Annotated in this window: 204 protein-coding genes, 1 tRNA gene and 1 riboswitch (2 of these 206 cut by a window edge); of the genes, 105 read left to right on the plus strand and 100 right to left on the minus strand. The window is 70.8% G+C overall.

Annotated features, from left to right (window positions below; all coding sequences use genetic code 11):
• Positions 1 to 792 carry the start of an MFS transporter gene (locus JOD63_RS15350; protein WP_045275092.1) on the minus strand. 843 nt of this gene lie to the left of the window's left edge, so the window shows 792 of its 1,635 coding nt (coding positions 1-792); its start codon is at positions 790 to 792; the stop codon falls past the left edge of the window.
• Positions 793 to 863: 71 nt separating this feature from the next.
• Here JOD63_RS15350 and JOD63_RS15355 point away from each other — a divergent pair, with 71 nt between their 5' ends.
• Positions 864 to 1,565 (plus strand): DNA-3-methyladenine glycosylase, encoded by a 702-nt coding sequence (locus tag JOD63_RS15355; protein WP_045275093.1) that lies wholly within the window; start codon positions 864 to 866, stop codon positions 1,563 to 1,565.
• Here the strand turns inward: JOD63_RS15355 and JOD63_RS15360 are convergent.
• Complete coding sequence (locus JOD63_RS15360) at positions 1,549 to 6,378, minus strand: SCO7613 C-terminal domain-containing membrane protein (protein ID WP_211088136.1); 4,830 nt, start codon at positions 6,376 to 6,378, stop codon at positions 1,549 to 1,551. The genes JOD63_RS15355 and JOD63_RS15360 overlap by 17 nt on opposite strands.
• A 348-nt stretch (positions 6,379 to 6,726) precedes the next feature.
• Between JOD63_RS15360 and rpmB the strand changes: the two genes are divergently transcribed.
• The 4 genes from rpmB to JOD63_RS15380 all read left to right on the plus strand — a co-directional run bounded on the left by rpmB (position 6,727) and on the right by JOD63_RS15380 (position 8,630).
• Positions 6,727 to 6,963 (plus strand): 50S ribosomal protein L28, encoded by a 237-nt coding sequence (gene rpmB / locus JOD63_RS15365; protein ID WP_013584774.1) that lies wholly within the window; start codon positions 6,727 to 6,729, stop codon positions 6,961 to 6,963.
• Positions 6,963 to 7,133, plus strand: a complete 171-nt coding sequence (gene rpmG, locus JOD63_RS15370) for a 50S ribosomal protein L33 (protein ID WP_005051772.1) — start codon at positions 6,963 to 6,965, stop codon at positions 7,131 to 7,133. Before rpmB ends, rpmG begins: the two co-directional genes overlap by 1 nt.
• A 4-nt stretch (positions 7,134 to 7,137) precedes the next feature.
• Positions 7,138 to 7,443, plus strand: coding sequence for a 30S ribosomal protein S14 (gene rpsN / locus JOD63_RS15375; RefSeq protein WP_045275095.1), 306 nt, complete (start codon positions 7,138 to 7,140; stop codon positions 7,441 to 7,443).
• 101 nt (positions 7,444 to 7,544) lie between these two features.
• Positions 7,545 to 8,630, plus strand: coding sequence for an alpha/beta hydrolase (locus JOD63_RS15380; RefSeq protein WP_045275096.1), 1,086 nt, complete (start codon positions 7,545 to 7,547; stop codon positions 8,628 to 8,630).
• Positions 8,631 to 8,789: 159 nt separating this feature from the next.
• Here the strand turns inward: JOD63_RS15380 and JOD63_RS15385 are convergent, their stop codons facing one another.
• On the minus strand, positions 8,790 to 9,650 hold the full coding sequence (locus JOD63_RS15385) for an alpha/beta hydrolase (protein WP_045275097.1): 861 nt from the start codon (positions 9,648 to 9,650) through the stop codon (positions 8,790 to 8,792).
• Positions 9,651 to 9,817: 167 nt separating this feature from the next.
• Here JOD63_RS15385 and JOD63_RS15390 point away from each other — a divergent pair, with 167 nt between their 5' ends.
• From JOD63_RS15390 to JOD63_RS15400, 3 genes are all read left to right on the plus strand, one after another.
• Positions 9,818 to 10,381 carry a TetR/AcrR family transcriptional regulator gene (locus tag JOD63_RS15390; RefSeq protein WP_045275098.1) on the plus strand — a complete coding sequence of 188 codons (564 nt, stop codon included), beginning with the start codon at positions 9,818 to 9,820 and terminating at the stop codon, positions 10,379 to 10,381.
• Positions 10,382 to 10,525: 144 nt separating this feature from the next.
• Positions 10,526 to 10,897 carry an HU family DNA-binding protein gene (locus JOD63_RS15395; protein ID WP_271180726.1) on the plus strand — a complete coding sequence of 124 codons (372 nt, stop codon included), beginning with the start codon at positions 10,526 to 10,528 and terminating at the stop codon, positions 10,895 to 10,897.
• Between the two features lie 98 nt (positions 10,898 to 10,995).
• Positions 10,996 to 12,972: a cytochrome c oxidase assembly protein gene (locus tag JOD63_RS15400; RefSeq protein WP_045275100.1), complete on the plus strand. Its 1,977-nt coding sequence runs from the start codon at positions 10,996 to 10,998 to the stop codon at positions 12,970 to 12,972.
• A 35-nt stretch (positions 12,973 to 13,007) separates the two neighbouring features.
• Here the strand turns inward: JOD63_RS15400 and JOD63_RS15405 are convergent, their stop codons facing one another.
• Positions 13,008 to 14,147 carry a hypothetical protein gene (locus tag JOD63_RS15405; protein WP_245617952.1) on the minus strand — a complete coding sequence of 380 codons (1,140 nt, stop codon included), beginning with the start codon at positions 14,145 to 14,147 and terminating at the stop codon, positions 13,008 to 13,010.
• A gap of 104 nt (positions 14,148 to 14,251) precedes the next feature.
• Between JOD63_RS15405 and JOD63_RS15410 the strand changes: the two genes are divergently transcribed.
• Positions 14,252 to 15,613, plus strand: coding sequence for an ATP-dependent DNA helicase (locus JOD63_RS15410; RefSeq protein ID WP_045275101.1), 1,362 nt, complete (start codon positions 14,252 to 14,254; stop codon positions 15,611 to 15,613).
• 30 nt (positions 15,614 to 15,643) lie between these two features.
• Here the strand turns inward: JOD63_RS15410 and JOD63_RS15415 are convergent, their stop codons facing one another.
• Together JOD63_RS15415 and JOD63_RS15420 are read right to left on the minus strand one after the other, a co-directional pair.
• Positions 15,644 to 16,297: a biliverdin-producing heme oxygenase gene (locus tag JOD63_RS15415; protein WP_045275102.1), complete on the minus strand. Its 654-nt coding sequence runs from the start codon at positions 16,295 to 16,297 to the stop codon at positions 15,644 to 15,646.
• A gap of 66 nt (positions 16,298 to 16,363) precedes the next feature.
• On the minus strand, positions 16,364 to 16,675 hold the full coding sequence (locus tag JOD63_RS15420) for a DUF2470 domain-containing protein (protein WP_045275134.1): 312 nt from the start codon (positions 16,673 to 16,675) through the stop codon (positions 16,364 to 16,366).
• An 81-nt stretch (positions 16,676 to 16,756) separates the two neighbouring features.
• Here JOD63_RS15420 and JOD63_RS15425 point away from each other — a divergent pair, with 81 nt between their 5' ends.
• The 3 genes from JOD63_RS15425 to JOD63_RS15435 are packed head-to-tail and all read left to right on the plus strand — an operon-like array spanning position 16,757 to position 19,934.
• A complete protein-coding gene (locus JOD63_RS15425) occupies positions 16,757 to 18,028 on the plus strand; it encodes a serine hydrolase domain-containing protein (RefSeq protein ID WP_045275103.1) in 1,272 nt (423 codons plus the stop codon).
• A gap of 4 nt (positions 18,029 to 18,032) precedes the next feature.
• Positions 18,033 to 18,908, plus strand: a complete 876-nt coding sequence (locus tag JOD63_RS15430) for an EamA family transporter (protein WP_045275104.1) — start codon at positions 18,033 to 18,035, stop codon at positions 18,906 to 18,908.
• 9 nt (positions 18,909 to 18,917) lie between these two features.
• Positions 18,918 to 19,934: a Gfo/Idh/MocA family protein gene (locus JOD63_RS15435; protein WP_045275105.1), complete on the plus strand. Its 1,017-nt coding sequence runs from the start codon at positions 18,918 to 18,920 to the stop codon at positions 19,932 to 19,934.
• 9 nt (positions 19,935 to 19,943) lie between these two features.
• Here JOD63_RS15435 and JOD63_RS15440 read toward each other — a convergent pair whose 3' ends face one another.
• Together JOD63_RS15440 and JOD63_RS15445 are read right to left on the minus strand one after the other, a co-directional pair.
• Positions 19,944 to 21,050: a substrate-binding domain-containing protein gene (locus JOD63_RS15440; protein WP_045275106.1), complete on the minus strand. Its 1,107-nt coding sequence runs from the start codon at positions 21,048 to 21,050 to the stop codon at positions 19,944 to 19,946.
• Positions 21,047 to 22,996, minus strand: a complete 1,950-nt coding sequence (locus JOD63_RS15445) for a heparinase II/III domain-containing protein (protein ID WP_052682461.1) — start codon at positions 22,994 to 22,996, stop codon at positions 21,047 to 21,049. The genes JOD63_RS15440 and JOD63_RS15445 overlap by 4 nt, the downstream gene beginning before the upstream one ends.
• A 143-nt stretch (positions 22,997 to 23,139) precedes the next feature.
• On the opposite strand from JOD63_RS15445, the gene JOD63_RS15450 reads away from it, so the two are divergent.
• The 7 genes from JOD63_RS15450 to JOD63_RS15480 all read left to right on the plus strand — a co-directional run bounded on the left by JOD63_RS15450 (position 23,140) and on the right by JOD63_RS15480 (position 31,048).
• Positions 23,140 to 25,107: a DUF2264 domain-containing protein gene (locus tag JOD63_RS15450; protein WP_245243960.1), complete on the plus strand. Its 1,968-nt coding sequence runs from the start codon at positions 23,140 to 23,142 to the stop codon at positions 25,105 to 25,107.
• A gap of 64 nt (positions 25,108 to 25,171) precedes the next feature.
• Entirely contained in the window at positions 25,172 to 26,461 is a 1,290-nt protein-coding gene (locus JOD63_RS15455; RefSeq protein ID WP_045275107.1) for an ABC transporter substrate-binding protein, read from the plus strand.
• Between the two features lie 90 nt (positions 26,462 to 26,551).
• On the plus strand, positions 26,552 to 27,490 hold the full coding sequence (locus JOD63_RS15460) for a carbohydrate ABC transporter permease (protein ID WP_045275108.1): 939 nt from the start codon (positions 26,552 to 26,554) through the stop codon (positions 27,488 to 27,490).
• The gene (locus tag JOD63_RS15465; protein ID WP_045275109.1) at positions 27,490 to 28,422 is read left to right on the plus strand and encodes a carbohydrate ABC transporter permease; all 933 of its coding nucleotides are present in this window, start codon (positions 27,490 to 27,492) and stop codon (positions 28,420 to 28,422) included. The genes JOD63_RS15460 and JOD63_RS15465 overlap by 1 nt, the downstream gene beginning before the upstream one ends.
• A 1-nt stretch (position 28,423) precedes the next feature.
• The gene (locus tag JOD63_RS15470) at positions 28,424 to 29,095 is read left to right on the plus strand and encodes a hypothetical protein (RefSeq protein ID WP_045275110.1); all 672 of its coding nucleotides are present in this window, start codon (positions 28,424 to 28,426) and stop codon (positions 29,093 to 29,095) included.
• Complete coding sequence (locus JOD63_RS15475) at positions 29,092 to 30,093, plus strand: hydroxyacid dehydrogenase (RefSeq protein ID WP_245617953.1); 1,002 nt, start codon at positions 29,092 to 29,094, stop codon at positions 30,091 to 30,093. The genes JOD63_RS15470 and JOD63_RS15475 overlap by 4 nt, the downstream gene beginning before the upstream one ends.
• Before the next feature lie 91 nt (positions 30,094 to 30,184).
• Positions 30,185 to 31,048 (plus strand): carbohydrate kinase family protein, encoded by an 864-nt coding sequence (locus JOD63_RS15480; RefSeq protein ID WP_045275111.1) that lies wholly within the window; start codon positions 30,185 to 30,187, stop codon positions 31,046 to 31,048.
• A gap of 97 nt (positions 31,049 to 31,145) precedes the next feature.
• Here the strand turns inward: JOD63_RS15480 and JOD63_RS15485 are convergent, their stop codons facing one another.
• The 9 genes from JOD63_RS15485 to JOD63_RS15525 all read right to left on the minus strand — a co-directional run bounded on the left by JOD63_RS15485 (position 31,146) and on the right by JOD63_RS15525 (position 35,191).
• Positions 31,146 to 31,817 (minus strand): GAP family protein, encoded by a 672-nt coding sequence (locus JOD63_RS15485; RefSeq protein WP_045275112.1) that lies wholly within the window; start codon positions 31,815 to 31,817, stop codon positions 31,146 to 31,148.
• Positions 31,818 to 31,886: 69 nt separating this feature from the next.
• Complete coding sequence (locus tag JOD63_RS15490; RefSeq protein ID WP_157003963.1) at positions 31,887 to 32,195, minus strand: hypothetical protein; 309 nt, start codon at positions 32,193 to 32,195, stop codon at positions 31,887 to 31,889.
• Positions 32,196 to 32,314: 119 nt separating this feature from the next.
• On the minus strand, positions 32,315 to 32,485 hold the full coding sequence (locus JOD63_RS15495; RefSeq protein WP_084613437.1) for a CsbD family protein: 171 nt from the start codon (positions 32,483 to 32,485) through the stop codon (positions 32,315 to 32,317).
• A 129-nt stretch (positions 32,486 to 32,614) separates the two neighbouring features.
• Positions 32,615 to 32,842: a hypothetical protein gene (locus JOD63_RS15500; RefSeq protein WP_045275114.1), complete on the minus strand. Its 228-nt coding sequence runs from the start codon at positions 32,840 to 32,842 to the stop codon at positions 32,615 to 32,617.
• Positions 32,839 to 33,168 carry a DUF7882 family protein gene (locus JOD63_RS15505; RefSeq protein WP_045275115.1) on the minus strand — a complete coding sequence of 110 codons (330 nt, stop codon included), beginning with the start codon at positions 33,166 to 33,168 and terminating at the stop codon, positions 32,839 to 32,841. The genes JOD63_RS15500 and JOD63_RS15505 overlap by 4 nt, the downstream gene beginning before the upstream one ends.
• Positions 33,168 to 33,485 (minus strand): DUF7882 family protein, encoded by a 318-nt coding sequence (locus JOD63_RS15510; protein WP_045275116.1) that lies wholly within the window; start codon positions 33,483 to 33,485, stop codon positions 33,168 to 33,170. Before JOD63_RS15510 ends, JOD63_RS15505 begins: the two co-directional genes overlap by 1 nt.
• A gap of 79 nt (positions 33,486 to 33,564) precedes the next feature.
• Complete coding sequence (locus JOD63_RS15515) at positions 33,565 to 33,894, minus strand: hypothetical protein (RefSeq protein ID WP_045275117.1); 330 nt, start codon at positions 33,892 to 33,894, stop codon at positions 33,565 to 33,567.
• A 34-nt stretch (positions 33,895 to 33,928) separates the two neighbouring features.
• Positions 33,929 to 34,810 (minus strand): SDR family oxidoreductase, encoded by an 882-nt coding sequence (locus tag JOD63_RS15520; protein ID WP_045275118.1) that lies wholly within the window; start codon positions 34,808 to 34,810, stop codon positions 33,929 to 33,931.
• 310 nt (positions 34,811 to 35,120) lie between these two features.
• Positions 35,121 to 35,191, minus strand: a tRNA-Gly gene (locus tag JOD63_RS15525).
• A 142-nt stretch (positions 35,192 to 35,333) separates the two neighbouring features.
• Here JOD63_RS15525 and JOD63_RS15530 point away from each other — a divergent pair.
• Together JOD63_RS15530 and JOD63_RS15535 are read left to right on the plus strand one after the other, a co-directional pair.
• Positions 35,334 to 35,528, plus strand: a complete 195-nt coding sequence (locus tag JOD63_RS15530) for a hypothetical protein (RefSeq protein ID WP_157003964.1) — start codon at positions 35,334 to 35,336, stop codon at positions 35,526 to 35,528.
• Positions 35,529 to 35,954: 426 nt separating this feature from the next.
• On the plus strand, positions 35,955 to 41,018 hold the full coding sequence (locus tag JOD63_RS15535; RefSeq protein WP_052682462.1) for a fibronectin type III domain-containing protein: 5,064 nt from the start codon (positions 35,955 to 35,957) through the stop codon (positions 41,016 to 41,018).
• 87 nt (positions 41,019 to 41,105) lie between these two features.
• Here the strand turns inward: JOD63_RS15535 and JOD63_RS15540 are convergent, their stop codons facing one another.
• Complete coding sequence (locus JOD63_RS15540) at positions 41,106 to 42,491, minus strand: glycoside hydrolase family 28 protein (RefSeq protein ID WP_045275119.1); 1,386 nt, start codon at positions 42,489 to 42,491, stop codon at positions 41,106 to 41,108.
• A gap of 309 nt (positions 42,492 to 42,800) precedes the next feature.
• Here JOD63_RS15540 and JOD63_RS15545 point away from each other — a divergent pair, with 309 nt between their 5' ends.
• From JOD63_RS15545 to JOD63_RS15570, 6 genes are all read left to right on the plus strand, one after another.
• Entirely contained in the window at positions 42,801 to 44,144 is a 1,344-nt protein-coding gene (locus JOD63_RS15545; protein ID WP_052682463.1) for an ABC transporter substrate-binding protein, read from the plus strand.
• Between the two features lie 72 nt (positions 44,145 to 44,216).
• Positions 44,217 to 45,239 (plus strand): carbohydrate ABC transporter permease, encoded by a 1,023-nt coding sequence (locus JOD63_RS15550; RefSeq protein WP_045275121.1) that lies wholly within the window; start codon positions 44,217 to 44,219, stop codon positions 45,237 to 45,239.
• Entirely contained in the window at positions 45,236 to 46,132 is an 897-nt protein-coding gene (locus JOD63_RS15555) for a carbohydrate ABC transporter permease (RefSeq protein WP_084613438.1), read from the plus strand. The genes JOD63_RS15550 and JOD63_RS15555 overlap by 4 nt, the downstream gene beginning before the upstream one ends.
• Positions 46,129 to 46,848 carry a hypothetical protein gene (locus tag JOD63_RS17910; RefSeq protein ID WP_045275122.1) on the plus strand — a complete coding sequence of 240 codons (720 nt, stop codon included), beginning with the start codon at positions 46,129 to 46,131 and terminating at the stop codon, positions 46,846 to 46,848. The genes JOD63_RS15555 and JOD63_RS17910 overlap by 4 nt, the downstream gene beginning before the upstream one ends.
• Positions 46,849 to 46,850: 2 nt before the next feature.
• On the plus strand, positions 46,851 to 49,937 hold the full coding sequence (locus tag JOD63_RS17915) for an NAD(P)-dependent oxidoreductase (protein WP_245617954.1): 3,087 nt from the start codon (positions 46,851 to 46,853) through the stop codon (positions 49,935 to 49,937).
• Between the two features lie 15 nt (positions 49,938 to 49,952).
• A complete protein-coding gene (locus tag JOD63_RS15570; protein ID WP_045275123.1) occupies positions 49,953 to 51,527 on the plus strand; it encodes a family 43 glycosylhydrolase in 1,575 nt (524 codons plus the stop codon).
• 141 nt (positions 51,528 to 51,668) lie between these two features.
• Here the strand turns inward: JOD63_RS15570 and JOD63_RS15575 are convergent, their stop codons facing one another.
• From JOD63_RS15575 to JOD63_RS15610, 8 genes are all read right to left on the minus strand, one after another.
• Positions 51,669 to 52,751, minus strand: a complete 1,083-nt coding sequence (locus JOD63_RS15575; RefSeq protein ID WP_045275124.1) for a LacI family DNA-binding transcriptional regulator — start codon at positions 52,749 to 52,751, stop codon at positions 51,669 to 51,671.
• 211 nt (positions 52,752 to 52,962) lie between these two features.
• Positions 52,963 to 53,580, minus strand: a complete 618-nt coding sequence (locus JOD63_RS15580; protein ID WP_052682465.1) for a fumarylacetoacetate hydrolase family protein — start codon at positions 53,578 to 53,580, stop codon at positions 52,963 to 52,965.
• Positions 53,574 to 54,542, minus strand: a complete 969-nt coding sequence (locus JOD63_RS15585; RefSeq protein ID WP_045275125.1) for an aldo/keto reductase — start codon at positions 54,540 to 54,542, stop codon at positions 53,574 to 53,576. The genes JOD63_RS15580 and JOD63_RS15585 overlap by 7 nt, the downstream gene beginning before the upstream one ends.
• Positions 54,539 to 55,438, minus strand: a complete 900-nt coding sequence (locus JOD63_RS15590; protein ID WP_052682466.1) for a dihydrodipicolinate synthase family protein — start codon at positions 55,436 to 55,438, stop codon at positions 54,539 to 54,541. The genes JOD63_RS15585 and JOD63_RS15590 overlap by 4 nt, the downstream gene beginning before the upstream one ends.
• A gap of 175 nt (positions 55,439 to 55,613) precedes the next feature.
• Positions 55,614 to 56,474, minus strand: coding sequence for a carbohydrate ABC transporter permease (locus tag JOD63_RS15595; RefSeq protein ID WP_045275572.1), 861 nt, complete (start codon positions 56,472 to 56,474; stop codon positions 55,614 to 55,616).
• Positions 56,471 to 57,385, minus strand: a complete 915-nt coding sequence (locus tag JOD63_RS15600; protein ID WP_045275601.1) for a carbohydrate ABC transporter permease — start codon at positions 57,383 to 57,385, stop codon at positions 56,471 to 56,473. The genes JOD63_RS15595 and JOD63_RS15600 overlap by 4 nt, the downstream gene beginning before the upstream one ends.
• A gap of 65 nt (positions 57,386 to 57,450) precedes the next feature.
• Entirely contained in the window at positions 57,451 to 58,758 is a 1,308-nt protein-coding gene (locus tag JOD63_RS15605; RefSeq protein ID WP_045275571.1) for an ABC transporter substrate-binding protein, read from the minus strand.
• Positions 58,759 to 58,895: 137 nt separating this feature from the next.
• Positions 58,896 to 59,909, minus strand: a complete 1,014-nt coding sequence (locus JOD63_RS15610; RefSeq protein ID WP_045275570.1) for a LacI family DNA-binding transcriptional regulator — start codon at positions 59,907 to 59,909, stop codon at positions 58,896 to 58,898.
• A 50-nt stretch (positions 59,910 to 59,959) separates the two neighbouring features.
• Here JOD63_RS15610 and dcd point away from each other — a divergent pair, with 50 nt between their 5' ends.
• A complete protein-coding gene (dcd, locus tag JOD63_RS15615) occupies positions 59,960 to 60,565 on the plus strand; it encodes a dCTP deaminase (protein WP_045275569.1) in 606 nt (201 codons plus the stop codon).
• Between the two features lie 21 nt (positions 60,566 to 60,586).
• Here dcd and JOD63_RS15620 read toward each other — a convergent pair whose 3' ends face one another.
• The 3 genes from JOD63_RS15620 to JOD63_RS15630 form a co-directional block, all read right to left on the minus strand.
• Positions 60,587 to 61,420 (minus strand): hypothetical protein, encoded by an 834-nt coding sequence (locus tag JOD63_RS15620; RefSeq protein WP_045275568.1) that lies wholly within the window; start codon positions 61,418 to 61,420, stop codon positions 60,587 to 60,589.
• Between the two features lie 75 nt (positions 61,421 to 61,495).
• Entirely contained in the window at positions 61,496 to 62,248 is a 753-nt protein-coding gene (locus tag JOD63_RS15625) for a PDC sensor domain-containing protein (protein ID WP_045275567.1), read from the minus strand.
• Positions 62,245 to 63,030: a FadR/GntR family transcriptional regulator gene (locus tag JOD63_RS15630; RefSeq protein WP_045275566.1), complete on the minus strand. Its 786-nt coding sequence runs from the start codon at positions 63,028 to 63,030 to the stop codon at positions 62,245 to 62,247. Before JOD63_RS15630 ends, JOD63_RS15625 begins: the two co-directional genes overlap by 4 nt.
• Before the next feature lie 145 nt (positions 63,031 to 63,175).
• Between JOD63_RS15630 and JOD63_RS15635 the strand changes: the two genes are divergently transcribed.
• The 4 genes from JOD63_RS15635 (at position 63,176) to JOD63_RS15650 (ending at position 67,265) form a co-directional block, all read left to right on the plus strand.
• Positions 63,176 to 64,210, plus strand: a complete 1,035-nt coding sequence (locus JOD63_RS15635; protein WP_084613504.1) for an ABC transporter ATP-binding protein — start codon at positions 63,176 to 63,178, stop codon at positions 64,208 to 64,210.
• A 70-nt stretch (positions 64,211 to 64,280) separates the two neighbouring features.
• Positions 64,281 to 65,456 carry an ABC transporter substrate-binding protein gene (locus tag JOD63_RS15640; protein WP_045275600.1) on the plus strand — a complete coding sequence of 392 codons (1,176 nt, stop codon included), beginning with the start codon at positions 64,281 to 64,283 and terminating at the stop codon, positions 65,454 to 65,456.
• A gap of 78 nt (positions 65,457 to 65,534) precedes the next feature.
• Entirely contained in the window at positions 65,535 to 66,455 is a 921-nt protein-coding gene (locus JOD63_RS15645) for an ABC transporter permease (RefSeq protein ID WP_157003985.1), read from the plus strand.
• Positions 66,456 to 66,464: 9 nt separating this feature from the next.
• Positions 66,465 to 67,265, plus strand: a complete 801-nt coding sequence (locus JOD63_RS15650; RefSeq protein WP_045275564.1) for an ABC transporter permease — start codon at positions 66,465 to 66,467, stop codon at positions 67,263 to 67,265.
• Between the two features lie 71 nt (positions 67,266 to 67,336).
• Here JOD63_RS15650 and JOD63_RS15655 read toward each other — a convergent pair whose 3' ends face one another.
• The 10 genes from JOD63_RS15655 to JOD63_RS15700 form a co-directional block, all read right to left on the minus strand.
• Entirely contained in the window at positions 67,337 to 68,311 is a 975-nt protein-coding gene (locus JOD63_RS15655; RefSeq protein ID WP_045275563.1) for an NAD(P)/FAD-dependent oxidoreductase, read from the minus strand.
• Positions 68,304 to 68,633 (minus strand): ferredoxin, encoded by a 330-nt coding sequence (gene fdxA, locus JOD63_RS15660; protein WP_045275562.1) that lies wholly within the window; start codon positions 68,631 to 68,633, stop codon positions 68,304 to 68,306. The genes JOD63_RS15655 and fdxA overlap by 8 nt, the downstream gene beginning before the upstream one ends.
• Entirely contained in the window at positions 68,630 to 70,054 is a 1,425-nt protein-coding gene (locus JOD63_RS15665; RefSeq protein WP_245617977.1) for an FAD-dependent oxidoreductase, read from the minus strand. The genes fdxA and JOD63_RS15665 overlap by 4 nt, the downstream gene beginning before the upstream one ends.
• On the minus strand, positions 70,051 to 70,878 hold the full coding sequence (gene cobA, locus JOD63_RS15670) for a uroporphyrinogen-III C-methyltransferase (RefSeq protein WP_084613503.1): 828 nt from the start codon (positions 70,876 to 70,878) through the stop codon (positions 70,051 to 70,053). Before cobA ends, JOD63_RS15665 begins: the two co-directional genes overlap by 4 nt.
• A complete protein-coding gene (locus JOD63_RS15675; protein WP_211088137.1) occupies positions 70,875 to 72,245 on the minus strand; it encodes a sulfate adenylyltransferase subunit 1 in 1,371 nt (456 codons plus the stop codon). Before JOD63_RS15675 ends, cobA begins: the two co-directional genes overlap by 4 nt.
• Positions 72,245 to 73,240: a sulfate adenylyltransferase subunit CysD gene (cysD, locus tag JOD63_RS15680; RefSeq protein ID WP_084613502.1), complete on the minus strand. Its 996-nt coding sequence runs from the start codon at positions 73,238 to 73,240 to the stop codon at positions 72,245 to 72,247. Before cysD ends, JOD63_RS15675 begins: the two co-directional genes overlap by 1 nt.
• Positions 73,237 to 73,980 (minus strand): phosphoadenylyl-sulfate reductase, encoded by a 744-nt coding sequence (locus tag JOD63_RS15685; RefSeq protein ID WP_045275561.1) that lies wholly within the window; start codon positions 73,978 to 73,980, stop codon positions 73,237 to 73,239. The genes cysD and JOD63_RS15685 overlap by 4 nt, the downstream gene beginning before the upstream one ends.
• The gene (locus tag JOD63_RS15690) at positions 73,977 to 75,734 is read right to left on the minus strand and encodes a nitrite/sulfite reductase (RefSeq protein ID WP_045275594.1); all 1,758 of its coding nucleotides are present in this window, start codon (positions 75,732 to 75,734) and stop codon (positions 73,977 to 73,979) included. Before JOD63_RS15690 ends, JOD63_RS15685 begins: the two co-directional genes overlap by 4 nt.
• A gap of 203 nt (positions 75,735 to 75,937) precedes the next feature.
• On the minus strand, positions 75,938 to 76,657 hold the full coding sequence (locus tag JOD63_RS15695; RefSeq protein ID WP_045275560.1) for a sirohydrochlorin chelatase: 720 nt from the start codon (positions 76,655 to 76,657) through the stop codon (positions 75,938 to 75,940).
• An 80-nt stretch (positions 76,658 to 76,737) separates the two neighbouring features.
• Positions 76,738 to 77,565, minus strand: a complete 828-nt coding sequence (locus JOD63_RS15700; protein ID WP_052682506.1) for a hypothetical protein — start codon at positions 77,563 to 77,565, stop codon at positions 76,738 to 76,740.
• Between the two features lie 116 nt (positions 77,566 to 77,681).
• Here JOD63_RS15700 and JOD63_RS17920 point away from each other — a divergent pair, with 116 nt between their 5' ends.
• Positions 77,682 to 78,269, plus strand: a complete 588-nt coding sequence (locus tag JOD63_RS17920) for a MarR family winged helix-turn-helix transcriptional regulator (protein ID WP_245243962.1) — start codon at positions 77,682 to 77,684, stop codon at positions 78,267 to 78,269.
• Between the two features lie 108 nt (positions 78,270 to 78,377).
• Positions 78,378 to 80,099 (plus strand): BCCT family transporter, encoded by a 1,722-nt coding sequence (locus JOD63_RS15710; RefSeq protein ID WP_084613501.1) that lies wholly within the window; start codon positions 78,378 to 78,380, stop codon positions 80,097 to 80,099.
• Positions 80,100 to 80,136: 37 nt separating this feature from the next.
• Here the strand turns inward: JOD63_RS15710 and JOD63_RS15715 are convergent, their stop codons facing one another.
• The 3 genes from JOD63_RS15715 to JOD63_RS15725 all read right to left on the minus strand — a co-directional run bounded on the left by JOD63_RS15715 (position 80,137) and on the right by JOD63_RS15725 (position 84,318).
• On the minus strand, positions 80,137 to 82,050 hold the full coding sequence (locus JOD63_RS15715) for a vWA domain-containing protein (protein WP_045275559.1): 1,914 nt from the start codon (positions 82,048 to 82,050) through the stop codon (positions 80,137 to 80,139).
• Positions 82,051 to 82,263: 213 nt separating this feature from the next.
• Positions 82,264 to 82,821: a hypothetical protein gene (locus JOD63_RS15720; protein WP_052682505.1), complete on the minus strand. Its 558-nt coding sequence runs from the start codon at positions 82,819 to 82,821 to the stop codon at positions 82,264 to 82,266.
• Between the two features lie 99 nt (positions 82,822 to 82,920).
• On the minus strand, positions 82,921 to 84,318 hold the full coding sequence (locus JOD63_RS15725) for an MFS transporter (protein WP_245243964.1): 1,398 nt from the start codon (positions 84,316 to 84,318) through the stop codon (positions 82,921 to 82,923).
• Between the two features lie 164 nt (positions 84,319 to 84,482).
• Here JOD63_RS15725 and JOD63_RS15730 point away from each other — a divergent pair, with 164 nt between their 5' ends.
• The gene (locus tag JOD63_RS15730) at positions 84,483 to 86,075 is read left to right on the plus strand and encodes an MFS transporter (protein ID WP_045275557.1); all 1,593 of its coding nucleotides are present in this window, start codon (positions 84,483 to 84,485) and stop codon (positions 86,073 to 86,075) included.
• Between the two features lie 19 nt (positions 86,076 to 86,094).
• On the opposite strand, the gene JOD63_RS15735 is transcribed toward JOD63_RS15730, so the two are convergent.
• The gene (locus tag JOD63_RS15735) at positions 86,095 to 88,665 is read right to left on the minus strand and encodes a LuxR C-terminal-related transcriptional regulator (protein ID WP_045275556.1); all 2,571 of its coding nucleotides are present in this window, start codon (positions 88,663 to 88,665) and stop codon (positions 86,095 to 86,097) included.
• Positions 88,666 to 88,868: 203 nt separating this feature from the next.
• On the opposite strand from JOD63_RS15735, the gene JOD63_RS15740 reads away from it, so the two are divergent.
• The 7 genes from JOD63_RS15740 to JOD63_RS15770 all read left to right on the plus strand — a co-directional run bounded on the left by JOD63_RS15740 (position 88,869) and on the right by JOD63_RS15770 (position 94,294).
• A complete protein-coding gene (locus tag JOD63_RS15740; RefSeq protein ID WP_157003984.1) occupies positions 88,869 to 89,018 on the plus strand; it encodes a hypothetical protein in 150 nt (49 codons plus the stop codon).
• Between the two features lie 2 nt (positions 89,019 to 89,020).
• On the plus strand, positions 89,021 to 89,401 hold the full coding sequence (locus JOD63_RS15745; protein ID WP_211088138.1) for an SHOCT domain-containing protein: 381 nt from the start codon (positions 89,021 to 89,023) through the stop codon (positions 89,399 to 89,401).
• Positions 89,402 to 89,520: 119 nt separating this feature from the next.
• On the plus strand, positions 89,521 to 90,114 hold the full coding sequence (locus JOD63_RS15750; RefSeq protein ID WP_052682504.1) for a hypothetical protein: 594 nt from the start codon (positions 89,521 to 89,523) through the stop codon (positions 90,112 to 90,114).
• A gap of 138 nt (positions 90,115 to 90,252) precedes the next feature.
• A complete protein-coding gene (gene dnaK / locus JOD63_RS15755) occupies positions 90,253 to 92,118 on the plus strand; it encodes a molecular chaperone DnaK (RefSeq protein ID WP_045275553.1) in 1,866 nt (621 codons plus the stop codon).
• 2 nt (positions 92,119 to 92,120) lie between these two features.
• On the plus strand, positions 92,121 to 92,729 hold the full coding sequence (locus JOD63_RS15760; RefSeq protein WP_045275552.1) for a nucleotide exchange factor GrpE: 609 nt from the start codon (positions 92,121 to 92,123) through the stop codon (positions 92,727 to 92,729).
• Positions 92,730 to 92,744: 15 nt separating this feature from the next.
• The gene (locus tag JOD63_RS15765; protein ID WP_045275551.1) at positions 92,745 to 93,740 is read left to right on the plus strand and encodes a DnaJ C-terminal domain-containing protein; all 996 of its coding nucleotides are present in this window, start codon (positions 92,745 to 92,747) and stop codon (positions 93,738 to 93,740) included.
• A 95-nt stretch (positions 93,741 to 93,835) separates the two neighbouring features.
• Positions 93,836 to 94,294 carry a heat shock protein transcriptional repressor HspR gene (locus tag JOD63_RS15770; RefSeq protein WP_045275550.1) on the plus strand — a complete coding sequence of 153 codons (459 nt, stop codon included), beginning with the start codon at positions 93,836 to 93,838 and terminating at the stop codon, positions 94,292 to 94,294.
• Between the two features lie 166 nt (positions 94,295 to 94,460).
• On the opposite strand, the gene JOD63_RS15775 is transcribed toward JOD63_RS15770, so the two are convergent.
• The gene (locus tag JOD63_RS15775; RefSeq protein ID WP_084613500.1) at positions 94,461 to 97,748 is read right to left on the minus strand and encodes a DUF5979 domain-containing protein; all 3,288 of its coding nucleotides are present in this window, start codon (positions 97,746 to 97,748) and stop codon (positions 94,461 to 94,463) included.
• A 107-nt stretch (positions 97,749 to 97,855) separates the two neighbouring features.
• Complete coding sequence (locus JOD63_RS15780) at positions 97,856 to 99,256, minus strand: DUF2252 domain-containing protein (RefSeq protein WP_045275588.1); 1,401 nt, start codon at positions 99,254 to 99,256, stop codon at positions 97,856 to 97,858.
• Positions 99,257 to 99,323: 67 nt separating this feature from the next.
• Between JOD63_RS15780 and JOD63_RS15785 the strand changes: the two genes are divergently transcribed.
• Complete coding sequence (locus JOD63_RS15785; protein ID WP_245617974.1) at positions 99,324 to 100,415, plus strand: AI-2E family transporter; 1,092 nt, start codon at positions 99,324 to 99,326, stop codon at positions 100,413 to 100,415.
• A 19-nt stretch (positions 100,416 to 100,434) separates the two neighbouring features.
• Here JOD63_RS15785 and JOD63_RS15790 read toward each other — a convergent pair whose 3' ends face one another.
• Entirely contained in the window at positions 100,435 to 102,123 is a 1,689-nt protein-coding gene (locus JOD63_RS15790) for a SulP family inorganic anion transporter (RefSeq protein WP_045275547.1), read from the minus strand.
• An 85-nt stretch (positions 102,124 to 102,208) separates the two neighbouring features.
• Between JOD63_RS15790 and JOD63_RS15795 the strand changes: the two genes are divergently transcribed.
• Both JOD63_RS15795 and JOD63_RS18085 read left to right on the plus strand, forming a co-directional pair.
• On the plus strand, positions 102,209 to 103,285 hold the full coding sequence (locus JOD63_RS15795; RefSeq protein ID WP_045275546.1) for a DUF998 domain-containing protein: 1,077 nt from the start codon (positions 102,209 to 102,211) through the stop codon (positions 103,283 to 103,285).
• 57 nt (positions 103,286 to 103,342) lie between these two features.
• Complete coding sequence (locus JOD63_RS18085; RefSeq protein WP_052682503.1) at positions 103,343 to 104,083, plus strand: potassium channel family protein; 741 nt, start codon at positions 103,343 to 103,345, stop codon at positions 104,081 to 104,083.
• Here JOD63_RS18085 and JOD63_RS15805 read toward each other — a convergent pair.
• Complete coding sequence (locus JOD63_RS15805; protein WP_052682502.1) at positions 104,022 to 105,173, minus strand: AI-2E family transporter; 1,152 nt, start codon at positions 105,171 to 105,173, stop codon at positions 104,022 to 104,024. The two genes, JOD63_RS18085 and JOD63_RS15805, sit on opposite strands and share 62 nt — an antisense overlap.
• 128 nt (positions 105,174 to 105,301) lie before the next feature.
• Here JOD63_RS15805 and JOD63_RS15810 point away from each other — a divergent pair, with 128 nt between their 5' ends.
• Positions 105,302 to 106,474 (plus strand): AI-2E family transporter, encoded by a 1,173-nt coding sequence (locus JOD63_RS15810; protein WP_045275544.1) that lies wholly within the window; start codon positions 105,302 to 105,304, stop codon positions 106,472 to 106,474.
• A gap of 5 nt (positions 106,475 to 106,479) precedes the next feature.
• On the opposite strand, the gene JOD63_RS15815 is transcribed toward JOD63_RS15810, so the two are convergent.
• Positions 106,480 to 107,073 (minus strand): hypothetical protein, encoded by a 594-nt coding sequence (locus JOD63_RS15815; RefSeq protein ID WP_045275543.1) that lies wholly within the window; start codon positions 107,071 to 107,073, stop codon positions 106,480 to 106,482.
• A 105-nt stretch (positions 107,074 to 107,178) separates the two neighbouring features.
• Here JOD63_RS15815 and JOD63_RS15820 point away from each other — a divergent pair, with 105 nt between their 5' ends.
• The 3 genes from JOD63_RS15820 to JOD63_RS15830 all read left to right on the plus strand — a co-directional run bounded on the left by JOD63_RS15820 (position 107,179) and on the right by JOD63_RS15830 (position 110,850).
• Entirely contained in the window at positions 107,179 to 108,396 is a 1,218-nt protein-coding gene (locus JOD63_RS15820) for a glycosyltransferase (RefSeq protein WP_045275542.1), read from the plus strand.
• A 2-nt stretch (positions 108,397 to 108,398) separates the two neighbouring features.
• On the plus strand, positions 108,399 to 109,589 hold the full coding sequence (locus tag JOD63_RS15825; protein WP_045275541.1) for a glycosyltransferase: 1,191 nt from the start codon (positions 108,399 to 108,401) through the stop codon (positions 109,587 to 109,589).
• Between the two features lie 241 nt (positions 109,590 to 109,830).
• On the plus strand, positions 109,831 to 110,850 hold the full coding sequence (locus tag JOD63_RS15830) for a GlxA family transcriptional regulator (protein ID WP_045275586.1): 1,020 nt from the start codon (positions 109,831 to 109,833) through the stop codon (positions 110,848 to 110,850).
• Positions 110,851 to 110,899: 49 nt separating this feature from the next.
• On the opposite strand, the gene JOD63_RS15835 is transcribed toward JOD63_RS15830, so the two are convergent.
• The gene (locus JOD63_RS15835) at positions 110,900 to 111,295 is read right to left on the minus strand and encodes a DUF7144 family membrane protein (RefSeq protein ID WP_045275540.1); all 396 of its coding nucleotides are present in this window, start codon (positions 111,293 to 111,295) and stop codon (positions 110,900 to 110,902) included.
• A 183-nt stretch (positions 111,296 to 111,478) separates the two neighbouring features.
• Between JOD63_RS15835 and JOD63_RS15840 the strand changes: the two genes are divergently transcribed.
• Together JOD63_RS15840 and JOD63_RS15845 are read left to right on the plus strand one after the other, a co-directional pair.
• A complete protein-coding gene (locus JOD63_RS15840) occupies positions 111,479 to 113,620 on the plus strand; it encodes an ATP-dependent Clp protease ATP-binding subunit (RefSeq protein WP_084613497.1) in 2,142 nt (713 codons plus the stop codon).
• Positions 113,621 to 113,664: 44 nt separating this feature from the next.
• Entirely contained in the window at positions 113,665 to 114,525 is an 861-nt protein-coding gene (locus JOD63_RS15845; RefSeq protein WP_245617973.1) for a UbiA family prenyltransferase, read from the plus strand.
• A 57-nt stretch (positions 114,526 to 114,582) separates the two neighbouring features.
• Here the strand turns inward: JOD63_RS15845 and JOD63_RS15850 are convergent, their stop codons facing one another.
• From JOD63_RS15850 to JOD63_RS15860, 3 genes are read right to left on the minus strand one after another with little or no spacing between them, the layout of a single operon-like run.
• Positions 114,583 to 115,728, minus strand: coding sequence for an FAD-dependent oxidoreductase (locus JOD63_RS15850; RefSeq protein ID WP_045275538.1), 1,146 nt, complete (start codon positions 115,726 to 115,728; stop codon positions 114,583 to 114,585).
• The gene (locus JOD63_RS15855) at positions 115,721 to 116,437 is read right to left on the minus strand and encodes a methyltransferase domain-containing protein (protein WP_271180720.1); all 717 of its coding nucleotides are present in this window, start codon (positions 116,435 to 116,437) and stop codon (positions 115,721 to 115,723) included. The genes JOD63_RS15850 and JOD63_RS15855 overlap by 8 nt, the downstream gene beginning before the upstream one ends.
• Entirely contained in the window at positions 116,434 to 117,552 is a 1,119-nt protein-coding gene (locus tag JOD63_RS15860) for a type III polyketide synthase (RefSeq protein ID WP_045275537.1), read from the minus strand. The genes JOD63_RS15855 and JOD63_RS15860 overlap by 4 nt, the downstream gene beginning before the upstream one ends.
• Before the next feature lie 77 nt (positions 117,553 to 117,629).
• Between JOD63_RS15860 and JOD63_RS15865 the strand changes: the two genes are divergently transcribed.
• The gene (locus JOD63_RS15865; RefSeq protein ID WP_045275536.1) at positions 117,630 to 118,088 is read left to right on the plus strand and encodes a hypothetical protein; all 459 of its coding nucleotides are present in this window, start codon (positions 117,630 to 117,632) and stop codon (positions 118,086 to 118,088) included.
• Positions 118,089 to 118,147: 59 nt separating this feature from the next.
• Here the strand turns inward: JOD63_RS15865 and JOD63_RS15870 are convergent, their stop codons facing one another.
• Complete coding sequence (locus JOD63_RS15870; protein ID WP_084613496.1) at positions 118,148 to 119,509, minus strand: MFS transporter; 1,362 nt, start codon at positions 119,507 to 119,509, stop codon at positions 118,148 to 118,150.
• A gap of 58 nt (positions 119,510 to 119,567) precedes the next feature.
• Here JOD63_RS15870 and JOD63_RS15875 point away from each other — a divergent pair, with 58 nt between their 5' ends.
• The 3 genes from JOD63_RS15875 (at position 119,568) to JOD63_RS15885 (ending at position 121,316) form a co-directional block, all read left to right on the plus strand.
• Positions 119,568 to 120,119, plus strand: coding sequence for a winged helix-turn-helix domain-containing protein (locus JOD63_RS15875; RefSeq protein WP_045275535.1), 552 nt, complete (start codon positions 119,568 to 119,570; stop codon positions 120,117 to 120,119).
• Positions 120,120 to 120,324: 205 nt separating this feature from the next.
• On the plus strand, positions 120,325 to 120,792 hold the full coding sequence (gene rraA, locus JOD63_RS15880) for a ribonuclease E activity regulator RraA (RefSeq protein ID WP_045275534.1): 468 nt from the start codon (positions 120,325 to 120,327) through the stop codon (positions 120,790 to 120,792).
• A 122-nt stretch (positions 120,793 to 120,914) separates the two neighbouring features.
• Positions 120,915 to 121,316 (plus strand): VOC family protein, encoded by a 402-nt coding sequence (locus tag JOD63_RS15885; protein ID WP_045275533.1) that lies wholly within the window; start codon positions 120,915 to 120,917, stop codon positions 121,314 to 121,316.
• Between the two features lie 113 nt (positions 121,317 to 121,429).
• On the opposite strand, the gene JOD63_RS15890 is transcribed toward JOD63_RS15885, so the two are convergent.
• Together JOD63_RS15890 and JOD63_RS15895 are read right to left on the minus strand one after the other, a co-directional pair.
• Positions 121,430 to 122,554: an ABC transporter permease gene (locus JOD63_RS15890; RefSeq protein WP_045275532.1), complete on the minus strand. Its 1,125-nt coding sequence runs from the start codon at positions 122,552 to 122,554 to the stop codon at positions 121,430 to 121,432.
• Positions 122,551 to 123,435: an ABC transporter ATP-binding protein gene (locus tag JOD63_RS15895; protein ID WP_045275531.1), complete on the minus strand. Its 885-nt coding sequence runs from the start codon at positions 123,433 to 123,435 to the stop codon at positions 122,551 to 122,553. The genes JOD63_RS15890 and JOD63_RS15895 overlap by 4 nt, the downstream gene beginning before the upstream one ends.
• A gap of 225 nt (positions 123,436 to 123,660) precedes the next feature.
• On the opposite strand from JOD63_RS15895, the gene JOD63_RS15900 reads away from it, so the two are divergent.
• Positions 123,661 to 124,230 carry an NADPH-dependent FMN reductase gene (locus tag JOD63_RS15900; RefSeq protein ID WP_045275530.1) on the plus strand — a complete coding sequence of 190 codons (570 nt, stop codon included), beginning with the start codon at positions 123,661 to 123,663 and terminating at the stop codon, positions 124,228 to 124,230.
• 121 nt (positions 124,231 to 124,351) lie between these two features.
• On the opposite strand, the gene JOD63_RS15905 is transcribed toward JOD63_RS15900, so the two are convergent.
• The 3 genes from JOD63_RS15905 to JOD63_RS15915 form a co-directional block, all read right to left on the minus strand.
• Positions 124,352 to 125,098 carry a response regulator gene (locus JOD63_RS15905; RefSeq protein ID WP_045275529.1) on the minus strand — a complete coding sequence of 249 codons (747 nt, stop codon included), beginning with the start codon at positions 125,096 to 125,098 and terminating at the stop codon, positions 124,352 to 124,354.
• Positions 125,095 to 126,363: a sensor histidine kinase gene (locus tag JOD63_RS15910; protein WP_045275528.1), complete on the minus strand. Its 1,269-nt coding sequence runs from the start codon at positions 126,361 to 126,363 to the stop codon at positions 125,095 to 125,097. Before JOD63_RS15910 ends, JOD63_RS15905 begins: the two co-directional genes overlap by 4 nt.
• Positions 126,364 to 126,472: 109 nt before the next feature.
• Entirely contained in the window at positions 126,473 to 131,479 is a 5,007-nt protein-coding gene (locus JOD63_RS15915; protein ID WP_052682501.1) for a VWA domain-containing protein, read from the minus strand.
• 189 nt (positions 131,480 to 131,668) lie between these two features.
• On the opposite strand from JOD63_RS15915, the gene JOD63_RS15920 reads away from it, so the two are divergent.
• Together JOD63_RS15920 and JOD63_RS15925 are read left to right on the plus strand one after the other, a co-directional pair.
• Positions 131,669 to 132,109: a VOC family protein gene (locus tag JOD63_RS15920; RefSeq protein ID WP_045275527.1), complete on the plus strand. Its 441-nt coding sequence runs from the start codon at positions 131,669 to 131,671 to the stop codon at positions 132,107 to 132,109.
• Positions 132,109 to 132,810 (plus strand): winged helix-turn-helix transcriptional regulator, encoded by a 702-nt coding sequence (locus tag JOD63_RS15925; protein WP_045275526.1) that lies wholly within the window; start codon positions 132,109 to 132,111, stop codon positions 132,808 to 132,810. The genes JOD63_RS15920 and JOD63_RS15925 overlap by 1 nt, the downstream gene beginning before the upstream one ends.
• 33 nt (positions 132,811 to 132,843) lie before the next feature.
• Here JOD63_RS15925 and opgC read toward each other — a convergent pair whose 3' ends face one another.
• Positions 132,844 to 133,971, minus strand: coding sequence for an OpgC domain-containing protein (gene opgC / locus JOD63_RS15930; RefSeq protein WP_045275525.1), 1,128 nt, complete (start codon positions 133,969 to 133,971; stop codon positions 132,844 to 132,846).
• Positions 133,972 to 134,018: 47 nt separating this feature from the next.
• Positions 134,019 to 134,861 (minus strand): exodeoxyribonuclease III, encoded by an 843-nt coding sequence (locus tag JOD63_RS15935; RefSeq protein ID WP_045275524.1) that lies wholly within the window; start codon positions 134,859 to 134,861, stop codon positions 134,019 to 134,021.
• A 149-nt stretch (positions 134,862 to 135,010) separates the two neighbouring features.
• On the opposite strand from JOD63_RS15935, the gene JOD63_RS15940 reads away from it, so the two are divergent.
• The 7 genes from JOD63_RS15940 to JOD63_RS15970 all read left to right on the plus strand — a co-directional run bounded on the left by JOD63_RS15940 (position 135,011) and on the right by JOD63_RS15970 (position 140,156).
• Positions 135,011 to 135,640: a SipW-dependent-type signal peptide-containing protein gene (locus tag JOD63_RS15940; protein ID WP_045275523.1), complete on the plus strand. Its 630-nt coding sequence runs from the start codon at positions 135,011 to 135,013 to the stop codon at positions 135,638 to 135,640.
• Positions 135,641 to 135,646: 6 nt separating this feature from the next.
• Positions 135,647 to 136,282: a SipW-dependent-type signal peptide-containing protein gene (locus JOD63_RS15945; RefSeq protein WP_157003983.1), complete on the plus strand. Its 636-nt coding sequence runs from the start codon at positions 135,647 to 135,649 to the stop codon at positions 136,280 to 136,282.
• Between the two features lie 12 nt (positions 136,283 to 136,294).
• Positions 136,295 to 137,479 (plus strand): signal peptidase I, encoded by a 1,185-nt coding sequence (locus JOD63_RS15950; protein ID WP_157003982.1) that lies wholly within the window; start codon positions 136,295 to 136,297, stop codon positions 137,477 to 137,479.
• Positions 137,476 to 137,913 carry a hypothetical protein gene (locus tag JOD63_RS15955; protein WP_045275522.1) on the plus strand — a complete coding sequence of 146 codons (438 nt, stop codon included), beginning with the start codon at positions 137,476 to 137,478 and terminating at the stop codon, positions 137,911 to 137,913. Before JOD63_RS15950 ends, JOD63_RS15955 begins: the two co-directional genes overlap by 4 nt.
• Before the next feature lie 64 nt (positions 137,914 to 137,977).
• Positions 137,978 to 138,556: an orotate phosphoribosyltransferase gene (gene pyrE / locus JOD63_RS15960; protein ID WP_045275521.1), complete on the plus strand. Its 579-nt coding sequence runs from the start codon at positions 137,978 to 137,980 to the stop codon at positions 138,554 to 138,556.
• Positions 138,557 to 138,652: 96 nt separating this feature from the next.
• Complete coding sequence (locus JOD63_RS15965) at positions 138,653 to 139,258, plus strand: carboxymuconolactone decarboxylase family protein (protein ID WP_045275579.1); 606 nt, start codon at positions 138,653 to 138,655, stop codon at positions 139,256 to 139,258.
• A gap of 10 nt (positions 139,259 to 139,268) precedes the next feature.
• Positions 139,269 to 140,156 (plus strand): RNA polymerase sigma-70 factor, encoded by an 888-nt coding sequence (locus JOD63_RS15970; protein WP_045275520.1) that lies wholly within the window; start codon positions 139,269 to 139,271, stop codon positions 140,154 to 140,156.
• Positions 140,157 to 140,179: 23 nt separating this feature from the next.
• Here the strand turns inward: JOD63_RS15970 and JOD63_RS18090 are convergent, their stop codons facing one another.
• From JOD63_RS18090 to JOD63_RS15980, 3 genes are read right to left on the minus strand one after another with little or no spacing between them, the layout of a single operon-like run.
• Complete coding sequence (locus JOD63_RS18090) at positions 140,180 to 140,305, minus strand: hypothetical protein (RefSeq protein WP_271180721.1); 126 nt, start codon at positions 140,303 to 140,305, stop codon at positions 140,180 to 140,182.
• Positions 140,302 to 140,877 (minus strand): YdeI/OmpD-associated family protein, encoded by a 576-nt coding sequence (locus tag JOD63_RS15975; RefSeq protein WP_045275519.1) that lies wholly within the window; start codon positions 140,875 to 140,877, stop codon positions 140,302 to 140,304. The genes JOD63_RS18090 and JOD63_RS15975 overlap by 4 nt, the downstream gene beginning before the upstream one ends.
• Before the next feature lie 33 nt (positions 140,878 to 140,910).
• Positions 140,911 to 141,720, minus strand: coding sequence for an HAD-IIA family hydrolase (locus tag JOD63_RS15980; protein ID WP_045275518.1), 810 nt, complete (start codon positions 141,718 to 141,720; stop codon positions 140,911 to 140,913).
• 39 nt (positions 141,721 to 141,759) lie between these two features.
• Here JOD63_RS15980 and JOD63_RS15985 point away from each other — a divergent pair, with 39 nt between their 5' ends.
• Positions 141,760 to 142,713, plus strand: coding sequence for an SDR family NAD(P)-dependent oxidoreductase (locus tag JOD63_RS15985; protein ID WP_045275517.1), 954 nt, complete (start codon positions 141,760 to 141,762; stop codon positions 142,711 to 142,713).
• Between the two features lie 7 nt (positions 142,714 to 142,720).
• Here the strand turns inward: JOD63_RS15985 and JOD63_RS15990 are convergent, their stop codons facing one another.
• Positions 142,721 to 143,356, minus strand: coding sequence for a metal-dependent transcriptional regulator (locus JOD63_RS15990; protein WP_045275516.1), 636 nt, complete (start codon positions 143,354 to 143,356; stop codon positions 142,721 to 142,723).
• Positions 143,357 to 143,393: 37 nt separating this feature from the next.
• The gene (locus JOD63_RS15995) at positions 143,394 to 144,680 is read right to left on the minus strand and encodes an Nramp family divalent metal transporter (protein ID WP_045275578.1); all 1,287 of its coding nucleotides are present in this window, start codon (positions 144,678 to 144,680) and stop codon (positions 143,394 to 143,396) included.
• 236 nt (positions 144,681 to 144,916) lie between these two features.
• Here JOD63_RS15995 and JOD63_RS16000 point away from each other — a divergent pair, with 236 nt between their 5' ends.
• Positions 144,917 to 145,612 (plus strand): TrmH family RNA methyltransferase, encoded by a 696-nt coding sequence (locus JOD63_RS16000; protein ID WP_045275515.1) that lies wholly within the window; start codon positions 144,917 to 144,919, stop codon positions 145,610 to 145,612.
• Positions 145,613 to 145,625: 13 nt separating this feature from the next.
• On the opposite strand, the gene ppk2 is transcribed toward JOD63_RS16000, so the two are convergent.
• Both ppk2 and JOD63_RS16010 read right to left on the minus strand, forming a co-directional pair.
• Positions 145,626 to 146,423: a polyphosphate kinase 2 gene (gene ppk2, locus JOD63_RS16005; RefSeq protein WP_045275514.1), complete on the minus strand. Its 798-nt coding sequence runs from the start codon at positions 146,421 to 146,423 to the stop codon at positions 145,626 to 145,628.
• A gap of 130 nt (positions 146,424 to 146,553) precedes the next feature.
• Entirely contained in the window at positions 146,554 to 147,879 is a 1,326-nt protein-coding gene (locus tag JOD63_RS16010; protein WP_045275513.1) for an MATE family efflux transporter, read from the minus strand.
• A 154-nt stretch (positions 147,880 to 148,033) separates the two neighbouring features.
• On the opposite strand from JOD63_RS16010, the gene JOD63_RS16015 reads away from it, so the two are divergent.
• Together JOD63_RS16015 and JOD63_RS16020 are read left to right on the plus strand one after the other, a co-directional pair.
• Positions 148,034 to 149,998 carry a M13 family metallopeptidase gene (locus tag JOD63_RS16015; RefSeq protein ID WP_045275512.1) on the plus strand — a complete coding sequence of 655 codons (1,965 nt, stop codon included), beginning with the start codon at positions 148,034 to 148,036 and terminating at the stop codon, positions 149,996 to 149,998.
• Positions 149,999 to 150,077: 79 nt separating this feature from the next.
• Complete coding sequence (locus JOD63_RS16020; RefSeq protein WP_045275511.1) at positions 150,078 to 150,995, plus strand: serine hydrolase; 918 nt, start codon at positions 150,078 to 150,080, stop codon at positions 150,993 to 150,995.
• On the opposite strand, the gene purU is transcribed toward JOD63_RS16020, so the two are convergent.
• Genes purU through JOD63_RS16045 form a run of 5 tightly spaced genes read right to left on the minus strand, consistent with a single transcriptional unit; the run spans position 150,992 to position 154,954 of the window.
• Positions 150,992 to 151,873, minus strand: a complete 882-nt coding sequence (gene purU, locus JOD63_RS16025) for a formyltetrahydrofolate deformylase (protein WP_045275510.1) — start codon at positions 151,871 to 151,873, stop codon at positions 150,992 to 150,994. The genes JOD63_RS16020 and purU overlap by 4 nt on opposite strands.
• Positions 151,874 to 151,914: 41 nt before the next feature.
• On the minus strand, positions 151,915 to 153,000 hold the full coding sequence (locus tag JOD63_RS16030) for a sensor histidine kinase (protein WP_045275509.1): 1,086 nt from the start codon (positions 152,998 to 153,000) through the stop codon (positions 151,915 to 151,917).
• Positions 152,993 to 153,688, minus strand: a complete 696-nt coding sequence (locus tag JOD63_RS16035) for a response regulator transcription factor (protein WP_045275508.1) — start codon at positions 153,686 to 153,688, stop codon at positions 152,993 to 152,995. Before JOD63_RS16035 ends, JOD63_RS16030 begins: the two co-directional genes overlap by 8 nt.
• On the minus strand, positions 153,676 to 154,239 hold the full coding sequence (locus JOD63_RS16040; protein ID WP_052682499.1) for a VanZ family protein: 564 nt from the start codon (positions 154,237 to 154,239) through the stop codon (positions 153,676 to 153,678). Before JOD63_RS16040 ends, JOD63_RS16035 begins: the two co-directional genes overlap by 13 nt.
• A 34-nt stretch (positions 154,240 to 154,273) precedes the next feature.
• Positions 154,274 to 154,954 (minus strand): M15 family metallopeptidase, encoded by a 681-nt coding sequence (locus tag JOD63_RS16045; protein WP_084613492.1) that lies wholly within the window; start codon positions 154,952 to 154,954, stop codon positions 154,274 to 154,276.
• A 104-nt stretch (positions 154,955 to 155,058) separates the two neighbouring features.
• Here JOD63_RS16045 and JOD63_RS16050 point away from each other — a divergent pair, with 104 nt between their 5' ends.
• Entirely contained in the window at positions 155,059 to 156,234 is a 1,176-nt protein-coding gene (locus JOD63_RS16050) for a thiolase family protein (protein WP_045275575.1), read from the plus strand.
• Positions 156,235 to 156,444: 210 nt separating this feature from the next.
• Positions 156,445 to 157,362, plus strand: a complete 918-nt coding sequence (locus tag JOD63_RS16055; protein WP_045275507.1) for an oxidoreductase — start codon at positions 156,445 to 156,447, stop codon at positions 157,360 to 157,362.
• Positions 157,363 to 157,370: 8 nt separating this feature from the next.
• Here the strand turns inward: JOD63_RS16055 and JOD63_RS16060 are convergent, their stop codons facing one another.
• The 3 genes from JOD63_RS16060 to JOD63_RS16070 are packed head-to-tail and all read right to left on the minus strand — an operon-like array spanning position 157,371 to position 161,828.
• Positions 157,371 to 158,960: a peptide MFS transporter gene (locus tag JOD63_RS16060; protein WP_084613491.1), complete on the minus strand. Its 1,590-nt coding sequence runs from the start codon at positions 158,958 to 158,960 to the stop codon at positions 157,371 to 157,373.
• 57 nt (positions 158,961 to 159,017) lie between these two features.
• Positions 159,018 to 160,418 (minus strand): MFS transporter, encoded by a 1,401-nt coding sequence (locus tag JOD63_RS16065; protein ID WP_045275506.1) that lies wholly within the window; start codon positions 160,416 to 160,418, stop codon positions 159,018 to 159,020.
• Positions 160,419 to 160,469: 51 nt separating this feature from the next.
• A complete protein-coding gene (locus JOD63_RS16070) occupies positions 160,470 to 161,828 on the minus strand; it encodes a condensation domain-containing protein (RefSeq protein WP_211088140.1) in 1,359 nt (452 codons plus the stop codon).
• 51 nt (positions 161,829 to 161,879) lie between these two features.
• Here JOD63_RS16070 and JOD63_RS16075 point away from each other — a divergent pair, with 51 nt between their 5' ends.
• The 9 genes from JOD63_RS16075 (at position 161,880) to JOD63_RS16115 (ending at position 170,593) form a co-directional block, all read left to right on the plus strand.
• Positions 161,880 to 162,662 carry an alpha/beta fold hydrolase gene (locus JOD63_RS16075; RefSeq protein WP_045275603.1) on the plus strand — a complete coding sequence of 261 codons (783 nt, stop codon included), beginning with the start codon at positions 161,880 to 161,882 and terminating at the stop codon, positions 162,660 to 162,662.
• Between the two features lie 26 nt (positions 162,663 to 162,688).
• Entirely contained in the window at positions 162,689 to 163,399 is a 711-nt protein-coding gene (locus tag JOD63_RS16080; RefSeq protein WP_045275604.1) for a hypothetical protein, read from the plus strand.
• A 69-nt stretch (positions 163,400 to 163,468) separates the two neighbouring features.
• Positions 163,469 to 163,729 carry a hypothetical protein gene (locus tag JOD63_RS16085; protein WP_045275605.1) on the plus strand — a complete coding sequence of 87 codons (261 nt, stop codon included), beginning with the start codon at positions 163,469 to 163,471 and terminating at the stop codon, positions 163,727 to 163,729.
• Positions 163,730 to 163,785: 56 nt separating this feature from the next.
• Positions 163,786 to 164,922 carry an o-succinylbenzoate synthase gene (gene menC / locus JOD63_RS16090; RefSeq protein WP_045275606.1) on the plus strand — a complete coding sequence of 379 codons (1,137 nt, stop codon included), beginning with the start codon at positions 163,786 to 163,788 and terminating at the stop codon, positions 164,920 to 164,922.
• Positions 164,919 to 165,806, plus strand: a complete 888-nt coding sequence (locus tag JOD63_RS16095; RefSeq protein WP_045275607.1) for a hypothetical protein — start codon at positions 164,919 to 164,921, stop codon at positions 165,804 to 165,806. The genes menC and JOD63_RS16095 overlap by 4 nt, the downstream gene beginning before the upstream one ends.
• A gap of 72 nt (positions 165,807 to 165,878) precedes the next feature.
• Positions 165,879 to 167,213, plus strand: coding sequence for an alpha-hydroxy-acid oxidizing protein (locus tag JOD63_RS16100; RefSeq protein ID WP_045275608.1), 1,335 nt, complete (start codon positions 165,879 to 165,881; stop codon positions 167,211 to 167,213).
• A gap of 75 nt (positions 167,214 to 167,288) precedes the next feature.
• Positions 167,289 to 167,675 (plus strand): DUF4870 domain-containing protein, encoded by a 387-nt coding sequence (locus tag JOD63_RS16105; protein ID WP_045275609.1) that lies wholly within the window; start codon positions 167,289 to 167,291, stop codon positions 167,673 to 167,675.
• Between the two features lie 51 nt (positions 167,676 to 167,726).
• Positions 167,727 to 169,583 (plus strand): vWA domain-containing protein, encoded by a 1,857-nt coding sequence (locus JOD63_RS16110; protein WP_245243966.1) that lies wholly within the window; start codon positions 167,727 to 167,729, stop codon positions 169,581 to 169,583.
• A gap of 5 nt (positions 169,584 to 169,588) precedes the next feature.
• Positions 169,589 to 170,593 (plus strand): hypothetical protein, encoded by a 1,005-nt coding sequence (locus tag JOD63_RS16115; protein WP_157003989.1) that lies wholly within the window; start codon positions 169,589 to 169,591, stop codon positions 170,591 to 170,593.
• 56 nt (positions 170,594 to 170,649) lie between these two features.
• Here JOD63_RS16115 and JOD63_RS16120 read toward each other — a convergent pair whose 3' ends face one another.
• Positions 170,650 to 171,675 carry a LacI family DNA-binding transcriptional regulator gene (locus tag JOD63_RS16120; RefSeq protein ID WP_211088141.1) on the minus strand — a complete coding sequence of 342 codons (1,026 nt, stop codon included), beginning with the start codon at positions 171,673 to 171,675 and terminating at the stop codon, positions 170,650 to 170,652.
• 112 nt (positions 171,676 to 171,787) lie between these two features.
• Here JOD63_RS16120 and JOD63_RS16125 point away from each other — a divergent pair, with 112 nt between their 5' ends.
• Together JOD63_RS16125 and JOD63_RS16130 are read left to right on the plus strand one after the other, a co-directional pair.
• Positions 171,788 to 173,554 carry a glycoside hydrolase family 35 protein gene (locus tag JOD63_RS16125; RefSeq protein ID WP_045275611.1) on the plus strand — a complete coding sequence of 589 codons (1,767 nt, stop codon included), beginning with the start codon at positions 171,788 to 171,790 and terminating at the stop codon, positions 173,552 to 173,554.
• 86 nt (positions 173,555 to 173,640) lie between these two features.
• Positions 173,641 to 175,026: a glycine--tRNA ligase gene (locus tag JOD63_RS16130; protein WP_045275612.1), complete on the plus strand. Its 1,386-nt coding sequence runs from the start codon at positions 173,641 to 173,643 to the stop codon at positions 175,024 to 175,026.
• 128 nt (positions 175,027 to 175,154) lie between these two features.
• On the opposite strand, the gene JOD63_RS16135 is transcribed toward JOD63_RS16130, so the two are convergent.
• Complete coding sequence (locus tag JOD63_RS16135) at positions 175,155 to 175,745, minus strand: TetR/AcrR family transcriptional regulator (protein WP_157003990.1); 591 nt, start codon at positions 175,743 to 175,745, stop codon at positions 175,155 to 175,157.
• A gap of 61 nt (positions 175,746 to 175,806) precedes the next feature.
• Here JOD63_RS16135 and JOD63_RS16140 point away from each other — a divergent pair, with 61 nt between their 5' ends.
• On the plus strand, positions 175,807 to 176,592 hold the full coding sequence (locus tag JOD63_RS16140; protein WP_045275614.1) for an SDR family NAD(P)-dependent oxidoreductase: 786 nt from the start codon (positions 175,807 to 175,809) through the stop codon (positions 176,590 to 176,592).
• Positions 176,593 to 176,608: 16 nt separating this feature from the next.
• Here the strand turns inward: JOD63_RS16140 and JOD63_RS16145 are convergent, their stop codons facing one another.
• The 3 genes from JOD63_RS16145 to JOD63_RS16155 all read right to left on the minus strand — a co-directional run bounded on the left by JOD63_RS16145 (position 176,609) and on the right by JOD63_RS16155 (position 179,632).
• Entirely contained in the window at positions 176,609 to 178,096 is a 1,488-nt protein-coding gene (locus JOD63_RS16145; protein ID WP_045275615.1) for an SPFH domain-containing protein, read from the minus strand.
• A gap of 78 nt (positions 178,097 to 178,174) precedes the next feature.
• Positions 178,175 to 178,645, minus strand: a complete 471-nt coding sequence (locus JOD63_RS16150) for an NfeD family protein (RefSeq protein WP_245617980.1) — start codon at positions 178,643 to 178,645, stop codon at positions 178,175 to 178,177.
• 87 nt (positions 178,646 to 178,732) lie between these two features.
• Complete coding sequence (locus JOD63_RS16155) at positions 178,733 to 179,632, minus strand: LysR family transcriptional regulator (RefSeq protein ID WP_045275616.1); 900 nt, start codon at positions 179,630 to 179,632, stop codon at positions 178,733 to 178,735.
• An 88-nt stretch (positions 179,633 to 179,720) separates the two neighbouring features.
• Between JOD63_RS16155 and JOD63_RS16160 the strand changes: the two genes are divergently transcribed.
• Positions 179,721 to 180,647: an EamA family transporter gene (locus JOD63_RS16160; RefSeq protein WP_045275617.1), complete on the plus strand. Its 927-nt coding sequence runs from the start codon at positions 179,721 to 179,723 to the stop codon at positions 180,645 to 180,647.
• Here the strand turns inward: JOD63_RS16160 and JOD63_RS16165 are convergent.
• Positions 180,631 to 181,059, minus strand: a complete 429-nt coding sequence (locus JOD63_RS16165) for a DUF1801 domain-containing protein (protein ID WP_045275618.1) — start codon at positions 181,057 to 181,059, stop codon at positions 180,631 to 180,633. The genes JOD63_RS16160 and JOD63_RS16165 overlap by 17 nt on opposite strands.
• Complete coding sequence (locus JOD63_RS16170) at positions 181,059 to 181,658, minus strand: HhH-GPD-type base excision DNA repair protein (RefSeq protein ID WP_045275619.1); 600 nt, start codon at positions 181,656 to 181,658, stop codon at positions 181,059 to 181,061. Before JOD63_RS16170 ends, JOD63_RS16165 begins: the two co-directional genes overlap by 1 nt.
• A 61-nt stretch (positions 181,659 to 181,719) precedes the next feature.
• On the opposite strand from JOD63_RS16170, the gene JOD63_RS16175 reads away from it, so the two are divergent.
• The 8 genes from JOD63_RS16175 (at position 181,720) to JOD63_RS16210 (ending at position 188,313) form a co-directional block, all read left to right on the plus strand.
• Positions 181,720 to 183,210 (plus strand): protoporphyrinogen/coproporphyrinogen oxidase, encoded by a 1,491-nt coding sequence (locus tag JOD63_RS16175; RefSeq protein ID WP_045275680.1) that lies wholly within the window; start codon positions 181,720 to 181,722, stop codon positions 183,208 to 183,210.
• 99 nt (positions 183,211 to 183,309) lie between these two features.
• Complete coding sequence (locus JOD63_RS16180) at positions 183,310 to 183,699, plus strand: hypothetical protein (protein ID WP_045275620.1); 390 nt, start codon at positions 183,310 to 183,312, stop codon at positions 183,697 to 183,699.
• 1 nt (position 183,700) lies between these two features.
• On the plus strand, positions 183,701 to 184,108 hold the full coding sequence (locus JOD63_RS16185) for a phage holin family protein (protein WP_045275681.1): 408 nt from the start codon (positions 183,701 to 183,703) through the stop codon (positions 184,106 to 184,108).
• Entirely contained in the window at positions 184,098 to 184,376 is a 279-nt protein-coding gene (locus tag JOD63_RS16190) for a hypothetical protein (protein WP_045275621.1), read from the plus strand. Before JOD63_RS16185 ends, JOD63_RS16190 begins: the two co-directional genes overlap by 11 nt.
• A gap of 207 nt (positions 184,377 to 184,583) precedes the next feature.
• Positions 184,584 to 185,426, plus strand: a complete 843-nt coding sequence (locus JOD63_RS16195) for a uroporphyrinogen-III synthase (RefSeq protein ID WP_045275622.1) — start codon at positions 184,584 to 184,586, stop codon at positions 185,424 to 185,426.
• Positions 185,427 to 185,430: 4 nt separating this feature from the next.
• Positions 185,431 to 186,411 carry a 2-phospho-L-lactate transferase gene (gene cofD, locus JOD63_RS16200; RefSeq protein WP_045275623.1) on the plus strand — a complete coding sequence of 327 codons (981 nt, stop codon included), beginning with the start codon at positions 185,431 to 185,433 and terminating at the stop codon, positions 186,409 to 186,411.
• Positions 186,411 to 187,157: a sulfite exporter TauE/SafE family protein gene (locus JOD63_RS16205; protein ID WP_045275624.1), complete on the plus strand. Its 747-nt coding sequence runs from the start codon at positions 186,411 to 186,413 to the stop codon at positions 187,155 to 187,157. The genes cofD and JOD63_RS16205 overlap by 1 nt, the downstream gene beginning before the upstream one ends.
• 58 nt (positions 187,158 to 187,215) lie before the next feature.
• Complete coding sequence (locus tag JOD63_RS16210) at positions 187,216 to 188,313, plus strand: hypothetical protein (RefSeq protein ID WP_045275625.1); 1,098 nt, start codon at positions 187,216 to 187,218, stop codon at positions 188,311 to 188,313.
• 16 nt (positions 188,314 to 188,329) lie between these two features.
• On the opposite strand, the gene JOD63_RS16215 is transcribed toward JOD63_RS16210, so the two are convergent.
• Genes JOD63_RS16215 through cofG form a run of 4 tightly spaced genes read right to left on the minus strand, consistent with a single transcriptional unit; the run spans position 188,330 to position 193,954 of the window.
• Positions 188,330 to 189,010 carry a glycosyltransferase family protein gene (locus tag JOD63_RS16215; protein WP_045275626.1) on the minus strand — a complete coding sequence of 227 codons (681 nt, stop codon included), beginning with the start codon at positions 189,008 to 189,010 and terminating at the stop codon, positions 188,330 to 188,332.
• A complete protein-coding gene (gene fgd, locus JOD63_RS16220) occupies positions 189,007 to 190,020 on the minus strand; it encodes a glucose-6-phosphate dehydrogenase (coenzyme-F420) (protein ID WP_084613516.1) in 1,014 nt (337 codons plus the stop codon). The genes JOD63_RS16215 and fgd overlap by 4 nt, the downstream gene beginning before the upstream one ends.
• Positions 190,017 to 191,501, minus strand: a complete 1,485-nt coding sequence (locus JOD63_RS16225) for a flavin-containing monooxygenase (protein ID WP_045275628.1) — start codon at positions 191,499 to 191,501, stop codon at positions 190,017 to 190,019. Before JOD63_RS16225 ends, fgd begins: the two co-directional genes overlap by 4 nt.
• The gene (gene cofG, locus JOD63_RS16230) at positions 191,498 to 193,954 is read right to left on the minus strand and encodes a 7,8-didemethyl-8-hydroxy-5-deazariboflavin synthase CofG (protein WP_245617982.1); all 2,457 of its coding nucleotides are present in this window, start codon (positions 193,952 to 193,954) and stop codon (positions 191,498 to 191,500) included. The genes JOD63_RS16225 and cofG overlap by 4 nt, the downstream gene beginning before the upstream one ends.
• A gap of 104 nt (positions 193,955 to 194,058) precedes the next feature.
• Here cofG and JOD63_RS16235 point away from each other — a divergent pair, with 104 nt between their 5' ends.
• Positions 194,059 to 194,526, plus strand: a complete 468-nt coding sequence (locus JOD63_RS16235; protein ID WP_045275629.1) for a hypothetical protein — start codon at positions 194,059 to 194,061, stop codon at positions 194,524 to 194,526.
• 43 nt (positions 194,527 to 194,569) lie between these two features.
• On the opposite strand, the gene JOD63_RS16240 is transcribed toward JOD63_RS16235, so the two are convergent.
• Positions 194,570 to 195,385 carry an ABC-2 transporter permease gene (locus JOD63_RS16240; RefSeq protein WP_045275630.1) on the minus strand — a complete coding sequence of 272 codons (816 nt, stop codon included), beginning with the start codon at positions 195,383 to 195,385 and terminating at the stop codon, positions 194,570 to 194,572.
• Positions 195,382 to 196,878 carry an ATP-binding cassette domain-containing protein gene (locus JOD63_RS18300; RefSeq protein ID WP_084613509.1) on the minus strand — a complete coding sequence of 499 codons (1,497 nt, stop codon included), beginning with the start codon at positions 196,876 to 196,878 and terminating at the stop codon, positions 195,382 to 195,384. Before JOD63_RS18300 ends, JOD63_RS16240 begins: the two co-directional genes overlap by 4 nt.
• A gap of 132 nt (positions 196,879 to 197,010) precedes the next feature.
• Here JOD63_RS18300 and JOD63_RS16250 point away from each other — a divergent pair, with 132 nt between their 5' ends.
• A complete protein-coding gene (locus tag JOD63_RS16250; RefSeq protein ID WP_045275631.1) occupies positions 197,011 to 198,072 on the plus strand; it encodes an enoyl-CoA hydratase/isomerase family protein in 1,062 nt (353 codons plus the stop codon).
• A 49-nt stretch (positions 198,073 to 198,121) separates the two neighbouring features.
• Positions 198,122 to 199,072 (plus strand): J domain-containing protein, encoded by a 951-nt coding sequence (locus JOD63_RS16255; RefSeq protein ID WP_045275632.1) that lies wholly within the window; start codon positions 198,122 to 198,124, stop codon positions 199,070 to 199,072.
• A gap of 45 nt (positions 199,073 to 199,117) precedes the next feature.
• Here JOD63_RS16255 and JOD63_RS16260 read toward each other — a convergent pair whose 3' ends face one another.
• Complete coding sequence (locus JOD63_RS16260; RefSeq protein WP_045275633.1) at positions 199,118 to 200,719, minus strand: D-alanyl-D-alanine carboxypeptidase family protein; 1,602 nt, start codon at positions 200,717 to 200,719, stop codon at positions 199,118 to 199,120.
• A 37-nt stretch (positions 200,720 to 200,756) separates the two neighbouring features.
• Positions 200,757 to 200,866, plus strand: a riboswitch (TPP riboswitch).
• Between JOD63_RS16260 and JOD63_RS16265 the strand changes: the two genes are divergently transcribed.
• The 3 genes from JOD63_RS16265 to JOD63_RS16275 all read left to right on the plus strand — a co-directional run bounded on the left by JOD63_RS16265 (position 200,859) and on the right by JOD63_RS16275 (position 203,760).
• Complete coding sequence (locus JOD63_RS16265) at positions 200,859 to 201,491, plus strand: ECF transporter S component (protein WP_045275634.1); 633 nt, start codon at positions 200,859 to 200,861, stop codon at positions 201,489 to 201,491. Its footprint overlaps the riboswitch before it by 8 nt.
• 2 nt (positions 201,492 to 201,493) lie before the next feature.
• Entirely contained in the window at positions 201,494 to 202,972 is a 1,479-nt protein-coding gene (locus JOD63_RS16270) for an ABC transporter ATP-binding protein (protein ID WP_045275635.1), read from the plus strand.
• Positions 202,969 to 203,760, plus strand: coding sequence for an energy-coupling factor transporter transmembrane component T family protein (locus tag JOD63_RS16275; RefSeq protein WP_045275636.1), 792 nt, complete (start codon positions 202,969 to 202,971; stop codon positions 203,758 to 203,760). The genes JOD63_RS16270 and JOD63_RS16275 overlap by 4 nt, the downstream gene beginning before the upstream one ends.
• 42 nt (positions 203,761 to 203,802) lie before the next feature.
• Here JOD63_RS16275 and JOD63_RS16280 read toward each other — a convergent pair whose 3' ends face one another.
• Positions 203,803 to 204,201 (minus strand): MmcQ/YjbR family DNA-binding protein, encoded by a 399-nt coding sequence (locus JOD63_RS16280; RefSeq protein WP_045275637.1) that lies wholly within the window; start codon positions 204,199 to 204,201, stop codon positions 203,803 to 203,805.
• Positions 204,198 to 204,923 carry an aminoglycoside 3'-phosphotransferase gene (locus JOD63_RS16285; protein ID WP_045275684.1) on the minus strand — a complete coding sequence of 242 codons (726 nt, stop codon included), beginning with the start codon at positions 204,921 to 204,923 and terminating at the stop codon, positions 204,198 to 204,200. Before JOD63_RS16285 ends, JOD63_RS16280 begins: the two co-directional genes overlap by 4 nt.
• 163 nt (positions 204,924 to 205,086) lie before the next feature.
• Between JOD63_RS16285 and JOD63_RS16290 the strand changes: the two genes are divergently transcribed.
• The 3 genes from JOD63_RS16290 to JOD63_RS16300 all read left to right on the plus strand — a co-directional run bounded on the left by JOD63_RS16290 (position 205,087) and on the right by JOD63_RS16300 (position 207,539).
• Positions 205,087 to 205,848, plus strand: a complete 762-nt coding sequence (locus tag JOD63_RS16290) for an SDR family NAD(P)-dependent oxidoreductase (RefSeq protein ID WP_045275638.1) — start codon at positions 205,087 to 205,089, stop codon at positions 205,846 to 205,848.
• Positions 205,849 to 205,862: 14 nt separating this feature from the next.
• A complete protein-coding gene (locus tag JOD63_RS16295) occupies positions 205,863 to 206,633 on the plus strand; it encodes an enoyl-CoA hydratase/isomerase family protein (protein WP_045275639.1) in 771 nt (256 codons plus the stop codon).
• Between the two features lie 66 nt (positions 206,634 to 206,699).
• Positions 206,700 to 207,539, plus strand: coding sequence for an SDR family oxidoreductase (locus tag JOD63_RS16300; protein WP_084613510.1), 840 nt, complete (start codon positions 206,700 to 206,702; stop codon positions 207,537 to 207,539).
• Between the two features lie 46 nt (positions 207,540 to 207,585).
• On the opposite strand, the gene JOD63_RS16305 is transcribed toward JOD63_RS16300, so the two are convergent.
• From JOD63_RS16305 to JOD63_RS16315, 3 genes are all read right to left on the minus strand, one after another.
• Positions 207,586 to 208,353 carry a hypothetical protein gene (locus JOD63_RS16305; RefSeq protein WP_045275640.1) on the minus strand — a complete coding sequence of 256 codons (768 nt, stop codon included), beginning with the start codon at positions 208,351 to 208,353 and terminating at the stop codon, positions 207,586 to 207,588.
• A 90-nt stretch (positions 208,354 to 208,443) separates the two neighbouring features.
• The gene (locus JOD63_RS16310; RefSeq protein WP_045275641.1) at positions 208,444 to 209,079 is read right to left on the minus strand and encodes a LysE family translocator; all 636 of its coding nucleotides are present in this window, start codon (positions 209,077 to 209,079) and stop codon (positions 208,444 to 208,446) included.
• A gap of 42 nt (positions 209,080 to 209,121) precedes the next feature.
• On the minus strand, positions 209,122 to 209,703 hold the full coding sequence (locus tag JOD63_RS16315) for a Pycsar system effector family protein (RefSeq protein WP_052682509.1): 582 nt from the start codon (positions 209,701 to 209,703) through the stop codon (positions 209,122 to 209,124).
• A gap of 125 nt (positions 209,704 to 209,828) precedes the next feature.
• On the opposite strand from JOD63_RS16315, the gene rlmN reads away from it, so the two are divergent.
• The gene (gene rlmN, locus JOD63_RS16320; RefSeq protein ID WP_045275642.1) at positions 209,829 to 211,073 is read left to right on the plus strand and encodes a 23S rRNA (adenine(2503)-C(2))-methyltransferase RlmN; all 1,245 of its coding nucleotides are present in this window, start codon (positions 209,829 to 209,831) and stop codon (positions 211,071 to 211,073) included.
• 12 nt (positions 211,074 to 211,085) lie between these two features.
• On the opposite strand, the gene JOD63_RS16325 is transcribed toward rlmN, so the two are convergent.
• The 3 genes from JOD63_RS16325 to JOD63_RS16335 are packed head-to-tail and all read right to left on the minus strand — an operon-like array spanning position 211,086 to position 221,880.
• Positions 211,086 to 215,099, minus strand: a complete 4,014-nt coding sequence (locus JOD63_RS16325) for a C25 family cysteine peptidase (RefSeq protein ID WP_211088142.1) — start codon at positions 215,097 to 215,099, stop codon at positions 211,086 to 211,088.
• Positions 215,066 to 218,158, minus strand: coding sequence for a TolB family protein (locus JOD63_RS16330; RefSeq protein ID WP_211088143.1), 3,093 nt, complete (start codon positions 218,156 to 218,158; stop codon positions 215,066 to 215,068). The genes JOD63_RS16325 and JOD63_RS16330 overlap by 34 nt, the downstream gene beginning before the upstream one ends.
• Complete coding sequence (locus tag JOD63_RS16335) at positions 218,155 to 221,880, minus strand: adenylate/guanylate cyclase domain-containing protein (RefSeq protein WP_045275644.1); 3,726 nt, start codon at positions 221,878 to 221,880, stop codon at positions 218,155 to 218,157. The genes JOD63_RS16330 and JOD63_RS16335 overlap by 4 nt, the downstream gene beginning before the upstream one ends.
• Before the next feature lie 143 nt (positions 221,881 to 222,023).
• On the opposite strand from JOD63_RS16335, the gene JOD63_RS16340 reads away from it, so the two are divergent.
• The 3 genes from JOD63_RS16340 to JOD63_RS16350 are packed head-to-tail and all read left to right on the plus strand — an operon-like array spanning position 222,024 to position 225,160.
• Positions 222,024 to 223,037: an aldo/keto reductase family protein gene (locus tag JOD63_RS16340; protein ID WP_045275645.1), complete on the plus strand. Its 1,014-nt coding sequence runs from the start codon at positions 222,024 to 222,026 to the stop codon at positions 223,035 to 223,037.
• A 7-nt stretch (positions 223,038 to 223,044) separates the two neighbouring features.
• Positions 223,045 to 223,518, plus strand: coding sequence for an NUDIX domain-containing protein (locus JOD63_RS16345; RefSeq protein WP_045275646.1), 474 nt, complete (start codon positions 223,045 to 223,047; stop codon positions 223,516 to 223,518).
• Positions 223,519 to 223,576: 58 nt separating this feature from the next.
• Complete coding sequence (locus JOD63_RS16350; RefSeq protein WP_045275647.1) at positions 223,577 to 225,160, plus strand: DUF4407 domain-containing protein; 1,584 nt, start codon at positions 223,577 to 223,579, stop codon at positions 225,158 to 225,160.
• Positions 225,161 to 225,175: 15 nt separating this feature from the next.
• Here JOD63_RS16350 and JOD63_RS16355 read toward each other — a convergent pair whose 3' ends face one another.
• The 3 genes in view from JOD63_RS16355 to JOD63_RS16365 are tightly spaced (at most 10 nt apart) and all read right to left on the minus strand, a layout consistent with a single transcriptional unit that may run on beyond the window.
• The gene (locus tag JOD63_RS16355) at positions 225,176 to 225,709 is read right to left on the minus strand and encodes a ribonuclease H family protein (protein WP_045275648.1); all 534 of its coding nucleotides are present in this window, start codon (positions 225,707 to 225,709) and stop codon (positions 225,176 to 225,178) included.
• Entirely contained in the window at positions 225,706 to 226,191 is a 486-nt protein-coding gene (locus tag JOD63_RS16360) for a GbsR/MarR family transcriptional regulator (protein ID WP_045275649.1), read from the minus strand. The genes JOD63_RS16355 and JOD63_RS16360 overlap by 4 nt, the downstream gene beginning before the upstream one ends.
• Before the next feature lie 10 nt (positions 226,192 to 226,201).
• On the minus strand, positions 226,202 to 227,465 hold the 3' portion of the coding sequence (locus JOD63_RS16365; RefSeq protein WP_045275650.1) for an ABC transporter permease. Its footprint extends 356 nt past the window's final position; only the last 1,264 of its 1,620 coding nucleotides appear in the window; its start codon lies off the right edge, out of view; it ends in the stop codon at positions 226,202 to 226,204.

A 227,465-nucleotide genomic window follows, 5' to 3' on the forward strand; every position in this document is an offset into this window, starting at 1 on the left:
GGCAGCCTCGAGGTGACGCTGGCGACGGATGAACAGCCACAGCACGAGGATGCCGAGGAGCACCAGGTAGGCGACCGGTGAGATGCCGAACGGTGCGATCGTGACCCCGCCGACGACGGGCGGGTCGAGCGGCACGATCCAGCCCCAGGTCTTGGACTGCAGGATGCCGTAGACGAGCAGCCCCATGCCCGCCGCCGACAGCACCACGCTCAGCAGATCGATGCGCAGCGCGCGGTTGCCCGGCACGTCTTTGATGCGGCCCGAGACGATCAGCACGAGCACCATCACGACGGTCTCGGCGACGAACACGTACCGCCACGAGGCGTAGGTCGTGACGAGCCCGCCGATGAGCGGTCCGGCGGCCGCGGCGAGCCCGGTGATCGCGCCGAGCGCGGCGAAGGCGATCACCCGCTCGCGGCCGGTGTAGTTGATGGCGGCGAGGGCGGCGATGGCCGGGATGACGAGCACTGCGCCGAGGCCCTCGACGAGCGACCAGCCGAGCAGCAGCACGGTGAGGTCGGGGGCGAGCGCCGTGGTGAGCGAGCCGATGCCGTAGATCACCGAGCCGATGCGGAACGCCGTCGACCTGCCCCACTTGTCGCCCAGCTTGCCGCCGGTCAGCATGAACGCGGCCATGGTGAGCGCGTAGAACGTGATCGCCGCCTGCATGCCCGAGATGTCGGTGCCGAGATCCTCGGCGACGGTCGAGATCGACACGTTCATGACCGTGCTGTCGAGCACCATGACGAACTGCGAGACTCCCAGCAGGAGCAGAACGAACCAGCGGCCCATGCGGTCACAGTAGCGCCGCACCTGCGCCGCTGTCTCGCGCTCGGTGTCGCGGCGCGCCGTAGACTCCGGCCATGACCGCACGCGGGCTGCGACGCGCGACGCGCGGGGACCTCGCCCGCCTCCCCCTCGAGGTGGCGCCGCTGCTCCTCGGAGCTCACCTGACCACGATCGTGGGCGGCGACCGGGTGGTCGTCCGGCTCACCGAGGTCGAGGCGTACCACGGCCGCGGCACGGGCGACGTTCCCGACCCGGGATCGCACGCGCGGATGGGACGGACCGCCCGCAACGCCACCATGTGGGGTGAGCCCGGGCACCTCTACGTGTACCTCAGCCACGGCATCCACTCGTGTGTGAACGTCGTGTGCGGGCCGGCGGGCGTCGCGGGCGGTGTGCTGCTGCGCGGCGGTGAGGTGATCGAGGGGCAGGATGCCGCCACCCGGCGCCGCCCGGCCGCGCGCACGCCGCGCGACCTCGCCCGCGGACCGGGTCGGCTCGGAGACGCGGTAGGTCTGCGGCATCCGCGCCATGACGGCATCGACGCGATCACGGGCGACCCGCTCCACGGGGCGGTGGCGCTGCTCGAGCTGTCGGAGCCGGTCGTCGACGTCGCAACGGGGCCGCGCGTCGGGGTGGCCGGCGACGCGGGGACGGATGCCTTCCCCTGGCGCTTCTGGATCGCCGGCGACCCGACCGTGTCGGTGTTCCGCTGGGGGCGCGGAGCGGGCCCGGCCGCCGGACCCGCTCCACGCCCCGGAGTCAGCGCAGGCCCGTGACCGCCGTGACGGCGCCGCGCATCGCGCGCATGTTCTTCTCGTAGCGCGCCGCCAGCGCGATCAGCAGGGCACCGCCGGTGCCCAGCCACAGCCACCACGGCACGGCGGAGTAGTTCGCGCTGATCCACGGCCACAGCTGTGCGAGGGCGTGGAGCAGCACCACGGCCGAGCCGATGACGAGCGGCGCCTGCAGATGCCGGACGGCGCCGACGACGATCAGCGCGACCGCGACGACGCCCAGGCCGACGATGCGCCACAGGTCGCTGCCGGTGAAGTCGTGGAGGAGCGACGGCACAGTGAGCAGCGCCAGACCCGGGCCGAGCGTCGGCCAGGAGCGGGCAGTGCTGTGCAGCTGCAGATGGCGGGCGCCGACGGCGGTGAGCGCGAGTGCCGGTGCGACTGTGAGCACCTCGACCGGGCTCGTGCCGGCGAGGAACAGTGCCGCCGCGGCGAAGAGGACCGCCGACGCGACGGCGGTGCGCAGGAGCGCCTCGCCGACCCGCGCCCGCGCGATGTACCCGATGACCCCGGCGACGCTCAGCACCGCCATCACGATCGCCGCACGCACGGCGCTGTCTCCGCCGGGTGCGAGGAGGAGCGCGAGCTCGGCGGCTGCGAAGACCGCGACGCTCAGCGAGAACCCGATCCGTGCGATGCCGGCGACACGAGCCGACGAGCCGGCGCGGAGAGCCGACACGGTGACGGCCGCGACGATGCCCGCCGCGCACGTCGCCCACACGTCGGGCTCGAGACCGTGCCGCAGCGGGTCGGCGACCGCCACGAAGCGCACGGTGATCGTCGAGAGCGCGACCGCCGTCGCCCCGATCGCGGTGGCCGCAGCCCAGCGCTGCCAGTCGCGCATCCCCAGCACGGCCGCCGCGGCGACGGCGACCGCGGCAGCGACTGCAGCGGTGACCGCGGTGAACGGCGCACCCCCGTCGCCGCGGAGCACGACCGCCGCGACCACCAGGGTGGAGCCCGCCGCCGCGAGGAGCGGCGCCACCGTGGTGCGCTGGTCGAGGCGCATCCAGACGACCACGGCACCGAGCCCGACGGCCCCTGCACCGGCGACGGTCGCCGGGAGCACGGCATCCCAGCCCGGCGCGACGATCACGGCGTGCGCGCCCATCGCCAGGGCGCCGAACACCAGCACCGCCACCGACTGCGCGCGCAGGCGCGAGCATGCGGCGACCTCGATCACCGCGATGCCGAGCGCGGCGAGCAGTCCGCCGGCGATCACGAGCCAGACCCGAGGCCCCTCGAGTGGCGCGATCACGCTCGGTACGATCGCCATCGCGAGTCCGGCGAGCCACGGGGCGGCCTCGCGCGCGGGCCACGGCCGCTCCAGACGGGAGAGTCGCAGCATCGCGAGCGCGGCGCCCGCGAGAAGGGCACCGGCGATCGGGAGGCTGAGGAGCTCGACCGCTCCGTCGACCTGCGGCAGTGCGGCGACCCCGATGGCCGCGGCGCCGGCCACGGAGGTCCAGCGCGCGCCCGCCGCGAGCGGCAGCGCGTCGAGCGCGGCGGCGGCGACGTGCACGGCGAGGAGCAGCGCGAGGGCGGCGGTGATCGTCGCCGCGCCTGCCGTGGTTCCCCATACCCCGCTCGCAGCCAGGGCGACCATCGAGGCGCCGATCGCCAGCGTGATCGGAGGCGCCGTCTGGGCGAACACCTTCTGGGCCGCCGAGCCGTTGCGGGCGAACGGCACTGCAGCGAGCAGGGCGACGGCAGCCGGCACCGCGATCCAGGCGATGGTCGGCTCGCTGATGGGTGTCACGAGCGTGACCGAAGCCATCGCCACGGCGAACAGCGCGACGGTGGCGCCGGTGACGGATGCCGCGACGAGCCGCCGCAGCGGGCTCCAGGCGAGCGCCAGGCAGAGCACCCCGGCGACCGCGACGTAGATGCCGAGGCGCGGCCCCTCGTCACCGGCGCTGCTCGCCGCGGGCACGAACAGCCCGACGCCGAACGAGAGCCCGACCGCGATCGCCGCCTCGAGGTGGCGCCGCAGCCAGGTGAGGGCGCCCGCCCAAACGAGAAGCGCGATCGCCGGAGCGAGCGTGAACGCCTCCACCTGCAGCGCGACACCGTCGCCGAGCGCGATCGCGAGCCACTGCAGCAGCGCGAGCCAGGCGGCACCGATCGCCGCCCAGACGAGGAGGCGCCGCGGAGCCTGCGTCAGCGCGGCCCCTTCGCCCGGTGCGGTCGGGAACCCCGAGACCGCGGCCGCGCGCGGCGCGGCCCAGCCCCGCGTCGCCGAGGCGGCCAGGAGGGCGGCCGTGATCGCCGCCAGCTCCCACGCGACCTGCGGTGTGGACAGTTGCCAGCTCGTGGCGGCGAAGACGGCGACCGTCCCGAGGTCGAGGGCGAGCCGCGCGCGGAGCTCCTCGGTGGAGGGAGCGGTGACGCGCAGGGCGACGATGGCGGCGACTGCGGGGACCGCCGCCGCGGTCACACCGACAGTGAGCGCTGTCGCATCCGTCGCCCCGGCGACTGATGCGATTGCCGCAGCTGCCCCGCCTGCCGCGCCCGCGACGAAGAATGCCGCCGCGATGCGTGCGGACGCGTCGATCCGCGTGCGCCCGATCGCGACCGCGCTGAGCAGCGCCGTGATCAGGATGCCGCGCGCGATCGCCGCCCAGGGCTCGCCGAGGAGCGCCGCGACGGACCCGGTCGGTGCCGGGGGGAGCACGAGAGAGGTCAGCGACACAGCCAGCAGCGCCAACGCGGCAGCCGCGACCGCGGTGCGCACGAGGCGCGCGAGCGGGGCGAAGGCGGCGATGCCGAGCGAGACGAGTGCGATCCACTGCACGAGAGGCAGGGTCGCACCAGGGTCGGCCGTTACGCCCATCGCGGCGGCGATCGCCGCGGGCGCGAGCAGGGCCGACGCCGCGGCCGCTCCGATCGAGGTCACGGCGAGGATCGCTGACGCCGGTGCGGCCGCGCGGGTCACGACCGCGGCGGCGATCGGAACCACCAGGGCGGCGACGACGGCGATCGCCCACAGCCACGGCGTCGCGGTCGCCGCGACGTATGCAGTGATCGTGGCCGCACCCGCGGTGACACCCCAGCCGATGCGCGCGTGCAGGCGGGAGGGACGGCGCGACAGGCCCCAGACCGCCAGAGCGGCGATCACGAGGGCGGAGCCGACCAGCACGATCGGCACTCCCGTGCGCGCGGTCGCCGCGAGGACCAGGGACGCAGCCGCGACGAGACGTGCGTCGCGGACCCGCGGAGCGCCGAGGCCCGGTGCGAGCGCGAAGAGGATCGCGATCGCGGCGGCGACGATCACCGGCAGCGCCGGCGCGAGGACCACGGGCACGAGGGCCGCGGGCACGAGGAAGGGGTCGGTCGCCCACACGTGCCATCCGCCGGCGATCACGGCATACGCCTCCGCGAGCCAGACCGCGAAGACCACCACGGTGCTGAGCGCTGCGACGGATGCCGCCGCGATCGTCGCCGGCGTGAGGATCGGCAGGCGCCGGCGGAGCACGTCGAGGGCGACGGCGACGACGACGGGAAGAAGCGGCGCAAGCAGGAGGGCGTAGACGGGCTCGTCGCTGCGGAGGGCGGCCTGCCATCCCGCTCCGGCGAGCGTGACCGCGCCGACGCTCGAGACCGCACCGACCAGGATGCGCGCGCTCGGCAGCCGCGATGCGTCGCTCGCGCGCACCGACAGCACCGTGTACGCGGCGGCGATGAGGGCGATCGCGACCGCCGACCACAGCGGCACGCTCACCTCGTTCGGCGCGACGGCGACCGAAGCGATCGCCGCGGCTGCCAAGGCGGCGACGCCAGCCCAGGCGAGCACCTCGCGCTCGAGGACGGCATCGCGGCGAGCAGACGACCACGGCGCCGGCAGGGAGTGGGCGAGGCCGCCGACTGCCGCACCGAGGAGCCCGATCAGGAGCGCCTCCCCCGTGGGGAGGGCCACCATGCCGGCGACGATGAGGGCGATGCCGGCGAGCAGGGCGAGGACGGCGGTGAGGTCGGGAGCACGCAGCCCTGAGAGCCGTGCCCAGATCCGGCAGACCACCGCGACGACGATCGCCGAAGCCCCGGCGTAGACGAGCGGGTCGGTTCCGCCCGCGTTGAACAGGTCGTTGGCGCGCACGGCCCAGGCGTCGAGCGCCAGCAGCAGGACGCCAAGCACGGCGAGTGCCTCGGCTGTCGCGGTGAGCTGGCGCCGACGAAGCAGAGACGCGCCGACGATCGTGGCGAGCGTGATTCCGCCGATGATCAGCGCCCGTACCCCGATGCCGGCGACGAACCAGGCGAGCGTCAGGAAGAAGATCGCGGCGATGCCCACGAGCGACACCCCGACGATGAGGAGCACGACCGGGACCGTGAGGCGCCGCTTCTTCGGCGATGGGGTGGCCGACGGCGCCGGCAGCCGGGGCGGGGTCGGCATCACGGCCGGGGCCGGGGTCGATGCGGCGGACGCGTCGACGAGCACCGCGAGCGGGTCGGAGCCCGTCGTGGTGGTGGACACCGTCGGCGCCGCGGCGACGATCGTCTCAGAGCCGTCATCGGCGAACATGCTGTCGGTGGAATGCACCTCGACCGCCGCCGCGACGAGGGCGTCGGAGCGCTGCCGGATGCCGGCGAGCAGGCGGCGGCGCTCCTGCTCGCACGCGAGCATCGTGCGTCCGAGCTCGAGCACGCGCGGGGCCTCCTCGTCGACCACCAGCAGGCCGCACGCGGAGCACGTTGCGCCGGTGAGCCCGCTGAAGCACCACGGGCAGTGGTGCGGGTCGGCGAGCAGTTCCGCCGACGACGGCCAAGACGATGGTGTGTGGGGTGACGACGACATGACGACCTCGACTTCCTCGCGATGATCCGCGACCTGCCGGAATGCTGGCATCGCTGCTGCGCCCGCGGCGAAGTTCTGTGGACCGCCCACAACGGACCGGGGTTGCACCACGGTATCGACGGTGGCCGATCTCACGACGCATGAACGCCTCGGAATACGCTGCGGCGGCCGGTGGAGTCGGGGTGGGGTGATCGGCGTGCTAGACTGACTCTTTGTCTGCGCGCACTCCAGCACGCAGTTCGCTCCCCACATCACATCTCGGCCGGAATCGGCCGGATTTCGTGCGGGGTGCAGACAAGGGATCTTGGGTGGGGCCGTCCGGCCTCACGGTACTAAGGAGACATCACTATGGCAGCAGTGTGCCAGGTGACTGGAGCAGTTCCCGGCTTCGGTCACAACATCTCGCACTCGCACCGCCGGACGAAGCGCCGCTTCGACCCGAACGTGCAGAAGAAGACCTACTTCGTTCCGTCGCTGGGTCGCAACATCAAGCTGAACGTTTCGGCCAAGGGCATCAAGGTCATCGACGCTCGCGGCATCGAGGCGGTCGTGCGTGACCTCCAGGCGAAGGGTGTGAAGCTCTAATGGCCAAGAAGGCACAGGACGTCCGTCCGATCATCAAGCTGCGTTCGACCGCGGGCACCGGTTACACCTACGTGACCCGCAAGAACCGCCGCAACAACCCCGACCGCATCGTGCTCAAGAAGTACGACCCGGTCATCCGCAAGCACGTCGAATTCCGAGAGGAGCGCTGATCCCATGGCTAAGAAGAGCAAGATCGCGCGCAACGAGCAGCGCAAGGTTGTCGTCGACCGCTACGCCGCGAAGCGCGCCGAGCTGAAGAAGGCGCTCGTGTCGCCGACCTCGACCGACGAGGAGCGCGAGGCCGCTCGCGTGGGCCTGCAGAAGCTGCCCCGCAACGCGTCGCCCGTGCGCCTGCGCAACCGCGATGTCATCGACGGTCGCCCCCGTGGCCACCTGTCGAAGTTCGGCATCTCGCGCGTTCGCTTCCGCGACATGGCCCACCGTGGCGAGCTGCCCGGTGTGACCAAGTCGAGCTGGTAAGCCCGCACCGCAGCACAGCACAGAAGGCCCGGAGATCCTCGGATCTCCGGGCCTTCTGCATGCCCCTACACTCGGAATCCCGACCTGCAGAGGAGTGCCGGATGCCGCTGGACCCGTTCTTCGCGGAGCGACTGCGCGTGCACCGGCGCTACATGTTCGACCAGGTGATCACGGGGGCGCGGGTACGGGCGGCATCCCTCTGGCCCTTCCGCAGACCCGGCGCCGGCGAGAACGTGACACGGTCGCTCACCCCCTCTTCGGGCGCTGCAGGCGACGGCCTCGCACCTCACGCCCGCGCTCGGGCGAAGCACCGTCGCGCCGCGCTCGGCTGGGACCGCACGCAGCTGCGCGAACACGGCATCGCGGGGCCAGACGTGCGCACGAGCGAGCACCGCATCGAGGTCGACGGCGTCGTGCCCTTCCGGGTGCGGGTCTACCACCCGGCTGGGGCCGATCGCGGCCCGGTGCCGGCCGTGCTGTCGTTCTTCGGCGGAGCTTTCCGCATCGGCGGGATCGACTACCCGTCGACGGATGCCGCTCATCGGCGCCGCGCGGCCGACGCGGGAGTGGCTGTGGTCGCCGTGGACTACGCCCTCGCCCCCGAGCACCGCTACCCGGTCCAGATCGAGCAGGGGTACGCGGCGCTGCGGTGGCTCTTCGCGCAGGCGGAATCTCTCGGCGTCGACCCGGAGCGCATCGGCGTGGCCGGCACCTCCGCGGGCGCGAACATCGCCGCCGTGGTCACCCTGCTGCAGCGCGATCGGGGCGGACCCGCGCTCCGGCTGCAGGTCCTCGAGGTGCCCGTGGTCGACCTCACGGGGCGGCACCTCGACCTCGGCGCGACGCGTGCCCTCGGCATCCCGAGCGTCCTGGCGCTGCGCGAGCTCCGCTCCATCGCCCGCACCTACCTCGCCGAGGAGCGGCATGCCCGCGACGCGTACGCCTCGCCGCTGCGGGCTGAGACTCACGCGGGGCTGCCGCCGGCGGTGATCCTGACAGCCGAGTACGATCCGCTGCGCCGTGACGGCGATGCGTACGGCGGGGCGCTGCGCGACGCAGGCGTCGAGGCGAGCGTCGTGCGCTATCAGGGCGGCACGCACGACACGGCGCTGTTCGGCCGGTCGCTCGCCTCAGCCCGGCGCTGGCACGATGACGTCGTGAGCGCGCTGCGGCGTCTGCACGACTGACCGGCACGACGAAGGCCCGGAGCGCTCGCGCGCTCCGGGCCTGGCCGCCCACCGCGGACACCGGGCCGAGCTCACTCGGCCGTCGAGGCGCCCGGCAGCGGGCCGGGAGCCTCGACGACGGAGTGGGTCACGCCGGTGCCGCAGGGGCGGGGCATCCGTCTACTTGCTGGCCTCGGTCTCGGCAGCCGGCGCGGCGGCGGTCTCGGTGACCGCGTGGTCGGTCGCCCACGCGAGGGCGTAGTCGGCGATCTCCTCCCAGCCGTCCTGGCTCACCAGGCGGTGGGTGCGGCCCGCATACTCCTTGTACTCCACGATGGCGGGGCTGCCCGTCGCCCGGTACTTCTTCACGACGGCCTTGCCGATCGCCGGCGGCACGACGTGGTCCTTGTCGCCGGTGATGATGAGGAGCGGGGCGCGGTCGTTGCGGCCGTAGTCGACGTGCGTCACGCCGCCCTTCTCATTGAAGGCCGAGGCGACGCCTTCGAAGAAGACCCGGTTGTACGAGTTGACGGCGAACTCCTCCCAGAGTTCGTCCGACGCCGCACGCGGCAGGTCGTTGCCGAACGTGAAGTGGAAGTGGCGCTTGCTCAGCGGCTTCGCTCCGTTCTTGCCGAACGGGTTGGCGAGGATGGGCGTGCCCGTCCAGAGGGTCGACAGCGGAAGCGTCGTGACGCCCGCAGTCTGACCCGGGGCGACACCGACGTAGGCGACGCCGAGGCCGCGGTCGGCGAGCATCTGGGTGAGCACTCCCCCGAAGGAGTGGCCGATGATGATCGGCTTCTCGGGGAGTTCGCGGATGATGCGCTCGTAGTTGTCGGCGATCTGCTTGAGCCCGACGCCCTTGAGCGCCTCGGGGTTGGAGCGGATGTCTGCCACGGTGCGGTCGTCGATGCCGGGCCAGCCGGGGACGATCACCGGGTGGCCGGCGGCGCGGAAGCGCTCGGCCCAGGTGTCCCAGCTCGTGGGGGTCATCCAGAGGCCGTTGATGAGGACGATGGGGGTCTTTGTCGTGGTGTTCATGTCGATCTCCTTGTGGGTGTCGCGGGGGTTGCGGTGGTGGTGTCGCTGGTTCCGGAGACCTGCCGCCTCCGGTGATGTATCCTGATGGTAGATCGAACGTTCTATCTACACAAGAGTATTCCCAAAGAATCTCCAGAACGCCGGATACGCGTCAGGATGGAGGAACCATGAGCACCACCGCAACAGCTCGGCAGCGTCTTCTGCAGGCGGCGACCGATCTCTTCTACAGCGAGGGGATCCATTCGGTCGGAGTGGACCGGATCATCGAATCGGCGGGAGTGACCCGCGCCACGATGTACAAGCAGTTCGCCGGCAAGGAGGGGCTGGTACTCGCCTACCTGCAGGGCGAGGACGACGGGCTGCGGGCTCTCTTCGCACAGGCCGCACAGGCCTCGGACGACCCCGATGTGCTCCTCGACCTCGTGGTGGAGGGTGTCGCGGCAGATATCCGCGAGCGCCATACCCGCGGCTGCCCCTTCATCAACGCGGCGGCCGAGTACCCCGATGCGGGGCCGGTGCGCGACCTCATCGCCGACCATCGCGAGTGGTTCCGCAGCACCCTCGAGCACCTCGCCGCGGCCGCCGGGCTGGCGGAGCCGGCCGAGGTCGCGGCATCCCTCGTGCTGCTCCGCGACGCCGCGCTCGTGGGCGGCTATCTCGACGGTCAGGACCGCGTCGCGCCGGCCTTCGCACGCACCGCGCGCGGCGTGATCGCAGCGCATCGAGCCTGACGCGCGGCCGTCGCCTCGGCCGCCTCAGACGTCACTTCCGTCACAGATCTGGGCCCGGATCGGGCCGACACGCCGATGCGAATGCCCGAAAGGCCCGAAAATCCGCGGATTTCCGCCAGATCGTGGCTATAGTCGAGGCGGTCGATCCGACCAGCCGGGGGGCGAACGCCATCCGGTCCGAGCAATGAAGAAGGACGCGGATCCCGCGCCCTTTGGAGGACAAACCCCATGGCCGACAAGTCCATCACCAAGACCGAACTCGTCGCGAGCATCGCGAGCGCGACCGGGCAGAGCCAGGCCGCTGTGTCGGGTGTGCTCGACTCCCTCTTCGCCACCGTCTCGGAGGCGGTCGCCAAGGGCAGCAAGGTCTCGATCCCCGGTTGGATCTCGTTCGAGCAGGTCGCCACGTCGGCCCGCACCGGCCGCAACCCGCAGACGGGCGCCGAGATCAAGATCCCCGCGGGCAAGCGTGTCAAGGTGACCGCCGGTTCGAAGCTGAAGGCCGCCGTCAAGTAAGACCCTGGTCTTTCGAGGAGGGATGCCGCGCACTGCGGCATCCCTCCTCTGCTTTGCGCCGTGAGCCGCCCGCGCGAGGGCCACGTAGGCTGGAACCCGTGAACTCGCGCGCGCTGCGGGCCGCCGGGCCCACGATCCTCGCGGTGGCGGCGCTCGCGACCCTCGTCTGGGCTCTCGCTTCTGGCGGCGGCGCCGAGCCCCTCGCCATCGGTGACCCTGGCCCCCTCGTGCGGTGGGGCCTTCCCACGGCGAAGCTGTTCGTCAACCTGTCGGCGGCCGGAATGGTCGGCGTGCTGGTCACCGCGCTGTTCAGCCTGCAGGCGGGCGAGCGTGAGTTCGACATCGCGCTGGACGCGGCATCCGTCTCGGCAGCCGTCTTCACCGTCGCCGCCGCCGCGACCGGTTTCCTCACCTTCCTCGACGCGTTCAACCCGCAGGTGTCGCTCGGACCCGAGTTCGGCGCGCAGCTCGGGCGCTACCTCGTCGAGACCGAGTCCGGCCGCACCTGGCTGATCACCACGATCGCCGGTGCCGCCCTCACCGTGCTCACGTTCGCCGTGCGGTCGTGGACGGCGACGCTGTTCGTCGCGATCCTCGCGGTGGCAGCCCTCGTGCCCATGGGTACGCAGGGCCACTCCGGCGAGGAGGCGAATCACAACGAGGCGATCCTCGCTCTCGTGCTGCACATCATCGGTGCCGCCGTGTGGGTCGGCGGGCTCATCCTCCTCGTGCTGGTGCGCCCGGTGCTCAAGAGCGCACGCATGGCCGACGTGCTGGCCCGGTACTCGAGCATCGCGCTGGTCGCCTTCGTCGTGGTCGCCCTGTCGGGCACGGTGCGCGCCGTCATCGGTCTGCAGACCTGGGATGCCCTGTTCTCGGCGTACGGGCTGATCCTCACGGTGAAGGTGGTCGCGCTCCTCGCGGTGGGGCTCCTCGGCGCCGTCTACCGCCGGCGACTCATCGGCCGCTACCGCGACGAAGCGAAGCGGCGAACCTTCTGGACGCTCATCGCGCTGGAGTTCGCGCTGATGGGCGTTGCGAGCGGTGCGGCGGCCGCCCTGGCACGCACTCCCCCGCCCGTCGCGGCGACCCTCCCCGGCACGCTCACTCCGGCCGAAGTGCTGACCGGCGCGCTGCTGCCGCCCGAGATCACTCCGATCGCGTGGCTCACCGCCTGGAACATCGACCTGGTGTGGGCGTTCGCGGTCGGGTTCGGCGCGTTCTTCTACGCCGCCGGCGTCTGGCGCCTGCGCCGCAGAGGCGACGCGTGGCCGATCTATCGCACCGTGCTGTGGCTGTGCGGGCTCGCCGGGCTGCTCTGGGTCACCGGCGGCGTCGTCAACGTGTACCAGGACTACCTCTTCAGCATGCACATGGTCGGTCACATGCTGCTGACCATGGCCATCCCGGTGATGCTCGTCGCCGGTGCGCCGGTCACCCTCGCGGCGCGCGCCATCCGCAAGCGCGACGACGGCACGCGCGGTGGGCGCGAGTGGATCCTCTGGGCCGTGCACTCCCCGGTCGCCCGCGTGCTCACGAACCCGTTCGTCGCCGCCGGTATCTTCATCGGGTCGCTGTGGATCTTCTACTACACCGACCTCTTCCGCTGGTCGCTCTACGACCACCTCGGGCACGAGTGGATGACCGCCCACTTCCTCATCTCGGGCTACCTGTTCGTCCTCACCCTGATCGGCATCGACCCGGTGCCCTACCGCCTCCCCTACCCCGGGCGCCTGCTCCTGCTCATCGGCATCATGGCCATGCACGCCTTCTTCGGCATCGCCATCATGATGCAGGAGGGGCTGATGGTCGCCGAGTGGTTCGGGTCGATGGGGCGCACCTGGGGGGCGACACCCCTCGAAGACCAGTACACCGGCGGCGGCATCGCCTGGTCGGTGGGCGAGATCCCCACGCTCATCCTCGCGATCACCGTGGCGATCCAGTGGAGCCGCACGGATGCGCGCGCGCAGAAGCGCAGCGACCGGCACGCCGACCGCACCGGCGACGCCGAGCTCGAGGAGTACAACCGGCAGCTCGCCGCCCTCGCCGAGCGCGACGCCCGCAGCGGCGCCTGACGCCGCTCAGGCGGTGCGCCCGCCCGACCGCGGGCTCAGGTCGTGTCGGTGCCGCCGACGACGATCGAGACGCTGCCGTCGGGCAGGATCGTGATCTGGCCGGTGAGCACGAACGGCACATCCTCGCTCACCGACGTGATGGTGCCGTCGTACAGCGACTGCACGTCGACGTCGATGTGCGCCAGACCCTCGGTCGGCGGGATGCGCCACCCGTCGCCGTCGGCCTCGAGCGCGATGGTCGGCTGCTCGATGATCGACCACCGCGGCAGCGACACGATGCGGTCCTGCACGATGTACCCGAACGGGCAGGCGGTCGGCTGCAGCACCTGCTGCGTCGCGCACTCGGTGAGGAACTCGTCGACGCGCACCTGCACCGTGTCGGCGAACTCCGGGGTGGGGTTCGCGGTGAGGGAGACGGGGATGCCGCGCAGCGGGCTGTCGGAGAGCACGGCGACACCCGAGGTGACGGCGATCGGGGTGTTGACCGACACCGAGTACAGGCCGGGCGAGAACGCGAGCAGCGGCAGGGCGGCCAGCGGGTCGGCGTCCGCGCCGTCGGGCGAGACCTGCACCTTCTCGATGTCGAAGCCGTTCACCGTGAAGCTCGGAGACCCGTCGACCACCAGCTCGATCACCGCGAGCGGGCTCTTCGCGAACGCCCACGTGGGTGCGAAGCCGATCGTTCCGCTCTGTGCGACGTCGAAGCTCGTCTTCCCGGCGACTCCGCCCGCGGTGTACGACATCGTCACCCGCGCGGTGTCGCCGTCGCGCTCTTCGGAGATCACCTCGATGTCGGTGAGGCTCGACAGCGCCGTGCTCCGCAGAAGGGCGTCCGATGCGTAATCGTCGAGCCCCGCTGCGGCGAGGTCGACCGAGTCGACGGCGACGCCGGGCACCGCGAGCGCGTCGGCCGCGCGCCCGTCGGCCAGGAGCCCGAGGTACTGCTCCACGAACGCGCTCGGGCTGTAGAACACCCGCTGGACGGCGCCGAACGCCGCCCACACAGCGGCCACCAGCATCACGCCGACTGCAGCGAGGACGAGCAGGTCGGCCGCGAGTCGACGGCGACGCCGGTCGGGCGGGCGGATCATCGCGGGCGTCTCCCGGGGCGCGCTTTCGACGGTCGGGGGCGAGGCGGCGCCGCCGACCGTGGTGGCGCGTGCCCCCTGGTCCACACGCCCAGTCTAGGAAGACCGCGCGCGCGGGCGGAATCCGGTGTCATTCCACCGATCCCGGCCGGGCGCCGCAGGCGGGGCATCCCGGTGGCTACCATGAATCGGTGAACACCCCGCCCCTCTCCGCCGAGCAGGAGGCGCTGTTCCGGCTCATCGAAGACACGCGGGAGCACGTCTTCGTCACCGGCCGGGCCGGCACGGGCAAATCGACGCTGCTCCAGCACCTCGCCTGGAACACCAGCAAGCAGATCGCCGTCTGCGCTCCGACCGGTGTCGCGGCGCTCAACGTCGAGGGCCAGACGATCCACTCCCTGTTCCGGCTGCCGATCGGCCTCATCGCCGGCGGCGAGATCGATCAGTCCGATGCCGCGCGCAAAATCCTCAACGCGATCGACACGCTCGTCATCGACGAGATCTCGATGGTCAACGCCGACCTCATGGACGCCATCGACCGGTCGCTGCGCCAGGCGCGCGGGCGCCGCTCCGAGGCGTTCGGCGGGGTGCAGATCGTGATGTTCGGCGACCCGTACCAGCTCGCGCCCGTGCCTCCCCGCGGCGACGAGCTCAAGTACGTGCGTGATCACTACCGCTCGTTCTGGTTCTTCGACGCCAAGGTGTGGGTCGGTGAGCAGGCCGCCGACGGCATCCTCGATGTGGGCACGTACGGCACCGAGCTGAACATCCGCGAGCTCATCGACATCCACCGCCAGACAGACCCGGCGTTCAAGTCGATGCTCAACGCCGTGCGCTACGGCCGGGTCACCGCCGACATCGCGCAGATCCTCAACGACACCGGCGCGCGCACGCCTCCCGATCCCGCCGACGGCGAGCATCCGATCATCACCCTCGCCACGCGCAACGACATCGTCAACAACATCAACCGCCGGCACCTGACCGAGCTGATCGGGCGCGAGCAGACGGCGGTCGCCGAGGTGAACGGCGACTTCGGTCGCGGCGACGTGTACCCCGCCGACATGGAGCTGAAGCTCAAGGTCGGCGCGCAGGTGATGTTCCTGCGCAACGACACCCAGTCGTTCGGCGAGCCGCCTCGATGGGTGAACGGCACGATCGGGACGGTGACGCGCATCGCGGGCGGCACCGTGCGCGTCGACGTCGAGGGTGACGAGATGGAGGTGGAGCCGGCCGTCTGGGAGAGGTACCGCTACGCGTACGACGCCGGCTCGAAGTCGCTCACCCGTGACATCGTCGCCGAGTTCACACAGTTCCCCCTCCGGCTCGCCTGGGCGGTCACGATCCACAAGTCGCAGGGCAAGACGTACGAGCGCGCGATCGTCGACCTCGGCAGCGGAGCGTTCGCCCCGGGCCAGACGTACGTCGCGCTGTCGCGGCTGACCTCGCTCGACGGGCTGTACCTGTCGCGGCCGCTCCGGCCGAGCGACATCCGCGTCGACCCCGACGTGCAGCGGTTCATGGCCGGCGTGCGGCGCGACGCGCCCGCGCGCTGAGCGGCGGCCACGGCGCTCGGGCGCGGAGCCTCAGGCGACCTGTGCCGCCTTCGCGTGCGCGAGGTCGTCGAACAGCTCGGTGTTGAACCGGTACGCCAGCAGCACCTCGTCGATCACACGCTCCTGCTCGGCGGCATCCCACGGCGCGGCATCCAGCTGCTCCCGGTAGACGTCCTTGAAGGCCTTCGGGTCGGCGATGTCGTCGAAGAGGTAGAAGCCGATGCCGTTCGTGTCGAAGCCGAACCGGCGCGACATCAGCCGCCCGATGAACTGACCGCCCGACAGGTCGCCGAGGTAGCGCGTGTAGTGGTGGGCGACGAAGCCGCCCGCCCAGGTCGCTCCGACCTCGTTGATGCGGTCGACGTAGCGGCGCGTGGTCGGCAGCGGCACGATCTCGTCGCGCCAGCCGGGGCCGATCAGGAACTCGAGGTCGGCCTCGAGGGCCGGGAGCCGGGTGAGCTTGTCGCTGATGAACACCGAGGCGACGGGATCGCTGCGCATCTGCCCGGCGGTGCGCTCGAGCGCTTCGTAGATGAACCAGTGCTGCGCGACGAGGGCGACGTAGTCCTCACGGGTGCCCTCCCCCCGCATGAGGTCGCTCATGAAGCCGGCGTGCTCGCTGGACGCGTGCGAGGTGCTCGAGCGCTCGCGCAGGGCGGTCGAGAAGGGGATCGGGTGGTCCATGCCGCCAGTGTACGTGACTTAGGTCTGCCTTACCCAGCCCGATTTCCGAGACGGCGACGGCGGTCGTCAGGCGTGCGGGCGGGGCGTCACGCCCAGGCGCTCGCAGGCGAGGTCGTAGAGCGCCACGATCTCGCGCCGCACCTCGGGGCGCTCGGTGATGGCGCCGCCCGGCCAGGGCACGCGCACGTCGGCCGACGAGCCGTCGGCGAGGTCGGCGCGCCACAGTCCGCCGTCGCCGTCGAATCCGGTCATCGTGGCCGTCGCCACATCGATCCCGTCGCCGAATGCGCGCGTGATCAGCAGGTTGTCGTCGCCGTGGTCGCCGTTCATGTGACGCAGGACCGCGGTGACGACGGCGTCGTCGAAGTGATGGGGCATGTTCCACACACTACGGAACGGATGCCGGGTCCTGTGGCATCGTATGTTTGAATGCTTCTGCACGATCATCGGGGGGTGAGGATGCGACTTCGTCCCACTCGACGACGACGCGGCGTCGCCGCGATGCTCGGAGTGCTCGCCGTCTCGGCGCTCGTCGCTGTCGGCTGCGCTCCCACCGGACCCGTCTCGGTCGACACCCCCGAGCAGGTCGACGTGCAGCTTCCCGACGACACCGTCGCCCAGCTCGAAGATGCGGTGACATCGGCGATGGCCACCACCGGGGCATCCGGCGCCATCGTGGGCGTCTGGGCTCCCTGGAGCGGCGTGTGGGTCGAGGCCCTCGGCTCGCAGACGCCGGGAGGCGCGGCCGTCACCGCCGACATGACCTTCCCCGCCGGCAGGATGACCCGCGCGATGACGTGCGACGTGCTCTACCAGGTGGCGGCGGCCGGAATCGTCCGCCTCGACGACTCGGTGTCGACGTACGTCGCCGGCGTGCCGAATCTGTCGGACGTGACGCTCGAGCAGCTGTGTCAGAGCACCTCGGGGATCGGCGCCTACCGCGACAGGCTCTCGGCCGAGTGGCTGCAGAACCCGGAGCGCACCTGGAATCCGCGGGAACTCGCCGGCTACGGCCTCGGCGAAGGCCGCTCGGGTGAGCCGGGTACGGCCTACCGCGACTCCGACGCCGGTTATGTGCTGCTGGGGCTCGCCCTCGAGCGCGCGACGCAGAAGAGCGCCGCAGAGCTGGTCGACGAGTACGTGGTCGATCGGCTCGGACTCGCGAACACCCGGTTCGAGGCCTTCCCCGCGGGCACCACGCCGCTGACGGGGCTCTACTCCCCCGCGGTGAAGGGCGGCGGTCGCGACTGCACGACGCCCACCGACGTCACCGCGACGTCGTTCACGACCGGCTACACCGATTCCGGCGTCGCGACCGACATCGAGGATCTCGGCACGTACGTGCAGGCGCTCGCCGCAGGGTCGCTCGGCGCCGACGGCAACGGACGATTCGACACCGAGTGGCCGGTGAGCTCTTCGGCGCCGTCGTGGTTCACGATCTCGGGGGGAACGCTTCACGCGGGCGGACTCGTGGGTCAGGTGAGCAGTCGCCAGGGGTACCTCGTGGGGGGCTTCTCCGACCCTGACACCGGACTCACGGTGGCGTTCGTGCTCAACAACTCGACCGCGAAGGTCGCCGCCGCACAGAGCCTGGGCTTCGAGCTCGCGGCCATCGCGTCGAAGGCGCCGGCTGCCGCGGGGCAGAAGGCGCCCGAGGCCGGGCTGCCGTGGACGGCCGAGCAGCAGCACGCGGCGGTCGCCGAGAACCCGATCTGCGCACCGGCCGAGTGACGCCGTGACGACCCGGACGGGCTCGACGTCCGCCGTGCTCCTGGTGATCGCCGGGCTCGCCTGCCAGGAGGTCGGGGCAGCGATCGCGGTGCTGCTGTTCCCCCAGGTCGGGCCCCTCGGCATGGTGATGATGCGCCTGGCGTTCTCGGCCGTGCTGCTGCTCGCGATCGCCCGGCCGCGACTGCGCGGCCACACCTGGGCGGCCTGGAGATCGGTCGCCGCCTTCGGTCTCGTGCTGGCGGTCATGAACGGCCTGTTCTACCTCGCGCTCGAGCGGCTGCCGCTGGGGGTCACCGTGACGATCGAGGTGCTGGGCCCCCTGGTGCTCTCGATCGTCGCGAGCCGACGTGCCTCGGCGTGGCTGTGGGCGTTCGTGGCGCTCGCAGGCGTCGTCGCCCTCGCCGGCGGCGGGTGGGATCGCCTGGACCCGATCGGCGTGCTGTTCCCACTCGGTGCTGCCGCGAGCTGGGCGTTCTACATCCTCGCGTCCGCGCGCGTCGGGCGGGAGTTCCCCCGGCTCGACGGACTGGCGCTCGCGATGGCCGTGGGCGCTGTGATCTCGCTGCCGTTCGGCGTGTGGGACGCCGGTGCCGCGCTGCTGCGCCCCGAGGTGCTGGCGCTCGGTGCCGCCGTCGCCGTGCTGTCGTCGGCGATCCCGTATGCGCTCGAGCTGATCGCCCTGCGACGCCTCGCGGCCGCGGCGTTCGCGATCCTCATGAGCCTCGCGCCCGCCACCGCGACGCTCGCCGGCTTCGTGCTCCTCGGCCAGCACATGACCGTGATCGAGCTCGTGGGTATCGCGCTGGTGATCGTCGCGAGCATCGGGGCGGTCCGCTCCTCGTCGCGGGCCGCGCGGGAAGCCGCGGAGCCCATCGCGTAGGGTCGGCACATGTCGATGACGCGATGGGCGGTGCTCGGACCAGGAGCGATCAGCCGGGACTTCGCGGCGGGGCTCGCGGCCTCGTCGCTCGGAGTCCTCCACGCGGTGGGCAGCTCGGTGGCCGATCGCGCGGCCGGGTTCGCCGCAGATCACGGTGTCGGCATATGGGGCGACTACGATGCGATCCTCACTCGCGACGACGTCGATGCCGTCTACATCGGCACGGTCCACACCACTCACGCGGATCTCGCGATCCGGGCGCTCGAGGCGGGGAAGGCGGTGCTGTGCGAGAAGCCGGCGACGCCGACGCTCACCGAGACCGAGCGCATGCTGTCTGCCGCATATGACGCGGATCGCCCGCTCGTCGAGGCGTTCAAGAACCGGTTCGGCCCCTTCGCAGACACGCTCAGGCGCACGGTCGCCGATGCTGCGGAGGGCGCGCTCGGCGCTCCGGTGGCGCTGGAGGCATCGTTCGGCTTCGCCGCGGGCCGGCGCACCGGCCGACTCTTCGACCCCGCGCTCGCGGGCGGCGCGATCCTCGACGTCGGCTGCTACCCGCTGTCGCTCGCGGTGGAGGTCGCCCGGGTCGGACGAGCTGCAGATTCCGGGCCGACGCTGGTCGAGGCATCCGGCACGCTCGTCGAGGGCGTCGACGGCGACGCGACCGCGGTGTTCGACATCGGCGGGCTCGAAGCCCGCCTGTCGACGGCGATCGTGCGGCAGCTGCCGGGGTCTGCGGTCATCCGCTGCGAACGCGGTGAGATCGTGCTCCCCGACGCGTGGGGCGGACGGGCGCAGAGCGCCTCGACGATCATCGTTCGCACGCCGGCGGGGGAGCGTGTGATCGAGGTGCCCACGGTCCAGCCGATGGGGGCTGAGGCGGATGCCGTGACGCTCGCACTGGCCGAGCGGCGCCTCGAGGCGCCCGAGATGCCGTGGGCCGACACCCGCGCGATAGCGGCAGGTCTCACCGAATGGCGAGCCGCGGTGATCGGCGGCGGTACGGGAGTCGACAGCCGGGCGTGACCGCGACGCTCAGGCCCGGGGCGGAGCCGTCGAACCGCGCACGTTGAGCCGCGGGCTGAGGGTGACGCGATGCACCGGCCGCGAGGGGTCTTCGATGCGGCGGAGCACGAGGTCGATCGCGGCACTGCCGACGGCACCGCGCGGCGGGCTCACGGCGGTGAGCGCGGGGGAGAACAGCTCGGCCACCTCGTCGTCGTAGGCGATCACCGACAGGTCGTCGGGAACCGAGATGCCGCGCTGCAGCGCGAGGTCGACGAAGGCCATCGCCTCGGGGTCGGAGTGCACGACGAGCGCGGTCACGTTGTGGCGGAGGGCCGTGTCGAGGGTCGCATCGACGACCGACGAGAAGTCCGGGCTGGTGCGGGGCGGGAGGATCGACTCGAAGTGATCGGTGGGCGTGAGGTCGAGCTCGGCGCAGGCCGACCGCCATCCGGCGGTGATCTTGCGCGACGTGGGGGAGTCGCGCGAGATGATGAGGCCCACCCGGCGGTGACCGAGGTCTGAGAGGTGCCGGGCGGCGAGTACGGCGCCGAGCGCGTGGTCGGTGGTGACGGATTCGACAGGAGCGCGGTCGGGCAGCAGCACCGCGTCGCGCTCGACGAGCACGGCGGGTACCCCCGACTCGGCGATCCACTGGATCACCGCCTGCGCGTGCGGGGTGTCGGTGTTCGGGGCCACCACGAGCCCGCGCACCCCCTCGGCGTCGATGAGACGCTCGAGCACGGGCCGCTCGTCCTGCAGCTCGTACGAGGCGCCGCGCAGCACGATGCCGACTCCACGGCGGGCCGCCTCCGCCTCCGCACCGCGCACCACGCCCGGCCAGTAGTAGTCCAGCGACGGCACGAGCACGGCGATCGAACCGGTGGGCGCGGGGGATCCGCCCGTCGCACCGGCATCGGGACGGGTGACGGCGTCGGCGACGGGGATGGCGCCGCCGTGCACGCGCTGGAGCACCCCCTCGTTCTCCATCTGGGCGAGGTCGCGGCGGAGCGTGACCGACGAGGCGCCGAGCTCGTCGATGAGCTGCGAGATGCGCACGATGCCGTCTCGCTCGAGCGCCGCCAGCACATGCGCGCGTCGTGCGGCCGCGAGCGGCGCGTGATTCTGGTCGGTCATCGGTGGTCCTCGGGGGTCGGTAGGTCCAGTTCTATCGTCACGGCGACCTCGTCGCGGTGAGATACGTCCAGATCGAGGCGGGTGAGTCGCGCGCCCCACACCGCGGTGAGCATGGGGTCGTCGAGGTCGACGGGGGTGATGCGGGCGGTGACGTCGTCGGGCCACCGCACCAGCACCGGGGTCGCACCGTCGAGCGGCACGACGCGAGCGCTGCCCGGAGCGAGCTCGACGCTGCCGGCGAGCAGCATCCGCACCTCGGTTCCGTCGGCTGCGGCAGACCACGAGTCGGCCACCTCGACGGCGCGCGCCACACGGTCGAGGCGCACACGTCGGTGCCACGACCCGACGGTGCCGGGAGGATACGCGCCGGCGAGCTCGGCATCGAACGCCGTCTCCGCATCGTCGATCGAGACGGTGACGCCGGATGCCGCGCTGGCGGCGCCGGGCGGCTGCTCGACGCCGGCGACCACCGGCACGTTGTGCCAGATGCTGCGCATGGTCCAGATGTCGTAGCGGTCGGGCCCGAACGTCTGCAGCGTGTACGTCGGGCGACCGGCGTCGATGACGACCGGCACGCCGTCCGTCGCGACGATGAACTCGCCGACGTCGTTGTGGTTGTGGTGCTCGCCGTTGTGGCCGCCCTTGGCGGCGACCGTCAGCCCGGTGGCATCACCCTCGACCTCGCGTGCGATGACCACCTCGACCGACGGGAGCCAGGTGTCGCGGGGGAGGGGCGACGTCGCCGGCGACGCCTGGATCCACGCGGCGTCGGCGATGCCGCGGAGCAGACGGGGCAGTCCTTCTGTCTCGGTCGCGGCGGGTGTCCCCTCGGCGCCGCGGTGCGCGGCGGCGTGGGCTTGTGCCGCGGCGTCGCCGAACGCGCGGGCGGCGCGGTGCAGCGCGTGCCAGGGCTGGGCCGCCGGGGGCTTCGCCTGCCCGTCGGCGACGTTCAGGTACCACGGACCGCCCAGATGCACCCGGTGGGGGAAGGCGACGGTGGCGCGAAGCGCCGGCACCCCTGTCGCATCGAGCACGCCGCCCGTCGCGTAGGCGAGCACGTCGAGAGCCTCGAGCGCCCGGCATGCGCCGTTCCACCAGTAGGCGTAGCCCTCGTCGACGGCGCCGTCGAGGGGGAGCACGCTCACGTACCGGTCGATCCCCTCGATGACGAGCGCGACCACCTGGGCGCGCAGCGCGGCGTCGTCCGGCGCGTCGAGCAGACGCAGCGCGCCCAGCAGCACGTTGCCGTGGATCCACGGGTTCCAGTTGTGCACGTCGCCGTCGAGCCCGAGCCAGTGCCAGTCGCGCCGGGTGAGGAACGGGTCGATGACCCGGAGGCGAGACTCGCGACGGATGCGGGCACGGGTGCCGGGGTATCGGCGCTCGAGGCGCTCGCCGAGCACGTGGTCGATGACGGCGAGCTGGCCGATCACCTCGCCGGCGCCGAGGTCGAGGTACGGCTCGTCGGCTGTGGCGAGGATGCTGCCGCGCACCGTGAAGGCGTCGTCGTGCGCCGGCCAGCACCACGACGACTGCTCGCACAGCAGCCACACCCCGTCGAGCACGTCAGCGAGGAAGCGGTCGTCGTCGGTGGTGACGGCGGCGACGACGGCTCGGCTGAGGCGTCGCTGGCGGGCGAACGCCGGGCGCTCCCACACCTCACGGTCGCCGTCGATGTGCACGCGGGCCGCCGCGCTCGCCAGCGGGAGGGGCCAGGGCTCCGCGAGGTCGGTCGTGGCTCCGGCGACCAGGGCGTCCACGGCCGCGGCATCCGCGGAGCCGCCCGGGCCCCACACCGATCGGTCCGCGGCCGACACATGGGGCAGGGCGGCGTCCGCGGGCGACAGCAGTCCGGCGAGCCGCTCAGCGGTCAGCGCGTCGCCGCCGATGCGCGCGCGCAGAGCCTCGGCGAGGGCTCCCTGGAAGGGCTCCGTCTGCGGTGTCATGGCCGTCTCCTCTTCGATTCGGGCCAGCAAAGCGATCAGAAACGATCATAACAGTTCTAAAAACACCTTGCAATGACCGAAATCGGTTGATACGCTCCCTTTCGTTCGCATCGCTGCGGGCGTGAATCGAAGGAGATCCGGTGATGGGTGAGCAGTTCGTCCCGTCGATGCCCGCAGGTGCCGACTGGGATCGCGACCAGTGGGTGGCGTATGCCGACCGCCTGCTCGCCGCTGCGCGGCCCTTCGCCTCGGCGGGCAATGCACGCATCACCTTCCCGGGCGCCGAAGGCGGCTACGGTCGCGCCGTCGACGGGCTCGAAGGCTTCGCCCGCACCTTCCTGCTCGCGGGCTTCCGCATCGCAGGAGCCCGGGGTGAAGGCGTCGACGACCTCATCGACTTCTACGCCCGGGGGATCGCCGCCGGTGTCGATCCCGACGCGGAAGACCGCTGGGTGCGCCTCGACGAGCATGGTCAGGCGAAGGTCGAAGCCGCATCCCTCGCCGTCGTGCTCGACATGACCCGGCCGTGGATCTGGGAGCGCCTCGACGCCACCACCCGGGAGCGCGTCATCGCCTACCTGGCACCCGCCGTCGGCGACGACACCTACCCCAAGACGAACTGGCTGTGGTTCCGCCTCGTCGTCGAGACGTTCCTTCGCTCGGTCGGCGGCCCGTGGTCGCCGGAAGATGTCGCTGCCGACCTGGCGCTGCACGACAGCCTCGTGCGGGAGGACGGCTGGATCTCCGACGGCTTCGAGCGCGCGTACGACCACTACGTCGGCTGGGCGCTGCACGTGTATCCGGTGCTGTGGTCGCGGATGCAGGGCGCCGACGAGCTCGCCGGCGATCGCACCGCAGGCGACGTCGCGCTGCTCGACCGCTACCTGCAGGATGCCGTCGCCCTCGTCGGCGGCGACGGCTCGCCGCTCGTCCAGGGGCGCAGCCTCATCTACCGGTACGCCGCAGCCGCACCCTTCTGGGTCGGCGCGATCGCCGGGGTGCCGTCGGTGCCCCTCGGGCAGCTCCGCCGCGCCGCGGGCGCGATGGTCGGCCACTTCGCCGAGCGCGGAGCGCCCGACGCCGACGGCATCCTCTCCCTCGGCTGGCACGACGAGTGGCGGATGCTCGCGCAGTCGTACTCCGGGACGGGTTCGCCGTACTGGGCGGTCAAGGGACTCCTCGGCATCGCGCTGCCCGCCGACCACCCGGTGTGGACGGCCGAGCCGATCGCTCTCCCGATCGAGACCGGCGACGACCTGCGCTCGGTCCGCGCGGCGGGCTGGATCGTCTCGGCGACGGCGGCCGACGGCATCGTGCGCGTCATCAACCACGGCACCGACAAGGCGCTCGCGGGTGGCCTCGTCGGCGATTCGCCCCTTTACGCGCGCATCGGCTACTCCACCGCGACGGCTCCCCTGCTCGACGCGGACGCGTGGCTGGCCCCGCTGGAGCAGTCCGCTGTGCTCGTGAGCGGCGACGGACGCGTCACCCACCGATCGGCGATGGAGCTCCTCGACGTGCGCGTCCAGGATGACACGGACGGGCGCGTCGGCATCGCCACGTCGCGCAGCCGGGCCCACTGGATCACCCCGCGCCCCGCCGAGAACCGCCATGGCGCAGGAGTCGCCGGCGACGTCGAGATCGCGGGCACCGTCGAGATCCACTCGCTCGTGCGCGGCCCTTGGGAGGTGCGACTCGTGCGCGTCACCGATCTCACCGCGGCGGGCGTCGAGGCGGTCGCCTTGCGCATCGGCGGGTGGGCCGTGGCGGCCGACGCCGACGCCGGCATCACCCGCGTGGTCGCCGAAGACGGTGCGCTCGCAGCCGCGGGCGCGCTGCGCAGCAGCATCCGCTCGCTGGGCGTCGACGTCGCCGCCTCCGTCGTCGTCCGTGCCGACGCCGGCCCCCTCGGCGCATACTCCGCCGTACCGGTCGTCGAGACGGCGGTCGCCCCGGGGGAGTGGACGGCCGTCATCGTCGAACTGAGCGCGACGGATGCCGCGCCCCAGAGCCCCGCCGGCGTCGTGATCGACGCCGACGGCACCATCTCGGTCACCTGGCCGGATGCCCGGGCGACGACCAGTCGCCTCATCGATTCCGGACGCGCGTAGTCGCGCACCGGTCACCCGACAGGGTCCGAAGACGGGCCCTGCAATCACGAAGGAGTATCCACGAATGAAGCGCACATTCGCCGTCGCGGCCGGCATCGCCGTCGTCGCGTCGCTCTCGCTCGCCGGCTGCAGCGGCGGCGGGTCGGAAGCCGCACCCGAAGAGACCGGCCCCGTCACCCTCACGCTCTCGGGCTGGGCGCTCGACACCAGCCCCGAGTTCCAGCTCCTCGCCGACGCGTTCCACGAGAAGAACGACGACGTCACGATCGAGCTCAAGGAGTACGACCCGGCTGAGTACAACACGCTCGTCACCGCCGACCTCGCCGCCGGCAGCGGCCCCGACATCATCACGCAGAAGGAGGTCAAGTACGTCACCACCTTCCAGGAGGGCGGTCAGCTGCTCGACGTCTCGGATGTCGAGCTGCCCGACGGCATCGGCGGTGCGGACTCGTACGCGGTCGACGGCGTGCAGTACGCGGTGCCCTACCGCCAGGACTCGTGGGTGCTCTACTACAACCAGGCGCTGTTCGACCAGGCCGGTATCGACTACCCCGATGGCAGCTGGACGTGGGAGGACTACGACGCCGCGGCCGAAGACCTCACCGCCGCGCTCGGCGGCGCGAAGGGCTCGTACATGCACCGCTGGCAGTCGGTCGTGCAGGGCTTCGCGAACGCGCAGAACGACGCCGACATCCTCGCCGGCGACTACGGCTACATGGCCGACTTCTACGACCGTGTGCTCGCCCTGCAGGACGACGGCGCCCAGGTCGACTTCAACACCTCGAGCGCGAACTCGCTGACCTACCAGGGCGAGTTCGGCAAGCAGAACGCGGCGATGCTGCCGATGGGCACCTGGTTCACGGGAACCCTCATCGCCCAGCAGGCATCGGGTGAAGCCGATGACTTCGCCTGGGGCGTCGCACCGATCCCGCAGCTGGATGCGTCGACCACCGGCACCGACAACACCCCGGTGACCTTCGGCGACCCGACCGGCTTCGGCATCAACGCCGCCATCGACGAGTCGAAGGTCGCGGCAGCGAAGGAGTTCCTCGCCTTCGCCGCGAGCGAAGAGGCCGCAGAGCTGCTCGCCGGCGTCGGCATCACCCCCGCGCTGACGAACGACGCGGTCGCCGAGACGTACTTCGCCGCCGACGGTGCACCCACCGACGACCTGTCGAAGTTCGCCTGGTCGTCGCACGAGACGCTGCCCGAGAACCCGACGTCGAACAAGACGGCGGCCGTCCAGGGCATCCTCGGCGACATGCACACGGCGATCATGTCGGGGTCGACCGATGTCGAGACCGCCATCGCCGACGCGCAGGACCGCGTCGCCAACGAGGTCGGCACCGACTGACCCGCCTGCCCGCGACGGGCTCGGGGACCACGGCACGCCGGTCCCCGAGCCCCGTCGACGGGCACCCCGCCCACGTCACCTGGAGACACCATGACGACCATCGCGCACGAGCCGGCCACGGAGGCGCAGACGCCGCCGCCGGCGCGCAGGCGCCGTTCGGCGCTGCGGCGCCGCAACGCCCTCATCGGGTGGAGCTTCATCCTCCCGAACTTCCTCGGATTCGGGTTCCTGACGCTCGTCCCGGTGCTCATCCTCTTCTACATGGCGTTCACGAACTGGAACGTCTTCGGCAAGGCCGACTGGGTGGGCATCGCGAACTTCCAGCGTCTGCTCGGTGACGGCAGCTTCCACATCGCGTTCTGGAACACCCTCTACTACTCGGTGCTGCACATCCCGCTGACGATCGTCGTATCGCTCGGGCTCGCGCTGCTGCTCAACAACAAGCTCCGCGGCGTCGCGTTCTTCCGCACCGCGGCCTTCTTCCCGTACATCACCTCGATCGTCGCGATCGCGGTGGTGTGGAACCTGCTCTTCAGCCCCGACTACGGCCCGATCAACCAGGTGCTGCGCGCCATCGGCATCGAGAACCCTCCCGGATGGCTCACCTCGCAGGAGTGGGCGATGCCCGCGGTCGTGATCGTGAGCACCTGGCGCGACATGGGCTACTACATGATCCTCTTCCTCGCGGGCCTGCAGACGGTGCCCCGTGAGCTGCACGAGGCCGCCCGCGTCGACGGCGCGAACGTCTGGCAGCGGTTCGTGAACGTCACCCTTCCGTGCCTGCGGCCCACGATGTTCTTCGTGACCGTGATGCTCACGATCAACTCGTTCAAGATCTTCGACCTGATCCTCGTCATGACCGACGGCGGACCCGGCCAGGCGACGCTCGTGCTGTCGCAGTTCATCTACCGCAAGGGCTTCGAGGAGTCGCAGTTCGGCTACGCGTCGGCAGCTGCCGTGGTGCTGTTCGTGCTCTGCATCGGCGTGACGATCATCCAGTTCTTCTGGAACAAGCGCAGGAGCGTGTGATGACCGACCTCACCCAGACCCTCATCACGCCCGAGCAGGATCGCCGCGGACTCCGCAAGCTCGTGGCATCGCCGTCGCCGCGCCCGCGCCGCACCGCCGGAGCCTCGAAGTGGCGTCCGCTCGGCCGCGCCGCGATGTACGTCGCGCTCGTCGTGTTCGCCATCGGGCTGCTCACGCCGTTCTTCTGGATGATCATGAGCTCGCTCAAGTCGGCGAACGAGGTGTTCTCCGTGCCGATCGTCTGGATCCCCGAGACGTTCGTGTGGCAGAACTACATCGACATCTGGACCGAGTCCGACATGCTCACGTGGATCCGCAACACCCTCGTGCTGGCGGTGGCGGTCACGTTCCTGCAGGTGCTCACCGGCTCGTTCGCCGCGTACGGCTTCGCCCGCATGCGGTTCCCCGGGCGCGACATCCTGTTCCTCACCTACATCGGAACGATCGCGGTGCCGTGGCAGTCGTACATGATCCCGCAGTTCATCCTGCTGTCGAACCTCAAGGTGTCGAACACGCTCTGGGCGATCATCCTGCTGCAGGCGTTCGGCGCGTTCGGCGTCTTCCTCATGAAGCAGTACTACGAGACGATCCCCGAAGAGCTGAGCGAAGCGGCCCGCCTCGACGGCGTCAGCGAGTACGGAATCTGGCGGCGCATCATGCTCCCGCTGTCGGTCCCGGCGATCGCGAGCCTCACCCTCCTCACCTTCGTGAACACCTGGAACGACTACCTCGGTCCGCTCATCTACCTGCGCAACCCCGACCTGTGGACCATCCAGCTCGGTCTCAAGAGCTTCGTGTCGAACCTGTACGACACGAACTACGCGCTGCTGTTCGCGGGCCTGACGATCTCGGTGGTCCCGATCGCGATCATCTTCCTGCTCGGCCAGAAGTACTTCGTCGAGGGCATCGCGACGAGCGGGATGAAGGGCTGACATGAACCGCGTCACCCACACCACCTGGGCGAGCATCCTCTCGTTCGTGTCGCTGCTGCTGATCACGAACCTGCTGCTCGTCGTCTCGTGCCTGCCGCTCGTCGTGCTCCTGATGACGACCGATCCGGCGCTCTCGTGGCCGCTCATCGCGCTCGCGACGCCGCTCGCGGCGCCAGGCGTCTGCGCCGCGTTCCGCGCGTTCCGCGAGCACGGCGCCGGCGGCAGCGGACCCCTCGCCGCCTTCTGGGCGGGGCTCCGTGACACCTGGCGACGGTCGCTGCTGATCGGCTCGGCGACCACGGCTCTCGTCGTTGTGCTGCTCGTCGACGTGCGCGCGCTGTCGGCGACGGATGCCGCGGTGTTCGTGGTCCCCCTGCTCGCGGTGCTCGTCGTGCTCGCCGTCGCGGCCGCTCTGCTCGCCCTCGTCGCGCTCGCCGAGGTGCCGACGGCGGGCTGGCGCGATCTGCTCCGTGCATCCGTCTACCTGTCGCTGCGGCGCTGGTACCTCACGGCGGTGTCGCTCGGAGTGCTGGTCGCGCAGGCCGGCGTGTTCCAGGCGGCGCCCGCGCTGGGCCTCGGCATCACGGCATCCGTCGTGCTCTACCTCGCGTGGACGAACTCCCGCTTCACGCTGCGCCCCGTGCTCGATCTCGACGAGGCGGCTGCGCAGTGAGCGGAGTGCGTCCAGCCGGTCTCATCGTCATGGGGCCCGAGATGGCCTGGGCGTTCGAAGATGATCGACGCCGACAGTTGGAGCGGATGCTCGATCTCGGCGACCCGGCGACCTCGTTCGACGCCGTGCCGGCAGACGCGCTCGCGCGCTGCGAGGTGCTGATCACCTCGTGGGGTGCGCCGCGCCTCGACTCGGCCGTGCTCTCGCGTATGCCCGCGCTGCGGGCCGTCTTCCACGCGGCCGGAAGCGTCCGCGACCTGGTGTCACCCGAGCTGTGGGACCGCGGAATCGTCGTCTCGTCGGCCGCGGACGCGAACGCGGTACCGGTGGCGGAGTACACGCTCGCCGCGATCATCCTCGCCGGCAAGCGGGCATTCAGCCTCGCGCGCGAGCCGCGCACGCATGCGCCCTGGGGCGGCATGCTCGCCGAGCCGATGATCGGCAACGTCGATCGGTGCATCGGCATCGTGGGCTTCTCGCGGATCGGGCGCCGGGTGGTGGAACTCGTTCAGATGCTCGGCGGCGTCGAGGTGCTCGTCGCCGACCCGCACGCAGACCCGGCGGTCGTCGCTCGGGCAGGAGCCACCCTGGTGAGCCTCGACGAGATGGCCGCCCGCGTCGACGTGCTCTCCATCCACGCGCCGGAGCTGCCGTCGACGCGGCACCTGATCGGGCGCGCCGAGCTCGCTCTGCTCCGCGATGGCGCGACCGTCATCAACACGGCCCGCGGTGCCCTGCTCGACCACGACGCGCTGCTCGCGGAATGCCGCACCGGTCGGGTGAACGCGGTGCTCGACGTGACCGATCCCGAGCCGCTTCCGCACGATTCGGAGCTCCTCGACCTGCCGAACGTGACGATCACCCCGCACGTCGCCGGCACCCTCGGAACGGAGCGCGCGCGGCTCGCCGACAGTGTGCTCGAAGACGTGCAGGCGTGGGTGCGCGGCGAACCGGTGCCGCACGGGGTCGTGCGCGAGCAGATGGATGTGATCGCCTGATCCGGACGCGTCTTCGCTGACCGAGCCTGAAGCCCGGCGGCCCGTCCGCGGGCGTCTCACTGGGTGACGGTCTCACTGGTTGACTGGGGGGATGCCTCGCACTCCATCCCCGTCGGTCGTCGTCGTCGGTCCGGCTTCGTGGAACCAGCTCGTCGTGCTCGACCGGCTGCCCGAACCGGTGCCGCACATGCAGTTCGCGCTCGCCGACACGAGCACGCTGGGCGGCACGTCAGCAGGTAAGGCGCTGCACCTCGCAGGCCTCGACGTCGACACCGTGCTGCATGCGCTGGTCGCCGACGATGATCCCGGGGATCGGGTGCGGGCGGCCCTCCGTGCCGGCGCGGTGCCGGTGCGCGAGCACCCGTCCGAGCGGACCGAACGGCACCTGAACCTCATGACCGAGGCGGGGGAGCGGGTGAGTCTGTACCTCGCGACGCCGTCGTCGCCCGATTCGGGCATCGTCGACGCGATCGAGGATGCGGTGCGGGCGGCCGAACTCGCGGTGATCGACCTGAGCGAGGTCGGCGCCGCGCTTGTCGAGCGTCGACTGCGCCTCGGCGGTGAGACGCCGATCTGGACCGACCTGCACGACTACGACGGTGCGTCGGCTTTCCATGAGCCCTTCGTGCGCACGGCGGAAGTCGTGTTCATGAACGACGACGCGACCGACGACCCCTGGGCGCTCATGCAGTCCTGCCTCGACCGCGGCCCGCGGCTCGCAGTCTGCACGCTGGGCGTGCGCGGCGCGATCGCGCTGACCGCAGCCGGCGAGCGGGCGTCGACCCCGGCGCATCCGGCCGACGTCGTTGACACCAACGGTGCGGGAGATGCGTTCTTCGCAGGATTCCTCGCGGCGACGCTGCGCGGCGCATCGCTCGACGAGCGGCTCGATGCCGGAGCCCGGCAGGCCGTGGTCGCGCTCGAATCGGCGCATCTGCACCCATCGGTCGGCTGACCCCAGGGCTGCCACACCCCGGTCCCCGAGCCGGTCGCAGTCTTGGCGCCGAGCCTGTCGAGGGGCCGGGGCCGCGCCGCTCCTCGTCGGGCCGGGATCAGAAGCTGCCGATGCCCTTGCCGATCAGCGAGACGCCGATCACGAGCAGCAGGATCGCCATGATGAGCGCGTTCTGCTTGCCGAGCCAGTCGCGGAGCGCATCGAGCGGGCCGCGCAGCCGGTCGGCGGCGACGAGGTAGCCGATGACCGGAACCGCGACCGTGCTCGCCGCGATGACGGTGAAGATCGCGATGACGACGACGTCTTCGCCGCCGCTGAGTCCCGCGCTCCCGATCACCACGCCGGCTCCGGCGGCGAGGAGCAGGTTCTTCGGGTTCACCGCGGAGAGCAGCAGGCCGAGGCCCGCGGCGCCGGCGAACGTGATCTGGTCGATCGCCTGCATCCACTTCGGCAGCACCGGCTCGGCGCCGTCCTTCGGGCGCTTGCGCCACTGCGCCGCCGCCAGCACGAGGAGGCCGACGCCCAGGAGCAGCTGGATCGTGCCGCGAACGGGCTGCGAGGCATCCGTGCTCTCTTCGGGGAGGAGCGAGGAGAGCAGCGTGAATGCGGTGACGGCGACGACCACGCCCAGAACCCATCCGAGCAGGAAGCCGACGCTCGTCACCCGGGCTTTCGGCGACAGCAGCATCAGGATCACGGCGATGATCGGGATCGGGCTGATCGCGATTCCGAGGGCGAGGGTGAGGGTGTCTCCGATGGCAGCGCCCACGGCAGGGTCTCCGATCCGGGTCGAGGGATGCTCCCATCTTGGCGGACCCGGCGCCCCGGGCGCCGCGAATCAGTCGGATCGCCTCCCTTGACGGTGGGTCCGGCTGCGGGCCGACCCGCGACCGCGCACCGGCGGCAGGTGGGGGATGGCGAACGGGCGCGTCTGCGGGCGGCGCTCGTTGCGCACGGCATCCAGCGCCGCGCGAAGGGACGGGTGGCTGCTCGTGCGACCGGAGAGCAGCCAGATCACCTCCACGGCGCCTCCCTCGGTCTGCGTCATGCACGCGAGGGTATGGCGGGGATCGTTGCGGGCGACGGTGGGATCGTGGACGACCCAGGTCGTGTCATCCACCTGATGGACGTCGATGCTCTCGGGCATCGGATCCGTCTGCAGATCGCCGGTCACGTTCTCGATCGCCCGCTTCGCAGGTACGGGCAGGGGTGGGTCAGGAGGGGTGCGGGCCCCGTCGGATGAACCGGCGGGGCCCGCCGGCCGGGTCACTTGAAGGCGTCCTTGACCTTCTCGCCGGCCTGCTTGAGGTCTGCTTCGACCTGATCGGCCTTGCCTTCGGCCTCGAGCTTCTCGTTGTCGCTGACCTTGCCGACCGCTTCCTTGGCCTTGCCGCCCAGGTCCTGAGCTGCGTTCTTCGCCTTGTCGTCCATTCCCATCGGGGTCTCCTCTCGTGGGTCCGGCTGCAACGCCGGTCCAGCGGTCACGACGGTACGTCGACGGTTCCAGGGTGGCGACGGGGTTGACACCGGTCGGTGGCGGGTATACCGACGGCGGCGCCTGCTCGGTCATCCGTCAGAGGGGCCGCCCTCGCTGCCGGGCATGAGGATGAGCGCGATCGGAGTGCCCGGCGCGACGTGGATGAAGGCGGTGCGCTGCTGCCCCTCGCCGTCGTTGACCTCCAGCCAGGCGCCGCCGGAATCGACGGCCTGTGCGATCGCCTCCATGAGCTCGCCCGGCTCCCGTCCTCCGATGCTGTACGAGTCGCCGCCGTACCGGATCTCGATGCGCTTCACTGGCTCAGCTCGCTTTCCTCTGGCCTGCCCTCAGGTGGCTCGGGCACGACGTACAGCCCCGAGGGGGAGTTCGCGGTGTGGATCAGTGCATCGATCCAGGCCCGGTTGATCGTCGGCATCCTGCTGCCGTGGAACTTGTAGACCAGGGCGCAGCCGGGGTGGATCCAGATGGTCGTCCGGCCGTCGCCGATGCTCGGGTCGTCTTTCCAGGTGAACGGGAACGACTCGCCGCGGCGCACCTTCGCGCCGATGACGATCTGCAGATGGCTGAGGATGCGGTCATCGAAATCGACCTTGACCAAGCCGTCGTATGTCAGTCGTCCCATCAGTCCCTCCCGGCAGGGGTCGGATGCGGCGGCTCGGGCGTGATCGTCAGGCCCGACACGCTGTGCGCCGAGGTCATGAGCTCGTCGAGCCACAGGGGATTCACCTCGACCGGCGGACCGCTGAACTTGCACACGAACGACGTGCCCGGATGGATCCAGATCGTCGTCCGTCCGTCGCCCGCGCTGATGTCGTCCTTCCATGTGAAGTGGAGGGACTCGCCTCGGCGCAGCTTCGCGAGGATGACGTTGTACAGGTGCGTGAGTGTGCGGTCTTCGAAATCCACTCGGACGCCGCCGCGGAAGATCAGGCGACCCATCGCGCGCTCGACCGGTTGCAGACGGGCCGTATCGCAGTCGGTGGTCCAGCCATCGGTCCGGGGTCGAGAGATCGTGCCATCACAGCTCCTCCGTCCATCGCGCCGTGTCACCGGTATCGTCCGCCACCCCGATGACCGGGCGCAACCGCCTGGTCTTCTCACGGAGCCGGGCCACGGCATCCGCGTCGACCAGATCGGATTGGTCGCTCGACGTCGTCAGCACGACGATCTGGCTTGCCGGGCCGACCAGGAGCGAGGCGATGCCCGGCCGTCCGTCAGGACTGATCACGGGTATGGCGACGGTGTCGGCGGCGTGTGCCTCTGCCAGCGCCTGGCTCAGGCTCATCAGCTCGTCGGCGATCTCGTCGCCGGTGAGCAGTTCGCTTCCTGCATAGAGGATCGTCTTCATCGTGGCTCCGCTTCTGTGCGTTGCGGGCGTGTCGTCAGAGGCCCTTCCCGCCCGTGACGGGCAGGACTGCTCCTGAGACGAATGACGCGTCTTCGGATGCGAGGTAGACATACGCGCCCGCGAGTTCTGCCGGCTGCCCGGCCCGGCCGAGCGGGGTGTCCTGCCCGAAGGTCGCCAGCCGATCGGCATCCCATCCGGTCGCGGGGATCAGCGGGGTCCAAATCGGCCCCGGGGCGACGGCGTTCACCCGGATGCCGCGCGGGCCCAGGTCTTCGGCGAGGGCCTTGACGAACGCGACCTGCGCGGCTTTGGTCATCGCGTAATCGATCAGACCGGGCGAAGGGTTGAAGGCCTGGATCGACGAGGTGACGATGATCGACGCGCCCGGATGCAGGTGGGGGAGAGCTGCGCGGGCGGTGAACAGCATCGCCGACAGGTTGGTGCGGAAGACGCGCTCGAACTCCTCCGTCTCCAGATTCTCGAGGCCGTCGCGGTCCTTCTGGTACGCGGCGTTGAGCACGAGCACGTCGAGGCCGCCGAACTCCGCGATGGTGTCGTCGACGATCCCGGTCGCGAACCGCTCCTCGCGGATGTCGCCCGCCAGTGACAGCGCGTGTGCCTGCGCCTCGCGCACCAGGTCGAGCGTGGCGTCCGCGTCCGCCTGCTCTTCGGGCAGGTGTGCGATGGCGACATCCGCGCCCTCGCGTGCGAACGCGATGGCCACCGCGCGGCCGATCCCCGAGTCGCCGCCGGTGATGAGCGAGCGTCGTCTGCGCAGGCGGCCGGAGCCGGTGTACGTGCTCTCGCCGTGGTCGGGCGGGGGCCTCGTCTCGTCCGTGAGTCCGGGCTGCTCCTGCCCCTGGGGCGGGAACCCCTCGTCGCGGTAGGCCGTGCGGGGGTCGCTCTGCTCGCCCATGCCTGCTCCCTTCACGAGCGTGCCTCGACGGTACGCGCGCGGATCGGGAACAGGTACGGGGTTGACATCGGAGGGAGATCTGACAGACTCCGCGGGTCGCTCACCCGTAGCAACACGAAAGTCCCGCTGCACCGCCTGCGGCGGCACATCGGGACTTTTGAGGGGATGACGGGAATCGTCCCCACCGCCTTCTCCACCCGCCGCTGCGCGGCGCGCGGAGCCTCGGGCGGCGTGGGCCCACCCAGGGGTTCGATTCGCAGCAACACGAATGCCCTCCCGCGCGGCCGGTGGCCGCCCGTGAGGGCATTTGAGGGGATGACGGGAATCGAACCCGCGCTATCAGCTTGGGAAGCTGAAGTTCTGCCATTGAACTACATCCCCGGATGCCTTGAAAACACTGGGATCGCGGGTCCCAGTCAAGGCAGGGTATACACATTTGTCGCCACATCCGGTCGGTGGCGCGCTCGACCATACTATCTGCTGACTTGAGCAGAGGTTGCGCGCGCATCGCGATGGCGGGCGTATGCCCCGACTCGCGCAGCCCGCCGGCTCAGAAGACGCCCAAGAGCCTGTCGCCATCGTCGGCAATCTCGTGAAGATCGGCATCCTCCGCGTGCTGCGTGCGGAACGGCAACCAGACGGCAGGCGAGTTCGCAAGGTCATCCGGGATCCAGCGGTCACCGGCATACATGAACTGGTCATCGGCGCATCGTGCTGACAAAGCGCCCGTCGCTGGTGGTCCGGCACTCTCCTGTTGACCTGGCGCAGGACTCTCCGCTAGCGTCTGCAACTAGTTGCATGGATAGCGTTTACCGATCGGGTGCTGCCAGGTGACTGTGAATCGTCGATCGAAGGAGATCCTGTGTTCCCCACATTCCCGAGCGATCGAACGCGCCCAGAGCGCCGCGCGAGCCGCGCGACGACCGTGCTCCTCGCGGGCGCCACAACGTTGGCGCTTACGCTTTCGGTCGCGCCCGCTGCGTCCGCCGGGGTGCCGGCCGCCGTCGCGCTGAAGCCTGCTGCTCACGCCGCCGCACCGATATCCGGTGTAATCGATCGCGTGACATTCGGGGATGCTGCATCCGAGGAAGCTCATGGTTTCCGGTCAGATGGGAGCACGGTCGAATCGCGTGAGACGGGTTCGGTGCGTGTCGCGCAGCCGCTTGCGCCCGCTCAGAACCGGCTGGGTGATCTCGTGGTGACGCTGGCAGTGGATCCGGCCGCGCAGAACCACCTGAGCATGACGTTCTCAGGGGATGAGGCGTCCGCGCTCCGCACTCACCTTCTCGTGGATGGCCAATACATCAACTACTTGGCCGCGGGCGACTACGAGTCGATCAACCCCGCGTTCGGCAGTGGACTGCCTGGCCGCACCTACACCGCCACGACGCTGCTTCCCCTGGAGTCGACGCAGGGGAGGACACACGTCCAGGTGACAGTGCGCACGGCGGCCGCGGCGGCGACCGCGCTGGCGGCGTCGCCCTCGCGTTCGTACTTCGATGTCAGTACCCATATCGAGGCTTCCGCGACACTTCCGACCGAGTCTGCGCGGGCCGCACTCGACGGGGTGTCTGCGGCCGAGCCGTGGGCGGAAGTCGACCAGCAGGCGGCGATCGACGGGTACCGGACATTGCAACTTTCGCGTGTTGCGTCGATCGCGGCGAAGATCGACGCGGGCCCGACCGGCATCCCTGACATCTCCAAGTACGCGAACGAGCTGCGCTATTACGCCGAGGCGCTGACGAGCAGTTGGTCGCCCGACGACACGGCGGACGAGCGGCGGGCGGCGCTCGAGCGCATCTTCGCTGCGATCGACCGCTACACCGTGCGCTACTACGCCGACGTGCGATCCCTCGGCAGCGGAGGTCATCAGTCCGACTGGGGCGGGTACTACGCAGAGCTCGGTGAGGCACTGTACATCGTCGAGAACTTCATCGCGGATGACTCGATCCTCGGTCGTGACGCGTTCGAAGAGTTCCTTGCGCAGCCCTTCGAGACGGGCACCGTCGACGGCCCCAACTCGATCGCGAGCGCTGACTGGGGTGGAGATTCACTCTCCAGGGGCGAAGCGTGGGAGCGGGTCTTCAAGGCGAACTTCGACTTCGCGCGCTCGCGTCTGTCGTACATCTCGAATCAGGTGCACTACACGTACGAGGGCGCATGGCGGTCGCACGAGGGTCTGCGCATCATCGGCTCGGACTTCTACGAGGGCCGCGAGCGCAGCCATGAGATCCTTCGCGAGATCTGGGGCATCTCGCCGTTCCTCGGCGAAGAGGTGCTCGTCGGTGCGGACGGTGAGGAGCTCGACGTCTACCACTCGCTCTTCAACCACGACGACAATGCGGAGTACACCGACGACTACGTGCAGGTGATCATGCGCGGCCTCGCCCGGAGCAAGGTGGACGAGGAGGGTGATGTCATTCGCCGACTCCCGTACGGAACGTCGTACACGTCCATCAGCGCCGAGGCGCTGCTCCGTGAAAACCACTACGTGGGCAACTACGGGGAGACGGCGAACTGGATCCCCGCGTACTTCTGGCGAACGTGGGGTCACGCGGGTGACGAGGAGATCAACTCTGAGCTGCTCCGGCAGGCGCTGAAGAACCTGCACTCGCGCGCGCTAACCCGCTACCAGGGTGTGACAGCCGACGGCGACCGGGCGATGTTCATGGAGCAGATCGTCGACGACCGGAACACGGCATACCCCGGCAAGCTGGCGTATGCGACTGAGACGGCTGTCAACCTCGGACTGATGTACGTGTCGCTCGAGCAGCACATGGCCGATAACGCCGAGCTGTACGAAGGTGACGAGTGGGACGAGTACTGGCAGTACGCCCGCGAGGGTGTCGGGATCATGCAGCAGCAGCTCGTCGACAATCAGTACTTCCCCTACTTCTCCAGCGGCACCCGTGCCACTCCGCAGGTCAACAAGGACCACCGACTTCCCGAGTCGTGGGCCTATCTGAACGGGGGACGCGAGGCTGCTCTGGGCGAGGCTGCGGCGGGAGCCGTGCTTCCGAACACCGACCTCGCTCTGTACTCCGACGCTGAGCGATCGACACTCGGGGTCGACGCGGACGAGCTCGACACACCCAGCGTGTGGGTCGACATAGACAACCTGTTCGTCCGCATGCGGGACGGGTCGACGACCATTCTCGGTTCCCTCGCGATGCGCAACTACGGCTACCTCGCGAACGGTCGCCTGCACGTCCAGCGCGACGGCAACGAACATCTGGTGCAGATCGCCACGACCGGTGTCTTCCAGTACAAGGAGACCACGACCATCGGTGAGGGTGTCAGCAACCCGATCTTCGTCGACCCTGACGCGGACGGTCCTCGGCCGGGCAACGCCCGCGCAGGACAGATCGTACCGATCACGTTCCAGCCCGGCGTCGGTAAGGTGGTCCGCGACAACTTCACCGCGGACACCCCGTACTCCGGCTACCCGGATCTGATCCGCGCTGTCTACGGTGACTACCTGTTCGCGGTCAACACCACTCGCGAGGCATACGGCAACGCGAAGGAACACGTCGTCGCGCTTCCCGAGGGAATCAAGGCGCGTACGGTCCTCGACCTCGTCTCCGGGCGTGAGCTCCGAGTTCACAAGGGCGGCGTGACCGTCCCGTCGCACACTGCCGTAGTGCTGCGCATCGCCGATGCCGACAAGGCTCCGAAGACTCCAGAGCGAGTGGATGCCGTCGCCCTGACTCCCTCACCGACGGGTGTCGTCGTCTCGTGGCGACTTGCTCCTGGTGCGACGAGCTACCGCATCGAACGAGAGGGGAGGAACGGCCGCTTCGATGTCGTGGCCCGCAAGGTCGCCGGATCGACGTACCTGGACGATGACGTGAAGAGCGGAACCCATCGTTATCGGGTCATCGCGCTCAACGGCAAGACCGAGGCGGCTGCATCCGAGGTGCGGACGGCGACCGTCGGGGGGAGTGCTCTCAAGAAGGGCTGGGAGAACACGTCGGTCGGCGCGGTGGGGCAGCCCTCGGTCGATGTCCGCAACGACCGCATCCGCATCAGCAGCGCAACAGCCTCTGGATACGGCATCGGAGATGACTTCATCATCTACGACCGGTTCGCCGAGGATTCGCTCGCCCAGGTCACCACCGCGCACACCGGTAGCTACTCGCTGTCGGCGCGCCTTGCGGAGCACTCCGGCGAGGTCTCGGGGCTCACCGTCCGCGGTGGTGCGGACGAAGTCGCTCCGTACGTCTATCTGGGCGCGCGCGCAGACGGTCAACTCGAGATCCGGCAGCGCACCCTGGACACCCGTGTGAACCTCGTCGGATCCGCGGGCGGTGCGGGGACGACGCGCTCCGACCAGACGTCGCCACGGACGATCGCCCTGGACCTCAACCTCGCCCAGCACCCCTATCTGCGCTTGGACCGTGACGCCGCCGGGCAGCGCGTGATCGCCCTCGTGTCAGCGGACGGGAAGGTGTGGACACCGGTTGCGCAGCTTGCGCTGTGGACAGCCGGAGGTACGCACGCCGGGGTCGTCGCAACGAGCGCGGTGACTGCCGACAAGGTCTCGCTCGACGCCTTCGCGGCGGACGAAGTCGTGGCGTCGGCTCGGCAGGCGGACCAACGCGTGTCGCTGGTGTGGAACCGCCCGGACTCGGCATCGGCGTTCCGCATCTACCGCACCTTCGATGCCAAGGCGGCCGTGAAGAAGCCACGCGGTGACGCATGGTCGATCGTCGTCGATGGAATCACCGATGCGGGCTACACCGACAGCCTCGTGGGCAAGGACGCGTGGTACGTCATCGCCTCTCTCGACGAGAACGGATCCGTCATCGAGACCAGCCGCGCTGTCGGGGCCTCCGGGTACCCGCTGGCGTCACTCATCGAAGCGGCCCGAGCGATCGATCTGACCGGCTTCACGGCCGCCAGCGCCAGCCTCTACCTCGCCGAGATCGACGCGATCGAAGCCGAGGCGAATGCCGAGGATGCCGATCACAATGCACTGGCGGTTCGACTGGAGGCTGCCCCGGACCTGCTCGTGCAGCTCTACATCGACGGGTTCGAGACATCGACCGCAGACCGCTGGGCAGCCCTGCGGACGACCAGCACGCCCACTGCCTACACCCAGGAGGTGAGCCAGGACCCCTCACAGGCGCGCTCCGGATCAGGGGCACTCGTCATCAGCAACGCCGGCGCGGACCGAAACGCCGCCCACAACGCGTGGTTCACGAACATCTCGAGTCCGTTCCAGATCGACGCCGCGCCGCAGACCACGTATCGAGTGTCGTTCTCGTACCGTCTCGAGGACTACGCGTACGCGTCGGGGGTGGGCGCCTACCTGTTCCTTCGCGGATACAACGGATCGAGCGCGCCGGAACCGGAGACGCGGTTCTGGCTGCAGGAGCCGAGCACCCCGGACGGTGAATGGAAGAACTTCACGACCCTCCACACCACTGGTGCCGCCGCGATCGACCGCTTCGTTGCTCAGTTCGGCCTGCGTGGCTCGACCGGAACCGTGCGCATCGACGACCTCCGGATCGAACCCGTCGACCTTCTGACGGAGCTCGTCTCGGATGCGCGTCTCGTCGACCTCTCGGACTACACGCCCGCCAGCGCTGCGGCGTACACGGCTGAGATCGATGCGATCGCCGAGGCCGCCGGCGCGCCGGAACCCGACACGGAGGCGCTCATCGCACGCGTACGCGCCGCGGCGTCGCTTCTGGTGCAGGTGTTCACCGAGGGCTTCGAGGGCAACGCGGCGGGCAGGTGGGCAGCAGGACGTGCAGGTGGCGCCCCCGACACATACGTCGGTGTCATCGAGTCGAACGCTGACACAGCACATGCCGGTGACGGCTCGCTCGTGTTCACCAACTCCGATCCCGTACTGAACGCGGCGCACAATGTCTGGTTCACCAACGCGGCGTCGAGCGTACCGGTGCAGGTCGCCCCGTCGACGACGTACCGGATCCGGTTCAGCTACCAGCTCACCGACTTCTCACACGCGCCGACAGTCGGTGCGTACCTGTTCGCACGAGGATTCTCCGGGACAACGGGAGGTGCCGAGACCCGGTACTGGTTCCGCGAGCCGACATCGGCCGGGGAGTGGCGGCAGTTCGACACCACACTGACGACCTCGTCTGCGGCCGTCGACCGGCTCGTGCTCCAATTCGGGCTGCGGGGCTCGGTCGGCACGTTCCGTGTCGACGACGTACGCATCGATCCGGTGCAGCCGTAGGCTGACGCGCCCCGGTAGTGAGAATGGTCCCGCCCCCGAAGAGGGCGGGACCATTCTGTTCGCAAGAAGCCCGCGGGGCGGTTGGTGTCACCCCGTCGCGGACGCGGGGCTCAGGACCGTGATGTCCTGGTTCAACACGGTGCATCCTTCAATGGCGTAGGGCGGGCGTGCGTCCGGATTCTGTGCTTCCAGCACGATCGCCTCCAACCGCAGCTGCTCGACGTTGCGGATGTCGAGGAACGTCGTGCGGCTCCATGTCGGGTAGTAGTTCGACGATTTGCCCTCGGTGCTCTGCTCGAGTGCGTCGACCACCACGGGGTAGTCGTCGAACGGGCGCGACGGCTCCTGCACTCCACCCCACGGGACGTAGGTGATGTCGCGGAGGGTGAGGTGCCGGATGGGCCTGCTCCGTGCGGCATCCACGCGGATGCCGGCGAACTCGGGCGTGCCCTGGATGTCGTGGTCGAACCTCCACTGCTCACGGTCCATGTCTTCGGAGTCGACCGCGGTCAGCCCCGCGATCCGAACGTGGGACAGCTCGCCGATCGGGGGCATGTGATCGAGCTCCTTCGACGATCCCAGGTCGTCGGGTTCGAACCGGTTGTTGAGCAGCATCCACACCGGGCGACGGACGTCGTGCATGACAACGTCGCTGATCGCGATGCGGGTGATCGTGCCGCCCTCGGTGCATTCCATCTTCACGCCTTCGCGGAGCACGCGGTTCATCGTGATGCCGCTGATGGTCACGTCACTGATCGTGCCGATCGATTTCAGGCCGATGCGGATGCCTGCGCACACAGAGCTGAGTTCGCAGTCGCTGATGTGGATGTTCTGCGTCGGAAAATCCTTGCTGGAGGACTGCAGGCAGATGTTGTCGTCGGTGCCGACGATGTGACACCCGCGCACGAAGACGTGCTCGCAGCCGTCGAAGTTCAATCCGTCGCCGTTGAAGTTCGACTCGTTGTGGATGCGCACGCCCTCGACCCATATCCAGCGGGAGTCGAGGAACGCCGTCGTCCAGCCCGCAGCGTCGAGAAGCTGGATGTCGCGCACGCGCACGTGGCTGGCGCGGAGCGTGCGCAGCATCATCGCGCGCTGGCCGGTGTCCCGCTGCGGGAACGCCGGCCCGTTTCCATTGATCTCCCCCGGGCCGCTCAGCGTGACGTGCTCCACGTCACGTGCCAGCAGAAGACACCGGTCGAGCTCGGGCTCATTGCGGTATCGGTTGTGGTGGACGTCTTCCGGATAGTCCGCGATATCAGGGCTGGCGAGAAGTCGAGCCGAAGCGGAGATGTGCAGCTCTACACGCGACCGGAGGAAGAGCGTTCCGGTCAGGTACGTTCCATCCTCCACTTCGACACGGCCGCCGCCGGCCGCCGCGCAGGCGTCCAGCGCGGCCTGAAGTGCAGCGGTGGCGAGCGTCAGGCCATCGCCGATGGCGCCGAAGTCCCGCGGGTCGAAGGTGCGTGTCATCTCTGCTCTGTCCCATTCCCGCCATCCGATGGCTCGGTGATCAGCGCGCGCGTGCGGTCGAACGGATGCCACCGGTCGTCGTACCGCCCGGAGCCGCTGGCGATCAGTGCGCGCATCGAGGATTCCTCTCGTATCGTCCGGCCCATTCTCGGCGACATCGCTCATCACTTCAGCGATGAGGTTGCGGAATCGGACCGTCGAGATCAAACTGTAATGCAACTAGTTGCAAAAAACTCTGGAAAACGCCTTCCTCCTGAGTTACGCTTCGAGCGGCGGACCTGATCCGGCCGAAAAATCAAGGGAGATGAAATGACAATCGCAACGACGCGGACGCCTGCAGGCCGCATCGCAATGGTGGCTGCTGGGGCGGCTGTGTCGGCACTCGTTCTGGCCGGTTGCAGTGCATCCGGTGGTGACGAGGCTTCTGCCGACAAGACCACGATCCGCTTCCTCTATGCCACGGGCGACGAGACATGGAACAGCACGGTCGACGCGTTGGTGACCGCTTTCAACGAGCAGAGCGAGACCACGACCGTCGAACTCGACCCCCTCCCGGCCGGCACCGACTACGCCACCGCACTCAAGACCGTTGACGCCACGGGGAAGTGGCCCGCGGTAGTCGACATGCGCGACACACTCACGTACGTGAGCGCGGGCAAGCTCGCCCCGATCCCGGAGGAGGTCACCTCGCTCCTCGAAGCGGACGCCTTCGCCGCTGCCGCCGACGGCAACGTCTACACGACCCCCTACAGCGCCCTCAACGGTGAGCTCGGCATCAACATCGTCTACAACAAGGACTACTTCGAGGAGAACGACCTTCAGGTCCCTGAGACCTACGACGAGTTCATCGAACTGCTGGAGGACATCAAGGCCAACGGCGACGTGCCGCTCGCGACCGCCGCTGCGGAGATCTGGCCGTCGGACCAGCTGTGGAAGTCGCTCGCTGCGTCGACGTTCGCCGAGTACTCGGAGGACGGCGGCTATTGGAACGTCGCCGCTGCCGGCGATGCCTCAGTCGCGGACCTGCGTGAGCCGCTCGAGAAGCTCGAGTACATCACCGACAACTTCGTCCTCGACGGCTGGCAGTCCACCGCAGACGCGCAGACGACGACGCTGCTCGTGAACGAGCAGGCCGTCATGGCGACCTCGTCGGCCGGGCTGGGACGCCTCATGGACATCAGCAAGGTCGCACCGGACTTCAACGCCGGCATGTTCATCGTCCCCGCTGAGGACGGCAACATCTACGTGCTGAAGAACAGCCCCGTGGGCGACACCGCCGGCGGCCTCGCGATCTCGTCGCAGGCCGCGGAGAACGAGGACGAGTACGCCTCGGCGATCGAGTTCCTCGAGTACTTCTACTCGGTCGACGCAGCGAACCTGATGCAGGAGAACGGCTGGCTCTCGCCCAACATCGTCGCCTCCGACGAGGTCGTGCAGAACGACTCGATCCCCGGTGCCGCCGACTACTTCGGCCTGCTCGAGAACCCGAACCTCGTCTGGTACGAGAACGCGCCCGAGTTCTCGACGTTCGGGTCGGTGAACACGTTCTTCCGCCAGGCCCGCATCGAGATGCAGGACCACCAGACGACGATCGACGAGGCGATCGCGAAGACCCAGGCCGAACTCGAGACGCAGGTCGCGGCGGCCGAGTAAGGACTCGCGGCCGGGTGGGGCGTCCGTTCCCACCCGGCCGCGACATCTCATCCGTGTCCGAAGGAGGACGACATGAGCGATCAGAGCTCTCAAGAAGGCGGCGCCGGCATCGTTGCCGCGACCACGCTGCTGACCGGGAAGCGTCCTCTCGACGGCATCCCCGATGACGACCGAGCCCCCGAGACCGCGGCGCCGCCCAAGGTCCGCCGATTCTCGGCAGCCAACCGCGGTCGCCTCGTCCTGTTGGCCTTCGTTGCCCCGGCGCTCATCATCTACCTGCTCATGGTGATCGTCCCGTCGATCCAGTCCGTGCAGCTCAGCTTCACCGACTGGGACGGCATCAGCGACGGCTACGACTACATCGGATTCCAGAACTACCAGGACATCCTCACCAGCGGCCGCTTCTGGAACGCGGTCAGGAACACCCTGATCCTGGGCCTCGGCTCAGCGATCATCATCAACGTCATCGCGCTGATCGTCGCTCTCCTCCTCGACCGGCTCAATCACGGTCAGGGCTTCTTCCGCACCGCGGTGTACCTGCCCGCTCTCGTCAGCGCCTTCATCATGGCGACGATCTGGAAGTACCTCCTCAACTACAACTTCGGCATGGTCAACAACGTCCTCCGCGACCTGGGCCTGCCGGACTGGGCCCGTGACTGGCTGGGCGACAGCAGCATCGTCGTCTGGGTGATCCTCTTCATCACCTGCTTCACCCTCGGCGGCAACACCACCCTCATCTACCTCGCGAACCTCCAGTCGGTGCCGCAGGAACTGCTCGAGGCATCCAAGATCGACGGCGCCAACGGCTGGCAGTCCTTCTGGAACGTCACCTGGCCCATGATCGCCGGCGCCGTCACCGTCAACGTCACCCTCGCGATGATCGCCGGCTGGGTCATCTTCGACCAGGTCATGGTCCTCACCTCCGGCGGCCCCGGGTTCGTCTCAGAGACCATGGCGTTCTTCATCTACAAGGTCGGCTTCGGCGAGTACCGCGCCGGCTTCGGATCGGCCGCAGCCGTCGTGCTGTTCCTCGTCGTCATCGTCAGCACCGTGGGCGCCAACGCCTACATGCGCAAGAGGGAGATCCAGGCATGAGCACCTCAGACGCCACCCGCCTCAACGTCCTTCCCAAGGCGCGCCGCCAGAAGACGCCCAAAGAGAAGAAGAAGTGGACCGTCGGCGAAGTCGTCGTCATGGTCGTCCTCTCGGTTCTCGTCCTCGTCGTTGCGTTCCCGGTCATCTACGCGCTGCTGCAGTCCTTCCGCACCTACTCCGAGATCACCATCGACCCGATGGGGCTCCCCACGAGCTTCACCCTCGACAACTACATCGCGCTGTTCCAGCAGACCGACTACCCGGAAGCCCTGCTGAACACGGTGATCATCACGGTGGGCACAGTTGTGCTGCTGGTCGCCATCGTCCCGATGGCCGCGTGGGGCATCGAGCGCATCGGCGGAGGATGGGGACGCTTCCTCTACATCCTCTTCATCGCCGGCCTCATGATCCCGTTCCAGGTGCGCATGATCCCCTTGGTCAAGGCCTTCAACGAGGTGGGGCTCTACAGCACCCTGACGGCCGTCATCCTCGTCCACCTGGGCGGCGCAGCGAGCTTCGGCATCCTGCTGTACTGCAGCTTCATCAAGGGCATCCCGATCGATGTCGAAGAGGCTGCCCACGTCGACGGCGCCGGCCGCTTCCGGACGTTCTGGTCCATCGTGTTCCCGATGCTCCTGCCCGTGACGAGTGCTTTCGTCATCATCCAGGCGCTGGGACTGTGGAACGACTTCTTCATCCCGCTGGTGTTCCTCGACTCGTCGAACGCGGGCACGATCAACGTCGCGCTGAACCGGATGGTGGGCCTGCTCACGTCGCAGTGGCAGCTCATCTACACCGGCGCGATCCTTGCGATCGTCCCGTCGATCGCGATCTTCGCCGCGTTCCAGCGCTACTTCATCAAGGGCATGTCGGTCGGGGCGGTGAAGGGATGACCGCCGCACCGACCGCGGGCCGCCGCACGGGCTCACGTACGCAGCGGCTGCTCGGCTACGACGGACCAGTCGCCACGATGCTGCTCGCCACCTTCCAGTACTTCATCGTGTCGGTGTCGTTCGTCGCTGCGCTCGCCCCGGTGCTCGCCTTCCAGGCCCTCGTCGGCTGGCAGGCCACGCACCTGGCGATCTGGCTCGGCGCGCTCTCGCTGGTCACGCTCTTCCCCGGCCTCCACGGGCTGTTGCAGGCAGCCGAGGCCCTGCGCGAAGACGGTGCTGCTGCCCGCGCCGGCCGTGTGTTCTGGCATGGGTTCGCCCGCGCCGTACGGACGCTTCCGTGGGCCGCCGTGGGGATCGTGGTCATCGCACTGTTGATCGGCTACGACCTCGCACTCCTGGGATCGAGCGACCTCGTCTTCCTCATCGCCATGGCCGCAATCGGGGTGACGGTGATCATCGCGATCGCCGTCTCGATCGTCGCCGGCAAGGGTGAGCAGCAGCGCCCGCTTGCTCTCGCGACGGCGGCCGCCGCAGCAGTGGGGAAACGCCCTCACGCTGCCCTCGCATGGCTGATGCTCGCAGGACTTGCCGTCGCAGCGACCACGATCCCGGTCGTCGGCGCCGTCGCGTGGTTCTTCGCCCCAGCGGGAGCGGCAGTGGCGATCCAGATCTGCAACCGCGCCCTCGGATTCGACGCGAAGACGGCGGGCCGCTGATCGTGACACTGCAAGACATCGCCACCGGAACGCTCACCGAACGCGCCCAGCGCATCGGCGCCTTCGCCGTGCACTGGTCGCCCGACCGCCCCGCCTCACTATCCGTCCCGGGCTCCGACATCGTCGGGCGCCCCGAAGTCGCGCTGGTCGAGGTGTTCACCTCGGCCGAACAGCGTGCGCGCACCAGCCAGGCCTACATCCGATCCGGCGTCGGTTCGCGGATGCGGGTGCAGTCCGTCGACGGCGACCACAGCCAGATCGTCGTCACGCAGACCGACCCGGTCACCGGGCTCGAGGCATCCACCCTGCTGACCGCGGCGACCGCGGACACTCTGCGGGTCGAGACGCGGATCACGAACGGATCGGATTCGACCATTGTCCTCACCGCGGTGGGTTCTGTGACGATCGGGATCGGCCGTACCGAAGCCGACCTCGACACGCTCACGGTGTCGACCGCGCGCAGCGAGTGGCTCGCCGAGAATCGGTGGTCGGAAGTGTCGCTGCGCGAGAGCGTCCCCGATCTCTCGCTGCCGATTCACGGCCAGGACGGCCGGGGGCACGCATCGTGGACGAGCCATGGGGCCTGGTCGACCGGTGAACTCCTCCCAGTCGGCGTCCTCACCGACACCGCGACCGGACACGCCCTCGCGTGGCAGATCGAATCAAGCGCGGGTTGGCACGTCGACATCAGCCAGGGGGCGGCGGGAGCCGCTCTCACCCTCCTCGGCCCCACCGACCTCGAGAATCACTTCGCCCAGACCCTTCCGCCGGGCGCGGGGTTCGACGCCGTGCCGGTGGCGCTCACCGTGTCGGCTACGGGGCGCGACGCCGCTCTGGCCGCCCTGACCCCGTACCGGCGCACGCTTCGTCCGGATGCAGCGGGCGAGGGCTTGCCGGTCGTCTACAACGACTTCATGAACACGCTGATGGGGCAGCCCTCGACCGACAAGCTGATCCCACTCATCCGTGCCGCTTCTGAGGCCGGCGCCGAGGTGTTCTGTATTGACGCGGGGTGGTTCGCCGATCCCGCGATCGGCGACTGGTGGTCGACCGTCGGTGAGTGGCGCGAGGCATGCAGTCGGTTCGATGAGGCGGGGCTGCGCGGGGTGATCGACGAGATTCACCGATTGGGCATGCGCTCGGGGCTCTGGCTCGAACCGGAGGTCGTCGGTGTCCGCAGCCCGGCGGCATCGACCCTGCCGGACGAAGCCTTCTTCCACCGGTTCGGTGCGCGGGTGCAGGAGCACGAGCGTTACCATCTCGACTTCCGTCACCCCGCAGCCAGAGCGCACGTCGACGCGACCGTCGACCACCTGGTGGCCGAGTATGGAGTCACCTACCTGAAGCTGGACTACAACATCAATCCTGGAGCCGGGACCGAACAGGATGCCACGGCTCCCGGTGCGGGTCTTCTCGGGCACGTGCGCGCCTACCGCGACTGGCTCGTGGATGTGCAGCAGAGGCATCCTGGGCTCCTGCTCGAGAACTGCAGCTCGGGCGCGATGCGGGCCGACTACGGTCTTCTCGCCGTGACCCATCTTCAGTCGACGACGGACCAGCAGGACTTCCTGCGATATCCACCGGTCGCGGCATCCGCGCCCGCTTCCATCCTGCCCGAGCAATGCGGGAACTGGGCGTACCCCGCGGCCGACATGACGGATGCCGAGACGGCATTCACGCTCGTGACCGGCCTCAGCGGGCGCCTGTACCTGTCAGGCTTCCTCGGGCAGCTGCGCCCGTCGCAACGTGCTCTGGTCTCCGAGGCGACAGTGCTGCACAAGGTACTGCGCACCGAACTCTCGAGCTCGACGCCGTTCTGGCCGCTGGGGCTGCCGGGATGGGATGACGAGGTCATATGCCTGGGGTTGCATACACCCGAGAGCGACCTGCTGTTCGTGTGGGACCGCGGCCTCGACTCTCGCGAGGTGCTGATTCCCGGCGTCATCGGCGAGACTTCGGTGCTGTTCCCTGCGGGTGCCGACGAGTGGACGGCGATGAACACCCGCTACGGCTTGCTGCTGGGCACGAGCGCGGGAGCTGACGCCCGCGTGTTCCGGGTCGACACGAACCCGGACGGGCGCAGACGCGACTATCGCGATGAGAAAGGCGATCTGATGAAGGCCATGATGGTGATGGCTCCGGACGCCCGGGACCTCGTCTTCACCGAGGATGACCTCGCGAAACTGCGCGGCATGCTGGACGTCGACACCGATCGGATGATCACGTCGCTGGACGCGCTGTCCGACGCGGAGCGCGCTCGCACCGAGGTGCTCGTCACAGGATGGGGGACGCCCGACATCGGGCCGGCGGAACTGGACGCGCTTCCGTCGCTTCGGGCGGTCGTCCACTGGGGGGGCGGCGTGGGCTTCCTCGACGCATCCGTCGCCGATCGCGGGATCGCGGTGTCATCCGCCCGCGCCGCGAACGCAATTCCGGTCGCGCAGTTCACCGTCGCCATGATCGTCCTCGCCGCGAAGGAGGCGTTCTGGGCATCGCGCACCTACGGAGCCGAGCAGCGCTTCATCGACCGCGAGGCCGAGCTGGCGCACACCGGACTGTACCGATCCACGATCGGCGTCGTCGGTGCCTCCAGCATCGGTTCGATGACGATGGAGATCCTGAAGGACTACGACGTCGACGTTCTGGTGTACGACCCCCACCTCACACAGGAGCGCGCGGCTCTCCTCGGTGCCGAGATCGTCGATGACCTCGTCGAGCTCGCCCGACGCACCTCCATCCTGTCGATCCACACGCCCGACATCCCGGAGCTGCGCGGCATGATCTCGCGTGACGTGCTCGCCGCCCTTCCGGACGGGGCGACGGTCATCAACACTGCGCGGGGCCGGTTGGTCGATCAGGTCGCGCTTGTCGAAGAGCTCCAGTCAGGGCGGCTGCGAGCGATCCTCGACGTCACCCACCCTGAGGTGCTCCCTGCAGGACACCCGCTGTACACACTGCCGAACGTCTTCCTCACACCCCACCTGGCTGGTTCGGTGGGGAGCGAATTGCGCAGGCTCGGCGCCACCGCCACTGACGAGATCGAGCGCCTCGTCACCGGTCAGGCATTCCAGCATCCGATCACTCCCTGAGCGAGGCCACGCCGCATGGCAACGATCCATAACCCCGTGCTGCGGGGCTTCAACCCCGACCCGTCGATCGTGCGTGTCGGCGAGGACTACTACCTCGCCACCAGCACATTCGAGTACCACCCGGCCGTCCGCCTCCATCACTCGCGCGACCTGGCGAACTGGACCGTCGTCGGGCATGCGCTCGACGACGGGTTCGATCTGCAGGGCATTCCGGACTCGGGTGGGGTGTGGGCGCCGAGCCTCAGCCACACCGACGGAACGTTCTGGTTGGCGTACTCCATCGTGCGCACGATGGACGGCGACGACAAGGACATCGACAACTACCTCGTCACCGCGGACTCGATCGAGGGCCCTTGGTCCGAGCCGATACATCTCGGCTCGCGCGGCTTCGACTTCTCGTTCTTCCACGACACCGACGGCACCCACTGGATCGTCGGCGTGCAGTGGGACCAGCGACCCGAGCATGCGTCGTTCAGCGGTCTCGTCCTCGAGCAGTACTTGCCTGACGAGCGTCGCACCAGCGGCGAGGCGACGGTCATCTACCGCGAGGACGTGCTGGTCGAGGGGCCGAACCTGTACCGCATCGGGGACGAGTATGTGCTGACGATCGCGTCGGGCGGCACCGGCTGGAACCACAGCATCACCACAGCCCGATCCGCAAACCTCACCGGTCCCTACGAGCGCGACCCGTGGCCCGCGATGCTGACCAGCCGCGACGCCCCCGGCACGCCGTTGCAGAAGGCCGGGCACGGTGAGCTGGTGCAGACACCCGGAGGCGAGTGGATGCTGGCGCACCTTGCGAGCCGTCCGACACTGCATCTCGGCGAGCGCTATTGCACCCTGGGGCGTGAGACTTCGCTTCAGGCGGTCGTGTTCGAGGACGGATGGCTGCGGCTGCGCGACGGCGGCCACCACGGCGAGATCGACGTCGAGATTCCCGGCGTCGAGCGCGAGGTCGGCGACGCCCCCTCCGACCAGGGGGCTTCGTGGACCGACACCTTCGCCGACGGCATCGACAGCCGCCGCTGGTCGACCCTGCGGGTCGCTCCCGATCCGGCGGTGTTCGACACTTCCACAAGCTCGCTGCGGCTGCGCGGCGGTCACTCGACGGCGTCGGTGTTCGAGCAGTCCTTGCTCCTCACCCGTGTCCAGGAGCACCATGCCACGTTCGAGGCGGTGATCGACGCCGAGCCCCGCACCACACGTGAAGCTGCCGGGATCGTCGCCTGGTACGACCGTCAGGGCTGGATCTGGATGCAGCTGTCGTGGGATGAGACTGCGGGTCGCAGCATCCGGGTCATCGTGAGGGAGCCGGGGCGCACCACCCGATCTGACGCGGTCAGCGTTCCGGATGGCGCGCTGCGCCTGCGCGCAGAGCTGCACGGACCGGCTCTCACCTTCGCGTGGGCGACCGAGACGGGGGAGTGGATGCCCCTACCCGGCGAGTATCCGGCATGGATGCTGTCGGATGACTTCGGTCCGAGACTGCGCTTCACCGGCATGTTCTTCGGAGTGCGTGCCGAGGATCTCGATGGTCGCGGATGGGGTGCCGGCATCCGTTCTGCCTCGCTGAGCCAGACGCAGGTCTGACCTGCCGGATCTTCTTGCCCGGTCGCGGGTGATCATCGACGTCGATCTCTCGCGCTTGGTACGGGTCGACTCACGCACCATGTTCGAGACTTCATCCGCAAGATCGTGGCGTTCGTCGGCTGAGTTCCGCGCTCGGGTCGGCTACGCGCCCGCGGCGGGGCCGGAGGATCGGCGCGCGATGAACTCGCTCGGCAGTACGACGGGGCCTTCGTAGGGGAGGTCTCCGACCGCGATACGCCCTGCCATCACGCCGACCTCGTGGAACGGGGCGTGCACGGTGGACAGCGACGGCGTCAGATAGGCCGCGAGGGGCATGTCGTCGAATCCGACGACCGAAGCGTCGTCGGGAACGCGCACGCCGTCTGCCCGGAGGGCCTCCGAAATGCCGACCGCGATGATGTCGGTCTGACACACGTACGCGGTCACATCTCGGTGCGCGGCGCGGAATGTGTGGAGGATCTCCTCCGCCTGATCGGTGAAGTTATCGGTGTGCATCACCAGTGCATCGTCGACCGCGATGCCCGCACGCTGCATGGCCGTTCGGTAGCCGCGGTAACGCTGCTCGGAAGTGGTCATACGCTCGGTCTCGCCCACGTAGGCGATGCGGCGATGCCCGTGCGCGACAAGGTGATCCACCGCTGCCTCGATACCGCCGACGTGGTCGTAGTCGATGCTCGCGATGTTCGGCATGCCCTCGATCGCGGGGCGACCGCAGAGGATCAGCTGCGCACCGACCCGAGCGAGCTTCTCGGAATATGCGGCCGCGCGTTCGGCGAAGACCTCGTCGGTCGGCGTCGAACCGACCAGCAGCACGGCGGCGGCGCGCTGCTCGCTCAGCGAGTCGATGAGCTCGGCTTCGACCTCCGGGTCGCCATGCGTGGTGCACATCATGAACAGGTGATGATGCGAGGTGGCGATGCTCTCGGCGCCCGATGCCATCGCAGCGAACGTCGGCCCGACCATCTGGCTCGACACGAACGCGATGCTGCGTCGGCCCATGCCCATCATCGATCGGGCGAGGCCGTTGACGACGTACCCCAGTTCGTCCGCGGCGGCGAGCACCCGCGCATGGCTCGCTGCCTTGCCCGTACCCCGGCCGGCCAAGACGCGCGATGCCGTCGCGGTCGACACGCCGGCGAGCCGTGCGACGTCCGCGAGATTCGCGCGACCGACAGGCTCGGGGCCCCGAGACGGGGCGCCATTACGCGCTGATGAGGTGCTCACAGAGGCCAATCTACGGGACGGGAGAGCGCTTTCGAGCGTCAATCGCGGTGTTCAGTGGGCTGGATCGCAACTAGTTGCAATTCGTGGGCTCGTTCCGTATGCCCCGATTCGCGCAGCCCGCCGGCTCAGAAGACGCCTGAGAGCCCGTCGCCATCCTCGGCAATCTCGTGAAGGCCGGCATCCTCGTACGGAAGTCCCCCCGACGCGGACCTCAGGCGGTCGAAGCGTCGACCACGAGGTTCTCGAGCGACGGCAGCCCCTCGGCCCAGATCCGCACCCGGTCGCCGATCCGGACCGGCACCGCGGGGGCTGGCGCGCCGCACAGGATCACGTCGCCCGGCAGCAGGTGCTGGGTGCGCGAGACCCAGGCGACGAGCTCGGGGCCGCGCACACGCAGCAGCGACGAGGCGCCGCTCGAGCGCACCTCGCCATTGACCGACACGTGGATGACGGCATCCTCGGCGGCGAACTCGGGGCCGACCATCGTCGAGAGCGGCGTCGCCAGTCCCTTCCCCTCCTGGATGCCGACGTCGGGCGTCATCAGGTCGACCGCGGTGACGTCGTTGGCGAGCGCCCACCCTCCGATCGCGGCACGGGCGGCTTCGAGACCGGCGCAGTGGACGGCGGTGCCGATCACGATCGCGAGCTCGCCTTCGGCGACGACAGTGCCTGCGGACGGGTGGATCTCGAGGGGGTCGCCGTCGCCGACGATCATCCCCGGATGCCGCGTGAAGACGCGCGGCGTGGTGTCGAAGCCGGCCTGATTCGCCGACATGCCGTAGATCATGCCGGCACGATCGGGGCGGGGATGCGCCGCCGCCGTCACCACGCGTACGCCTCGGGCGCTGCGCCGCCGGGGCCCGGCCACGTCTCGTCGAGCTCGTCGAGGACGGCATCGTCGAGCTGCACCTCGGCCGCGATCAGCATCGAGTCGAGCTGGCCGATCGTGCGCGGGCCCACGATGGCGGCCGCGAGGCCGGGCTGCGCGAGCAGCCACGACAGCGCGAGCACGGCCACCGGCATCCCGGCCGCGTCCGCGATCGCAGCGGTCCGCTCGAGCTGAGCGCTGTGCCGCGCCGCCCGCTCGGCGAAGCCGGGGTCGGAGTGGCGACGGCCGGCGGGATCGGGCGGCCCGGCGAGCAGGCCGCCCGCGAGCGGACTCCACGCGACGACGCCGATGCCGAGCGCGCGCGCTGCCGGCAGCACCTCGAGCTCGATCGTGCGCTGGGCGAGGCTGTAGACGGACTGCTCCGACACGAGCCCGAGCGACCCGCGGGCGCGGGCTGAGGTCTGCGCCATCGCGAGGTGCCAGCCCGCGAAGTTCGACGAGCCCGCGTAGAGCACCTTGCCCTGCGCACGCAGCACGTCGTAGGCCTCCCACACCTCGTCCCACCCGGCGCCGCGGTCGATGTGGTGCATCTGGTAGATGTCGATGTAGTCGGTCTTCAGCCGGCGCAGCGATGCGTCGCACGCGCGCCGGATGTTCAGAGCCGAGAGCCCGCCGTTGTTCGGCCACGGATCGGTCTCCTCGAACACCTTCGTGGCGAGGACGGTGCGCTCCCGGCGTCCTCCGCCCTGCGCGATCCAGTCGCCGATGATCTCCTCTGACGCGTGCGGTCGGTCGGGGGTGCCGTAGCGGTTCGCCGTGTCGATGTAGTTGATGCCGCTCTCGTGCGCGTGATCGAGGATCGCGTGCGCGTCAGCGGTCGACACGTGGCGGCCGAAGTTCATCGTGCCCAAGCACAGCCGCGAGACCTCGAGGCGGCTGGCGCCGAGTGCGACGTGATTCACGCGGCCGCCTCGATCATCGCCACGATCGCGCGGATCTCGTCGGGATCCACTTCTGCGGGACGCCACCGCGACGCCGTCGTGAAGCCGATCCCGGCGCGCGCCTCGACGATGGCCTTGGCGGAAGCCGGGTATGTGGGGCCCATGCGATCCTCCACCGAGCTCAGCACCCGCTGAAGCTCGAGCGCGCGATCGTCCTCGCCCCGCTGCGACACCAGTTCCTCGAGCTCGACGACGAGGTCGGGTGCGACGTTCACGACCCACCCCGAGAGCCCGGCGACACCGACGGCCAGGCTCTGCACATGGTCTTCGATGCCCGCGTTGAAGATGCGCAGCCCCGCGTCTGCGCCGAGGCGCACGCGCGTGGCCATGACCTCGGTGTCGTGACTGGTCTCCTTCAGGAACAGGAAGCGTCCCGTACCGGCGATCCAGGCCACGAGGTCGTCGGAGAAGAGGCGGTGGTAGGGGAGCGGGCACTCGTACACGCCGAACTTGACGCCCGGGTTGGCGGCGAGCACCTCGCTGACGACGTCGGTGAACACCGATTCGTCATCATCGGGCTGGAGCACGACCGACGCGATCAGAACGACGAGGTCGACCCCGGTCGTGGCGAGCCGGGCGACGGATGCCGCGGTCTCGGCGGCCGTCCCGCGCTCGGAGACGGCTGCGGCGACCGGCACCCGCCCGGCGGCGCGGGCGACGACGCGTGCGGCTATCGCGAGGCGCTCGGCCTCGGTCAGCTCGAACATCTCGCCCGACAGGGCACCCGGGAACAGGCCCGTCGCACCCGAGTCGATCAGCCAGTCGACGTAGCGATCGAGGGTGTCGACGTCGACGCGGTCGTCGTCGGTGAAGGGTGTCAGCATCACGGGCCAGGCGCCGTGGAACGGGGTGGGCACGATTCCTCCAGGGTGTGGGGTGGGGGTGTGGTTCAGCGGGCGGGGTGGAGCTTGGCTCGGCCGAGGTCGAGCGACCCGGTGCGAGACGCGGTGTGTTGAGCAGATTCGATCGAGAGATCGTCGTGGAACGGCGTCAGGACGACCGGCCACGCCCCGCCCGGGAGAATCCGCTCGCTCATCCCTTCAGCGATCCGCTCACGAGGTCCAGGCGCCAGTAGCGCTGGAGGAAGAGGAACAGGAGGATGAGCGGGATGATCGCGAGGAGGCATCCCATGATCACGAGGTTGTAGACGTTCAGCTGGTCGGAGCCCTGGTTCATCATCGCGTAGAACCCCACGGTGAGCGGGAAGGTCTCCTCGCGGCTGAGCATGATGTACGGCAGCAGGAAGTTGTTCCAGATCGCGACGAACTGCAGCAGGAAGATCGTGATGAGCCCCGGGACCATGGCGGGCAGCCCGATCGATCGGAACAGCCGCCACTCGTTCGCGCCGTCGAGTCGCCCCGCCTCGAGCAGCTCCCCGGGCACGACGGCGCCGGCGTAGATGCGCGCCAGGTAGATCGAGAACGGGCTGATCGCGAAGGGCAGCAGCACCGACCAGTAGGTTCCGGCGATGCCGATCATGGCGAGCAGCAGGTACTGCGGGATCGCCAGCACGACACCGGGGATGAGCACGCCGATGAGCAGCAGGGTGAACGCCGCCTGCTTGCCGCGGAACTCGTACTTCGCCAGGGCATAGCCCGCGGCCGCCGCGACCGCGGTCGCGAGGACCGAGCCGCCGACCGAGAACAGGATGCTGTTGCCGCTCCAGACGAGGAACGCGCCGTCGTTGAAACTCAGCAGCGCCATGAGGTTCTCGAAGAAGCCGCCGGTGAAGCTCGGAACCATCGTCGACGTCGTGAACAGCTCGCCGGCGCTCTTGGTCGACGCGGCGACCAGCCAGTAGACGGGGAAGAGCGAGTATGCGGCGCCGATCAGCAGGGCCGATGTCGACCAGAACCCCGCGCGGGGTCTGGTGGAGGTGACGGCGGCGGTCATGCTTCACCTCCGAACGCGCGGTTACGGAGCAGCCGGAGCAGTCCGAGGCTCGCGATCATCGTCACGGCGGTGATGATGATCGCCGTCGCCGAGGCGCCGTAGATGTCGTTGGTGACGAAGGCGTCGCGGTAGACGAGCATCATGGGCACCCAGTCCGAGGTGATCGAGTTCGTGAGCGTCATCATCAGGTTCGGCTCGCTGAACACCTGCAACGCGCCGATGATCGTGAACAGACCGGTCAGGATGACGCCCGGGAGGATGAGCGGCAGCTTGATGCGCAGCGCCAGCTGGGTCTCGGTGCAGCCGTCGAGTCGCGCCGAGTCGTACAGCTCCTGCGGAAGTCCCCGCAGTGACGTGTAGAGGATCACCATGTTGAATCCGATCGATCCCCAGATGGTCACGTTCGCGACGGCGAAGAACACCGAGGCGCCGTCCAGCGGATCGGGGACGGGCCAGCCGAACGCGGTGAACAGCTCGCCGACCGGACTCACCCCCGGCAGGTACATGAAGCCCCACATGAGCGCGGCGATGACACCCGGCACCGCGTACGGGATGAAGATCGAGATGCGCGAGAAGCGGGTGAACCTGCTCGACAGGTTGTCGAGCAGGAGGGCGAATACGAGGGCCAGCCCCATCGTCACCGGCACCGCGATGAGCGCGTAGACGAGCATGCGCCCGAACGACTCGAGCAGGGCGGGGTTGGTGAGGGAGCGGACGTAGTTGTCGAGACCGACGAACACGTCGGTGGCGACGCCGATCCCGGATGCCGCGACCTTCCGCCCCTGCAGGCTCAGCACGACCGTGTAGACGAGCGGGGCGAACAGCAGGCCGATGGCGAGGATGATGGCCGGCGCCAGGAACAGCCACGGGGCGAGGCGCGGACGCATGCTGTGGCGGCGGACGGAGGACATGGGTGCCTTTCGGGTGGGTCCGGCCGGAGAGGCCGGACCCACCGCGGTCGGGGTCGCGGAGAGGATCATTCGACCTCGAAGCCGAGCTTCTCCATGTCGGCGACCACGGCATCCTGCACCGTCGTGAGCGCGTCGGTGAAGGAGCCGCCCGACGTGATCGCGGTGCCGAAGGCATCGCCGAACGCGCTGTACGCGGTCGCGACGTTCGGCCCCCAGGTGACCGGGACCGCTTCGTCGTCGATCTCTGCGGCGAGGTCCCAGAAGTCGGTCTGGTCGGGCGAGAGCACGGCCGGGACCGTGTCTTTGAGGCCCGGCAGCTCGCGGCCGGCCAGGTTCGCCGGCCAGATGCTCGCGTTCTCGATGTAGGCGGTGAGGGCCTCGGTGGAGTTGTTGAGCCAGATCGCGAACTCGCGCGCCTCCTCGGGGTGGGCGCTGCCGGTGGTGACGACCGTCGCCGAACCGCCGAGAGCCGCCGAGACCGAGTCGCCCGCGTTCCACTGCGGGATGCGCACCGCCGCCCACTTGCCGGCGGTGTCGGGCGCGTTCTGCAGGATGAGCGGGGGAGCCCAGACCGCACTCAGCCAGCTCGCGAGCGTGCCGTCGGCGAGGGCCGCCTGCCACTCGGGGGTCCAGGTCTTGAGGGTGGTCACCACGCCTTCGTCGACGAGGCCCTGCCAGTAGTCGGCCACCGTGTCGCTGCCGTCGCCGTCGATGTCGACCGACCACTGTCCAGCGTCGTTGGCCCACCACTCCGCACCCGCCTGGGCACTCAGGGCGGCGAACAGCTGGGCGTCGTTCGCGGGGAACGTGGCGAGGTACTTGGTCGGGTCGGCCTCGTGGATGGTGCGGGCAGCGTCGGCGTACTCGTCCCACGTGGTCGGCGCCTCAAGGCCGAGCGACTCGAAGATGTCGGCGCGGTAGTAGAGGAACTGGGGGCCGGTGCCCTGCGGCACGGCGTAGTTCTTGTCGTCGAACGTGGTGAGGTTCCACGCGGCCGGGGTGATCTGGTCTTCGTACTCGCCGAACGCGTCGGTGATGTCGTCGGCGATGCCGCCGACGATCAGGTTGGGCAGGTTCTCGTACGTCGTGTTCGACAGGTCGGGGAGACTTCCCGCCTCCTTCGCAGCCGAGAGCTTCGCGACGATGTCGTTCGCGCCGACGGAGGTGTTGACCTCCACCTGCACGTCGGGGTGCGACTCGTTCCAGACGTCGACGATCGCGCCGATGTTCGGGGCCCACGACCAGTAGCGGAGCACGACGGGGCCGTCGTCCTCGGGCGCGGTCGACGCAGAACTGGTGCATCCAGCCAGCAGCGATGCGGTGAGACCCACTGCCAGTGCACCCACGACGGTGCGCGACAACTTCCGGTTCATTTCAACTTCCTTGTCGGTGTGATCGGTTCTCTTGTGGGGCTGCGCGGCGATTTGTTTACCGGTAACCCATCTTGGTTACCGGTAAACTACTCGCGACGACACGATCGCGCAAGGGGGTGTCTCGGAGACCCGGTCGCTCAGGCCGTCGGCCCGGTGGTGGACCGGGCGATCAGACGGCTCTGCGGATAGCGGGGGAGTTCGCCGTCGGGCTGCTCGATGAGGCTCAGCAGGCTGCGCGCCGCGACTTGGCCGGCGTCGGTGAAGTCGATGTGCACCGAGGTGAGCGGAGGCGAGAAGTAGGCGGCTTCGGGGATGTCGTCGATGCCCGCGACGCTCATGTCGTTGGGGATGCGGATGCCGTGCTCTGCGAGGGCGCGGAGCACTCCGAGAGCCATCCTGTCGTTCGCGACGAAGATCGCGGTCGCGTCGTCGAGGCCCTGCGCCTCGCGGACTGCTTCGTACCCCGAGCGGGCCGACCAGTCGCCGCGGCCGAGGATGCGCGGCAGCTCGCCGAGCGCCTCGACCCTCTCGCGGTAGACCGTCTCGCGGTTGGTGGCCGAGTCCCAGCCCTCGGGTCCCGCGACGAAGGCGATGCGCGAATGGCCGAGAGCGGTGAGGTGGTCCATCACGAGGCCGGCGGAGATGCTCCGATGCGTGCCGTCGTCGCTCACAGCCTGATCGCCGTTCACGTCGAGGAAGACCGGCATCCGGAACTCGATCCGGTCGAGCGCCTCGCGGACGTTGCGCGTCGGCGACGTCGCGAGCACACCGGCGACGTCACTCGCGTTCAGACGCTCGAGCGACTCGGTGATCGAGTCGACCTCGCCGGTCGGGTCGACGTTGACGATCTCGAGCAGGTAGCCCGCGGCCGCGGCGACCTCGCTCACGCCGCGGAGCACCTTGCTCGTGCTCGACTCGAACGTCTCGTAGCCGACCACGCCGAGTCGGCGGTTGCGTGAGCGGGCGAGTTCGCGGGCGCCGACGTTGGGGCGGTAGTTCAGGCGGCGCAGCGCCTCCTCGACCCGCTCCCGTGTCTCAGGGCGCATCCCGCCGAGGCCGCGCAGCACCTTCGACACCGTCTGGTGCGACACCCCCGACGCTTTCGCGACGTCGTAGATCGTCGCGGGGCGGTCGGGGCGCGGGCGGGTCATACAGCCAAGTTACCGGTCACGCTGCGGGCTCACGCCGATAGGCTGGCCCCGTGCTGCTCAGTGACCGCGACATCCGGCTCGAGATCCAGTCCGGCCGCCTCGGCCTCGACCCGTGGGACCCCGCGATGGTGCAGCCCTCGAGCGTCGATGTGCGGCTCGACCGGTACTTCCGGCTCTTCGACAACCACAAGTACCCGTTCATCGATCCGGCAGAGGACCAGCCCGAGCTGACCCGGCTGATCGAGGTCGACCCCGACGAGCCGTTCATCCTCCACCCCGGGGAGTTCGCCCTCGGCTCGACGTTCGAGCAGATCACACTGCCCGACGACATTGCGGCGCGCCTCGAGGGCAAGTCGTCGCTCGGTCGCCTCGGCCTGCTCACGCACTCGACCGCCGGGTTCATCGATCCCGGGTTCTCGGGGCACGTCACCCTCGAGCTCTCCAACGTCGCGACGCTGCCGATCAAGCTCTGGCCGGGCATGAAGATCGGGCAGGTGTGCTACTTCCGGCTCACGTCGCCGGCCGAGAACCCGTACGGCTCGGGTCCCTACGGCAACCGGTACCAGGGCCAGCGGGGGCCGACGGCATCCCGTTCGTTCCAGAACTTCCACCGCACCGACGTCGGCCAGACGGATGCCGGCAGCCGCGGCGCCTGACACGTCGCTGCCCGACCCGGGTCAGGGCGTGTCGGCCGGTTCCGGCGCGGGCGGGGCCGCGTAGACGCGCACCTGCGATCCGTCGAGCTCGAACCGCAGCGCCGTCCCGTCCTCGAATCGCTCGCGCAGCGGCTGGGGGGACTCGCGGGTGACGAACATCGTCCCGGTGGGCGGGAATGGACCGGCACCGCAGCTTCCGCCGATGTACCCCATGCGCTCGACGAAGATGTACAGGCACGTCATGGGATTCTCGGTCGTGGCGAGGTAGGTCTCGGGCGTGGTCAGCAGGGTGAGACCGCCGAAGCTGTCGAAGATCACCGCACCCTCCTGCCGGGCGCCGAGCATGTCCTCCGGCCAGGCGCCGTCGGGATCCTCGTTCAGCACCGCGACCTGACCGGTCACGACCGCCTGGAACGACGTGGCCATCGCCGCGCCGACGACGAGTGCGGCGATGAGCGACACCGCCCACACCACCGTCAGCCGTCGTCGCGACCACGGCTTCCGCGGGGTGGCTGACCGCTCGTCGTCGGCTGCCGACCGAGCCTGATCGCCTTCCTCCGTGGGCGGAGCTGTCGTCGTGGCAGCTGCGGCGCTGGAGACAGGGACGCTGTCGACGACGTCGGCGGGCGTCGCGGCATCCGTGTCCGCCTCGCCGGAGCCCGGTGCGAGATCGACGTCTTCCGCCGCCGTGTCGGCGATCCGCTCCGCATCGAGAGCGCGCCGCTCGGCGACGTCGCGCTGCCGTGCTTCGAGCTCGCGCAGTCGGATCACGGCCTCGGCATCGTCGTAGATGTCGGCGCCGGGGCCGTAGGCTCGCGCCCTCAGCGTGCTCAGCTCATCGTCGTGCTCGGACATCGATCTCATCCTGCCTCACCGACGCATGCGCGTCCCCACGGATCGCAGTGCCGCGCCGCAGACGCGGCACGTCGGTCAGTGGCCGAAGACGAGCGCGAGCGACGTGTCGCCGCATGCGAGCACCGATGCGCCGCCGGCGAGCCGGACCGGAGTCGGGGAGGCCGACCGCAGCGCGTCGGCGAGGCCGTCGGCGCGGAGGATCGAGCCCGGCTCACGCCGGGCGTCGGTCGAGGTGACGACGCGTCCCGACGCATTGACGAGCGTCGCCGGGGTCTCGCCCGTGCGAAGCGCGGGAAGCAGGGTGCGCTCGAGCCGGTCGACGAGTGCATCCGCCCCCACGACGCCGATCATCACGCCGTCGACGACGACCGGCGTCGTGATGGTGACGGTGTAGTCGTCGGTGCAGAGGTAGTCGACGTACGGCCCGGTGAGGTGACGCGTTCCGGTGGCGGCGGGGACGCGCCACCACTCCAGCGCGGTGTAGTCGCGGAACTGCTCGTGCGTCGGGTCGTCGATCGTCGTGAGCCGGCGCACGCTGCGCTGGACACCGCCGGCGCCGAGCCACCAGGCGAGGTGCCACTCGGCATCGGTCAGCGCGCCCGGTGCGGCCACGAAGCCGGCGCCGGTGAGAAGCGTCTCTCCCGAGACGGCGGCGACGGCGAACCGTTCGACCAGGGGGTCCAGCGACGCCGCCGTGGGTGCGGCACCCGTCTTCAGTCGGGTCTCCAGGTGAGCACCCCAGCCGTCGATGGTGGCGAAGATGCCGTCGATCGTCGCGGCGACGTGCGCCGCCACGTCGCTCTGGGATCGTGTCGCGATGCCGGTCATGGGCTGTCCTTCTGGTCGGATGCCGAATCCGCTGTCGTCTCGTCGATTCGCGCTCGTTCGTCGACGAGCCAGTCGAACGCGTCGTCGATGAGGGCGAGGGTCGTTGCCCGGGCCGCGTCCGGCTGCACGTCGCGGATCGCGGCGATGATCCGCGATCGTGCGAGTGCGCTGCGGTCACGGTACTCCTGTTCGCGCAGGCACATCCACAGCAGCGGACCCGCCTCGCTCTGCAGCTTCATCTCCTCGTGCACCAGGCGCGGGGACTGACTGATCGCGGCGACCTCGAGCTGGAACCTGCTGAGTGCGCGGCGCGCGCCGCCTGCGGTGCCGGGGTCGGCCGCGGCGTCGATGCGCACCAGGTTCTCGATGTCGTCGTCGCTCGCGCGCTCGGCGGCGGTCTCGGCGGCGGTGCCCGCAATGGCGGCCGTGTGCAAGGCGAAGTCGCGCAGCTCGATGCGGCTGTGCTCGCGCAGCCGCCGCTCGAGCAGCCGATTCGCGGATTCGCGGTCGAACGTGACGAAGCTGCCGCCGTCGCGCCCGCGGCGGGTCTTCACGAGGCCCTTGTCGCGGAGCACCTCGAGGGCTTCGCGGGCGGTGACCAGCGCCACGCCGAAGCTGCGCGAGAGGTCGGACTCGCTCGGCAGGCGCTCGCCGTCGTGGAGGATGCCGCTCACGATGGCGTCCGACAGGCGCTGCTCGACGAGCGCGGCGCGGCCGTTGCCGTCGAGCGGCGCGAAGACGACGGCACGCGCCGGGTCGACCCTCCCCGTCGCGTGCGGCATGAGGCTCCTCGGGGCCAGGGGTCAGGCGGAAGTTCCGGTCGGGAAGGTCGTCCTCCCCAAGCGTGACATGACCGTAACACGAACGGTGGTCTTGTGACATATGGATCCATATGATTTAGTCCATCCGACATCGAAGGAGACGCCCATGACCGAGCAACAGCCCGCCATCCGGCTGACCGGGCTCACCAAGGCGTTCGGTTCCGTCACCGCCGTCGACCACGTCGACCTCGAGATCGCGGCCGGCGAGTTCTTCTCCATGCTCGGCCCGTCGGGATCGGGCAAGACGACCGTGCTGCGCCTGATCGCCGGCTTCGAGCAGCCCACCGGCGGCACCATCGAGCTCTTCGGGCACGACGTCACGAAGACGGCGCCCTTCGACCGCGACGTCAACACGGTGTTCCAGGACTACGCGCTGTTCCCGCACATGAGCGTGCTCGACAACGTCGCCTACGGGCTGCGGGTGCGCGGCGTGAAGCGGTCCGAGCGGCGCGAGCGGGCGATGGCGGCACTCGCCGCGGTGAGGCTCGACCAGATGGCCGCGCGCAAGCCCTCGCAGCTGTCAGGCGGTCAGCGGCAGCGGGTGGCGCTGGCCCGCGCGACAGTGGTGCAGCCGAAGGCGCTTCTCCTGGACGAGCCGCTCGGCGCCCTCGACCTCAAGCTGCGCGAGCAGATGCAGGTCGAGCTGAAGCAGATCCAGCGCGACCTCGGCATCACGTTCATCTTCGTGACGCACGACCAGGAGGAGGCGCTGACGCTGTCGGATCGCATCGCCGTCTTCCACGACGGGCGCATCGAGCAGCTCGGCACCCCGGAGGACCTGTACGAGCGCCCCGCCTCGCGCTTCGTGGCCGACTTCGTCGGCACGTCGAACCTGTTCGACCTCGAGCGCTCGTCGGCGCTGATCGGTCGCGCGGGCGAGCACTCCATCCGCCCCGAGAAGCTCACGCTCGCATCGTCGCCCGCGACGGCGCCCGGCGAACGGTCGGCCGAAGGGACGGTCGTCGAGTCGATCTACGTCGGCAGCGGCATCCGTCGCGTGATCGACCTCGATGCCGGGATGCGCGTCACGGTGCTCGAGCGCAACGACCGCGCTCGCGCCTCCGACGACGACCGCGGCGACCGCGTGCACGTCACGTGGCACGACGAGGACGTCGTCTCCCTGATTCCGCCGGGCGCCTGACCCGGTCACCAGCCTGGGCGCACGCCCCGGAGAACACAGCACCACACAGCACCCGAGAGGAAACATCATGATGAGCACCTCACGCGGCCGGCGCCTCGCCGCGACCGCAGTGGCGATCGGGTCGATCGCCATCCTGGCCGGCTGCGGCACGTCGGGCGGCGGCAGCGCCGCACCGTCGGAGCAGGCAGACGAACTCGGTGAGTTAGAGGGATCGGTCTCGATCCTCGCCTGGCCGGGCTACGTCGAAGACGGCAGCAACGACCCCGCGGTCGACTGGGTCACCGGGTTCGAGGAGGAGACCGGCTGCGAGGTCGTCTCGAAGACCTATGGCACCTCCGACGAGGCCGTCAGTCTCATGAAGACCGGCGACTACGACGTCATCGCGGCGTCGGGCGACGCGACGCTGCGCCTCATCGCCGCCGGCGACGTCGCCCCGGTCAACACCGACCTGATCCCGAGCTACGCCGGCGTCTACGACTTCCTCAAGGAGAAGGAGTGGAACTCGGTGGACGGGCAGTCCTACGGCGTGCCCCACGGCTACGGCGCCAACCTCCTGCTGTACAACACGGATGTCGTCACGCCGGCGCCGACCTCGTGGGACGTCGTGTTCGACGGCGCGAGCGACTACTCGGGCAGCATCACGGCGTACGACTCGCCGATCTACATCGCCGACGCGGCGGTCTACCTCATGGCCCACCAGCCCGACCTCGGGATCGAGAACCCGTACGCGCTCGACGAGGACCAGTTCGCCGCAGCGGTCGACCTGCTGAAGGCGCAGCGACCGCACGTCGGTGAGTACTGGTCGGACTACCTCAAGGAGATCCAGGCGTTCGAGACGGGCGACTCGGTCGCGGGAACGACGTGGCAGGTCATCCAGAACGTGCTCGCCGGCGGCGGCGCGACCACCGAGGTCGTGCTCCCCGAGGAGGGTGCCACCGGATGGTCCGACACCTGGATGATCGCATCCGAGGCGAAGAGCCCGAACTGCGCCTACGCGTGGCTCGACTGGATCGCCAGCCCCGAGGTGAACGCTCAGGCCACCGCCTACTTCGGCGAGGCTCCGTCGAGCCAGGCGGCCTGCGACTACCGCGACGACTGCGAGGCGTACCACGCGGGCGACGAGGAGTACGCGTCGAAGATCTGGTACTGGACCACGCCGATCGCGGACTGCGTCGACGGCCGCACCGATGTGGAGTGCGTCGACTACGCGGCCTGGACCCAGGCCTGGGCCGAGATCAAGGGCTGACGCCCTGACGGATCGTGCCGGGGGCGGCGCACCCGAAGCGCCGTCCCCGGCACCTTCCCCCTGACATCCGGAGAGAGCATGACCGACACCACGACGGCGCCCCACCCGACGCGGGTGCCGACCCCGCGCGCGACACCCGCCCGCCGCGCATCGGGATGGCTGAGCGCGCACCCGCGCTTCCGCCTCGCCTTCCTGCTGAGCGCCCCGCTGTTCTGGCTCGGCGTGGTCTACATCGTCGCCCTCGTGCTGCTGCTGGTCACCGCGTTCTGGAAGGTCGACACCTTCACCGGCGAGATCATCACGGAGTGGACGTTCGACAACATCGTCACGGTCCTCACCGGGGCGCTCTACCAGACCGTGACGCTGCGGACGGTCGGGGTGGCGCTCCTCGTCACGGTCATCGACGTCGCGATCGCGCTGCCGATCGCCTTCTACATGGCCAAGGTCGCCACCCCCCGGGCGCAGCGGTTCCTCGTCATCGCCATCCTGATGCCCCTGTGGGCGAGCTACCTCGTCAAGGCGTACGCCTGGCGCTCGGTGCTGTCGCAGGAGGGGATCCTCGAGTGGCTGCTGACTCCGTTCGGCCTGCACACCCCCGGGTACGGGCTGACGGCGACGGTCATCACGCTGTCGTATCTGTGGCTCCCCTACGTGATCCTGCCGATCTACGCGGGGCTGGAGCGCGTGCCGGACTCGCTGCTCGAAGCATCCGCCGATCTCGGGGGGAAGACCTGGCGAACACTCGCCAGCGTCGTGCTTCCCCTCGCGTTCCCCGCGATCATCGCGGGCACGATCTTCAGCTTCTCGCTGTCGCTCGGCGACTACATCACGGTCAACATCGTCGGCGGCGCGAACCAGATGCTCGGCAACCTCGTCTACACGAACGTCGGCGCGGCGAACAACCTGCCCCTCGCCGCTGCGATCGCGCTCATCCCGATCGTCATCATCTTCGGCTACCTCGCCCTGGTGCGTCGCACCGGGGCACTCAACAACCTCTAGGACTCGGCCATGCGACTCTCGCGACTCTCCCGCACCGTGCTCGGTGTCGTCACGGGCCTCATCCTGCTCGCGGTGTACCTGCCGCTGTTCGTCGTGCTCGTGAACTCGTTCTCGACCTCGACGTCGCTCACCTGGCCGCCGCCCGGGTTCACCCTCGAGTGGTGGGGCAAGGCGTTCCAGAGCGCCGGCGCGCTCGAGGCGGTCGGCACGAGCGTCGGGATCGCGATCGTCGCGACGCTGATCTCGCTCGTGCTGGGCACCCTCATCTCGCTCGCCCTGCAGCGGTTCGAGTTCTTCGGGCGGGAGGCGATCTCGCTGCTGATCATCCTGCCGATCGCGCTTCCCGGCATCATCACCGGCATCGCACTGAACAACTTCTTCCGCACGATCCTCGGCGTGCCGCTGTCGATCTGGACCGTCGTCATCGCCCACGCGACGTTCTGCATCGTGACCGTGTTCAACAACGTGATCGCTCGGCTCCGGCGCACCGGCACGAACCTCGAAGAGGCCTCCGCAGACCTCGGCGCGGGGGTGTGGACGACCTTCCGCCTGGTGACCTTCCCGCAGCTGCGCTCGGCCCTGCTCGCCGGCGCGCTGCTCGCGTTCGCCCTCAGCTTCGACGAGATCATCGTGACGACGTTCACCGCCGGGTCGGGTGTCACCACCCTGCCGATCTACATCCTCAACAACATGTTCCGGCCGAATCAGGCGCCCGTCGTCTCGGTGATCGCCGTGGTCCTCGTGATCGTGTCGATCGTGCCGATCTATCTCGCCCAGCGGCTGTCGGGCTCGGAGCAGACGCGACGCTGACGGCGACCGCGATCGCGCGGGGCGCATCCCGCACGGTTCTCGGGCACGGATGCTTCGGGCCGGAGGTCTGGTCAGTGCGAGGTGCGCACCCCGACGGAGTCGTGGATCAGCACCGCGGCGGCCCGGGCACCCTGACCCGCGGCGACGATGAGCTGCTGGGGACCGGGGGCCGCGGCATCGCCGGCGGCGTAGAGGCCCGACACCGAGGTGCGCCCCGACCTGTCGACCACGAGGTGCCCGTCGTCGTCGCGCTCGGGATCGAGCGTCGCGACGAAGTCGGCTGCGGCGTGCCACTGCGGTCGCACGAAGCCGCCCTCGATCCCGACGCGTGCGCCGTCGACCAGGCGCACGGCCGAGACGTCGCCGCGGTCGCCCTCGAGGTCGTCGATCGCACGGCGCTCCACCGTGATGCCGGATGCCGCGAGCTCGGCCTCTTCGACCGTGGTGACGACGTCGGCGGCGTTGGTGAACACCGTGAGGCTGTCGGTCCAGCGGGCGATCAGGCGCGCACGGGCGGCGAGGTCCGGCGTCTCGCCGATGAGGGCGAGGGGGCGATCCTGCAACTCCCAGGCGTCGCACGCGGCGCAGCTGAACAGCGTCATGCCGTAGTACGCCCGCAGGCTCGGGATCGCGGGGAGCGTCTCGCGCAGCCCGGTCGCCACGATCACCGAGCGCGCCGCGATCGCCGGAGGCGTGCCGGGTGCCCGCCCCTGGATCGCGGCGATGAAGCGCGTGCCGTCGTCACCGGCGTGGGGGAGCAGCGCCGAGACCGTCGTGCGATCGAGGATGCGCACGTTCGGGTATGCGGCGAGCTCGGCGCGCGCGAGCTTGCGGAGCTCGAGCGGCGGGATGCCGTCGCGCGTGAGGAAGCCGTGCGACTTGAGCGTCGCGGCGTTGCGCGGCCGGCCGGCGTCGATCACGACGACCGAGGCACGGGCGCGGCCGAGATTGAGTGCGGCCGAGAGCCCGGCAGGGCCCCCGCCGATCACCAGGGCATCGACCACGCAGGGCGCCGCCGCCTCCGCAGCTCCGCCGACCTCAGTCATGGCCGTCTCCTTGCGGGGGCAGCGCCGAGATGATCGGGTGGTCCTTCGCGATGACGCCGGTCTTGGCGGCGCCGCCCGGGGAGCCGATGTCGTCGAAGAACTCGACGTTGGCCTTGTAGTAGTCCTGCCACTCGTCGGGGAGGTCGTCTTCGTAGTAGATCGCCTCGACGGGGCACACCGGTTCGCAGGCGCCGCAGTCGACGCACTCGTCGGGGTGGATGTACAGCGACCGCTCGCCCTCGTAGATGCAGTCCACGGGGCACTCGTCGATGCACGCGCGGTCCTTGACGTCCACGCAGGGCAGAGCGATCACGTAGGTCATGAGCGCTGCAGCTCCCCGGCGCGCGAGATCTCGACCTGCTCGTCGCGCGGCACGACCTTGACGCGCTCGCGGGCGTGACGGTGGTTCTCGCCGAGGGCGCGCTCGTGCGCGTCGAGGGCCACCCAACCGTCCCAGGTGGTGTACTCCGTGCCGCGCTCGGTCAGCAGGTCGAGCACGTCCGCCTCCTCGGCCGGCGCCGCGAGCAGTCCTGCCTGCGCGTCGGCAACCAGGTGGGCGACGGTCTCCATCGCATCCGACTTGGTGTGGCCGATGAGGCCCACGGGTCCTCGCTTGATCCAGCCGGTGGCGTACAGACCCTGGAGCGCGGTCGCGCCCTCGCCGGCGACGGCATCCGCGGCATCCGCCACGACGCGTCCCTCGACGTTGGGGATCACGCCGCGCACCTCGTCGAACGGCACGTCGAGGATCGGGCTGCCGTAGTAGCCGACCGCGCGGTACACGGCCTGCACCGGGATCTCGCGGAACTCGCCCGTGCCGACCACGCTGCCGCGGTCATCGCCCGTTGGGGTGGTGCGCTCGAAGCGCAGCGCCTCGACGCCGTCGTCGCCGAGCACCTCGACGGGCGAGTGGTAGAAGTGCAGGTGCAGGCGGCGGGAGGCGCCGGTCGAGCCCTCCTTGCGCCAGCCGTCCATGACCCGCAGCATGACCTTCAGCTGGTTGGTGGCGGGCACGAGGCCGTCGAGGTGGGCGAAGTCCTCGTCGTGGAGCACGATGTCGACGTCGGGCACCTCGCCGAGCTCGCGCAGCTCGATCGGCGTGAACTTGATGTCGGCGGGGCCGCGGCGTCCGAACACGTGCACGTCGGTGACGGGCGATGCCTCGAGGCCGGCGAGCACGTTGTCGGCGATCTCGGTCGAGCGGAGGTCGGCGGCGTGCTTGGCGAGGATGCGGGCGACGTCGAGCGCGACGTTGCCGTTGCCGATCACGGCGACCTCGCGCTCGTTCAGCGGCCACTCGCGCGGCACGTCGGGGTGGCCGTCGAACCACGAGACGAAGTCGGCGGCGCCGTACGAGCGCGCCTTGTCGATGCCGGGGATGTCGAGCGCAGCGTCGCGGATCGCGCCGGTCGCGAAGATCACGGCGTCGTAGCGCTCCTGAAGCTCGTCGACCGAGATGTCGCGACCGACCTCGACGTTGCCGATGAAGCGGATCGTGCGGCGTGACTCGCCCTCGGACTGGGCGCTCAGCATCTCGTGCAGCGAGTTGACGATGCCCTTGATGCGGGGATGGTCGGGCGCGACGCCGTAGCGGATCAGTCCGTAGGGCGCGGGGAGCGATTCGAACAGGTCGATCGCGACGGATCCGCCGGCGTCTTTCACCGCGTTGGCGAGCAGGTTGCCCGCGTAGATGCCGGCGGGGCCGGCTCCGACGATGGCGACGCGCAGGTTCAGGTCAGTCACGGGCGGGGGCCTTTCTCAGGGGATGTCTCCGCCGCGAGGCGCGCGGAGTGGGCGTCGGAGACGCCGAGGGAGTCGAGGGCCATCTCGGCCGGGGCGTAGGGGCTCAGTCGCACGACGTCGCCGACGACGACGACGGCGGGGGAGCGGATGCCGCGCTCGGCGGCCTGGGCGGCGATCGTGGCGAGCGTGCCGACGGTCACCCGCTGGCGCTCGCCGAACCCGTCTTCGACGACCGCGACGGGGCAGTCGGCTCCGCGCGCGCCCCGAGCCAGCGTGAGCGCGGAGTTCGCGAGGGTGCCCACGCCCATGAGCAGCACGACGGTATGGTCTCGTCCACCGCTGAGCGCTTCGATCTGGTCGTGCCCGGTCGCGACGGTGAACACGGTCGCGAGGCCGCGGTGGGTGAGCGGGATGCCGGCGATCGCCGGCACCGAGATGGCGCTGGTCACGCCGGGGACGACCTCGACCGGCACCCCGGCGGCGAGGCAGGTGGCGAGCTCTTCGCTGCCACGGCCGAAGACGTACGGATCGCCGCCCTTGAGTCGCACGACGGTCTTGCCCGCCTGTGCGAGCTGCACCAGCAGGGCGTTGATCGCATCCTGCGGCACGGCGTGGTGGCCGGGGCTCTTCCCCACATCCACGACCTCGGCCGAGAGCACGACGCCGTCCGCCGCGAGGGCGTCGAGCACCGCGCGGGCGCCGAGTCGGTCGGCCACGATGACGTCGGCGGCTTCGAGCGCGCGCAGTCCCTTCACCGTGAGCAGGCCGGCATCGCCGGGTCCGGCCCCGACGAGCCAGACCGTGCCGACGGTCGAGGTCGTCATATCGCCCACTCCGAGCCGGGCGTGCCCTCGGCGGCCTCCTCTGCGGCGCGGTCGCGCACGATGCCGGCGGCGAGCGTCGCGCCGTCGGCGGGGTGGATCACGAGGAACGAACCGCCGTGGCGGCTGGCGGCGTACGTCTCGAGCGGCAGCTCCGACGCCAGGCGCAGTCGCACACGGCCGATGTCGTTCGTCTCGAGCGTCGAGGCGGGCTCGTGGGTGAGGGAATCGAGGTCGTAGCGCGACGAGATGTCGGCGACGAGCGCCTGCACCGTGCTCGTGCCGTGCTTGACGAGGATGCGGGCGCCGACCGACAGTGCGCGACGGTCGAGCTGGAACAGCTCGGCATCGATGTACTGACGCGCCTCGGGAAGGGTGCCCGCCGCGGCGATGACCGCACCGCGTGCGGCATCGACGTCGTCGGCCAGTTCGATCGCGACCGACTGCGGTGCGACCGCACGGTCGGTCTCGACGCCGGCGACGCGGATGCCGGTGACTGTGGTGCGTGCGCCCGAGGGGAACACCTCCACCGAGTCGCCGATGCGGAGCGTGCCCGACGAGATGCGGCCGGCGACGGCGCGGTAGTCGCGCAGCCGCTCCGCCTCGAGCGGATCGGCCGCGAGGTCGGGGGCGAGTCCGCCCTGGGGGCGCAGCGACAGCTGCACCGGGAGGCGGAGCGCCTCGCTCTCCTGGTCGACCTCGTCGGCCGCGGGAAGCGTCTCGAGCAGTTCGAGCAGGGCCGGTCCGTCGTACCACGGGGTGCGCTCGGAGCGGTCGACGATGTTGTCGCCCTCGAGCGCCGACACCGGCAGCACGTGCAGGTCGGCAATGCCGAGCTCGTCGGCGACGCGCTGCGCGTGGGCCGACACCGCCGCGAACGTCTCGGCGGAGAAGCCGGTGAGGTCGATCTTGTTCACCGCGACGATCACGTGGGGCACGCGCAGAAGCGCGACGACGGCGAGGTGGCGGATGGTCTGCTCCACGACGCCGTTGCGGGCGTCGACGAGCACGATCACCGCGTCGGCGGTGGTCGCGCCGGTCACCATGTTGCGCGTGTACTGCACGTGCCCGGGGCAGTCGGCCAGGATGAAGCTGCGCGCGCCGGTCGAGAAGTAGCGGTAGGCGACATCGATGGTGATGCCCTGCTCGCGTTCGGCGCGCAGGCCGTCGGTGAGCAGCGCGAAGTCGAACCCGGTGCCGTGCGCGAAGCCGCGCTCGACCGACGTTCGCTGCACCTGCTCGAGGGTGTCGGCGAGGATCGCCTTCGAGTCGTGGAGGAGGCGCCCGACGAGGGTCGACTTGCCGTCGTCGACGGAGCCGGCGGTGGCGAAGCGGAACAGCGTCGCGGTCTCGGCGAGTGTCGTGGTCATCAGAAGTATCCGTCCTTCTTGCGATCCTCCATGGCGGCCTCGCTGACGCGGTCGTCGGCACGCGTCGCGCCCCGCTCGGTGAGGGTGGAGACGGCGACCTCGGCGACGATCGCCGCGAGATCCGCGGCATCCGACTCGACGGCGCCGGTGCAGCTCATGTCGCCGACCGTGCGGTAGCGCACCGTCCGCACCTCGACGGCCTCGTCTTCGCGGGGCGGCGAGAACGGCCCCACGGGGCGCCACATGCCGTCGCGCGAGTACACCTCGCGGTCGTGGGCGAAGTACAGCGGCGGCAGGGCGATGCCCTCGCGCTCGATGTAGCGCCACACGTCGAGCTCGGTCCAGTTCGAGATCGGGAAGGCGCGCACGTGCTGGCCGGGGGTGTGGCGGCCGTTGTACAGGCTCCACAGCTCGGGGCGCTGGTTGCGCGGGTCCCACTGCCCGAACTCGTCGCGCAGCGAGATGATGCGCTCCTTGGCGCGGGCCTTGTCCTCGTCTCGGCGCGCGCCGCCGAACACGGCGTCGTGGCGACCGGCGGTGATGGCGTCGAGGAGCGGCACCGTCTGCAGCGGGTTGCGGGTGCCGTCGGGGCGCTCCTGCAGGCGGCCGTCGTCGATGTAGTCCTGCACGCTCGCGACTTCGAGACGGATGCCGAGGCGGTTCACGGTCTCGTCGCGGAAGGCGATGACCTCGGGGAAGTTGTGGCCGGTGTCGACGTGGAGCACCGGGAAGGGCACCTTGCCGGGTGCGAACGCCTTCGTGGCGAGGTGCAGCACGACGACGGAGTCCTTGCCGCCCGAGAAGAGGAGCACGGGGCGCTCGAACTCGGCGACGACCTCGCGGATGATGTGGATGGCCTCGGCCTCCAGCAGGTCGAGGGTCGACAGGTGAGCGCGTTTCGTCTCGCTCGTTCCTCGCTCGCTCAGCGACCGGGGATCCTCGGTCGTTGAGCGAGCGAAGCGAGACGAAGCGTCCTGAAGCTTCGGGAGGTTCATACGTGGAGCCCGCATTCGGTCTTGGAGAGTCCGGCCCAGCGGCCGGATCGGGGGTCTTCGCCGGGGGCGACCGGCTTGGTGCACGGCTCGCAGCCGATCGAGGGGTAGCCGTTCGAGACCAGCAGGTTCACCGGCACCTGGTGGGCGCCGGCGTAGTCGAGCAGGTCGTCGAAGGTCCACGCGGCGACGGGGTTGACCTTGACCAGCCCGTTGCGCTCGTCCCAGGTGACCAGCGGTGTGTTCGTGCGGGTCGGCGCCTCGTCGCGGCGCACGCCGGTGAACCACAGCTCGTATCCGCCGAGGGCGTCTTTGAGCGGACCCACCTTGCGCCGCTCGCAGCACAGGGCGGGGTCCCGGTCGTGAAGCTTTGCGCCGAACTCGGCATCCTGCTCGGCGACGGTTTGCTCGGGGAGCACGTCGACGATGCGCACGTCGAGAACGCGGCCCACCTCGTCGCGGGTGAAGCGCGTCTCGGCGAAGTGGTAGCCGGTGTCGAGGAAGAGCACGTCGACACCCGGCAGCTGCTCGGCGACGAGGTGCGGGAGTGCGGCATCCGCCATCGAGCAGGCGACCGCCGCGGCATCGGCTCCGAAGTTGCGTGCGACCCACGCGATGACCTCGGCGGGGGATGCCTCGTGGTCGGTGAGGCTGCCGAGCTCGATGTTTCCCTGCTCGGCGAGTGCCCGCAGCTCGTCGTGCGACCGCTTGACGGCGACCCGCGGTGCGAGTGAGACGCTCATACCAGGGCCTCCTCGTCGGCGCGGTGCGCCCACTGGGCGAACGTCTCATCGATGGCGGCGTCGCGCTCGTCGAGGAACCGCTTGACGACGCGCTCGGTGTAGTCGGCGATGCCGTCGGCGGGCACCTTGAGCCCGCGGACGGTGCGGCCGAGGCCGGCCTCGTCGCGGTCGGCGTTCACGAGTCCGCCGCCGAGGTGCACCTGGTAGCCGGGAACCTGCTCGCCGTCGATCGTGACGAGCTGACCCTTGAGGCCGATGTCGGCGGTCTGGATGCGGGCGCACGAGTTCGGGCAGCCGTTGACGTGGAGCGAGATCGGGTGCGGCAGGTCGAACTGGTCGAGGCGCTTCTCGAGGTCGAGCACCGCCGCTGTCGCGTACGCCTTGGTCTCGACGATCGCGAGCTTGCAGAACTCGATGCCGGTGCACGCGATGGTGCCGCGGCGGATGAGGCTCGGGCGGGCCTGGAGGCCGAGCTCGTCGAGGCCGGCCACCAGCGACTCCACCCTGTCTTCGGGGATGTCGAGGATGACGACCTTCTGGTGCGGCGTGGTGCGCAGCCGGGTCGAGCCGTGCGCCTCGACGAGGTCGGCGAGCTTCGCAAGGGTCGGACCCGAGACGCGTCCGACGATCGGGGTCGCGCCGATGTAGAAGCGGCCGTCCTTCTGCCGGTGCACACCCACGTGGTCGCCGTGGGCGAGGGGCTTGGGTGCGGCGGGGCCGTCGGGGAGGGCGTAGCCGAGGTATTCGTCCTGCAGCACCTGGCGGAACTTCTCGGTGCCCCACTCGGCGAGCAGGAACTTCAGCCGTGCCTTGTTGCGCAGGCGCCGGTAGCCGTAGTCGCGGAAGATCTGCGCGACGCCGTGCCAGGCATCCGCCACCCGCTCGGGCGACACGAAGACGCCCAGGCGCTCGGCGAGACGCGGGGTGGTCGACAGACCGCCGCCGACCCACAGGTCGTAGCCGACGCCGAGCTCAGGGTGCTCGACGGCGACGAAGGCGACGTCGTTGATCTCGTGCACGACGTCCTGCGCAGGGTGTCCGGTGACGGCGGACTTGAACTTGCGCGGCAGGTTTGCGAGCGTCTCGTCGCCGATGAAGCGCGACGTGATCTCGTCGATCTGCGCGGTCGGGTCGATGAGCTCATCGGCGGCGATGCCGGCGACCGGCGAGCCGAGCACCACGCGCGGCACGTCGCCGCAGGCTTCGGTGGTGCCGAGGCCGACGGCCTCGAGGCGACGCCAGATCTCGGGTACGTCCTCGACCCGGATCCAGTGCAGCTGCACGTTCTGACGGTCGGTGAGGTCGGCGGTACCGCGCCCGAAGTCGGTCGAGATGCCGGCGATGACCCGCAGCTGCTCGGTGGTGAGCTGGCCGCCGTCGATGCGCACGCGCAGCATGAAGTACTCGTCTTCGAGCTCCTCGGGCGTGAGGGTCGCGGTGCGGCCGCCGTCGATGCCGGGCTTGCGCTGGGTGTAGAGGCCCCACACGCGGAAGCGGCCGTGCAGGTCGGTCGGGTCGATCGAGGCGAACCCGCCCTTCGAGTACACGTTCTCGATGCGCTCGCGCACGCTCAGACCGTTGTCGACCTGCTTCCACTCCTCGTTGCCGTTGAGGGGTGCGGTGCCGTCGATCTTCCACTGGCCGTTGGGGCGGGTGGACGGGCGCGGCGGGCGCGCACGGGATGCCTCGGGGCGCGTTGCCCCGTCGGTCCTGGGCGGCCGTTCGGGCCGCTGGTCGGTGTCGCTGATGGTCACGATGGCCTCCGGATGACCCGGGCGTCCCCGGGAGAACCCGATCGGGTCCATTCAGCGAGCGTAGGAGCGGCCCCTGGGAACACCCAGTCAGATGTCAACCGGCGTCAAATGCCGTAATGCGACGTCACACAACGTTCGGTTCGCGCCGCTCCCGATTCGGCGGCTGTTCAGAGGCTCGCGGCGGACGGCGTCGGCGCCCCGGCCTAAAGAGTCGCGGGCGCGCCGGTGCTCGCGGCGGCGGTGCGGTAGCGGTCGACGACGAGATCGACGAGGGCCGCGGCGGGGTCGTCGTGGTCGAGGAGCGGGCGGGCGACGGGCGCCCCCGCGGCCATTCGCACGGCGAGGTTGTGGAAGTAGCCGGGCGCGAGCAGGTAGTCGGCGACGACGACGGATGCGCCGCCCGCGGCGGCAGCGGCGACGGCTGCGTCGAGGCGCGGCTCGGCGGCGGCGAGGAAGCCGACCGCGACGGAGCGCCCGAGTCGCTCGGAGAGCATGTCGGCGACGGTCCGGCAGTCGTCGTTGGCGCGCCGGTCGCTGGAGCCGGCGACCGCCAGCACGACTGCAGCCTCGGTCGGGGCGTCGTCGAGGGCCGCGAGGCGGGCGGCCAGCGCATCTGCGAGCCGCTCGTCGGGGCCGAGTGCGGGGGCGATCACGACGTTCGGATGCGCGGCTGTAGCCTCGGCGAGATCGACGTGCACGTGGTAACCGGCTGACAGCAGCAGAGGCACGAGGACGATCGGTGCTCCTGGCGGGAGTGCTGCGAGGGATGCCGCGACGTCGGGCTGCTGCACGTCGACGTGACCCAGTCGCACGGTGACCTCGGGGAGGCGTGCGGCGACGGCATCGACCAGGGCGGCGACGGCAGCCTGACCGGCGGGGTCGGCGGTGCCGTGCGAGATCGCGAGAAGGGCGGGATGCGTCATCCCGCCCATTGTGGCCCCACGTCGTGTCGGGCGTGTAACGGGGTGCGGCCGGCTCTCGCGGGCCGCACCCCGTCGCGCGATCAGGCGGGGTCGCCGGCGCGCTGCGCCGCCGCCTCGAACCCGGCGACGAACCCGCGCTCGTAGGCGCTGTCGTCGCCGCGGCGACCGTGGGCCCCACGCGGGTGTCCGCTGCCGTCGTGGTCGGCGAAGCGACCCCGGCGGTGCCGGTCGAAGCCGCCGCGGTCACAGGGATCGCCGGCGAAGCCGCCGGGTCCGTATCCGCCGTGAGCGTGGGGTCCGTGCGGGTGGTGACGGTGCGGCGCGTCGGGGTACCCGCCCTCGAAGCGGTCCCCGTGCTCATCGGGGCGACCCGGGCGACCCGGACCGCCGGGCGCGAAGCCGCGGAACCGGCCGGGTCCGAAGCCGAACCGGAACTCCGGCCGGAACGGACCGGGTCGGCGGGGCGGACGCATGCCCTCGGTCCAGCCGAGTTCGCGGGCGATCGCCTCGAGCGCCGTGGTGGCCGCGGCGTAGCCGTCGTCGCCGGCTGCGCCGACGACGCGGGTACGGATCGCGTCGACCGTCGCGGCCAGACGCGCATGCTCTGCGCGCCCCGCGTCGGTCAGCGTCCAGGTGCCGTCGCCGCGCTGGTCGACCCATCCGCGGTCTTCGAGGCGGCGCATCCGCTTGCCGTCGCGAACGGGCGGAGCCGCGTCGGGTGCGACGTCGCCGCCGAGCCTGCTCAGCAGCATCCAGTCGCGGCGGTCGACGCCTTCGGCGGCCAGGGCCTCGGCGAACGCCCGCGTGAGCAGGTGGTCGACGGTGCGCAGCCAGAAGCCGAGGGGACGGTGGTCGGTGGGGATACGAGGGTCGGTGCCCTCGCTGTCAGTGATGTTCTCGTCGCTCATGGCGACTCCTCTCGTATGCGGGTTCCGTTGCAGGAATCGCATGTATGTAATGTGACAAGTGCATGCAGTGTGACATGGAAGTGCTATGCATGTCAAGCTACATGTAAATTGGAAGCATGCCGACCCCCGAAGATGCCGATGTGATCGCCGCCGCACTGGCCCGCCTGCGCGGTCGACGGATGCCGCGCCCGTGGGACGGCGAGCCCGGGCACCACGCGCACGGACCCGATGACGCGGGCCCCGGTGACCACGCTCGCCGAAGTCCCTGGTCGCACGGCGGACCGTACGGCGGTCCGCATCCGGGGCAGCGCGGCGGCATGCCGGGGTTCGGCCCGGGAGCACCGTGGGCCGGGGGCCCCCGGCTGGGTGGGCCGGCACGCATGCGGCTTCTCGAAGCGCTCGCCGCGGCATCCCATCCCCTCACGGTCGGTGAGATCGCCGACGCCGTCGGGGTCGACCAGCCGCGCGCATCGCGGCTGGTGCAGCAGGCCGTGCACCTGGAACTGGTGCGGCGCGAAGCCGATCCCGACGATGCGCGGCGCACGCGGGTCGCACTCACCGACGCCGGCGCCGCCCTCGCACGCGGCTTCCGCGGCGAGCGGCGCGACGCGGTCCGCACCGCGTTGACCGAGTTCACCGACGCCGAGCGCGCAGAACTCGCCCGTCTTCTCACCAAGCTCGCCGACGCCTGGCCCGGGCGCTGAGAGCATCCCGATACCGGGGCGAATACCGGCGGGCCGCACGACCTGCCCCACCGTATGGCGCGCGGTCGCTAGCCTGGCCGCGTGAGCGACGACGCAGCATCCACGGGAATGTCCGAGTCTTCGACCCCGGGGCCGGCAGACGCAGAGGCCGTCGCGACGCACGACCAGGCGAGCATCGACACCGCACCCGCAGCGCCGCAGCAGCCGGTGCGCACGTCGATCGAACGATGGGTGTTCTGGCCTGCTGCGGCCGTGATCCTGGCGTTCAGCGCGTTCGCGATCATCGCGCCGGCAGCGGCCGAGACGATGTTCGACGCCATCCAGAGCACGATCGTCAACGCGTTCAACTGGTACTACGTGCTCATCGCCGCGCTGTTCGTCGCGTTCGCGTTCACGATGGGATTCAGTCGCTTCGGCGACATCCGGCTCGGCCGCGACGACGAGAAGCCCGAGTTCTCGGTCGGCGCATGGTTCTCACTGCTGTTCGCCGCGGGCATGGGCATCGGCCTGGTGTTCTACGGCGTCAGCGAGCCGCTCAGCCATTACGTCGATCCGCGGCCCGGGGTCAGCGGCACCCCGGAACAGCTCGCCCAGCAGGCGCTCACGCAGACCTACCTCCACTGGGGAGTGCAGGCGTGGTCGATCTACGTCGTCGTCGGGCTGGGTCTCGCCTACGCGATCCACCGGCGCAACCGGCCCATCTCGATCCGCTGGGCGCTCGAGCCCATCCTCGGCGAGAAGCGGGTGCGGGGGCCCTGGGGACACGCGATCGACGTCGTCGCGCTCGTGGGCACCGTGTTCGGCGTCGCGACCTCGCTCGGGCTCGGCGTCCTGCAGATCAGCGCCGGCCTCGAGTCGGCAGGACTCGGGCGACCGAACGAGTGGATGCAGGTCGCCATCATCGGGGTCATCACCTTCTTCGTGCTCCTCTCGGTGCTCTCCGGCGTGACCAAGGGCATGAAGTGGCTGTCGTCGGCCAACCTCATCCTCGCCGGCCTGCTGCTGCTCTTCGTGCTGGTCTTCGGGCAGACCGAGTTCCTGCTGCGCGAGTGGGTGCAGTCGATCGGCGGGTACATCCAGAACTTCATCGGACTGTCGTTCAACGTCAGCGCGTTCCAGGGTGCCGAGGGCGAGGCGTGGCAGGCGTCGTGGACGTCGTTCTACTGGGGCTGGTGGATCTCGTGGGCGCCGTTCGTCGGCATCTTCATCGCCCGCGTCTCCCGCGGCCGCACGGTGCGCGAGTTCGTGCTCGGCGTGATCATCGTGCCCACCGTGCTGGGGATCCTGTGGTTCGCCATCCTCGGCGGCTCGGCGCTGTTCCTCGAGCTCACCGACCCCGGTTCGATGACCCTGCCCGACGGCACCGTCGACATCGAGGGGTCGATCTTCCAGCTGCTCTCGTACTTCCCGGCGTCCACGGTGCTCACCATCGGCGTGATCCTGCTCGTGTCGGTGTTCTTCGTCACGTCGTCGGACTCGGGCGCGCTGGTGATGGGCATGATCGCCACGGGCGGCGAGCAGGAGCCGGCGAAGTGGATCCGCACGTTCTTCACGTTCGCAACGGCGCTCCTCGCGATCGCCCTGCTGCTGACCGGAGGACTCACCGCGATCCAGACGGCGGCGATCACGATCGCGCTGCCGTTCAGCATCGTGATGCTGCTGATCTGCTGGGCGACGGTGGTGGCGTTCCGGCGCGAGCGCCGCGCGTACGACCGTGCCCGGCGGAGCGCGTTCGTCGAGCGGATCGGCGAGTACTACGGCCTCGAGGTCGAAGAGCCCGACCGGCGCGGCATCCGCTGGCCGCGTCTGGGATCGCGCCGCAGCAGGTGAGGCCGGCAGCGGCCCGCGGAGCCGCTGCCGCCGTCGGTCAGAAGCTGGTCACCAGGTCGCCGAGCACGGCCTCGACCTCGGTCGGGTCGGTGGCGTCGTAGTAGTGCGCACCGGTCGCGCTCGAGATCGACTTCAAGGTGTCGACATCGGCATCGGCTCCGTACGCCAGCGTGAAGATCAGCACGGGCGTCGTGTGGTGCAGCTCGCCCAGGTTCTCGAGCATCTCGTCGGCCCCGATCGTCGGGGCGTTCGGGGCGTCGTTCTCGCCGTCGCTGAGCAGCACGATCGCGTTGATGCGATCGGACGACCATGACTCGGCCTGCTGCGCGGCGAACGTGTCGACCGCCTGATAGAGCGGGGTGTCGCCCATCGAGGTGATGCCGTCGAGCGCCGTGAGGAATCCGTCGCGCGACGACTCGATGTCGGAGACCTCCGACAGCGTGCCCGGCACCATCGCGCCGTCGGGCGCCTGCGCGAAGGCGGCGAGGCCGACCTGGTCGCCGGTGGTGAAGTGGTCGAGCGCCAGCGCTATGGCGTCCTGCGCCGCGGTCAGCTTCGTGTCGGAGGCCGAGATCTTCTCGTCCATCGAGCCGGAGACATCAACGAGGAACAGCACGTTCGCGCGCTTGCGCACGTCGGGGAACGAGGCGTGCACGGCCGTGACCACGTCGGCGGCCGGGAGCGCGAGGGTCGCCGTCGGCGACTGCGCCAGGTTGCCGACCTCGGCGACGTCGCCCGAGAGCATGCCGTTGAGGTCGCGGTACCCCGCCGCGCGCACGGCCTCCTGGCCCTGTGCGGTTCGCAGGAACCGCACGAAGTCGGCAGCGGCCTCGGACTCGACCGGGTCGATCCAGTCGCCGGTCAGGCGCATCGCGGGGTTGTCGGCGGCGAAGTATCCGTCGACGGGGTAGATGGGCACGAGCTGCTCCGCGGGCGGTTCGCCTTCGACGCGCGTGATCCCGTCGCGGCTGGTGATGCCGCGGTTGTAGTCCCAGACGGACTTCTCGTCGACGATCACCGCAGAGAGGAAGTCGGCCGATGAGCCGCCGGTGTCCTCAGCCTGTCGGGCGTGCCAGAGGAAGTGCTCGGGTGTCGCCATGTAGTGGCTGGTCGCGAGCTCGTGCTCGCGGACCTCGTCTTCGATCGCGGGGTCCTCGACCTGTGCGGCGGTGAGGGTCGCGACATCGCCCGCCGATGCTCCGAACGAGACGAACATCGCCGCCTCACCTGAGGTCGCCATGAGCGGGCTGGTCTTGCCGAGCTTGAATGCGCCCCACTCGGGGTGGCCGAGGTTGTTCCACAGATCGGCATCCGCCGCCGCGTCGAACACCTCCGCCCAGGTCGGGGGCTCGGCATCCCAGCCGATGGCGGCGGCGAGCGGCTCGGGCATGGCCAGCACGACGTTCGACACGCCGGTGCTCACGCCGTCGGCGCGCAGCGACGTCGCGCCCTCGTCGGCGGCGACGTCGAGCCAGGTGGTGGCGTCGGGGAGCCAGATCTCAGGCTTCGCATCATCGGCGAGGCTCGGGAAGCCCGCGGCGACGAGCGAGGCGGCGAGTCCCGACTTCTCCTTCGACGCGCTCACCGTGACGCACGATCCGGCAACGTTGCGCGGCGAAGCGTTGTAGGCCGCGGCGAGGGACTCGACCATGCCGGCGTTCTCGAACGACGACAGCACCGACACGTCGGTGCAGGGTTCGCTTCCGGCGGTCGCGGCAGGCTCGTCGTCGGCGAACTCGATGAGCTCCACCGCATCGGGGGTCTCGGCGTCGGCGGGCGATTCCGAGACGAGCGCGTCGTCGGCGAGGGCCGAGACCACGAGCGTGCCGACGGTGCCGATCGCGCCCACGAGAACGATGATCGCGAGGGTGCTGGTCCACATCACGACGATGCGCCGACGGCGACGTCGTCGCCGGCGTCGCTCCTCGATCGCGCTCGACTGCTGGATCATGCGGGCGGGCCTTCCGGGTATCCGCGTACGCGTGAGAATCCGGCGCGGCGGAGCCGCCGGACTCCCGGTACGAAGCGGGTGTCAGGTGGGGGGAACCTGATGCCGGACGGGCCCGGCGATCCTGAGCCTAATGCGCGCGGGCGCGCGGCCGCGACCCCTATCGGCTCCGACCAGGGATTCCCGGTGTTCTCGAAGCTCGGAGCGGGTTCGGCGTCACGGGCCGGCGGTGTTCAGCATCCCGATGATCACGGCTGTCCACCAGGCGAGCTGCGACAAGCCGGCGCTCCACACGCACCAGACCTGCACGTGGCGCGGCAGCCGCGAGAACCGCGCGTCGCCCGGCAGGCGCCGCAGTTCGAAGGTCAGCTTGGTGAGCGCGATGCCGTTCATCGCGGCCACGAGCACCGCGCCCATCTTGAGGGCGGTGAGCGGCACGCCCAGATCGGGCTCCAGGAACGCGCCGGTGCCGAAGAGGCCCACGATCCCGAGCCAGGCGAGCGGGGTGACCGAGTGCTCCGTGCGGAGGAAGTCGCCGAGGCTGCGCGATCCGCGCGCCCACAGCATCCCCTTCGCCTCGAGAAGCACGGCGGCGCCGAGACCCACGATCACCGCGGCGAGATGCCCGAACAGGGCGACGTAGTGGAGCCACCCGGGCGGCACGATCTGCGAACCCATCCACATCGACAGGAGCCACGCGATGCTCACTGCCCAGTAGGCGACGGCGCGCCGATGCCGGGTGACGCGGCGGCGCTCGATGAGGGGGGATGTCACGGGTGCGGGCCTTCTGCGGGGGTTTCGGGCGTCGAGTGGTGCACCCCCCGCCAGAAGGCTATCCGATGACCGGTGCGCCCCCGCGCCCGGCCCGAGGGCTCACTCCCGGCGGTGGGCGGGAAGCTTCACCATGAGCAGCAGAACCAGGCCGACGGCGAGCACGATGACGATGCCGAGGATGCCGAAGTGCGTGGCGCCGAACCAGCCGATGAACAGCGACCACAGCAGCGGCGAGAGGAAGCTCATCACGCGTCCGGTGGTCGCGTACAGACCGAAGATCTCGCCCTGCATCTCGGCGGGGGCGAGGCGTGCGAGGAGCGAACGGCTCGACGCCTGGGCGGGCCCGACCGCGGCCGACAGCACGATGCCCCCGATCCAGAAGATCGTCTTGCCCTCCTCGCGGAAGGCGAACACGAACAGGGCGCTCACGATGAGGATGCCGAGGGCCCAGACGATCACGTTGCGGGCGCCGAACCGGTCGTCGAGGCGTCCGGCGATGATGGTCGAGACGCCCGCGACGAGGTTCAGCGCGATTCCGAAGACGATCACCTCGGTCGGCGAGAATCCGAACGAGACGGCGGCGAGCACGCCTCCGAACGCGAAGACGCCGGCGAGACCGTCGCGGTAGACGGCGCTCGCGATGAGGAACCAGGCGGTCGGCCGATCGTTCCGGAAGAGCGCGGCGACGTCCTTGACGAGCACGACGTAGCCCTCGAAGAAGCCGACCTTCGGCCGGTCGAGGTGCGGCGGCGCCTCGGGCACGTTCAGCACGAAGGGGATGGCAAACACGACAGTCCACACCGCGGCGCCGAGGGCGATCAGCCGGTACGCCAGGCCGCCCGATACGTCGAGGCCGAACCACTCGACGGCGTTGAGCGCCACGACCACGACGAGTGCGAGGATGCCGCCGATGTAGCCGAGGCCCCAGCCGAGGCCGCTCACCCGGCCGACGGTCTTCGGGGTCGACACCTGCCAGAGCATCGCGTTGTAGTTGACGCCTGCGATCTCGGAGGCGACCGAGCCGAGGGCGACGACGATGGCACCGAACCAGAAGTACATCGGCTCGGCGTAGACGAAGAACAGGGCGAACTGCAGGAGGGCGAGCGCCGCGGTGCCGCCGATCACCCAGCGCTTCTTCGTGCCCGCGGCGTCGGCGCGCTGGCCGAGCACGGGGGCGAGGAGGAGCACCAGGATGCCTGCGGCGAACGTCACCCACCCGTACCACTCGGTGAGGTCGGACAGCCCGCCGCAGTACTCCGTCGCGGCGTCCGCTGCGCGGGAGCAGACCATCTCGCCGTCGGCGTTCTGCGCGGCGATCGCCGGCGGGAGGAAGCTGTCGGAGACGAGGTACAGCGACACGAAGACGAACGTGAGGATGACCGAGTTGAACGGCTGGGTCGCCCAGTCCCAGAGCGCCCACGAGACGACCTGTCTGCGCGTGGGCGCGGGAGCGTGATCGGCATCGGTCGCGGGGACGGGCTGATCGGGTGACGCCATGCTCGCCATGCTGGATCCCTTCGGTGAACGGCCGGTGTCGGCATCCGTTCGGCGACGCTTCGTCGCGACGCCTCGTCAGGCTACTGCCTGATCGTCGCGCGCAGACGCAGAACTCATTCGGGGCGGGTGATTGGCGTCGTCCCGGCTTCTGCGACTCTGCACGCATGACCGAGCCGTCCGCGCCCGATGCGAGCGACGCGCCCTTCAACGGGCGCCTCGCGATCCTCCTCGCCATGGCGATGTTCGTCCTCGTCGTCGACACGTCGATCATGAACGTGTCGATCTCGGCGGTGGTGCACGACCTCGGCACGACGGCGAGCGGAGTACAGGGCGCGATCGCGCTGGAGGCGCTGGTGTCGGCGGCGTTCATCCTCATCGGCGGCAAGGCGGGCGACCTCATCGGCCGCAAGCTCGCCTACATCCTGGGCCTGTGCGGCTACGCGGTCGGCGCGATCGCGATGACGCTCTCGCAGGGGCTGACGTCGGTGATCGTCTTCTGGGCTGTCATCGGCGGCATCGGCGCATCCCTCCTCCTCCCGTCGATGCAGTCGCTCATCCACGGCAACTTCGCCGGCGCCCACCAGAAGCGCGTCTATGCCCTCGTCGGCGCCTCGGCCGCGATCGCCGCCGCGGTCGGGCCGCTCCTCGGCGGATTCATCACGACATTCCTGTCCTGGCGCATCGGGTTCCTCCTCGAGGCGGTGATCATCGGGGTGGTGCTGCTGGGCATCGGCCTGGTGAAGGATGTGCCGTACACGGGCGACCGGTCGATCGACCTCGTCGGCGCGCTGTTCTCGGTCGTGGGCATGGGCGGCGTCGTGCTCGGCATCCTCATCTGGCAGGAGGGCGGCGGCTACGTCGGCCTGGTGATCGGAATCGGCGCGGCGGCGCTCGCCGCGCTGGCCGTCTGGCTGCGCTCGCGGAAGCGTCGCGGGAAGCCGGTGCTGCTGGATCCTGCACTGTTCGCGTCGCGGCGGTTCCGCGCCGGGGTGAGCGGTCAGCTCCTGCAGCAGATCGCCCTCGGCGGCACCATGATCGTGCTGCCTCTGTACCTGCAGATGGTGCTCGAGTACAACGCGCTGTGGGCGGGCATCTCGATCGCGCCGCTGTCGCTGTCGATGTTCGCGGTCGCCGTGCTCGCCGGTCGCCGGGCGAAGGGCCGGCCGGCGAACCTCATCCTGGCGGGGTTCATCGCGACGACCCTCGGACTGGTCGTGCTCGTGCCGATCGTGCCGCTCGCCGATTCGGGCTGGTGGCTGACGATCCCGCTCATCGTCTCGGGGTCGGGACTGGGGCTGCTCGTCTCGCAGCTCAACAACTACACGCTGTCTCCGATCTCCGACGAGCGGGTGAGCGAAGCCGCGGGCGTCAACTCGGCGGCGGGATCGTTCGGGCTCTCGTTCGGGCTCGCCTTCGCCGGGGCGATCATGCTCGCGACGCTGGCGCTGTCGTTCACCTCTCTCGCGGCATCCAGCACCGTGCTCGACGCCGAGCAGCAGGTTCAGGTGTCGACGGCACTGGAGGAGGACGCGCAGCTGATGTCGAACACGCTCCTCGACGAGATGCTCGCCGACGAGCCGGAGGACGTCGCCGACGAGGTCGTGCGCATCAACACCGAGGCCCGGCCGATCGCCCTGCAGGTCGCGCTGCTGATCCCGATCCTCGCCGGTGTGCTCGGCATCCTGAACGGGTTGCGGATGCGGCGCCTGCCCGACACGAAGCCGAACGCCGCGGCCGAGGGCATGCTGCTCGGCTGACGCCGGCCCTCAGCGATGGTCAGCGCGGGGTGTAGGTCGACCGCGCGTCGATCAGCCCGAGCTCCTGGGCGCGGGCGATCGCCTCGTCGCGCGAGGTGGCGCCCAGCTTGCGATACACGTGGGCCAGATGGGTCTTCACGGTGTTGAGCGAGACGAAGCAGCGGGCTGCGAGCTCGCTGTTGGACAGGCGGCTCGGCAGATAGGCCAGGAGCTCCAGCTCCCGACGCGTCAGGCTCACCTCGATGGCCGCGGTCTCGCGCGAGCCCGCCGCGGGCGAGGTCGACAGCACCGTGCGCGCGAACTCGCCCTGCGCGCCCGACAGGCGGGCGACGAGATCCATGACTACGGCGCCGGCGAAGTGGAACGGCTGCACGAGTCCCTCCGGTTCGGCCATCGCCAGTGCCGAGCGCAGTCGTGCCGCGCCGGCGGCCCGGTCGTCCGCAGCGTGGGCGATCCACGCGCGGGCGATCTGCCGGAGGACGGCTGCCGTGGGAGTCTCGTCAGCATCGCCGGGGACGGCGGTGAGGCGCCTCTCGGCGGATGCGGTCTCGCCGCGCTGGAGCAGCGAGGCGACCTCCTCGAAGACGAGGGCGTCCCAGGGCGCATCCCGGGCGGTCGAGATCAGGGCCGGGTGCCCGCTCTCGCGCTGCCGGCGATAGCCGATGGCGCGCATGCCCGCGCGGGCGATCGGCGGGGGCGCTCCGTCGGGGGGGCGCGCGGCGAGGGTCATCCCCTCCGGCTCGATCATCCGTGCCAGCACGTGCGCGACCCACACGAGCTGGTGGCGGGCGTTGGCCTGTGCGCGCACGTGGCCTTCGTGCAGCGCCAGTGCGCCCAGATCCGGCGTGCCGCGCTGCAGCGCGGTGGCCGCGCGGGCGAGATAGGCGTCCGACACCGCCGCATGTCCGAGCAGGCCCAGGTCGCTTGCGACCATCAGCGCCTCGTCCGAGGCCTCGACCGCCTCCGTCAGGTTGCCGGCCCAGGCGGCGGTGAGCGCCAAGGATCCGAGCGCATGGATGCGGTAGAAGCCGTACGCCGCGGCGTCGAGGTCGAGTGCGGCGCTCAGCACCGAACGCGATCGCGTCAGGTCGCCGGCGAAGAAGTGCGCCCTGCCTTCCGCCAGCCGGGCGAGCAGGATGAGGAGCGAGCGGGAGCCGAAATGCGCCGCCGTCTCGGCGTGCCACTCGGCGGTCGCCTCGAGGAGTGAGCCGGCGAGGCGGCTCTGCGCGAGGTAGACCTCGGGGTGGGGCAGGAACTGCACGCAGGAGGCGAGCTGCACCTGGGCGACGGCGCGGAGTTCGGGCGGGAGCTGTGGCGAGTCGAGGAGCGACCGCAGCAGATCCTCGGCCAGTGCCGCACGACCGGACATGCGCTCGGCGATCGCATACAGCAGGTCGACCTCGATCCGCGCTCGCCGTGTCGCCGCGGGTACACGCGACAGCCACCGGGCGACGGTGTGCGACTCGCCGCGCTCGTAGAGCTCCCTGCTGCGCGGGAGGATCTCGTCGATGGCCGCGTTCCACTGGCTCGCCGAGATGAGGCAGTCGATCGCGGCGTCCGACTCGTCATGCGCCTTGTGCCACGCCGCTGCGGCGCGTGCCAAGCGCCCCTCGTCGAGCTCGTGCGAGGCGCGCAGCCGCAGCAGCAGGACGCTTCGGAAGAGGTGATGGAAGCGGAAGCGGCCGAGACCCCCCGGCACGGCGATCACGAACATCGAATCGCGGACCAGATCGCTCAGGAAGCGGTCTCCGGCGTCGATGCCGGTCACGTCCTCGATCAGCCCGGGGCTGAGCTCCTCGGCGACGGCGAGCCGGATGAGCACCGAACGCCGTCGCGGCTCCAGACCGTCGAGCATCTCCTCGGCGAGGTAGTCGACGGCGAGGTGCTCCTCGTCGACCGGCGCGCTCGCCGGGTCGCGCAAGGCGAGCGCGCACAATTGCACCCCCGCCGCCCACCCCTCGGTCTGCTCCTGGATCCGAGCGATGTGCGCGGGATCGGGCGCCTCGCGCGTGATGCGCGCGAGCACCTTCGCCGTCGTCTCCGCGTCGAACGCCAGGTCGCCCTGCCGGATCTCGAGGATGCCGTGGTGCAGGCGGTGGCGGTTCGCGTTCATCCGCAGATCGACGCGGGAGGAGAAGACGAAATGCGTGTTGCCCGGAAGCAGGTCGGCGAGGTTCCACAGGTCGGACACCAGCACCGCATCGGTCACGCGATGCAGGTCGTCGAAGATGATCACAGTACGGCCATCGGCCTGCGCGAAGTGTGTCGCCAGCGCCTCCATCGCCGATTCGCCGAGCCCGCGCTGGCTGGGGGTGAGGACCAGCGAGGGCGTGCCTGCGTGCTCCGTCGCGCCGATCGCACGCAGGAACCTCCGCAGGAACCGCGCCGGGTCCTCGTCGGCGCTGCTCATGTCGAGCCAGATCACACGCGTCGCGCGGAGCCCTGCCGCCCACTGCGAGAGGAGCACGCTCTTGCCCGAGCCCGCGGGGGCCACGACGAGGGTCAGCGGAGCTGTGAGGGCATGATCGAGGCGCGCGCACAGATCGCGCCGCTCGACGGCGTGCGGAGGGTGTGTCGGTGCGAACTCCATCGTGACCGCCTCCCGCCCGATGCCGGATCTGGCGGAATCATCCCACAGGTGTGACGTGGAGGCGACCGCCACACCCGAGCATTCGTGCACGGAGTCTTCACGCACCGAGGGGGGTGATCCGCATCGGCGCACCACACGTCGTGGAAGTGCTCGTCCGCGGGCGCGCGGGCCCCTCTCTCGTGGCGGCGCTCGAGGGGTTCGCCGTGACGACGGAACCCGGAGGCGACACCAGGGTCACCGGCTCGGTCACCGACCAGTCGATGCTCCTCGGACTGCTCCAGCTGTTCAGCGATCTCGGACACGAGGTCATATCGGTGAACCCCGTCGACGACGGGCCGACGAAGGAGAAATGACGATGACCCTGTGGGATTGGCTTCTGTGGTTCTTCTGGATCTACATCTTCATCGCATACCTGATGATCCTGTTCCAGATCTTCGGCGACATCTTCCGCGATCACGACCTCAACGGATGGCTGAAGGCGCTGTGGATCATCTTCCTGATCGTCGCCCCCTTCTTGGGAGCGCTGATCTACCTCGTCGTCCGTGGACGGAGCATGGGCGAACGCTCGATGGCCAAGATGCGCTCGATGCAGGCGGACCAGGATGCCTACATCAGGGCGACGGCCGGCAGCGGCGCGTCCGCGGCGGATGAGATCGCCAAGGCCCGCGACCTCCTCCAGTCGGGCGCGATCAGCCAGGCGGACTACGACCGCCTCAAGGCGAAGGCGCTCGGGTAGCACGAGCCGCCGGCGCACCGCGGCATCCTGCTTCGACAGCTCCGACCACGTACTGGTCGGAGCTGTCGGCGTGCGCGGCCCAGCGGATACGCTCGCGGGCACAGGACGATCGGGAGCATATGGATCACGACCAGCAACCGGAGCACGACGAGGATCGCGCCGAGCGGCTGGCGCCCGGTGACCCGCGGGGGCGTCACGAACGTCGCCGAGCGCGCATCGCCGAGGCGGGCGGCGAAGACGGCCTGGTCGCGTACTTCAAGGAGCGCGTCTACGCCACCTTCACCGGACTCGCGATCGTGCTCGTCGTCGCCGGCAAGCATCCTGAGCCGCAGCACGCCTTCCTCGCGCTCGTCTTCGGCGTGTTGGGCATCGTGGTGGCGGGCTTCGTCTCGGAGATCGTCGGGCACCTCGTGGTGCACGGAGGCTTCTCATCGCGGGCAGAGCTGATCGTGCCGCTGCGGGTGGCCTCGGCCGCTCTCGGCACCGTCGTCCTGCCGGCGGCGCTCGTCGGAGCCGCGTGGCTCGGCTGGATCGAGATCGATGCGGCTTTGCGGATCGCCTCGTGGATCTACATCGGCACGCTCGTCGTCATCGGCCTGCTGGTCGTGCGGGGTGCACGGCTGCGGTGGTGGCAGACGCTCCTGGCGCTGGGCCTGCTCGTGGCCCTCGCCCTGCTCGTGCTGCTGCTGCAGACCCTCGCGAAATCGGTGTGAACGGTCTCGAATTCGAAAGTTGAGCCTGCTCGTATCAAGTTCATTTGACTTGCTCGGCCGACGGGTCTAACCTTGAGCCATCGCGACTCAATCTCGCGAGCCAACGTCAATTGCACATTCCACACGGAGGAGAAACACATGGCACGTGCAGTCGGAATCGACCTCGGTACGACCAACTCGGTCGTCAGCGTCCTCGAGGGCGGCGAGCCCAAGGTCATCGCCAACGCCGAGGGCTTCCGCACGACCCCCTCGGTCGTCGCTTTCACGAAGGACGGCGAGGTGCTCGTCGGTGAGACCGCCAAGCGCCAGGCCGTCACGAACGTCGACCGCACCGTCGCGTCGGTCAAGCGCCACGTCGGCACGACGTGGGGCTTCGACGTCGACGGCAAGAAGTGGACGCCGCAGGAGATCTCGGCCCGCATTCTCCAGAAGCTCAAGCGCGACGCGGAACAGTACCTCGGCGACACGGTGACGGATGCCGTCATCACCGTCCCGGCGTACTTCAACGACGCCGAGCGTCAGGCCACCAAGGAGGCCGGCGAGATCGCGGGCCTCAACGTGCTCCGCATCATCAACGAGCCCACCGCCGCGGCACTCGCGTACGGCCTCGACAAGGGCAAGGAAGATGAGCTCATCCTCGTCTTCGACCTCGGTGGCGGTACGTTCGACGTCTCGCTCCTCGAGGTGGGCAAGGACGACGACTTCTCGACCATCCAGGTGCGCTCGACCGCCGGTGACAACCGCCTCGGCGGCGACGACTGGGACCAGCGCCTCGTCGACCACCTGATCAAGCAGTTCAAGGACACCACCGGCGTCGACGTCTCGGGCGACAAGATCGCGCTGCAGCGACTCAAGGAGGCCGCGGAGCAGGCGAAGAAGGAGCTGTCGAGCTCGACGAGCACCAGCATCAACCTGCCGTACCTCTCGCTCACCGATTCGGGCCCCGTGTCGCTGTCCGAGACCATCACGCGCGCCAAGTTCGAGGACCTCACCAAGGACCTGCTCGACCGCACCAAGAAGCCGTTCGAGGACGTCATCCGCGAAGCCGGCATCAAGGTCGGCGACATCGACCACGTCGTGCTCGTCGGCGGCTCGACCCGCATGCCCGCCGTCTCCGACCTCGTGCAGCGCGAAGCCGGCAAGGAGCCCAACAAGGGCGTCAACCCCGATGAGGTCGTCGCCGTCGGCGCGGCCCTCCAGGCCGGCGTCCTCAAGGGCGAGCGCAAGGATGTCCTGCTCATCGACGTGACCCCCCTGAGCCTCGGCATCGAGACCAAGGGCGGCATCATGACGAAGCTCATCGAGCGCAACACGGCCATCCCCACCAAGCGCAGCGAGACCTTCACCACCGCTGACGACAACCAGCCGTCGGTGGCCATCCAGGTGTTCCAGGGCGAGCGCGACTTCACCCGCGACAACAAGCCGCTGGGCACGTTCGAGCTCACCGGCATCGCGCCGGCGCCTCGCGGCATCCCGCAGGTCGAGGTCACCTTCGACATCGACGCGAACGGCATCGTCCACGTCTCGGCGAAGGACAAGGGCACCGGCAAGGAGCAGTCGATGACGATCACCGGCGGCTCGTCGCTGCCGAAGGAAGACATCGAGCGCATGGTGCGCGAGGCCGAGGAGCACGCCGCCGAAGACAAGAAGCGCCGCGAGTCGGCCGAGGTGCGCAACCAGGCCGAGACGCTCTCGTACTCGATCGAGAAGCTCATCAAGGAGAACGACGACAAGCTGCCCGAAGACGTGAAGACCGAGGTTCAGGCCGACGTCGACGCTCTGAAGACGGCGCTCGCGGGCGAGGACGACGACGCCGTGAAGGCGGCGTTCGACAAGCTCAACGCGTCGCAGGGCAAGCTCGGCGAGGCGATCTACTCGGCCGGTCAGGCGGAGCAGTCGACGGATGCCGCGGGCGAGCAGCCCGCCGGCGACGCCGGTGAGAGCGCCTCGGACGAAGACGTCGTCGACGCCGAGGTCATCGACGACGAGGACGAGAAGAAGTAACCATGGCCGACAAGGACTTCGAAGAGCCGCAGGGCGACGAGGTCCGGCCTGAGGGTGAGGGGTCGGAGGAGCAGTCCTCCGGCCCCGCCCCGCAGGGCGGAGAGCCGGCCGAGGGCGACGAGCTCACGGTCGACGACATCCTCGGCGCCGAGCAGAACGCCGATGCCGCGGCCGAAGACGCCGTGCTCGCCGACCTCGAGTCGGCCCTGCTGACCGACCTCAAGCGCCTGCAGGCGGAGTACGCCAACTACCGGCGTCGCACCGAGGAGCAGCGCGAGGTCGAAATCGAGCGCGCCAAGGGCGCCGTCGCCAAGGGCCTGCTGCCCGTGCTCGACGACCTCGATCGTGCCGAGAAGCACGGCGACCTCGAAGAGGGGACGCCCTTCGCCGCGATCGCCGAGAAGCTGCGCGGTGTGGCCGAGCGCATGGGTCTGGTCACCTACGGCGCGCCCGGCGAGGTCTTCGACCCGCAGCAGCACGAGGCGATCTTCCAGGCGCCGACCCCCGGTGCGACCGAGAGCACGATCCTCGAGGTCGTCGAGATCGGCTACCGCCTCGGGTCGGTGGAACTGCGCCCGGCGAAGGTGGTCGTCGCCGTTCCGGCCGAGTAGGCCGAGGAGGCACAGATGGCCAGTCAGGACTGGTTCGACAAGGACTTCTACGCCGTCCTCGGGGTGTCGAAAGACGTCAGCGAGGCCGATCTCAAAAAGACCTACCGCAAGCTCGCACGCACGTACCACCCCGACTCCAAGCCGGGCGACGCCGCTGCCGAGGCGAAGTTCAAAGAGGTCAGCGAGGCGTACTCGGTGCTCTCCGACGCCGAGCAGCGCAAGGAGTACGACCAGATCCGTGCGATGGGCTCAGGCGCCCGCTTCACCGCGGGCGGCCAGGGCGAGGGCGGCTTCGAGGACGTGTTCTCGATGTTCAACCAGGGCCGTGGCGGCGGTGGCAGCCGCTACCAGACGCAGGACTTCGAGGACATCTTCTCGATGTTCAACCAGCAGGGCGCGGGCTTCGGCTCGGGCCGGTTCGGTCAGTCCACCGGCGGTTACCGCGGGTCGGGCGCACCCACCCGCGGGGCCGACGTCACCGCCCGCACCACGCTCGACTTCGTGACCGCCGCCCGCGGCGAGACCATCTCGCTCCAGGGCGAGGACGGCAAGCAGTTCAAGGTCAAGATCCCCGCCGGCGTGGCCGACGGGCAGAAGATCCGCCTGCGCGGCCGGGGTCGCCCGTCGCCCGACGGCGGCACGGCGGGAGACATCGTGGTGCAGGTGACCGTGAGGCAGCATCCGGTGTTCACTCGTGACGGGCTCAGTTTGCGCGTCACCGTGCCGGTCTCGTTCACCGAGGCGGCGCTCGGCGCCACGATCGAGGTGCCGACCCTCGGCGGCGACCCGGTGAAGCTCCGCGTCGCGCCGGGCACGCCCTCCGGGCGCGTCCTGCGCGTCAAGGGTCGCGGAATCGAGACGGCGAAGGGAACCGGCGACCTCCTCGCCGAGGTGCAGGTGGCCGTGCCGTCTCACCTCGACGACGATGCCCGCGCCGCACTCGAGCGCTTCGCCGAGCTCGGACCGCGCGAGAATCCGCGCGCCGACCTGATGGCCCGCGCGCGGGGCTGACATGCCCCCGTGTTCGTCTCCGTCGAATCGACCACCGCGCACGCGGTGAGCGTCGATTCGACGGAGACGAAGGGAGAATGGGACCGGAGGTGAGAATGGCCGAACACCACGAGATCGACGAGGATGCTCCCATCTTCGCCATCGCCGCCGCCGCCGAGCTCTCGCGGATGCACCCCCAGACGCTGCGCCAATACGACCGGCTGGGCCTCGTCGTGCCTGCCCGCACGCAAGGCGGTTCGCGACGCTACTCGCTACGCCACGTCGCGCAGCTGCGCGAGGTCGCCCGCATGTCGGCCGAGGGCATGAGCCTGCCGGCGATCATGCGCATCCTCGAACTCGAGAACCGGGTGCGCGAGCTGCATGATCGGGTGGCCGACCTCGAGGAGCGGATGCGCACCGAGATCGAGCGTCGTCCGGGCGCCCGCGTATTCGCCGCAGGCTCCACCGGCTCGGTGGTGACGCTGCGCAGCGGAACGCGCGTGCGGCGAGCCACCGAGGTCGTCGTGTGGCGGCCGCGGCAACAGCTTCCCCCGACGACGACTGACGACGACTGACCGCGGCGGCAGAGTCCGGATCCGCGCTCTTAGCCTGGCTCGCGGCGGGCGCGCGCTTTCGCCGCGGCGATGGCGGCGTCAGTCGAGGTTTCGCTCGCGGTCACTCGGACCGGTGCCGCAGCGGTGATGCCCCGGCGCAAAGAGGCCTCCTCGCGGGCTCCTTCGGTCACGCCCGCGCGGTGCGTCGGACGACCAGCAGCGCGGCACCGGTGAGGATGGCCGCCAGCGCCCCGAGAGGGAGGATCGGCGACATGCCGCCGCCGCCGGTCGCCGGCAGCTCCTGCGCATCGGCGTAGTTGGTGAGGGTCAGCGTCGCGACCCCCTGATTGCGCACGGCATCGGCGGGGAGGACGACCCGCCCGTCAGACTCGGTCGGGAGCACCTCGCCGTCGACCGTCCACACCGGGGTTCCCCAGTCGACGCCGACGATGTCGGGCAGCCCGGCTTCGCGCAGCTCGATGATCGAGCCGACGGGGAACCATGGCGAGTACAGCGTGACGTTCGGTTCGACGGCGATTTGCGGCTGCGGCTCGTAGTCCCACCACCAGTCGACGGGGAACGCGGTGCCCGCCGGCAGCGCAGACGCCCCGTCGCCGTCCACGACCTTGGTTCCGGCCCACTGGGTGTACTCCTCGACGGAGTTGGTCACCTCGACCTGGGCCACCTCGCCCGAGCGGATCACGAGAGAGTCCGACGGCGACCATGTGGCGGCGCCCCAGGCGTAGCCCGGCGGCAGCGCATCGTCCGCGGGGGCGACCTCGGCGAGCGTGATCACGGTGCCGACGGGGAACTGGGTCGGCGCCCCGTCGTCGGTGGGACCGGCCGGTGTTCCGTCGGCCGGAAGCGCGAAGCTGCCGGTGCTCGTGCCGCCGAGAGGGTCGTGAGCGGTGTAATCGATGGTGAAGGTGTCGGTGAGCAGCTCATCGGGATCTATGCCGACGACGTCCTTCGTCACGAGAAAGGTGCCCGACTGTCGGCTCGCACCGTTGGTCAGGGTGGCGGTGACCACCGCCTGGTCGCCGTCGCCGATGACGAGGCTGTCGGGCGCGAAAGTCTGCGTGTCCCAGACGACGCCGCGGACGCCCGGCGCGGTCAGTTCCTCGTACGTGATTACGGTGCCGTAAGGGAATGTCAGGGGTTCCCCGTCGGCGTCGACCGGACCGGTGGGCGTGCCATCGGCGGGGACGCGGATCACGCCGGTCCATTCGTCGCCGCCAGGGGTCGTCGCCGTCCACTGGACCGCGAAGCCGACCCCGGGAGGGATCTGCTCGCCCGTGATCTGCTCGAACTCCTTCGCGATCGTGAACGAGCCGTGCTTCAGGCTGTTGCGCACGACGATGCTCACCCGCCCTTCGCCCGCGATGGGCAGTTCGACGGATTCGCCGAACGGTGCCGAGTAGTCCTGGACCACGGTGCCCACGCGAACGCGGAAGATCGGGTCGTCCCACCCCGACACATCCACGGGCTGGCCGTCGAGCGTCGGCGGATTCTCGGTGATGACCATCGTCTCGGCGGCGGGGTCGAGTTCGATCTCGACAGGGTCTCCGATCGGGAGGGGGATGGTCGTCGGCGGTGCGTCTCCCGGCAGCAGCGAGTAGGTCACCGAGAATCCGTAGCCGGCCATGTCCGGGTCGTCGCCGACCTTCACGATCGAGGCGGTCGAGCGCGGAGCGACAGGCTGCAGGGTGTTCGTCACGGTGGCGGCCACGGTCGTTCCCGCCTCGGTGATCTCGAAAACGCTGCCCGGCGACCATGTCACATCGCCCCACTCATACCCCGGCACCGCGGGCAGCGACGACAGCACCTCGTCGACGAAGACGATCGAGCCGACAGGCAGGTCCACGCCGACGGGGACGGGGGCCCCATCAAGCGGCACCTGAAGCACGCCCTGGCCGACAGTGGCGCCCTCGAAGCGCGCGAGCCAGTCGACGTCGACGGTGCCGACGATCTCGCCGTCGAAGCCTTCGACGACCTTCGCGACCGAGAAAGTGCCCGTCGGTTGGGCCTCGGCCGTGTTCGTGACCGTGATCACGGGGTTCGTGCCGGCGCCGATCTCGACGCTCCCCGGACTGATGGTGAGGTCGGTCCAGGTGTACCCCGGCACGGAGGCGGGCTCGACCTCTTCGAAGACCACGATGGTGCCGATGGGGAAGTCTTCGCCGGCGGGTACCGGCGTGCCGTCGGCGAGGAGCTCGAGAGAACCTGTGACCTCCGCGCCGTCGGGCAGCGTCGCGGTGTAGTTCACGGTGAATGTTGTGCCCTCGGGGATGTCGGCAGGGTCGATCCCTTCGATCTCCTTCCGCACCTCGAACGTCCCGCTGTCGGCATCACAGGTGATCTCGCCCGCGAAGAGGAAGGAGTGGACCTCGCCGCCGAGGAGGGTGACGTCGCGCCCGAGCACCTGACCGTCGAGCGGTGCGGCATTGATGGTGACGGCCGCCTCGGGCGCGTAGACGGATCCGTCCATCCGACCCTCCGCGGCGGTGACGGTGACGTCGCCGGTGAGGGCGGAGAGATCCCAGAAGATGTACGGCGAATATGCGCCCTGCGGGTCGGAGCGGGCGCCGATGACCTCTGTCGTGCCGGCGGGCACGCGGATGATGAGCGGATTCGCGACGCCCGGAGTGGGTCCGGGCGAGTACTGGATGAGCGCGGTGCCGGCGATGTCGGCGTAGTCGACGATGTTGGGCCGGTCAGCGCTGAGCGGCTCCAGGACGACCCGGCTGCCGGCATCCTGGGCGACCCCGACCGGGTAGCCGACGTCGGAGAGTCCGTCGAGGCAGTCGCTCGCGTCGTCGTACGACGCCTCGGCGTTGGCTTCCACGTAGTCGGCGACGGCTGTCGCACCCGTGTTCGCGGTGTACACGCTGTTCTGCCCGTCGCTGCCCGAGGGCGGTGTCGCACTCGCGGGGTAGGTCTGGTGCGTCGCGTCGATGAGCGGCGTCTGATCGACGTTCGACGGGTTCTCGTTGAGGCGAATCCAGTCGGCGCGGGCGAACGCCTGCCAGGGGCCGTCGCGCTCGACCATCTTCACGTCGCCCCACAGCGCGGTGTTGCTGGTGCCCGCGCTCGTGACGGCGAGGATGCCGGTGCTGTCGGCGCTGTGGCTGCCGACGAGGTAGCGCGTGGGGTCGCCGTCGACGGTGGGCAGGTCGTAGTCCCCGGTCCCGGCGGAGACATGGATGATCGTGTACTGCCCGCTCGAGCCCTGCACCGTCGAGGTGCCGCCCACCGCGATGCTGCCCTCGGTCTCCTGGTTCTGGAGCAGGGCGTCCTCGCGGGCGTACACCGTGAACCCGCCGTTCATCGAGAACGGATTGAAGCTGTCGGGGTATGCGGCCCGCGCCGGCGGAGCGGACGCGACATCGACCACGACGGCACCGCTCACAGCGAGCGCAGCGGCTGTGAGTGCGGCGAGCCAGGTGCGCATCGGGGTGCGGCGACGAGCGTGCATTCAGGGACCCTCCTGAGACCGGCCCCGGGTGCCGATCCGTCCGGTTCCGAATCTATCCGGAGAGGACCGGTTGCGAAACGTTTTGGTGCGTCGCCGCTCGCTCGGCCTCAGCCCGCTTCGATGCCGCGGTGCAGGCGGAACAGCTCCCAGTCGGCGTGCGCCAGCTCGGCGTAGGCGTACGCCCACTCCGCGATCGCCTCTCCGACCACGCGACCCTGCCCCACGTACCCCGACACCGTCGCCGCGTTCGGGGACTGGCTGTGGGCGCGGGCGAGGGTCGCCGCACAGGCGTGCGCGTACCAGGTGAACGACGAGTCCTCGAGGGCGTCGACGTCGAACCCGCCCTTCTTGTCGTGGAACTGGCGGATGTAGAACGCGCGCGGTGCGCCGCCCTCGGCCGGTGTGCCGAACACGTGCCCGAGGAAGGGGTCGGAGACGGCCTGCAGGATGCGCTGCAGCGCCACGACGCGACCGCCGTCGCCGTAGCGCGCGACGTAGCCGTCGAACACCGCGGGTTGCCTGGCCTTGCCGAAGGCGACGAGCACGCTCGCACCCGCCTCCTTCGCCTGGAGGATGAGGCCGTTCTCGTTGCCGTCCTGCATGGCGAGGAGGTAGCAGCGGGTGCCCACGCTCCCGACGCCGACGACGCGACGCGCGAGGTCGGACAGCGTGTAGTTCTGCATGACGGCGCGGATGTCGACGTTTGCCGACAGCACGTAGTCCGAGACCAGAGCGAGGGCGCGCTCCTGGATCGCCGGGTCGACGTGGGTCATCGTGGGCGGTGCTTCGACGAACACCAGCCGTCCGCCGTCGGTGGTCGTGGTGAGCTTCTTCTGCGCACGGGCGCCGGTGCGGCGCTCGGCATCGCGCACCGCCGCCTTGAGCGCCTTCCGCGTCTCCTCGTCCGCCTGCTCCACCGCACCGCCGGCGTCGAAGTGGTCGTAGTAGCGCTGCAGCGGGGTGCGCTCGACGCCGCGGCGCAGGGCCCGCGCATAGGTGCGCACGGTCGCGAGGGCGGCTTCCCGCACGACGGCGTCGTCACGCGACGCGGACTGACCGGCGATGACCACGCTCGTCACGAGGCGCTTGAGATCCCACTCCCACGGCGCCCACGCAGCCTCGTCGAAGTCGTTCAGGTCGAAGGCGAGTGTGCGCTGCGGAGACGCGAAGAGGCCGAAGTTCGACACGTGCGCGTCGCCGCAGGACGCCACCGACAGGTCGGAGTCGGGCGATCGCCCGAGGTCGGAGGCCATGATCGCCGCGGTGCCCCGGTAGAACGCGAAGGCGCTCGCCCCCATGCGCTCGGCGCGGATGGGCACGAGTTCGGGCACGCGCGACAGGTCCTGACCGTCGAGGATCGCCATGGGATCGCGGCCGGTCGTGACGAGCTCGGCCAGCGCCGCACGGGGACGCCGTTCGCGGGATCGCTTGCCGTCTTCGAGGCTGTGGCGCAGCGACGGGGGCGGCGACCACTGCGCGGCGAGCGGGTGCGGTTCGAGGTCTGGCATGAACGAAGTGTGGCACCGCTCGGCCGCGACGGGAAGCATGCGAGCGCCCGCGCGCTAGCCTGGCGCCGTGAAGCGCCGCGACGACTCCGCCCCGACACCTGTTCCGACGATCCCGCCGATGCTGCGGGTGCTCCTCGGGCTGGCTGCCGCGGTGGTGGCGCTGGCGGGACTGTACTTCGGCCGCGAGCTCGTCGGACCGCTCGCGCTCGCCGCGGTGATCGTCATCATCTGCGAGCCGATCCGCGGGCCGCTGGTGCGTCGCGGGTGGCCGCGGTGGGCGGGGACGACCGCCGTCATCGTGCTCGGCTACCTGATCCTGCTGGTGATGGCGGCGCTGCTCTGGTTCGCCGGCACGCAGTTCGCGCGGCTGGTTGGCGACTATGCCGATGAGCTGCGCTCGACCGCGGCTGGACTGGTCGAGTGGCTGCAGTCCCTGGGGCTCGCGGATCAGGCCGCCGACGCGACGGCATCCGTCTTCGACCCTTCGACGCTGGTCTCCATCGCAGCCGATCTCGGCGGCACGGTGCTCAGCGTCTTCACGGCACTCTTCTTCGTCTTCGCGTACGTCATCTTCATGGCTGCCGACGCGGCTCGCTACGGGCGGGCCGAGCAAGCCTTCGGGCGGGGCATCCGCCCCACCGTCGCGCGCTTCCGGTCGTTCAACTCGGGCGTGCGGCGCTACTACGTGGTCAACGCGAGCTTCGGCGCGATCGTCGCGGTGATCGACGGGCTCGCGCTGCTGTGGCTCGGGGTGCCGGCGCCGGCGGTCTGGGCGATCCTCGCGTTCGTGACGAACTTCGTGCCGAACATCGGCTTCGTGCTCGGCCTCATCCCGCCGGCGCTGCTCGCACTGGTCGTGGGTGGCTGGCCGATGCTCCTCGCCGTCGTGGCGATCTACTGCGTGGTGAACGTGACGCTGCAGGTGCTCGTGCAGCCCAAGTTCGTCAGCGACGCGGTGAACCTCAGCCTCACGCTGAGCTTCTTCTCGGTGATCTTCTGGACGTTCATCATCGGACCCCTCGGCGCGATCCTCTCGATCCCGCTGACCCTCCTCGTGCGCGCGCTGATCCTCGACGGCGACGAGGGCACGCGCTGGCTGCGCTGGCTCTCGGGAGATCCGGATGCCGCGAAGCCGAGAGCGGGCTCACCCGGGCCCTGAGGCAGCGACGGGCGCGGACTCAGATGCCCGAGCGACGCTCGGCGCGCAGCGCCTCGGCCCGTGCGTACGCCTCGTCGACGGCGCCCATCAGCACCGGGCCGGCGGGGATCACGTTCTCCCGCCCGACCGCCGTGATCGCATCCGTGCGCTCCAGCAGCCGCAGGGTGCGCGCGGGCACACCGCACAGCACGAACGGGATGCCGCGGGCCCGCAGCTGCCCGACGCGCCTGTCGAGCGACTTGAGGAAGGTGGCCGACGGGACGCCGGTCGACTCCCGCACCGACAGCACGATCGCGGCGTCGGTGACGCCGTCGATGTCGGGCCACTCCTGCTCGATACGGCTCACCTCGGCGAAGAACCCGGCGCCCGAGTAGTGGAGCACCGTGGTGGTCCCCGAGGGAAGCGTCGCGGGCGGATCCCCGAGGTTCCAGGCCCCGTCCTCGTCGCGGGTGAGCGCGATAAGGCGGGCGGACTGGGCGACGCCGACCGCCGTGAGCACGATCGACAGGCCCGCGCCGAGGAAGATCGCCTGCTGCAGGGGGAGGCCGGTCGTCGCCACGAACGTGACGAGCATCGCCACCGCCGACATCCACGAAGTGCGCAGCACGAGCGCGATGTCCTGTCGTCGGCCGGCGATCAGCTCGCCGCCGATCGCGAGCATGAGCCCGCCGATCACGGCCATCGGGATGTACCCGGCGAGCGGGCCGACAAGCAGCACGATCACCGCGAGCCAGATCCCTGCGAAGATGCCCGACCAGCGCGTCTGCGCACCTGCGCTCGTACCCACGCCGGTGCGCGAGAGCGACCCGCCGGTGGGGAGGGCGCCGAACAGGCCGCCGCCGATGTTGGCGAGCCCCTGCGCGGTGAAGTCCTTCGACGCGTCGGCGCGCGAGCCGTCGGGGTTCGCGACCGCCGCGCTGATGCCGGCCGCCTGCGCCAGCGCGACGAGCGCGATGGCGACCGCGCCGGTGGCGAGGGCGGGGACGGCGGCGATGTCGGGGAGCGTGAACGGGGGCAGCGAGCGGGGGATCGCCGCGATGTCGGCGACCGTCTCGACCGGAACCCGCGCGAGCGTGCACGCGACCGAGACGACCACGAGCGCGACGAGGGTCGCGTAGGCGCGGAGCCGACGGAACAGTCGCACCAGCAGCCAGACGGCGAGCGTCGCCGCGGTGGTCAGCAGCGGGGCCGCCTCCCATTCGCCGATGTGGGCGAACTCCTCGATGAACTTGCCGATCGTGTTGGAGGAGTCGGGAGCGTAGCCGGTGACGTCCTTGAGCGCGCCGGCGACGATCTGCAGGGCGATGCCGGTGGTGAACCCGGTCATCACGGCCGTCGACACGTACGACATCACCGAGCCGAGCTTCAGCAGGCCGAGGATGAGCATGACGATGCCCACGAGGACCGTCATGGTGGCGATCGCGCCGATGTCTCCGGGGTCCAGGCCGGCCGAGGCGAGCACGCTCTGCGACGACAGGGCGATCGCGCTCGTGAGCGTCGTCACCATCAGGACGGTGCGGGCGAAGACCGACCCGATGATCGTCGGCACGATTCCCGACCAGAGCCCGAGCGGCGCGCTGAAGCCGCCGATGCTGGCGTAGGCCATGCCCTCGGGGATCGAGAACAGCCCGGTGACGAGGCCGGAGACGGCGTCCTTCACCGTGGGTCGGGGGAGCCGTCGGGGGGTCTTCCCGCGCGCGTCCGTCATGTCGGCCCTCTGCTCGGCGCAGCCGTTCGGCGCGTCCGATCGCGACTCTATAGCGTCGGCTCGAACGGGCGCTAACGTAAGCGCCATGTCCGACTCGTCGTCATCGACCGCCGTGCGGTCCAGTGGTCTCGCCCGTGTTCTCGACACCTCCGACGAGCGGGCGCGCGAGTCGCTCTCGCTCACCGTCGGTGCCGTCGCGTTCGTGCTCGTCGTCCTCGCCGCGCTCGTCACCTTCGGCTTCGCCGACCTGCCGATCGCCGGCCCCGGATCGATCGGCCAGTTCACCGCCGTCGCGTCGGGCATCGTCGCGTTCGTCGCGTTCGTCGCCGGGCTGCTGCTCACGTGGCGCAGTCATGGGCGCAGCCGCATCGGCCTGCTCGACGTGGTCGACATCGTCGCGCTGGCGTTCGCGCACGCGGTGATCGCCGTGCTCGGCTGGACCCTGCTCGCGATCATCCTGGAGCAGGCGTTCATCGGCGCGACCGTGTTCGCCCTGCCATCGCTCATGCTCGCCGGCGCCGGGGCGGCGACGACCGCCTACGTCGTCTTCTACTCCGCCACCCACATGGATCTGCCCCTGCTCGCCGTGGTGCTGGCGGTGTTCCTCACGATGGGCGTGCTCTCGAGCATGCTCACGGCGACCGATCCCAACTGGTGGCACGACAACCTCAGCGCCCTCGGCATGAGCAGCAACGTCTCGGCCTGGGCCTTCAACATCACGATCGTCGTCGCCGGGTTCCTCGTGACCACCCTCGCGCGGTACACGACGCGCGACATCCCGACCGACAATCCGAAGGGCACGGCACGGGTGCGGCTGACCCTCATCATCGTCGGAATCTTCCTCGCGTGCGTCGGCATCTTCCACGTCGACGACTTCTTCGCGCTCCACACCGGTGTCGCCTCGGGCATGGCCGTCGCCTTCGCGGTGCTCGTCTTCCGCCTGCCCCACTGGATCACCGGTGTCACGCGCACCTTCGTGATGGTGGGCTGGGTGTTCGTGGCGGTCATCGTCGTGCTCGCGGTGCTGTTCGCGATCCAGTACTACACGCTCACCGCGGTGGAGCTGGTCGCGGGGGTGCTCGTGTTCACCTGGATCATCCTGTTCATCCGCAACGCCGCCGCCCTCAAGCAGGACTCCGACGCCGCGATGACGCAGAGCTGACGCCGTTGCGGGCGCGCCCTCACCGCACGGGGTGGGGCGTGGGCCATGATTCGAACCGTGGACGACAACACCTGGCGGCGGTACTCCGGGGTGCCCCTCATGGTCGCGAGCCTGGCGTACCTCGTGGCCTACTCGTGGCGGGTGATCGGCGACGTCACCGGACCGATCCGCCCCGTGCTCACGATCGTGATCGCGGTGACCTGGGCGATGTTCATCGTCGACTACGTCGTGCGCCTGCTGCTCGCCCGCGAGCGGTCGGTGTGGTTCCGTCACCACCTGCCGGCGCTGGCCTTCGCGCTGGTGCCGGTGCTGCGGCTCGTGCGGCTGCTGCGGTTCCTCACCGACCTGCCGGGCATCAAGCCCACGGCGGGCGGCGCGCTGAGGTCTCGCATCCTGGTCTACGGCGTCGGCGCGTCCGCGATCCTCATCTACATCGCCTCCCTGGCGGTGCTGGAAGCCGAGCGGCACGCACCCGGCGCCGACATCACCACGTTCGGCATCGCGCTGTGGTGGGCGTGCGTCACGGTGACGACCACCGGGTACGGCGACTACGTGCCTGTCACGGATGCCGGCCAGTGGGTGGGTGTCGGGCTCATGTTCGGCGGGGTCGCGCTCGCCGGAGTGATCACGGCCACGCTCGCCTCGTGGGTCGCCGAGCGTGCGATCCACGGTCAGCCCGATGCGCATCCCGCCACGCACGGTGACGTGCGGGCGCTGCAGGAAGAGGTCGCCCGCCTCACTGCTCTGCTGGATCGGCCGCAGACGGACCCGCCGGCGTCGCCGCCAGCGGCGCCGTGACCGAGTCCTGCTTCGGGAAGACCACCGCGCGCACCACGATGAGCACCGATGCGGTCGTGGGGATCGCGACGAGGGCTCCGAGGAAGCCGAACAGCGCCGCGCCGATCATGGCGCTCAGCAGCACCAGCACGCCCGGCAGCGCGACGGCCTTGCCGAGGACCCGCGGGGTCACGACGTACGCCTCGATCTGGATGTAGGCGAAGTAGCCGATCGCGAACACCAGGGCGCTGACCGGACTGACGAACAGGGCCGCGATGATGCCGATCACGAGGAACACGAGCGATCCGATCATCGGCACCAGCGTGATGAACCAGGCCGCGATGGCGAGCATCAGCGGCACGGGTGAACCGACGAGCACCATGAGCACGAACACCACCGCCGCGTTGATCGACGAGAGCGTGAGGGCGCCGGCGACGGCGTTGCCGACGGAGCCGGTGATCTGCTCCGTGAGCTCGCGCGCGAGCGGACGGCGGTAGGCCGGCATGAAGCGGTAGAGCGACTCCTTGGCGTCGGCCAGCGAGGCCACGAAGTAGAGGGTGAGCACGACCACGATCACCGCGGACGAGATCGCTCCGACCACGCCGACTCCGGCACGCAGGAGGCCGCCCGAGATGGTGACCAGCGACGACGTGCTCGTGAGGGCTGCGATGGCATCGGTGACAGTGGACGCCAGGTCGACCTCGACCGCCGCGTCGGCCGCCTGGAACCAGTCGCTCGCGAGCATCGCGTCGATCGTGGCGGGCAGGCCCTGGAGGAATCCGACGAACTGCTCGATGGCCGCCGGAAGGACGAGCACGACGAGGAGCACGACGACCCCGAGGAACACGACGGCGACGGTGGCGATCGCCCAGGGGCGGGGCATCCCGCGTCGCTGGAGCATGCGCACGGTGGGGTCGAGCCCCAGCGCGAGGAACATCGCGATGACGACCGAGATGAGGATCGTGGCGATCGATGCCACGGCGACGGCGAGCGAGACGGCGAGCACCACGCCGATGGCGACGAGGAACCCCGAGATCAGGGGCGTCGCCGGCTTGGTGAGCACCGACGCCCAGCGGCGTCCGGGCTCCGGCGGGGCGAGTTCTTCGGTCACGGTGCGATCGTCGCAGGTCGAGGCGGGACGCAAGGGTCGGCGCGCCGTCGTGCCGACGCCGGGCGCCGCCGGCGAGATCGCCCGGACGGGGTGACGCCCGGGCGTCGTGTCGTGCGCATCATCAGCGGATGAGCCCTGCATCCGACCCGGGCGAGTCCGAGGCGCAGATCGCCGCCGAGTCCGACGGCGCCGACCAGACGGCGCCCGCAGCGTCGTTCGACGTGGAAGCCGAAGAGCCGCCGCGCAGCCGCATCCTCGCCGCCCTCGATCGTCCGCTCGTCTCCGCGTTCGCCGCCACCCTCGGCGTCCTCGGGGCCGTCGTCATCGGCAGCGCGATCGGATCGATCTCGTCGATCCTCGTGTGGATCATCCTGGGGCTGTTCCTGGCGATCGCCCTCGATCCCATCGTGCGGCTGCTCGAGCGGAAGGGGCTGCGCCGCGGCGCGGGGATCGCGGTCGTGTTCGGCGCGTTCGTGCTGCTCGTCGTGGTGTTCCTGGTGTTCATGCTCCCTCCGGTGGTGAACCAGGTCGGCGAGTTCGTCGCCGCCATCCCCGACGCCCTCGCCGACGTCGGCGAGACCGAGTGGTTCGCCGGGCTCAGCCCCGACCTCCAGGCTGCCGTGGCCGCGGCAGTCGACCAGATCGAGTCGGCGGTCCGCGACCCCGCCACGCTGGCCGCGGTCGGCGGCGGCATCCTCGTCTTCGGTGCGGGCGTCGCGGCCGCGATCTCGGCGAGCCTCGTCGTCGTCGCCCTCACCCTCTACTTCCTGGCGTCGTTCGAGGCGATGAAGGAGGCGTTCTACCGCCTCGCCCCCGCGCGCACCCGCCCACGCCTGGCCGACATGACCGAGCGGATCACCACGGCCGTCGGCAGCTCGCTGATCGGCTCGATCACTCTCTCCGCGCTCAACGCCGGCACGGTGCTCGTGCTCCACCTCCTCATCGGCCTGCCCTTCGCCGCGCTGATGGCGGTGATCGCGTTCGTCGTCACCCTCATCCCCTTGTTCGGGTCGGTGATCTTCCTCGTGTTCGGCACGGCGGTGGCGCTGTTCAGCGGTCCCGACAAGGCACTGCTGTTCCTCATCGCGTATCTGGTCTACATCCAGGTGGAGTCGTACATCATCAGCCCGCGCGTGATGAACCGGGCGATCGCCATCCCGGCCGCGCTCGTGCTGATCGGAGCGATGATCGGCGGCGCGCTGATGGGCGTGCTGGGGGTGCTGGTCGCGCTGCCGGTCACCGCGTCGATCCTGCTGATCCTGCGCGAGATCGTGGTGCCGAAACAGGACCGGAAGATCTGAGCGGATCAGGCGGGATCGATCCGCAGCACCTCGGCGGACTCCTGCGTGGTGAGATCCTCAACGACGCGGACCGTGCGAGCGAGATCGTCGACCGAGCCGATCACCGTCCCGAAGCGCTCGCGATCGGAGCAGACGGCGGTCACCGTGACGAAGTGGGACCCGGTGTCCCACGTGTATGTCGCGAACGGGGGCGTGCGGCCGTCGGACGGGAGCGGCATCTCGAGCTTCTCGCCCACGCCGAGGTGCGGGTTGCGGAAAGACTCGGTGTCGTCGTACTCCATCGGCATCATCGCGCGTGCGGCGCGCAGGTCGTTCGTCGCCTGCTGCAGCTGAGCCATCACGACCACCAGCTCCGCGTCCGCCTTCCACACCCACACCAGCACGCGGCCGGCGGCCCGCTTCATGAGGAACGGTGCAGCCTGGCTCATCGCCCAGGCGGCCACTCCGCTGCCCGGACGCTCGGCCGCCCCGAGCGCAGAGTTCGCCTGCGTGAGCAGCATCCGGATCGCCGCCTTCCGATGGCGGCGGCCGCGGAAGCCGAGCGATTGCGTGACGGGCACCCAGAGAGTGGGGTCGGCATCAGCCTGGAGGCGTGACATTCCTCCAGCGTACGGGGCTGTCGGCACCCCCTCGGGTACAGTGGAGGCCGCGCGCACAACACCCCCTGACGCGCCGCTCGCCGCACAGACAGGTCCCCTCCACTCGTGACAGACCCTGCGACGCCCGACGGCACATCCGCCGACGCCGTGAGTCCGCGACCGCTGACCGTCCTCATCGGAGCGGACACGTTCCTGCCCCACGTGAACGGTGCGGCCCGCTTCGCCGAGCGCCTCGCGGCGGGCCTCGTATCGCGCGGCCACGACGTGCACGTGATGGCCCCGAGCGCCGGCCACCGCAACCACGGCGTCTTCGTCGAGACGATCGAGGGCGAGCCGATGACGATGCACCGGCTGCCGTCGTGGCGCTGGTACCCGCACGACTGGCTCACGTTCGTGATGCCGTTCATGTCGAAGCACTACGCACGTCGCGCCCTCGACGCGGTGCAGCCCGACGTCGTGCACATCCAGTCGCACATCGTGATCGGACGCGGTCTCGCGCGCGAGGCGCGCAAGCGCGGCATCCCGGTGATCGCGACGAACCACGTGATGGCCGAGAACATCCTCGACTTCACGGCACTGCCGAAGTTCCTCAACGACTTCGCCATCAAGCTCGCGTGGGATGACGCTGAGCGCACCTTCCACATGACCCGGGCGGTCACGACGCCGACGCGCCGTGCCGCGGACTTCCTCGAGAAGACCATCGACATCTCGGGCGTCATCCCGATCAGCTGCGGCATCGAGGCGAGCAACTACACGCCCGATCTGTCGCCCCGTGACCGCAACCGCATCGTGTTCGTCGGACGGCTCACCACCGAGAAGCAGATCGACGTCGTCCTCCGGGCGATCACGAAGCTCGACCCCGCGCTCGATGTGACCTTCGACATCGTCGGCGGCGGCGATCAGCGCCGCAATCTGGAGTCTCTCGCCACGGAGCTCGGTCTCGCCGACCGCGTGACCTTCCACGGGCGCACCACAGACGAGGAGCTGCGCGCGCTCCTCTCGCGGGCGAGCCTGTTCGCGATCGCGTCGATCGCCGAGCTGCAGTCGATCGCGACGATGGAGGCCATGGCTTCGGGCCTGCCGATCGTCGCGGCCGACGCGGTCGCGCTGCCGCACCTGGTGCACGACGGCGAGAACGGGTTCCTGTTCCGGCCGGGTGACGTCGACGACCTCGCCGCCAAGCTCGCCCGGGTGCTGACGCAGACCCCCGAAGAGCGTCTCGCGATGCAGCAGGCGTCGCTCGACGGGGTCAAGGTGCACGACATGACCCGCACCCTCGAGACCTTCGAGGCGCTGTACCGCGACGAGCCGCTGCCCGAGTAGCCGTGCACGTCGTCATCTTCGCGGACCAGCACCTGGCGACACTGGGCGGGGCGCAGGTGTCGACGCTGCTGCAGCGGCGCTTCCTCGAGACCGCCGGTCACACGGTCACCGTCGTCGCACCGGCGATGCACGGGCGCGCGCGGGCGCGGATCGTCGGCGGCGATGCGTCGTTCGTCGACATGCCGTCGGTGCCGATCACCCTCGATCGCGAATACTCGATGACCTGGCCGGGTCGCCGGACCGACCGGTGGGTGGATGCCGCGCTGGCGGCGCGGCAGCCCGTCGACGTCGTGCATGTGCAGGCGGACTTCTGGGGAGCGTTCATCGGCTACCGGTTCGCGCGGCGGCACGGGCTGCCGGTCGTGCACACCATGCACAACCGCGTCGACGTCGGCATCGAGGCGACGGCGCCGTTCCCCGGTCTCGTGCTGCGGGCGCTGAACGGGTGGCAGCGCCGGGCGCTCGGTACCGGTGCCCGTGGTGCCGACGGCTGGGCCTACCTCCACGGGCTCGCCTCGGGGGCGACCGCGGTGACCGCTCCGTCGTCTCACTTCGCCCGCCGGCTCGAGCGCCATGGCGTGTTCTCGCGGGTCGACGTGATCTGGAACGGGATCGACGACGAGATCCTCGATGCCGCGCTCGACGCCGGCCCGCGCGGGCGTGCGCCGGGGCGCCCGCGCTTCGTGTGGCTCGGGCGCATGAGCCCCGAGAAGCGTCTGCTGCCCTTCCTCGAAGCCGTCGTCGCGTCGGGGATCGACGCCGAGGTCGAGGTGATCGGCGGGGGTGCGCAGCTGCGCGCGGCGCGGCGCATCGTCGAGGACGCGCGGTCCGCGGCATCCGTCGTGTTCGCCGGGAAGCTGCCCTACGCCGAGACGCTGCGCCGGATCGGCGCCGCCGACGCGGTGGTGCAGACGTCGATCGGCTTCGAGACGCAGGGCATGACGATCTTCGAGGCTGCCTCGCTGGGGACCCCCTCGATCGTGAGCGATCCCGACCTGGCCGCCGAGCTCGGCTCGGGTCACTGGCCGGTGGCAGACGCGTCGGTCGACGCGCTCGCCGCGGCACTGCGCACCGCGGCATCCGACATCGCCGCCGGAACTGCGCCGACGCCCGACCCGACCATCCGCGAGCGGTTCCGGCAGTCCAGCCGCACCGCTGCGATGGTCGAGGTGTACCGCCGCGCCATCGGCTGACGGCGCGGCGGGCCTCGACTCAGGGCAGGCGGGTGCGGTCGGTGGGGATCTGACGGTATCCGTCGTTGCGGAGGGCCGCGATCGTCGAGGCGACGGCGACCACGGAGAGGGCTGCGAGAACAATCACCATGAACATGGCAGAAACGCTACGCTTGCGTCATGACTGCCACGAGTGGCAGAATGGACACCTAACGTACGAAAACTGCCACGCCTGATCGTGCAGTCGTCGGAGGAGGACTCGATGAGAACTGTCGCCTGCATCGTCCAGGACGGATTCGCCCCGTTCGAGTTCGGAGTCGCGTGCGAGGCCTTCGGGCTCGACCGATCCGACGACGGCATCCCGAACTTCGACTTCCGCGTGGTCACCCCCGAACCCGGGGCGGTGCAGTCCAAGATGGGCTTCTCGATCAACGTCGACGCCGATCTCGCGTTCGCATACGAGGCCGACCTCGTCGTGGTTTCGCCCATTCCGCACGAGTACTGGGGGCGCATCGACGAGCGTGTGCTCGACGTGATCCGGCACGCGGTCGCGCGCGACGCCTGGGTGCTGAGTGTCTGCAGCGGCTCGTTCGTGCTCGCGGCATCGGGCGTGCTCGACGGCCGCCGAGCGACCACGCACTGGATGTACGCGCAGAAGATGATGACGATGTACCCGCAGATCGACGTCGACCCCGACGTGCTCTACGTGCAGGACGGCCGCATCATCACCAGCGCCGGCACCGCCGCCGGTCTCGACGCCTGCCTGCACCTGCTCCGACAGGAGCTCGGCGCGGAGCTCACCAACAAGATCGCCCGCCGCATGGTCGTGCCCCCGCAGCGCGACGGCGGCCAGGCGCAGTTCATCGACAAGCCGCTGCCCGTGACGACGTCGCTGTCGCTCGCGCCCGTCACCGACTGGATGCTCGACAACCTGCGTCTCGACCTCACCGTCGACCAGCTCGCCACGAAGGCGCACATGTCGCCGCGCACGTTCGCCCGGCGGTTCAAGGCCGACTACGGCGCGACGCCGGCGGCCTGGCTCGCGCGGCAGCGCATCATCCACGCCCAGCGACTGCTCGAATCGACCGATCTGGGACTCGACCGCGTCGCGTACGAGAGCGGATTCGGCTCGGCTGCCGTGCTGCGGCAGAACTTCGCCCGGGTGCTCGGCACGACTCCGACGGCCTATCGCGCGCGGTTCAGCTGCGGTCCCGACGAGCTGTGCGACATCACGGATGCCGACGTGTCCGGGCAGGAGCAGGTGCTCGAGACCGTCGCATGACGGAGACGATCGGGCCGGCTCGCGCCGACCCGATCGGGCGTTGCCCCCGCTACCTCTTGAGCTCGCGGCCGTGGACCGTGAGCGCGTAGATGATCACGACGTCGACCGCGAGGATCGCCAGCGACAGCCAGGGCTGGGCCGACATCAGCGAGAGCTGCCCGAGCGCGTTCAGCGCGACGAGGATGATCGCGACGACTCGGGCCCACGTGGCTCCCGCCAGCAGTGCGAAGGCGACCAGGATGAGCAGGGCGCCCGAGATCAGGTGCCACCATCCCCAGCCCTGCACGTCGACGCCGAAGAGGCCTGCGTCGGTGATGAAGTATGCCGAATCCGGTCCGATGAGGGCGGCGATGCCGTAGATCAGGTCGATGAAACCCGCGATCATCAGCATCACGCCGGCGAAGACGCCCCAGCCGGCCCAGCCCGACGCGTGCGTGTCTGACATGTCGAATCCTTCCGCTCGGTGGCCGATCGCCACGCTCCTGATCGCACTGTGCACCCCCGGAATCGCGGTGGCATCACCCGCGTTGTGTGATGTTGCCGCCCGGTTGTCGGTCGCCGCGCCCGCTGGTAAACTTGAGTCAACCCGGCTCAAGTTTGGCCGGAGTCCACACACCACAGGAGACCGATGAACGCCACTCAGCAGCCCGGGCAGGAGGACGCGCGGAGCGCCCTCGAGCAGTTCGGGATCAACCTCACAGACCGCGCCCGCCAGGGCAAGCTCGACCCCGTCATCGGGCGGGATGCCGAGATCCGGCGGGTCAGCCAGGTGCTCACGCGCCGCACCAAGAACAACCCCGTCCTCATCGGCGAGCCCGGCGTCGGCAAGACCGCCGTCGTCGAGGGGCTCGCCCAGCGCATCGTCGCGGGCGACGTCGCCGAGTCGCTGAAGGACAAGGAGCTCGTCACGCTCGACATCTCGGCCCTGGTCGCCGGCGCGATGTACCGCGGGCAGTTCGAGGAGCGGCTGAAGAGCGTGCTCAAGGAGATCACCGAGTCGGACGGCCGGGTGATCACCTTCATCGACGAGCTGCACGTGCTCATGGGCGCAGGCGGCGGCGAGGGCTCGGTTGCAGCATCCAACATGCTGAAGCCCATGCTCGCGCGCGGTGAGCTGCGCCTCATCGGTGCGACGACCCTCAACGAGTACCGCGAGTTCATCGAGAAGGATGCCGCGCTCGAGCGCCGCTTCCAGCAGGTCTACGTCGGCGAGCCGACGGTCGAAGACACCGTCGCGATCCTGCGCGGACTCAAGGAGCGCTACGAGGCCCACCACAAGGTCGCCATCGCCGACGCCGCGCTCGTCGCCGCCGCATCCCTCTCGCACCGCTACATCCCGAGCCGTCAGCTGCCCGACAAGGCGATCGACCTCATCGACGAGGCGGCGTCGCGGCTGCGCATGGAGATCGACTCGGCACCGCTCGAGATCGACGAGCTGCGTCGCCACGTCGACCGGCTGAAGCTCGAGGAGCTGGCGCTGAAGAAGGAGAAGGACGACGCGTCGAAGGAGCGCCTCGCCGCGCTTCGCGCTCAGCTCGCCTCGGAGCAGAGCAGGCTCGACGAGCTGCAGGCTCAGTGGGAGCGCGAGCGCGCGTCGCTCAACCGCGTCGGCGATCTCAAGACGAAGCTCGACGCCGCCCGCATGGAGGCCGAGCGCGCGCAGCGCGAGGGCAACCTCGAGAAGGCGTCGCGGCTGCTCTACGGCGAGATCCCCGCGCTCCAGCGGCAGCTCGTCGACGCCGAGCGCGACGAGCCCGACGAGGACCGCATGGTCGGCGACCAGGTGACCGACGAAGACATCGCGGCCGTGATCGCGGCCTGGACCGGCATCCCGGTCGGACGCCTCCTGCAGGGCGAGACCGAGAAGCTCGTGCACCTCGAGGCCGAGCTCGGCAAGCGCCTCATCGGCCAGAAGAATGCGGTGAAGGCGGTGGCGGATGCCGTCCGGCGCTCCCGCGCCGGCATCAGCGACCCCGGTCGCCCGACGGGCTCGTTCCTCTTCCTCGGCCCCACCGGCGTCGGCAAGACCGAGCTCGCCAAGGCTCTGGCGGAGTTCCTCTTCGACGACCCGCACGCCATGGTGCGCATCGACATGTCGGAGTACGGCGAGAAGCACTCCGTGTCGCGCCTCGTCGGTGCCCCTCCGGGCTATATCGGGTACGAGCAGGGCGGTCAGCTCACCGAGGCCGTGCGCCGGCGCCCGTACTCGGTGGTGCTCCTCGACGAGGTCGAGAAGGCCCATCCCGAGGTGTTCGACGTTCTGCTCCAGGTCATGGACGACGGCCGACTCACCGACGGCCAGGGGCGCACGGTCGACTTCACGAACGTGATCCTCATCCTCACCTCGAACCTCGGCTCTCCCGTCCTGATCGATCCGACGCTGTCGCTCGAGCAGAAGCGAGACACCGTGCAGGCGATGGTGCGGCAGGCGTTCAAGCCCGAGTTCGTCAACCGGCTCGACGACATCGTCATCTTCCAGACGTTGAGCGAAGACGACCTGGCCCAGATCGTCGAGCTCGCCGTCGACGCACTGCACCAGCGTCTGCGCGACCGTCGTCTCACCCTCGCGGTGACGCCCGACGCGCGCACCTGGCTCGCCGAGCGCGGCTACGACCCGGTCTTCGGTGCGCGGCCGCTGCGCCGTCTGATGCAGTCCGAGATCCAGGACCGGCTCGCCATGGCGATCCTCGCGGGCGGCGTGCGCGACGGCGACACCGTGCGCGTGGATGTCGCGGCCGACGGTACGCAACTCGTCCTCGTGACGGACTGAGCTGCGGCCTGCTCGGATCCCGTGCGGGCGTGAGAGCATCGACCGTGGCAACTGCTCGAGGGTGGGGAGTGGTGCGGGCCCTGTGGGGCTCCACCCACCCCGGCCCGACGGTCGTCGTCACCGTCCTCACGCTCGCCCTCGGCGCGGCGGTCGGCCTCGAGCCCTGGCGGATCGTCGTGCTGACGGCATCCGTCTTCGCCGGCCAGGTGTCGGTGGGCATCTCGAACGATGTGATCGACGCCGCCCGCGACCGTGCGGTCGGCCGCACCGACAAGCCCATCGCACGCGGCGATGTGTCCGCGCGCACGGCGTGGATCGCGGCCTGGGTGACCGTCGCGGCAGCCCTCGCGCTGTCGGCGATCCTGAGCGCCGCGATGCTCGCCGCTCACGCGATCGGCCTCGCGGCCGCCTGGGCTTACAACGCCGGTCTCAAGAGCAGCGTCTTCTCGCCCGTGCCCTTCGTGGTGTTCTTCGGGCTGCTGCCGTCGTTCGCGACGCTCTCGGCGCCCGACCCGGCATTCGCTGAACCGTGGGCGGGCGTCGCCGGAGCCGTGCTCGGCGTCGCAGTGCACCTCACCAACGTGCTCCCCGACCTTGACGACGACGCGCGCACGAGCGTGCGGGGCCTGCCGCACCGACTCGGTGCGCGCCTGTCGGCGGTGCTCGCCGTCCTCTCGCTGCTCGTCGGGGCCGTCGTGGTGCTGCTCGGAATCGCGGACGGCGATCTCGCGCACATCGCGCCGGTGACGTGGGTGTTCTTCGGCGCGACCGCGATCGTCGCCGTGCTGACGCTCGTCCAGGCGCTGCGCCGCCCGCCGTCGCGCACGCTGTTCCGGCTCGTGATGCTCGCAGGCGTGCTGCTCGCGGCGCAGCTCGTGGTCTCGGGCGGAGGCCTCGCCGCGTGAGCCGGCCGATGGCGTCGCCCAGGCGTGCTCAGGTGTCGCGGGGCGGACCGGCCGGCCTCAGGCGTCGCGGTCGAAGCCCATTGCGTAGGCGCGGGCGAACATCGCGCCGAGAGGGGGAGCGAGCATCCCGCGCACCCCGACGCGGCGGAGGGCGTCGGTCGCACTCCCGAGGGGGCGGCCGAGCGCCGTGTTCGCGGTCGCCAGCGCGGCGGCGGTGCGCGCCGAGGCGACCCGACTTCGCTCCCACCTCTCCAGCTCCCGTTCGGGGGCCGTTCCGGTTCGGGTCCAGGCCGCGAGCAGCGGGGCCAGCGTGACCGCGTCGAGGAGTCCGAGGTTCATGCCCTGGCCGCCGATCGGGCTCACCTCGTGCGCGGCGTCCCCGATGACGAACAGGCGCCCCCGCCGCAGGCGCGGCGCGACGAACCTCCGCACGCCGAAAGCCGTCGCCTCGTCGATGGCGTCGGCCGCCTCGGCCTCGCCGACGCGGGTGACCGCCGCGCGAAGCCGTTCACGTCGATCGTCGGCGGCGGGTTCTCCACTGTCGCGGCCGTCCCAGGCGACGTAGCGACGCATGCCGCCGGGCAGGGGGAAGGACTCGAGCACGCCGGCGGAGTCGAGGTTCACCACTGCGACCCCGGGGTCGGCGCCGCCGCCCGCGACAGCATCCGCCATCAGATACCGGTCGGGGTAGGTGCGCACGCGCGTGCCGCCGGGCCGGTAGGCGAGGCCCCGCCCGGCGGCTCCCGAGGCGACGACGACGAGCGGAGCGGTCAGCTCGACGGGGCGTCCGCCGATGCCCGCGCGCACGCGCACGGCGTCGGAGCGCGGGAGGATGCCGGTCACGCGCGCGCCGCGGAGCGGTCGGGGTGCGCGCCCGGCGAGGACGCGTTCGGTCGCGGCCTGGGGCAGCGTCGCGACGAAGGGGAAGCGGCGCGCCAGCCGGTCGAAGCGCACGACGCCGAGTGTGCGCCCAGCCGCTCGCGCCTCGCCGCGCGGCACCCGCGCAGCATCGGCGAGGAGCTCGTCGGTGATGCCCGACGCGGCGAGCGCGCCCAGGACGGGGGAGTGGATGCCGATGGCTCGGCTCCCAGCGCCGGCATCCGGTCGCCGCTCGAGGATGTCGACGTCGACCCCGAGCCGGCTGAGCTCGGCCGCGAGGAGCAGTCCGACGGGGCCGGCTCCCACCACGACCACCTCAGCCATCGGCCCGCCGAGACGCCAGAAGCCGGAACGGGACGGGACGCTCGACCTGCCAGCGATCGCCGAGGACCTCACCGAGCTCGTGCCGCCGGAAGCTGCGCCGGATCGAGCGCAGCCCGTCGGTGCGGAGGAACGTGCCCGGGGCGAACGGGGTGATTCCCACCGTGTACAGGGCGTACGCGGTGCGACTGCGTTCGATGTCGCTGTGCAGCACGATTCCGCTCGAGAGCTGGGCGGACAGCGAGGTGAACGACGCGAGCGCCGCCGCGTCGAGGTGGTGCAGCACGTGGTTCGAGATCACCGCGTCGAATCTCTCGCCGCGGGCGACGAGGGCCTCGGCATCGGACTGCTCGAACGTGATCGACGGTGTGGGGGCGCGTGCAGTCGCCACCGCGTGGGCGCGCGGGTCGGGGTCGACGCCGAGCCACTCGACGGCGAGGCCGTCGCGCGCGGCGAGGCCGGCGAGCCGCACCACGAGATCGCCGCCGCCCGAGCCGAGATCGAGCACTCGCGCGGGGCGGCCGTGCTCTGCGAGGAACGGTCGCAGGCGGTCGCGGTACACGGCGCCCCAGCCCGAGACGAGGCGGTTGACCGTGCCGAAGCGTCGCAGCGTCGCATCCAGCCGCCGCCGGTCGCACCCGGGGTCGTCCATGAGCTCCCGCAGCTGCTCGTCGCGGACGGCGAGACCGGTGCGGTGGGCGGTGACCGTCACGCTGCCGAGTGCTTCGTGAGCAGGGTCGACTCGACGGTGAGCCCCGGGCCGAAGGCGAGACCGGCGATGCGACTGCCGTCGGCGAGGGTGTCGTCGTGCAGCAGCGAGCGCAGGATGAAGAGGATCGTCGCACTCGACATGTTGCCGTGGTCGCGCAGCACCGCCCGGGAGGTCTCGATCGCCGTCGGGTCGAGATCGAGGCCCGACTCCACCCGGTCGAGCACGCTGCGCCCGCCGGGGTGGACGGCCCACGCGTCGGGCGGATCGTCGCCGGCCAGGAACGCGTCGACGGCGCCGCGGATCTCGCGCCCGATGATGCGGGGAACCTCCGCCGAGAGGGTCATCTCGAACCCCTCGTCGCCGATGGTCCAGACCATGTCGGTCTCGCCCTCGCCGGTGAGGGCGGTGGCGAAGCGCTCGAGGTCGAGGCTCGCGCCACTGCGCCACCGCGCATCGGCGCTCACGACCGCCGCCGCCGAACCGTCCGCGAAGACCGACGACGCGACGATCTGCTGGGGGTCGTCGGAGGCGCGCACGTGCAGCGTGCACAATTCGGTGCACACGACGAGCACCACGGCATCGGGCTGCGCGACCGTGATGCGGGCCGCGAGGCGCAGACCGGGGAAGGCCGCGGCGCAGCCGATGAAGCCGAGGTGGTAGCGCTCGACGGTGGGGGAGAGCCCCAGGTCGCGCACGAGCCGGTAATCGGGGCCGGGTGCATAGAAGCCCGTACACGACACGGTCACGACGTGGGTGATCGCCGAAGCCGGCATCCCGATGTCGTCGAGGGCGGCGCGTGCGGCGCTCGCCGACAGCGCCGGTGCTGTCGCCGCGTACACGTCGTTGCGTGCGCCGGTCGAGGGCACGAGCAGCACGCCGTTCTCGACGAAGTCGGTGCCGTCTGGCGCGCCGGGCGTGGTTTCGGCACCGGGGTCTGCGAGCTGGGCGAGCACGGTGTGGCGACGGTCGATCGCCGACGCGTCGAAGGCGGCGTGGATGAGTCGCTGCGACAGGCGGTCCCGGCCGGGCTGCGCGGCGAAGAAGTCGCGCACGCGCTCTTGCGAGATCACCGTCTCGGGGACGGCAGTTCCGATCGAGAGGATCCGTGCGGGCATGCTCTCACCTAAGCACGTGCCGGGGCCCGGAGGGTCATGATCGCCGCGACCCGTCGGGCGGGGTTAGCCTCGAACCCGTGCACATCGAGGGAACCGGGCGATACGTCTTCTGGTCGCAGTGGGTGCTGGCGGTGTTCCTGCCGTTCTGGATCTTCGTCGGACGCGGCTTCCTGGGCGCGGGGCTGGGCTGGGTCGGGTTCCTCGGCATCGCCTCCGGCTGGATCCTGATCGTGCTCCTCCTGGTGCCGCCCGTGCTCACGCTGCTCGACGCTCCCGTCCGCCGGGCCCGGGCGACCCGCACCTGGTACGACATCGCGACCGCGCTGCTGTGGCTCGGGCTGCTCGTCGCCGGGCTCTCGATCCCCGACAGCGGCGACTCCGGCGACCTCGACACGGTCTTCATGCTGTGGTTCGGTGCGAGCGAGGCGGTGTCTGCGGTGGTGTTCGCGATCGCGGCGTCGGCGTCGCTCATCGCGTGGATCGCCGCGGTCGCGTTCGCCGCCGGCGGCATCCGCGAGTCCCGTCGTTCTCCCTGAACCGCCTGCCTCGGCGAGCAGCGGCCGGGTGAGCCGCGGTCGGGTCAGCGGGGGTCGGGTCAGCGCGGGTCGGATGCTGCGGCTGCGGCATCCGCTTCGCCGGCGGTGACTGCGGTCGCGGCATCCGTCGCCGCCTCGGGGTCTGCGGGCGCATCGGGAAGGTCGCGCATCTTCCAGAACGGACCGATCACCACGAACGCGCCGGCGAGCAGCTGGCCGGTGGCCGCGATCCACATCGTGGGGGTCGTGCCGATCCACTCGCCGACGACGCCCGCGAGCAGTGCGCCGATCGGCATCACGCCCCAGACGCAGAAGCGGATCGAGGCGTTCATGCGGCCGAGCAGCCGGGGCGGCGTGATGCGCTGCCGGAAGGTCACCTGGGTGATGTTGTAGACCAGGATGAGGAAGCTCATCAGGAACCCCTGCACCACGAGCAGCGGGAACGCGAACTGCGGCACGAGCGCGGCGACCGGGAGGAACATCGGGACGACGCTGAAGCCGATCCCGCCGATCGGGATGGCGCGGGCCTCGCCGACCCGCGCGACGATGTGCGGCGTCGCGATGGCGCCGAGGAGTCCGCCGGCAGCGCCGAGCGAGAAGATCACGCCCATCGACTGCGGGGTGAGGCCGAGCTCGCGCAGCAGGAAGATCGGCAGCAGGGTGAACGACATCGTGTTGAAGAAGTTCGAGACGGCGGTGGTCGCCACGATTCGCTTGAGCAGCGGGTTGCCGAACACCCACCGGAGTCCCTCCGCGATCTCCAGGCGCAGCGGGCGGCGGGTGGCGGGGTCGTGGGGCTGCTCGTGGTCGCGGGTGACCACCAGGGCGAAGAACGACGCCACGTAGGTGAAGACCGTGACGAGGATCGCGATCGGCGCGGTGAGCACGCCGATGAGCCAGCCGCCGACGGCGGGGCCGGTGAGTCCGGCGAGCTGCTGCGTCGTCTCGAGCTTGCCGTTCGCCTCGGCGATCTGACGTGCGCCCACGAGTGAGGGGATGATGCTCTGATACGACACGTCGAAGAACACCGTGGCCACGCCCATCACGAGGGCGACGACGAACAGGTGCCAGACCTGCAGCGTGTCGAGCCACCAGAGCACCGGCACCACCGCGAGAGCGACGGCGCGCACCGCGTCGGCCCAGATCATCACGTGGCGCTTGCGCAGGCGGTCGATCCAGGCGCCCGCCGGCAGGCCCACGATGAGGAAGGCGGCGAAGGTGGAGGCGTTGAGCACGCCGACCTCCCACTCCGTCGCATGCAGCACGAGGACGGCGAGCACCGGGAGAGCGAGCTCGGTGATCTGCGCGCCGAACTGACTGAACGCCTGGCCGGTCCACATGCGCAGGAAGTTTCCGTCGTGCCAGAGCGAGCGCTGGTGGGTCGGGGCGCCGGGTGCTGCACCCTCGACTGATTGAGACATGTCGATCAGTCTGTGCCAGCGATTGAGGTTTGTCAATCGGTCGCACTAGCATGGGGCCATGACCGGCCAGGAGCGCAGCAGCATCGAGCGGTCCGTCGTGAGCGTGAACGCCGACGACGCCGAGGTCCAGGCCCGCGCCCGAGCGCTGAGCTCACCGGTGCGCATGCGCATCCTGCGTCTGTGCGCGTTCGAGTCGCGCACCAACAAAGAGCTCGCCGAACTGCTCGGCGTGAATCCGGGGACGATGCTGCACCACGTGCGCACACTCGTCCAGACCGGCTACCTCGCCGCCCAACCCGAGCGCGCCGGTGCTCAGGGTGCGCGCGAGGTGCCGTACCGGGCCACCGGTCTCTCATGGCGAACCTCGATCCCCGAGGGGTCTCACACACTCGTCGCGACGTTCCTGCAGCAGATCGAGGGGTTGCGCTCGGAAGATCTCGACATCGCATGGATGGGGCTGAAGCTCAACGCCGAGCACCGCGTCGAGCTCGAGCGGCGGCTCTACGCGCTGCTCGACGAGTTCCGCGAACGCGGGCCCGACGCCGACGGCGACACGTACTCGCTGTTCACCGCACTGCACCCCGACCACAATCCTCCGAGCGGGCGCTGACGCCACCCGCGCCTGCTCCGGGTGCCGGTTCGAGACCTCCGAGCGGGCGTGCACCCTGCCGCCGGGCCGCCGTGCAGAACTCCACGGATCCGGTGCCGCTTCGCGCGGGACCGCGCCCGATCTCGCTTCACGCTCGCAGAAATCCGGCCGAATTTGCGGAGTTCTGCACGAGTCACGACGACTGGCAACGGCCTACGGTGGCGACATGACCATCGCGACGGCCGATCTGTACGACGAACGGGGAGACGAGCTCGACTCGCTCTCGCTCCAGCTGCACGACTTCGGCGGGCACGTCGGCTTCGAAGGGCCCGTGCGCACGGTGCGGTGCCACCGCGACAACGCCCTCGTCAAGCAGCTGCTCGCGACGCCGGGTGACGGGGCAGTGCTCGTGATCGACGGCGGGGGCTCGCTCGAGTCGGCGCTGGTGGGCGACCTCATCGCCGCGTCCGCCGTCGACAACGGCTGGGCGGGACTCATCGTGCACGGGGCCATCCGCGACCGCGACGCCATCGCCGCGCTGCCGATCGGCGTGAAGGCGCTCGGGTCGAACCCCCGCAAGAGCGCGAAAGACGGTGTCGGCGAGATCGACGTCGAAGTGGTCGTGGCCGGGGTGCGTTTCGCGCCGGGGCTGCGGGTGTGGGCGGATGCCGACGGGGTGCTCGTCGAGCGCTGAGCTCTCGTCGTGCCCGCCCCGCCGCGACGCCCCGATGGGCCAGACCGACCCCTCGACAGCGGTCGGGAGGAAGAGGATGCTTGGGCGCAGGGGGCACCAATCATCCACATCAGGGGGTTCCCATGTTCACTGCTGACAAGCCGTTCTCGAGCTTCTCGGTCGACGATCTCGAGGCCGCGAAGGAGTTCTACGGTGGCACGCTCGGGCTGTCTGTCCGCCCGTCCGACGAGATGGGCGCGATGGCCATCGACCTCGCCGGCGGGGGCCATCTCTTCATCTACAGCAAGTCGAACCATGAGCCCGCGTCGTTCACCGTGCTGAACTTCTCGGTCGACGACGTCGAGGCTGCGGTCGACGACCTCAATTCTCGCGGCGTCGTCACCAAGATCTACACCGACCCCGACTACGGCACCGATGCGAAGGGCATCAGCCGTGACTTCGAGGGCGGGCCGTCGATCGCGTGGTTCCGCGACCCCGCCGGCAACGTCATCGCGGTCGGCGAGATGGTCGACGGGATGCTGTAGCCCGCGGCATCCGGAGCCATCAGGACAACCGCCGACCGGGTGAGCCGACCAAGGCGTCCACCCCGGGCCTCGCACGGTCACGCGACCCCCGACCGCGTGACCGTGCGCACCCCTCAGCCGGCGAGCGCCTCGCGCAGCTTGACCCGCGCGCCCATGCGCAGCAGGGAGTTCTCGTAGATTCGCGCACCCACCCAGATCGCCGCGATGCAGGTGGCGATGAGGATGGCGAGCGACAGCAGCGGCTCCCACCACTGCGCCTCGCCCAGGAAGATGCGCATCGGCATGCCGATCGGAGCGGAGAACGGGACGTACGACATGATGCCGAGCACCACGGGGTTGTCGAAGAAGAAGATCACCAGGAAGTACGGCGCCATGATCAGCATCGTGAGCGGCGTCGTGGTCGACCCGATGTCCTCCTGGCGCGAGACCATCGACGCAGCGGCGGCGAACAGCGACGCGAGCAGCACGAACCCGAACAGGAAGAACACCGCGAACCACGCGATCGGGGTGCCGAGCCCCTGCAGCAGCTCGGTCTGCCCGGTCACCGTGAGCCCGATGATCGCGATCGCCGACAGCAGCAGGATCTGAGCCATGGCGAGGATGGTGTTGCCGATCACCTTGCCCGCCAGGAGCGTGCGCACCGGGATCGCCGAGAGCAGCAGCTCGACCACGCGGGTCTGCTTCTCTTCCACGACGCTCTGCGCGATCGTGCCACCGAACAGCGACGCGGCCATGAGGAAGACCACCCCGAACCCGATCGCGGCGATGTATGCGAGCGCCCACGCGGTCGCCTCGGGGTCGAGGAGTTCGACGGTGGGCGTCTGCCCGAGCATCAGCAGCAGGCTCGACGACACGTCGGACTCGCCGATGAGAGTGAAGCCGGTGGGGGAGGCCGGGTCGGCGATGATCGCCGCGTCGACGGTGCCCTCGGTGACCAGCGCCTCGGCCTCGGCGCGATCGGCGACCTCGGTGACGTCGAGCCCCGGCACGTCTTCGACGTACGCCGATGCGTCGGAGGTGACCGCCACCGGGGCTCCGCTCTCATCGGATGCGGCGAACCCGGCCCAGATCACGAGGGCGAGCGCCCCGAGGAGCAGGATCGCCGTCGAGATGACGAACGCCTTGCTGCGCAGCTTCGAGCCGATCTCGCGCTCGGCGACGAGCCAGACGCCCTGGGCGGTGCTGAGGCTGGGGCCGGAGCCGGCGCGGGGGCCGGCGCTGGGGGTGGTGGTGCTCACTGGATGACCTCCTTGAAGATCTGGGCGAGAGTCGGATGCTGCGGGGCGAAGCTGGCGACGTCGCCTTCGGCGACCGCGCGCCGCAGCACCCGCTGGGCGGTCTCGTCGGAGTCTGCGTCGAACACGGCGTATCCGCCCGCGAAGTCGACGACGTCGACGCCGGGCTCGGAGCGCAGCCACCCCGCGTCGCCGGCCGACACCAGCTCGAAGCGGCGACCGGCGTACTTCGCCCGCAGATCGTCTCGTGCGCCGTCGGCCCGGATCGTGCCGCCCGCGATGATCACGAGGTCGTCGCACAGCCGCTCGACCACGTCGAGCTGGTGCGACGAGAACACCACGGCGGCGCCGGCGGCGGCACGCTCCTGGAGCACGGCGGCGACGACGTCGACCGCGAGCGGGTCGAGGCCGGAGAACGGCTCGTCGAGGATCAGCACCTGCGGGTCGTGCACGAGGGCCGCGGCGATCTGCGCGCGCTGCTGGTTGCCGAGCGACAGGGTCTCGACGTTGTCTCCGAGGCGCTCGCCGAGCCCGAGCTGCTCGAGCAGAGCGGTCGCGCGGGCGGCGGCATCCGTCTTCGAGAACCCGTGCAGCCGCGCGAGGTACACGATGTGCTCGAGCACCTTCATCTTCGGGTAGAGGCCGCGCTCCTCGGGCATGTACCCGAATCGACGGCGGTCGGATGCGGTGACCGGGGTGCCGTCGAGGGTGACCGTGCCGGCATCCTTCGCCAGCACCCCGAGCACGATGCGCATGGTGGTCGTCTTGCCCGCACCGTTGCCCCCGACGAAGCCGGTGAGCCGGCCCGGCCGGACGTCGAACGACACGTCGTCGAGCACGCGGCGATCGCCGTAGCTCTTGGTGATTCCTCGCAGTTGCAGCATGTGGTTTCGTCCTCCTGGTTCGACGGTACGGAGAACGGATGCCGGCGGCATCCCCCTCAGGGAGGGTTTCGAGCCCCGTCGGGTGGGGGAGTCCGTCGGCCGAGCGTCATCGGAGGTCATGCTCCATGCGTCGGAATAGAACGCCCAGGTGCATGTGTTCGAATGGATGTCACGTCCAACGGTGGTCCTCACCGGAGGGCGCCTGTTTTTGATAGGAGCAGTTTCATGACCGACCGGACCATCGGCTACATCGTCGGCAGCATCTCGTCGACCTCGATCAACCGTCGTCTCGCCCTGGCGCTGCAGCGCCTCGCCCCCGAGGGCACCACCCTCGTCGAGATCCCGATCAAGGACCTCCCCTTCTACTCGCCCGACTTCGACGCCGACTACCCGCAGGTCGCGCGCGACTTCAAGCAGGCCATCGAAGACGTCGACGGCGTCATCATCGTCACCCCCGAGTACAGCCGCTCCGTCCCCGGCGTGCTCAAGAACGCCCTCGACTGGGCCGCCCGCCCGTGGGGCCAGGGCTCGTTCAACGGCAAGCCCACCGCGGTCATCGGCACCTCCGGCGGCGGCATCGCCACCGCCGCGGCCCAGCAGCACCTCAAGGCCGTGCTCAGCCACTACAACGCCCCGACGCTCGGCCAGCCCGAGGGCTACGTGCAGTCGACGCCGGGTCTGTTCACCGAGACCGGCGAGGTCACCAACGACCAGACCGCCGAGTTCCTCGTAGGCTACCTCGAGGCGTTCGGCGCACTCATCGAGCGCTACGCGCCGGTTCCCGTCGCCGCCTGAGCCCCTCCTTCATTCCGGACGGGGCTCCCAGCCCCGCCGGGTGAGAACACACGAACGCACCCTCCCTGTTCGCAGGAGGGTGCGTTCGTGTGTTCTCGCGGGAGATTGGGGTCGGCGGAGGTCAGACCAGGGCGTGGCGGTGCGCGTAGACCACCAGCGCCACCCGGTCGCGCGCGCCGAGCTTCTGCAGCACGTTCGACACGTGCGTCTTGACCGTGGCTTCGCCGATGAACAGCCGCTCCGCGATCTCGGCGTTGCTCAGCGCCTGCGCGACGAGGCGCAGCACGTCGTGCTCGCGGTCGGTGAGCTCGGGCGCCGCCGCGCGGACGAGCCCGGTATCCCGTTCAGGCCCGCTGGAGGTGATCGGTTCCGCCCCCAGGATTCGGGGGCTGGATGCCCCGGTTCCGGGGGCGGAGTCACTCCCGGCACCTTCGGCGGCGGCGAAGCGGGCGATCACGCGCTTGGTCACCTCGGGCGACAGCAGGGCATCGCCTGCTGCGGCGACCCGCACGGCGTTCAGGAGCTCCTCGGGTCCGGCGTTCTTCAGCAGGAACCCGGTCGCGCCGGCCGACAGCGCGTCGAACAGGTAGTCGTCTCGGTCGAACGTCGTGACGATCACGACGGCGGCGTCCGTCGCGGGGTCGGCGACGATCCGCCGCGTGGCCTCGAGACCGTCCATGATCGGCATCTGCACGTCCATGCAGATCACGTCGGGGCGGAGGTCGGATGCCGCGGCCACGGCGTCGGATCCGTTCGCGGCCTCGCCGATCACGACCACGTCGTCGGCGGCTTCGAGGATCATCCGGAACCCCGCGCGCATCACCGCATGGTCGTCGACGAGGAGCACGCGGATCGCGGTGCCCGTCATGACGCCACCGCCGCGGCGAGCGGCATCCGTGCTCGCACGAGGAATCCGCCGCGCGGATGCGGACCCGCTTCGAGGGTGCCACCCGACGCCGCCGCGCGCTCGCGCATGCCGACGATCCCGAGTCCCGGGCGCATGGCCGCGCCGACCCGACCGGTGCTCGCGACTTCGAGCTCGAGCGCTCCCGCCTCGTAGCGCAGTCGCACCTCGGCCCGGGCATCCGCCCCGCCGTGGCGGCGCGCGTTCGTGAGCGCCTCCTGCGCGATGCGGTACGTGTTCACCTGCACGATCTCGGGCGGCTCGCTCGGCTCTCCCACGACGGTGAGCTGCGTCGGCAGGCCGTTCGCGTTCGCATGCGCGACGAGGTCGGCGAGCCCCGACAGGTGCACGGTCGATGCGCTGTCGCCGTCGCCGCCTCCCGGCGTGCGAAGCGTCTCGAGCAGGTGCCGCAGCTCGTCGAGAGCGGAGCGGGCGGATGCCTCGACCCCGAGCATCGCCGTGCGAGCGGCATCCGGATCCCGCTCGAGCACGGCGCGGGCGGCGCCCGCCTGCACTCCCATCGCCGAGACATGGTGGGCGACGACGTCGTGGAGCTCGCGGGCGATGCGCACGCGATCGAGGGCGACGGCCTGCGCGGCGGTCAGCTCGCGCTCGAGCTCGAGCTCGCGAGTGCGCTCCTCGAGCACGGTGCGGGCGATCGCCGCCGCGTAGGCGTGATCGCCCATGTAGTAGGCGCCGCCGAAGAAGGCGACGTTCACCAGGAACTGGATGAGCATGAACGCGACGAACGGCGAGAACAGACCGTCACGCGAGAGCCCCTCGTCGTCGGGGGCGATGGCCGACTGGAACGTCGTCACCATCAACCACACGAACATGCCGACGATGATCGCGGCGCGGACGTACAGCGCCCGGCGGCGATCGTCGACCCACGCGCCGACGGTGTAGAACGCGATGAAGAGCGCGATGTTGCCGACGTAGAGCTCGGGGATGCGGGCCGAGACGCCGATGAAGAACACGACGGCGACCGTGCACGCGACGATCTCGGGATGCCGGCGGCGCAGCGCGAGCGGCACGGTGAGCCCGGCGGAGTAGAGCAGCGCCCACCCGAGTGCGGGCGAGCCGCCGCCGTAGACGCCCGCGGTCGAGCCGAGCGCCGCGCTGAGGATGGCGCCGAGCAGCAGGGCGCCCGCGAGCCAGATGTCGTTGCGGAAGTCGCGCGCGGTGGCCGGGGCGCGGAGCAGCGCCGGCGTCGACGTCGAGAAGGACATCCCTCCACGCTACGGGGGAGGCACGGCCGTGGCATCCCCCGGCCGACGGAGAACGCGCATCGGACGGGCGCCCTGTCCGCCGACGACCGGGCGCCGTCTCCGCCGACCGTCAGGCGCGGCGCCGGTCGAGGACGACGAGCAGGCTGCCCGTCAGCACCAGGGCCAGGGCGGGCAGGCCCCACGGTGCGATCGTCCCGCCGGTGGGCGGCAGTGGGGGTGGGGGCGCCTGGTCCGTGTTGACGATGGTGCACACTGCCTGCGTGCCGAGTGCGATCGCGACGGTCGACCCCGTCACGGGCGCGCCGGTGCATGTCCAGCCCGAGGCGTCGTAGCCCGCCGGCCCGGTCTCCGCCAGTTCGTACGGTCCTGCTGTGACGACCGCACCGGTCACCGTGATATCGCCGGTGACGCCCGAGATCGGAGTCGGCCCCGTCGCGCTCAGCGTCCACGCGGTCGCCGGCTGGGTGCCGGCGTAGAGGTTGCGCACGATCTTGACGAGTGTGAGCGTCGCTGCGCGGTCGGAGTTGGTGATGGTGCAGATCGCCGCCTCGCCCGGAGACAGTGTCACGGTCGTGTCGGTGGTTCCCGTCGCGCCTTCGCAGACCCAGCTCGACGCGTCGTATCCGTCGGGCCCGCCCGACTCGGACAGATCGTAGAGACCGACCTGCACGCTCGCGTCAGTGACCGCGTCGGCGCCGGTCGTGCCTGCGATCGTGACCGCCCCGACGGCCTCGAGCGTCCAGTCGGTGGGCTCGGCAGTGCCGCCGAACTCATTCGAGACGAGCTTGACGAGCGTGAGTTCGGGGGCGACCGCCGTGTTGGTGATGGTGCAGGTCGCTGCGTCGCCGGACACGACGGTTACGGTGTCTGCGGTCGATTCAGCCGTCCCGGTGCACGACCAGTCGGATGCCGTGTATCCGGTCGGTCCGGATTCGGAGAGCTCATACGTTCCCGCGGCGACCACCGCGAGCGTCACCGCTGCGCTTCCCGTCGCCCCGCTGATCGTCGTCGTGCCCTCGGCCGTCAGCGTCCACGCCGTGGGACTCGTCGTCGCCCCGGTGTCGCCGTTGTCGACGAGCTTGACGAGGGTGAGCGTCGGATCGATCGCGGTATTGGTGATGGTGCACGTCACGTTCTCTCCGGGAGCGACGGTGACCGACTCCGCCGTGCTCGAAGACCCGCCCACGCATTCCCAGTCGGACGCGGTGTATCCCTCGGGCCCCGACTCGGAGAGCGCGTAGGTGCCGGCTGTCGCGGCGGCGCTCGTGACGTCGCTGCTGCCCGAGGTGCCGCTGATCGTGGAGTCGCCGTTCACGGCCGTCAGCGTCCACTCGGTCGGCAGGGCGGACGCGCCGCTCAGACCGTTGTCGACGAGCTTCACGAGTGTCAGCGTCGGCGCGATCGCCACGTTCGTGATCGTGCAGGTCGCCGCGCTCCCCTCGATGAGGGTCACCGTGGTCGCAGTCGTGCTCTCGGCGCCCGTGCAGACCCACGCCGAACCCTCGTAGCCGGCGGGGCCGGTCTCGCTGAGGGCGTAGGTGCCGACGATCGCGGCCGCGCTCGTGACATCGCTGCTCCCGGTGACGCCGGTGATGGTGGAATCGCCGTTCACGGCCGTCAGGGTCCACGCCGTCGGCGGGGTCGAACCACCGGTGTCGCCGTTGTCGACCGACTTGACGAGTGTCAGGGTCGGTGCGACGGCGGTGTTGGTGATCGTGCACGTGACGTCGCCGCCGGTGGGGATGACGACCGACGAACCGGTCAGCGTCGCGCCGGTGCATCCCCATCCTCCGGCGGTGAACCCCGCGGGGCCGGTCTCGCTGAGCGCGTAGGTGCCGGCGTTCACGACGGCATCCGCGACGCCTCCGGGTGAGGCGGGGTCTCCGTTGCCGCTCGTGGTCGTCGGCCCTGTCGCGGTGAGCGTCCAATCGGCGGCGACACGGCCGGATCCGGATGCGGCTGGCTCGACGATCTTGACGAGGGTGAGCTGAGCGGGCTGGTCGTCGTTGTCGATGGTGCAGGTCGCGGCGCCGCCCGGGGCGAGGACCAGGCTCGATCCGGTGAGTGTGCCGCCGGTGCACGACCAGTCGCCGGCGCTGTAGCCGGCCGGTCCGCCGGACTCCGACAGCGTGTACGTGCCGGCGCTCACCGACGCGGCGGTCACGGCGTCGGTGCCGGTGACGCCGGAGATCGCGGTGGGGCCCGAGGCTGCCAGCGTCCAGTCGGTGGGCACGGCGGTGCCGCCGTTGTCGTTGGTGACGGTCTTGACGAGCGTGAGCGAAGCGGGCTGATCGTCGTTGTCGATCGTGCACGTCGCAGCCTCCCCGACGGCGAGCACCAGGCTCGATCCGGTGAGTGTGCCGCCGGTGCACGACCAGTCGCCGGCTGCGTAGCCGGCCGGTCCGCCGGACTCCGACAGCGCGTAGGTGCCGGCGGCCACGGGCGCATCGGTCACGGCGGCGGTTCCGCTGGCCCCGGAGATCGCGGTGGGGCCGGAGGCTGCCAGCGTCCAGTCGGTGGGCACGGCGGTGCCGCCGTCGTCGGTGGAGACGGTCTTGACGAGGGTGAGTCGTGCAGGCTGGTCGATGTTCGTGTAGGTGCAGACCCCGGTCTCACCGACGAGGAGCGTGATGCTGGTGAGCTCGCGTGGGCCGGTCGGGACTGTCGAGGTGACGCACTGGATGCTCTCGAGCGCGTAGCCGGCAGGACCGTCGGATTCGGTGAGCGAATAGGCCTGGCCGGGACGCACGAAGATCTCGACGCCGACGGCTGAGCCCTGCACGGTCTGCGGCGTCAAGCCGACCGTGTTCGTGCCGGGGTCGGCTGTGAGATTCCAGTCGCCCGGCAACGCGGTGCCGCCGTTCGTGTTGACGACCTGCTTGACGAGGGTGAGGGATGCTGTCTGGTTGCGGGCCTCGCAACGCACTGCCATGCCCCGCGGCACGGTGACCCCGCCGTTCAGGCCGTCGGAGAAGCCGGGGATCACGACGCCGGTGGACGGGTCGACCTGGCTGCAGAACCAGCTGATCGTCGAACCGGGGATCGCAACGGCACCGCCGCCGACCTGCTGCGCGTAGCGGGCATCGCCGGCAGTCTCGTTGAGGAGGTACGTCACGAGCGGGGTCACCGGTGCAGTGACCCCCGTGGTCCCCGTCGGCCCGGCGAGCGCACCGGCGGGGGCGACGCTCGTGAGCGTCCACGCGGTGGCAACCGCCGGACCGTTCAGGACGGTTTTCACCAGCGTCAGCCGCGCGGGGCAGGTCACGGAGTTGGTGATCTGGTACGTGTTCGCGCCGGCGGCGAGTGTCGCGCTGTACGGCAGCGCGAGATCGACGGTGGTGCCGTTGGACTGGGTCAGCCGCTGGCTCGTGACGACGCACAGCGATGCCGGCGAGATCTGCGTCGTCTCGTCGATCGCGACGACGTCGCCCGCGCTGCGCCCCGTCTGGACCGTCGCCCATTCCCAGGGCTCGCCGTCGAGCCCGAGCGCTGCGGTGAGTTCGTCCGGCTGGCTGCCGTTGGCATACGCGACGCCGTCGACGATCCAGTTCTTGGTCACCTGGATCGTGGCGGGCGGCTGCGGGGCGCGGTTGTACACCGTGCAGCTCACCGGATACCCGCTGTTCGATCCGACCGTGAAGCCGTTCGCGGTGTTCGTGACGGCGAGCGCCGCCCCGGTGTCTATGCGCGTGCAGACGGCGTTGAACCCGCCGATCGGGTTGAGGGCGTACCCCGCCTGCGGCGTCTCGGTCACCGTGACGGGGGCGTCCGTGGTTCCGCCGGGGAACGTGAGGTCGTAGTTCAGCGCGCCGGTATCGGCGGACGTCACGCCGCTCGCGGGGGCGACCGTGACGCCGGGGGTGGTGGTGGCGGCGCCGAATGTCCAGCCGCCGGCCGGCTGCGCTCCTGCCGTGGAGCCGATGGGAGTACCGGGGGGGACCACCTGCTTGACGACGGTGAGGCTTCCGTTGCAGCTTCCGAGGGCGAGGGCCCGCAGCGCGCTGCCCGCAGCCGTGTAGTCGGTCACCTGGTAGTAGTCGCTGTTCGCCGTGGTCCCCGAGATCGCGCGGAGGTTCGCCGGTGAGCCTCCGACCCCGGCGCCGACCCCCATCGCGAGAATCCGGCTGCCCTGCGCCTTCACGGCGTTGGCCGAGAAGATCCCGTTCTCGACCTCGCGGAATCGAGTGCGGTTGCCCGGGCCTTGGGTCGGGTTGCCGTAGTAGGTCGGGTTGCCGTCGGTGATGACGACCACGACGTCATAGATCTGGGGTGCGCCGGCGACTGCGGCAAAAGCCTGATCCCAGTTGGTTCCACCGGCCGCGCCACCGGGGAGGGTCCACGAGTTGACCCAGCCGTTGACGGTCGCGGCTCCGGTGGATGTGGAGACCGCCGTGAAGGCGGGGCGGTTGATGTTGGCCGCGCCGGCAGCTGGAGAAGCGGTTGCGAAGGTGAAGAGCGACATCGTCGATGGGGTGCCGGTGAGGGCGTTGACGAAGGTGGTCGCGGCGGATTTGAGGTTCACGAGGTCGGCGGCGGTGACGGAGTTCGAGAGGTCGGCGACGATCGCGGCGTTCAGCCCGCACTGCGCCGGCAGTACCGGGTTGACTCGACTGTTCTGCCAGATGCCGCCCGAGGCGATGTCACTCGTGTTGCCCGTCGAGATCATGAAGTCGATGGTCGACCGGTAGGTCTGGCCGTTGCGCAGCTGAACGCCCGTCTGGAACGAATACGACTGCGCCGCCGGGGTGGTCCCGACGGCGAGCGTCGGATTCGTGAAGTAGCCGGTCGGAGCGCTGATCTGCTTGACCCAGAACTGACTGTCGCGGTTGGCGCCACCGGTCTGCGTGGCCGGAACGATGAAGCTGCAGTCGCCGTCCGCGTCGGAGGTGCAGGTTCCGAAGCCCCCCACCGGCGTCGTGCCGCCTTGTGTCGTGTAGAGCCCCAGCTGAACCCCTGCGAGATTCGAGACCGCGCTCGCGCCCGTGCGATCCGAGCCCACCTTCACGGTGATGACCGCATTGTTTCCCGTCGCGGGCGGAACCGCCGCCGTGGCGGCCGGCGCAGGCGCGACGAGGGCGGTGGTCGCGAAGATCGCGAGCACGATGAACACAGCCACGGCCGAGCGACGCACGGCACCCCCAGTCGGGCGGCGGGCACGCCACCCTGCGACCCCTGAGCCTAGGCCGAACCCATCCGCGGAGAAAGAGGGGTCTCCGCACTTGCTATTGACAAGCCCACTTGCTTTTTGCAAGCATTCATTCATCGAGGAGACACCTCGATCCCACGACCGGCAAGGAGCACGGCAATGACGCACATCTTCGTCAACATCGCGACGACCGATCTCGAGCGCGCGAAGGCGTTCTACACATCGCTCGGCGCCGGCATCAACCCGCTCTTCACCGACGAGAACGCCGCGTGCATCGTGTGGGACGACAACGTGTACTTCATGGTGCTGACCCAGGAGTACTTCGGCACGTTCACCGACAAGCAGCTCGCCGATCCGCGCACCCACGCGCAGGTGCTCATCGCCCTCAGCCGCGACTCGCGCGAGGCCGTCGACGCGATCGTCGAAGCGGGCGTGGCCAACGGCGGCACCGAGCCCACCGAGGCCAAGGACTACGGCTTCATGTACTCGCGCGACCTGGAAGACCCCGACGGCAACGGCATCGAGTTCGTGTTCATGGAGCCGCAGGCGGCCGAGCAGGGTCCCGACTCGTACCTGGCGGAGCAGGGCGCCGGAGCGTAGTGGTCGCCCGCAGCTACGGGCAGTACTGCGGGGTCACGACCGCCGTCGAGCTGATCGGGGAGCGATGGGCGCTGCTCATCGTCCGCGATCTGCTCGTCGGCCCCCGGCGCTACACCGATCTCAAGCAGGGGCTGCCCAAGATCCCCACGAACATCCTCTCCACGCGGCTGAAAGAGCTGCAGGAGGGCGGTGTCGTCCGTCGCGTGCCGCTCCTGAACTGCGGGCTCGTGTACGAGCTGACGCCCTACGGCCGGCGCCTCGAGCCGATCGTGCTGGCGCTCGGCCGCTGGGGGTTCGCGCAGATGGGCGACCCCGGCCCCGATGATGTCATCACCGCCGACTCGCTCACGATGGCGCTGCGGACGGCATTCCGACCGGATGCCGCCGCCGACCTCCCGCCGGCGGACTACGAGATGCACGTGGGTGATGTCGTGCTCCGGGTGCAGGTGTCGGACGAGCTCGCCGTCACCCAGCTCGCGCCGCCCGCGCCGCCGGTGGGCGGACGCCTCCCGTCGGAGCAGCCCGATGTCGTGTTCGCGGCGGGCCCCGGCATCCGTCTGCTCATCTCGGGGGACGTCACCCCGGCCGACGCGATCGATCGTGAGATTGTCGCGGTGGTCTCGGGGGACGGGATGCTGCTCGAGCGGTTCGCCGCGACGTTCCACATCGACCCGGCGGGCGCCGCGGTGCTCCCGGCCTGACGGGCTCCGCGGCACCGGACCCGCCGCTTCGGGCTAGGTCCGCAGCGGCACCGGCTCGTGGCCGGGCTCATCCTCGGACGCCGCGGTCGCGGCGCGCGCGCGGGAGGTCCAGCGATCGCGCAGGACGCACCATCCGTACATGAGGGCGAGGGTGGCTGCCGCGTAGAGCATCGCTCGACGGCCCGTCGTGTCGTATATCCAGAACAGCGGGGTCGTGATGACGAGGATGCAGAGGATGATGTAGCAGTCCAGGCTCCGGCGGCCGATCCGTCCGATCTCGGCGGCCACGCGGGGAAGCCTGTCTGCGAGGGGGGTGAGTGCTCCGTAGAGGCCGCCGACGACGACGAAGGCGAGCACGATCGTGCCGATGCCGATCGTGCCGTCGTCGAAGAGCCGGTCGACCACGGCGATGGCGCCCTCGCCCGGCGACGGCGCCAGGGCGGTGCGAGCCTGGGCGGCCGCGCCGACGAGTGCGGCGACCGACAGGAGGGTGACCCAGAGGGCGGGTCGGGTGAGCGCTCCGCGGATGCGGGACCAGTTCCAGCCCACGATGAGGGCCGCGACGAAGAGTAGCTGCCAGGTTGCCCAGTTGATGTGACCGGGGACGCCCGGAACCCGCGGAAGGATGAAAGGCGCAGGCCACACGGAACCGACGGTGAACAGCGCGACCGACGCTGCACAGAGCAGGATCCCTCGCCCGCGGGCGAGTGCCCACGACGCGAGCGGCGTGAGGGCGAGCAGGATCACGTACAGCGACAGGATCGACGCGAACTTCGGATTGATCCGGAGGGTCATCGCCGCGACGATCGGCTCCCACCACGAGGAGAAGTCGTTGACTCCCGCGTACCGGACGTCGAGGCTCTCGCTGACCGATGCGACGATGAAGGCGAGCGCGCAGATCCCGAGGTGGGCGACGTAGACGAGGCCGCCGCGCCGGAGCGCCTTGGTGCGGGCGGCCGTGAGGCCGGAGCGCTGCACGGTCTTGTGCTGGACGATGCCGAGCACGAGCCCCGACAGCAGGACGAACCCCATCGCGCCGTCGTACCAGACCAGCACGTGGGTGACCTCCCACGCGAGGCTTCTGGCGGCCAGGTGTGCGGAAGTCATGCTCACGATGCACAGCGTGCGGATCACATCGATCGCGCTGTCGCGTCCGGTCATTGCGGCTCGCTTCCCGCCGCTGCGGCGGATTCGGGTCGGGTTCGGGCTCAGAAAATCATCGGGCGATCGTCGTCGTCTTCGTCAGAGGCGAAGTCGAGGTCGACGACCACCGGCACGTGGTCGCTGGGGGCCTCGCCCTTGCGCTCGTTGCGGTGGATCTCGGCGCCGGTGACGGCGTCGGCGAGGGCGCTCGAGCCGAGCACGAAGTCGATGCGCATGCCCTCGTTGCGCGGGAAGCGCAGCTGCTTGTAGTCCCAGTAGGTGAAGCCGGTCGGCACGAGAGGCCGCACGACGTCGTGCACACCGGCGGCCTCGATCGCCGCGAACGCCTCGCGCTCGGGCGGCGACACGTGGGTGGCGAAGCCCTGCACGACCGTGGGGTCGCCGTTGTCGGCGTCGGTCGGGGCGATGTTGAAGTCGCCCACGAGGGCCAGCGGCAGATCGGGCGACGCGGCGAGCGTCTGGCGCGTGTACTGCTCGAGCGCCTTCAGCCAGTGGAGCTTGTAGTCGTAGTGCGGGTCGCCGAGGGCTCGCCCGTTGGGCACGTACAGGCTCCACACCTCGACCCCGTCGATGGTCGCGCCGAGGGCGCGCGCCTCCTGCGGCGCATCCGGACCCTCATGGCCCTTGGCGAACCCGGGCATGTCGGGGAAGGCGGTGCGCACGTTCTCGATCGGCTTGCGGCTCGCGATCGCGACGCCGTTCCACTGCGAGAACCCGTACGCCTCGACTTCGAAGCCGGCCGCCTCGAACTTCTCGAAGGGGAACTGCTCGGTCTTGCACTTGATCTCCTGCATGGCGAGCACGTCGATGTGCTCCCGCACGGCGAAGTCGACGATGCGGTCGACGCGCGCGCGGATCGAGTTCACGTTCCAGGTGGCAAGGCGCATGGGCTCAAGCCTAGGCGTGGGCGCCGACGGCGTATTCTCCCACTCGCCTGCCGCGAGGTGAAGAAGGGTTGACGGTGCGGCCGGACAGTGGTTTTACTGGTGTCGCGACTGGGGCGCTCCGTGAACCGATGATGAGTCAAGGAGTAACGATGAACGCCCAGCCTCGCACCGCCGACCAGTCACGCCGCACATCCGATCGCCGCAGGATCATCCTCGCCCTCGTCGCGGGGGGCGCCGTGCTCGGCGTCGGCGCGGCAATCACCCTCGCCGTCTGGAACGACTCGGAGTTCGCCACCGGGACGTTCTCGTCGGGCGAGTTCGACCTCGAGGGGAGCACGGACGGACTGGCGTTCTCGAGTTCGCCGGAGGCTCCGGGCAAGGAGCTGACGTTCGCGCTCGACGCCGATGCACTGTCGCCCGACGCCGTGGTGTACGCGCCGTTCGCCGTGCAGCTGTCGGCCGACTCGGACTACTCGGCCGTGATCGATCTCAGCAACACGAGCGCCGGCGACATCGGCGCGGATCTGACCTTCTCGCTGTACCAGACCGACGAATTCGGAGTCGGATGCTCGGCGGAGACACCGCCGACGGAGCCGGCTCTCGTCGCCGATCGCGCCGCGACGGCGGCCGACACGCTCACCGACGTGTTCTCGCTCACCGCGGCGGCCACCCCGACCAACCTGTGCTTCGTCGTGACGGCCGGCCCCGACCTCGACGAGGGGGCGACCGGAACCGTCACGTGGGAGTTCGCCGGTACGTCCGACACCGTCCTGCCGTAACCGCCGATGGATACGCGTCGTTCGGCCCGGCGCCGTACGCGCCTGCGGAGAGCCGCCGCGCTGCTCGCCGCGGGAGCGGTGCTGGGCATCGGCTCGATCGCCACGATCGCAGCATGGACCGACGGTGAGAACGCGACCGGAACCTTCGGTTCGAGCGTCTTCGACACCGAGTCCCAGTCGGCCGGGAGCCCCGCGTACGCGAGCCGGCCGACGGCGCCCGGGGCTTCCCTCACCTTCTCCGCGACGGCGATGTCGCCCGGAACCTCCTACTACGCGTGGGTCAACGTGCGGACGACGCCCGCATCCACCGTGGGCGGCTCGGTGACGCTGACCTCTGCGACGGCCACGGGCGCGCTCGCTCCGGCGCTGCAGTATCGGATGGTGCGTCTCGCGTCTACGGCGTCCTCATCGAACTGCGTCGCAGGCGCGTTCGCCGGCACCCCGGTGTTCGTCGCGGGCGGCAGCAGCGCGTACTCCGCGGTGACGACGGTGCCTGCCTCTCCCGTCGCCAACCCGATCGGCGCTGCGGGCGCGGAGCTCGGGTTCTGCGTTGAGGTGCGCGTCGCACCGGGTTCGGCGAGCTCCTACCAGGGCCAGACGGCGACGGTGACGTGGGCGTTCACCTCGACGTCGTCGGGCTGAGCGGAGTGGCGGATGCGTCGCACCTGGACCATCCTCGGCGACACCGCGCTGGCCGTCGCGGCGGCGGTCGGCGCGCTGTGCATCGTCGTCTTCGTCTGCGGGTCGCTGTTCGGCATCCGCGTCGTGCTGTTCAGCACGGGTTCGATGGATCCGACGATCCCCGCGGGGTCGGCGGCGGTGACGCGTGAGATCCCGGCCGCCGAGATCGACGTGGGCGACGTCGTGACCGTCGAGCGATCGGGGAAGCTTCCGATCACCCATCGCGTAGTCACGGTCGCCGAGGTGCCCGACACCGCCGAGACCCGCTCCATCGTCATGCGCGGAGACGCCAACGCGGTCGACGATCCGTTCCCGTACGAGGTGGACGAGGTCGGACTCGTGCTGTTCTCCGTGCCGGGCATCGCCGCGGCGATCTCGTCGCTGCGGAGTCCGTGGGTGCTCGCGGGCACGACGATCGCCGCGACGGCGCTGGTCGTCTTCGTCTGCTGGCCGCGCCGGCGCAGCAGCGTTCGCGACGAGCACGAGGGCGAGGATGCCGCCGGCAGCGCGAAGCACGCGAAGCCCGCGAAGGCGGTGTCGTGCGTCGCTCTGGTCGTGGCGCTCGTCGCCGTGCCGGTGGGCGGAGACGACGCCCATGCCGCCGCGGACGACGCGGCAGCCGAGGTGATCCAAGGCGAGATCGTCCGGCTGGTGTCGATCCGCGACGACTCGATGGACGGACTCGTGCCCGGAGCCGAGGCGGTGTGGATGGTGGGTGTCTCGGCCGAGGCCCCCACGCCCGGCGTCGTGCAGATCTTCCTGGCGGGCAGTGGCGAGCCCGCACTGGGACTGCGATTCGATGTGACAGCCTGCGCCGTCCGCTGGGACGCAGACGACTGCGCGGCGCAGCCGACGACGCTGATCGCCGACGAGGTGGTGCCGGTCGACGGCCGGGAGCGCTCGGTGTTCGAGATCGCCTCCGACGAGCAGACCTGGCTGCGCATCGCCGTGCGGATGCCCGAGGCCACCGACGCCGACATCGCAGGACAGGTGGACCTGCGCGTTCGGGCGAGCGGCCTGGGCGACGACGTGTCCGTCGGCCCCGACGGCGGATCGCTCGCAGCCACCGGCGACCGGGTGAGCTGGCTGCTCTTGCCGGCAGCGGCTACCGCGCTCACTGCGGGGCTCGTGCTCTTCGCCCGGCGGCGGTCGACGTGACCCGGGGGCTTGCACGGGTCGCCGCGGTGGTCGGCCTGGTCTGCGCCGTCGCCGTCGTGGGGGCCGTCGGCGACACGGATGCGGCGTGGACGGACTCCGAACGCGCCTCGGACTCGTTCGCCGCCGGCGTGGTCAACCCGGTCACGCAGATGGCCTGCACGGCGGGGCTGCTCGCGCCGGTGCGTTTCACCTTCGCGGCTCCCACCGGCGGTCTCGCGCGCACCGGCTACCGGTGGACCGTCACCGGAGGGTTCACGGCGTCGGGAACGGCCCCCGCGAACGCCACCTACGTCGAGCTCACGAGCGGACTGCTCGGCGTGGGTACCGGGACGTTCTCCCTCTACGTCGTCGGTCCGGGCGGATGGGAGTCCCGCGCCAAGACGGGGCAGCTGGGTTTCACGACCGGCCTCATCTCCTCGTGCTCGGTCAATTGACGGCGCTCCGCGGGCAGCGGACGGGGCAGGTCTCTGCACGGTCGAGCCTCGTAGACTCGATCGCATGACCGTCGCCCGCACGCCCGAGCTCGAAGCCGACCGCCAGCGCCTCATCGGCCTCATCCAGGACGAGGCGGTGTTCCACGGCGACTTCACCCTCTCGAGCGGCAAGAAGGCGACCTACTACGTCGACATGCGCAAGCTCACCCTCGACCACCGCGCCGCGCCCGCCATCGGACGCATCATGCTCGACCTCGTCCAGGGCGTCGACGGCATCGTCGCGGTCGGCGGGCTCACCCTGGGCGCCGACCCGATCGCGAACGCGGTCATGCACGAGTCCGCTCGCACCGATGCCCCGCTCGACGCGTTCGTCGTGCGCAAGGAGCCGAAGGACCACGGCCGCGGTCGTCAGGTGGAGGGGGCGGATGTCGCGGGCAAGCGCGTCGTCGTCGTCGAAGACACCTCGACCACCGGCCAGTCCGCGCTGAAGGCCGTCGAGGCGCTGCGCCGCGAGGGCGCCGAGCCCGTCGCCGTCGCGGTGATCGTCGACCGCAAGACGGGAGCGCAGGCCGCCGTCGAGGCTGAGGGGCTCGAGTGGCTGGCCGCGATCGACCTCGACGACCTGGGTCTCGCACCTCAGTAGCGCGCGCCGCGGCGATCGCGGGGAGGATGTCACACCCGGCGTCCGGCCGGTGTCTTCATGTTCGAACGGATGAGATCCGAGACATGGAGGAACGACATGACCACCCAGACCCGTATTCCCGCCGCCGAGGTGTCGGGCGTCTCCGGTGCAGTCGTCAAAGCCGCCGCCCGCCGGATGGTGGGCAAGGTGCCCGACTCGCTCGGCGTGCTCTGGCACCACAAGGGCGTGATGAAGGACTCGATGGGCATCGGCCGGAAGGTCGAGGGCTGGCACGAGCTCGATCGGCCGCTGTCGACGTTCGCGGCGATGGCCGCGGCGGCGACGATCGGGTGCAGCTTCTGCCTGGACTTCAACTACTTCCGCTCGCGCGGTCACGACATCGACGAGGCGAAGCTGCGCGAGGTGCCTCGCTGGCACGAGTCCGCGGCCTTCACACCGCTCGAGCGCCGGGTGATGGAGTATGCGGAAGCGGCGAGCCAGACGCCGCCTGCCGTGACCGACGAGCTGTCCGACGCCCTGCTGGACGACCTGGGCCCGGCAGCGCTGGTCGAGCTCGCCGCGCGGGTCGCGTTCATGAACATGTCGGCGCGGATGAACATCGCGCTCGGCATCCGCTCGGAGCACTTCGCCGACGCGTGCGGGATGCCGCCGCTCGCCGTCCGCGCGTCTGGCGCCTCGCCGTCCGTCGGCGCCGCCGCGTAGGCTCGCGCGCATGAGCACCGAGCTCGCGGACGATCCCTTCGTGACGCATCGCAGCCTTCTGTTCACCGTCGCCTACGAGATGCTCGGCTCCGCAGCCGACGCGGAGGACGTGCTGCAGGAGTCGTGGCTGCGGTGGGCCGCGACCGACCAGCCCGAGGTGCGCGATCCGAAGGCGTACCTCGTTCGGATCGTCACTCGTCAGTCCCTCAACCAGCTGCGCACCCTCGCACGCCGGCGGGAGGACTACGTGGGCGAGTGGCTGCCCGAGCCGATGCTCACGAGTCCCGACGTGGCCGACGACGTCGAGCTTTCCGAGAGCCTGTCGCTCGCCATGCTCACGGTGCTCGAGACGCTGGTGCCGGCGGAGCGGGCGGTGTTCGTGCTGCGCGAGGTGTTCGATGTGCCGTACGACGAGATAGCGGATGCCGTGGGCAAGAGCCCTGCCGCGGTTCGGCAGATCGCCCACCGGGCGAAGGGGCACGTGGCCGCGCGCCGGCCGCGTGTGAAGGTGGAGCGGTCGGAGCACGAGCAGGCGGTCGAGCGGCTGGTCGACGCGATGAACACGGGCGAACTGCAGGCCTTCCTCGACGTGCTCGCTCCCGATGTGGTCTCGGTCGCGGACAGCGGCGGCAAGGTCCGGGGCGCAGCGCCCCGGCCGATCGTCGGCGCGGTGCGTCTGGCGCGGTACCTCGCCGCCGGCCTCGCCCGGACACCGGGAGAGATCGTCGCGTCGACGACGTGGATCAACGGGCAGCTGGGCATCCGCGTCGACCTCGACGGCGTTCTCACCGGGGTGGTGGGCGTCGCCGTCGAAGACGGGCGAGTCACGCGCATCTACTCCGTCGCGAACCCCGACAAGCTCGGACGGCTGGGAGCCGAGTCCGCCGTCAGCCGCTGACGCGCGATGCCGGGTGCGTGCGGTCAGCGGTCGTCGCGGTCGCCGCGCCGACCACGCTGACGCCAGAGCTGCCAGATCACCACGGTCAGCGATCCGAGCAGGCTGACGATCGCGAGGGCGTAGACGAGTCCCTGCTCGACCTCGGTCATGAGGGTCGCTTGCCCTCTGCGGCATCCGTCACGATCTTCGCGATCCGCGCCGCCCGCGTCTCGGGCCGGCGAGCCGAGTCGACGCTCGCGATGCCGACCTTGCGGCTCGACGGGGGGAACGCGTCCCACGCGGCACGCGCCTCCGGAACCGCCATGAGCGCGGCCGCCAGATCGTCGGGCTCGCGCATCGCCTCGGCGTTGTCGAGCACCGTCCACGAGCCGTTCGCCTTCGCGACCTCGACCGCCCGGCGGCCTGCCTCGGCCATGAGTCCCGCTGCTTCGAGCTCGATCAGTCGTGCCTTGTTCGTGGCGGCCCAGCCGCTCGACGGGCGGCGCGGCGAGAACCACAGCCCCCCGGTCTCCGCGTCGAACGTACGCACCGGTCCGTCGATCCAGCCGAAGCACAGCGCCTGGCGGATCGCGTCTTCATAGCTGACGTGTCGATCGGTGAAGCCTGGGCGACCGCGCACGAGCCAGGCGCCCGAGGCACGGCCGTGGTTCGCCTCCAGCCACGCGCGCCAGGTCGCGGCATCCGGCGCCGTCACCCGTTCGCCGTCGTCGAGTGCACCCATGTGACGAACCTAGCCGTGACCTGCGACGTCGGGTCAGAGAAGCTCGGGGTCTTCGGACTCGACCGGTTCGCGGTGCAGCAGGTCGGCGACCGAGTCGAGCACCTCGTCGGGGCGGAACGGGTACCGCTGGATCTCGCCCGGATCGCTGATGCCCGTGAGCACGAGCACGGTGTGCAGGCCCGCCTCGATGCCGGCGACGATGTCGGTGTCCATCCGGTCGCCGATCATGCCGGTGTTCTCGGAGTGCGCGCCGATGCGGTTGAGCGCCGAGCGGAACATCATCGGGTTCGGCTTTCCGACGACGTAGGGCTCCATGCCGGTGGCCTTGGTGATGAGGGCCGTGATCGCGCCGGTGGCCGGCAGCAGGCCCTCGGTCGAGGGACCCGTCGCGTCGGGGTTCGTCGCGATGAACCGGGCGCCGGCGCCGATGAAGCGGATCGCCTTGGTGATCGCCTCGAACGAGTAGTTGCGGGTCTCGCCCACGACGACGTAGTCGGGGTCCGTCTCGGTCATGATGAACCCCGCCTCATGGAGGGCGGTCGTCAGGCCCGCTTCGCCGATCACGAAGGCCGAGCCGCCGGGCATCTGCGACTGGAGGAAGTCGGCGGTCGCCAGAGCCGACGTCCAGATGCGCTCCTCGGGCACGATCAGCCCCGACGCCCGCAGTCGCGCGCTCAGGTCGCGGGGCGTGAAGATCGAGTTGTTCGTCAGCACGAGGAACGGGGTGCCCGTGTCGCGCCACTGCTCGAGGAGCGCGGAGGCCCCCGGGATCGGCGTGTTCTCGTGCACCAGCACGCCATCCATGTCGGTCAGCCAGCAGTCGATCTCGGCACGGGTGCGCATGGGTCAAGACTAGGGTCCGCGCGGGTCTAGGGTCGAAGCGTGACGTGGGACCCGAGAGAGCTTCCCGATCTCTCCGGACGCGTTTACCTGGTGACCGGATCGAACGCGGGCCTCGGGTATTTCGCCTCGGAGCAGCTCGTGCGCGCCGGCGCGCACGTGATCATGTCTGCGCGGCACCCCAACCGGCTTTCGGCGGCGCGGGCGGCGATCCGCAGACGGGTGACGGATGCTGCGCCCGACGCCACGGAACCGCTCATCCTCGACACCTCGAACCTCGGCTCGGTGCGCTCCGCAGCGGCGAGCGTGCGCGGCCGCGGCCCCCTCGACGGCGTGCTCCTCAATGCCGGTATCGTGCACCCGCCGAAGCGTCGCCAGACCACCGTCGACGGCAACGAGGTCGTGTTCGCCACGAACGCGCTCGGCCACTTCACCCTCGCGGGCGAGCTGCTCGTGCCGCTCGCGGCGGCGGGCGGGCGCATGGTGTGGCTCGGCAGCATGTCGACCTGGCTCACCCCATACGACCCGGTCGACCCGCAGCTCGTCGACGGCTACACCGGCTGGCGGGCCTACGTGCAGTCGAAGGTCGCGACCGCCGCGCTCGGCTTCGAGGCCGCTCGCAGGCTGAACGAGGCGGGCGTGCCTGTGACGAGCGTCGTCGCGCATCCCGGCTACTCGATCGGCGGGCGCACCCCCGGGATCGTCGGGGTGAACGAGCCGTCCCGGGCGAAGCGGTTCGTCGACAACCTGCAGGCGCCGATCACCCAGTCGAAGGAGCACGGCGCCTGGTCGCTTGTGCGAGCCCTCACCGACCCCGACATCGTGGGCGGCGAGTTCTGGGGTCCGAAGACCGTCGCCCGGGGCGAGCCGCGCAAGCAGGCGGCATCCCGCATCACCCGCGACACGGACGTGGCAGCCAGGGTGTGGGCGGCCTGCGAGGCGGCCACCGGCGTGCGCTGGCCGTTCGACGGCGCGGCGCACGTCGCGACGCGCTGAGCAGCCGTCAGGCGGTGAGCCAGATCGCCGTGTCGGCGCCCGGCGGGAGCACGGCCTCGACGCCCGCGACCGTGACCGCGGCGGCATCCGTCACCGCCATCTCGACGCCCACGGCGACACCCGCCGCATCGACGGCGCGCAACAGTTCGGGGTCGCGGTCGCTCACCCGCAGCACCCGCCCGACATGGCCCGCCGCGGCGTGGGCGAGCAGCACGAACGGCACACGCTCGACCGCGCCCTCGGCGTCGGGGATCGCATCGCCGTGCGGGTCGAAGCGGGGGCGTCCGAGGCGCGCGTCGATGCCCTCGAGCAGGCGGTCGCTGATCGAGTGCTCGAGCACCTCGGCCTCGTCGTGCACCTCGTCCCACGCGTAGCCGAACTCGCGCACGAGCCAGGTCTCGATGAGTCGATGGCGGCGGATTATCGCCGCGGCGCGCTGGGCGCCGGCCGCGGTGAGCGAGATCGGTCCGTACTTGCGGTGGCTCACCAGGCCCTGCGCTGCGAGCTTGCGCACCATCTCGGTGACGCTCGACGGGGCGAGACCGAGCTCGGTGGCCAGCTGCGACGGCGTGATGTGCGCGCTCTGCCACTCGGTGTGGTGGTAGATCGTCTTCAGATAGTCGTCGATCGCAGCGGAGGGCACCGACTCAGGGTACCGGCGCCGCCCGAGCGGTCCGTGCTCACGCCCCGGTGAACACCAGCCACAGCAGCGTCGCGTTCAGGGCGATGAGGAAGACGGATGCCGCCACCCCGGCCGCCGTCGTCGCGATCCGGTTGCGGTGCACGCCGAGCACGTCGGCCTTCGCGGTGAGCGCGACCAGGGGGATGAGCGCGAACGGGATGCCGAACGACAGCACGACCTGGCTGAGCACGAGGGCGACGGTCGGGTCGAAGCCGACCGCGAGGATGAGCAGGGCCGGGATCAGCGTCACGAGCCGCCGCGCGAGCAGCGGCACGCGCACGTGGAGAAGGCCGTGCATGATCTCGGCTCCGGCGTAGGCGCCCACCGACGTGCTCGCGAGGCCGCTGGCGAGGAGCCCGACCGCGAACAGTGTCGCGACGACCGGGCCGATGCCGGAGTAGAGCGCCGCGTAGGCGCCCTCGAGCGAGTCGGTGCCGGGCACGCCCGCGAGGTTGGCCGCGGCGAGGAGCAGGATGCAGAGGTTCACGGTGCCCGCGATGATCATGGCGATCGTGACGTCCCACTTGGTGGCGCGCAGCAGGCGTGCGGTCGGGATGCCGCGGAGCTCGGCGAGCGACCGGTCGGCGGTGCCGGCATCCGTCGCCTGCGCGCCCCGCACCGCTCGCGGCGCGAACCGGTCGCGGGCGAGAGCGCTGTGGGCGTAGATCGCGTGGGGCATGATCGTCGCCCCGAGGATGGATGCCGCCAGCAGCACCGATCCCGCGTCCTCGAAGCGGGGGACGAGGCCAGAGACCACCCCGGCAGCCTCGGGTGGCGCGACCAGCACCCCGAACGTGAATCCGATCGCGATGATCACGAGCAGCCCGATGACGACGAACTCGAACGTGCGCGGGCCGCGGCGCGACTGCAGCAGGAGCAGCCCGATCGACACCACGCCGGTGATCACGCCGCCCCAGATCAGCGGCACGCCGAAGAGCAGGTTCAGGGCCACGGCGCCGCCGATCACCTCGGCGATGTCGGTGGCCATGGCGACGAGCTCGGCCTGCAGCCAGTACGCGCGACGGGCCCACGGATTGCGGATGCGGGTGCCCAGGGTCTCGGGGAGACTCCGGCCCGTGACGATGCCGAGCTTTGCCGACAGGTACTGGATGAGCCAGGCCATCACGTTGCCGAGCACGACCACCCACACGAGCAGGTAGCCGTAGACGGCGCCGGCGGTCATGTTGCTGGCGACGTTGCCCGGGTCGAGGTACGCGACGCCGGCGACGAGCGCGGGTCCGATCAGCCAGGCGAGACGCGGCAGCGAGAGTCGCCCGCGGCGCACGGGCTCGGCGGTGGAGACGCGGACGTCTTCGTCAGTTTTCGGCACACCGAAATGCTACTCGAATTTCGGCACACCGAAAACCCTGGCTTTCGGTGTGCCACCCCGGTGTCGCACCGGCCCCTTCCGGGCCGTACGCAGGATGGATGCCGCGGCACGCCGAGCCGCGGCGTGCCGCGGGCGCATCCATCCTGAGTACGGCACGCGGGGACGCCCGGAGGGCGGGTTAGTCTGAGCCGGTGAACGAGCCTGTACCCGCCGAGCCCGCCGCGCTCGCGGCACCCGCCGCGCTCGCGGCACCCGCCGCGCTCGAGGCGCCCGTCGAGTCCGCGGCATCGGTCGGGGTCGGCCCGTGGCCCGGCGGTGCCGACGAATGGCCCGACGACCCGCGCTTCGACCGCGAGCTGCTCGCCCACGGCGATACCCGCAACGTCGTCGACGCCTACCGGTACTGGACGATGGAGGCGATCGTCGCCGACCTCGACACGCGTCGGCATCCGTTCCACGTGGCCATCGAGAACTGGCAGCACGACATGAACATCGGGTCGATCGTGCGCAGCGCGAACGCGTTCCTCGCCGCCGAGGTGCACATCATCGGCAAGCGCCGGTGGAACCGCCGCGGGGCGATGGTCACCGACCGCTATCAGCACGTGCGTCACCACGAGAGCGTCGCCGCCTTCGCGGAGTGGGCGGATGCCGCGTCACTGCCGATCCTCGCGATCGACAACGTCGACGGCTCGGTGCCGGTCGACCGGGCCGATCTGCCCGAAGCCTGCGTGCTGCTCTTCGGTCAGGAGGGCCCGGGGCTCTCGCCCGAGGCGCTGGCCGCGGCATCCGGAGTGATCGAGATCACGCAGTACGGCTCGACCCGATCGATCAACGCGAGCGCGGCGGGCGCGATCGTGATGTACGAGTGGTGCCGCCGCTGGGCGTGACCGCGGCGGGCGCTCAGTACTCGGCGGGGATGTAGCGCAGCGGCAGCGCGGGCTCGACGTAGTCGCCCGCGTCCTGACGCGCCGGCAGCGCGATCTCGGGCCGCGCGATGTGCTCGTAGGGGATCTGGCTGAGCAGGTGCGAGATGATGTTCAGCCGCCCGCGGCGCTTGTCGTCGGTGCGGGCGAGGAACCACGGCGCCCAGCTCGTGTCGGTCGCGCGGAACATCGCGTCCCGCGCCCGTGAGTAGTCGAACCAGCGGCTGTACGACTCGAGGTCCATGCCCGAGAGCTTCCAGATCTTGCGCGGGTCGTCGATGCGGCTCTCGAGGCGCCGCGTCTGCTCCTCGGGGCTGACTTCGAGCCAGTACTTGAGCAGGATGATGCCGTTGTCGACGATCGCCCGCTCCACCAGCGGCACCTGCTCGAGGAAGCGGTCGGTCTCCTCGGGCGTGCAGAAGCCCATCACACGCTCGACGCCGGCGCGGTTGTACCAGCTGCGGTCGAAGACGACGACCTCGCCCGCCGACGGGAAGTGCGCGAAGTACCGCTGGAAGTACATCTGCGTCTTCTCGTGCTCGTTGGGCGCCGGAAGCGCGGCGACCCGGAACACCCGAGGGCTCACCCGCTCGGTGAGGGCTTTGATCGTGCCGCCCTTGCCGGCGGTGTCTCGCCCTTCGAACACGACGATCACCTTCGCGCCGGTGGCCTTGACCCACTCCTGCATCGCGACGAGCTCGGCCTGCAGGTGCTCGATCTTCTTGTCGTACTTCTTCTGCGACAGCTTCTTCGGGGTGTCGTCTGACGTGCTCATGGCTCTCCTCGCCGGCGGGGTGGCGTGTGCACATTCTGGGGGAGCGGATGCGGCGCCGCCAACTGCACGCGCTGTCCGGCACCGCGCCGCGCGACCGGGCGTGCACCGAGCGACCGGGCGTGCGCGGGTCTCACGCGCCCGCCGTCATCCACTCCGTGCCGCGCACGCGCCAGCCGAGCGTGGCGAGCCGGGCGAGCATGTACACGCCGAAGAACGACACCGACAGCCACGCGAGCCCGGCCGCACCGGTGGGCTGGAGCGCGGCGACGACAGCCAGCGCGGGGACGAACGGCAGCAGGTTGAGCGCGCCGACGATCGCGAGGTACCTCGCGTCGCCGGCGCCGATGAGCACGCCGTCGAGCACGAAGACGACACCGCACACCGGCTGCGCGATCGCCAGCACGATGAGGGCCGGCTGCACGAGCGCCGCCAGCTCCGGGTCGCCGGTGAACAGCAGCCCGATCACACCCGAGCCCGCGGCGATCAGGCCGCCGACGATCACCCCGAACCAGATGCCCCACGCCACCGTGCGCCCGAGGACGCGCCGCACGTACGGCCTGTCCTCGGCGCCGAGCCCCTTCCCCACCAGGGCCTGCGCGGCGATCGCGAGGGCGTCGAGCGCGAACGCGGCGGTGGAGAAGATGGTGAACGCGACCTGCCACCCGGCGAGCTCGTCGGTGCCGAGCGCCGTCGCGACCCACACCGTCGACAGCAGTGCGACGCGGAGCGACACGGTGCGCAGGAACAGCCAGCCGCCGGATCGGGCCGAGCCGCGCACGCCGTCGCGGTGGGGTCTGACGGATGCCGCGTACCGCCGCGCGAGGCGGCCGACGACGACCACGTATGCGGCGACCATGCCCCACTGGGCGACGATGGTGCCGGCCGCCGACCCGGCGATGCCCCACCCCAGCCCGTAGATGAACAGCCAGTTGAGGAGGGCGTTCGCGGCGAAGCCGAGACCGGCGATCCACAGCGGCGTCACCGTGTCCTGCATGCCGCGGAGCAGCCCGGTCGCCGCGAAGACGATGAGCATCGCGGGGAGGCCCCACATCGAGATGCCGAGGTAGATCTCCGCCTGCTCGGCGACCTCGGCGGGCGCGCCGAAGAGTCCGACCAGGGCGGGGGTGAGCAGCGAGCCGGCGACCGCGAGGATCGAGCCGAGCGCGAGGGCGAGCCAGAGCCCGTCGATGCCGACCGAGACCGCCGCGGAGCGGTCGCCCGCGCCGTACCGGCGCGCGACGGCGGGCGTCGTCGAGTAGGCGAGGAAGACCATCAGCCCGACGATCGTCTGCAGCACCGCCGAGGCGATGCCGAGCCCAGCGAGCGGGGTGACGCCGAGGTGCCCGACGAGCGCGGAGTCGACGATGAGGAACAGCGGCTCGGCCACCAGCGCGCCGAGGGCGGGCACCGCGAGCCGCAGGATGTCGCGGTTCAGCGTCGCCGGCGCAGTGCTCACCCTCCGACCCTACGCACCCCGGCCGACAGAGGATGCCGACACCGGATGCCGCGCCCGACGCGGCATCCTCTCAGGAACATCACAATGAGGTCACAGCCCACAATCGTCTCCCCGGGGGAGTTCTCGGCCACGTGCGGGGGATACCCTGGAACGCATGACCGACGCCCCCCGATCCGGTCTCGCGCTGGAGGAGTTCAGCGCTGAGATCCGCCCGCAGGACGACCTGTTCCGTCACGTCAACGGTGCGTGGCTCGACCGAACCGAGATCCCCGACGACAAGGCCCGCTGGGGGTCGTTCCACCTCATCGCCGAGCAGGCCGAGAAGGACGTCAAGGCGATCATCGAGGAGTCGCAGGACGCCGAGCCCGGCACCGAGGCCCGCAAGATCGGCGACCTCTACACGAGCTTCATGGACACCGAGCGCATCGAGGGCCTCGGCGCCTCACCGCTCGCCCCGCAGCTCGCGCGCGTCGACGAGATCGACAGCATCCCGGCATTCCTCCGCGTGGTGGGCGACCTCGAGCGCGACGGCGTGGGCGGACTCATCCACCTCTACATCGAGCCCGACCCGGGCAACCCCGCGCGGTATGTGCCGTTCGTGATCCAGGGCGGCCTCTCGCTCCCCGACGAGAGCTACTACCGTCTCGAGAACTTCCAGGCCACCCGCATCGCGTTCCGCACCCACATCGAGAAGATGCTCGAGCTCGCCGGCGTGGCCGACGCCGCGGCATCCGCCGACCGCATCGTGGGGATCGAGACCGAGCTCGCCACGCACCACTGGGACAACGTGCGCAGCCGCGACGCCGTCGCCACGTACAACCTGAAGTCGTGGGACGACTTCCAGGCGCTCGTCGGCGTCGACCTCGCTCCGTGGCGCGACGCGCTCGCGCCCGGTCACGCCGACGCGTTCGCCGAGGTCAACGTGTACCAGCCGAGCTTCCTCGAGGGCCTCGGCTCGCTCCTGACCGAGGAGCGCGTCGAGGACTGGAAGGCGTGGCTGCGCTTCGCGATCGTGCACGCCGGCGCCGCCTTCCTGTCGGAGGAGCTCGTCGACGAGAACTTCGCGTTCTACGGCACGCAGCTCACCGGCGTGCCGGTCAACCGCGAGCGGTGGAAGCGCGGCGTCAGCCTCTCGGAGGCCGCGCTGGGCGAGGCCATCGGCCGCGTGTACGTCGAGCGCCACTTCCCGCCCGCGGCGAAGGTCGCGATGGACGAGCTGGTCGCCAACCTCATCGAGGCGTACCGGCAGTCGATCACCGGGCTCGAGTGGATGAGCCCGGCAACGCGCGAGCGGGCGCTGGCCAAGCTCGACGCCTTCACGCCGAAGATCGGGTTCCCGGTCGCATGGAAGGACTACTCGACCCTCGAGATCAGCGCCGACGACCTGGTCGGCAACGTGCGCCGTGCCCACATCTGGGAGCACGACCGCCAGCTCGACAAGGTGGGCAAGCCCATCGACCGCGACGAGTGGTTCATGACCCCGCAGACGGTCAACGCGTACTACAACCCGCTGATGAACGAGATCGTGTTCCCGGCGGCGATCCTGCAGTACCCCTTCTTCGACCCCGAGCGCGACGCGGCGGCCAACTACGGCGGCATCGGGGCCGTGATCGGCCACGAGATCGGCCACGGCTTCGACGACCAGGGCAGCCGCTTCGACGGCGACGGGTCGCTGCGCGACTGGTGGACCGACGACGACCGCGCCGCCTTCGAGCAGCGCACCAAGAGCCTCATCGACCAGTACTCGGCGCTCACCCCGGTGGGTCTCGACGCGCAGCACACGGTCAACGGCGAGCTCACGATCGGCGAGAACATCGGCGACCTGGGCGGGCTCGGCATCGCGATCCGCGCGTACGAGCTCTCGCTCGGCGGCGAGCCGGCGCCCGAGATCGACGGGTACACCGGCATCCAGCGGCTGCTGCTGAGCTGGGGTCAGGTGTGGCAGCAGAAGGGTCGGGATGCCGAGACCATCCGCCTGCTCACGATCGACCCGCACTCGCCGAACGAGTTCCGCTGCAACCAGATCGTCCGCAACGTCGACGCCTTCTACGAGGCGTTCGACGTGACCGAGGGCGACGCCCTCTGGCTCGACGAGGACGAGCGGGTCACCATCTGGTGACCACGGCGGGCGCGTCCCGCCGCATCCTCCTACCCCGAAACACCGAGCACGTCTGAGAACACCGGAAGGATACCCGCCCGTGGGCACTGAGCCCCGAAGGGAAGCAGAGTCGCTGCGGGGGTCGCGACGAAGCACTGCCCGCCGACTGCCGAGGAGGGCGGCAGCCGGACGCCGTTCATTCACGTCGACGCTCAAAGCGCTCGACGACCTCGCCACATCCGGCGCCAAGATCTCGGTGCGCATCACCGACCTCGACCGGGGCACCGCCGTGCTCTCGGGCGACGACTTCGTGACCCTGCCGGTCGCCGGGCTCGGCGTCGTGCCGCTGCTCATCGAGGTCGCCTCCGGGTTCGAGGCCGGGCGACTCGATCCGCTCGAGATCATCGATCGGCACTTCGTCGAGCCGGTCGGCGTCGCCGGGGTGTGGCAGCACCTGAAGGCGCCCGCGCTGCCGCTGTCGGACCTCGCGGTGCTCACCGCCTCGACCGGAGACGCGCTCGCCGCCAACGCGCTGCTCGCCCGGGTGGGGCTGCCGGCGGTGCGGTCGCGCATCGAGCAGCTGGGCCTCGCGCGCTCCGCGCTCCTCGATCGCTTCCGCGACGAGCGCGGCCCCGACGACGCCCCGCACTTCGCGCTCGGTTCGTCGCGCGAGCTCGCCGACGTGTTCGCCGCGCTGGTGAACTCGCAGGCGGTCTCGCCCGGGGTGAGCGCTCAGGTCGCGGAGTGGCTGGCGCTCAACCACGACCTCTCGCTCGTCGCCTCGGCGACCGGTCTCGACCCGTTCTCGCACGAGAACGACGCCCACGGTCTGCTCTTCATCAACAAGACGGGCCGGGATGCCGGAATCCGTGTCGAGGCGGGTGTGCTGGCCGGCCCGCGCGCCGGGGTCTCGTACGCGCTCATCGTGTGCTTCGACGACCTGTCGATCGCCCACCGGCTGCGGGCGCACGACGCGTTCCGCACCCTCGGCGTCGACCTCATGGAGTACGTGTTCTAGAAGACGATCGTGTGGTTGCCGTGGCGGATCACGCGGTCCTGCGCGTGCCACAGCACGGCCCGCGAGAGCACCTGGCGCTCGACGTCGGCACCGCGGCGGGCGAGCTCGGTGACGGTGTCGGCGTGCGTCACGCGGATGGTGTCCTGGTCGATGATCGGCCCCTCGTCGAGGTCGCCGGTGACGTAGTGCGAGGTCGCGCCGATCAGCTTGACGCCGCGCTCCTTCGCCTTCTTGTACGGCTCGGCGCCGATGAAGGCGGGGAGGAAGGAATGGTGGATGTTGATCACCGGCACCCCGAGCTGCTCGAGGAAGTCGGGCGAGAGGATCTGCATGTAGCGGGCCAGCACCACGAAGTCGACGTTGCCCTTGAGCAGTTCGACGATCTTCGCCTCCGACGCCGACTTGTCGGGGCCGGGCACCGACGGCACGTGGAAGAACGGCACGCCGAACGAGCGCACGTCTTCGGCCGAGGTGGTGTGGTTCGAGATGACCATCGGCACCGTGACGGGCAGGTCGCCCCGACGGTGCCGCCACAGCAGGTCGAGGAGGCAGTGGTCCTGCTTCGAGGCCAGGATCGCCATGCGCTTGGGCACGGACTGGTCGGTGAGCGACCACTCCAGGTCGAACCCCGCGAGGGCCTCGGCGATGTCGGCCTCGATCTGGGGCCGCGCCGCCGCGAACGAGGGACGGTGGAACACCACGCGCTGGAAGTACGCGCCCCCGGTCGGGTCGTCGGAGTACTGGTCGAACGCCACGATGTTCCCGCCGATGCGCGTGATCATCGCCGACACTGCCGCGACGATGCCCGGCTTGTCGCTGCCGTGGACGATCAGGCAGGCGTGGTCGGAGAGAAGATGCGGGGATGCGGGCACGGCCATGTGTCGATTCTGCCGTGTCGGCGGGGGAGGTGCGCGCCGCGCTACGCGCCGCTCCCTCGCGGCAGGCGCACCTCCGCGCGCAGACCGCCCTCGGCACGCGCCTCGAGGAGGAGCATCCCGCCGTGCGCGCGGACGATGCTCTGCACGATGGCGAGGCCCAGCCCGACGCCCGCGTCGTCGCCGCGGATGCGCTCGGTCCCGCGCTGGAACGGCTCCGTGAGCGACGAGACGAGCGCGGGGCTCATCTTCTCGCCGCTGTTCTCGATCAGGATGATCGCTGCTCCTGCGACAGCGGAGGTCGTGACCCGCACGAACCCGCCGTCACCGGCGTTGTGCACGATCGCGTTGTGTATGAGGTTCGTCGCCATCTGCAGCAGGAGTGCCGGTGAGCCGATCGCGGATGCGGGTTCGCCTGCGACCTCGATCGTGATGCCGAGGCGCTCGGCGAGCGGGAGCAGCGTCTCGGCGGACTGTTCGGCGACGAGGGAGAGGTCGACCTCCTCACGCGCGAAGGCTCCCTGGTCGGCGCGGCTCAGCACGAGGAGCGCCTCGGTGAGGTCGATCGCGCGCGTGTTGACCGAGCGCAGCCGTTCGATGAGGTCGTCGACGTCGCGGTCGGGGTCGGAGCGGGCGACGTCGAGCAGCGCCTGCGTGATCGCGAGCGGTGTGCGCAGCTCGTGCGACGCGTTCGCCGCGAATCGCCGCTGCTCGGCGACCTGTGCCTCGAGCCGCCCGAGCATGATGTCGAAGCTGTCGGCCAGCTCGCGGAACTCGTCGTCGGGCCCCTCGAGTCGGATGCGATGCGACAGCGACCCGCTCGCGGTCTGGCGCACCGCGTGGGTGATCCGGGTGAGCGGTGCGAGCATGCGTCCGGCGAGGAACCAGCCCCCGGCCACGCCGACGACGAGGAGGAAGGCGAGCGCCCACGCGACCGCGGGGGCGAACGCCCGCACCAGATCGCCCCGGTTGGGCACGAACGGTCCGTCGACGTTGATCGGGCCTGCGGGCACGTATCGCAGCAGGAAGACCCACACCACCGCGAGGAGAAGCCCGCCCGCGGCCATGAGGAACACGGCATAGCTGATCGTGAGGCGGAGGCGGACGCTGATGCCCGGTTCCCTAGTCATCGTCGGCACCGCCGCTCGCGGCATCCTGTCCGGTCGCCATCCGGTAGCCGGACCCCGGGACCGTCGCGATCAGCCAAGGCTCGCCGAGCCGCTTGCGCAGGGTCGACACGGTGATGCGCACCGCGTTGGTGAACGGATCGGCGTTCTCGTCCCACGCCCGCTCGAGCAGCGACTCCGCGCTGACCACACCGCCGTCCGCGGCGACGAGCACCTCGAGCACGGCGAACTGCTTGCGCGTGAGCGCGACGTATCGACCATCGCGATAGACCTCGCGGCGGAACGGATCGAGCCGCAGTCCCGCGAACTCGAGGACCGGCGGGCGATGGTGCGCGCGCCGGCGGTCGAGCGCGCGCAGCCGGAGCACCAGCTCCTGCATGACGAAGGGCTTGGTGAGGTAGTCGTCGGCGCCGAGCTCGAACCCCGATGCCTTGTCGTCGATGCGGTCAGCCGCGGTGAGCATCAGGATCGGGATGCCGCTGCCCGAGGCCACGATGTGGGCGGCGACCTCGTCGCCCGACGGGCCCGGGATGTCGCGGTCCAGCACGGCGATGTCGTAGCTGTTGACGCCCAGCAGCTCGAGCGCGGTGTCACCGTCGCCCGCGACATCGGAGGCGATCGCCTCGAGACGGAGGCCGTCGCGGATCGCCTCCGCCAGGAGCGGCTCGTCCTCGACGATCAGCACGCGCATGAGTCGATGCTAGGCGTGGTCGCGGCTTCTGCCGAGGCGGCGGCGCCCGGAGCGAGGCGGGGAGAGAACGGGATGCCGCGCCCGGTCGCGTCGGCGATGAGCACGAGGAGCACGAGTGCCGCGACGATCGCGACGACCACCGCGGTCACCGCGCGGACGCGACCCGGGTGCGAACGCGCGGTCAGCCGGGCGAGGCCCGCGCCGACGATCGCTCCGGCGATGTTGGTGATGACGTCGGTGACATCGCTCACGCCGACCGCCAGCACGAACTGCGCGAGTTCGAATCCGATGCTCGTCGCCGCCGCGGCGGCTCCCACCCGCCACATCGGCAGCGCCGGCGCGAGCATCCGCAGCACGAGACCGAAGGGGACGAAGACCAGCACGTTGCCGATGACCTCCCACGCGGCACTCGCTCCTGCGGTGTCGGTCGCAGCGAACGGCAGCAGCTTGATGCGACGCAGGTCGCTGTCGCCGACGTAGGGATCGTGCAGCTTCCACAGCACCAGCCAGGCGAGGAGTGCGAGGTACAAGGCGAAGAGGGCGACCAGCACGATCCGCCGGGCGCCGGTGCGATCGGCCGGCGGCTCAACGCTGCAGCCTCGGGTCGCGGGTCGGATCCGCGTACAGCCCGGGGCAGCCGTCGTCGGGCGCGCTCGCGACCAGTTCGAAGTGCCATGGCTCGTTGTCGTAGACGCGGCACAGGCCGTAGGCGGCTCCGTGCTCGGCCAACCAGTCCATCGCGTCGTACGAGCCGATGTCGACCGCATCTCCGGCGACGTGCAGCGAGGTCTCGGCGCTCGCGACCCACCGTGCGGCCTCCGCCTCGGACCCGTACTGCGCGACCGCGTCGCGCAGCAGCTGCTTCTGCAGCGCGGGGGAGCGCCAGCCGCTCGTGACGAGGATGCGGATGCCGTCTCCTGCGGCAGCGGAACCGGCCGCCTCGAGGGCGCTGAGGAGCGCCGGGTCGAGGTTGGCGATGCCGGCGAGACTCCGGTCGCCGACGTCGGCCCCGTCGGGGAGCACGCCGTCGGCGTGGGTGAGCCCGTCACCGGCGCCGCTCGGTGGCGCTGCCGGGGCGTTCGCCGGCGCAGCGGCGGCCGAGTCGCCGGGCGCGGCGCCGGCGTCGATCGTGGCGGAGGATGCGGGGCGGGATGCCGCGGCCTGCGCGACGAGGAGACCGGCGGTCACACAGGCGAGGATCACGAAGCCGAGGACGGTCGACACGACGGCGCGCCGGCGGCTGAGGGGTGGTGCGGAACTGCTCATGCGTCCAGTCAACGCGCGGGCGTGTTGCACCCCCGTATGCGCAGACGCGTATGCCGACGATATGCCGGGCGGTCACAATGGAGATCGATCAGAGAGGATCGGCCATGCCCGCCACCTTCGTGTACGACGCCGTGCGCACGCCCTTCGGGCGAGCAGGAGGCGCGCTCGCCGGCATCCGCCCCGACGACCTCGCCGCGCGCGTGATGGCGGCGACCGTCGAGCGCACCGGCCTCGACCCCGTGCGCATCGATGACGTGATCTTCGGCGATGCCAACCAGGCGGGTGAAGACAACCGCAACGTCGCGCGGCTGGGGGCGCTGCTGGCGGGCTTCCCGACATCCCTGACCGGGGTCACGGTCAACCGGCTGTGCGCGTCGAGCCTCGAGGCGGTCATCCAGGGGGCGCGTGCGATCGAGTGCGGCGACGCGTCGATCGTGCTCGCGGGCGGCGTCGAGTCGATGAGCCGCGCGCCCTATGTCGTCGAGAAGGCGCCGCGCCCGTACCCGGCCGTGGGGAACACGACGATGTGGAACACCGCCATCGGCTGGCGGATGACCAACCCCGTGCTGCCGACGCCGTGGACGATCTCCAACGGGCAGGCCGCCGAGAAGATCGCACGCGAGTGGGGAATCGCACGCGAGGAGCAGGATGCCTTCGCCGTGCGCTCGCACCGGCTGGCGGCGGCCGCGTGGGCGGCGGGCGTCTACGACGCCGAGACCGTCGGAGTGCCGGGTGTGGAACTCGCGCGCGACGAGGGGATCCGCGACGACACGTCGCTTGAGGCGCTCGGGGGGCTCCGGGCGCTGTTCGCCGACGACGGCACCGGCAGTGTGACCGCCGGAAACTCCTCGCCGATCAACGACGGGGCCTCCGCGGTGCTCCTGGGCGCCGAAGGTGCGCTCGACCTCGAGCCGCTCGCCCGGATCACGGGACGCGGCGCTCACGGCGTCGACCCCGACCTGTTCCCGATCGCCCCGATCGAGGCGGCGAACACGGCGCTCGCCCGCGCGGGGCGCACGTGGGCCGACGTCGATGTGGTCGAGCTGAACGAGGCGTTCGCCTCGCAGTCGCTCGCGTGCATCGCCGGCTGGCCCGACCTCGACCCCGAGAAGGTCAACATCCACGGTGGCGCGCTGGCGATCGGGCATCCGCTCGGCGCGTCGGGCGGTCGGATCATCGGCCATGCGGCGCACGAACTCGCGCGGCGCGGCGGGGGCGTCGCGGTCGCGGCGATCTGCATCGGCGTGGGGCAGGGGCTTGCGGTCGTGCTCGAGCGCTGATCCGGCTTCGGGGCGTTTCGTCTCGCTCCGCTCGCTCAACGGCCGGGTCGCCTTTCGGTCGTTGAGCGAGGAGCGGAGCGACGAGACGAAACGGCTCGGAGCGGCTCGCGCGACGACCGGGTTGCCCGCTCACCGGCAGGATCGCTCGCGCGACGACCGGGTTGCCCGCTCACCGGCCGGGTCGCCGTGTGCGGGCCGTAGCCTGGGCGCATGGCCTTCACGCGCGACTCGATCCCCGACCTCGGCGGACGCGTCGCCGTCATCACCGGTGCGAACGGAGGGCTCGGCCTCGCGACCGCCCAGGCCTTCGCGGCGAAGGGCGCGCACGTGGTGATGGCCGTGCGCGACCTCGACAAGGCGGCGATCGCGGCGGACGAGATCCGTGCCGAGACCCCGCACGCGTCGTTCGAGATCGTCGAGCTCGACCTCGGCTCCCAGGCATCCGTCGTCGGCGCATCCCGGCGCATCGCCGACGCGCATCCTTCGGTCGACATCCTCGTGAACAACGCCGGAGTGATGGCGATGCCCGAGCGGGTCACCGAAGACGGCTTCGAGATGCAGATGGGCGTCGACCACCTCGGGCACTGGACCCTCACGGCATCGCTGTTGCCGGCGCTGCTGGCGGCACCCGCGGCGCGCGTGGTGACGGTCAGCTCGACCGCCCATCACTTCGGCCGGTCCATCGATCTCGAGAACCCCTACCGACGCGGCCATTACAGCGCGTGGCCGGTCTACGGCAACGCGAAGCTCGCGAACTACCACTTCGGGCTGGGGCTGCAGGAGCGCTTCGCGCGCGCCGGGGTTCACGCGCAGAGCCTCATCGCCCACCCCGGACTCACGCACAGCGATCTGCAGGTGCGCACTGTGCGCGAGGGCGGCGGCGGGCGCATGGCTGCATTCTTCGCCGACCTGACGGCGCGCGTCGGAATGACCACCGCCGACGGCGCGATGCCTCAGGTGCGCGCCGCGACCGACCCGGCGGCGAAGGGCGGCGAGTTCTACGGACCCCGCTGGATGAACACCGGACGGCCGGTGCGCCTGCCCGTTCTCCGCCCGGGGCGACGTCGCGCGATCGAGAAGCTGTGGGAGTTCTCCGAGCGTGAGACGGGCGTGCCCATCGAGGTGTGAGCCCGGTGCTAGCGGACGCCCTTCATGAGGGCGAGCACGGGCTTCACCGAGAGGATCAGCGCGATGCCGAGCGCGATCGCGATGAGGCCGAGGATGGTGAAGTACGGCACCTCGTCGTCGGGGTTGTAGAACTGGGCGAGCCAGCCGGCGATCGCGGTGCCGAGGGCGACCGACAGGAAGTACAGCGACACCATCTGGGTGTGGAACCGCTCGGGGGCGAGCTTGGTGGTCACCGACAGCCCGGGCGGCGAGATGAAGAGCTCGGCGATCGTGAACACGAGCAGGATGCCGACGATCGCGATGAGCGGCGTCGAGTTCTCTCCCCCGCCCGAGAAGGGGAGGAACAGCAGGAACGCGATGCCCATGATGATCGCGCCGAGTCCGAACTTCGTCGGGGCGGACGGCGCCCGGTCGCCGAGCTTCGTCCAGATCGCGGCGAAGACGCCGGACAGGATGATGACGAACACCGGATTGATCGAGTTGACCCACGAGATCGGCATCGTCCAGCCGAAGATCGTGCGGTCGAGCCGCTCGTCGGAGTAGACCGTGAGCACCGTGAACTGCTGCTGGTACAGCGACCAGAAGCCGACGTTGACGATGAAGAGCGGGATGAACCCGAACACCCGTGACCGGTCGACCGCGGTGATGTGCTGCGAGCCGATGATGACGATGAAGTACGCGATCGCCGCGGCCAGCGTGACGACGATCACGATGCCGGCGAGGTTGGCGGGCTGGATGACCCCCGTCACCACTCCGAGCACGACGACGGCGATGCCGGCGAGCCCGATGCCCGCGGCGGCGGCGTAGCGGTTGCGCGGCAGGGGATTGGCGACGACGCGCGACGCGGGAGGCAGGTTCTTGCGCCCGAACGAGTACTGCGTGAGACCGATCGCCATGCCGAGCGCGGCCGCGCCGAAGCCCCAGTGGAAGCCGACGTTGTCCTGCAGCCATCCCGTGATGAGGGGGCCGAGGAAGGCGCCGAGGTTGATGCCGAGGTAGAAGAGCGAGAACCCGGCGTCGCGCCGCGGATCCTTCGCGGCATACAGCGTGCCGACGACGGCCGTCGCGTTGGCCTTCAGCCCGCCCGAGCCGAGGGCCACGAGCACGAGCCCGACTCCGAGGCCCCACACGTTCGGCAACACGGCGAGGGCGATGTGCCCCGCCATGATGACGATCGCGCTGTAGAAGAGCACCCGCTCCGACCCGAGGATGCGGTCGGCGAGCCACGCACCGAGGATCGTGGCGAGGTAAACCGAGCCACCGTAGGCGCCCACGATGCCCGTCGCGATCTCGCGATCGATGCCGAGGCCGCCGTCGGAGACCGAGAAGTACATGTACAGGAGGAGGATGCCCTGCATGCCGTAGAAGCTGAACCGCTCCCACATCTCGACGCCGAAGACCGTGGCGAGCGCCCGCGGCTGGCCGAAGAACCGGGTGTCGGTGACGCCCTGGCCGCCGGTCGCCGTCACCGCGGCGGCATCCGTCCCGCTGCTGTCGGCCGCGATCGCACCGTCGCCCGCGGTCGCCGCCGCGGCTGCCGCGCCGTCGGGCGGCCCGACCGGGATCTGCTCGGGCTCACGGCCGTCCTGCGCGTCCATGGCGTCAGGCTAGCGGGCGGGCGCCGCCGGGCGACAGGGGGTGCCCGCCACGGCTGATCACTCGGGAAGCGAGGGATGCCGCTCGTGGGGATCGCTGTGGCGGGGGATGAACACGGCCACCGCGAACGCCACGAGTGCGGCTGCGCCGCCCAGCACGAACGACAGCTGGAAGGAGAAGCCGCTCGGCACGGGGACCCCGTCGACGTCGATCGCGTAGGAGGCGAGCACGGCGCCGATGACCGCCGCCGCGGTGCTCGTGCCGAGCGAGCGGAACAGCGCGTTGAGGCCGTTGGAGGCGCCGGTCTCGGACTGGGGGACCGAGCGCATGATGAGCATCGGCATGGCCGCATAGCCGAAGCCGATGCCCACGCCGATGCCGATGTTCGCGACCACCAGGTGCCACACCTCGGACTGGAAGACGAGGGTGAACGAGTAGGTCGCGAGGAGGGCGAGCGCGCCGACGACGAGCAGCAGCTTCGGGCCGACGGTGCGGGCCAGCTGCCCGGAGAACGGCGAGATGACCATCATCACGAGGCCGGCCGGCATGACCACGAGACTCGCGGCCAGCAGTGACAGCCCGAAGCCGCCGACGGCGATCGGCAGCTCGAGGATCTGCGGGTAGACGACGTTCGACGCGAACAGCGAGAAGCCCATCGCGATCGAGGCGATGTTGGTGAGGAGCACCGCGGGCCGCGCGGCGACGCGCAGATCGAGCAGCGGCTCGTCGATGCGCAGCTCGTACCAGCCCCACAGCAGCAGCACCGCGATGCCGCCGATGCCGCTCACGAGCACCGCCGGCGATCCCCAGCCCCATTCGTTGCCGCGCGACACCGCCAGCAGGACGCCGATGAGGCCGACCGCGAGGCCGGCGGCGCCGACGTAGTCGAATCGCCCGGCGGTGCGCAGCACGCTCACCGGCACGATCCACCACACCAGCGCGAAGACCACGGCGCCGAGGCCCGCGGCGACCCAGAAGAGCAGATGCCAGTCGCTGCGCTCGGTGATGAGGGCGCTGATCGGAAGCCCGATCGCGCCGCCGACGCCGAGTGTCGCGCTGATGAGGGCGATGGCCGAGTCGACGCGGTTCTCGTGCAGCACGTCGCGGAGGATCGAGATGCCCAGCGGGATGACGCCGGTGACGGCGCCCTGCAGGGCGCGACCGATGATGATGCCGACGATCCCGGTGGAGAGGGCGGCGATCACCGAGCCGAGCACGAGGAGCGCGAGCAGCCACATCACGATGCGGCGCTTGCCGTACATGTCGCCGAGGCGGCCCGCGATCGGGGTGATGACCGCGGCCGCGAGGAGCGTGGAGGTCACCACCCAGGCGGTGTCTTCGCGGCTCGCATCGAGGAGTTCGGGCAGCTTCGACTGGATCGGCACGACGAGCGTGAACATGAACGATGAAGCGAGCCCGGCGATCGCGAGCACCGCGACGATCGCCCCCTGCGGGGGCATCCGGGTGAGGTTCCTGCGCGCGTCCTCATCCCGTGGTGCCATCGGTCCAGGCTATCCGGCGGCGAGGGCACCGGCTCCGTGCTCGGCGACCTCGTGCGCGGACTGCTGCAGACGACGCGTCACCGCCTCGATCCACGCCGGAAGGCTGCGGTGGGCCTCGGGGGTGTCGGGGTGGCGCCACCGCACGTGCAGGCCGTCGTCGTTGATGACGAACCACACCATCACGCCGTCGGTCTCGACGGTGGCCGAGACGTACTGCACGTCGAACCCGCCGTCCACGCCGAGCGGCATGCGCCGCGTGTCGAGCCATGACAGCGCGAACATCCCCGGCGGCTCCACCATGCCGCCGTGGGGCGCGAGCAGCGGGCCGAGCGGATGCGACCCGAGGCTGATCGCGTCGCGGACCGCGTCGGAGCACGCGCGCGGGTCGGGATCGGGCAGTTCGATCACCGAGTTGGTGATGAACCACCCCACCGCGTCGTTCCAGCGCGGGTCGTACCGGCTGTGCACGGGGAAGACCGCGCGCAGCGGCACGCCGGCGAGATCGAGCGTCGCGGCTGACAGCGCTGAGAGTGCGAGCGCGGTCGGCCGCACGCCGAGGCGCTCCGCGTTCGACGACAGCCGATGCCAGCCGTCGGCGTCGAGCACGTCGTCCACGGCGACCACCGCAGGTCGCGCCCGGTCGACGTCGCCGAGCGGCAGCGGGAAGACGGGCATCGCCCCCTGCCCCGCGTCGAGCACCCGACCCCACCGCGCCGCGACGTCGGCGGGCGCGGGCGGGCGGGCGTCGAGCATCGCGGTGTGCTCCGAGAAAGCCGGCACGGAGCGGGGCAGGCGCGAACCCGCCGGGCGCCCGTCGTGCAGATCGTCGATGCACTCGGCGAGGTCGCGCACGAGCACGAGCAGCGACCACATGTCGACGTTCGCGTGGTCGGACGCGATCACGAGCATCGGCCGGGGGTCGGCATCGGTCGACACGGGCCCCGGCTTCACGAGGCAGACGCGGTGCGACGGCTGCGCGAACGGCGTGCACGCGGCGTCGAGGATGCCGGCGAGCACAGCACGCGGGTCGACGTCGTCGGCGACGTCGTGCTCCTCCCACCCGTGAGCCTCGATGTCGGCGGCGCGCAGGCGCAGCCGGCCGTCGTCGTCGCGGTCGAACACCGTCTGCAGCGCACCGTGCCGCTCGACGACGGCCGCCCAGGCCTGCGACACCTCGCTGCGGGCGACCTGCTCCGGGAGGCGGAACGCGATCGCCATCCACGAACCGCGGCGGTCGCCGGCCTCGACGTGGCGCCGCTGGTCGAACGAGATCGGCAGCGCCGGTCCGTCCGTCGTATGCGCGGCGAGGACGAGACTGTGGATGCGCCCGCGCGGGAGCGTCATCTGGGTCACGGTCGTCAGTCGCATGGCGCCGTAGTCTAGGGGTCCGCAATGTCGTCTCTGTGTGGGGGAGGTCACGTGCCCAGACTCGCCGTCGGTGATGTCGCCCTCGACTACGACATCTCGGGTTCGTCCGGGCCCCTCGTGGTGCAGCTGCACGGTCTCACCTCGTCTCGCGCGCAGGACGCGCAGCTCGGGCTCGACCTCGGACGCGCGCTGCGCGGTCACCGCGTGCTGCGCTACGACGCGCGCGGGCACGGCGAGTCGACCGGGGACGACGACCCCCGCTCGTACCGGTGGACCAATCTCGCTCGCGACCTGCTCGCGCTGCTCGACCACGTCGCCCCCGGGGAGGCGGTGCACGCCGTGGGGCCGTCGATGGGCACCGGCACGCTGCTGCACGCCGCCAAGCGTCACCCCGAGCGGTTCGCGAGCCTCACGCTCGCGGTGCCGCCGACCGCCTGGACGACCAGGCCGCTGCAGCAGCGCGTGTACCGGGTGAATGCCGCGCGCATCGAGCGCGAAGGCCTCGCCGCGTTCCTCGCGAGCGCCACGGCTGCCGTGCCGCCCGCGCTCGCCGACGCGCCCACGACCGCTCCGAGCGTGGCGGAGGGGCTGCTCCCGACGGTGCTGCGGGGTGCCGCGAGCACGGACTTCCCGAGCGAGAAGACGGTCTCGCGCATCACGACGCCGAGCCTCATTCTGGCGTGGACGGCCGATCCGGCGCATCCGGTCACCACGGCGAAGCGGCTGAAGAAGCTGCTTCCCGACGCCCGTCTCGTGCTCGCCCGCACCCCGTACGGGATCATGGCGTGGCCGGGGCTGTTCGCCGAGCACGTCGCCACGACCGGCGACCGCTGAGATCGGCGCGGGCGTAACGTGGGGCTGTGCGAGACGAGTCCGACCCCGCGATCCTGATCCGTCCCCTCGACACGGTCGAGGAGGTGCACCGCGCCTCCGACGTGCTGGCCGAGGTGTGGGGCGGCGACCGCGGCGGGATGCCGCCCAATCTGCTGCGTGCCCTGGCGCACTCGGGCAACTACGCGGTCGGGCTGTACGCGGGCGAGCGCATGGTGGGAGCATCCGTCGCGTTCTTCGCCGTTCCCGCCGCGCGCTCGATGCACAGCCACATCACCGGCGTGCTGCCGGGCCTGCAGAGCCGCGGTCTCGGCCGCGTGCTCAAGCAGCATCAGCGCGAGTGGGCCCTCGCCCGCGACGTCGGCCAGATCACCTGGACGTTCGATCCGCTCGTGGCCCGCAACGCCCACTTCAACCTGCGCGTTCTCGGCACGCGGGTGACCGAGTACCTCGTCGACCACTACGGGCCCATGGACGACGGCGTCAACCGCGGCGACGAGACCGACCGCATCATGGTGACGTGGGCGCTCGCCGCACCGCCCGTCGCCACTCCCGCCGACGCCCTGGTGGTCGCCACGGTCGCGGTGCCCCACGACATCGAGGCGCTGCGCCGCGATGCCCCGGCCGAGGCCGCGCAGTGGCGTCGGCGTGTGCGTGACGAGATCCTCGCGCACCAGGCCGCGGGCCTGCGCATCGGCGGATTCGACGACGAACGCGGGTATCTGCTCGTGCGCGCCTGATCCGAGTCCGGCCCGACGTATCACCGCGGGGCCCCCGTTCTCTTCGTGGAGGAAGAGGAAGGGCGCATCATGCACGAGCACGTCGAGAACCTGCTGGAGGCGATCGCACGGCTGTTCTCCGTGAATCGCGTCATAGACGCGCCCCGTTCGCGTCACATGGGTGACGGACATCGCATCAGGACGGAAGGGGCCGCCATGAACACGCGCATCACGCCGCGCACGTCGCGCACCACACGCAAGCCTTCGCTCGCCGGGATCCCGCGGCACCTCCGCCCCCGCCGGGTGCGGACGACGTTCGTGGCACCCGAGCAGATCCTCGAGGCGATCTGACAGCTCCGGTGGAGCCGGGCGCCCGGTCGACGCAGCCGCGGGTCTAGCCTGTGGGCATGCCCATCGCCAGGCCCGCTGCCGCCGTCTCGCTCGAGGGATTCGAGCTGCGGGTGCTGCAGCTGCCGCTCGTCTCGCCGTTCACGACCTCGTTCGGCACCGAGGCGGTGCGCGAGGTGATCGTCGCGCGCGCGCTCACCGCCGACGGCGACGGCTGGGGCGAGATCGTCACCGGCGAGGCGCCGCTGTACTCGAGCGAATACACGCAGGGGGCGTGGGATGTCGCGCTGCGCTTCCTCGCGCCGGCGCTCCTCGAGCGAGGACGCATCGCGCCCGAGCAGGTGTCCGCCGTGCTGGAGCCGTACAAGGGGCACCGCATGGTGAAGGCCGGGCTCGAGCTCGCGGTCCTCGATGCCGCGCTGCGGGCCGAGGGCCGGTCGCTCGCGGAGTACCTCGGCGCCGTGCGCGACCGGGTGCCGAGCGGGGTGTCGGTGGGGATCCAGCGCGACCCCGAGGCGCTCGTCGACGCGGTCGCAGGCTACCTCGACGACGGCTACGTGCGCATCAAGATCAAGATCAAACCCGGACGCGACATCGACGACACTGCCGCGGTGCGCGAGGCGTTCGGCGGCATCCCGCTTCAGGTCGACGCGAACTCCGCCTACACGCTCGCCGACGTCGACACCCTCGCCGCGCTCGACCGCTTCGACCTCCTCCTCATCGAGCAGCCGCTGCAGGAGGACGACATCGTCGACCACGCCGTGCTCGCGAAGCGGCTGCGCACCCCGGTGTGCCTCGACGAGTCGATCGTCTCGGCGAAGGCGGCGACGGATGCTCTCGCCCTGGGCTCGGCCGCGATCATCAACATCAAGGCGGGTCGGGTCGGCGGCTACCTCGAGGCGCTCGCGATCCACGACCTCTGCGTCGGCACAGGCGTGCCGGTGTGGTGCGGCGGCATGCTCGAGACGGGCATCGGCCGCGCGGCCAACGCGGCGCTCGCCGCACTCCCGGGTTTCACCCTGCCGGGCGACATCTCGGCGTCGGCTCGCTTCTACACCCACGACATCGTCACCGAGCCCGCCGTGATCGAGGACGGTCACGTACGGGTCCCGACGGGCGACGGCATCGGCGTCGAGATCGATCACGATGCCCTCGACGCCGTCACCGTCGCACGCGAGGTGGTGCACCGGCCGTGAAGCGGCGCGCCGTCGCGGTCGCGCTGGGGCTCGCGGTCCTCGCGGGGGTCGCCGGCTGCGCGGCTCCGGACGCCGCGCCCGGGCCGCCTCCCGCCGGCGTCGACGTGGAGTTCGCACAGCTGCGCTCCGACGTCGCGGCACGCCAGGCCCAGGTGCGCATCATCAACGCGAGCGACGAGACCCTCGAGGTAGGCGACGTCACCGTCGTCGATCCGCGGTTCGATGGCGCGGCGACTCGCGTCATCGCCGGGCGGACCAGCACCGTGCCGGCCGGGTCGACCGTCGACGTGCGCGTGCAGCTGCCGCCGATGGCCTGCGGGTCGGACGATCTGGCCGAGGACGTGACGACCGTCCAGCTCGTGCTGGGCTACCCCGATCGCGACGTGGCACCGGCTCCGGCTCCGGTCGAGGCGCCGCTGCCCGATCCGCTCGACGTGCTCGGGCCGCTCCACGAGCGGGAGTGCCGCGCGCAGGCGCTCGCCGGAGCGGCATCCGTCTCGTTCAGCGCATTCCGGCCGTCGGGCCCGGGCGCGCCCGCCGCCCTCGAGCTGACCGTCGCGCCGACCGGCGAGGGCACGGCCGAGATCACGGGCATCCAGACGACCAATCTGCTGACCTTCGGGCAGAGCGCGAGCGGCGCCGTCGACGAGTACCCCCTCGCCGTCGCCGTCGGCGAGGGGGATGCCGACCCGACGGTGATCGAGCTTCCGCTGGTGCCGCTGCGCTGCGACCCGCACGCCGTGCAGGAGGACAAGCGCGGCACGATCTTCGACCTCGCGATCGCCGTCGACGGGGTGCCGGGCGAGATCGAGCTCGCGGCCGATGAAGACATGCGCGGCGCGATCCTCGCCTGGGTGGCCGACTGGTGCCAGTTCGGCGGTTAGCCGCCGACAGGGGCGCTGGGGAGACTGACCGAGCGATGGATCCCTTGGCGCCGCAGTCGTAGGCTGACGCGCATGTCCCCGAGCACCGTCGCTCCCGACGACCCGGCCGCCGCGCGCGGCATCGGCCGCCGTGCCCAGTCCGACGTCTACCGCGCCGGCATCAGCGGGACGAGACCGCTCGTGCCCGTCGACGCCGACGCTCTCGAGCGTTCGGCCCGCGGGGCGCTCAGCGCCGAGGCGTTCGCCTACATCGCCGGGGGCGCGGGTGCCGAGCGCACCGTGGCGGCCAATCGCGCGGCCTTCGGCCGCCTGCAGGTGTGGCCGCGGGTGCTGCGCGACGTGTCCGATCGCGACCTCTCGGTCGACTTCCTCGGCGTCCGCCGCCCCGCTCCGCTGCTGCTCGCCCCGCTCGGCGTCATGGAGATGGCCCATGCCGACGCCGATCTGGCCGTCGCACGCGCCGCCGCCGCCCTCGGCATCCCGTACACGCTCTCCAATCAGGCGTCGTTCCCGATGGAGCAGGTGCGGGATGCCGCGCCCGCCGGCGCACGGCTGTTCCAGCTGTACTGGTCGGCGTCGCACGAGCTGAACGCCTCGCTGCTGCGCCGGGCCGAGGCATCCGGATGCGAGGCGATCGTGATCACGCTCGACACGCACCTGCTCGGCTGGCGCACGCGCGATCTCGACCTGGCGTACGTGCCGTTCACGCGCGGGATGGGGATCGCCCAGTACACGAGCGACCCGGTGTTCCGGCGGCTCGTGCGCGAGCGGACGAGCGGTGTGCGCTCACACGCCGACGCGCCGCCGCCGGTGCGCATCACGCCCAAGGCGGTGCTGGCGGGCATGTCGATCGCGCGCGGAGGCGCGCCCCTGACCGGATCCCGCAGCCTCCGGCAGAACCTGCGCTCGCCGCTGCCCCGCGCGGCGGTCGAGACGTTCCTCGACGTGTTCTCGACCCCGGCGCTCACCTGGGACGACCTCGCGAAGGCACGGGAGTGGACACGCCTGCCGATCCTGCTGAAGGGCGTCGTGCATCCCGACGACGCGGCGCGGGCCCTCGATGCCGGCGTCGACGGAATCTGGATCTCGAACCACGGCGGCCGCCAGATCGACCAGTCGGTGCCCACGCTCGACGTGCTCCCCGCGATCGCGGAGCGGGTGGCCGGTCGCGTGCCGATCGTGTTCGACTCGGGTGTGCGGCAGGGATCCGACGCGTTCATCGCGCTGGCGCTCGGCGCCACCGTCGTCGCCCTCGGACGCCCGTACGCGTACGGACTGGGGATCGCGGGCGAGGCCGGCGTGCGCGAGGTGGTGCGCAACGTGCTCGCCGAGCTCGACATCACCCTGGGGCTCTCCGGACACACGACGATCGGCGACGTCGGCGCAGACGCGCTGCGCGCCGTGTGACGGCGGCACGCCTGGCGGTGATTCCGGGGGACAGCCCCCGCGTGCCGAGCGGATGCTTCGCCCTAGGCTGAGCCTGTGACCACGCCTCCTCCGCCCCCGATCCCTCCGCAGCACTACGGCGCAGCCCCGGTGCAGCCGATGAGCCCCGCCGACGAGAAGCTGTGGGCCACCCTGATCAACGTCGGCGGTGTGTTCTTCAGCTTCTTCCCCGCGCTGATCGGCTACCTCGTCCTGAAGGACCGCGGGCCGTTCGTCCGTGCACACTCCGCGACGGCGCTGAACTTCCAGCTCACGCTGATCATCGCCTACATCGTGGGCAGCATCCTCAGCGTCATCGTCATCGGCATCTTCATCCTCATCGCGGCCTACGTGCTGAACATCGTGTTCTGCATCGTCGCCGCCGTGAAGGCGAACCAGGGTCAGTGGTACACGTACCCGATGGCGATCGCCTTCGTGCGCTGATCGGAATGATGCCGATACGCTGACGGCGCCTGCGAGGCCTACGCTGTAGCCATGGCCACTCGCCCCCCGCGACAGACCTCATCGACGTCGATCAGCACCGCCCGCTCACGCGCGCGCCGGGGAGGTGCTCTGGCACTCCTCACCGCGCTCGCGCTGACGGGCTGCTCGTTCGCCGACGACGGCGGCGGCGACTTCGGCGACGGCGACTTCGTCGACGACGGCTGCACCAGCGTCGTCGTCGCGACCTCGTCGGAGAAGGTCAACATGCTCGACGAGCTCGCCGACGCCTTCAAGGAGTCTCCTGAGCATGACGCGCTCGACGAGTGCGCGACGGTGCGCCCGATCAACGTGTCGTCGGGCGACGCAACCCGCTTCCTCACCTCGGGTGAGGACTGGCCCGACGAAGACACCCGGCGCTGGCCGGTGATGTGGTCGCCCGCGTCGACGGTGTGGACGGATCGCGTCGCGGCGGCGGCATCGGCCTCGCTCGTCGGCGAGCCCGAGTCCTTCACCCATACGCCCGTGGTGTTCGGGGTGCCCGAGACGATGGCCAAGGCGCTCGGCTACCCGGGCACCGACATCGGGATCACCGACTTCGAGGCGCTCTGCCAAGACCCCGATGGGTGGGCGAGCGTCGGCAAGCCGATCTGGGGGTCGTTCAAGATCTCGAAGACCAATCCGAACACCTCGACCACCGGGCTCTCGGCGATCCTCATGCAGTCGTACGAGGCGTCGGGCAAGCAGGCCGACCTCACCGCTGCCGACGTGGCGGCATCCGCGGAGTTCTCGCGGGTGTTCGAGGAGTGCGTCATCCACTACGGAGACACCACCGGCAAGGTGCTCAACACGCTCTACGACGAGACCCAGAACGGCGCCGGCGGTTCGGGCTACGTGTCGGCGGTCGCGCTCGAGGAGACCTCGCTCCTCAACTACAACCAGGGCAACCCCGACTCGCACACGGTGCAGCCCGGCGAGACGCTCACCCCGCCGAAGGAGAAGCTCGTCGCGGTCTATCCGTCGGGCGGCTCGATGTGGTCCGACAACCCGATCACGGTGCTCGGCGCGGACTGGGTGACCGGCGTCCAGGCTGAGGCTGGCGCCGCCTTCGCGGCGTTCCTGCAGACGGATGCGGCCCAGCAGATCCTGCCCGAGTACGGCTTCCGCCCCCTCGACGCGTCGGTGCCGCTCGGTGACCTCTTCACCGCCGAGTACGGCGTCGACCCCGCCGGCCCCGCGGTCACGCTGCCCAAGCCCGCAGTCGACGTCGTGTCGGCCGCGATCGACCAGTGGACCCAGATCCGCAAGCCGTCGTCGGTGCTCGAGGTCATCGACATCTCGGGCTCGATGGACGAGGAGATCGGCGACGGCAGGTCGAAGCTCGACGGGGCCATCGAGGGCGCGCAGTCGACGCTCGGCCACTTCCGCTCCAGCGACGAGGTCGGCGTCTGGGCGTTCACCACGGGCGTCTCCTCGGCCGCGGGCGAGAACATCGTCGTGCTGCGCGACGTCTCGCCGCTCGCGAGCGATCGGGAGGCCGTCGACTCGTCGCTCGACGACCTGCGCTTCGCAGACCGCGAGGGCACGCCCCTCTACGACGCGATCGCCGCGGCCTACGACGAGATGACCGCGCGCGCCGAGCCCGGGCGCATCAATGCGATCGTGGTGCTCTCCGACGGGCAGGACACCGACTCGACCATGTCGCTCGACTCCCTCATCGCCCGCATCGGCTCGACCTCGGGCGAGGGCGGCGAGGACTCGCCGGTGCGCATCTTCCCGATCGCGTACGGCGAGGGAGCCGACACATCGGCGCTCCAGCGCATCGCCGAGGCGACCGGGGGGCAGTGGTTCGACGCCTCGGATGCCGCGAAGATCGACCTCGTGTTCGCGTCGGTCATCAACAACTTCTGACCGCGATGCACCCACTCGATTCACAGGTGTACGTCGGTGAGGCGAACGATGTGCTCGCCGAGACGAACGTGTTCGTCTCGGATGAGGTGACCGGCGGGTCCGATCTCGTGGCGTCGCTCGAACAGGAGATCGGGGATGCCTCGATCGGCGTCGCCGTCTTCCCCGACACCGCGCTGCTCGTCGGCGACCCCCGAGACATCCTGTTCGCCCTGAAAGAGGCGAACCCCCAGTACGACACGATCGTCGTCGCGGTCGGCGACGACCTCGTCGCCGGGTCCGACGCGCTGGCCTCGGGCGAAGCGCTGCGGATCGCGAACGAGGCCGAGGGGGCGACCGACTCGACCGATGCCGCGCTGACGCAGGCGGTCCAGCAGATCACCGAGGCGCTGCCCGAAGGGCCGGCGTCGGGCGGCGGCGACGCGGGCATCGGGATCGCCGTGGCAGTGGGCGTGGCCGTGCTCATCGCCGGCGGCGCCACGGCGTTCGGCGTGGGGCGTGCGCGGCGCCGTGGCGGCGCGCAACCGCTCCCCGAAACGGTGCGCGGCACCGTCGCGCGCCTGAGGCAGCTGACCGGCGAGTACTCGGCAGCCGCCGCACGTGGCACCGCTCAGGCGGGCGCGGTGGCCGAGGAGATCGACGGCATCGCCACGAACGCCAGCGAGCTGTTCGAGCGCCTCGGTCGTCGCGGCGACGAGGGCCAGCGCGCGACCGCGGCCGTCGAGTACGGCGACACGCTCCGCAAGCTCACGGCGGCGCTCGACCGCGAGTACCTGCTCGACATCCTCGCGCACCCGAACCTGTGGGACGACCCCGCCGACCGCGTGCGCGAGGTGCGCGACTCGCTCGCCGCAGTCTCGGCGCAGCTGGTCGAGAACATCAAGCAGGTCAACGCCCGACGGGGACTGCACTTCCAGGTGTCGCTCGACGGCCTCATCGGCGGTCGCAAAGAGCTGCAGGAGTGGGAGCGGGCGTTCGAGCAGGCCGAGGGCGAGCGCCCCGAGGCCGGCTGAGGCCGGTCCCGTGGCCGGCCCAGGGTCCGGCTCAGGTCGGGGCGGCGAGCCTCGGCTCAGGTCGGGCGCGGCGCGGCCGTGCTCGAGCGCACCACCAGACGCGTGGGGACGATCAGGCGGGTCGCGAGCTCGTCGTCGCCGTCGAGTGCCGCGAGCAGATGATCGACGCAGGCGCGTCCGACCGCTGCGAAGTCCTGGTCGACGCTGGTCAACTGCGGCCACGAGCTCTCGGCGGCGGGGGAGTTGTCGTACCCGACGATCGACATGTCGTGCGGCAGCCGCATCCCCCGTTCGTGCAGGGCGCGGGCGAGGCCGAGGGCGAGGTCGTCGTTCGCGGCGAAGACCGCGGTCGCGCCCGAGTCGACGATCTCGGCGGCGGCGCGGTGCCCGGACTCGACCCGCCAGTCGCTTTCGATCACCGCCGCCGCGGTGAGTCCCTGTGACCGGAGCGCCTCCGCGAACGCCTCTCGGCGGGCCGCCGCGGCGTACGACGCGCGAGGACCACCGAGGTGTGCGATGCGCGTGTGCCCGAGCGCGAGCAGATGCTCGGTGGCCTGGCGGGCGCCGTCGGACTGATCGTTGTCGACGACGGTGTGCCTCGACGACATGCCGGCGTCGACGACGACGACCGGGAGCCCGGGCGGGAACTCCAGCGGGTTCTCGTCGAGCACCCGCGCGTCGACCGCGAGCACGAGCGCGTCCACCGACGCCTCGGAGAGCCGGGCGTACGCACCCGACACGCTGCCGATGGCGCGGTCGCTCGTCAGCATGAGGGTGACCGACCACCCCCGGGTCGAGGCGGCGCTGACGATGCCTTCGATCGTGTGGAGGTTGCCGTACCCGGCCAGGGTCGTGGCGATGACCCCGATCGACTGGAAGCTGCCGCGCTTGAGCGCCCGCGCCGCGGCATTCGGGCGATAGCCGAGCTCGCGCATCGCGGCGACGACCTTCAGCCTCGTCGACTCCCGGACGCTGGCGGCCCCGTTCGACACGCGTGAAACCGTCTGCGCGGACACGCCTGCCAGCGCGGCGACGTCGAACATCGACGGATGCCGGTTGGGTGCGGTTTCGCGGTGGGACATGTCAGCGGCTCCGGGGTCGGGACGGTGCCCGAGCGTGATGTTATCCTAAACATTCCGTGGAGCTCAGGGAACTCCACGCCGAGAACGTCCCGTCAGAAAGCAGCGTTCCTCCGTGGCATCCTTCACGATCGGCGATACAGACTTCCTCCTCGACGGCCGGCCGCATCGCGTGCTCGCCGGCGCGATCCACTACTTCCGCGTGCACCCCGATCACTGGGCCGACCGCATCCGCAAGGCGCGGCTCATGGGGCTCAACACGATCGAGACGTACGTCGCCTGGAACGCGCACGAGCCGCAGCGGGGCGAGTGGGATGCGTCGGGCGCGAACGACCTCGGCCGCTTCCTCGACCTCATCGCCGCGGAGGGGATGCACGCGATCGTGCGCCCCGGCCCGTACATCTGCGCGGAGTGGCACAACGGCGGCATGCCGGTGTGGCTGACGAGCACGCCCGGCATCCGACTGCGGACGGCGGATCCCGTCTACATGGCCGAGGTCACGACGTATCTCCGCCGGGTATACGAGATCGTGGTGCCGCGGCAGATCGACCGCGGCGGGAACGTCATCCTCGTGCAGATCGAGAACGAGTACGGGGCCTACGGCTCCGACAAGGACTACCTGCGCGAGCTCGTCGAGGTCACGCGCGCGGCGGGCGTGACGGTGGCGCTCACCACCGTCGATCAGCCTGTCGACGACCACCTCGACCACGGCTCGATCGACGGCCTCCACTCCACCGGATCGTTCGGCTCGCGCGTGTCCGAGCGGCTGGCGACGCTGCGCGAGCATCAGCGCACCGGACCCCTCATGTGCTCGGAGTTCTGGGACGGATGGTTCGACTGGTGGGGCGGCGTGCACCACACGACGAGTGCGGATGCCGCGGCCTCCGAGCTCGACGCGTTGCTGGCTGCCGGAGCATCCGTCAACGTGTACATGTTCCACGGCGGCACCAACTTCGGCCTCACCAACGGCGCGAACGACAAGGGGCGCTACCTGCCGATCGTCACGTCGTACGACTACGACGCGCCGCTCGACGAGGCCGGCGAGCCGACCGAGAAGTTCTGGGCGCTGCGCGACGTCATCGCGAAGTACGCGGACGTGCCCGCCGAGGTTCCGGTCCGCGGCTCCGCCGCGCCGACGTTCGAGGTCGCCCTGCGCTCGCACGGCGAGTGGCTCCCGGCCGCGGCCGCGGCCAGCGGCCACGACCAGCCCCCGACCTTCGATGCGCTCGCCCAGCCCAGTGGCGTGATCGTCTACGAGACCGACCTGCCCGTCGACGCCTTCGGCGGTCGCCCCACGGCCGTACTCGCGTTCGGCGACGTGCGCGACCGCGCGTGGGTGAGCGTCGACGGTGAACCCGTCGGCACCCTGTCGCGCACGCTCCACGAGCGGGTCATCCCCGTCCCGGCCGGGCGCCGCCTGCGGGTCGTCGTCGAGGAGCAGGGGCGCGTCAACTACGCGTCGCGCATCGGCGAGCTCAAGGGTCTCATCGGCGGGGCGACCCTCGGCGGCGAGCCGCTCACCGGCTGGTCGGCGCAGCCCGTGAACCTCGCAGCCGTCGCCGGAATCGTCGCGAGCGGTGTCGACGCAGAAGACGCCTCCGCGATCGCCCCCGCCGGCGCGGTCGCGCTCAGCGCGACCTTCGACCTCGAGGCGCCGGCCGACCTCTTCCTCGACACCACGGCCTGGGGCAAGGGTTTCGCCTTCGTCAACGGGTTCTTCCTCGGACGGTACTGGCGAAGCGGCGCGCAGCGCACGCTGTACGTGCCGGCGCCGGTGACCCGCACCACGGGCAACACCGTCGTCGTACTCGAGCTCGAGCAGGTCGAGGCGCCGTTCGCCCGGTTCGCCGGCGGTCTCGACCTCGGGCAGACCGAGGAGTAGCCCACGCGCGGCGACTAGAATCGACGGGTGCCGCGGCGGTCGCCGCATCCTGGCATTCTTCCTCCCTCCCGACCATTGGAGCCACCATGGCCGAGCAGTCTCGCCTCGACAAAGTCATCGCCCTCGCCCGTCACCGCGGGTTCGTGTTCCAAGCGGGTGAGATCTACGGCGGTTCGCGCTCGGCGTGGGACTACGGCCCCCTCGGCACGGAGCTCAAGGAGAACATCCGTCGCCAGTGGTGGAAGACTTTCGTCCGCAGCCGCAGCGACATGGTCGGCCTCGACTCGTCGGTCATCCTCCCGAAGCGCGTGTGGGAGGCATCGGGTCACGTCGCCACCTTCACCGACCCGCTCGTGGAGTGCCTGCAGTGCCACAAGCGCTTCCGCGCCGACAACCTGATCGAGGACTTCGAGGCGCGCAAGGGCCGCAAGGCCGAGAACGGCCTCGGCGACGTGCCGTGCCCCAACTGCGGCACGAAGGGCCAGTACACCGAGCCGAAGGCCTTCTCGGGCCTCGTCAAGACCTACCTCGGCGTCGTTGACGACGAGTCGGGCCTGCATTTCCTCCGGCCCGAGACGGCGCAGGGCATCTTCGTGAACTTCTCGAACGTGCTCACCGCCTCGCGCAAGAAGCCGCCGTTCGGCATCGGCCAGGTCGGCAAGGCGTTCCGCAACGAGATCACCCCCGGAAACTTCATCTTCCGCACGCGTGAGTTCGAGCAGATGGAGATCGAGTTCTTCACCCCGCCCGCCGAGGCTCCGCAGTGGTTCGACCACTGGGTCGAGGCGTGCTGGAACTGGTTCATCGACCTCGGCATCGACCCCGAGAACATGCGTCAGTTCGACGTGCCCGAAGAGGACCGCGCCCACTACTCGGCCGGCACCATCGACGTCGAGTACCGCTTCGGCTTCGCCGGCAAGGAGTGGGGCGAGCTCATGGGCGTCGCCAACCGCACCGACTACGACCTCGGCTCACACACCGAGGCGTCGGGCACGTCGCTGACCTACTTCGACCAGGCGTCGGGCGAGAAGTACATCCCGTACGTGATCGAGCCGTCGTTCGGCCTCACGCGCGCGATGATGGCGTTCCTCGTCGACGCCTACCGCGAGGAGGAGGTGCCCAACGCCAAGGGCGGCACCGACACCCGCACCGTGCTCGGGCTCGACCCTCGCCTCGCGCCCGTGAAGGCGGCGATCCTGCCCCTCTCGCGCAACGAGCAGCTCTCGCCCATCGCGCGCGAGGTCGCCGAGACCCTGCGCGGCGACTGGAACATCGACTTCGACGACGCGGGCGCCATCGGCCGCCGCTACCGTCGTCAGGACGAGATCGGCACGCCGTTCTGCGTCACCGTCGACTTCGACTCGCTCGACGACCGCGCCGTCACCGTGCGCGACCGCGACACCATGGCCCAGGAGCGCGTGCCGCTCGAGGGCCTGTACGACTACCTCGCGGAGCGCCTGAAGGGCGCCTAACGCTCGACCTCCCACCAGGAGTGGATGCCGCGCCCGGTCCTGGGGCGCGGCATCCGTCGTCTCGACCGCAGGCGGGGAGTGGGAAGGGGCGCTGGAGGGCGAGAGCGACGCCGCGCCCAGGAGCGAGGTCAGCGGGAGGCGAGCCCGAGCCAGACCGTCGCGACGGCGGCTGCGGTCGCGTCTTCCCACGGCACTTCGCCGAGCAGGTCGTCGGTGGCCAGGCTCGCAACGCCGTGCACGGCCGCGAACGCGACGAGCGCCGCCTCCTCGGCTTCGCCCGCGGGGAGTTCTCCCGCGCTCTGCGCCGCGGCGATCAGCGCGACGAGCGCGGGCATCGCGACGTGACTCACTGTGACGAGTTCGGGTGATGCCGCCGGGTGGTGCTTCGCGGCGTACATCGTCCGGAGGACGCGGGGATGCTGCACCGCGAAGCGGACGTACGCATGGGCCGCAGCGCTGAAGCGCTCGGCGTACGACTCGGGCAGGTCGACTGCGTCGGTCAGTGCAGAGTTCAGCCGGGAGAAGCCCTCGACGGCCACCGCATCGATGAGCGCCTGTCGGTCGCGGAAGTGCCGGGCGGACGCGCCGTGGCTGACCCCCGCGTCTCGGGCGAGTCGACGCAGTGACAGATCTTCGACACCGTCGGCATCGACCACGTCCCACGCGCGTGCGAGGAGGTCGGCGCGCAGGTTGCCGTGGTGGTACGTGCGTCCGGTCACGACGAGAACATACCGCAAAGTTGGCATTGACAACAATGCTGTCAGTGTCTACATTTGGCGCATGACGATGACCTATCGAGGAACCACAGCCCTCATCACCGGTGCCAGCGCCGGCCTCGGCGCCGAGTTCGCGAGGCAGCTCGCATCCCGCGGCGCCGATGTGGTGCTCGTGGCGCGCCGCGAGGATCGGCTCGCCGAACTCGCCGCAGACCTGGAAGCGTCGTTCGGGATCACCGCGACGGCACTGCCGTTCGATCTGACGAGGGGTGACGCCGCAGCGGCACTGCGGCGCGAACTCGACGCCCGCGGCATCCGCGTGCAGACCCTGGTCGGCAATGCGGGGTTCGGCATGAAGGGGGCGTTCGTCGAGGCGGACGCCGCCCGGATCGATGAGATGGTGCAGCTGAACATCGCGACGCTGGTGTCGATCACCCGTGAGTTCCTGCCCGATCTCGTCGCCGACGGCCGCGGAGCCCTGGTGAACATCGCGAGCACTGCCGCGTACCAGCCCTGCCCGAGCATGGCGGCATACGGAGCGACGAAGGCGTTCGTGCTGAGCTTCACCGAAGCGCTCGCGTACGAGACGAAGGACTCTCCGCTGCGGGTGCTCGCGGTCAGCCCCGGGGCGACGCGCACCGAATTCTTCGACGTGGTCGGAACTGACGAGGCGGCGGTCGGGCGCCTTCAGAAGCCGGCGCAGGTGGTGGGTCGGGCGCTCCGCGAGCTCGAGGGGCGGCGAGCCCCGGCCAGCTTCGTATCGGGCGGGGTCAACGCGATGAACGCGCGCCTGGTGCGACTCCTCCCGCGGCGGATCGCGCTGACCGTGAGCGGCCGCGTGCTGGCCTGACCGCCGTCGGCGACGCCTACTTCGCGGTCGCGGCGCCGTTCCCGCTCAGCTCGCCGCCGCCGACTCCCGCGGCGCCCGCCGTCTTGAGCGCGTAGGCCGAGAGGATCGTGTTCAGGTCGAGACCGGTGAGCCCCTTCACGACCTCGGTGCCTTCGCTCAGCACCTTGCCCACGGTCTTGGTCATCTCCGAGGCGCCGTCGGTCGAGACGACGGTGAGCTTGTCGATCGACGCGATCGGCTCCGCCGCGGCGCGCACGATCTCGGGCAGACGCGAGATGATCTCCTGCGCGAGGGCCGCGTCGCCGTACTTCTGCAGCGCGAGCGCCTTGGCGTCGGTCGCGGCGGCCTCGGCGAGACCCTCGGCCTTGATGGCCGACGCCCGCGCGTCACCCTCAGCTCGCACACCGGCGGCGAGGGCGACCTGCTTGTCGCGCTCGGCCTCACCCGCGAACCGCACCGCCGACGCCGACGCCTCGGCATCCTGCACGGCGGCGACCTTGTTCGCCTCGGCGATGCGGGTGCGCTTGTAGGCGTCCGCCTCGGTCGCGGCGTTCGCCGCATCGCGGAGCGCGGTCGCGCGCTGCACCTCGGCGTACGCCTCGGCCTCGGCGGGCTTGCGGATCTCGATGTCGAGGCGCTCCTGCGTCACGAGCGCCTGCTCGGTGAGCGCCTCGCGCTCCTGCACGGCGACGAGCTTGTCCTGCTCGGCGGTCGCGAGCTGACCGGCGGCCTGCGCCTCGGCGTTGGCGCGATCGGTTTCGGCCTTGATCGTCGCCTGCTTGAGGGCGAGGGCCTTCTGACGCTCGGCGATCTGCTCGGCGGCCTCGATGCGGGCGAACTCGGATGCGCGCGACGCCTCGGCCTCGCTCACCTCGGCCACCTGGCGTGCGCGGGCGGCCTCGGCCCGGCCGAGGTTGGCGAGGTAGTCGCTGCCGGGCGTCGAGATGTCGCTGATGTTGAGCAGGTCGACCTGCAGGCCCTGCTCGACGAGGTCGGCCTTCGTCTCCGCGACGACGCGGTCCGACAGGCTCTTGCGGTCCGAGATGATCTGCTCGATCGTCATGTCGCCCACGATGGAGCGCAGCGAACCCTCGAGCGACTCCTTGATGATCTCGGTCAGCAGGTCCTGCTGCGAGAGGAAGCGCTGCGCGGCGCGACGCACGCCCTCTTCGGTGCCCGACACCTTGAAGTTGATAGACGCCTTGATGGCGATCTTGATGCGGTTCTTGTCGACGCCCTCGACCGTGATGCCGATCTGCCGCTGCTCGAGCGAGATCGAGAAGCCCTGCTGCAGGATCGGCCACACGAACGTGCGTCCGCCGATCACGACGCGCTGACCGGCGCCGGTCTCGCCGGTCGCCTTGGCGCCGGCGCCGCGACCGACGATCACCAGTGCCTCGTTCGGGGGGACGCGCCGGATGCGACGTGCGATGAAGGTGATGAGGCCGAGCACGGCGACGACGAGTGCGACGACGGCGATGACCTGGATGAGATCGGTGGGCATGGGCGACCTTTCGTGGGTGCGGATGCTGCGGTGCGCGACGATGCGCGGGAACGGTGTGCGGCGCGCGGCGCCGCGGGATCAGTCCGCGACGACCTTGACGCGGGTGCCGGAGTGCTCGACGACGCGGATGCGCACGCCCTCGTCGATCGTCTGGTCGGCGTAGGCGAGGCGGCGCTCGACCTCGTGGGGTCCGTCGAGGCTCACCTCTCCGCCGGACGGCGAGATGGTCGAGCGGGTGACACCGGTCTGGCCGACCGCCGAGACGGGCACTCCGTCGGACGACGCGGTGAGCTTCTTCACGAAGAGCACGGCCACGAGGTAGGCGGCGATCGCGAGCACGGCGGCGAGCACGTAGGCCCAGACGAGATCGAGCCCCGACGTCGAGGTGAGCACGCCCGCGGCGCCGAAGACGACAGCCGCGATGCCGAGCGCGGTGCCCGAGATCGCTCCGTCGCCGATCTCGAAGTGGTCGAAGATGTCGCCGACGATCAGCGAGATGAGGAGGACGGCCAGGCCGATCCCTCCGACGATGAGGAACGGCAGCAGCACAGTCGGCCTTTCGGCTGGCGGGACACGGGTCTGTTCAGCCTAGGGGGTCGGCCCGCTGCTGAACCGGCCTGTGGAGAGCGTGTTCCGTCAGCCCCCGGCGCCGCCCCGCAACTGTGCGCGCACGTACCGCACAGCGGGGGAGTCGGTCATGCTCGTGCGCCAGACCGCGATCACGGGCCGGGTCGGCACGGGCTCGTGCACGGGCACCGCGACCACGCCGTCGGGGAGACGACCACGGCCGAGCCGGGGCACCAGGGCCACGGCCGCGTCCGCCGCCACGAGCTGCATCTGCGAGGCGAACTCGACGCACCAGTAGTCGATCCGCGGCACCTGCGGCGCGCCGCGGAACATGTGGCAGAACCACTCGTAGCAGATGGTGCCGTCGGGGGTGCTCGCCCAGATGCGCTCGGCGAGGTCGGCCGGCGTCACCGCCGGCCGGGCCGCGAGGGGGTCGTCCGCGTGCACGAGCACGTCGGCCACGTCGCGGAACAGCTCCTCGCTGCTGAGCGTGGGAGGCAGCGCGATGCCCACGCCCTCCCAGTGGTGGATGACCGCGAGATCCTGTGTGCCGGCGGCGACGGCGGCGACGGCATCCCACGGATCGATCTCGTTCACCGTCATGCGCAGGTCGGGTGCGCCGTCGCGCACCCGCGCGATCACGTCGGGCAGCACACCGCGCACGGCCGTCGAGAACGCGGCGACGCGGATGGTGCCGCTCGGGCGGGCCTCGGCGTCATGGATGCGGGCACGCAGCGACTCCACCTGGTCACGCAGCATCCCGCCCTCGTCGACGACGCGACGACCGGCCGCGGTGAGCACGACGCCGCGACCCTCGCGGTCGAGCAGCGCCGTCCCGAGGTCGCGCTCGAGCCGCTTGATCTGCTGCGACACAGCCGACGGGGTGAAGCCGAGTTCGCGCGCGGCGCCGTGCACACTCCCCGAGCGGGAGACCGCGATCAGGGCGCCGACGGCATCGAGGTCGATCATGCGGTGACGCTACCATGCAGTTCTGCTACCGAGAATCGTTCAAGAATGCTCGCTGGACGTGAATGATCGGATGCCTGAGCATCGAAGCATGCCCCTGCGCCCTGCCCTCCTCGCCGTGCTCGTCGCGCTCATCTGGGGTGCGAACTTCGTCGTGATCGACATCGGTCTCGAGGGCATGCCGCCGACGCTGTTCCTCGCGCTCCGATTCGCGGTGGTGCTCGTTCCCGCGATCTTCTTCGTGCCCCGCCCGGCCGCGCCGCTGCGGGACGTGCTGCTGCTCGGTGTCTTCATGAGCATCGGCCAGTTCGGCCTGCTCTACACCGCTCTCGCGCTCGGGATGCCGGCGGGCATCGCCTCGCTCGTGCTGCAGGCGCAGGTGGTGCTGACCGTCGTGTTCGCCGCGCTTGCGCTGCGCGAGCGTCCGAGCGCCGCACAGTCGGTGGGCGTCGGGGTCGGCGCGGTCGGACTCCTCGTCGTCGCCGTCGGCCGCGGCGGCCAGACGCCGCTGTTCGCGCTCCTCGTGACCGTCGCGGCCGCGGCTTCCTGGGCGATCGGCAACGTCATCGCGCGCCGCCTCGGCCGCTCCGGCACCGCTGCGCAGCATCCTCTCGCCGGGCTGTCGGTCACGGTGTGGTCGGCGCTCGTCGTGCCGCTGCCGATGCTGGCGCTGTCGCTGGTCATCGACGGACCGGATGCCGTCGGCTTCGCACTCACACACCTCACCGCCCCGCAGTTGCTGTCGACCGCCTACACCGCGGGTCTCGCGAGCCTCGTCGGCTACGGCATCTGGAACACGCTGCTCGCGCGGTACGCGGCATCCGCCGTCGTTCCGTTCACGATGCTGGTGCCGCCGGTCGGCCTCGCCACCGCGTGGCTCGTGCTCGGCGAGATCCCGTCGCCCGCCGAGCTCGCGGGCGGCGCCGTGCTGCTGCTCGGCGTGGCGCTCGCGACCGGCGTGATCCGGCCGCCCCGCCCGCGGCGCGCCGAAGCCCGGGAGCTCAGTCGGTCAGCGTGATGGTGGCGCCGTCCCACCCCTGGCCGCTGCGCATCTGCGCTTCGGAGTCGGCGATGATCTGCCGCAGCACGTCGTGGTCGACGAGATCGAGGTCCTTCAGATAGAGGCACGAGACGCTCGTGGTGTGCGGGCCGAGATCGGCCAGAGCCGCCGTGCGGCTCGTGAATCCCGGGGCGAGGTACAGCGTGCTCGCCTGCTTGCGGGGCGCGAACGCCGTGACGGGCATGTCGCCCTGGGTTCCGGTGGGGTAGAGGTAGTGGCACGAGCCGAAGCCGATGATCGTGCCCCACAGCTCGGGGTCGCGACCGGTGATCTCCGACATGATCGCGAGCATCGTCTCGGCGTCGCGCCGCCGCTTCGCGGGCGTCACCCCCGCGATGAACGCGGCGACGCTTCCTCCCGTCTTCTGCATCAGACGCCCCCGCCGCCGCTCTTGGCGGCCGCCTTCATCTCGCGCTTGTGCTCGCGCACCTTCGTGAGCGACTCCGCCGAGGTGATGTCGGCGACGCTGCGGAAGGAGCCCTCGTCACCGTACGATCCGGCGGCCTCGCGCCAGCCCGCACCGGTGTACCCGTACTGCTTGCCGAGGAGGGCGAGGAAGATCTTCGCCTTCTGCTCGCCGAAGCCGGGCAGGCCCTTCAGGCGCTTCAGCACCGTCGCGCCGTCGGGCTGACCGCCGCCGTCGGCGGCAGGACGCGTCCAGATCGCGGCCGCGTCGCCGCCCCAGTCGCCGGCGACCGCCGCGCACAGGGCCTGCACCCGGGCGGCCATGGAGCCCGGGAACCGATGCACTGCGGGCGTCTTCTTGAACTCCTCGGCGAAGGTCTCGGGGTCGTACCCGGCGATCGCGGCGGCATCGAGGGGGCCCGAGCGCTGCTGGATCTTCAGCGGGCCGGCGAAGGCGGTCTCCATCGCGACCTGCTGGTCGAGCAGCATGCCGATGAGCAGCGCCAGCGGTTCGTCTGTGAGCAGGCGGTCGGCCGCCGCGTCGCCGGTGATGTGCAGGGTCATGCGTCCAGTCTTCCACCGGTCGCCGGTGGGCGGCATGCACCCGGATGGGAGGATGGAGATCGTGACCGCTGACTCCCAACCGCTCGATGACCTGATCGCGCATGCGCACGAGACCCGCGTCGTCGTGATCGGAGGCGGCATCGCCGGACTCGTCGCCGCGTACGAGTTCGCGAAGGTCGGGATGCCGGTGGTCGTGCTCGAGCGCGATGCCGGATTCGGCGGAGCCATCGGCCGCGCAGAGATCGACGGGATGCCGGTGAGCACGGGAGCGACCGGATGGTCGGCCGGCAGTGCCGAGATGGCCGCCCTCGTGGCGGAACTGGGACTCTCGGATGACGTCGTCGAGCCGAAGGAGGACGCCGTCTGGATCGCGGGGCTCCCCCGCGGGGGAGCTGCTCCGCTTCCCACCGAGACCGTGCTGGGCATCCCGGCGAATCCGTGGGACCCGTCGGTGCACCCGTTCATCGGCCTGCCGGGAGCATGGCGCGCCTACCTCGATCGCCTCCGCCCGCCGTTCACGATCGGCAAGCAGCACAACCTCGCCACGCTCGTCCGCTCGCGCATGGGCGCCGCCGTGCTCGACAACCTCGTCGCGCCGCTGTCGGTCGGCGCTTTCGGCATCGATCCCGTCGACGTCGATGTCGTCGCCGCCGCGCCGGGCCTGAGCTCGGCGCTCACGCGCACCGGATCGCTCGGCGGCGCCGTCGCCGACCTGCTGGTGGACCGGCCCGCGGGTGCCGCGGTCCGCAGCCTCGACGGCGGTCTGCCGCGCCTGGTCGACGCGCTCTGCGAACGCCTGCGGCAGCTCGGCGCGCAGCTGCACAACGGTGTCACGGCGATGGGCCTCGTGCGGGAGGCCGCGGGATGGACGGTGTCGGTCGAGGGTGTGGGCGTGGATGTCGACGGCGCCGCGTCTGCAGAAGCCCCGGGCGACGCGTCGCCGCGCACGCTGACCGCGGAGATCGTCGTCGTCGCGACCGACGAGTCGGCTGCTGCCGCCCTGCTCGCACCGCATGTCGCGATCGACGCGCACCCTCCGACGCACGAGCGCCACGTGGTGACGCTCGTGGTCGATGCTCCGTCCCTCGACTCCGCACCGCGGGGAGCGACCGTGCACGCCGTGCCGGGAACCGCCGCCGCTGCCTCCGTTGCCGTCGACTCGGTGCGGTGGGCGCACGTCGCCGCCCTCGCCGGAGCCGGCCGGCACGTGCTTCAGGTGGCGCTCGCCGCGCCGCCTGAGGCCGCCGACTCGGATGCGGCAGTCGTGGCGGTGGCGCGGGAGGCGGCATCCGTCCTCCTCGGCGTCGGCCTCCCGCCGGCGGCGGTGCGCGGCTGGAACCACGCCGGCTACGAGCTCGCGCGTCCTGCCTCGGCAGCCGGCCACGAGGCACGCATGCAGGCCGCCCGCAGCGCCGTGTCGCAGGCGCCCGGGCTGGTCGCGGTCGGTGCGTGGATGAGCGGCAGCGGCATCGCGCAGGTGGTGCGCGACACCATGGCCGAGGCGGAGAGCGTGCGTCAGCGGATTCTGTGGGGACCGCAGCCGGAGAGGTGAACCCGTCGTGGCAGCTCGATCGGCCCGCGGATGCCGGAATCGGCATATGGGGCTAACCTGGGTGGACCAGCACGCGCTCCACCGACGTGAGGAGACCCCATGAGGGGCAAGGCAGGACTCGTCATCGGCTTGGCGATCGGCTACGTACTCGGCACTCGTGCGGGTCGTGAGCGGTACGAGCAGATCAAGACGCAATGGCTCAAGGTCTGGAACCTCGATCCCGTGCAGGAGCAGGTCGACAAGGTGAAGGACTTCGCCAAGTCCACCGCCATGGCACTCCCGAGCACGCTGTGGGACTCGGCGGTCAAGGTGACCAAGGCCGCGTCGTCGCGCGGCACGGCCGGGCAGAAGCTCGACGCCGCCGTGCAGGCGGGCAAGGACTCGGCCGACGACGTCGAGCGCGCCGCGAAGACCTCGGCGAAGGCCGTGAAGGATGCCGCGGCTGACGCCATCGACGATGCAGCCGACGCCGGCCGCGGCGGAGCGTGACATGACGACGCCTCGCGGATTCCGCGATCGCGCGGACGACTCGTTCCTCACCCTTCTCGGCGACGTTCCCGAACTCGTCCGAAACCTCGTCATCGCCGAGGTCGATTCGGCCAAGACGTGGCTGCGGCGCACGGCGAAGGACGGCGGCTGGGGAGCGCTGTGGTTCTTCCTCGCCCTGTTCGTGCTGTTCTGGTCGGTGCCCGCCCTCTTCACGTTCCTCGTCGCCGGGGCGTACTCGTGGTGGGGCTGGCCGGTATGGGTCGGCGCGCTGGTGATGTTCGTGGTGGGACTGCTGATCGTGGCGACCTTCGTGTGGCTCGGCATCCTCCGCTTCCGTCGTCTCTCGCAGCGTCAGAACCCCGTGCAGTCGATCGCCCAAGACGTCAAGGAGGTGCGCGATGAGTTCTGACGCGCCCGTGCCCGTGCCCCGCACCGCCGTTCCGCTGGGGATCACCGACCCGGTCGTGCAGGCGCGCGCCGAACTCAAGGCGGCGCTGGCCGCGATCGAGGAGAAGGCCAACATCCCGCGGCGCGTCGGCGTCGCCGTCGATGACGGCGTCGACAAGGCGCGCACGTTCCAGCGCCGCAACCCCGTCGCGGCGGCCGCGTTCCTCATCGCCGGTGCCGCCGCGGTCGGACTCGGCGTATGGGCCGCCGTCCGCGCGTACACGCGCTGACATCCCGACGGTCGCCGCGCGGCATTTCGGCGGTCGTCCCCCGGTCGTGATCGACGACTGGACGCCCGGCGCCGGGCGCGGGGTATGCTCGACTATCAGGCAGTGCAAAGGTGCGTATGCTGCCGACCGCGCGAACCCGATTCCATCGCGCGTCGGCTGCTCGAACGTGGTGGGCGGCCGACTGGGCACCACGAGAGTCGACCTGACATGAATACAGCCCCCCGGCACAGCAACGACAAGCCCCTCACCGGCTGGCGCGTCCTCGTGCCCCGCGGTGGACCGTGGGGCGACGGCGTCGCCGCCTCGCTGCGCAGCCAAGGAGCGGTCCCGGTGATCGCTCCGCTCATCAACTTCGCGCCCACCCACGACCACGAGACGCTCGAGAAGGCCATCGCCGACCTCGCCGGCGGCGCCTTCGAATGGCTCACTGTCACCAGCGCCACGACGGTCGACGTCCTCTACGCGTACCGTGCGACCATCCCCGCGTCCACGAAGGTCGCCGCCGTCGGCGAGACCACCGCGGCCGCTCTGCAGGCAGTCGGCTACCGCGTCGACCTCGTCCCCGAGGATGACAACTCGGCCGCCGGAATGGCGGAGCAGCTCATCGCCCTCGAGCCAGAGCCCCGCGACATCCTGACCCTGCGCAGCGAGATCGCGAAGCCGGTGCTCACGCGCACGCTCTCGCAGGCCGGCCACCGCGTGCGCAGCGTGGTCGCGTACCGCACCGTCGGCGTGCCGGTCTCGGAGCGCATCGCCGCCGATGTGCGCTCGGGCCGCATCAACGCGATCCTCGTGACGAGCGGCTCGGTGGCCGAGCAGGTGCACGAGCAGTTCCCCGACCTTCCCGAAGACACCCTGATCGCCGCGATCGGTCCGCGCACCGCGAAGGATGCCCGCCGCGCAGGGCTCTCCGTCGACGTCGTCGCCGACACCCAGACCGTCGATGCCCTCATCGGCGCCGTCGCCCGGTTCTCGCTTCCCCACGCAGCAGACGAGTTCGGGCCCAAGACCGGGGTGATCCCGCTCCCCGGCATGAATCGCTCGGTCTGATCCGATGGCGGCACCTCGGATCGTCGTCCTCGCCGGCGGCGTGGGCGGTTCGCGCTTCGTGCTCGGTGTGCGCGGTGCGCTGCGTGCGCGCGGCATCGCCGACACGGCGGCAGCCCTCACCGTCGTCGTGAACACCGGCGACGACCTCTGGCTCTCGGGCGTGCGGCTGCAGCCCGACGTCGATTCGATCACCTACGCCCTCGCCGGCGTCAACGACACCGAGCGAGGCTGGGGTCGTGAAGGCGACACGGAGCGGGTCAACGCCGAAGTGCAGGCGTGGGGCTCGGGCTGGCCGTGGTTCACGCTCGGCGATCTCGACCTCGGTACGCATCTCGCCCGCACGGGCTGGCTGCGTGACGGTCTCACCCCGGCCCAGGTGCTCGAGCGGATGGCGGGGCGCTGGCCGCTCGGCGCGCGTCTGCTGCCGATGACCGACGCCGAGGTCGACACGCAGGTCGTCGTCGACGGCGGCACGACGATGCACTTCCAGGAGTGGTGGACGCGTCACCGCGCGACCCTCGCGCCCGAGCGGTTCGAGAACCCGGGAATGGATGCCGCGGTGCCCGCGCCGGGCGTCGTCGAAGCCATCGCCGAGGCCGACGTCGTGCTCGTCGCCCCGTCGAACCCGGTGGTCTCGATCGGACCGATCCTCGCCGTGCCGGGCGTGCGCGACGCCCTCGCGACGACCGTCGCGCCGGTCGTCGGAGTGTCGCCGATCATCGGCGGCCGCGTGGTGCGCGGCATGGCCGACGTGTGCCTTGCGGCGATCGGCGTCGAGACGTCGGCTGCTGCGGTCGCTCGCCACTACGGCGCGCGCAGCGCCGGCGGTGTGCTCGACGCGTGGCTGCTCGCCGAGGAGGACGCCGCCGCGGCGGAGGAGGTCGCCGGGGCAGGCATCCGTCCGCTCGTCGCCCCGCTGTGGATGACGGATGCCGCGCGATCGGCCGCCCTCGCCGAGGCCGCGCTCGGCGCGGCGGGCGTGTGATGCCCGAACTCACTGGATGGGCCTGGGCCCTGCTCGCGCTCGCCGCGGTGGTCGTCGGACTGTCGAAGACCGCCGTGCCCGGGGCGGGCACCATCGCCGTCGCCATCTTCGCGGCGGTGCTGCCGGCCCGGCAGTCGACCGGTGTGCTGCTGCTCCTCCTGATCCTCGCCGACCTGTTCGCGGTCGCGATGTACCGGCGTCACGCCGACTGGAAGGCGCTGGTGCGACTGGCCCCCGCGGTCGTGGTGGGCGTGCTGCTCGGCGTGGTCTTCCTCTGGTTCGCCGACGATGTCTGGGTCAAGCGCACCATCGGCGTGATCCTGCTCGGGGTGATCGCGATCACCCTGCTCCGCCGGCGACTGCAGGCCGGTGCCGGCGCCGACACGGGGTCGCACCGCATCGCCGCCGCGACCTACGGCTCGCTCGGCGGCTTCACGACGATGGTGGCGAACGCCGCCGGCCCCGTCATGTCGATGTACTTCCTCGCGGCGCGCTTCGAAGTGAAGGCGTTCCTCGGCACCGCCGCGTGGTTCTTCGCGATCGTCAACGTGTTCAAGGTGCCCTTCTCGATCGGGCTCGGCATCATCACCGTGCCGGGGCTGCTGATCGACCTCGTGCTCGCGCCGCTCGTGATCGTCGCCGCGTTCTTCGGCAGGTGGCTCGCGGATCGCATGCCGCAGCAGCTCTTCGAGAAGCTCGTGATCGTGTTCACCATCGTGGGCGCGGTGTACCTGCTGGTCAGCTGAGCCGCCTCCGCCCTTCCGAGCGATCCGGTCCGCACCGAGGGCATGCCAGGATCGGACAATGACCGCCGACGCCGCACGCCTGTTGTCGGGGCCGCGTGGGCGACGGCTCTGCATGAGCGTGGCCGCCGAGCTCGACGACGGCCTGCACGCCCTGATCCACCCGCTCGCGTTCGCGCACGAGCCTGCCGACGCCGCGGTCACCCGCATCGTGTTCACCGGCTGGGGTGGCGACGCGGAGCACGCGCCCGAGCCCCCGCCCCCGACCGTCGACGGGCTCGTCGCGCGGCTCCGGATGCTCGGGAGTGCCGACCTCGCGCCGGAGCGACTCGCCGCTGCCATCCCGGTCGGACTCCTCGCAGCCGTCGACTCTGCGCGCTACTGGCAGGCACCCGACGGTGAGGACCACCTGGCCGCGCTGCCCGCCGTGGCGGCGGCGCTCGGCGGGGTGGCCGAGCAGATCATGGCGTCGACGGTCGCGTCGACGTGGGACGCGCCCCGGGTGGCCGAGCAATGGGCCGTCGACTGGCGAGACGCCGGTGACCCCGCCCCGCTCCTCGCCGGACGGCCGGGCGAGCTTCTCGCCGAGTGGGGTGTCCACGCGCGCGCGGACGAGGCCCGTGCCGCCCGCGAGCGGCCGCGCGACGTGACCGCGCTGTACGGCGGGGAGTGGTGGTCGTTCCCGTCGGGGATGCTGCAGACCACGGGCATCCTCCCGTCCCGCGAGCCGGCCGGACTCACCCTCGTCGAAGACGGGTTCGGGTGGACCGATGGCGTCGCCATTCCGGTTCGCGGCGCCGGCCGCACATTCGAGATCCGCGGGCCCGAGGACTGGGTGGAGCTGTGCCGGCGGCATCCGCTCGACCTCACCGCCGCGCGGCGGCACGAGTGGTACCGCGTGACCGGAAGGGACGGCGGCTGGGTGATCCCCGACTGGGAGCGCGTGGCACAGGAGTGGGATGCCGTGCACCTGACCGCCCTCGGCTATCTCACCGCGGCCACGCGCGAGCTCGCGGTCTCGGAGGGGTACGCGACGGTGCTGGGCGGGTGGAGTCCCGATGTCACGGTCTGGCTGACCGACGTCGCCCGGGAGTGGGACGCTCCGCGGGTCGCCTGGCATCGCGAGCGCGACGGCGACGAGTGGATGCCGGTGGGCTGATCCTCCGACCGGGGCCTCAGCCGCGCTCCAGCACGGCGGTCGTGCGCGGGCCGAGGCCCAGCGTGCGGGCGGCCTCGAGCTGGTCGATCGTGTCGACATCGCGGTGCAGGGTCGGCGCATCCGTCGTCGCGAGCGGAACGCAGCCGAGCGCGAGATGACGCGCGAACGAGCCGTCGCCGAACGACGATGCCCACGCCACGCCCGCTCCCGCGGTGACGAGCGTCGACCCGGTGCCCTCGGCGTCGGCGGCGACTCCTCGCGGAACCGATGCCGCTTCCCGCAGGGCGACGGCGAGCTCGTCGGGCCGGAGCGCCGGCAGGTCGCCGAGCAGGGCTGCGCGCGGCATCGCGTCGTCGACCTCCGCCATCCCAGCGGCGATCGCTCCGTCGAGTCCAGCCGCGAAGACGGAGTCCGCGCGCCCGGCGATCGCCTCGGCCGCGCGGTGCTCGCGCGCGGCGGTCTCGTCGATCCAGCGCACCCCGGCGATGCCGGCGGCGTGCATCGGCATCGCCGCGTCGTCGGTGACCACGACCACCCGCGCGACCTCATCGCAGGCGGCGACGGCCGCGAGCGCGTCGAGGGCGATCGCCCGCGCCAGTGCGATGCGATCGACCCCCGGCGCATCGAGACGCGATTTGCCGCGCGCCGGGTCTTTCACCGGCACGACGACCACCCACGCGCCGTCGACGGGTGTCACGCGCCGAACCGGGCGCGCAGCCGAGGCAGGATCTCGGCGCCGTAGCGGCGCAGGAAGGCCTCCTGGTCGTGGCCGGGGTCGTGGAACACCAGGTGACGGAACCCGAGCGACACGTACCAGGCGATCCGCTCGACGTGCTCATCGGGGTCGTCCGACACGATGAAGCGCGACGCGGTGCGCTCGATGGGCAGCTCTTCCCCGAGGCGCTGCATCTCGATGGGGTCGTCGACGCCCATCTTCTCGTCGGGGGTGAGCGCCAGCGGCGCCCAGAAGCGGGTCTTCTCGCGCGCCGCGTCGAGCGTGGTGTCGAGCGACACCTTGATCTCCATCAGCGTGTCGATGTCGTCGCGGGTGCGGCCCTCCTTGCCGAGGCCCTCGTCGAGCGCGGGCAGCAGGGTGTCGGTGTACAGCTCGCGCTTCTTGCCGCTGGTGGTGATGAAGCCGTCGGCGATACGGCCGGCGAGGCGGGTGGCGGCGGGTCCTGCTGCGCCGATGTAGATCGGCACCGGCTCGGGCAGCTTGTCGTAGATCGTGATGTTCCGGGCCGTGTAGTACGTGCCCTCGAAGTTCACCCGGTCTTCCGACCACAGTCGGCGGATGAGGCCGATCGCCTCCTTCATGCGCTGGAAGCGCTCCGGCGGGTCGGGCCACGCGATGCCGAGGTTGGCCTCGTTCAGCGCTTCGCCGGTGCCGACGCCGAGGATCACGCGGCCCGGATACATCACGCCCAGTGTCGCGAAGTCCTGCGCGACGACGGTCGGGTTGTAGCGGAACGTCGGGGTGAGCACCGAGGTTCCGATGAGCACGCGCGACGTCTTCGCGCCCAGTGCGCCGAGCCACGGGACGGATGCCGGTGCGTGGCCGCCCTCGTGCAGCCACGGCTGCAGGTGGTCGCTGATGAACACCGAGTCGAAGCCGACCTCTTCTGCCAGCACGGCGTAGTCGAGCAGCTCGGTCGGCCCGAACTGCTCGGCCGACGCCTTGTATCCGAAGCGGATGGGGACCATCAGAGCTCTCCTCTCGATGCGTCCGCGGTCGCGGTCGCGAATTCGGATCCGTCGGCGCGGGTGAGCCGCGCGCGGAAGGCGTCGACGGTGCCCGGCCACAGCAGGGTGAGCCGCCCCCGGTCGACGTACCAGTTGCGGCATCCGCCGGTCATCCAGGGGGTGGATGCTGCGGCCTGCGCGATCTCGTCGGTGTACTGGCGCTCGGCCTCGGCGCGCGGCCGCAGCACGCCGCCCGGATAGCCGGGGCGGGCCCCCAATGCGCGCACCGCGTACGCCGCCTGCTCTTCGAGGATGAGCACCGACGAGTTGTGGCCGAGAGCGGCGTTGGGGCCGTCGAGTACGAACATGTTGGGGAACCCGGGCACCACCGTCGAGGCGAACGAGGTCATGCCGTCCGACCAGTGCTCGGCGAGGGTGACGCCGTCTTCGCCGGTGACGAGTGCGGCGTAGGGCTGGCGCAGGGTGAGGAACCCGGTCGCGAGCACGAGCACGTCGGCCTGAACGCGGGTGCCGTCGGCGGCCACGAGCGTGTCGCCGTCCACGCCGGCGAGCGCCGAGGTGACGAGCGTGACGGCATCGGAGGCGACCGCGGGGTAGAAGTCGTCCGAGAGGAGCACCCGCTTGCACCCGAACGCGTAGTCGGCGGTGAGGGCGTCGCGCAGAGCCTCGTTCTCGACCTGCGCCCGCAGGTGCGCCCGGGCGGTCGCCGCCGCAGTGGCCGCTGCCGCCGGATCCCCCGAGCGCGATGCGAAGCGGGCCTCGCCCTCGGCGTAGAGCGCTGCCCGGCGGGCGGCGAGTTCGCCCGGATGCTCCGCGAAGTAGGCGCGCTCCTCGTCGGTGAACGGGCGGCCGCCGCGGGGCATGATCCACGCGGGGGAGCGCTGCAGCAGCGTGACGTGTGCGGCACGCCGGGCGAGTTCGGGCACGACCTGGATGGCGCTCGCCCCCGACCCGACGACGGCGACGTGTGCGCCCTCGAGCGTGACGTCGTGGTTCCATCGCGCGGTGTGGAACATCGGACCGGCGAAGGTCTCGAGCCCCGGGAAGGCGGGGATGCGCGGCTCGGTGAGCCGTCCGCAGGCGAGCACCAGCGCGGCGGCGGTGAGCACACCCGGCTCGGCGCCGCCGAGTTCGATGCGCCACTGCGCGGCCTCGGCGTCCCAGGTGGCGCCCTGCATCAGCGTGTTCAGCCGCAGCCGGCCGCCGTCGAGCTCGGCGGCCGCGACGTCTGCGAGGTAGCGGTGCAGCTCGGCGCCCTCGGCGAACTCGCCGCTCCAGTCGGGATTCGGGTGCGTCGCGAACCCGTACAGGTGCGCCGGCACGTCGCACGCGATGCCCGGATAGGTGTTGTCGCGCCAGGTTCCGCCGACGGATGCTCCGCGCTCGAGCACCACGAAGTCGTCGATCCCCGCGCGACGCAGCGCGATCGCCATGCCGATGCCCGCGAAACCGGCGCCGACGATCGCGACCTCGACGTCGGTCATGCCTGCCCCACCGGCGCCGCCGGTCCCTGAGCCTGTCGAAGGGCCCCACCCCGGTTGACGCCCGCCTCCGCGTACGTGGTCGTGCGCAGCCGGAACGGCCGGAACATGCGCGCCGCGATCGCCGCGGCATCCGCCACCGGAAGCTCCTGCCCGTACTCGATGCCCGCCTCGGGCTTCACGCGGCCGTCGAGGAGCGTGCCGCCCAGGTCGTCTCCGCCCGAGCGGAGCAGCACGGCGGCATCGGCCCGGCCGACGCGGGTCCACGGGATCTGGATGTGCGGGATGCTGCCCGACAGCAGCAGGCGCGACACCGCCACCATGGCCCGGTGCTCGTCGATCGGAGAGCGGCCCGCGACCAGCGGCACGCCGCCGAGCCGCCCGGGCAGGGGGATCGGCACGAACTCGCTGAACCCGCCGCCCGACCCCGTCTTCGCCGCCGCAGCCTGCAGCCGCCGCAGCTCGCGCAGGTGCGCGATGCGCTCGCCGGCCGTCTCGACGTGGCCGTAGAACAGCACGCTGGTCGAGCGGAACCCGGTGGCGTGCGCGGCGGCGATGCCCTCGGTCCACCGGTCGATGGGCAGATCGTCGGGGGCGACGAGGCGGCGGACGCGCTCGCTCAGCACCTTCACGCCGGTGCCGGGCACGGTGTCGACGCCCGCTGCACGCAGTTCGGCGAGGGCGCCGTCGAGACCCAGGCCGCCGCGATCGGCGAGATCGCGCACGTCCTGCGGGCGGTAGGCGTGCAGGTGGATGCCGGGCGCCGCGCGCTTGACCGTGCGCGCGATGTCGAGATAGGCCTCCGCGTCGACGCCGGGGTCGAGTCGGCCCTGCACGCAGATCTCGGTCGCGCCGAGGCCCACGGCATCCGCTGCGATCGCCGCGACGTCGTCGATGCCGAACGCCTGGGCGCCGGCGGGGACGCCGCGGGTGAACCCGCTCGACGTGAGGTTGCGGTTGACCACCAGGGTGATCGCCTCGCCCACGGTGTACCGGCGCACGTCGTCGGCGACGGCGGTGAGGGCGTCGAGGTCGCGCCCGGTGGCCTCGAGGAGGGCGACCCACTCGGCGTCGTCGAGGGCGAGAGGGTCGGATGCCGCGGCCTCGGCGAGCTTCGCCGTCGCCCCGGTCCCCGAGCTCATCGAGCGGCTCAGCGACCTGGACGCGTCGTCGGACCCCGAGCTCGTCGCGGGGCTGAGCGACCTGGTTGCGAGCCCGGTCACCGGATCGGCCAGCGCCGCCACCGGGGCGCGCATCGCCGGATCGAGCCACGTCGCGGCATCCGTCACGAACTCCGGATGCGCCGTCAGGCGCTCCTGGAGCTCGAACCCGAGGGCGGCCGTCTGCGCAGCCAGGTCGTCGACGTGCGGCCACGGGCGCTCGGGGTTGACGTGGTCGGCGGTGAGCGGCGACACCCCGCCCCAGTCGTCGATGCCGGCACGCACCAGGAGGGCGAACTCGCCCGGGTCGGAGAGGTTGGGTGGCACCTGGATGCGCATGCGCGCGCCCATCACGAGGCGGGCGACGGCGACCGCGGCGACGTACTCGCGCAGGTCGGCGTCGGGGGCATCCTGCATCGCGGTGCGCGGCTTCGCGCGGAAGTTCTGCACGATGACTTCCTGGATGTGCCCCTGCGGGCCGGCGGGGCCGTCGACGGCATGCCGCTCGTGCGCGTCGCGGAGGGCGACGAGCGATTCGGCGCGGTCGCGCACGGTCTCGCCGATGCCCACGAGGATGCCGGTGGTGAACGGCACCCGCTCGGCACCTGCCGCGTCGATCACGGCGAGACGCACGTCGGGATCCTTGTCGGGCGAGCCGAAGTGCACCTGACCGGGCTCTTCGTAGAGGCGCCGCGACGTCGTCTCGAGCATCATGCCCATCGACGGCGCCGTGGGGCGCAGCATCCGAAGCTCGTCCGCCGTCATCACGCCCGGGTTGAGGTGGGCGAGCATGCCGGTCTCGTCGGTGATCAGCCGCGCGATGAACCCGACGTAGTCGAGCGTCGAGGCGAAGCCGTGCTCGTCGAGCCAGGCGCGCGCCTCGGGCCAGCGGTCTTCTGGGCGGTCGCCGAGGGTGAGGAGCGCCTCCTTGCAGCCGAGCGCCTGGCCCTGTCGCACCACCGCGAGCACCTGCTCAGGAGACATGAACGCGGGCTTGCTCTTCTTGAGCAGCTGACCCGGGGTGTCGACGAACACGCAGTAGTGGCAGCGGTCGCGGCAGAGGGTGGTCAGGGGCACGAAGACCTTGCGCGAGTACGTGATCACGCCGGGGCGACCGGATGCCGCGAGCCCGGCGTCGCGCCGCGCGGAGGCCAGATCGAGGAGGCGCTCGAAGTCCGCGCCGTCCGCGTGGAGGAGGGCCTCGGCGTCGGCGATCTCGAGGCGCTCACCCCTGCCGGCGAGGCCGAGGGCGCGCGCGACGGCCGGCGACGAAACGGGGGATGCCACAGCGGTCACCGTTCCAGTCTCGCACCGCCCCGGGTCGGGGGCGCCGCGGATCGTTGCGGGTCTGTGAACGATTCATCCCCGCTCAGGCATGCACCGCTGGCACACTAGAGGGCATGGTCACCCTCCTGCTCGACTCGACTCAGCTCGAGATCGTGCTGTCGGGCGCCGAGAAGGCGATGGCGTTCCGCAAGAGCAACGTCGTGATCGAGCGCTCGACGATCACGAAGGTGCAGCTCACCGACGACGGATGGACATGGCTGCGCGGGGTTCCGAGCCCCGGCACCCGCATCCCGGGCGTCGTGGCCATGGGCACCTGGAAGTCGGCCGGCGGCGCCGATTTCGCCATCATCCGCCGCCACCGCCCGGGTGCCGTCATCGACCTCGACGGCCACGACGAGTTCCAGCGCATCGTGCTGACCACGCGCCACGGGCTGGCGCTCGTGCAGGCGCTCCAAGTCGACCTCGCGGCCGAACCGGTCGACGTGGTCGAGATCGCCGCCGAGACCGGCACGATCGACATCCCGGCTCCTGCCGCGAAGCCGCGCACCCGCAAGGCGCCGACGCCCGCTCCCGCGGTCTGACTCCCACCCGTCGCTCTCGTCAGCGGGTCGTGCCCGACTGTGGTCAGCTGACGTCGCGGCGCCAGCTGACCAGGTGGCCGAGCAGCAGCGCGACCGCTGCGTAGCCGAGCAGCACCAGCCCGCCCACCCACCATTCGAGCGCGCTCTCTGCCTGCGGCATGCCCACGGTGAACAGGCTCGCCCCGACGAGGGCGTCGGATGCCGCACCCGGGAGGTACTTCACGACGTCGTTCAACTCGGTGACGAACGCCGCAGCCGCTCGGCCGACGGGCTCGAGGAACTGCGTGAACACCAGCACGCCCACGATCGCCCCGACCTGGTTGCGCACCAGCGCCCCCACCCCGATGCCGACCAGCACCCAGAGCACGTAGGCGATCAGCATCCGTCCGAACAGCGCCCAGGTGTCGGGCTCGTCGAGTGCGGTGGGGAGGTCGTTCGCCACCAGGATGCCGGCAGCGGGCCCGACGGCGGCGACGATGCCCGCGACGGCGTAGATCACTCCGATGAGGACGCCGACGACGATCTTCGCCCACAGCACCGTGCCCCGGCGCGGGATGGCGAGGAAGGTCGGAGTCAGCGTCTTGTGGCGGAACTCGCCCGTCACCATGAGGGTTCCCAGGAGGAGCGGGAACACGTACCCGACCGAGGTGGCGGTGCTGTAGAGCGTCGGCGCGAGGCCTTCGGCGGGGAGCACGGGTGCGTCGTCACCGAGGGATCCGCTCGCCGACAGCGAGAATGCGAGCCCCACCGCGGCGGCGGTGAAGGCGATGTAGGCGACCAGCACGATGCCCAGCAGCCACCAGATCGACGTCGTGAAGAGCTTGGTCGATTCGGAGCGCGTCGCCCGCCTGAGGCTCATCGCTGCTCACCCCCGTCTGCGGTGTCGTCTGCGGCGGGGTGCTCGTCGTCGGGCACGTCGGGCTCGGGCTCGGCAGGCTCGGGCACGTCGGGCTCGGGCTCGCCGGCGTCGTGCTCCGGCTCGCCGGGATTGTGCGGCGAGTCGTACGAGGCGAAGAACGCGTCGGCGTCGACGTCGGCGTCGGTGCGGACGTAGTCCTCCCAGGGGCGGTCGCTGTCTTCGTCGTCGGGCAGGGTCGGCGTGTCGTCGTCGGCGGGCTCGGCGACGGATGCTTCGTCCGCGGTCTCTGCGGGAGTGTCGGACGCCGGCTCAGGGGTGGGCTCGGGTTCGACGTCGGTCTCTGCTGCCGGATCCTGCTCGGACTGCCAGTCCGCTTCGGGCTCGGGCTCGGGCTCCGGTTCCGCCTCGGCCTCGGCCTCCGGTTCCGGCTCGGCCTCGATGCTCTGCTCAGGCGCCTGCTCCGGCACGGCCTCAGCCGCATCTGTCTCAGCGGCGACGGCATCCGTCTCCACTCCGGCATCCGTCTCGGGTTCGCTGCCGGCGACGGGGTCCGGCACCGCGACCGTCGCTGCCACCGCGCCGGCCGCGCTCGGGTGCACGCGCGTGCCGTTGACGAGATCGAGGAACACCTCTTCGAGCCCGGGGCCGCGACGGTGCAGCGACGACAGGGCGACGCCGGCGTCGGCGGCGATGCGCCCGATCTCGGCGGGTTCGGCGCCGCGCACCGACAGCCCCGACCGCAGCACCTCGAACCCGATGCCCGCGTCGGTGAGCGCTGCGATCAGCGCCTCGCGGTCGGGCGCGTCGGTCACCGTCGCGTGGTCGTCGGGGTCGGCGAGGTCTTCGATGCCGCCCTGGAACACGAGGCGCCCGTGCGAGATGATCAGCAGCGCGTCGACCGTCTGCTGCACCTCGGCCAGGAGATGCGACGACACCAGCACGGTGCGCCCCTCGCGGGCGAGCTGCTGCAGGAACCCGCGGATCCACTTGATGCCTTCGGGATCCAGTCCGTTCGTCGGCTCATCGAGCACGAGCACGCCGGGGTCGCCGAGCAGTGCTGCGGCGAGACCCAGGCGCTGGCGCATCCCGAGCGAATAGCCGCCCACCTTGCGCCCGGCCGCATCGGCCAGCCCGACGAGCTCGAGGAGTTCGTCGACGCGGGCTCTGCGTACGCCGGCCGCGTCGGCGTAGACCGCGAGGTGGCCGGCTCCGCTGCGGCCGGGGTGGAAGCTCGAGGCCTCGAGCACGGCGCCCACGCTCTGCAGCGGGTTCGCCAGGCTGCGGTACGGCACACCGCCGATCGTCGCCGTGCCGGCGCTCGGGCGCACGAGGCCCAGCAGCACGCGCAGTGTGGTCGTCTTGCCGGCGCCGTTCGGGCCGAGGAAGCCCGTCACCACTCCCGGCTCCACACGAGCCGAGAGGTCGTCGACCGCAGTCACCGAGCCGAATCGCTTCGTCACCCCCGAGAACTCCAGCACCTCACCTGCCGGCATGCCGAACCCTCTCGTCGTCGTGAGTCGTTCCCCACATCTTTGCGGAAACGTCGCCCGTTGTCCCTGGTTCCTTCCGGTCGCGTCGCGATTCCGCCCGCTCCGCCGCGGGGGCCGCGGGGTAACGTTGCGGGCGTGACCGACGCACCTGAGCCCACCGTCCTCGTCCGGAGCGCGGGAGGACTCGGGCGCCTCACCCTCAACCGGCCACGCGCGATCAACGCGCTCGACCTCGACATGGTCCGCCAGCTCAGCGCGGCACTTGACGCCTGGGAGACCGACACCGATGTCGAGCTCGTCGTCCTCGACGGCGCGGGGGAGCGGGGCCTGTGCGCCGGCGGCGACGTGCGCGTGCTCGCCGAGCGGGTGGTGGGCGGCCGCTTCGACGAGGCCGCCCTGTTCTTCCGCGAGGAGTACGCGCTCAACGCCCGGATCGCGGAGTACCCGAAGCCGATCGTCGCGCTCGCCGACGGCATCACCATGGGCGGCGGCATCGGCCTCGCCGGGCACGCGGCGATCCGTGTGGTCACCGAGCGGTCGCAGCTCGCCATGCCCGAGACCCGCATCGGCTTCACCCCCGACGTGGGAGGGACGTGGCTCCTCGCCCACGCGCCCGGACACCTCGGCGAGTACCTCGCCCTCACCGGAGCGGTGATGGATGCCGCCGACGCGGTGTACGCCGGGCTCGCCGACCACCTCGTGCCCGTCGACCACCTCGATGGACTGCGAGAGGCGTTCGAGACCCGCGCCGACCCGTCGAGTCCCACCGAACTGGTGCTGCTGTTCGACGAGACGCCCGCTCCGTCGGCGCTCGAGCGCAGCCGCGCGTGGATCGACGACGCGTTCGCCGCCGACACCGTGGCCGAGATCGTCGAGCGCCTCCGCGCCCGCCCCGAGCCCGAGGCATCCGCCACCGCCGACCTCCTCGGCGAGCTCTCGCCGACGGGGCTCGCCGTCACCCTCGCAGCGGTGCGTCGCGCGCGCGGACTCGCCGGGCTGCGGGATGCCCTCGCTCAGGAGTACGGCCTCGTGATGTGGTTCGCGCAGACCCAGCCCGACCTCGCCGAGGGCATCCGCGCCCAGGTCGTCGACAAGGACCGCTCGCCGCGCTGGCAGCCCGCCGCCCTCGCCGATCTCGATCCGGGCATCGCCGACCAGGCGTTCGCTCACGTGCCCGCGGAGCCGCTCTGGTCGTGAGCGCGTACGCTCGACGGATCGGGATTCGCGAGGAAGAGGCGGAACAGGCGTGTTCGACAGTCCCCTGTCGGCGTCGGCATACGAGGTGCTCGGCGTCGAACCCACCGCCGACGAGGAGTCGCTGAAGCGGGCGTACCGACTGCGCCTGCGGCAGACGCACCCCGACACCGGCGGCGATGCCGCGGTGTTCATCCAGGTGCAGCGCGCCTGGGAGCTCGTCGGCGATGCGTCGGCGCGTGCTGCGTACGACCGCGGACACGGGTTCGGGGCATCCGCGACGCCCGACTTCTCGCCCGCGCCCGACTCGGGCGTCACGTGGCGGGCGCCCCGCGCCGACTCGCGTGACACGCGGCCGCGAGCGCGTTCGCACGGCCACCCGGGCGGGTGGCGGCGCGAGCGGTACCTCGAGCTGATCCGCGAATGGGCGGGGCGCGGGGTCGATCTGCCCGACCCCTACGATCCCGCACTCGTCCGCTCGGCTCCCCACGATGTGCGCCGACTCCTCGCCGATGCGCTCGCCGAAGAGGCCACCGCACGGGTCATCGCCGACCTCGGCATGGGCTACACCGTGTGGCACGACGTCGCGCCGCCCGCCCGGGGTGGTGGATCAGACGACAAGATCGACCACATCGTGCTCGGTCCGAGCGGGCTGTACGGCGTGCTCTCGGAGGACTTCGGCGGTCCGGTGCGGGTCCGCCGGGGCGAGCTCATCGGCGACGGCGTCGCCGGCGCCCCCGTGGCCGACCTGGTCGCGCGACTGCGGCTGATGGCGCGCGCGGCGGGGGTGCGCTTCAGCGGGGCGGTCGTCGTGCTGCCCGACGACGATGTGCTTCAGGCGATCGACGAGATCGGCAAGGTGCGCGGCACCCCGGTGGCGATCGTGTCGCGCAGCGCGCTGTCGGCGGTGCTGCGCCGGGGGATCACGGGGGTGCGCTCCATCGGCGGAAACGAGGTCTTCGACGTGCGGACCCGCCTGCAGCAGACGGTGCGTTTCGCCTGACGGCAGGACGCCGGCGGTGCTGGTGCCGGGCGGTTCGTCGCCGGGTCAGCCGGCCAGGCCGAACAGCTCCAGCGGGTGGGTGAGCCGCCACCAGGCGCTCGGCGGCTCGATGTCGGCCGCGAGCTCGAGATCGACCGTGGCCGAGTCGAGCGGGCCGTCGGCGGTGATCGAACCGACGACGGAGCCGGCGGCGCGTGCGTCGCCGAGGTCGTACGCCGGGGTGAGTGTGCTGGTGCCGCCGTTCCACAGCACCACTGTCGCGTCGGCGGAGGTCACGATGTCGGAGTCCGACCCCCACAGCGTCGTCACCGTACCGGCCACGGTGCCCGCCGGCACCGACGGGAACGGCTGCAGCTGCGCCTCGACTTGGTCGTAGAGCGAGCGCGACGCCTCGAGGCGGGCCTCGTCGTCGGCCTGGCCCAGCACGGCGGCATACAGGCGCACCGCGGTCTCGCCGACGACCACGTCTTTCGCGGAGAGCAGGTTCCACCGGTCGAGCGTGCCGGTCTTGATGCCCACGACGCCCTCATCGGCGAGAAGTCCGTTGGTGTTGTCGACGACGCCTGCCCCGGGGAGCTCCACCGACTTCTCGGCGACGATCTCGGCGATGACCGGGTTCGCCATGGCCTTCTGCGCGAGGGTGAGCAGCGCAGCCGGGCTCGCGGTGTTCTGGCTGCTCATTCCGGTGGGCTCGACGACGGTGATGCCGGGGACGCCGTGCGCCGTGAGCCAGTCCTGCGCGGCCGCGGCGAAGACCTGGTCCGACGGGAAGAGGTCGCTCGCGAGCCGGTCGGCGTAGTTGTTCGCCGAGCCGATGAGCATGCCCTCGAGCATCTGGTACTGCGTGAGCGACCCGCCCACCGGCACATCGAGCGCGGACTCGCCGCGGGCGCGATAGCTCCAGTAGTCGAGGTTGTCGCTGTAGTCGAAGCTGTACGCCGGCCCGTCTTCGCCGAGCTCGAGCGGGAGTTCGTCGAGCACGACGAGCGCCGTCACGACCTTCGTGATGCTGGCCATCGCGTCGGCGTCGGGGGTGGATGCCGGCGTGCCCGAGATGCCCGCCACCGTGACGGCGGCGCTGCCCTCTGCGGGCCAGGTCATCTCGGCGGCTGCCGCGGCGGCCGGCTGCACCTGGATCGCGGTGACCTCGGGGGCCACCGCGTGGAGGGGCCACAGCAGGGTGGTGGCCCCGTAGGCGAAGACCACGAACGCGATGATCGCCGTGGGCACGAGCACGCTCGGTCGCCAGGGCGACCGGCGCGGCGGGTCGGCGAGCAGGCTCACCTCGACCGGCACGTAGGGGGAGCCGGCCGCGACGAGGTCGCGGGGGATCGCGACCGGGGTGACGTCGGTGTCGGCGAGCCACGACAGCGCGGGGCGCTCTCCCGCGGCAGCGGGGGGGACGGATGCCGCCGCAGCGGCCGCGATCGGCTCCTCGGCTGCCGCCGGGGCGTCGTCACCGTGGAACGGGCTCTCCGGCGCGATGCGGACAGCAGGCGCCTCGGCGGAGGCGGTGTCGACCGTGCCCCCGGGAGACGTGTCGACCTCGGGTGCGGCGCGCCCACCGGCGCCCGGCGGGACATCGATCGCCCCCGACCGCATACGCCGCTCGCGGCGCGTGAGCGCAGCGGCGTCGTCGAGGGTCATCCGCTCAATTTACCTGCCGCACGCGCGGCTATACTCATCGGACAACCACGGGAGTCCGTCGAGTCGGGCTGAGAGGAAGCGAATCGCGCTTCGACCGTCGAACCTGATCCGGATCATGCCGGCGCAGGGAGGAGAGAACATGCACGCGTCCACGTCTGCCCACGCGGCACCCGCGACTGCCCACCGCTTCCGCTGGCGGGTCGTCGACATCGTCGTCGCCGCCGTCCTCGGCGTCGCGCTGGGCCTCGTCTTCTGGGCCTGGAACACCGTCGGCTACGCCTGGTTCACCGCGATGGACGCCCTGACCCCCGGCCTCGGCGGCATCGCCGTCGGCATCTGGCTGATCGGCGGAGTCATCGGCGGCCTGGTGATCCGCAAGCCCGGTGCCGCACTGCTCGTCGAAGTGCTCGCCGCCGTGGTGTCGATGCTCATCGGCAACATGTGGGGCGTCTCGACGGTGCTGTCGGGCATCGTGCAGGGACTCGGCGCCGAGCTGATCTTCGCCCTGTTCCTCTACGCGCGCTTCACGCTCCCGGTCGCGATGCTCTCGGGCATCGGCGCCGGCGTGGGCGCGTGGATCTTCGAGCTGTTCTACGGGGCATCGCCCAACATCCTGAAGACGCTCGAGTTCAACACGATCTACCTGGTCTCACTCATCGTCTCGGGCGCTCTGCTCGCCGGCCTCGTCGGCTGGCTCGCCGTGCGCGCGCTGGCAGCGACCGGTGCGCTCAGCCGCTTCGCCGCCGGCCGCGAGGCGCGACGCGAGGTCTGACGATGTCGACGACCCGCCCGGGGCGCGTCACCGCGCAGGGCTGGGGCTGGCGCTACGCCGGGCGCCGTGCCGCCGCCGTCCGCGACGTCAGCTTCGCCATCGAGCCCGGCGAGCGCGTGCTGCTGCTCGGCGCGTCCGGCGCCGGTAAGTCGACGCTCCTCGCCGGCATCGCCGGGCTCCTCGGCGGAGCCGACGAAGGCGACGAGACCGGTGCGCTGCTGATCGACGGCGAGCGGGCCGAGGCACATCGCGGCCGTGTCGGACTCGTGCTGCAGGACCCCGACGCCGGTGTGGTGCTCTCGAAGGTGGGCGACGACGTCGCCTTCGGGTGCGAGAACCTCGGGGTGCCGGCATCCGACATCCCGTCACGCGTCGCCGAGGCGATGGCCGACGTCGGGCTCGACGTCGCACTCTCGCACCCGACCAAGGCCCTCTCGGGCGGGCAGAAGCAGCGGCTCGCGCTCGCCGGGGTGCTCGCGATGCGACCGGGCGTGCTGCTGCTCGACGAGCCGACCGCCAACCTCGACCCGCTCGGGGTGCGCGAGGTGCGCGACAGCGTCGAGCGCGCGGTCGCGCGCACCGGCGCGACCCTCGTGGTGATCGAGCACCGCACCGCGGTCTGGGCCGACCTCATGGACCGCGTGATCGTGGTGAGCGCCGAGGGCGGCCTCCTCGCCGACGGTCCTCCCGCCGAGGTCTTCGCCCGGCACGGCGAGAGCCTCGCGGCGGCGGGCGTGTGGGTCCCCGGCATGCCCGTCGATCTGCCTGTGCTCTCGGATGGGCCGCTGCTCGCGCACGACCCCGCGGTCGCGGCATCCGGCCTCGCCATCTCGCGCGACGGTCGCAGCATCGTCCGTGCCGGACTCAACGTCGCCGCACCCCGCGGCTGCGCGACGGTGATCACCGGTCCCAACGGCGCCGGCAAGTCGACCCTCGCGCTCACCCTCGCCGGACTCCTCCCCGAGGCGGCGGGCGAGGTCGTCGCCGCGGTCGAGCTCGCGGCGCCGTCGGGTCGTCGTCCGTCGCGCTGGCGCTCGCGCGAGCTGCTCACTCGCATCGGCACCGTGTTCCAGGAGCCCGAGCACCAGTTCCTCGCGCAGACGGTGCGCGACGAGCTCGCCATCGGCCCGCGGTCACGGCGGATCGCCCCGGCCGCCGTCGACCTCATCGTCGACGAGCTGCTCGAGCGGCTGCACCTGACCCCGCTGGCCGGCGCGAACCCGTTCACCCTGTCGGGTGGGCAGAAGCGACGGCTCTCGGTGGCGACCGTGCTCGCCGACGCGCCGCCGGTGGTCGTGCTCGACGAACCCACGTTCGGGCAGGACCGCCGGGGGTGGAGCGAGCTCGTGGGACTTCTGCAGTCCGAGATCGTCGCCGGCACGACGGTGATCGCCGTCACGCACGACGACGACGTGCTCCGGCACCTCGGCGGCCACCGCATCGATCTGGGGCTCGATCTCGGAGCCGAGGTGCCCCGATGAGCGCGGTCGCCGTCGACGCCCCGGCCACGGCGCCGGCCTGGCTCGACCGGGTCAACCCGGTGTCGAAGATCGTGATCGCGCTCCTGCTGTCGGTGCCGCTCATGGTGTCGATCGACGCCGTCAGCTCCCTCGTGGCGATCCTGCTTGAGCTCGCGCTGCTTCCGCTCACCGGACTCGCGCTCGCGACGGTGGCGAAGCGGATGCTGCCCCTCGTGGTGTTCGCCCCGATCGCCGGGGTGAGCATGCTCCTCTACGCCGAGCCCGGCGGCACCGTCTACTGGTCGTTCTGGTACGCGACGATCAGCGACGAGTCGATCGCGCTCGCCGTGGCGGTGTCGCTGCGGGTCGTGGCGCTGGGGCTGCCGACGATCCTGCTGTTCGGGCGCACCGACCCCACCGAGCTGGCCGATGCGCTCGCCCAGGTCGCGAAGCTGCCGAGCAGGTTCGTGCTCGGGGTGCTCGCCGGCACGCGCACGCTCGGGCTCTTCCTCGACGACTGGCGCTCGATGACCCTCGCCCGCCGGGCGCGCGGCGTGGGTGACACCGGGGCGGTGCGCCGATTCTTCTCGATGGCCTTCGTGCTCCTCGTCTTCGCCGTTCGCCGTGGAACGAAGCTGGCGACGGCGATGGAGGCCCGCGGCTTCGGGTCGGGCATCACGCGCACCTGGTCGCGCCCGTCGCGCCTCCACGCCCGCGACGCGGTGGCGGTGGCGGGCGGATGCCTCGTCATCGCGGTCGCGATCGGCGCGGCGGTCGCCGCGGGCACGTTCCGCTTCGTGTGGTCCTGAGGCTCGCGGGCCGGGGCTGGACGGGGCGGGGCGGCGCCGTCGTCAGGCGTCCAGCCCGCGCACGAGCCGCACGGGTGCGGTGCGGCGGTAGGACGCGTCGATGAGCTCGGCGATCTCGTCCCAGTCGGCGGCGTCGGCGATGTCGAGTCCGAGCCAGCCGGCCGGACCGAGGTAGGCGGGCACCCAGTAGCGCCGGTCCTGTCGGAGTGCAGCCTCGTCGGCCGGGTCGGGCAGCACGAGCACCGCCTCGTCGTGGCGCACCCACTCGCCGTCGATCCGCTCCGAGCCGCCGAAGTAGCAGAACACCTTCTTGACGAAGAAGGTGGGGCGTCCGTGGCTGATCTTCTCGGCCGCCTCGGGCAGCGCGAGCGCGATCGCGCGCACCCGCGCGAGGAGCGGGTCGCCGGGCTCGAACATCGGCGGGTGCGGGTGGTCGCTCATGTCGCGTTCCACAGTTCCCGATAGAACGTCAGGCGCTCGCGGTCGGGCTCGATCCCGTAGGCCTCGATGAGGGCGTCCTCCCAGCCCGGCCCGTAGTTCCATTCGGTCGACATCGATGCGACGGCGATGTCGGCCCACCGGTCGGCGACGCCCAAGGCCCCGAGGTCGACGTGGCCGCACCACTCTCCGTCATCGCCGATGAGCGTGTTCGGGCAGCAGGCATCCCCGTGGCACACCACCAGCTCGTCGACGGGCGGCGCGTCATCCCCGGCCTCGGGCGGACGGATGCCGCGACCGGCGGCGTTCGCGAGTCGCGCCGGCACGCCCCAGTCGAACGGGCAGTCGACGACGGGCAGTGCGTCGTGCAGGGCGCGCAGCCCCGCGCCGACCGCGCGCACGGCGGTCGCGGGATCGGCGATCCAGCGAGGATCGACGGCCGAGAGACCCGGGAGCGCCGTCGTCACCATCCACTCGTGCGTCTCGTCGCCGCCGACCTCGAGCACCTGGGGCACCCGGATGAACGCGCCGGCCCACGCCATCCGCTCCGCTTCTGCGGCGAACGACGTCTCGCTCTGGCGCGGGCCGTGCTTGATGAACCGCCCGTCGTCGGTGCGGAAGGTCAGCCCGCCGGCGTCGTTGCGCCACACCGGCTCGAGCCGTGCCCCGCCGGCGAGAGCGGCGACCGTCGGCGGAACTGCGGTGTCGGTGACCGGGATCGACATCGCGGTCACGCGTCCCGTGTCACGTCGTCGCTGATCCGCTTCGGTCGCAGCTCCATCACCCCATGATGCCGCTGCGGATACCCTGGTCGCAGCACCGCGGGACACGATGGCACTCGGTGTCGCGTAGTGTGAGACACAATCTCGCGGGTTCGAAGGGGAACACATGGACATCACGGGTGCTTCGGCACTGGTCACCGGAGGTGCGAGCGGCCTCGGCCTCGCCACCGCTCGCCGACTCGCGGCATCCGGCGCAGCCGTCACGATCGTCGACCTGCCCACCTCGGCGGGAGCGGAGATCGCTGAGGAGCTCGGCGGCACGTTCGCCCCGGCCGACGTCACCGATGTCTCCCAGGTGCGCGCCGCCGTCGAGATCGCCGCCGCAGCGGGTCCGCTGCGGGTCGTGGTGAACTGCGCCGGCATCGCGCCACCCGCGAAGGTGCTCGATCGCGAGGGCGAGCCGTCGCCGCTCGAGGGGTTCGAGCGCATCATCCGCATCAACCTCATCGGCACCTACAACGTCATCGCCCAGGCGTCGGCCGCGATCGCGAAGACCGAGCCGACCGAGGGCGGCGACCGCGGCGTCATCGTCAGCACCGCCAGTGTCGCGGCCTTCGACGGCCAGATCGGCCAGCCGGCGTACGCCGCATCGAAGGGCGGTGTGCATGCGATGACGCTGCCGATCGCGCGCGAACTCGCCCGCTACGGCATCCGCGTCGTCACGATCGCCCCGGGCATCATGGAGACCCCGATGCTCATGGGCCTCCCGCAGGAGGCGCAGGACTCGCTCGGACTGCAGGTGCCGTACCCGCAGCGACTCGGCCGCCCCGACGAGTACGCCCGGCTCGTCGCGCACATCGTCGACAACGGCTACCTCAACGGCGAGACCATCCGCCTCGACGGCGCCATCCGCATGGCCCCGAAGTAAGGAACGACACCCACATGAGCGACACGATCCTCCTCGCGCGCGACGGCGGCCTCGCCCGCATCACCTTCAACCGTCCCGCGTTCCTCAACGCGATGGACTTCGAGATGGGGCGGCGCTGGCGCGACCTCGCCCACGAACTCACCGCCGACGCGACCGTCGGGGCGATCGTGCTTGATGCCGCGGGCCCGGCCTTCTGCGCCGGCGGCGACGTCGTCGCGATGTCGACCTCGGGCGAGGGCGGCGAGGCGATCACCGGAATGGCGCACGTCATCCACGACGGCATCCGCACCTTCGCCCGCTCCGACAAGCCGATCGTCGCCGTCGTGCAGGGTGCGGTCGCCGGCGGAGGCCTGGGGCTCATGCTCACCGCCGACTACATCGTCGCCGCGCCTAGGGCGAAGTTCGTGAGCAAGTACGCGAACATCGGCCTCACCCCCGACCTCGGCGTCTCGACGCTGCTCACCGCCGCAGTCGGACAGACGCGGGCGCTGCGGCTGCTGCTGCAGGACGAGACCATCGACGCTGCCACCGCGCTCGACTGGGGTCTGGTGACCGAGGTCGCCGACGACCCGGCAGCACGGGCCGACGAGATCGCCCGCTTCTGGCTCGACGGCGCCACGGGCGCGTTCGGGCAGGCCAAGCGGCTGATCCGCACCGGGGCCGAGCGCACCCTCGCCGAGAACCTCGACTACGAGGCCGCCTCGATCGGCGCAGCCTTCGACACCCCCGACGCGCGCGTGCGCGTCGCCGCGTTCGCCGCGGCATCCCGCAAGTCCCGCGACTGACCGCGACCGCGACCGCGCCACGACGCAACAGCACCACGACCAGCGCCACGACCAAGGAGAACCGAGTTGACCTCGAACACCCTCGCCGGCAAGACCATCCTCATGTCGGGCGGCAGCCGCGGCATCGGGCTCGCCATCGCCCTGCGCGCAGCGCGCGACGGCGCCAACATCGCCCTGCTCGCCAAGACCGACACCCCGCATCCGAAGCTCGAGGGCACGGTGCACTCGGCGGCTGAGCAGATCCGGGCGGCGGGCGGCAACGCGCTGCCGATCGTCGGCGATGTGCGCAACGACGACGACGTCACCGAGGCCGTGCTCACGACGCAGGGCGAGTTCGGCGGCATCGACATCGTCGTCAACAACGCCAGCGTGATCGACCTGTCGCGCTCGCTCGACCTGCAGGCGAAGAAGTACGACCTCATGCAGGACGTCAACGTGCGCGGCACGTTCATGCTGAGCCGGGCGGCGGTGCCGATCCTCAAGGATGCTCTGAACCCGCACATCCTCTCGCTGTCGCCGCCGCTGAACCTCGCCCCGAAGTGGCTGGGCGCCCACACCGGCTACACGCTCGCGAAGTACGGGATGACCATGACGACGCTCGGTCTCGCCGCCGAGTTCGCCGCCGACGGCATCGCCGCCAACACGCTGTGGCCGCAGACGACCATCGCGACCGCCGCGGTGCAGTTCGCGCTCGGCGGCGACCGGATGATGAAGGTGAGTCGCACGCCGGAGGTGTACGCCGACGCGGCGTACGAGGTGTTCCTCAAGCCCGCCGCCACCTACACCGGGCAGACGCTCATCGTGGAGGACGTGCTGCGCGAGGCCGGCGTCACCGACTTCTCGCAGTACGCGGCAGTGCCCGGCACACCCGACGAGCAGCTGTTCCCCGATATCTTCCTCGACTGAGGACGACGAGCGCCCGCGCTGCGCACCGAGTGTCCGCAGGCGCGCGTCAGCGGCCGTCGAACCGGCCGAGCACGACGCGCACAGCGGACTCGTCGAGCCACCAGAACCGGATGCTGTCGACCGCGCCCATCTGCGGCGGTCGCAGCTCCGGGTCGACGTCGGCGCGTGAGAGCGACAGCCGCAGCGACCCGTAGCGGCGCGCGTCGTCGTTGCCGCAGCGGCTGCGCACGTCGCCGTCGCGCTCGATCGCGATGCACGAGAGGGCAGCCCCGTCTTCGACGCCGGCGCCGACCCAGAGGTTCCAGCCGAATCGACTTCCGAGCGGCGCCGTCCACAGCACCTCGCCGGCGGTCGCGAACGGCGGAGCGGGAATCGACGACGGGAGCCCGCGCAGCGACCCGACGACACCGGTCGTCGGGATCTGCATGAGCGTCTCGCCCTGCGGCGTGTAGTCGAGTGCCGCAGGATGCGACGGGCCGACGCTATGCGGCGTGACCGGTGAGCGCTGATCCCTCGGTGCGAGCGCGAGGACGGCGGCCGAGACGGCGAGGGCGGCTGCCGCCGACCACACGACGACCATGACCAGCAGCCGCGTCTTGGGCCCGAGGCGGTGCGCGGCGGCAGGGGCGTGATCGTCGCGCGGGTCGAGAAGCTCGTCGGGGTCGATCCCGTGCTCGCGCGCGTGTTCGTCGAGCAGCAGGAGCTCGAGCGAGTCGAGGCGCGCAGACGCCGCGGCGTCTTCGGCGATCCCGGCCCCCAGGCCGTACGCCCGTCGTCTCAGCTCGTCGAGCTCACGGTGCTGCGCGGCATCCATCCCTCTCACCCCGCACGGCGGCGCGTCATCGCGTCGCCACCTCAACGGTAGCCCTGCGGGTGCGCGAGCGGGAGTGGGGATGCGTCCGCGTCAGTGCTTGCTGCCGGTGACGAGCAGCACCCCGCCGAGCCCGATCATCATGCCCCCGCCGACGGCCGACAGGGTGGCGATGCGCTTCGGCGAGCGGCCGAACCACGTGCGGGCGGCGGCCGCGGCGAGAGCCCATGCTCCGTCCGAGATCAGCGCGATAACGAAGAACACCAGGCCGAGCTCGATCATCTGCAGCGGCACGGCGCCGGCGTCGAGGTCGACGAACTGCGGCAGCACCGCCACGAAGAAGGCGATCGTCTTGGGGTTCGTCACGCCCACGGTGAAGCCTTCGGCCAGCTGACGCCGGTGCGAGCGAGGCGCGACCGAGGCGGATGCGGTGGCGGCGCGGTGACGGTGGCGGATCGCCTGCACGCCCAGGAACATCAGGTAGCCGGCTCCCGCGATCCTCACGATCGCGAACAGCACGACGGACTGCGCGACCACGCCGCCCACCCCGAGCGCGACGAGCAGGATGATCGGCAGCAGACCGAGCGCGTTGCCGAGCACGCTGAGGAGCCCGCCGGTGCGGCCGAGCGCCAGCGCGCGACCGATCGTGAACAGCACGCTCGGCCCCGGGATCACGATCAGCACGAGGGCGGCGAGCGTGAACGCGAGGAGATTCTCGGGAGGGACCACGGCACGACGATAGTCGCTGCGACGCGGCATCCGTCGCCGTCGTCAGTTCACGATGAAGTACGCGACGGTGACCAGGGCGATTCCCGCGCCCGCGAGCACCATCGCCCAGCGGATCGCGCGGTACTTGCGCTGCACCACCGCCGACAGCACGAGCAGCTGCTGGTAGGTGCGCTCGGGCGGCAGCAGGCCTCGCTCGGTCAGGGCGTCAGCCACGGCCTGCGGCGAGCCGAGATCCTTGACCTGCCCCCAGTACGTGATCGACCCCGGCGTCGAGCGGCTGAGCCGTGGCCACACCGCGAGCGCCGCGGAGACGACCGACGCTCCCGCGGCGAGGGCCCCGATGATCCACAGCGCGGCCCCGACGGGGTGCAGCGACTGCGGCGACCAGTCTCCGCCGATCAGGGCGCTCAGCACGATGCTGAATGCGATGCCGAGGCTGCCGATGAGCAGCGACGCCTTCTGGTCGGCACGGTCGATCTCGGCGGCCGCCTCCTCGAGCATCTTCTCGGCGAGTTCGTGCACCGGCCGGGGCTCCGCGGCGGGCGGTACCACGGCCGGTACGGCGCCCGACAGTTCGGAGGCGGGTCGCCCGGCGGCGCCGATGGGGGAGGATGCCTCGGGCATGTGCGCTCCAGTGCGTAGGCGCGGCGGTCGCGGCGCGGATGAGCGCCAGGATGCCATGAAACGACCGCCCGGCGCGAGAGTGCGCGCCCGGGCGCTGTCCAGCCACGCGCAGTACCCTCGGAGTCATGACTTCTCAGCCGCCCGTGCGCGCCACCAAACCACGCCAGGTGCGTCCGGCGACCGAGGGATGGTCGCAGAAGAAGGACGAGGAGGGGCGGCCGCTTCTGCAGTTCGCCTCGCCGAAGCGCGGCAAGCCGCCCGTGCACCTCGCCGACCTCACCCCCGAACAGCGCGTCGAGCGCGTGAAGGAGCTCGGGATGCCGGGCTTCCGCGCCAAGCAGCTCGAGAAGCACTACTTCCAGCACTGGACGCACCACGCCGCCGACATGACCGACCTGCCGGCCGCGGGCCGCGACGAGTTCGTGCACGGCATGCTCCCCCCGCTGCTCACGGAGGTGCGCCGCCTCGAGACCGACCGCGGCGACACGATCAAGTTCCTGTGGAAGCTCCACGACGGCGCGCTCGTCGAGTCGGTGCTCATGCGCTACCCCGGCCGCATCACGCTGTGCGTGTCGAGCCAGGCCGGCTGCGGCATGAACTGCCCGTTCTGCGCCACCGGCCAGGCGGGGCTCACCCGCAACATGTCGGCTGCCGAGATCATCGAGCAGATCGTGCGCGCGAACCGCCTCATCGCCGACGGCGGCCTCGGCGACCCGCGCAAGGTCGGCCACGAGGGCGAGCGCGTCACGAACATCGTCTTCATGGGCATGGGCGAGCCCCTTGCCAACTACGCGCGTGTGATGCAGGCGGTGCGGGTCATGACCGACAAGCAGCACGGCATCGGCATGAGCGCCCGCGGCATCACCGTCTCGACCGTCGGCCTCGTCCCCGCGATCACCAAGCTCGCGAACGAGGACATCCCGGTGACGTTCGCGCTGTCGCTCCACGCGCCCGACGACAAGCTGCGCGACGAGCTCATCCCGGTGAACTCGCGCTGGAAGGTCGATGAGGCGCTCGACGCCGCACGCGCCTACTTCGACAAGACCGGCCGCCGTGTCTCGATCGAGTACGCGCTCATCAAAGACATGAACGACCACGCGTGGCGCGCCGACCTCCTCGCGAAGAAGCTCAACGACCGCGGTCGCGGGTGGGTGCACGTGAACCCCATCCCGCTGAACCCGACTCCCGGGTCGATCTGGACCTCGTCCGACGTCGACGTGCAGGACGAGTTCGTGCGCCGGCTCAACGACGCCGGCATCCCCACGACCCTGCGCGACACACGCGGCAAGGAGATCGACGGCGCCTGCGGACAGCTCGTCGCCACCGAGGACGACCAGGCGGTGGCGGACGCCACTCCGCTCGAGGAGTGACGCCCGCTCCGGCTACTTGATGCCGAACGTGAAGGTGAACGAGTCGCCGTCGGCGAGGTTCACCCGATAGGTGTACTTCACGCCGCTCTTCAGGGTCGCCGACCCGATCGCGCCCGCCCACAGGCCCGTGTTCGACACGTACACCGGCTTGATCGTGGGCAGGAGCAGCGGCAGCTCGTTAACCGCGGCCTTCGCCAGCGCCGTCTGCGACTCGAGGGTCACGCTCGTCACCGCGCCGCGCGTGGTGACGAGTCGCCCGAGGTCGTCGCAGAGGCGGAAGATCACCGGCACCGCCGAGATCCGTGCGAACACGCTCGACCCGTCTGCGTTGACCGGCTGCAGCACCTGGTTCGAGCCGAGCCGGCACGCCGGCGACGGCGCGACCACCTGGTAGCCCGCCGTGGCGGTGGCCGTGTTGCCGGCGGCATCCGTCGCCTCGCAGGTCACCGACCGGGTGCCGGCCGTCGCGGTGGCGGGTGCGCTGCACGACTGCGAGGCGATACCCGACACGGTGTCGGATGCCATCGCGACCGCGGTGGCCGTGCCGCCGACGACCACCGGGTTCGGCGACACGATCGGCGACAGCGACGGTGCCGTCTTGTCGAGCTTCACCTCGATCGACGCCGTGGCCGTGCGCCCCAGGTCGTCGGTGACGGTGCGCTCGACGATCGTGCTCGCGGTGTCGGTGGCGATCGTCACCGGCTCGGGGCACTCGACCCCGACGCCGGTACACAGGAACGACACGGCGACGTCGGCCCGCGCCCAGGTGCCGGCCGCATACGGGGCGCCGTCCGAGACGGCGGTCAGGGCGATGGTCGGCAGGGCCACGTCCTCGCCGACGGAGATCGCCGCGACGCCGGCGTGGCCGTCGGTGCGCCCGTCGTTCGGGATCGCCTCCACCGAGACGACGTCGCCGGGCTGGGCGATCCCGTCCAGCGCGAACGACGATGCCGTCGCGCCCTCCTGGACTACGCCGTTGACGAGCCAGCGGTACCGCAGCGACACGGTGTCGCCGGTGTCGGGGTCGGTGCCCGTCGCCGAGGCCTGCAGGGTGCTCGACGGGGTGACCGCCTCGGGCGTGAGTGTCACGGATGCCGACGGAGCGGCGTTCGCGGGCGCCACGGTCAGCTCGAACGAGGCGGGGTCGCTGCACGCGCCGCCCGTGCACGCCGTGATCGACACCGTGTAGGCGCCGGTGCTGTCGGCGATGAGGTCGAGCACTGCGCGGGTCACCCCGTCGGCGCCGGTCGTCACGTGCACCGGGCCGTCGCGGACGACGCCTCCCTCGGCGTCGCGCAGCGCGTACGTCGCGCTGACCGCATCGCCGGGGGCGACGCCCTCGACGGCGATGGTGCGCTGGACCCGGTCGCCGACGACGGCTTCGACGGTGGTGCCGGCGTCGCCGAGGCTCGGGGCGACTACCGCGGCGGCGGTGGTCAGCCGGCCGCGGTCGCTGTCGGTGGTGACGTTGCCCGCGGCATCCACGAGCTGCAGGATCCAGCGGTAGGGTCCGGTGATCCCGGCGGGCAGCGTCGCCAGCCACCGACCGTTCGACAGGCTCATCTCCACCGTGCTCCACGGCTGCTCGCCGCCCGCTTCCGCCTCCGGCTGCACGAGGAGCACCACGCGGGTGACTGACCCGCCGCCCGGGTCGTACGCGGTGATCACCGGGCTCTCGCCCATCTGGCGGTAGGTGATGACCGGTGCCGTCTGGTCGGGGCTGCCCGCGTCGCCGTAGAGCACCTGCACGTCCATCGAGGTGAAGGTCTCGATGGTGCCTCTGCCGTTCACAGCCGCCTGCACGCTCGCCGGCGTCGTCACCAGGAGCGACACCGGTCCGGCAGGCGTCTGCTGATTCGCGATCGACGCGAACACCGACGGGAACGCCACGCCCTGGGTGGTCACCCCCGCCGTCTCGACGCCGATCCCGGCGTCGACGATCAGCGGCACGACCTCACCGCTCACGGTCGACGTGAGCCCCGTGATGAGCGCGCCGCGGGCGACCTTGTCTCCCACCTTCGTCGGCACCTGGGTCGTGACCTTCGGCAGTGCGGGCTGACCCGCCACCGCGACCGGCTGCTCGTCTCCCACCGTCAGGTACACCGGTTCGGTGGCGGCGTCGGGGTCGCCCTCGGCAGGGCCGTGGCGGAAGAACGACGGGGTGAGGGTGAGCGAGGCGCTCGCGAGGCCCTCGGCCGGATCCACCACGGCCAGGTCAGCGGGGATCTCGGGGATCGGCACGCTCTTCGCGGCATCGTCGTCGTTCACGAACCCGTACATCGGCACGCCGTAGTACACCGTCTGCATGACGACCTTCTCGTCGTACCCCGAGTACTGACCGGCCTGGCCGATGTAGGACTGCTTGGCGTACATGAGTGCCTCGCCGGCCGACACCTGGCCCGACTCGGTGGTGACGCCGATCCAGTCCGCATACGTGGCGAGCAGCCGCTCGCTGAGTGCGGTGGTGACGCTGTTGGCGAGGCCGAACCCGGTGTTGCCGACGAACCCGGCGGACTGGCCGAACACGTCGGCCCAGTCGTCGACGTCGCCGTAGTACGACGTCGGCAGGTTGTTGCCGGCGTGACAGCCGATCATGAACACCAGAGACCCGGCGAGGGCGGATGCCTCAGGGGCGAGGTCGCCGGCGGTGATCAGGTCGTCCGATCCGGAGGCGCCGTGCTCGGCGCCGTCGAGACCGGGGAGGAGGTTCGTCTCGTCGGCGTGGGTGTTCAGCGACACGATCTTCGGGGCGTCGCCCTCGGCCGGGAACAGGCGCGACGTCGCGTCATCGCCGCTCCACGGCTGCTCGAGCGGCGACGGATCGCCCGTCAGCCGCCACGACAGGTTGGCCGTCACCGCGTCGGGCAGCTCCGCCCACGCACCGTATCCCGCGGTGAGGGAGGTGTCGGCGGTGAGGAGGCCGCCCGCGGTCGCGCGGTAGCGGTCGAGCTGGGCGGCGATCTGCGCGGGGGTGTCGACCAGGCGCCCGAGTGCGACGGTCGGCACGTACAGGTAGCCGCCGAGCGACTGGTACGCGTCGGCGAGGCCGTACGGGTCGTCGGTGAGGATGTAATCCGATGCGGCCGCGGCCGACAGCGGCGTCGCGCACGGGTCGACCTCGCCGGCCGCGACGTCGGCGGGGCAGTCCGCGTCGCCCCGTCGCAGGTCGGCGGCGTGGCCGCTCTCGTTGAACTGCTCGGTGTGCTGGGCCACCGGCGCGAAGGGGATCACATCGTCGCCGCCGAGCACGACGATGCTGCGGATGTCTGCTCCGGCATCGGCGATCACCCCGGCGACGTAGCTGTTGATCGCGGCGGAGAGCGCGCGCCGGTCCGACATCGAGCACGGGTTGTCGTCGAGCTGTGCCCGGGCGGCCTGCACGGCGGGGTCGGCGTCGACCGAGACGATCGCCCCGTCGACGCCGATGTCGTCGAGCCCGCTCCAGGCATCGACGGCGCGGACGGCGAGGTCGACCTCCTCGGTCGCTTCGACGCCGTACAGCTCGCGCATGCGGGTGACGTCGGTGAGGTACAGGGTGTCGGTCGCGGCGGTGATGCCGGTCACATCGTCGACGACCTGGTCGGGCCAGGTGCCGTCGTCGGTGAAGGCGGGCGAGTACGGGGCGCACGTCTGCTCGGGCGGCTCGTCCTCGTACGAGACCCGCAGCGAGTACAGCTGCCGACCCGCTTCGCCGTTCCCGCTGGTCACGCGCACCAGCCAGGTCTCCGAGCTGTCGGCGGTCGTCGAGCCGGCCTCGACGGTGGCGGTGCCGTCGCCGCCGACCGATGCCTGGTCGACGAGCACGTGCCCGGCGGTGCCTGCGGCGGTGTCTGCGCCCGACTCGGCGGGTGCGCCGGCATCCCGGGCATTCTGCTCCGCCACGGCGGTTCCGGGGGCGTCGCCGGCGGAGGCGACGCCGAGCGGGGTGCCGGTCGGGGTGGGCTTGAACAGGGCGAGCGCGATCTGCCCGTCCGACGCGTTGGTCGAGACCTTCAGGCGTTCGCCTTCGGCCGGCGGCATGACCACGAACCAGTCCTCGTCCAAGGCGGCGGACGGGTAGCGCTCCCCCGGTCTTCGTCGAAGAGGATGCGCTCGGGCGTGATCCATTCGTAGTAGACGCTGCCGGGACGCAGCACCACGCCCCAGCCGGTGTCGCTCGAGGTCACCCACTGGCCTTCGGGCGTGCGGTTGTTCATCTCGACGTCGAGGTACTCGGGGTCGTCGGCCGCGGGGATGGACAGCCCGTCGTCGCTCGCCGACAGATCACCGCTGGTGAGGGAGCCCGACGCGTCCCATTCCCCGGGGCGCCGCACCTCGGTGAAGCGGACGGTGAACTCGCGCACGGTTCCGCCGGCGGTGTCGGCGAGGGGGAAGGCCACGGTGGAGCCGTCTTCGAGCTTCGCCCCGGTGTAGGTCTCGTCGGCGCTGACGGCGAAGCCTGGGCCCGAGCCGCCGCTCATGATCGACTTCGCCCGCGCAGCGCCCGGGAGCTCGACGGTGGCGGTGGGGTCGTCGAACACCGTCGGTTCGCCGGGGCCGGGGTCGAAGGTGAACTGGTATTGCACGAAGGCGCCGCAGCGATCGGTGCCGTCGCACCACGACGGCTCCGCCTGCTCGGTCACCGCGCTCGCCGGCAGCACGGCCGGATCGATCTGCTCCCACGGGTAGTCGGCGCTCTCGAGCATCGAGAACAGGATCGACCCGAAGGTCACCTCGTCGGGTGCTCCGGCCGCGAGGTGGGAGACCGTCGCAGTCGACACGATGGCGTCGGCGTTCTCCGCCATCGTGCCGGTCACGGTGGCGGCCGCCGCGGCGCCGAAGATCGCGGTGCGGGCTTCAGCGGTGAGGCGCGCCACGTCGAGGTCGCCCAGCGGAGTGTCGTCGAACTGCAGCCCGGGCTCGGTGTCCGACGCCGGCGTCAGCGGGATGGCGTCGAACAGGGTGTCCTCGATCGGGAGCGAGTTCGCCGGAACCGCCTCGATGCCGGTGCGGTCGACGGCGAGCCCCGCCGCATCCAGTTCCGCGAGCACGACGTCCTCGTCGAGGGTCACGGCCATGCCCTGGGCGTCGGCGAGGTCCTGCCAACGCGCCAGGGGGGTCTCGTCCTCGTCGCCGGGGATGTCCACCGCAGCCAGGCGTGCGCCGCCCAGCATCAGCGACGCGAGCGAGAGCGCGTCGATCCCGGAGTCGTCGAGACCGACGTCGCTGAGGGTGAGGGTCTGGATGCGCTCGGCCGCGGCGAGTTCCGCGGCGGTCCCGGTCTCGTTCGCCACCGTCTCGTTCGCCCACTTCAGCACTTCGGCCAGCAGCACGCTCTGTTCGAGGGCGTCAGCGAACGGGGTGCCGGCGAGCAGCTCGGTCCACCCTCCCGGGATGTCGAGCCGGTAGATGGGCAGGCGATAGATGGGCAGCCGGTAGATCGGCAGGCGGTAGATGGGCGCGTCTGCGACGTCGAGCCGATAGATCGGCGAGTCGCCGATCATCAGTCGGTAGATCGGGAGCCGGTAGATCGGCAGGCGGTAGATCGGGAGTCGATAGATGGGCAGCCGGTAGATCGGCGCGTTCGCGAGTGCCGCGCCGTAGTCGGTCACCGCGGACGCGGGGATGTCGGAGACGTCGGCGCGCGTGATGAACCCGACCGTAGAGAGCGTGCCCATCGTCTGGGAGACGTGGAGCCCGTCGTGGGAGTGCGTGTCGATCGCGAGCACCGACGAGGAGGCGCCGCTGAGGTCGGTCGGCCCGGACAGCGCGATCGTGCGGCCGCTGGCCGAGAGCGAGGGAGAGGTCCCGTCGCCGGCGGCATTGGGCACGGCGGTGAGGAAGGTCGGATCGCATTTCGGGGCGGTGTTCTTCTGCTCGGCGTCGTACCAGTTGATACGCGAGAACCGCACTGACGGCTCTGTCAGCGGTGCCGACTCGGCCGCGGGCGGCTGGGTGGTGGTGAATGCGACGGTCGAGGCGTCTGCCGACAGCACGACCTCCTGCACCGCGCCGGCGGCGATGTTGACGAAGGCCGCGCCCGCCGTCGCGGAGTACACCTGGTCGAACGGGTCGAGCGTGCCGACGACCGCGACCGGCGCGTCGACGTAGATCGGCGTGCCCGAGAAGATGTCGTTGCGGTCGAAGCACCGGTCGCTGATCGCGGCGAACTCGTTCCCCGTGGCGTCGAGGTCGGCGTCGTGGGCACCGAGCATCAGCGTGTTGAAGCGGTGCTGCTCGCGGGTCGGCACGCGGAACACGTTCGGCGCGTCGACAAGGGTGTCGCTCTGCAGAGTGTCGACGGATGCGGTGACGGCGATGTACTCGCCATTGCCGCTGATGGCGGGTTCGCTCGTGCCGCCGGGGACGCTCGCGCTGGGGAACACGCGGGTGATCGTGGGTGTCGTGTGGCGCCCGTCACCGGACGGGGCGAGGTCGGCGACGAAGACGTCGGGGGCGTCGTTGGTGTCGGGCGCCCAGTTCCCGAGCGTCGAGCTCAGGTTGATCGCGTCGGACGTGAATACGACGTACCGCCCGTCGTCGCTCATGTCGGGGTCCCACGAGTCGCCGTCGGGTTCGACGCCGGTGTCGATGCGCACCGTCGTCTCGTTCACGAGGTCGCGGACGTAGATCGCGGAGCGGCCCTCGGTCGCGCCACCCGGCACGAGGTTCGTCGCCTCGCTCACGAAGGCGACGTAGCGGCCGTCCGCGCTCGCGGCGGGGTCTGAGCTCAGGTTGTCGGCCGGCTCGTCGGGCAGCGAGGAGTCGGGCCGCGAGACGAGCACGGCGGGGCCCGAGAACGGGTCGTCCGACCCCTCGATGGCAGTCGACAGGAAGACGTTCGGCGTCTCCACCGCGGTGCCGGGGGCGAGGTCGGAGGCGAGGGATACGAACGCGACCTTCTGGCCGTCGGGGGTGAGATAGGGGCTCGTGGATGCCGCCTCGTCGGTGCGCGAGACGAGGTAGGTCTCGGCCTCGTCCGGGAGCGGTGGGATGTCGGCGGTGGCTGCGGTGACCGGGATGACGGCCAACCCCGCGCCGACGAGCACCGCCGAGGCGAGGATCGCGATCGTCGAGCGAGGGGCGCTGCGCTGCGCTGCGGTCATGGTGTCGTCTCCGATTCGGGTGCCGGGGTGCTTCCACGTGCCAGAAGAGTGTCGGCGTCGGCGATGCCGAGCCGCTCGAGGATGGTGCGGGCTTCCGCCCGCGGCTTCGCGCCGTCGTCGACGTGTGCGGCGGCGAGGGCGACGAGCCCCAGGGCGCGTTCGTACGGTTCGGTGCCGGCGGCGTCGACCGCCGCGAGCGCGAAGCGGTCGGCCGAGGCGGGGTCGCCGTCGCGCAGCGCCAGCAGCGACCGCGCGCGCAGCACCGTGCCGCTGTCGTCGGCGACCGCGAGCCGGTCGCGCGCCTCGCCGTCGCGCCCGGCGAGGAGCAGCGCGAGTGCGTGGCGGCCGCGGGCATCACGCGCCTCGTCCGCCTCACCGAGGGCGTCGAAGCGCTCGGCTGCCGTGGCGAACGCCGTGGCAGCGGCGTCGGCGTCGCCGGCGCGCAGGTGCGCCCGCCCGTCGAACCCGGTGACGAAGGCCACCAGATACGGATTGTCCGAGGCCTCGAACACGCGCCGCGCCGCCCGCAGCAGCGTCCGCGCCTCGTCGAGCCTGCCCTGGTCGATGAGGATCTCCGCCGCGTTCGCCGCTTCGATCGCGGCCCCGACCACATCGCCGCCGCGCTCGGCGGCATCCCGCGCCTGTCCGTACAGGTCGGCGGCCTCCGACCAGTCGCCGCGGTAGTACGCCCGCGCGCCGAGCATGTTCAGCACCTTCGAGGTCGACAGCTCGTCGCCGATCCGCGCGTACAGCTCGAGGGTGCGCTGCACGTGCCGCAGCGCTTCGTCGCCGTCGAGTTCCGCCGAGGCGATGTCGTCGTAGCGCAGGGCATCGGCGAGCACGCGGATCTCGTCGTCGGTCGTGGCGTTCTCATCGAGCAGGCCGATGGCCTCGCGGGCGAGCAGCTGGGCGTCGCGCCAGCGCGCCTGGCGCAGACGCACCCCGGCCTCGATGAGCGACAGGCTCGCCAGAAGCCCGCGCCCGTCGTCGCCCGCCGCGGTCGCGGCACGCCGCGCAGTGCGCACCGCCTGCGCCGCGTCGTCGGGGCGACCGAGGATGTTGAGTGCATAGGCGCGCTCCCGGTCGATGCCGCCGCGGACGAGCGGATCCTTGGTGAGCGCCCGGGCATGGTCGAGCGCCTCCATCCCCTCGACGGCGCGGCCCCCGGCCACAGCTGCACGCGCGAGCCCGCGCCAGAGATCCCCGAGCTCCACGGGGATCGGGCGCGCGCGGGTGGCCGCCGAGACCGCGACGCGGTAAGCGGCGACCGCGTCGTCGACGGCGAAGCCCTCCTCCGCGGCGATCGCCGCCGCTCGCGCGCTGCGCCACGCGTGATCCATGTCGCCGGCGGCCTCGTAGTGCATCGCGAGCATGGGCTCGACCGGCCCCGCGGCCAGCTCGGGATCGGCTTCGAGCGCGGCGGCCACAGCGCGGTGCAGTTCGCGGCGGGTCTGGAAGTTCAGCTGCTCGTACGCCACATCGCGATACAGCGGACTGCGGAAGCGCACCGAGTCCTCGAGCAGCTCGAGGAACGACGACACCCCGTCGGTCTCGGCGAGCTCGGCAGGGCCAACCCAGCGCACGAACAGTCCGAGGGGAACGCCCCACCCGAGTACGGCGGAGCGCCGCACCACGGCGCGCTCCTGCTCGGAGAGCGTGTCGATGCGTTCGCCGACCAGCTGCTCGATGCCGAGCATCTCGCTGCCGGAGGCGAACGCCGCGGCCAGTTCGGTGAGGTACAGAGGGTTGCCGTCGGCGCGACGGAGGAGGGGGTCGAGGTCGGCCGGGAGCAGCACGCGCCCAGCCACCGTCTCGATGAGATCGGCCGCATGCTCCTCGTCGAGCCCTGCGAGGGCGAGCGTCTGACCTCGCAGCTCGAGACCGCCTTCCGCCTCGCGGCGTGCGATCACGACCGCGTGCGGGATGTCGCCCGAGAACACGTGCGCGAAGGTCGCCGACGACGCCTCGTCGAGCCACTGGGCGTCGTCGATGATCACCGTCGTAGGCTGCGGCAGCAGGTCCTCCATGAGGCGGCCGAGCACCGCGTGCGCCCGCTCCTGCCGGAACGCGTCGTCGAGGGCGTCGACGGCGTCGGTCATCGGCACGTCTGCACCGACCAGGGGAGCCAGCAGCGGCACCCACATGCTCAGGGCCGGGCGCAGCCGCTCGACGGCCGCCGCGAGCTCCACTCCGGCTCGGCCGGCGTCGGCGTCGGCGGCGATGCCCAGCAGCGGCCGCAGCAGGGTCTGCGATCCGCGGTGCGCGCCGCCGGCGAACCGGTCGCCGGCGAGCCGCACCACAGGCAATCGCGACGCTTCGGCGAGCTCGGACAGCAGCCGCGACTTCCCGACACCGGCGCCGCCGACGATGGTCAGCGCCCCGCCGAAGCCGGTGGCCGCGGCATCCGTCAACCGGATCACGCGCGCCAGGTCGGCATCCCGCCCGATCAGGGGGATGTCGCCGATCGAGCCGTCTGCGCGCCGGCCTGGCTGCGTGACGACGGCCACCGGAATGGTCGCCGTCTTGCCCTTCACGGTGATCTCGGTCTCGTCGTGCGCGTCGAAGACGACTGCCGAGCGCTCCAATGAGGCTCGACTGACCAGCACCGTCCCGGGTTCGGCTCGCGCGGTGAGGCGGGCGGCGAGGTTGGTCGCGTCGCCCATCACGGTGAAGGTCTGCCGGCCGATGGCTCCGACGAAGCCCGAGAACACGCGGCCGCTCGTGGCCCCGGCCCGCACGCTCAGGCCGGTGTCGCTCGTGACGATGCGCTGCAGCGCCGTCAGCAGTCGACCCTCCGGGTCCTCCGTCGCCGTCGGCGAGCCCGCCGTCACGAAGTAGCGGTAGCCGCCGGGCGCGGGGTCGACGTCGAGGAGCGTCGCTCCGGTGTCGGCGAGGGCCGACTCCACGACGGCGGTGAGCGCATCGATCCGTGCGAGGTCGGATGCATCGGGGTGCGGCGAGAGGCCCGACACCTGTGCGAACCCGATCGCCGCCCAGCGGTGGTCGGGATCGGCGCCGAGCAGATCGGGGCGCTGACGGAACGCCCGCGGCAGGAACCGCTCGCCGCCGGTCCCGGCGAGCGAGTGGAGCGCCATGAGGGCGTGCGCCTGCACGGAGCCGCCGCGCAGCAGACGGTGCGCACCCGGCACCGCATCGTCGGGGGCGGTCTGCTTGGGTGGCAGCGCCGCCGCAGTCTCGTCGCTCACGAGGATGCGGCCGGCCGGCGCCGCGTTCTGCAGCTCGAGCACACGGTCGACCGCTGCCCCGGCGAGCACCACGCTGATGCTGTCGGTGCCCGAGAGGATCAGGTCGAACGTGCCGGTGTGCACGCCGACCGACATGCGCAGGCGCGCGCGGGCCGCCGGGAGGTGCACGTCGCCGACCGTCGCCAGCACGCGGTTCATGTTCCACGCCGCGTGCACGGCGTGCTTCGCGTGCTCCTCGCCCCGGAACAGCACGAACAGGGCGTCGCCGGCGAACTTCAGGATGTCGCCGCCGTCGTCGGTGGCGGGCAGCAGCACCGTGAAGATGCGCGACAGGGTCGCGATCAGCTGCTCGGTGCCCTCGCGCCCGGTGGCTGCGAGCTGCTCCGACAGCGTCGTGAAACCCGAGATGTCGATGAGCACCGCGGTGCCGTCCAGGCGCAGGTGCGAACCCGTCAGCCCGCCGTGCTCGAGGAGCAAGCGGGGGACGAGGTCCGACGCCAGTACCCGTGCCGCCACTGATGAGCCCTCGAACTCGCCGCGATGGGCCCCAGTGCCGCGATCGCGATGTCGCTAACTATGGCATCGTGCGGCGCTGCGCACCACGGGGTGATCGCACGGGGTCGCGACCGCGCGCTCCCAGGCGGCAGTAGCGTTGAGGGATGGTCAACCATCGATACCTCGGCAGCAGCGGACTCAAAGTCTCGGAGATCACCTACGGCAACTGGGTGACGCACGCGTCGCAGGTCGGGAACGACGCCGCGATCAAGACGGTGCACCGTGCGCTCGACCTCGGCATCACGAGCTTCGACACCGCCGACGCCTACGCCAACACGGCGGCCGAGTCGGTGCTCGGTGAGGCGCTGCGCGGTCAGCGCCGCGAGTCGCTCGAGATCTTCACCAAGGTCTACTGGCCCACCGGGCCCAAGGGGCCGAACGACACCGGGCTCAGCCGCAAGCACATCTTCGAGTCGATCAACGGGTCGCTCCAGCGTCTGGGCACCGACTACGTCGAGCTGTACCAGGCCCACCGCTACGACTACGAGACGCCCCTCGAGGAGACGATGCAGGCCTTCGCCGACGTCGTGCGGCAGGGCAAGGCGCTGTACATCGGCGTCTCGGAGTGGACGGCCGAGCAGCTGCGCGCCGGCGCCGCGCTCGCCAAGGAGCTGAAGTTCCAGCTGGTGTCCAACCAGCCCCAGTACTCCGCGCTGTGGCGCGTGATCGAGGGCAAGGTCGTGCCGACCTCGCAGGAGCTCGGCATCTCGCAGATCGTCTGGTCGCCGATGGCGCAGGGCGTGCTCACCGGCAAGTACCTGCCCGGCCAGCCCGTACCCGCGGGGTCCCGCGCGACCGATGAGGCCGGCGGCGCCCGCTTCATCCAGGACTTCCTGCGCGATGAGGTGCTGACGGCCGTGCAGAAGCTGAAGCCCATCGCCGAGCAGGCGGGCATCACGGTGCCGCAGCTCGCGATCGCGTGGGTGCTGCACAACCCGAACGTCTCGGCGGCGCTGGTCGGCGCATCCCGCCCGGAGCAGCTCGACGACACCGTGAAGGCCTCGGGCATCGTCCTCGACGACGACACGAAGGCCGCGATCGACGAAGCCCTCGCCCCGGTCGCCGTGACCGACGTCGAGGAGACGTACTCGGTCTCGCCGAAGACCCGCGTGGTCTGACACGTCGATGGCCTCGAGCGCCGGCATCCTGCTCCACCGCTCCACCAGCGATGGACCGGAAGTGCTCATCGCCCACATGGGCGGGCCCTTCTGGGCGAACAAGGATGCCGGCGCCTGGTCGATCCCGAAAGGCGAGTTCGATCCCGCGGTCGAGCAGGCGACGGATGCCGCGCGGCGGGAGTTCCGTGAGGAGCTCGGCCTGGACCCGCCCTGCGGACCGTACCGCGAGCTCGGCACGTTCGCGTACGCGTCGGGCAAGCGGGTGACCGTCTTCGTCGCCGATGGAGCGGGGTTCTCACTCGAGGGCGCCGTGTTCGGGGAGTTCGAGATGGAATGGCCGCCGCGGTCGGGACGGACCGCGTCGTTCCCCGAGGTCGATCGCGCCGAATGGATGCCGGTGGCCGCGGCTCGCGAGAGGCTCGTGAAGGGCCAGCGGCCCGCACTCGACGCCCTCGAGCGACTGCTCTCCTCCGACGACTGACCCCTCGCACTGGGCATTCACCCACCACTCGCTCAGGTGGCGTCCCTACGGTTGTCGGATGTCTTTCTCCGCCCACCGCCCCGGCCGGTTCGGATCCGACGGCCGCATCGAGTTCGAGGGGCCGGATGACGAGACCGAGGAGCTGTACCTCGACGACGTGCGCGCCGCGCAGACGGCCGACGGCCCCGAGGACCCCTATCCGCAGACGCGCGACCTGCTCGACGACGCGATCGCGATGAACCCCACGCAGCCCACCGCCGTGATCACGGAGCAGGTCGGCGAGTGGGGTTCGGTCGCCGAACCCGCCGCGGTCGCCGAGCCTGTCGAGGCGCCTGCACCGGTCGCAGAGCCCGACCCGGTCGCAGAGCCTGTCGAGGCGCCCGCCGCCGCGGCCGCCGCCGAGAAGCCCGCCCGTCGCCGGAGGCCGCCGCGCGAACGCGGTTCGGCGAGTCGGCGTCTCGCCATCCTCGGCGGTGCCGATGGATCGGTGCTCGACGAGGTGCCCACCGAGACCCCGCGCTTCGTGCAGATGTTCTTCGTGCTCGCCGGCACCGCGCTGGTCTCGGCGATCTCGATGATGTTCGCCCTCACGACCGGTGTGCGCGTGGCGCTGGCGCTGGCCATCCCGCTCGCGATCGTGTGGGCGCTCATCATCTTCAACCTCGACCGCTTCCTCACCTCGACGATGCGCTCGACGCGCAACGTCTGGAAGCTCATCGCCCTGGCGATCCCGCGCGTGATCATGGCCGCGATCATCGGCATCGTCGTCGCCGAGCCCCTGGTGCTCCAGGTGTTCCACAACGACATCGCGCGCGAAGTGACCACGACGAACCTCACCCAGGCGCAGGCCGATCAGGATGCCGTGACGAGCGGCCCCGAGAAGCTGGCGCTCGACGCCGCGAGCGAGCGGGTCGCCGCACTCGAGAATCAGGCGGCGAGCGGCGTGGTCGCGGGCGCGGACACCACGTCGGCGACGACGGCGGCGGCGCAGGCGACGGTCGACGACCTCACGACGAAGCTCGCCGACCAGCAGGCGGTCATCGACCAGGCTCGCGCGATCTACCAGTGCGAGCTGACGGGCGAGGGCGCCGATGCGGTCGACGGATGCTCCGGGGTCGCGGGCGAGGGGGCGAGTTCGACGGCCGCCGAGGATCAGCTCGCCGCCGCTCAGACCGCATACGATGCGCTCGCCGCGAAGCTGACGACCGCCCAGGCGGAGCTCGCCGCGGCGCAGTCCGCCGGCACGGCCGCCACGAGCGCCTCGGAGTCGCTCAACAAGCAGCAGGCGGCCGATGAGCTGCCGGCGGCGCGCGAGCAGTACGAAGCGGCGCTCGCCGCGTACAACGCCCGCGCCTCCGATGTGGCTGGAGGCAACGCCGAGGCGGTGGGGCTCCTCAGCCAGATCACCGCGCTCGAGAGCCTGTCGCAGCGCGAGCCGGTGCTCGGGTGGGCGCACGGGCTGATCGCGGCGCTGTTCTTCATGATCGAGCTGCTGCCCGTGCTCGTGAAGGTGCTCACCAGCTACGGCGACCCGACGCTCTACGAGAAGGCCGATGCGCTTCGGCGCCAGGTCGCTCTCGACAAGGTCACGGCGCGCAGCTGGCGCGAGCGCGCGGCGATCGCGCAGGGCGGCGAGGCGTAGTCGATCTGCCGCGCCTCAGCGCTTCTTGACGGGGGCGGCCGAGACGTCGAGCTTCTCGTGCAGGCCGCCCAGCGACGACCAGGCGCTCGCGGTTCCGGATGCCGCGTGCACCGCGCCGCGCACGGCGCGCTCGTCGGCCCACTCGTTCAGCACGTGGCCGCGGTGGCCGCGGACGTGCTCGAGCACCACGTCGGGCAGGCCCGCGGCGCGTCGCGCGTCGCGCGCGGCCATGAGCTTCTCGAGGAGGTCGACGTTCTTCGCCGGGGCTCCGGTCGAGGTCTTCCAGCCGCGGCGGCGGTGGCCGTCCATCCACTTCTCGTACGTGTCGATCGCGTACTTCGAGTCGGCTTGCACGACGAGCTCGGCGACGGCCGGGTGATCCTCGATGGCCTTGAGGAGGCCCATCAGCTCGCCGACGTTGTTCGTACCGACGGGTATGGCGCCGGCTGCCCAGTGACCGTCCTCGCCGACCCACGCCCAGCCGGTCGGTCCGGGGTTGCCCTTGCAGGCGCCGTCGGTGGCCACGGTGTAGCGGGAGGAATCGGTCACCGATCGAGGCTACCCGGGGCGGCGCGGCCTGCGCGCCACTCGTCGGCCAGTTCGGGCATGCGGGCGGCGAGGAAGCGCAGGAAGTCGGCGATCTCGCGGGCGCGCGCGGTCGAGGTCGGGGCATCCGTGTTCTCGTCGGCGATCTGCTCCATCTGCGACGCGAGCGCGGTGTAGAGCGGCGCGTTCGCGGCGATCATGCCCGCCCAGGCGTCGTCGACGAGGTCGTACCGGTCGCGGCGGTCACCGGCGCGGGAGAGGCGCTGGATGAACCGCATCGACACGAGGTACCGCACCGCGCCCGACACGGCGGCGGCGGAGACGCCGAGCCGATCGCCGAGCTCGGCGGCCGTGTAGCCGGCATCGGGCGACCCGACGAGCGCCATCATCACGCGCGCCGGCATCCGCGGCATCCCGGCGGCGGCGAGCATCGCGGCGGCCTGCTCGGCGGCATCGACACCGGGGTGCTCCGTCTCGCTTCCCATCCCCTCGAACCTATCCGCTGCCGGCGAGCTCGCGCCGCCGCATCAGCGCGAGCGACGCAGCCGCGCCGACGCCCACCGCCGCGATCAGCCACCACAGCCCCTGCAGGTCGACCTCGTCGCCCTGCATCACCGGAGCGACCGCGATCGGCGAAAGGTCGGTGACCCAGTCCGGGAAACCGAAGATCGGGCCGAACAGCCCGAGCACCAGTCCGACGACCACGAGCGACCACCCGAGCGCGATGGTGAGCCGGGGCGCGGCGACGAACACCACGGCGGTGACGGCGACGAAGACGGATGCCGCGGCCACCTGTCCGGCGGCGGTCACGAGCACGGTCTGCACGAGCTGCGCGTCGCCCTCCTGCGAGGCGAGGCCGAGCAGCGACCCGGCGGCGCCTGCGGCGATCACGGCGACGAGCCCGGCGAACGCGATCACGAGGTAGCCCGACAGCCAGCGCATCCGATCGACGACGGCGGCGAGCACCGGCTCCGCGGTGCCGTGAGCCTCCTCCTGCCGGGCGCGGCACACGATCTGCACGCCGCAGCAGGCAGCCAGGATGCCGAGCATCGTGTAGAACGTGGTGATCGTCGCCTGCTCGATGTCACCGCCGCCTGAGATCTGGTCGAGGATCTGCTCGATCGACGGGTTGTCGGCGCCGACCTCGGCGACGACGTTCGCGAGGGTCGTCGCAAGGATCCCGGTGAGGAGCCCGCCGACCGCCCAGCCCGCGACGCTCCCGCGCGTGAGGCGCCAGACGAGCCCCGTCGGGCTCGACAGGCTCGCGGGTGCGCTCGTGCGGCCGTGGCGCTCGGCGAGGAAGCTGCCTCCGAGGTCGCGCGCCGCCGTGAGGGCGATCGCCGCACCCGTGAGGATCGCGCCGAGGCTCAGGCACAGGGCGAGCGGCCACCACGTGTTCTCGTCGAACGCGCGGGTGTTCTCACCCCAGCCGAACGGCGACAGCCAGGCGAGCCACGAGCTCTCCATGCGGGTCAGGTCGTCGCTGGGCGTGCCGATGGCGTTGCCGATTCCGCACATCACGAAGGCGACCAGCAGCACCCACACCGACACCGAGTTGGCGCCGCGCGAGGTGCGCACCAGCTGCGCGGCGAACAGGCCGACCCCGAGGAAGGCGACGCCGACCGAGCCTGCCGCGACTCCGATGAGGACCGACCCCTCGGCGTCGCTCCCGGTGAGGAGGAAGGCGCCGGCGGTGAGTGCTGCCAGGAGCGCGTTCGCGAGGAGGCCGTGCAGTGCGGTCGCCACGATCGGCGCGGTG

Origin of the sequence: Microbacterium terrae (genome assembly GCF_017831975.1) — a bacterium.
Lineage (GTDB): Bacteria > Actinomycetota > Actinomycetes > Actinomycetales > Microbacteriaceae > Microbacterium > Microbacterium terrae.

Coding starts and splice junctions, on each gene's coding strand:
- JOD63_RS15355 (WP_045275093.1), top strand. CDS start 864: ATGACCGCACGCGGGCTGCGACGCGCGACGCGCGGGGACCTCGCCCGC.
- JOD63_RS15360 (WP_211088136.1), bottom strand. CDS start 6,378: ATGTCGTCGTCACCCCACACACCATCGTCTTGGCCGTCGTCGGCGGAA.
- rpmB (WP_013584774.1), top strand. CDS start 6,727: ATGGCAGCAGTGTGCCAGGTGACTGGAGCAGTTCCCGGCTTCGGTCAC.
- rpmG (WP_005051772.1), top strand. CDS start 6,963: ATGGCCAAGAAGGCACAGGACGTCCGTCCGATCATCAAGCTGCGTTCG.
- rpsN (WP_045275095.1), top strand. CDS start 7,138: ATGGCTAAGAAGAGCAAGATCGCGCGCAACGAGCAGCGCAAGGTTGTC.
- JOD63_RS15380 (WP_045275096.1), top strand. CDS start 7,545: ATGCCGCTGGACCCGTTCTTCGCGGAGCGACTGCGCGTGCACCGGCGC.
- JOD63_RS15385 (WP_045275097.1), bottom strand. CDS start 9,650: ATGAACACCACGACAAAGACCCCCATCGTCCTCATCAACGGCCTCTGG.
- JOD63_RS15390 (WP_045275098.1), top strand. CDS start 9,818: ATGAGCACCACCGCAACAGCTCGGCAGCGTCTTCTGCAGGCGGCGACC.
- JOD63_RS15415 (WP_045275102.1), bottom strand. CDS start 16,297: ATGGACCACCCGATCCCCTTCTCGACCGCCCTGCGCGAGCGCTCGAGC.
- JOD63_RS15420 (WP_045275134.1), bottom strand. CDS start 16,675: ATGCCCCATCACTTCGACGACGCCGTCGTCACCGCGGTCCTGCGTCAC.
- JOD63_RS15425 (WP_045275103.1), top strand. CDS start 16,757: ATGCGACTTCGTCCCACTCGACGACGACGCGGCGTCGCCGCGATGCTC.
- JOD63_RS15435 (WP_045275105.1), top strand. CDS start 18,918: ATGTCGATGACGCGATGGGCGGTGCTCGGACCAGGAGCGATCAGCCGG.
- JOD63_RS15440 (WP_045275106.1), bottom strand. CDS start 21,050: ATGACCGACCAGAATCACGCGCCGCTCGCGGCCGCACGACGCGCGCAT.
- JOD63_RS15445 (WP_052682461.1), bottom strand. CDS start 22,996: ATGACACCGCAGACGGAGCCCTTCCAGGGAGCCCTCGCCGAGGCTCTG.
- JOD63_RS15450 (WP_245243960.1), top strand. CDS start 23,140: ATGGGTGAGCAGTTCGTCCCGTCGATGCCCGCAGGTGCCGACTGGGAT.
- JOD63_RS15455 (WP_045275107.1), top strand. CDS start 25,172: ATGAAGCGCACATTCGCCGTCGCGGCCGGCATCGCCGTCGTCGCGTCG.
- JOD63_RS15460 (WP_045275108.1), top strand. CDS start 26,552: ATGACGACCATCGCGCACGAGCCGGCCACGGAGGCGCAGACGCCGCCG.
- JOD63_RS15465 (WP_045275109.1), top strand. CDS start 27,490: ATGACCGACCTCACCCAGACCCTCATCACGCCCGAGCAGGATCGCCGC.
- JOD63_RS15470 (WP_045275110.1), top strand. CDS start 28,424: ATGAACCGCGTCACCCACACCACCTGGGCGAGCATCCTCTCGTTCGTG.
- JOD63_RS15480 (WP_045275111.1), top strand. CDS start 30,185: ATGCCTCGCACTCCATCCCCGTCGGTCGTCGTCGTCGGTCCGGCTTCG.
- JOD63_RS15490 (WP_157003963.1), bottom strand. CDS start 32,195: ATGCCCGAGAGCATCGACGTCCATCAGGTGGATGACACGACCTGGGTC.
- JOD63_RS15495 (WP_084613437.1), bottom strand. CDS start 32,485: ATGGGAATGGACGACAAGGCGAAGAACGCAGCTCAGGACCTGGGCGGC.
- JOD63_RS15505 (WP_045275115.1), bottom strand. CDS start 33,168: ATGGGACGACTGACATACGACGGCTTGGTCAAGGTCGATTTCGATGAC.
- JOD63_RS15510 (WP_045275116.1), bottom strand. CDS start 33,485: ATGGGTCGCCTGATCTTCCGCGGCGGCGTCCGAGTGGATTTCGAAGAC.
- JOD63_RS15515 (WP_045275117.1), bottom strand. CDS start 33,894: ATGAAGACGATCCTCTATGCAGGAAGCGAACTGCTCACCGGCGACGAG.
- JOD63_RS15520 (WP_045275118.1), bottom strand. CDS start 34,810: ATGGGCGAGCAGAGCGACCCCCGCACGGCCTACCGCGACGAGGGGTTC.
- JOD63_RS15530 (WP_157003964.1), top strand. CDS start 35,334: ATGCCCCGACTCGCGCAGCCCGCCGGCTCAGAAGACGCCCAAGAGCCT.
- JOD63_RS15540 (WP_045275119.1), bottom strand. CDS start 42,491: ATGACACGCACCTTCGACCCGCGGGACTTCGGCGCCATCGGCGATGGC.
- JOD63_RS15545 (WP_052682463.1), top strand. CDS start 42,801: ATGACAATCGCAACGACGCGGACGCCTGCAGGCCGCATCGCAATGGTG.
- JOD63_RS15550 (WP_045275121.1), top strand. CDS start 44,217: ATGAGCGATCAGAGCTCTCAAGAAGGCGGCGCCGGCATCGTTGCCGCG.
- JOD63_RS15555 (WP_084613438.1), top strand. CDS start 45,236: ATGAGCACCTCAGACGCCACCCGCCTCAACGTCCTTCCCAAGGCGCGC.
- JOD63_RS17910 (WP_045275122.1), top strand. CDS start 46,129: ATGACCGCCGCACCGACCGCGGGCCGCCGCACGGGCTCACGTACGCAG.
- JOD63_RS15570 (WP_045275123.1), top strand. CDS start 49,953: ATGGCAACGATCCATAACCCCGTGCTGCGGGGCTTCAACCCCGACCCG.
- JOD63_RS15595 (WP_045275572.1), bottom strand. CDS start 56,474: ATGACCGCCGCCGTCACCTCCACCAGACCCCGCGCGGGGTTCTGGTCG.
- JOD63_RS15600 (WP_045275601.1), bottom strand. CDS start 57,385: ATGTCCTCCGTCCGCCGCCACAGCATGCGTCCGCGCCTCGCCCCGTGG.
- JOD63_RS15605 (WP_045275571.1), bottom strand. CDS start 58,758: ATGAACCGGAAGTTGTCGCGCACCGTCGTGGGTGCACTGGCAGTGGGT.
- JOD63_RS15610 (WP_045275570.1), bottom strand. CDS start 59,909: ATGACCCGCCCGCGCCCCGACCGCCCCGCGACGATCTACGACGTCGCG.
- JOD63_RS15620 (WP_045275568.1), bottom strand. CDS start 61,420: ATGTCCGAGCACGACGATGAGCTGAGCACGCTGAGGGCGCGAGCCTAC.
- JOD63_RS15625 (WP_045275567.1), bottom strand. CDS start 62,248: ATGACCGGCATCGCGACACGATCCCAGAGCGACGTGGCGGCGCACGTC.
- JOD63_RS15630 (WP_045275566.1), bottom strand. CDS start 63,030: ATGCCGCACGCGACGGGGAGGGTCGACCCGGCGCGTGCCGTCGTCTTC.
- JOD63_RS15635 (WP_084613504.1), top strand. CDS start 63,176: ATGACCGAGCAACAGCCCGCCATCCGGCTGACCGGGCTCACCAAGGCG.
- JOD63_RS15640 (WP_045275600.1), top strand. CDS start 64,281: ATGAGCACCTCACGCGGCCGGCGCCTCGCCGCGACCGCAGTGGCGATC.
- JOD63_RS15645 (WP_157003985.1), top strand. CDS start 65,535: ATGACCGACACCACGACGGCGCCCCACCCGACGCGGGTGCCGACCCCG.
- JOD63_RS15650 (WP_045275564.1), top strand. CDS start 66,465: ATGCGACTCTCGCGACTCTCCCGCACCGTGCTCGGTGTCGTCACGGGC.
- JOD63_RS15655 (WP_045275563.1), bottom strand. CDS start 68,311: ATGACTGAGGTCGGCGGAGCTGCGGAGGCGGCGGCGCCCTGCGTGGTC.
- fdxA (WP_045275562.1), bottom strand. CDS start 68,633: ATGACCTACGTGATCGCTCTGCCCTGCGTGGACGTCAAGGACCGCGCG.
- cobA (WP_084613503.1), bottom strand. CDS start 70,878: ATGACGACCTCGACCGTCGGCACGGTCTGGCTCGTCGGGGCCGGACCC.
- JOD63_RS15675 (WP_211088137.1), bottom strand. CDS start 72,245: ATGACCACGACACTCGCCGAGACCGCGACGCTGTTCCGCTTCGCCACC.
- cysD (WP_084613502.1), bottom strand. CDS start 73,240: ATGAACCTCCCGAAGCTTCAGGACGCTTCGTCTCGCTTCGCTCGCTCA.
- JOD63_RS15685 (WP_045275561.1), bottom strand. CDS start 73,980: ATGAGCGTCTCACTCGCACCGCGGGTCGCCGTCAAGCGGTCGCACGAC.
- JOD63_RS15695 (WP_045275560.1), bottom strand. CDS start 76,657: ATGACGCATCCCGCCCTTCTCGCGATCTCGCACGGCACCGCCGACCCC.
- JOD63_RS15700 (WP_052682506.1), bottom strand. CDS start 77,565: ATGAGCGACGAGAACATCACTGACAGCGAGGGCACCGACCCTCGTATC.
- JOD63_RS17920 (WP_245243962.1), top strand. CDS start 77,682: ATGCCGACCCCCGAAGATGCCGATGTGATCGCCGCCGCACTGGCCCGC.
- JOD63_RS15710 (WP_084613501.1), top strand. CDS start 78,378: ATGTCCGAGTCTTCGACCCCGGGGCCGGCAGACGCAGAGGCCGTCGCG.
- JOD63_RS15715 (WP_045275559.1), bottom strand. CDS start 82,050: ATGATCCAGCAGTCGAGCGCGATCGAGGAGCGACGCCGGCGACGACGT.
- JOD63_RS15725 (WP_245243964.1), bottom strand. CDS start 84,318: ATGGCGTCACCCGATCAGCCCGTCCCCGCGACCGATGCCGATCACGCT.
- JOD63_RS15730 (WP_045275557.1), top strand. CDS start 84,483: ATGACCGAGCCGTCCGCGCCCGATGCGAGCGACGCGCCCTTCAACGGG.
- JOD63_RS15735 (WP_045275556.1), bottom strand. CDS start 88,665: ATGGAGTTCGCACCGACACACCCTCCGCACGCCGTCGAGCGGCGCGAT.
- JOD63_RS15745 (WP_211088138.1), top strand. CDS start 89,021: ATGACCCTGTGGGATTGGCTTCTGTGGTTCTTCTGGATCTACATCTTC.
- JOD63_RS15750 (WP_052682504.1), top strand. CDS start 89,521: ATGGATCACGACCAGCAACCGGAGCACGACGAGGATCGCGCCGAGCGG.
- dnaK (WP_045275553.1), top strand. CDS start 90,253: ATGGCACGTGCAGTCGGAATCGACCTCGGTACGACCAACTCGGTCGTC.
- JOD63_RS15760 (WP_045275552.1), top strand. CDS start 92,121: ATGGCCGACAAGGACTTCGAAGAGCCGCAGGGCGACGAGGTCCGGCCT.
- JOD63_RS15765 (WP_045275551.1), top strand. CDS start 92,745: ATGGCCAGTCAGGACTGGTTCGACAAGGACTTCTACGCCGTCCTCGGG.
- JOD63_RS15770 (WP_045275550.1), top strand. CDS start 93,836: ATGGCCGAACACCACGAGATCGACGAGGATGCTCCCATCTTCGCCATC.
- JOD63_RS15775 (WP_084613500.1), bottom strand. CDS start 97,748: ATGCACGCTCGTCGCCGCACCCCGATGCGCACCTGGCTCGCCGCACTC.
- JOD63_RS15780 (WP_045275588.1), bottom strand. CDS start 99,256: ATGCCAGACCTCGAACCGCACCCGCTCGCCGCGCAGTGGTCGCCGCCC.
- JOD63_RS15790 (WP_045275547.1), bottom strand. CDS start 102,123: ATGACGGACGCGCGCGGGAAGACCCCCCGACGGCTCCCCCGACCCACG.
- JOD63_RS15795 (WP_045275546.1), top strand. CDS start 102,209: ATGTCCGACTCGTCGTCATCGACCGCCGTGCGGTCCAGTGGTCTCGCC.
- JOD63_RS15810 (WP_045275544.1), top strand. CDS start 105,302: ATGAGCCCTGCATCCGACCCGGGCGAGTCCGAGGCGCAGATCGCCGCC.
- JOD63_RS15815 (WP_045275543.1), bottom strand. CDS start 107,073: ATGTCACGCCTCCAGGCTGATGCCGACCCCACTCTCTGGGTGCCCGTC.
- JOD63_RS15830 (WP_045275586.1), top strand. CDS start 109,831: ATGAGAACTGTCGCCTGCATCGTCCAGGACGGATTCGCCCCGTTCGAG.
- JOD63_RS15835 (WP_045275540.1), bottom strand. CDS start 111,295: ATGTCAGACACGCACGCGTCGGGCTGGGCCGGCTGGGGCGTCTTCGCC.
- JOD63_RS15840 (WP_084613497.1), top strand. CDS start 111,479: ATGAACGCCACTCAGCAGCCCGGGCAGGAGGACGCGCGGAGCGCCCTC.
- JOD63_RS15850 (WP_045275538.1), bottom strand. CDS start 115,728: ATGGCTGAGGTGGTCGTGGTGGGAGCCGGCCCCGTCGGACTGCTCCTC.
- JOD63_RS15860 (WP_045275537.1), bottom strand. CDS start 117,552: ATGCCCGCACGGATCCTCTCGATCGGAACTGCCGTCCCCGAGACGGTG.
- JOD63_RS15870 (WP_084613496.1), bottom strand. CDS start 119,509: ATGTCTCAATCAGTCGAGGGTGCAGCACCCGGCGCCCCGACCCACCAG.
- JOD63_RS15875 (WP_045275535.1), top strand. CDS start 119,568: ATGACCGGCCAGGAGCGCAGCAGCATCGAGCGGTCCGTCGTGAGCGTG.
- rraA (WP_045275534.1), top strand. CDS start 120,325: ATGACCATCGCGACGGCCGATCTGTACGACGAACGGGGAGACGAGCTC.
- JOD63_RS15885 (WP_045275533.1), top strand. CDS start 120,915: ATGTTCACTGCTGACAAGCCGTTCTCGAGCTTCTCGGTCGACGATCTC.
- JOD63_RS15895 (WP_045275531.1), bottom strand. CDS start 123,435: ATGCTGCAACTGCGAGGAATCACCAAGAGCTACGGCGATCGCCGCGTG.
- JOD63_RS15900 (WP_045275530.1), top strand. CDS start 123,661: ATGACCGACCGGACCATCGGCTACATCGTCGGCAGCATCTCGTCGACC.
- JOD63_RS15905 (WP_045275529.1), bottom strand. CDS start 125,098: ATGACGGGCACCGCGATCCGCGTGCTCCTCGTCGACGACCATGCGGTG.
- JOD63_RS15910 (WP_045275528.1), bottom strand. CDS start 126,363: ATGTCCTTCTCGACGTCGACGCCGGCGCTGCTCCGCGCCCCGGCCACC.
- JOD63_RS15920 (WP_045275527.1), top strand. CDS start 131,669: ATGACGCACATCTTCGTCAACATCGCGACGACCGATCTCGAGCGCGCG.
- opgC (WP_045275525.1), bottom strand. CDS start 133,971: ATGACCGGACGCGACAGCGCGATCGATGTGATCCGCACGCTGTGCATC.
- JOD63_RS15935 (WP_045275524.1), bottom strand. CDS start 134,861: ATGCGCCTTGCCACCTGGAACGTGAACTCGATCCGCGCGCGCGTCGAC.
- JOD63_RS15940 (WP_045275523.1), top strand. CDS start 135,011: ATGAACGCCCAGCCTCGCACCGCCGACCAGTCACGCCGCACATCCGAT.
- JOD63_RS15945 (WP_157003983.1), top strand. CDS start 135,647: ATGGATACGCGTCGTTCGGCCCGGCGCCGTACGCGCCTGCGGAGAGCC.
- JOD63_RS15950 (WP_157003982.1), top strand. CDS start 136,295: ATGCGTCGCACCTGGACCATCCTCGGCGACACCGCGCTGGCCGTCGCG.
- pyrE (WP_045275521.1), top strand. CDS start 137,978: ATGACCGTCGCCCGCACGCCCGAGCTCGAAGCCGACCGCCAGCGCCTC.
- JOD63_RS15965 (WP_045275579.1), top strand. CDS start 138,653: ATGACCACCCAGACCCGTATTCCCGCCGCCGAGGTGTCGGGCGTCTCC.
- JOD63_RS15970 (WP_045275520.1), top strand. CDS start 139,269: ATGAGCACCGAGCTCGCGGACGATCCCTTCGTGACGCATCGCAGCCTT.
- JOD63_RS18090 (WP_271180721.1), bottom strand. CDS start 140,305: ATGACCGAGGTCGAGCAGGGACTCGTCTACGCCCTCGCGATCGTCAGC.
- JOD63_RS15975 (WP_045275519.1), bottom strand. CDS start 140,877: ATGGGTGCACTCGACGACGGCGAACGGGTGACGGCGCCGGATGCCGCG.
- JOD63_RS15980 (WP_045275518.1), bottom strand. CDS start 141,720: ATGCGCACCCGTGCCGAGATCGACTGCTGGCTGACCGACATGGATGGC.
- ppk2 (WP_045275514.1), bottom strand. CDS start 146,423: ATGAGCACGTCAGACGACACCCCGAAGAAGCTGTCGCAGAAGAAGTAC.
- JOD63_RS16015 (WP_045275512.1), top strand. CDS start 148,034: ATGACCGACGCCCCCCGATCCGGTCTCGCGCTGGAGGAGTTCAGCGCT.
- purU (WP_045275510.1), bottom strand. CDS start 151,873: ATGGCCGTGCCCGCATCCCCGCATCTTCTCTCCGACCACGCCTGCCTG.
- JOD63_RS16030 (WP_045275509.1), bottom strand. CDS start 153,000: ATGACTAGGGAACCGGGCATCAGCGTCCGCCTCCGCCTCACGATCAGC.
- JOD63_RS16035 (WP_045275508.1), bottom strand. CDS start 153,688: ATGCGCGTGCTGATCGTCGAGGACGAGCCGCTCCTGGCGGAGGCGATC.
- JOD63_RS16045 (WP_084613492.1), bottom strand. CDS start 154,954: ATGAGCAGTTCCGCACCACCCCTCAGCCGCCGGCGCGCCGTCGTGTCG.
- JOD63_RS16050 (WP_045275575.1), top strand. CDS start 155,059: ATGCCCGCCACCTTCGTGTACGACGCCGTGCGCACGCCCTTCGGGCGA.
- JOD63_RS16055 (WP_045275507.1), top strand. CDS start 156,445: ATGGCCTTCACGCGCGACTCGATCCCCGACCTCGGCGGACGCGTCGCC.
- JOD63_RS16060 (WP_084613491.1), bottom strand. CDS start 158,960: ATGGACGCGCAGGACGGCCGTGAGCCCGAGCAGATCCCGGTCGGGCCG.
- JOD63_RS16065 (WP_045275506.1), bottom strand. CDS start 160,418: ATGCCCCCGCAGGGGGCGATCGTCGCGGTGCTCGCGATCGCCGGGCTC.
- JOD63_RS16070 (WP_211088140.1), bottom strand. CDS start 161,828: ATGCGACTGACGACCGTGACCCAGATGACGCTCCCGCGCGGGCGCATC.
- JOD63_RS16085 (WP_045275605.1), top strand. CDS start 163,469: ATGCACGAGCACGTCGAGAACCTGCTGGAGGCGATCGCACGGCTGTTC.
- menC (WP_045275606.1), top strand. CDS start 163,786: ATGCCCATCGCCAGGCCCGCTGCCGCCGTCTCGCTCGAGGGATTCGAG.
- JOD63_RS16100 (WP_045275608.1), top strand. CDS start 165,879: ATGTCCCCGAGCACCGTCGCTCCCGACGACCCGGCCGCCGCGCGCGGC.
- JOD63_RS16110 (WP_245243966.1), top strand. CDS start 167,727: ATGGCCACTCGCCCCCCGCGACAGACCTCATCGACGTCGATCAGCACC.
- JOD63_RS16115 (WP_157003989.1), top strand. CDS start 169,589: ATGCACCCACTCGATTCACAGGTGTACGTCGGTGAGGCGAACGATGTG.
- JOD63_RS16120 (WP_211088141.1), bottom strand. CDS start 171,675: ATGTCCCACCGCGAAACCGCACCCAACCGGCATCCGTCGATGTTCGAC.
- JOD63_RS16130 (WP_045275612.1), top strand. CDS start 173,641: ATGGCCGAGCAGTCTCGCCTCGACAAAGTCATCGCCCTCGCCCGTCAC.
- JOD63_RS16140 (WP_045275614.1), top strand. CDS start 175,807: ATGACGATGACCTATCGAGGAACCACAGCCCTCATCACCGGTGCCAGC.
- JOD63_RS16145 (WP_045275615.1), bottom strand. CDS start 178,096: ATGCCCACCGATCTCATCCAGGTCATCGCCGTCGTCGCACTCGTCGTC.
- JOD63_RS16155 (WP_045275616.1), bottom strand. CDS start 179,632: ATGATCGACCTCGATGCCGTCGGCGCCCTGATCGCGGTCTCCCGCTCG.
- JOD63_RS16160 (WP_045275617.1), top strand. CDS start 179,721: ATGCCCCTGCGCCCTGCCCTCCTCGCCGTGCTCGTCGCGCTCATCTGG.
- JOD63_RS16165 (WP_045275618.1), bottom strand. CDS start 181,059: ATGCAGAAGACGGGAGGAAGCGTCGCCGCGTTCATCGCGGGGGTGACG.
- JOD63_RS16170 (WP_045275619.1), bottom strand. CDS start 181,658: ATGACCCTGCACATCACCGGCGACGCGGCGGCCGACCGCCTGCTCACA.
- JOD63_RS16180 (WP_045275620.1), top strand. CDS start 183,310: ATGAGGGGCAAGGCAGGACTCGTCATCGGCTTGGCGATCGGCTACGTA.
- JOD63_RS16185 (WP_045275681.1), top strand. CDS start 183,701: ATGACGACGCCTCGCGGATTCCGCGATCGCGCGGACGACTCGTTCCTC.
- JOD63_RS16190 (WP_045275621.1), top strand. CDS start 184,098: ATGAGTTCTGACGCGCCCGTGCCCGTGCCCCGCACCGCCGTTCCGCTG.
- JOD63_RS16195 (WP_045275622.1), top strand. CDS start 184,584: ATGAATACAGCCCCCCGGCACAGCAACGACAAGCCCCTCACCGGCTGG.
- cofD (WP_045275623.1), top strand. CDS start 185,431: ATGGCGGCACCTCGGATCGTCGTCCTCGCCGGCGGCGTGGGCGGTTCG.
- JOD63_RS16205 (WP_045275624.1), top strand. CDS start 186,411: ATGCCCGAACTCACTGGATGGGCCTGGGCCCTGCTCGCGCTCGCCGCG.
- JOD63_RS16210 (WP_045275625.1), top strand. CDS start 187,216: ATGACCGCCGACGCCGCACGCCTGTTGTCGGGGCCGCGTGGGCGACGG.
- JOD63_RS16225 (WP_045275628.1), bottom strand. CDS start 191,501: ATGACCGACGTCGAGGTCGCGATCGTCGGCGCCGGTTTCGCGGGCATC.
- JOD63_RS16235 (WP_045275629.1), top strand. CDS start 194,059: ATGGTCACCCTCCTGCTCGACTCGACTCAGCTCGAGATCGTGCTGTCG.
- JOD63_RS16240 (WP_045275630.1), bottom strand. CDS start 195,385: ATGAGCCTCAGGCGGGCGACGCGCTCCGAATCGACCAAGCTCTTCACG.
- JOD63_RS18300 (WP_084613509.1), bottom strand. CDS start 196,878: ATGCCGGCAGGTGAGGTGCTGGAGTTCTCGGGGGTGACGAAGCGATTC.
- JOD63_RS16260 (WP_045275633.1), bottom strand. CDS start 200,719: ATGACCCTCGACGACGCCGCTGCGCTCACGCGCCGCGAGCGGCGTATG.
- JOD63_RS16265 (WP_045275634.1), top strand. CDS start 200,859: ATGCACGCGTCCACGTCTGCCCACGCGGCACCCGCGACTGCCCACCGC.
- JOD63_RS16270 (WP_045275635.1), top strand. CDS start 201,494: ATGTCGACGACCCGCCCGGGGCGCGTCACCGCGCAGGGCTGGGGCTGG.
- JOD63_RS16275 (WP_045275636.1), top strand. CDS start 202,969: ATGAGCGCGGTCGCCGTCGACGCCCCGGCCACGGCGCCGGCCTGGCTC.
- JOD63_RS16280 (WP_045275637.1), bottom strand. CDS start 204,201: ATGAGCGACCACCCGCACCCGCCGATGTTCGAGCCCGGCGACCCGCTC.
- JOD63_RS16285 (WP_045275684.1), bottom strand. CDS start 204,923: ATGTCGATCCCGGTCACCGACACCGCAGTTCCGCCGACGGTCGCCGCT.
- JOD63_RS16290 (WP_045275638.1), top strand. CDS start 205,087: ATGGACATCACGGGTGCTTCGGCACTGGTCACCGGAGGTGCGAGCGGC.
- JOD63_RS16295 (WP_045275639.1), top strand. CDS start 205,863: ATGAGCGACACGATCCTCCTCGCGCGCGACGGCGGCCTCGCCCGCATC.
- JOD63_RS16305 (WP_045275640.1), bottom strand. CDS start 208,353: ATGGATGCCGCGCAGCACCGTGAGCTCGACGAGCTGAGACGACGGGCG.
- JOD63_RS16315 (WP_052682509.1), bottom strand. CDS start 209,703: ATGCCCGAGGCATCCTCCCCCATCGGCGCCGCCGGGCGACCCGCCTCC.
- rlmN (WP_045275642.1), top strand. CDS start 209,829: ATGACTTCTCAGCCGCCCGTGCGCGCCACCAAACCACGCCAGGTGCGT.
- JOD63_RS16330 (WP_211088143.1), bottom strand. CDS start 218,158: ATGACCGCAGCGCAGCGCAGCGCCCCTCGCTCGACGATCGCGATCCTC.
- JOD63_RS16340 (WP_045275645.1), top strand. CDS start 222,024: ATGGTCAACCATCGATACCTCGGCAGCAGCGGACTCAAAGTCTCGGAG.
- JOD63_RS16345 (WP_045275646.1), top strand. CDS start 223,045: ATGGCCTCGAGCGCCGGCATCCTGCTCCACCGCTCCACCAGCGATGGA.
- JOD63_RS16350 (WP_045275647.1), top strand. CDS start 223,577: ATGTCTTTCTCCGCCCACCGCCCCGGCCGGTTCGGATCCGACGGCCGC.
- JOD63_RS16360 (WP_045275649.1), bottom strand. CDS start 226,191: ATGGGAAGCGAGACGGAGCACCCCGGTGTCGATGCCGCCGAGCAGGCC.